The organism is Sphingomonas sp. BRN-1R (assembly GCF_057748035.1).
The window spans coordinates 2,533,664-2,756,982 of sequence record NZ_CM173236.1 but is presented as its reverse complement, the minus strand read 5'-3'; the positions used below and the strand labels follow the sequence as shown (position 1 = coordinate 2,756,982).

At 66.8% G+C, this 223,319-nt stretch carries 224 protein-coding genes, 6 tRNA genes, 1 other RNA gene and 2 pseudogenes (2 of these 233 running past the window's edge); 127 read left to right on the top strand and 106 right to left on the bottom strand.

The genetic code is table 11. The features are described 5' to 3' along the window. The 14 genes and pseudogenes from AC3ANX_RS12725 to AC3ANX_RS12660 form a co-directional block, all read left to right on the top strand. Positions 1-782 carry the 3' portion of an AAA family ATPase gene (locus AC3ANX_RS12725; protein WP_488333644.1) on the top strand. It extends 151 nt beyond the left edge of the window, so 782 of the gene's 933 nt are visible here — the last part of the coding sequence; its start codon lies beyond the left edge, outside the window; it ends in the stop codon at positions 780-782. Further along, positions 779-2,374 (top strand): TonB-dependent receptor, encoded by a 1,596-nt coding sequence (locus AC3ANX_RS12720; RefSeq protein WP_488333643.1) that lies wholly within the window; start codon positions 779-781, stop codon positions 2,372-2,374. The genes AC3ANX_RS12725 and AC3ANX_RS12720 overlap by 4 nt, the downstream gene beginning before the upstream one ends. A 10-nt stretch (positions 2,375-2,384) precedes the next feature. Then, positions 2,385-3,302: pseudogene (locus AC3ANX_RS12715) on the top strand (XrtA/PEP-CTERM system-associated ATPase); the annotation flags it as partial. Positions 3,303-4,229: 927 nt separating this feature from the next. Then, the gene (locus tag AC3ANX_RS12710) at positions 4,230-5,069 is read left to right on the top strand and encodes an XrtA system polysaccharide deacetylase (RefSeq protein WP_488333642.1); all 840 of its coding nucleotides are present in this window, start codon (positions 4,230-4,232) and stop codon (positions 5,067-5,069) included. Then, positions 5,066-6,139, top strand: a complete 1,074-nt coding sequence (locus tag AC3ANX_RS12705; RefSeq protein WP_488333641.1) for a FemAB family XrtA/PEP-CTERM system-associated protein — start codon at positions 5,066-5,068, stop codon at positions 6,137-6,139. The genes AC3ANX_RS12710 and AC3ANX_RS12705 overlap by 4 nt, the downstream gene beginning before the upstream one ends. Before the next feature lie 3 nt (positions 6,140-6,142). Beyond that, positions 6,143-7,339, top strand: coding sequence for a TIGR03087 family PEP-CTERM/XrtA system glycosyltransferase (locus tag AC3ANX_RS12700; RefSeq protein WP_488336942.1), 1,197 nt, complete (start codon positions 6,143-6,145; stop codon positions 7,337-7,339). Further along, positions 7,336-8,877: an exosortase A gene (gene xrtA / locus AC3ANX_RS12695; RefSeq protein WP_488333640.1), complete on the top strand. Its 1,542-nt coding sequence runs from the start codon at positions 7,336-7,338 to the stop codon at positions 8,875-8,877. The genes AC3ANX_RS12700 and xrtA overlap by 4 nt, the downstream gene beginning before the upstream one ends. Positions 8,878-8,879: 2 nt before the next feature. Continuing rightward, the gene (locus AC3ANX_RS12690; RefSeq protein WP_488333639.1) at positions 8,880-10,772 is read left to right on the top strand and encodes an XrtA/PEP-CTERM system amidotransferase; all 1,893 of its coding nucleotides are present in this window, start codon (positions 8,880-8,882) and stop codon (positions 10,770-10,772) included. Positions 10,773-10,874: 102 nt separating this feature from the next. Beyond that, the gene (rpmH, locus tag AC3ANX_RS12685; RefSeq protein ID WP_083224946.1) at positions 10,875-11,009 is read left to right on the top strand and encodes a 50S ribosomal protein L34; all 135 of its coding nucleotides are present in this window, start codon (positions 10,875-10,877) and stop codon (positions 11,007-11,009) included. A gap of 32 nt (positions 11,010-11,041) precedes the next feature. Further along, entirely contained in the window at positions 11,042-11,359 is a 318-nt protein-coding gene (rnpA, locus tag AC3ANX_RS12680) for a ribonuclease P protein component (RefSeq protein ID WP_488333638.1), read from the top strand. A gap of 109 nt (positions 11,360-11,468) precedes the next feature. Then, positions 11,469-11,681, top strand: a complete 213-nt coding sequence (gene yidD, locus AC3ANX_RS12675) for a membrane protein insertion efficiency factor YidD (RefSeq protein ID WP_488333637.1) — start codon at positions 11,469-11,471, stop codon at positions 11,679-11,681. Between the two features lie 42 nt (positions 11,682-11,723). Next, positions 11,724-13,484 (top strand): membrane protein insertase YidC, encoded by a 1,761-nt coding sequence (gene yidC, locus AC3ANX_RS12670; RefSeq protein ID WP_488333636.1) that lies wholly within the window; start codon positions 11,724-11,726, stop codon positions 13,482-13,484. Beyond that, entirely contained in the window at positions 13,481-14,131 is a 651-nt protein-coding gene (gene yihA, locus AC3ANX_RS12665; RefSeq protein ID WP_488333635.1) for a ribosome biogenesis GTP-binding protein YihA/YsxC, read from the top strand. Before yidC ends, yihA begins: the two co-directional genes overlap by 4 nt. 159 nt (positions 14,132-14,290) lie before the next feature. After that, positions 14,291-14,953 (top strand): glutathione S-transferase family protein, encoded by a 663-nt coding sequence (locus AC3ANX_RS12660; protein WP_488333634.1) that lies wholly within the window; start codon positions 14,291-14,293, stop codon positions 14,951-14,953. Between the two features lie 7 nt (positions 14,954-14,960). On the opposite strand, the gene AC3ANX_RS12655 is transcribed toward AC3ANX_RS12660, so the two are convergent. Beyond that, entirely contained in the window at positions 14,961-15,800 is an 840-nt protein-coding gene (locus AC3ANX_RS12655; protein ID WP_488333633.1) for an HpcH/HpaI aldolase/citrate lyase family protein, read from the bottom strand. Between the two features lie 49 nt (positions 15,801-15,849). Continuing rightward, positions 15,850-16,827, bottom strand: coding sequence for a hypothetical protein (locus AC3ANX_RS12650; RefSeq protein ID WP_488333632.1), 978 nt, complete (start codon positions 16,825-16,827; stop codon positions 15,850-15,852). 164 nt (positions 16,828-16,991) lie between these two features. Between AC3ANX_RS12650 and AC3ANX_RS12645 the strand changes: the two genes are divergently transcribed. Then, positions 16,992-17,321 carry a phasin family protein gene (locus tag AC3ANX_RS12645; protein WP_488333631.1) on the top strand — a complete coding sequence of 110 codons (330 nt, stop codon included), beginning with the start codon at positions 16,992-16,994 and terminating at the stop codon, positions 17,319-17,321. A gap of 32 nt (positions 17,322-17,353) precedes the next feature. Here AC3ANX_RS12645 and AC3ANX_RS12640 read toward each other — a convergent pair whose 3' ends face one another. From AC3ANX_RS12640 to AC3ANX_RS12625, 4 genes are all read right to left on the bottom strand, one after another. Continuing rightward, entirely contained in the window at positions 17,354-18,889 is a 1,536-nt protein-coding gene (locus tag AC3ANX_RS12640; RefSeq protein WP_488333630.1) for an efflux transporter outer membrane subunit, read from the bottom strand. After that, positions 18,886-22,062 (bottom strand): efflux RND transporter permease subunit, encoded by a 3,177-nt coding sequence (locus AC3ANX_RS12635; protein WP_488333629.1) that lies wholly within the window; start codon positions 22,060-22,062, stop codon positions 18,886-18,888. Before AC3ANX_RS12635 ends, AC3ANX_RS12640 begins: the two co-directional genes overlap by 4 nt. A 6-nt stretch (positions 22,063-22,068) precedes the next feature. After that, positions 22,069-23,304 (bottom strand): efflux RND transporter periplasmic adaptor subunit, encoded by a 1,236-nt coding sequence (locus AC3ANX_RS12630; RefSeq protein WP_488333628.1) that lies wholly within the window; start codon positions 23,302-23,304, stop codon positions 22,069-22,071. Between the two features lie 139 nt (positions 23,305-23,443). Continuing rightward, positions 23,444-23,626, bottom strand: coding sequence for a hypothetical protein (locus tag AC3ANX_RS12625; protein ID WP_069207285.1), 183 nt, complete (start codon positions 23,624-23,626; stop codon positions 23,444-23,446). 91 nt (positions 23,627-23,717) lie between these two features. Here AC3ANX_RS12625 and AC3ANX_RS12620 point away from each other — a divergent pair, with 91 nt between their 5' ends. The 4 genes from AC3ANX_RS12620 (at position 23,718) to AC3ANX_RS12605 (ending at position 29,121) form a co-directional block, all read left to right on the top strand. Then, positions 23,718-24,947, top strand: coding sequence for an NAD(P)/FAD-dependent oxidoreductase (locus AC3ANX_RS12620; RefSeq protein WP_488333627.1), 1,230 nt, complete (start codon positions 23,718-23,720; stop codon positions 24,945-24,947). Between the two features lie 16 nt (positions 24,948-24,963). Then, complete coding sequence (locus AC3ANX_RS12615) at positions 24,964-25,440, top strand: nuclear transport factor 2 family protein (protein ID WP_488333626.1); 477 nt, start codon at positions 24,964-24,966, stop codon at positions 25,438-25,440. A gap of 79 nt (positions 25,441-25,519) precedes the next feature. After that, positions 25,520-28,255, top strand: a complete 2,736-nt coding sequence (locus AC3ANX_RS12610) for a TonB-dependent receptor (RefSeq protein ID WP_488333625.1) — start codon at positions 25,520-25,522, stop codon at positions 28,253-28,255. A gap of 122 nt (positions 28,256-28,377) precedes the next feature. Beyond that, positions 28,378-29,121 (top strand): SDR family NAD(P)-dependent oxidoreductase, encoded by a 744-nt coding sequence (locus AC3ANX_RS12605; RefSeq protein ID WP_488333624.1) that lies wholly within the window; start codon positions 28,378-28,380, stop codon positions 29,119-29,121. A gap of 36 nt (positions 29,122-29,157) precedes the next feature. On the opposite strand, the gene AC3ANX_RS12600 is transcribed toward AC3ANX_RS12605, so the two are convergent. From AC3ANX_RS12600 to AC3ANX_RS12590, 3 genes are all read right to left on the bottom strand, one after another. Further along, positions 29,158-29,832, bottom strand: a complete 675-nt coding sequence (locus tag AC3ANX_RS12600) for a prolyl hydroxylase family protein (protein WP_488333623.1) — start codon at positions 29,830-29,832, stop codon at positions 29,158-29,160. Positions 29,833-29,909: 77 nt separating this feature from the next. Then, positions 29,910-30,911, bottom strand: a complete 1,002-nt coding sequence (locus AC3ANX_RS12595) for an RcnB family protein (RefSeq protein WP_488333622.1) — start codon at positions 30,909-30,911, stop codon at positions 29,910-29,912. Positions 30,912-31,018: 107 nt separating this feature from the next. Then, entirely contained in the window at positions 31,019-31,561 is a 543-nt protein-coding gene (locus AC3ANX_RS12590; RefSeq protein WP_488333621.1) for a (2Fe-2S)-binding protein, read from the bottom strand. Between the two features lie 93 nt (positions 31,562-31,654). Between AC3ANX_RS12590 and AC3ANX_RS12585 the strand changes: the two genes are divergently transcribed. Beyond that, complete coding sequence (locus AC3ANX_RS12585) at positions 31,655-32,455, top strand: DODA-type extradiol aromatic ring-opening family dioxygenase (protein WP_488333620.1); 801 nt, start codon at positions 31,655-31,657, stop codon at positions 32,453-32,455. Positions 32,456-32,596: 141 nt separating this feature from the next. Here AC3ANX_RS12585 and AC3ANX_RS12580 read toward each other — a convergent pair whose 3' ends face one another. The 3 genes from AC3ANX_RS12580 to AC3ANX_RS12570 all read right to left on the bottom strand — a co-directional run bounded on the left by AC3ANX_RS12580 (position 32,597) and on the right by AC3ANX_RS12570 (position 35,622). Beyond that, entirely contained in the window at positions 32,597-33,781 is a 1,185-nt protein-coding gene (locus tag AC3ANX_RS12580) for an acyl-CoA dehydrogenase (protein WP_488333619.1), read from the bottom strand. Positions 33,782-33,802: 21 nt separating this feature from the next. Beyond that, positions 33,803-34,672, bottom strand: a complete 870-nt coding sequence (locus AC3ANX_RS12575) for an S-methyl-5'-thioadenosine phosphorylase (protein WP_488333618.1) — start codon at positions 34,670-34,672, stop codon at positions 33,803-33,805. Between the two features lie 326 nt (positions 34,673-34,998). Further along, complete coding sequence (locus tag AC3ANX_RS12570; protein ID WP_488333617.1) at positions 34,999-35,622, bottom strand: DNA-3-methyladenine glycosylase family protein; 624 nt, start codon at positions 35,620-35,622, stop codon at positions 34,999-35,001. 69 nt (positions 35,623-35,691) lie between these two features. On the opposite strand from AC3ANX_RS12570, the gene AC3ANX_RS12565 reads away from it, so the two are divergent. Continuing rightward, on the top strand, positions 35,692-36,009 hold the full coding sequence (locus tag AC3ANX_RS12565; protein ID WP_488333616.1) for a 2Fe-2S iron-sulfur cluster-binding protein: 318 nt from the start codon (positions 35,692-35,694) through the stop codon (positions 36,007-36,009). A 227-nt stretch (positions 36,010-36,236) separates the two neighbouring features. Here AC3ANX_RS12565 and AC3ANX_RS12560 read toward each other — a convergent pair whose 3' ends face one another. The 4 genes from AC3ANX_RS12560 to secB form a co-directional block, all read right to left on the bottom strand. Continuing rightward, the gene (locus AC3ANX_RS12560; protein WP_488333615.1) at positions 36,237-36,890 is read right to left on the bottom strand and encodes a DUF4136 domain-containing protein; all 654 of its coding nucleotides are present in this window, start codon (positions 36,888-36,890) and stop codon (positions 36,237-36,239) included. Positions 36,891-37,065: 175 nt separating this feature from the next. Continuing rightward, positions 37,066-38,070, bottom strand: coding sequence for a tryptophan--tRNA ligase (trpS, locus tag AC3ANX_RS12555; protein WP_488333614.1), 1,005 nt, complete (start codon positions 38,068-38,070; stop codon positions 37,066-37,068). A gap of 16 nt (positions 38,071-38,086) precedes the next feature. Then, complete coding sequence (murJ, locus tag AC3ANX_RS12550) at positions 38,087-39,655, bottom strand: murein biosynthesis integral membrane protein MurJ (RefSeq protein ID WP_488333613.1); 1,569 nt, start codon at positions 39,653-39,655, stop codon at positions 38,087-38,089. A 30-nt stretch (positions 39,656-39,685) separates the two neighbouring features. Continuing rightward, positions 39,686-40,192 carry a protein-export chaperone SecB gene (gene secB, locus AC3ANX_RS12545; RefSeq protein WP_488333612.1) on the bottom strand — a complete coding sequence of 169 codons (507 nt, stop codon included), beginning with the start codon at positions 40,190-40,192 and terminating at the stop codon, positions 39,686-39,688. 180 nt (positions 40,193-40,372) lie between these two features. Here secB and AC3ANX_RS12540 point away from each other — a divergent pair, with 180 nt between their 5' ends. The 5 genes from AC3ANX_RS12540 (at position 40,373) to AC3ANX_RS12520 (ending at position 46,913) form a co-directional block, all read left to right on the top strand. Continuing rightward, positions 40,373-41,017, top strand: a complete 645-nt coding sequence (locus AC3ANX_RS12540; protein ID WP_488333611.1) for a Tim44/TimA family putative adaptor protein — start codon at positions 40,373-40,375, stop codon at positions 41,015-41,017. An 8-nt stretch (positions 41,018-41,025) separates the two neighbouring features. Next, the gene (gene mltA, locus AC3ANX_RS12535) at positions 41,026-42,282 is read left to right on the top strand and encodes a murein transglycosylase A (RefSeq protein ID WP_488333610.1); all 1,257 of its coding nucleotides are present in this window, start codon (positions 41,026-41,028) and stop codon (positions 42,280-42,282) included. Further along, positions 42,257-42,838 carry a Smr/MutS family protein gene (locus tag AC3ANX_RS12530; protein WP_488333609.1) on the top strand — a complete coding sequence of 194 codons (582 nt, stop codon included), beginning with the start codon at positions 42,257-42,259 and terminating at the stop codon, positions 42,836-42,838. Before mltA ends, AC3ANX_RS12530 begins: the two co-directional genes overlap by 26 nt. Positions 42,839-43,025: 187 nt before the next feature. Continuing rightward, entirely contained in the window at positions 43,026-45,878 is a 2,853-nt protein-coding gene (locus tag AC3ANX_RS12525) for a TonB-dependent receptor domain-containing protein (protein ID WP_488333608.1), read from the top strand. Positions 45,879-45,965: 87 nt separating this feature from the next. Beyond that, positions 45,966-46,913, top strand: a complete 948-nt coding sequence (locus AC3ANX_RS12520) for an acetyl-CoA carboxylase carboxyltransferase subunit alpha (RefSeq protein WP_488333607.1) — start codon at positions 45,966-45,968, stop codon at positions 46,911-46,913. A gap of 142 nt (positions 46,914-47,055) precedes the next feature. Here AC3ANX_RS12520 and AC3ANX_RS12515 read toward each other — a convergent pair whose 3' ends face one another. Next, complete coding sequence (locus AC3ANX_RS12515; protein WP_488333606.1) at positions 47,056-47,220, bottom strand: Flp family type IVb pilin; 165 nt, start codon at positions 47,218-47,220, stop codon at positions 47,056-47,058. A gap of 133 nt (positions 47,221-47,353) precedes the next feature. After that, a complete protein-coding gene (locus AC3ANX_RS12510) occupies positions 47,354-47,539 on the bottom strand; it encodes a Flp family type IVb pilin (protein WP_488333605.1) in 186 nt (61 codons plus the stop codon). A 56-nt stretch (positions 47,540-47,595) separates the two neighbouring features. On the opposite strand from AC3ANX_RS12510, the gene AC3ANX_RS12505 reads away from it, so the two are divergent. Continuing rightward, positions 47,596-48,042: a (deoxy)nucleoside triphosphate pyrophosphohydrolase gene (locus AC3ANX_RS12505; protein ID WP_488333604.1), complete on the top strand. Its 447-nt coding sequence runs from the start codon at positions 47,596-47,598 to the stop codon at positions 48,040-48,042. A gap of 3 nt (positions 48,043-48,045) precedes the next feature. Here the strand turns inward: AC3ANX_RS12505 and AC3ANX_RS12500 are convergent. Further along, positions 48,046-48,119 (bottom strand) — tRNA-Cys (locus AC3ANX_RS12500). Between the two features lie 188 nt (positions 48,120-48,307). Between AC3ANX_RS12500 and AC3ANX_RS12495 the strand changes: the two genes are divergently transcribed. The 4 genes from AC3ANX_RS12495 (at position 48,308) to AC3ANX_RS12480 (ending at position 53,467) form a co-directional block, all read left to right on the top strand. Beyond that, positions 48,308-48,937 (top strand): protein-L-isoaspartate O-methyltransferase family protein, encoded by a 630-nt coding sequence (locus AC3ANX_RS12495; RefSeq protein WP_488333603.1) that lies wholly within the window; start codon positions 48,308-48,310, stop codon positions 48,935-48,937. A 19-nt stretch (positions 48,938-48,956) separates the two neighbouring features. After that, positions 48,957-50,465: a TolC family outer membrane protein gene (locus AC3ANX_RS12490; RefSeq protein WP_488333602.1), complete on the top strand. Its 1,509-nt coding sequence runs from the start codon at positions 48,957-48,959 to the stop codon at positions 50,463-50,465. A 31-nt stretch (positions 50,466-50,496) separates the two neighbouring features. Further along, positions 50,497-51,075, top strand: coding sequence for a DUF2497 domain-containing protein (locus AC3ANX_RS12485; protein ID WP_488333601.1), 579 nt, complete (start codon positions 50,497-50,499; stop codon positions 51,073-51,075). Positions 51,076-51,418: 343 nt separating this feature from the next. Beyond that, positions 51,419-53,467, top strand: coding sequence for a S9 family peptidase (locus AC3ANX_RS12480; RefSeq protein ID WP_488333600.1), 2,049 nt, complete (start codon positions 51,419-51,421; stop codon positions 53,465-53,467). 3 nt (positions 53,468-53,470) lie between these two features. Here AC3ANX_RS12480 and AC3ANX_RS12475 read toward each other — a convergent pair whose 3' ends face one another. Further along, the gene (locus AC3ANX_RS12475) at positions 53,471-53,872 is read right to left on the bottom strand and encodes an MAPEG family protein (RefSeq protein WP_488333599.1); all 402 of its coding nucleotides are present in this window, start codon (positions 53,870-53,872) and stop codon (positions 53,471-53,473) included. Between the two features lie 127 nt (positions 53,873-53,999). On the opposite strand from AC3ANX_RS12475, the gene AC3ANX_RS12470 reads away from it, so the two are divergent. The 6 genes from AC3ANX_RS12470 to AC3ANX_RS12445 all read left to right on the top strand — a co-directional run bounded on the left by AC3ANX_RS12470 (position 54,000) and on the right by AC3ANX_RS12445 (position 61,315). After that, positions 54,000-54,584 carry a hypothetical protein gene (locus tag AC3ANX_RS12470; protein WP_488333598.1) on the top strand — a complete coding sequence of 195 codons (585 nt, stop codon included), beginning with the start codon at positions 54,000-54,002 and terminating at the stop codon, positions 54,582-54,584. 82 nt (positions 54,585-54,666) lie between these two features. Next, positions 54,667-57,393, top strand: coding sequence for a valine--tRNA ligase (locus AC3ANX_RS12465; RefSeq protein ID WP_488333597.1), 2,727 nt, complete (start codon positions 54,667-54,669; stop codon positions 57,391-57,393). Between the two features lie 347 nt (positions 57,394-57,740). After that, complete coding sequence (locus tag AC3ANX_RS12460; protein WP_488333596.1) at positions 57,741-59,195, top strand: MATE family efflux transporter; 1,455 nt, start codon at positions 57,741-57,743, stop codon at positions 59,193-59,195. A gap of 18 nt (positions 59,196-59,213) precedes the next feature. Continuing rightward, entirely contained in the window at positions 59,214-60,203 is a 990-nt protein-coding gene (gene hemB, locus AC3ANX_RS12455; RefSeq protein ID WP_488333595.1) for a porphobilinogen synthase, read from the top strand. Between the two features lie 24 nt (positions 60,204-60,227). Then, positions 60,228-60,758, top strand: a complete 531-nt coding sequence (locus tag AC3ANX_RS12450) for a GNAT family N-acetyltransferase (protein WP_488333594.1) — start codon at positions 60,228-60,230, stop codon at positions 60,756-60,758. Beyond that, positions 60,755-61,315: a GNAT family N-acetyltransferase gene (locus AC3ANX_RS12445; protein WP_488333593.1), complete on the top strand. Its 561-nt coding sequence runs from the start codon at positions 60,755-60,757 to the stop codon at positions 61,313-61,315. Before AC3ANX_RS12450 ends, AC3ANX_RS12445 begins: the two co-directional genes overlap by 4 nt. Here the strand turns inward: AC3ANX_RS12445 and AC3ANX_RS12440 are convergent. Further along, on the bottom strand, positions 61,272-61,772 hold the full coding sequence (locus tag AC3ANX_RS12440) for a hypothetical protein (RefSeq protein ID WP_488333592.1): 501 nt from the start codon (positions 61,770-61,772) through the stop codon (positions 61,272-61,274). The genes AC3ANX_RS12445 and AC3ANX_RS12440 overlap by 44 nt on opposite strands. Before the next feature lie 81 nt (positions 61,773-61,853). Between AC3ANX_RS12440 and AC3ANX_RS12435 the strand changes: the two genes are divergently transcribed. Together AC3ANX_RS12435 and AC3ANX_RS12430 are read left to right on the top strand one after the other, a co-directional pair. Further along, positions 61,854-61,930 (top strand) — tRNA-Arg (locus tag AC3ANX_RS12435). Between the two features lie 141 nt (positions 61,931-62,071). Then, on the top strand, positions 62,072-62,962 hold the full coding sequence (locus AC3ANX_RS12430) for a hypothetical protein (protein ID WP_488333591.1): 891 nt from the start codon (positions 62,072-62,074) through the stop codon (positions 62,960-62,962). Positions 62,963-63,002: 40 nt separating this feature from the next. Here AC3ANX_RS12430 and AC3ANX_RS12425 read toward each other — a convergent pair whose 3' ends face one another. The 12 genes from AC3ANX_RS12425 to AC3ANX_RS12370 form a co-directional block, all read right to left on the bottom strand. Further along, positions 63,003-63,395 carry a hypothetical protein gene (locus AC3ANX_RS12425; RefSeq protein WP_488333590.1) on the bottom strand — a complete coding sequence of 131 codons (393 nt, stop codon included), beginning with the start codon at positions 63,393-63,395 and terminating at the stop codon, positions 63,003-63,005. Continuing rightward, a complete protein-coding gene (locus tag AC3ANX_RS12420) occupies positions 63,392-63,583 on the bottom strand; it encodes a hypothetical protein (RefSeq protein WP_488333589.1) in 192 nt (63 codons plus the stop codon). The genes AC3ANX_RS12425 and AC3ANX_RS12420 overlap by 4 nt, the downstream gene beginning before the upstream one ends. Beyond that, positions 63,583-63,795, bottom strand: coding sequence for a hypothetical protein (locus AC3ANX_RS12415; RefSeq protein ID WP_488333588.1), 213 nt, complete (start codon positions 63,793-63,795; stop codon positions 63,583-63,585). Before AC3ANX_RS12415 ends, AC3ANX_RS12420 begins: the two co-directional genes overlap by 1 nt. 8 nt (positions 63,796-63,803) lie before the next feature. After that, a complete protein-coding gene (locus AC3ANX_RS12410) occupies positions 63,804-64,028 on the bottom strand; it encodes a hypothetical protein (protein ID WP_488333587.1) in 225 nt (74 codons plus the stop codon). 11 nt (positions 64,029-64,039) lie between these two features. Further along, positions 64,040-64,471 carry a hypothetical protein gene (locus tag AC3ANX_RS12405; RefSeq protein WP_488333586.1) on the bottom strand — a complete coding sequence of 144 codons (432 nt, stop codon included), beginning with the start codon at positions 64,469-64,471 and terminating at the stop codon, positions 64,040-64,042. Positions 64,472-64,475: 4 nt separating this feature from the next. Beyond that, positions 64,476-64,814: a hypothetical protein gene (locus tag AC3ANX_RS12400; protein WP_488333585.1), complete on the bottom strand. Its 339-nt coding sequence runs from the start codon at positions 64,812-64,814 to the stop codon at positions 64,476-64,478. Between the two features lie 54 nt (positions 64,815-64,868). Next, entirely contained in the window at positions 64,869-67,895 is a 3,027-nt protein-coding gene (locus AC3ANX_RS12395; RefSeq protein ID WP_488333584.1) for a hypothetical protein, read from the bottom strand. Beyond that, positions 67,895-69,841 (bottom strand): hypothetical protein, encoded by a 1,947-nt coding sequence (locus tag AC3ANX_RS12390; RefSeq protein WP_488333583.1) that lies wholly within the window; start codon positions 69,839-69,841, stop codon positions 67,895-67,897. Before AC3ANX_RS12390 ends, AC3ANX_RS12395 begins: the two co-directional genes overlap by 1 nt. Next, a complete protein-coding gene (locus tag AC3ANX_RS12385; RefSeq protein WP_488333582.1) occupies positions 69,841-70,542 on the bottom strand; it encodes a hypothetical protein in 702 nt (233 codons plus the stop codon). The genes AC3ANX_RS12390 and AC3ANX_RS12385 overlap by 1 nt, the downstream gene beginning before the upstream one ends. Beyond that, the gene (locus AC3ANX_RS12380) at positions 70,533-70,970 is read right to left on the bottom strand and encodes an N-acetyltransferase (protein ID WP_488333581.1); all 438 of its coding nucleotides are present in this window, start codon (positions 70,968-70,970) and stop codon (positions 70,533-70,535) included. Before AC3ANX_RS12380 ends, AC3ANX_RS12385 begins: the two co-directional genes overlap by 10 nt. Then, complete coding sequence (locus tag AC3ANX_RS12375; protein WP_488333580.1) at positions 70,970-71,401, bottom strand: hypothetical protein; 432 nt, start codon at positions 71,399-71,401, stop codon at positions 70,970-70,972. Before AC3ANX_RS12375 ends, AC3ANX_RS12380 begins: the two co-directional genes overlap by 1 nt. A 167-nt stretch (positions 71,402-71,568) precedes the next feature. Continuing rightward, a complete protein-coding gene (locus tag AC3ANX_RS12370; RefSeq protein ID WP_488333579.1) occupies positions 71,569-72,030 on the bottom strand; it encodes a hypothetical protein in 462 nt (153 codons plus the stop codon). A 106-nt stretch (positions 72,031-72,136) separates the two neighbouring features. Here AC3ANX_RS12370 and AC3ANX_RS12365 point away from each other — a divergent pair, with 106 nt between their 5' ends. Next, positions 72,137-72,475, top strand: coding sequence for a hypothetical protein (locus AC3ANX_RS12365; protein ID WP_488333578.1), 339 nt, complete (start codon positions 72,137-72,139; stop codon positions 72,473-72,475). A 33-nt stretch (positions 72,476-72,508) separates the two neighbouring features. On the opposite strand, the gene AC3ANX_RS12360 is transcribed toward AC3ANX_RS12365, so the two are convergent. Beyond that, positions 72,509-73,021, bottom strand: coding sequence for a hypothetical protein (locus AC3ANX_RS12360; RefSeq protein ID WP_488333577.1), 513 nt, complete (start codon positions 73,019-73,021; stop codon positions 72,509-72,511). Between the two features lie 152 nt (positions 73,022-73,173). On the opposite strand from AC3ANX_RS12360, the gene AC3ANX_RS12355 reads away from it, so the two are divergent. The 3 genes from AC3ANX_RS12355 to AC3ANX_RS12345 all read left to right on the top strand — a co-directional run bounded on the left by AC3ANX_RS12355 (position 73,174) and on the right by AC3ANX_RS12345 (position 74,059). After that, on the top strand, positions 73,174-73,341 hold the full coding sequence (locus tag AC3ANX_RS12355; protein WP_488333576.1) for a DUF3606 domain-containing protein: 168 nt from the start codon (positions 73,174-73,176) through the stop codon (positions 73,339-73,341). Between the two features lie 281 nt (positions 73,342-73,622). After that, positions 73,623-73,796: a BrnT family toxin gene (locus AC3ANX_RS12350; RefSeq protein ID WP_488336941.1), complete on the top strand. Its 174-nt coding sequence runs from the start codon at positions 73,623-73,625 to the stop codon at positions 73,794-73,796. Continuing rightward, on the top strand, positions 73,793-74,059 hold the full coding sequence (locus tag AC3ANX_RS12345; RefSeq protein WP_488333575.1) for a BrnA antitoxin family protein: 267 nt from the start codon (positions 73,793-73,795) through the stop codon (positions 74,057-74,059). Before AC3ANX_RS12350 ends, AC3ANX_RS12345 begins: the two co-directional genes overlap by 4 nt. A gap of 250 nt (positions 74,060-74,309) precedes the next feature. Here AC3ANX_RS12345 and AC3ANX_RS12340 read toward each other — a convergent pair whose 3' ends face one another. Then, on the bottom strand, positions 74,310-75,464 hold the full coding sequence (locus tag AC3ANX_RS12340; RefSeq protein WP_488333574.1) for an IS110 family RNA-guided transposase: 1,155 nt from the start codon (positions 75,462-75,464) through the stop codon (positions 74,310-74,312). Positions 75,465-75,726: 262 nt separating this feature from the next. On the opposite strand from AC3ANX_RS12340, the gene AC3ANX_RS12335 reads away from it, so the two are divergent. After that, the gene (locus tag AC3ANX_RS12335; protein ID WP_488333573.1) at positions 75,727-76,356 is read left to right on the top strand and encodes an SOS response-associated peptidase; all 630 of its coding nucleotides are present in this window, start codon (positions 75,727-75,729) and stop codon (positions 76,354-76,356) included. 42 nt (positions 76,357-76,398) lie between these two features. On the opposite strand, the gene AC3ANX_RS12330 is transcribed toward AC3ANX_RS12335, so the two are convergent. Beyond that, complete coding sequence (locus AC3ANX_RS12330; protein ID WP_488333572.1) at positions 76,399-76,860, bottom strand: hypothetical protein; 462 nt, start codon at positions 76,858-76,860, stop codon at positions 76,399-76,401. A gap of 42 nt (positions 76,861-76,902) precedes the next feature. Between AC3ANX_RS12330 and AC3ANX_RS12325 the strand changes: the two genes are divergently transcribed. Next, the gene (locus tag AC3ANX_RS12325) at positions 76,903-77,496 is read left to right on the top strand and encodes a GNAT family N-acetyltransferase (protein ID WP_488333571.1); all 594 of its coding nucleotides are present in this window, start codon (positions 76,903-76,905) and stop codon (positions 77,494-77,496) included. On the opposite strand, the gene AC3ANX_RS12320 is transcribed toward AC3ANX_RS12325, so the two are convergent. The 4 genes from AC3ANX_RS12320 to AC3ANX_RS12305 all read right to left on the bottom strand — a co-directional run bounded on the left by AC3ANX_RS12320 (position 77,486) and on the right by AC3ANX_RS12305 (position 80,111). After that, on the bottom strand, positions 77,486-77,797 hold the full coding sequence (locus AC3ANX_RS12320) for a hypothetical protein (RefSeq protein ID WP_488333570.1): 312 nt from the start codon (positions 77,795-77,797) through the stop codon (positions 77,486-77,488). The two genes, AC3ANX_RS12325 and AC3ANX_RS12320, sit on opposite strands and share 11 nt — an antisense overlap. A gap of 1 nt (position 77,798) precedes the next feature. Further along, positions 77,799-78,257, bottom strand: coding sequence for a hypothetical protein (locus tag AC3ANX_RS12315; protein ID WP_488333569.1), 459 nt, complete (start codon positions 78,255-78,257; stop codon positions 77,799-77,801). A 1-nt stretch (position 78,258) separates the two neighbouring features. Continuing rightward, positions 78,259-78,891 carry a hypothetical protein gene (locus AC3ANX_RS12310; RefSeq protein ID WP_488333568.1) on the bottom strand — a complete coding sequence of 211 codons (633 nt, stop codon included), beginning with the start codon at positions 78,889-78,891 and terminating at the stop codon, positions 78,259-78,261. An 842-nt stretch (positions 78,892-79,733) separates the two neighbouring features. Beyond that, positions 79,734-80,111 (bottom strand): DUF6894 family protein, encoded by a 378-nt coding sequence (locus AC3ANX_RS12305; RefSeq protein WP_488333567.1) that lies wholly within the window; start codon positions 80,109-80,111, stop codon positions 79,734-79,736. A gap of 1,448 nt (positions 80,112-81,559) precedes the next feature. On the opposite strand from AC3ANX_RS12305, the gene AC3ANX_RS12300 reads away from it, so the two are divergent. Continuing rightward, a complete protein-coding gene (locus AC3ANX_RS12300) occupies positions 81,560-81,919 on the top strand; it encodes a hypothetical protein (protein ID WP_488337025.1) in 360 nt (119 codons plus the stop codon). A gap of 2 nt (positions 81,920-81,921) precedes the next feature. On the opposite strand, the pseudogene AC3ANX_RS12295 reads toward AC3ANX_RS12300, so the two are convergent. Further along, positions 81,922-82,011 (bottom strand): annotated as a pseudogene (locus tag AC3ANX_RS12295) (transposase); the annotation flags it as partial. A 271-nt stretch (positions 82,012-82,282) separates the two neighbouring features. On the opposite strand from AC3ANX_RS12295, the gene AC3ANX_RS12290 reads away from it, so the two are divergent. The 9 genes from AC3ANX_RS12290 to AC3ANX_RS12250 all read left to right on the top strand — a co-directional run bounded on the left by AC3ANX_RS12290 (position 82,283) and on the right by AC3ANX_RS12250 (position 86,034). After that, entirely contained in the window at positions 82,283-82,423 is a 141-nt protein-coding gene (locus AC3ANX_RS12290) for a hypothetical protein (protein WP_488333566.1), read from the top strand. 89 nt (positions 82,424-82,512) lie between these two features. Then, positions 82,513-82,695 carry a hypothetical protein gene (locus AC3ANX_RS12285; RefSeq protein ID WP_488333565.1) on the top strand — a complete coding sequence of 61 codons (183 nt, stop codon included), beginning with the start codon at positions 82,513-82,515 and terminating at the stop codon, positions 82,693-82,695. A 568-nt stretch (positions 82,696-83,263) separates the two neighbouring features. Next, positions 83,264-83,884 (top strand): hypothetical protein, encoded by a 621-nt coding sequence (locus AC3ANX_RS12280; protein ID WP_488333564.1) that lies wholly within the window; start codon positions 83,264-83,266, stop codon positions 83,882-83,884. Next, positions 83,881-84,342, top strand: coding sequence for a hypothetical protein (locus AC3ANX_RS12275; protein WP_488333563.1), 462 nt, complete (start codon positions 83,881-83,883; stop codon positions 84,340-84,342). Before AC3ANX_RS12280 ends, AC3ANX_RS12275 begins: the two co-directional genes overlap by 4 nt. Beyond that, positions 84,339-84,725 (top strand): hypothetical protein, encoded by a 387-nt coding sequence (locus AC3ANX_RS12270; RefSeq protein ID WP_488333562.1) that lies wholly within the window; start codon positions 84,339-84,341, stop codon positions 84,723-84,725. The genes AC3ANX_RS12275 and AC3ANX_RS12270 overlap by 4 nt, the downstream gene beginning before the upstream one ends. Then, complete coding sequence (locus AC3ANX_RS12265; RefSeq protein ID WP_488333561.1) at positions 84,725-84,952, top strand: hypothetical protein; 228 nt, start codon at positions 84,725-84,727, stop codon at positions 84,950-84,952. The genes AC3ANX_RS12270 and AC3ANX_RS12265 overlap by 1 nt, the downstream gene beginning before the upstream one ends. Then, entirely contained in the window at positions 84,949-85,179 is a 231-nt protein-coding gene (locus AC3ANX_RS12260; protein WP_488333560.1) for a hypothetical protein, read from the top strand. The genes AC3ANX_RS12265 and AC3ANX_RS12260 overlap by 4 nt, the downstream gene beginning before the upstream one ends. Then, a complete protein-coding gene (locus AC3ANX_RS12255) occupies positions 85,179-85,454 on the top strand; it encodes a hypothetical protein (RefSeq protein ID WP_488333559.1) in 276 nt (91 codons plus the stop codon). The genes AC3ANX_RS12260 and AC3ANX_RS12255 overlap by 1 nt, the downstream gene beginning before the upstream one ends. Beyond that, complete coding sequence (locus tag AC3ANX_RS12250) at positions 85,375-86,034, top strand: hypothetical protein (RefSeq protein WP_488333558.1); 660 nt, start codon at positions 85,375-85,377, stop codon at positions 86,032-86,034. Before AC3ANX_RS12255 ends, AC3ANX_RS12250 begins: the two co-directional genes overlap by 80 nt. Before the next feature lie 8 nt (positions 86,035-86,042). On the opposite strand, the gene AC3ANX_RS12245 is transcribed toward AC3ANX_RS12250, so the two are convergent. Beyond that, a complete protein-coding gene (locus AC3ANX_RS12245; RefSeq protein ID WP_488333557.1) occupies positions 86,043-88,469 on the bottom strand; it encodes a PAS domain S-box protein in 2,427 nt (808 codons plus the stop codon). A gap of 125 nt (positions 88,470-88,594) precedes the next feature. Further along, positions 88,595-88,774 carry a hypothetical protein gene (locus AC3ANX_RS12240; protein ID WP_488333556.1) on the bottom strand — a complete coding sequence of 60 codons (180 nt, stop codon included), beginning with the start codon at positions 88,772-88,774 and terminating at the stop codon, positions 88,595-88,597. A 208-nt stretch (positions 88,775-88,982) separates the two neighbouring features. Here AC3ANX_RS12240 and AC3ANX_RS12235 point away from each other — a divergent pair, with 208 nt between their 5' ends. Beyond that, positions 88,983-89,966: a P63C domain-containing protein gene (locus AC3ANX_RS12235; RefSeq protein ID WP_488333555.1), complete on the top strand. Its 984-nt coding sequence runs from the start codon at positions 88,983-88,985 to the stop codon at positions 89,964-89,966. 108 nt (positions 89,967-90,074) lie between these two features. Here the strand turns inward: AC3ANX_RS12235 and AC3ANX_RS12230 are convergent, their stop codons facing one another. The 12 genes from AC3ANX_RS12230 to AC3ANX_RS12175 form a co-directional block, all read right to left on the bottom strand. Then, positions 90,075-90,350 carry a DUF6894 family protein gene (locus tag AC3ANX_RS12230; protein ID WP_488333554.1) on the bottom strand — a complete coding sequence of 92 codons (276 nt, stop codon included), beginning with the start codon at positions 90,348-90,350 and terminating at the stop codon, positions 90,075-90,077. 192 nt (positions 90,351-90,542) lie between these two features. Continuing rightward, the gene (locus AC3ANX_RS12225; RefSeq protein WP_488333553.1) at positions 90,543-91,697 is read right to left on the bottom strand and encodes a hypothetical protein; all 1,155 of its coding nucleotides are present in this window, start codon (positions 91,695-91,697) and stop codon (positions 90,543-90,545) included. Continuing rightward, positions 91,694-92,191, bottom strand: a complete 498-nt coding sequence (locus AC3ANX_RS12220; protein ID WP_488333552.1) for a DUF4365 domain-containing protein — start codon at positions 92,189-92,191, stop codon at positions 91,694-91,696. The genes AC3ANX_RS12225 and AC3ANX_RS12220 overlap by 4 nt, the downstream gene beginning before the upstream one ends. A 189-nt stretch (positions 92,192-92,380) precedes the next feature. After that, positions 92,381-93,895 (bottom strand): AAA family ATPase, encoded by a 1,515-nt coding sequence (locus tag AC3ANX_RS12215; RefSeq protein WP_488333551.1) that lies wholly within the window; start codon positions 93,893-93,895, stop codon positions 92,381-92,383. Beyond that, the gene (locus AC3ANX_RS12210) at positions 93,892-94,806 is read right to left on the bottom strand and encodes a DUF7146 domain-containing protein (RefSeq protein ID WP_488333550.1); all 915 of its coding nucleotides are present in this window, start codon (positions 94,804-94,806) and stop codon (positions 93,892-93,894) included. The genes AC3ANX_RS12215 and AC3ANX_RS12210 overlap by 4 nt, the downstream gene beginning before the upstream one ends. Before the next feature lie 50 nt (positions 94,807-94,856). Next, entirely contained in the window at positions 94,857-95,144 is a 288-nt protein-coding gene (locus tag AC3ANX_RS12205; protein WP_488333549.1) for a hypothetical protein, read from the bottom strand. 202 nt (positions 95,145-95,346) lie between these two features. Beyond that, entirely contained in the window at positions 95,347-95,658 is a 312-nt protein-coding gene (locus tag AC3ANX_RS12200; RefSeq protein ID WP_488333548.1) for a hypothetical protein, read from the bottom strand. Then, positions 95,655-95,855, bottom strand: a complete 201-nt coding sequence (locus tag AC3ANX_RS12195) for a hypothetical protein (protein ID WP_488333547.1) — start codon at positions 95,853-95,855, stop codon at positions 95,655-95,657. Before AC3ANX_RS12195 ends, AC3ANX_RS12200 begins: the two co-directional genes overlap by 4 nt. Further along, positions 95,852-96,256 (bottom strand): hypothetical protein, encoded by a 405-nt coding sequence (locus AC3ANX_RS12190; RefSeq protein WP_488333546.1) that lies wholly within the window; start codon positions 96,254-96,256, stop codon positions 95,852-95,854. The genes AC3ANX_RS12195 and AC3ANX_RS12190 overlap by 4 nt, the downstream gene beginning before the upstream one ends. A 572-nt stretch (positions 96,257-96,828) precedes the next feature. Then, positions 96,829-97,602, bottom strand: coding sequence for a hypothetical protein (locus AC3ANX_RS12185; RefSeq protein WP_488333545.1), 774 nt, complete (start codon positions 97,600-97,602; stop codon positions 96,829-96,831). 238 nt (positions 97,603-97,840) lie between these two features. Next, entirely contained in the window at positions 97,841-99,127 is a 1,287-nt protein-coding gene (locus AC3ANX_RS12180) for a tyrosine-type recombinase/integrase (RefSeq protein ID WP_488333544.1), read from the bottom strand. A gap of 266 nt (positions 99,128-99,393) precedes the next feature. Next, on the bottom strand, positions 99,394-99,648 hold the full coding sequence (locus tag AC3ANX_RS12175; protein ID WP_488333543.1) for a hypothetical protein: 255 nt from the start codon (positions 99,646-99,648) through the stop codon (positions 99,394-99,396). 199 nt (positions 99,649-99,847) lie between these two features. On the opposite strand from AC3ANX_RS12175, the gene rfbG reads away from it, so the two are divergent. Continuing rightward, entirely contained in the window at positions 99,848-100,924 is a 1,077-nt protein-coding gene (gene rfbG, locus AC3ANX_RS12170; protein ID WP_488333542.1) for a CDP-glucose 4,6-dehydratase, read from the top strand. Further along, positions 100,921-102,294 (top strand): lipopolysaccharide biosynthesis protein RfbH, encoded by a 1,374-nt coding sequence (gene rfbH, locus AC3ANX_RS12165; RefSeq protein WP_488333541.1) that lies wholly within the window; start codon positions 100,921-100,923, stop codon positions 102,292-102,294. The genes rfbG and rfbH overlap by 4 nt, the downstream gene beginning before the upstream one ends. Positions 102,295-102,408: 114 nt before the next feature. Here rfbH and AC3ANX_RS12160 read toward each other — a convergent pair whose 3' ends face one another. Next, a complete protein-coding gene (locus tag AC3ANX_RS12160) occupies positions 102,409-103,545 on the bottom strand; it encodes an SPOR domain-containing protein (RefSeq protein WP_488333540.1) in 1,137 nt (378 codons plus the stop codon). Between the two features lie 173 nt (positions 103,546-103,718). Here AC3ANX_RS12160 and AC3ANX_RS12155 point away from each other — a divergent pair, with 173 nt between their 5' ends. From AC3ANX_RS12155 to AC3ANX_RS12145, 3 genes are read left to right on the top strand one after another with little or no spacing between them, the layout of a single operon-like run. Further along, the gene (locus tag AC3ANX_RS12155; RefSeq protein WP_488333539.1) at positions 103,719-104,432 is read left to right on the top strand and encodes an AAA family ATPase; all 714 of its coding nucleotides are present in this window, start codon (positions 103,719-103,721) and stop codon (positions 104,430-104,432) included. A 1-nt stretch (position 104,433) separates the two neighbouring features. After that, positions 104,434-104,871, top strand: a complete 438-nt coding sequence (locus AC3ANX_RS12150) for a hypothetical protein (protein WP_488333538.1) — start codon at positions 104,434-104,436, stop codon at positions 104,869-104,871. Further along, positions 104,868-106,166, top strand: a complete 1,299-nt coding sequence (locus tag AC3ANX_RS12145; protein ID WP_488333537.1) for an SPOR domain-containing protein — start codon at positions 104,868-104,870, stop codon at positions 106,164-106,166. The genes AC3ANX_RS12150 and AC3ANX_RS12145 overlap by 4 nt, the downstream gene beginning before the upstream one ends. Before the next feature lie 27 nt (positions 106,167-106,193). Here the strand turns inward: AC3ANX_RS12145 and AC3ANX_RS12140 are convergent, their stop codons facing one another. Both AC3ANX_RS12140 and AC3ANX_RS12135 read right to left on the bottom strand, forming a co-directional pair. After that, positions 106,194-107,420, bottom strand: coding sequence for a dihydroorotase (locus tag AC3ANX_RS12140; protein ID WP_488333536.1), 1,227 nt, complete (start codon positions 107,418-107,420; stop codon positions 106,194-106,196). Further along, a complete protein-coding gene (locus AC3ANX_RS12135; protein WP_488333535.1) occupies positions 107,417-108,403 on the bottom strand; it encodes an aspartate carbamoyltransferase catalytic subunit in 987 nt (328 codons plus the stop codon). Before AC3ANX_RS12135 ends, AC3ANX_RS12140 begins: the two co-directional genes overlap by 4 nt. A 115-nt stretch (positions 108,404-108,518) precedes the next feature. On the opposite strand from AC3ANX_RS12135, the gene AC3ANX_RS12130 reads away from it, so the two are divergent. Then, positions 108,519-109,292: a hypothetical protein gene (locus tag AC3ANX_RS12130; protein WP_488333534.1), complete on the top strand. Its 774-nt coding sequence runs from the start codon at positions 108,519-108,521 to the stop codon at positions 109,290-109,292. Here AC3ANX_RS12130 and AC3ANX_RS12125 read toward each other — a convergent pair. From AC3ANX_RS12125 to AC3ANX_RS12105, 5 genes are all read right to left on the bottom strand, one after another. Beyond that, the gene (locus tag AC3ANX_RS12125; RefSeq protein ID WP_488333533.1) at positions 109,289-109,669 is read right to left on the bottom strand and encodes a hypothetical protein; all 381 of its coding nucleotides are present in this window, start codon (positions 109,667-109,669) and stop codon (positions 109,289-109,291) included. The genes AC3ANX_RS12130 and AC3ANX_RS12125 overlap by 4 nt on opposite strands. Positions 109,670-109,710: 41 nt before the next feature. Further along, a complete protein-coding gene (locus tag AC3ANX_RS12120) occupies positions 109,711-111,240 on the bottom strand; it encodes a methyl-accepting chemotaxis protein (protein ID WP_488333532.1) in 1,530 nt (509 codons plus the stop codon). Positions 111,241-111,245: 5 nt separating this feature from the next. After that, positions 111,246-111,554, bottom strand: coding sequence for a hypothetical protein (locus AC3ANX_RS12115; protein WP_488333531.1), 309 nt, complete (start codon positions 111,552-111,554; stop codon positions 111,246-111,248). Positions 111,555-111,668: 114 nt separating this feature from the next. Further along, the gene (gene ruvX / locus AC3ANX_RS12110; RefSeq protein ID WP_488333530.1) at positions 111,669-112,130 is read right to left on the bottom strand and encodes a Holliday junction resolvase RuvX; all 462 of its coding nucleotides are present in this window, start codon (positions 112,128-112,130) and stop codon (positions 111,669-111,671) included. Between the two features lie 33 nt (positions 112,131-112,163). Further along, positions 112,164-113,264: a DUF3089 domain-containing protein gene (locus AC3ANX_RS12105; RefSeq protein WP_488333529.1), complete on the bottom strand. Its 1,101-nt coding sequence runs from the start codon at positions 113,262-113,264 to the stop codon at positions 112,164-112,166. Positions 113,265-113,402: 138 nt separating this feature from the next. Between AC3ANX_RS12105 and gatC the strand changes: the two genes are divergently transcribed. From gatC to AC3ANX_RS12080, 5 genes are all read left to right on the top strand, one after another. After that, complete coding sequence (gatC, locus tag AC3ANX_RS12100) at positions 113,403-113,690, top strand: Asp-tRNA(Asn)/Glu-tRNA(Gln) amidotransferase subunit GatC (protein WP_488336940.1); 288 nt, start codon at positions 113,403-113,405, stop codon at positions 113,688-113,690. Between the two features lie 112 nt (positions 113,691-113,802). Then, on the top strand, positions 113,803-115,287 hold the full coding sequence (gene gatA, locus AC3ANX_RS12095) for an Asp-tRNA(Asn)/Glu-tRNA(Gln) amidotransferase subunit GatA (RefSeq protein ID WP_488333528.1): 1,485 nt from the start codon (positions 113,803-113,805) through the stop codon (positions 115,285-115,287). Positions 115,288-115,369: 82 nt separating this feature from the next. After that, entirely contained in the window at positions 115,370-116,842 is a 1,473-nt protein-coding gene (gatB, locus tag AC3ANX_RS12090) for an Asp-tRNA(Asn)/Glu-tRNA(Gln) amidotransferase subunit GatB (protein WP_488333527.1), read from the top strand. Further along, positions 116,839-117,483, top strand: coding sequence for a peptidylprolyl isomerase (locus AC3ANX_RS12085; RefSeq protein WP_488333526.1), 645 nt, complete (start codon positions 116,839-116,841; stop codon positions 117,481-117,483). Before gatB ends, AC3ANX_RS12085 begins: the two co-directional genes overlap by 4 nt. After that, positions 117,480-118,103: a hypothetical protein gene (locus tag AC3ANX_RS12080; RefSeq protein ID WP_488333525.1), complete on the top strand. Its 624-nt coding sequence runs from the start codon at positions 117,480-117,482 to the stop codon at positions 118,101-118,103. Before AC3ANX_RS12085 ends, AC3ANX_RS12080 begins: the two co-directional genes overlap by 4 nt. 41 nt (positions 118,104-118,144) lie before the next feature. Here the strand turns inward: AC3ANX_RS12080 and AC3ANX_RS12075 are convergent, their stop codons facing one another. Next, a complete protein-coding gene (locus AC3ANX_RS12075) occupies positions 118,145-118,348 on the bottom strand; it encodes a hypothetical protein (protein WP_488333524.1) in 204 nt (67 codons plus the stop codon). After that, positions 118,345-118,521 carry a hypothetical protein gene (locus AC3ANX_RS12070; protein WP_488333523.1) on the bottom strand — a complete coding sequence of 59 codons (177 nt, stop codon included), beginning with the start codon at positions 118,519-118,521 and terminating at the stop codon, positions 118,345-118,347. Before AC3ANX_RS12070 ends, AC3ANX_RS12075 begins: the two co-directional genes overlap by 4 nt. 121 nt (positions 118,522-118,642) lie before the next feature. Between AC3ANX_RS12070 and AC3ANX_RS12065 the strand changes: the two genes are divergently transcribed. Together AC3ANX_RS12065 and tig are read left to right on the top strand one after the other, a co-directional pair. Beyond that, positions 118,643-118,727 (top strand) — tRNA-Leu (locus AC3ANX_RS12065). A gap of 59 nt (positions 118,728-118,786) precedes the next feature. After that, positions 118,787-120,448: a trigger factor gene (tig, locus tag AC3ANX_RS12060; protein WP_488333522.1), complete on the top strand. Its 1,662-nt coding sequence runs from the start codon at positions 118,787-118,789 to the stop codon at positions 120,446-120,448. 100 nt (positions 120,449-120,548) lie between these two features. Here the strand turns inward: tig and AC3ANX_RS12055 are convergent, their stop codons facing one another. Then, a complete protein-coding gene (locus AC3ANX_RS12055; RefSeq protein WP_488333521.1) occupies positions 120,549-122,030 on the bottom strand; it encodes a hypothetical protein in 1,482 nt (493 codons plus the stop codon). 131 nt (positions 122,031-122,161) lie between these two features. On the opposite strand from AC3ANX_RS12055, the gene AC3ANX_RS12050 reads away from it, so the two are divergent. The 3 genes from AC3ANX_RS12050 (at position 122,162) to clpX (ending at position 125,436) form a co-directional block, all read left to right on the top strand. Continuing rightward, positions 122,162-123,136 carry a glycosyltransferase family 2 protein gene (locus tag AC3ANX_RS12050; RefSeq protein ID WP_488333520.1) on the top strand — a complete coding sequence of 325 codons (975 nt, stop codon included), beginning with the start codon at positions 122,162-122,164 and terminating at the stop codon, positions 123,134-123,136. A gap of 90 nt (positions 123,137-123,226) precedes the next feature. Then, complete coding sequence (clpP, locus tag AC3ANX_RS12045; RefSeq protein ID WP_488336939.1) at positions 123,227-123,901, top strand: ATP-dependent Clp endopeptidase proteolytic subunit ClpP; 675 nt, start codon at positions 123,227-123,229, stop codon at positions 123,899-123,901. A 266-nt stretch (positions 123,902-124,167) separates the two neighbouring features. Beyond that, a complete protein-coding gene (gene clpX, locus AC3ANX_RS12040) occupies positions 124,168-125,436 on the top strand; it encodes an ATP-dependent Clp protease ATP-binding subunit ClpX (RefSeq protein WP_488333519.1) in 1,269 nt (422 codons plus the stop codon). A 59-nt stretch (positions 125,437-125,495) separates the two neighbouring features. Here the strand turns inward: clpX and AC3ANX_RS12035 are convergent, their stop codons facing one another. After that, the gene (locus AC3ANX_RS12035) at positions 125,496-126,092 is read right to left on the bottom strand and encodes a methyltransferase family protein (RefSeq protein WP_488333518.1); all 597 of its coding nucleotides are present in this window, start codon (positions 126,090-126,092) and stop codon (positions 125,496-125,498) included. Further along, complete coding sequence (locus tag AC3ANX_RS12030) at positions 126,092-127,822, bottom strand: M1 family metallopeptidase (protein ID WP_488333517.1); 1,731 nt, start codon at positions 127,820-127,822, stop codon at positions 126,092-126,094. Before AC3ANX_RS12030 ends, AC3ANX_RS12035 begins: the two co-directional genes overlap by 1 nt. A gap of 93 nt (positions 127,823-127,915) precedes the next feature. Between AC3ANX_RS12030 and lon the strand changes: the two genes are divergently transcribed. The 3 genes from lon (at position 127,916) to AC3ANX_RS12015 (ending at position 130,975) form a co-directional block, all read left to right on the top strand. Beyond that, positions 127,916-130,342: an endopeptidase La gene (gene lon, locus AC3ANX_RS12025; protein ID WP_488333516.1), complete on the top strand. Its 2,427-nt coding sequence runs from the start codon at positions 127,916-127,918 to the stop codon at positions 130,340-130,342. A gap of 147 nt (positions 130,343-130,489) precedes the next feature. Then, positions 130,490-130,762 (top strand): HU family DNA-binding protein, encoded by a 273-nt coding sequence (locus AC3ANX_RS12020; protein ID WP_488333515.1) that lies wholly within the window; start codon positions 130,490-130,492, stop codon positions 130,760-130,762. A gap of 138 nt (positions 130,763-130,900) precedes the next feature. Further along, a tRNA-Val gene (locus AC3ANX_RS12015) sits at positions 130,901-130,975 on the top strand. 28 nt (positions 130,976-131,003) lie between these two features. Here AC3ANX_RS12015 and AC3ANX_RS12010 read toward each other — a convergent pair. After that, the gene (locus tag AC3ANX_RS12010; RefSeq protein WP_488333514.1) at positions 131,004-131,672 is read right to left on the bottom strand and encodes a prolyl hydroxylase family protein; all 669 of its coding nucleotides are present in this window, start codon (positions 131,670-131,672) and stop codon (positions 131,004-131,006) included. A 159-nt stretch (positions 131,673-131,831) separates the two neighbouring features. Here AC3ANX_RS12010 and AC3ANX_RS12005 point away from each other — a divergent pair, with 159 nt between their 5' ends. The 14 genes from AC3ANX_RS12005 (at position 131,832) to AC3ANX_RS11940 (ending at position 144,081) form a co-directional block, all read left to right on the top strand. Next, a complete protein-coding gene (locus AC3ANX_RS12005; protein ID WP_488333513.1) occupies positions 131,832-132,674 on the top strand; it encodes a type II secretion system protein N in 843 nt (280 codons plus the stop codon). Next, positions 132,671-134,896 carry a type II secretion system secretin GspD gene (gspD, locus tag AC3ANX_RS12000; RefSeq protein ID WP_488333512.1) on the top strand — a complete coding sequence of 742 codons (2,226 nt, stop codon included), beginning with the start codon at positions 132,671-132,673 and terminating at the stop codon, positions 134,894-134,896. The genes AC3ANX_RS12005 and gspD overlap by 4 nt, the downstream gene beginning before the upstream one ends. After that, entirely contained in the window at positions 134,896-136,470 is a 1,575-nt protein-coding gene (locus AC3ANX_RS11995) for a GspE/PulE family protein (protein ID WP_488333511.1), read from the top strand. The genes gspD and AC3ANX_RS11995 overlap by 1 nt, the downstream gene beginning before the upstream one ends. A gap of 155 nt (positions 136,471-136,625) precedes the next feature. Then, positions 136,626-137,852: a type II secretion system inner membrane protein GspF gene (gene gspF, locus AC3ANX_RS11990; RefSeq protein ID WP_488333510.1), complete on the top strand. Its 1,227-nt coding sequence runs from the start codon at positions 136,626-136,628 to the stop codon at positions 137,850-137,852. Positions 137,853-137,869: 17 nt separating this feature from the next. After that, positions 137,870-138,310, top strand: coding sequence for a type II secretion system major pseudopilin GspG (gspG, locus tag AC3ANX_RS11985; RefSeq protein ID WP_488333509.1), 441 nt, complete (start codon positions 137,870-137,872; stop codon positions 138,308-138,310). Then, positions 138,285-138,761 (top strand): GspH/FimT family pseudopilin, encoded by a 477-nt coding sequence (locus tag AC3ANX_RS11980; RefSeq protein WP_488333508.1) that lies wholly within the window; start codon positions 138,285-138,287, stop codon positions 138,759-138,761. The genes gspG and AC3ANX_RS11980 overlap by 26 nt, the downstream gene beginning before the upstream one ends. A gap of 178 nt (positions 138,762-138,939) precedes the next feature. After that, positions 138,940-139,272 (top strand): type II secretion system minor pseudopilin GspI, encoded by a 333-nt coding sequence (gspI, locus tag AC3ANX_RS11975; protein ID WP_488333507.1) that lies wholly within the window; start codon positions 138,940-138,942, stop codon positions 139,270-139,272. 65 nt (positions 139,273-139,337) lie between these two features. Continuing rightward, a complete protein-coding gene (gene gspJ / locus AC3ANX_RS11970) occupies positions 139,338-140,018 on the top strand; it encodes a type II secretion system minor pseudopilin GspJ (RefSeq protein WP_488333506.1) in 681 nt (226 codons plus the stop codon). Between the two features lie 76 nt (positions 140,019-140,094). Continuing rightward, positions 140,095-141,117: a type II secretion system minor pseudopilin GspK gene (gspK, locus tag AC3ANX_RS11965; protein ID WP_488333505.1), complete on the top strand. Its 1,023-nt coding sequence runs from the start codon at positions 140,095-140,097 to the stop codon at positions 141,115-141,117. Further along, the gene (gspL, locus tag AC3ANX_RS11960) at positions 141,114-142,208 is read left to right on the top strand and encodes a type II secretion system protein GspL (protein WP_488333504.1); all 1,095 of its coding nucleotides are present in this window, start codon (positions 141,114-141,116) and stop codon (positions 142,206-142,208) included. Before gspK ends, gspL begins: the two co-directional genes overlap by 4 nt. Further along, positions 142,205-142,681: a type II secretion system protein M gene (locus AC3ANX_RS11955; RefSeq protein WP_488333503.1), complete on the top strand. Its 477-nt coding sequence runs from the start codon at positions 142,205-142,207 to the stop codon at positions 142,679-142,681. The genes gspL and AC3ANX_RS11955 overlap by 4 nt, the downstream gene beginning before the upstream one ends. Before the next feature lie 13 nt (positions 142,682-142,694). After that, positions 142,695-143,420, top strand: a complete 726-nt coding sequence (gene gspN, locus AC3ANX_RS11950) for a type II secretion system protein N (protein ID WP_488333502.1) — start codon at positions 142,695-142,697, stop codon at positions 143,418-143,420. A gap of 48 nt (positions 143,421-143,468) precedes the next feature. Further along, positions 143,469-143,545: transfer RNA gene (locus AC3ANX_RS11945), tRNA-His, on the top strand. 134 nt (positions 143,546-143,679) lie between these two features. Then, the gene (locus AC3ANX_RS11940; protein WP_488333501.1) at positions 143,680-144,081 is read left to right on the top strand and encodes a hypothetical protein; all 402 of its coding nucleotides are present in this window, start codon (positions 143,680-143,682) and stop codon (positions 144,079-144,081) included. A 24-nt stretch (positions 144,082-144,105) separates the two neighbouring features. Here the strand turns inward: AC3ANX_RS11940 and moaB are convergent, their stop codons facing one another. From moaB to AC3ANX_RS11925, 3 genes are read right to left on the bottom strand one after another with little or no spacing between them, the layout of a single operon-like run. Next, complete coding sequence (moaB, locus tag AC3ANX_RS11935) at positions 144,106-144,633, bottom strand: molybdenum cofactor biosynthesis protein B (protein WP_488333500.1); 528 nt, start codon at positions 144,631-144,633, stop codon at positions 144,106-144,108. Next, on the bottom strand, positions 144,623-146,416 hold the full coding sequence (locus AC3ANX_RS11930; protein WP_488333499.1) for a lytic transglycosylase domain-containing protein: 1,794 nt from the start codon (positions 146,414-146,416) through the stop codon (positions 144,623-144,625). The genes moaB and AC3ANX_RS11930 overlap by 11 nt, the downstream gene beginning before the upstream one ends. After that, a complete protein-coding gene (locus AC3ANX_RS11925) occupies positions 146,413-147,165 on the bottom strand; it encodes a uracil-DNA glycosylase (protein WP_488333498.1) in 753 nt (250 codons plus the stop codon). The genes AC3ANX_RS11930 and AC3ANX_RS11925 overlap by 4 nt, the downstream gene beginning before the upstream one ends. Positions 147,166-147,273: 108 nt before the next feature. Between AC3ANX_RS11925 and AC3ANX_RS11920 the strand changes: the two genes are divergently transcribed. The 6 genes from AC3ANX_RS11920 (at position 147,274) to AC3ANX_RS11895 (ending at position 154,991) form a co-directional block, all read left to right on the top strand. Continuing rightward, on the top strand, positions 147,274-148,935 hold the full coding sequence (locus AC3ANX_RS11920; RefSeq protein WP_488333497.1) for an electron transfer flavoprotein-ubiquinone oxidoreductase: 1,662 nt from the start codon (positions 147,274-147,276) through the stop codon (positions 148,933-148,935). A gap of 258 nt (positions 148,936-149,193) precedes the next feature. Next, entirely contained in the window at positions 149,194-150,018 is an 825-nt protein-coding gene (locus AC3ANX_RS11915; protein ID WP_488333496.1) for a 4-(cytidine 5'-diphospho)-2-C-methyl-D-erythritol kinase, read from the top strand. Positions 150,019-150,285: 267 nt separating this feature from the next. Further along, the gene (ilvD, locus tag AC3ANX_RS11910; protein ID WP_488333495.1) at positions 150,286-152,007 is read left to right on the top strand and encodes a dihydroxy-acid dehydratase; all 1,722 of its coding nucleotides are present in this window, start codon (positions 150,286-150,288) and stop codon (positions 152,005-152,007) included. Next, complete coding sequence (locus AC3ANX_RS11905) at positions 151,994-152,392, top strand: hypothetical protein (RefSeq protein ID WP_488333494.1); 399 nt, start codon at positions 151,994-151,996, stop codon at positions 152,390-152,392. Before ilvD ends, AC3ANX_RS11905 begins: the two co-directional genes overlap by 14 nt. Continuing rightward, entirely contained in the window at positions 152,389-153,810 is a 1,422-nt protein-coding gene (locus AC3ANX_RS11900; RefSeq protein WP_488333493.1) for an NAD(P)H-hydrate dehydratase, read from the top strand. Before AC3ANX_RS11905 ends, AC3ANX_RS11900 begins: the two co-directional genes overlap by 4 nt. Continuing rightward, the gene (locus AC3ANX_RS11895; protein ID WP_488333492.1) at positions 153,807-154,991 is read left to right on the top strand and encodes a class I SAM-dependent RNA methyltransferase; all 1,185 of its coding nucleotides are present in this window, start codon (positions 153,807-153,809) and stop codon (positions 154,989-154,991) included. The genes AC3ANX_RS11900 and AC3ANX_RS11895 overlap by 4 nt, the downstream gene beginning before the upstream one ends. 90 nt (positions 154,992-155,081) lie before the next feature. On the opposite strand, the gene truA is transcribed toward AC3ANX_RS11895, so the two are convergent. After that, positions 155,082-155,819, bottom strand: a complete 738-nt coding sequence (gene truA / locus AC3ANX_RS11890; RefSeq protein WP_488333491.1) for a tRNA pseudouridine(38-40) synthase TruA — start codon at positions 155,817-155,819, stop codon at positions 155,082-155,084. Positions 155,820-155,916: 97 nt separating this feature from the next. Continuing rightward, positions 155,917-156,879 carry a methionyl-tRNA formyltransferase gene (gene fmt, locus AC3ANX_RS11885; protein WP_488333490.1) on the bottom strand — a complete coding sequence of 321 codons (963 nt, stop codon included), beginning with the start codon at positions 156,877-156,879 and terminating at the stop codon, positions 155,917-155,919. A 55-nt stretch (positions 156,880-156,934) separates the two neighbouring features. Between fmt and recR the strand changes: the two genes are divergently transcribed. The 4 genes from recR to AC3ANX_RS11865 all read left to right on the top strand — a co-directional run bounded on the left by recR (position 156,935) and on the right by AC3ANX_RS11865 (position 160,442). Continuing rightward, complete coding sequence (recR, locus tag AC3ANX_RS11880; protein ID WP_488333489.1) at positions 156,935-157,531, top strand: recombination mediator RecR; 597 nt, start codon at positions 156,935-156,937, stop codon at positions 157,529-157,531. Positions 157,532-157,576: 45 nt separating this feature from the next. Next, the gene (gene def, locus AC3ANX_RS11875; RefSeq protein WP_488333488.1) at positions 157,577-158,116 is read left to right on the top strand and encodes a peptide deformylase; all 540 of its coding nucleotides are present in this window, start codon (positions 157,577-157,579) and stop codon (positions 158,114-158,116) included. Positions 158,117-158,203: 87 nt separating this feature from the next. Beyond that, on the top strand, positions 158,204-159,691 hold the full coding sequence (locus tag AC3ANX_RS11870; protein WP_488336938.1) for a DNA recombination protein RmuC: 1,488 nt from the start codon (positions 158,204-158,206) through the stop codon (positions 159,689-159,691). A gap of 64 nt (positions 159,692-159,755) precedes the next feature. Beyond that, entirely contained in the window at positions 159,756-160,442 is a 687-nt protein-coding gene (locus AC3ANX_RS11865; protein WP_488333487.1) for a GNAT family N-acetyltransferase, read from the top strand. Between the two features lie 10 nt (positions 160,443-160,452). On the opposite strand, the gene mfd is transcribed toward AC3ANX_RS11865, so the two are convergent. Both mfd and AC3ANX_RS11855 read right to left on the bottom strand, forming a co-directional pair. Beyond that, positions 160,453-163,905: a transcription-repair coupling factor gene (gene mfd, locus AC3ANX_RS11860; protein WP_488333486.1), complete on the bottom strand. Its 3,453-nt coding sequence runs from the start codon at positions 163,903-163,905 to the stop codon at positions 160,453-160,455. Positions 163,906-163,951: 46 nt separating this feature from the next. Beyond that, complete coding sequence (locus AC3ANX_RS11855; protein WP_488333485.1) at positions 163,952-164,218, bottom strand: FAD assembly factor SdhE; 267 nt, start codon at positions 164,216-164,218, stop codon at positions 163,952-163,954. A gap of 75 nt (positions 164,219-164,293) precedes the next feature. Between AC3ANX_RS11855 and recG the strand changes: the two genes are divergently transcribed. Beyond that, a complete protein-coding gene (gene recG / locus AC3ANX_RS11850; protein WP_488333484.1) occupies positions 164,294-166,351 on the top strand; it encodes an ATP-dependent DNA helicase RecG in 2,058 nt (685 codons plus the stop codon). 90 nt (positions 166,352-166,441) lie between these two features. Here the strand turns inward: recG and AC3ANX_RS11845 are convergent, their stop codons facing one another. From AC3ANX_RS11845 to AC3ANX_RS11820, 6 genes are all read right to left on the bottom strand, one after another. Beyond that, on the bottom strand, positions 166,442-166,765 hold the full coding sequence (locus AC3ANX_RS11845; protein WP_488333483.1) for a PilZ domain-containing protein: 324 nt from the start codon (positions 166,763-166,765) through the stop codon (positions 166,442-166,444). A 91-nt stretch (positions 166,766-166,856) separates the two neighbouring features. Continuing rightward, complete coding sequence (gene tyrS / locus AC3ANX_RS11840; protein WP_488333482.1) at positions 166,857-168,089, bottom strand: tyrosine--tRNA ligase; 1,233 nt, start codon at positions 168,087-168,089, stop codon at positions 166,857-166,859. Next, positions 168,086-169,609: a class I adenylate-forming enzyme family protein gene (locus tag AC3ANX_RS11835; RefSeq protein ID WP_488333481.1), complete on the bottom strand. Its 1,524-nt coding sequence runs from the start codon at positions 169,607-169,609 to the stop codon at positions 168,086-168,088. The genes tyrS and AC3ANX_RS11835 overlap by 4 nt, the downstream gene beginning before the upstream one ends. 169 nt (positions 169,610-169,778) lie before the next feature. Beyond that, positions 169,779-170,072, bottom strand: a complete 294-nt coding sequence (locus AC3ANX_RS11830; RefSeq protein ID WP_488333480.1) for a hypothetical protein — start codon at positions 170,070-170,072, stop codon at positions 169,779-169,781. A 98-nt stretch (positions 170,073-170,170) separates the two neighbouring features. Then, complete coding sequence (locus tag AC3ANX_RS11825; RefSeq protein ID WP_488333479.1) at positions 170,171-171,229, bottom strand: 1,9-bis(guanidino)-5-aza-nonane synthase; 1,059 nt, start codon at positions 171,227-171,229, stop codon at positions 170,171-170,173. A 115-nt stretch (positions 171,230-171,344) separates the two neighbouring features. Beyond that, on the bottom strand, positions 171,345-172,565 hold the full coding sequence (locus AC3ANX_RS11820) for a type III PLP-dependent enzyme (protein ID WP_488333478.1): 1,221 nt from the start codon (positions 172,563-172,565) through the stop codon (positions 171,345-171,347). A 136-nt stretch (positions 172,566-172,701) separates the two neighbouring features. Between AC3ANX_RS11820 and AC3ANX_RS11815 the strand changes: the two genes are divergently transcribed. From AC3ANX_RS11815 to AC3ANX_RS11805, 3 genes are all read left to right on the top strand, one after another. Then, positions 172,702-173,670, top strand: coding sequence for a threonine ammonia-lyase (locus AC3ANX_RS11815; protein ID WP_488333477.1), 969 nt, complete (start codon positions 172,702-172,704; stop codon positions 173,668-173,670). A gap of 103 nt (positions 173,671-173,773) precedes the next feature. Then, positions 173,774-174,247 carry a hypothetical protein gene (locus tag AC3ANX_RS11810; protein WP_488333476.1) on the top strand — a complete coding sequence of 158 codons (474 nt, stop codon included), beginning with the start codon at positions 173,774-173,776 and terminating at the stop codon, positions 174,245-174,247. A 4-nt stretch (positions 174,248-174,251) separates the two neighbouring features. Continuing rightward, positions 174,252-174,704: a hypothetical protein gene (locus AC3ANX_RS11805; protein WP_488333475.1), complete on the top strand. Its 453-nt coding sequence runs from the start codon at positions 174,252-174,254 to the stop codon at positions 174,702-174,704. A gap of 103 nt (positions 174,705-174,807) precedes the next feature. Here AC3ANX_RS11805 and AC3ANX_RS11800 read toward each other — a convergent pair whose 3' ends face one another. After that, positions 174,808-175,464: an alpha/beta hydrolase gene (locus AC3ANX_RS11800; RefSeq protein WP_488333474.1), complete on the bottom strand. Its 657-nt coding sequence runs from the start codon at positions 175,462-175,464 to the stop codon at positions 174,808-174,810. Positions 175,465-175,567: 103 nt separating this feature from the next. Between AC3ANX_RS11800 and AC3ANX_RS11795 the strand changes: the two genes are divergently transcribed. The 6 genes from AC3ANX_RS11795 (at position 175,568) to ffs (ending at position 178,702) form a co-directional block, all read left to right on the top strand. Beyond that, positions 175,568-176,635: a cysteine desulfurase family protein gene (locus AC3ANX_RS11795; protein ID WP_488333473.1), complete on the top strand. Its 1,068-nt coding sequence runs from the start codon at positions 175,568-175,570 to the stop codon at positions 176,633-176,635. After that, the gene (locus AC3ANX_RS11790) at positions 176,632-177,714 is read left to right on the top strand and encodes a cysteine desulfurase family protein (protein WP_488333472.1); all 1,083 of its coding nucleotides are present in this window, start codon (positions 176,632-176,634) and stop codon (positions 177,712-177,714) included. Before AC3ANX_RS11795 ends, AC3ANX_RS11790 begins: the two co-directional genes overlap by 4 nt. After that, a complete protein-coding gene (locus AC3ANX_RS11785) occupies positions 177,711-178,037 on the top strand; it encodes a 2Fe-2S iron-sulfur cluster-binding protein (RefSeq protein WP_488333471.1) in 327 nt (108 codons plus the stop codon). Before AC3ANX_RS11790 ends, AC3ANX_RS11785 begins: the two co-directional genes overlap by 4 nt. A gap of 45 nt (positions 178,038-178,082) precedes the next feature. Then, positions 178,083-178,310: a hypothetical protein gene (locus tag AC3ANX_RS11780; RefSeq protein ID WP_488333470.1), complete on the top strand. Its 228-nt coding sequence runs from the start codon at positions 178,083-178,085 to the stop codon at positions 178,308-178,310. Between the two features lie 89 nt (positions 178,311-178,399). Next, positions 178,400-178,567: a hypothetical protein gene (locus tag AC3ANX_RS11775; protein WP_488333469.1), complete on the top strand. Its 168-nt coding sequence runs from the start codon at positions 178,400-178,402 to the stop codon at positions 178,565-178,567. 40 nt (positions 178,568-178,607) lie between these two features. Next, positions 178,608-178,702: signal recognition particle sRNA small type (ffs, locus tag AC3ANX_RS11770), an RNA gene on the top strand. 110 nt (positions 178,703-178,812) lie between these two features. Here ffs and AC3ANX_RS11765 read toward each other — a convergent pair. Next, complete coding sequence (locus AC3ANX_RS11765; RefSeq protein ID WP_488333468.1) at positions 178,813-179,247, bottom strand: hypothetical protein; 435 nt, start codon at positions 179,245-179,247, stop codon at positions 178,813-178,815. 64 nt (positions 179,248-179,311) lie between these two features. On the opposite strand from AC3ANX_RS11765, the gene AC3ANX_RS11760 reads away from it, so the two are divergent. The 5 genes from AC3ANX_RS11760 (at position 179,312) to AC3ANX_RS11740 (ending at position 183,380) form a co-directional block, all read left to right on the top strand. After that, positions 179,312-180,967 (top strand): DNA polymerase III subunit gamma/tau, encoded by a 1,656-nt coding sequence (locus tag AC3ANX_RS11760; protein ID WP_488333467.1) that lies wholly within the window; start codon positions 179,312-179,314, stop codon positions 180,965-180,967. After that, positions 180,964-181,287, top strand: coding sequence for a YbaB/EbfC family nucleoid-associated protein (locus AC3ANX_RS11755; protein ID WP_488333466.1), 324 nt, complete (start codon positions 180,964-180,966; stop codon positions 181,285-181,287). The genes AC3ANX_RS11760 and AC3ANX_RS11755 overlap by 4 nt, the downstream gene beginning before the upstream one ends. 66 nt (positions 181,288-181,353) lie before the next feature. Further along, positions 181,354-181,605, top strand: a complete 252-nt coding sequence (locus AC3ANX_RS11750) for a hypothetical protein (protein ID WP_488333465.1) — start codon at positions 181,354-181,356, stop codon at positions 181,603-181,605. Between the two features lie 83 nt (positions 181,606-181,688). Continuing rightward, positions 181,689-181,765 (top strand) — tRNA-Pro (locus tag AC3ANX_RS11745). A 139-nt stretch (positions 181,766-181,904) separates the two neighbouring features. Continuing rightward, complete coding sequence (locus tag AC3ANX_RS11740; protein ID WP_488333464.1) at positions 181,905-183,380, top strand: lipopolysaccharide biosynthesis protein; 1,476 nt, start codon at positions 181,905-181,907, stop codon at positions 183,378-183,380. Between the two features lie 10 nt (positions 183,381-183,390). Here the strand turns inward: AC3ANX_RS11740 and AC3ANX_RS11735 are convergent, their stop codons facing one another. The 5 genes from AC3ANX_RS11735 to AC3ANX_RS11715 are packed head-to-tail and all read right to left on the bottom strand — an operon-like array spanning position 183,391 to position 191,555. Beyond that, positions 183,391-183,966 (bottom strand): DUF4136 domain-containing protein, encoded by a 576-nt coding sequence (locus tag AC3ANX_RS11735; RefSeq protein WP_488333463.1) that lies wholly within the window; start codon positions 183,964-183,966, stop codon positions 183,391-183,393. A gap of 41 nt (positions 183,967-184,007) precedes the next feature. Further along, entirely contained in the window at positions 184,008-184,685 is a 678-nt protein-coding gene (locus AC3ANX_RS11730; protein WP_488333462.1) for a 4'-phosphopantetheinyl transferase family protein, read from the bottom strand. 5 nt (positions 184,686-184,690) lie between these two features. Beyond that, complete coding sequence (locus AC3ANX_RS11725; protein ID WP_488333461.1) at positions 184,691-188,671, bottom strand: non-ribosomal peptide synthetase; 3,981 nt, start codon at positions 188,669-188,671, stop codon at positions 184,691-184,693. 2 nt (positions 188,672-188,673) lie between these two features. Next, entirely contained in the window at positions 188,674-189,894 is a 1,221-nt protein-coding gene (locus AC3ANX_RS11720; protein ID WP_488333460.1) for a cytochrome P450, read from the bottom strand. After that, positions 189,894-191,555, bottom strand: coding sequence for a non-ribosomal peptide synthetase (locus AC3ANX_RS11715; RefSeq protein ID WP_488333459.1), 1,662 nt, complete (start codon positions 191,553-191,555; stop codon positions 189,894-189,896). Before AC3ANX_RS11715 ends, AC3ANX_RS11720 begins: the two co-directional genes overlap by 1 nt. 80 nt (positions 191,556-191,635) lie before the next feature. Here AC3ANX_RS11715 and AC3ANX_RS11710 point away from each other — a divergent pair, with 80 nt between their 5' ends. Both AC3ANX_RS11710 and hpnN read left to right on the top strand, forming a co-directional pair. Beyond that, positions 191,636-192,352 carry a DUF2141 domain-containing protein gene (locus AC3ANX_RS11710; RefSeq protein ID WP_488333458.1) on the top strand — a complete coding sequence of 239 codons (717 nt, stop codon included), beginning with the start codon at positions 191,636-191,638 and terminating at the stop codon, positions 192,350-192,352. Further along, complete coding sequence (hpnN, locus tag AC3ANX_RS11705) at positions 192,349-194,940, top strand: hopanoid transporter HpnN (protein WP_488333457.1); 2,592 nt, start codon at positions 192,349-192,351, stop codon at positions 194,938-194,940. The genes AC3ANX_RS11710 and hpnN overlap by 4 nt, the downstream gene beginning before the upstream one ends. A 220-nt stretch (positions 194,941-195,160) precedes the next feature. Here the strand turns inward: hpnN and AC3ANX_RS11700 are convergent, their stop codons facing one another. Together AC3ANX_RS11700 and AC3ANX_RS11695 are read right to left on the bottom strand one after the other, a co-directional pair. After that, complete coding sequence (locus AC3ANX_RS11700) at positions 195,161-196,255, bottom strand: MlaA family lipoprotein (RefSeq protein ID WP_488333456.1); 1,095 nt, start codon at positions 196,253-196,255, stop codon at positions 195,161-195,163. A 5-nt stretch (positions 196,256-196,260) separates the two neighbouring features. Continuing rightward, positions 196,261-196,863: an ABC transporter substrate-binding protein gene (locus tag AC3ANX_RS11695; RefSeq protein ID WP_488333455.1), complete on the bottom strand. Its 603-nt coding sequence runs from the start codon at positions 196,861-196,863 to the stop codon at positions 196,261-196,263. A gap of 249 nt (positions 196,864-197,112) precedes the next feature. Here AC3ANX_RS11695 and ispH point away from each other — a divergent pair, with 249 nt between their 5' ends. Continuing rightward, positions 197,113-198,072, top strand: coding sequence for a 4-hydroxy-3-methylbut-2-enyl diphosphate reductase (gene ispH / locus AC3ANX_RS11690; RefSeq protein WP_488333454.1), 960 nt, complete (start codon positions 197,113-197,115; stop codon positions 198,070-198,072). A 10-nt stretch (positions 198,073-198,082) separates the two neighbouring features. Then, positions 198,083-199,228, top strand: coding sequence for an adenosyl-hopene transferase HpnH (gene hpnH, locus AC3ANX_RS11685; RefSeq protein WP_488333453.1), 1,146 nt, complete (start codon positions 198,083-198,085; stop codon positions 199,226-199,228). 181 nt (positions 199,229-199,409) lie between these two features. Here hpnH and AC3ANX_RS11680 read toward each other — a convergent pair whose 3' ends face one another. From AC3ANX_RS11680 to hpnA, 8 genes are all read right to left on the bottom strand, one after another. Further along, positions 199,410-200,030 (bottom strand): hypothetical protein, encoded by a 621-nt coding sequence (locus tag AC3ANX_RS11680; protein ID WP_488333452.1) that lies wholly within the window; start codon positions 200,028-200,030, stop codon positions 199,410-199,412. Positions 200,031-200,152: 122 nt separating this feature from the next. Further along, a complete protein-coding gene (locus AC3ANX_RS11675) occupies positions 200,153-200,905 on the bottom strand; it encodes a phosphorylase family protein (protein ID WP_488333451.1) in 753 nt (250 codons plus the stop codon). After that, a complete protein-coding gene (shc, locus tag AC3ANX_RS11670; RefSeq protein ID WP_488333450.1) occupies positions 200,902-202,848 on the bottom strand; it encodes a squalene--hopene cyclase in 1,947 nt (648 codons plus the stop codon). Before shc ends, AC3ANX_RS11675 begins: the two co-directional genes overlap by 4 nt. Positions 202,849-202,856: 8 nt before the next feature. Next, positions 202,857-204,077 carry a hydroxysqualene dehydroxylase HpnE gene (gene hpnE / locus AC3ANX_RS11665; protein ID WP_488333449.1) on the bottom strand — a complete coding sequence of 407 codons (1,221 nt, stop codon included), beginning with the start codon at positions 204,075-204,077 and terminating at the stop codon, positions 202,857-202,859. Between the two features lie 29 nt (positions 204,078-204,106). After that, positions 204,107-204,946 carry a presqualene diphosphate synthase HpnD gene (gene hpnD / locus AC3ANX_RS11660; RefSeq protein ID WP_488333448.1) on the bottom strand — a complete coding sequence of 280 codons (840 nt, stop codon included), beginning with the start codon at positions 204,944-204,946 and terminating at the stop codon, positions 204,107-204,109. Beyond that, positions 204,943-205,797 carry a squalene synthase HpnC gene (gene hpnC, locus AC3ANX_RS11655; RefSeq protein WP_488333447.1) on the bottom strand — a complete coding sequence of 285 codons (855 nt, stop codon included), beginning with the start codon at positions 205,795-205,797 and terminating at the stop codon, positions 204,943-204,945. Before hpnC ends, hpnD begins: the two co-directional genes overlap by 4 nt. Then, positions 205,794-206,921 carry a glycosyltransferase gene (locus tag AC3ANX_RS11650; protein ID WP_488333446.1) on the bottom strand — a complete coding sequence of 376 codons (1,128 nt, stop codon included), beginning with the start codon at positions 206,919-206,921 and terminating at the stop codon, positions 205,794-205,796. The genes hpnC and AC3ANX_RS11650 overlap by 4 nt, the downstream gene beginning before the upstream one ends. After that, entirely contained in the window at positions 206,918-207,913 is a 996-nt protein-coding gene (gene hpnA / locus AC3ANX_RS11645; protein ID WP_488333445.1) for a hopanoid-associated sugar epimerase, read from the bottom strand. Before hpnA ends, AC3ANX_RS11650 begins: the two co-directional genes overlap by 4 nt. Positions 207,914-208,097: 184 nt before the next feature. Here hpnA and hpnI point away from each other — a divergent pair, with 184 nt between their 5' ends. Genes hpnI through AC3ANX_RS11610 form a run of 7 tightly spaced genes read left to right on the top strand, consistent with a single transcriptional unit; the run spans position 208,098 to position 215,001 of the window. After that, complete coding sequence (gene hpnI, locus AC3ANX_RS11640; RefSeq protein ID WP_488333444.1) at positions 208,098-209,249, top strand: bacteriohopanetetrol glucosamine biosynthesis glycosyltransferase HpnI; 1,152 nt, start codon at positions 208,098-208,100, stop codon at positions 209,247-209,249. After that, the gene (hpnJ, locus tag AC3ANX_RS11635; RefSeq protein WP_488333443.1) at positions 209,246-210,691 is read left to right on the top strand and encodes a hopanoid biosynthesis associated radical SAM protein HpnJ; all 1,446 of its coding nucleotides are present in this window, start codon (positions 209,246-209,248) and stop codon (positions 210,689-210,691) included. The genes hpnI and hpnJ overlap by 4 nt, the downstream gene beginning before the upstream one ends. A gap of 12 nt (positions 210,692-210,703) precedes the next feature. Beyond that, positions 210,704-210,901 (top strand): hypothetical protein, encoded by a 198-nt coding sequence (locus AC3ANX_RS11630; protein ID WP_488333442.1) that lies wholly within the window; start codon positions 210,704-210,706, stop codon positions 210,899-210,901. An 8-nt stretch (positions 210,902-210,909) separates the two neighbouring features. After that, positions 210,910-211,734 (top strand): hopanoid biosynthesis-associated protein HpnK, encoded by an 825-nt coding sequence (gene hpnK, locus AC3ANX_RS11625; protein WP_488333441.1) that lies wholly within the window; start codon positions 210,910-210,912, stop codon positions 211,732-211,734. Positions 211,735-211,748: 14 nt separating this feature from the next. Further along, positions 211,749-212,642 carry a ferritin-like domain-containing protein gene (locus AC3ANX_RS11620; RefSeq protein WP_488333440.1) on the top strand — a complete coding sequence of 298 codons (894 nt, stop codon included), beginning with the start codon at positions 211,749-211,751 and terminating at the stop codon, positions 212,640-212,642. Next, on the top strand, positions 212,639-213,631 hold the full coding sequence (locus tag AC3ANX_RS11615) for a lysylphosphatidylglycerol synthase domain-containing protein (protein WP_488333439.1): 993 nt from the start codon (positions 212,639-212,641) through the stop codon (positions 213,629-213,631). The genes AC3ANX_RS11620 and AC3ANX_RS11615 overlap by 4 nt, the downstream gene beginning before the upstream one ends. Positions 213,632-213,633: 2 nt before the next feature. Then, positions 213,634-215,001 (top strand): hypothetical protein, encoded by a 1,368-nt coding sequence (locus AC3ANX_RS11610; protein WP_488333438.1) that lies wholly within the window; start codon positions 213,634-213,636, stop codon positions 214,999-215,001. A 5-nt stretch (positions 215,002-215,006) separates the two neighbouring features. Here the strand turns inward: AC3ANX_RS11610 and AC3ANX_RS11605 are convergent, their stop codons facing one another. The 5 genes from AC3ANX_RS11605 to AC3ANX_RS11585 all read right to left on the bottom strand — a co-directional run bounded on the left by AC3ANX_RS11605 (position 215,007) and on the right by AC3ANX_RS11585 (position 220,825). Next, entirely contained in the window at positions 215,007-215,837 is an 831-nt protein-coding gene (locus AC3ANX_RS11605; RefSeq protein ID WP_488333437.1) for an MOSC domain-containing protein, read from the bottom strand. 120 nt (positions 215,838-215,957) lie between these two features. Continuing rightward, positions 215,958-217,124, bottom strand: a complete 1,167-nt coding sequence (locus AC3ANX_RS11600; protein WP_488333436.1) for a pyridoxal phosphate-dependent aminotransferase — start codon at positions 217,122-217,124, stop codon at positions 215,958-215,960. 151 nt (positions 217,125-217,275) lie between these two features. Beyond that, complete coding sequence (locus tag AC3ANX_RS11595; protein WP_488333435.1) at positions 217,276-217,800, bottom strand: gamma carbonic anhydrase family protein; 525 nt, start codon at positions 217,798-217,800, stop codon at positions 217,276-217,278. A 71-nt stretch (positions 217,801-217,871) separates the two neighbouring features. After that, positions 217,872-220,235 carry a putative bifunctional diguanylate cyclase/phosphodiesterase gene (locus AC3ANX_RS11590; RefSeq protein ID WP_488333434.1) on the bottom strand — a complete coding sequence of 788 codons (2,364 nt, stop codon included), beginning with the start codon at positions 220,233-220,235 and terminating at the stop codon, positions 217,872-217,874. Further along, a complete protein-coding gene (locus AC3ANX_RS11585) occupies positions 220,232-220,825 on the bottom strand; it encodes a cupredoxin domain-containing protein (protein ID WP_488333433.1) in 594 nt (197 codons plus the stop codon). The genes AC3ANX_RS11590 and AC3ANX_RS11585 overlap by 4 nt, the downstream gene beginning before the upstream one ends. A gap of 107 nt (positions 220,826-220,932) precedes the next feature. Here AC3ANX_RS11585 and AC3ANX_RS11580 point away from each other — a divergent pair, with 107 nt between their 5' ends. Then, a complete protein-coding gene (locus tag AC3ANX_RS11580) occupies positions 220,933-221,814 on the top strand; it encodes a DUF3034 family protein (RefSeq protein ID WP_488333432.1) in 882 nt (293 codons plus the stop codon). A 14-nt stretch (positions 221,815-221,828) separates the two neighbouring features. Further along, on the top strand, positions 221,829-222,299 hold the full coding sequence (locus AC3ANX_RS11575) for a group I truncated hemoglobin (protein ID WP_488333431.1): 471 nt from the start codon (positions 221,829-221,831) through the stop codon (positions 222,297-222,299). 100 nt (positions 222,300-222,399) lie between these two features. Here AC3ANX_RS11575 and AC3ANX_RS11570 read toward each other — a convergent pair whose 3' ends face one another. Both AC3ANX_RS11570 and AC3ANX_RS11565 read right to left on the bottom strand, forming a co-directional pair. Beyond that, positions 222,400-223,149: an HAD-IIB family hydrolase gene (locus tag AC3ANX_RS11570; protein ID WP_488333430.1), complete on the bottom strand. Its 750-nt coding sequence runs from the start codon at positions 223,147-223,149 to the stop codon at positions 222,400-222,402. Between the two features lie 103 nt (positions 223,150-223,252). Next, positions 223,253-223,319 carry the end of a hypothetical protein gene (locus AC3ANX_RS11565; RefSeq protein ID WP_488333429.1) on the bottom strand. Its footprint extends 203 nt past the window's final position, so 67 of the gene's 270 nt are visible here — the last part of the coding sequence; its start codon lies off the right edge, out of view; the stop codon is at positions 223,253-223,255.

Below are 223,319 nucleotides of genomic sequence, written 5' to 3'. Positions count from 1 at the left end.
TCGAATCGGTTGCGGAAGCACCCGTAGCCGAGCCCGCGCGCGTGGGCGCGGTCGCCGAAGTCGATCGCGCGATGCTCGCCGCCAAGGGGCTGCTCGTGCCCGGCGCGCCGGTCGGTGCGCTCGCCGAGGAGTTCCGGCTGGTGAAGCGCCAGTTGATGGTGACGGCACGCGCGCTGCGCCCCGCCGATGCCGACAAGTCGCGCACGATTCTCGTCTGCTCGGCCAAGCCCAACGACGGCAAGACCTATTGCGCGGTCAACCTCGCCATTTCGATGGCGGCGGAGCGCGAGGTCGAGGTGATCCTGATCGACGCCGATTTTGCCAAGCCCGACGTGATGAGCCGCCTTGGTCTCACCGAAGGAAAAGGGCTGCTCGACGCGCTCGCCGATCCGGCGATCCACATCGAGGATTGCCTCGTGCGCACGGACATACCGCAGCTTACCGTGCTGCCCGCCGGCACCAAATCGCACAGCGATACCGAACTGCTCGGCAGTGCCCGCACCGCCACGCTGATCGCGGCGCTGCTCGCCGCCGATCCGCGCCGCGTGCTGATCTTCGATTCGCCGCCGGTGCTCGCCGCGTCGCCCGCCGCCGTGCTCGCGCATCATGCCGGGCAGACCGTGCTGGTGGTGCGCGCCGACCGCACCGTCGAAAGCGATCTGCGCGAAGCGGTCGCGCTGCTCGACGGGTGCGAGGAGATCCAGTTGTTGCTCAACGCCGTCACCTACGCACCCGGAGGCCGTCGCTTCGGCAGCTATTACGGGCAGGAGGATTCGAAATGAAGGCTCTGCTGCTGACCGGCGCGGCCTGCGCCGTGCTGACTGCCGCTCCGGCGTATGCGGACCGGCAAAAGTCGATCACGCCGTATATCGAGCTAGACCAGACCGTCGACGCCGATCTGACCAACAACGACGTGCTGACCTATTCGACGGTCGCCGCCGGGGTGGACGCCAACCTCCACACCGACCGCACCGACGCGCAGTTGAGCTATCGTTACGAGCGGCGCATCGCCTGGAAGAAGAACATCGGCGACGAGGACGTCCACAGCGGCCTCGCGCGCGCCGCCGTGAAGGTCGCGCCGGGCGTCAGCATCGAGGGCGGGGCGCTCGCCACGCGCACCCGGTCGGACATTCGCGGTGCCGCCCCGGTCAACCTCGCGACCGACAACGACAATATCAGCCAGATCTATTCGATCTATGCCGGCCCGACCGTCTCGACCAACGCCGGCCCGGTGCAGATCGGCGCGGCCTATCGCTACGGCTATACCAAGGTCGAGACGCCGGGTTCGACCGGCGTTGCGGCGAACGCGCCCAAGCTCGACAGTTTCGACAGCGAGCAGAGCCACGTCGTCACCGCCTCGGCAGGCGTGAAGGCCGGCGAGGTGCTGCCGGTCGGCGTCACCGTCAGCGGCGCGTATGAGCGCGATACGCAAAAGCAGCTCAGCCAGCGTTTCGAGGGCAAGTACGGGCGCGGCGATGTGGTGCTGCCGGTCACGCGCACGCTCGCGGTGCGCGCTGGCGCGGGATACGAGAACATCAAGGTCACGCAGAAGGACGCGCTGCTCGACGCGGCCGGCAACGTCGTGACCGATAATAACGGCCGCTTCGTCACCAACCAGGCCTCGCCGCGCCGCATCGCCTATGAGACCGACGGGCTGATCTACGACGCGGGCGTGATCTGGCGTCCGTCGCCGCGCACCCTGCTGACCGCCAACGTCGGCAAGCGGTATGGCGGCACGACCTACACCGGCTCCTTCTCCTACGCGCCCTCCAAGTCGGTGACGTTCCAGCTTGGCGTGTACGACGGCGTGACCACCTTTGGCCGTCAGCTTCAGGACGGTATCGGCCGCCTGCCGACCACCTTCATCACCCAGCGTGATGCGTTCGGCCAGCAGTTCGGCGGCTGCACGTTCAGTGCGGGCGCGGGCTCGGCGGGCGGGTGCCTCAACGGCGCGCTCCAGTCGATCTCGACCGCATCGTACCGCGCGCGCGGCGTCGACGCGATCCTGTCCGCCAGCCGCGGCCCGCTCAGCTACGGCATCGGCGCGGGCTATGCCAACCGCCGGTACTTCGCACCCGAGGGCGAGGGCTTCACCGTCGATGGTGTCGAGGACGACAGCTATTATGCGCAAGCCTATGTCGGCATGACGCTCGATCCGGTGTCGAGCATCAACGCGGACGTCATCGCGAACTACTATAAGTCAGGTATAGCCGGCTCTCGCGGCATCTACAGCGAGGGGGCGACGGTGAGCTATTATCGTAGCTTCGGGCGATTGGGGGCGACCGCGACCGCCGGGATCTACAATTTCAGCCAGCAGGGCATCCGCGACCAGACCTCGGCGCAGGGTCAGGTCGGCATGCGGTACAGTTTCTGAGGACGATGGTATGTACGACGACCATTACGGACTGAACGGCCGGCCGTTCCAGCTCACGCCCGATGCGCGCTTCTGGTACGAAACCGCCACGCATCGCAAGGCAATGGCCTATCTCGGCTATGGCCTGAGCCAGGGCGAGGGCTTCATCGTCATCACCGGCGATGTCGGCGCGGGCAAGACGACGCTGGTCGGTCACCTGATGGCGACGGTCGATCGCGACCGGTTGCAGGCGATCAAGATCGTGTCGACGCAGATCGAGGCGGACGATCTGCTCCGCATGGTCGGCAACGGGCTCGACCTCGCGACCGACGGCATGACCAAGGCGCAGTTGCTCACCGCGATCGAACGCGGGCTGCACGCCACCGCGCGCAGCGGCCGGCGCACGCTGCTGATCGTCGACGAGGCGCAGGCGCTACCGGTCTCCGCGCTCGAAGAACTGCGGATGCTGTCGAACTTCCAGGCCGGCGGGCATGCGCTGCTCCAGATCTTCCTGCTTGGCCAGCCCGAGTTTCGCGAACGGCTGCACGGTTCCGACCGGCTCGAACAGCTTCGCCAGCGCGTGATCGCGACGCATCATCTCGAACCGATGGAGCGCGAGGAAGTCGCGCCCTACATGATGCACCGCTTGGGCGTGGTTGGCTGGACCGGCCGCCCGCATTTTACCGATGACGCCTTTGCCGCGCTCTATGCCGGGTCGGACGGCGTGCCGCGCCGTTTGAACCAATTGGCGGGCCGTGTGCTGCTGTTCGGCGCGATCGAGCAGCTCGACACGATCGATGCGCGTACGGTCAACACCGTGCTCGCCGACATTTCGAACGACACGCCGGAGCAGCCCGAGCCGCTGCCGCTCGTCAAGCAGGCCGAGCCGGCCACGCCGCCGCGCCCGATCCGCCAGGACGAGCCGGCCGCCGCCGCCGATCCGGCGTTGCTCGCGCGCATCGAGTCGCTCGAATCGCGGGTCGAGGAGCCAGCGGCTTCGGATCAGTCGCTGATGCAGGCGATCGCCTCGATCGAATCGCGGCTCGAAAATGTCTCCGCCGGCACGCGTGTCGATCGCGGCATCCTCGCGCGACTGACCTCGCTGGAAACGCGGTGGGAGCAGGGCGCCAAGCCCGATCCTGCGCTCGCCGGGCGCATCGCCTCGGTCGAGGGGCGCACCGAGCAGATCGCCGGCGTCGTCGCCGATGTCGATCAGATGATGCGCGAGGATCTCGCCGCGCTGGGCGCCGCGCTCGAACAGACCGCCGCACGCATCCCCGCCGCCGATGCGGCGAGCCGCGAGCGGCTGGCGATGCTGGAAACACGGCTCGAGCAGCTCGTCGCCGATGAGGCGATCCCGGCGATCGAGGCGCAACTCGGTTCGATCGAGGAGCGGCTGGTCGCGCTCTCCGCGCGCAAGCCCGAGGCCGATCCGGTGGTGAAGGCGCATCTCGCCTCGCTGGAGAACCGGCTGGGGCAAGTCGCCAATCGCGCGCCCGACGCCGAGCTTGCAGCGAAACTCACCGCGCTCGAAGCTCGGCTCGATCAGGTGGCGACGCGCGGGGCGGATCCGGCGGTGGCGGATCATCTCGAATCGCTCGAAGCGGCGATGGAGCAGCTTGCCGCGCGCCCGACCGATCTCAACCCGACGATGAAGGCGCGGCTCGCCTCGATTGAGACGCGGCTCGACGAGGCGCTGGTCGCCTCTTCGGCGGGCGACCCCGCCAGCCGCGCACGCATCGCCTCGCTGGAAGCGCGCATCGAGGAGCAGGACGCCGCACTTCGCCGCGTGCTGACGTTGCTGGTCGACTGGGTCGAGGGCGACGGATCACACGACATGGCGGGTCTCCGCCGCGACATGCGCTGAGGCGGGGCTATGCGCCACGCGCTGTCGGTCGATATCGAGGAATGGTTCCAGGTCGGCGCGTTCGAGCGGGTGATCGCCACGGACACGTGGGATGCGCGCGAATCGCGGGTGGAATATAACACCGACGCGGTGCTGGCGCTGTTCGCGGAAAGCGGCGTGAAGGCGACGTTCTTCACGCTCGGCTGGGTGGCGGAGCGGCATCCGGCGCTGATCCGCCGCATCGTCGCGGGCGGGCACGAACTGGCCAGCCACGGCTGGGCGCATCAGCGCGTCTTCACGATGCAAGCCGAGCAGTTCCGTGCCGACATCGGCCGCGCCCGCATGACGCTGGAGGATGCCGGCGGGGTCGCGATCACCGGCTACCGCGCGCCGAGCTTCTCGATCGACACGCGCACGCCCTGGGCGCACCCGATCCTCGCCGAGGAAGGCTATGCCTATTCATCGAGCGTCGCGCCGCTTGCCCACGATCACTACGGCTGGCCGGAGGCGCCGCGCTATGCCTTCCATCCGGTGCCCGGCGCTGCGCTGGTCGAGGTGCCGGTGACGGTGGCGGAGTTCGGCAGCCGGCGGATGGCGACCGGCGGCGGTTTCTTCCGGCTGTTCCCGGCGGCGCTGACCAACCACGCGGTGCGACAGGTCTCCGCCGAGGGGCAACCGGCGGTGTTCTACTTCCACCCGTGGGAGATCGACCCCGGCCAACCGCGCATCGCCGACGCACCGCTCAAGTCGCGGTTGCGGCACTACAGCCGGCTGGGGGCGATGGCGGGCAAATTGCGCGACTTGATCCGCCGCCACGATTGGGGTCGGATGGATGCGATCGTCGCGGATATGAAGGGCGCTATCGCATGACCGTGCCGTTGCTCTCGCCATTGCTGGGCCTGCGCGCCGCCGATCTGGCGGATGCCGCCGAAGCGGCGCGCATCGCCGATTTCGTGCGTGCGCATCCGCACGGTACGCCGTTCCACCTGCCTGCATGGAGCCGCGCGGTGGCTGAAGGGTGCGGGCAACGCAGCCACACGCTGATCGCCGAACGCGCCGACGGCGGCCTCGAAGGCGTGCTGCCGATGACCGAGATCCGCTCGCGGCTGTTCGGCCGGGCGTTGGTGTCGAACGGCTTCGCGGTCGGCGGGGGTATCCTCGCCACCACCGTAGGCGCGGCGGGGGTGCTGGCGGAAGCGGGCTGGGCGCTGGCGCTCAAGCTCGGTTGCCCGAGCCTGGAACTGCGCGGCGGCGATGTGCCCGACGGCGACTGGATCGCGGAAGAGGGCGCCCATCTCGGCTTCACCCGCGCACTGGCCGCATCGGACGAGGCCGAATTCACCGCGATCCCGCGCAAGCAGCGCGCCGAGGTGCGCAAGGCGCTCGCGCTCGATCTCGACGTGAGCGTCGGCAGCGGCGCGGCCGATCGCAAGGCGCATTACGCGGTCTATGCCGAATCGGTGCGCAACCTCGGCACGCCGGTGTTCCCGGCGAGGCTGTTCGCCTGCGTGCTCGATGCGTTCGGCGCGGATGCCGATATTCTGACGGTGCGGTCGGGCGGCAAGCCGGTGGCGAGCGTGCTGTCGCTTTATCACGAAGGCACCGTCTATCCGTACTGGGGCGGGGGCACTGTCGCGGCGCGCGCTTTGCGCGCCAACGACCGCATGTATTTCGCGTTGATGAGCCACGCCCGCGCGCGCGGCTGCACCGCGTTCGATTTCGGCCGCTCGAAGGTCGGAACCGGGCCGGCGGCGTTCAAGAAGAATTGGGGTTTCAACGGGAAGCCGCTGCTTTATGCCAAGCGCGTGAAACCCGGTGAGACCCCGCGCGAGATCAATCCGCTCAGCCCGAAATACCGGCTCCAGGTCGATCTGTGGAAGAAACTGCCCTTGACGATCGCGAACCTGATCGGTCCGCACATCGCCAAGGGTCTTGGTTGAGTGATGGGCGATATCCTGTTCCTGGCGCATCGGGTTCCCTATCCGCCCGATCGCGGCGACAAGATTCGCGGCTTTCACATTCTCCGGCATCTGTGCGGACAGGCGCGCGTCCACCTCGTCGCCTTTGCGGACGACGCGCGCAATCTCGATGCGGATGCGCCGGCATGGCTTACCGGCGATCGGGCGGTATTGTGGCGGGGCAAGCCACGCTGGCGCGCCGCCATCGAGGCGCTGGCGCAAGGCCGCCCGGTGTCGCTGACCGCGTTCGATGATGCCGCCGTGCGCGGTGCGGTCGCGGATGTGCTCGCGCGGCACCCGGTCGACACGATCTACGTCTTCTCCGGGCAGATGGCACAATACCTTCCGGCGAACGCGAAGCAGCGCGTCGTAATGGATTTCGTCGACATGGATTCGGCCAAGTTCGCCGATTATGCGCTTGCCTCACGCGGCCCGTCGCGTTGGATGATGGCGCGCGAGGCGCGGCTGTTGCAGGCGTTCGAACGCGACGTCGCGCAACGCGCCGACGCCAGCCTGTTCGTCAGCGCCGCCGAGGCCGCGCTGTTCCGTGCGGCGACCGGCGCGGCGCGCGTGCAGGCGATAGAAAACGGCATCGACACGCACACCTTCGATCCCACCGCCAGCTTCGCGCGCATTGAAGAGGAAGGCGACCTTATCGTCTTCACCGGCCAGATGGATTACCGTCCCAATATCGAGGCGGTGACGTGGTTCGCGAACGGCATCCTGCCCCAGATCCGCAGCCGCCACCCGCAGGCGCGCTTCGCCATCGTCGGCCGGGCGCCGACCGAGGCGGTGATGGCGCTCGCCAAATCGCCCGGCGTTATCGTGACGGGGGAGGTGCCCGACGTTCGCGGCTGGCTCGCTGCCGCTGCGGTGGTTGTCGCGCCGTTGAAGCTCGCGCGCGGCATCCAGAACAAGGTGCTCGAAGCGATGGCGATGGCGCGCCCGGTGGTCGCCTCCGCGCCCGCCGCCGAGGGGATCGCGCACGCCGGCACGATCCGCGTCGGCGCGGACGCTGGTGCAATCGCCGGCGCGGTGAGCGATCTGCTCGCCGACCCGCACGCCGCCACCACGCTCGGCCAAGCCGCGCGCGCGCAGGTGCAGCGGCGCTATAGCTGGGCTGCCTGTCTCGCTCCGCTCGACACGATCGTCGCGAACGGCGAAAGCAAGCGCGCGGCATGATCTACGCTTTCCCCTCGACCGGCTTCTCGCCCGCCGCGACCCCGACGCAGGCGGCGTGGCGTCGCCACCTCGCCGTGCTGGTTGGGGTGGCGGCGGTGATCGTCGCGACTTTCTGGCACGACGTGACGACGCTCGCGCATCTGTGGTGGACGAGCACGACCTTCGGGCATTGCCTGTTCATCGGACCCGTGCTGGCGTGGCTGGTGTGGGCCCGCCGTACCGATCTCGCGAAGCTGACGCCGGTCGGCTGGGCGCCGGGGCTGGCAATCGTCGCATGCGGGGGCTTGGGCTGGCTGCTCGGCGATGCCGGTGGGGTCGCGCTGGCGCGGCAGCTCGGGCTGGTGATGATGCTGCAAGGCACGGTGGTGACGTTGCTCGGGCCGAACGTCGCGCGCGGGCTGCTGTTTCCCTTGTGTTATGCGGTGTTCCTCGTGCCGTTCGGCGAGGGGATGGAGGGGCCGCTTCAGACCGTCACCGTCGCGATGACGATGCCGATGCTCCATCTGTTCGGCGTGCCCGCGCAGGTCGACGGGGTGCTCATCACCATTCCCAACGGCTATTTCGAAGTGGCGGAGGCGTGTTCGGGCGCGAAGTTCGTGATCGCGATGATCGCCTATGGCACGCTCGTCGCCAATGTGTGCTTCGTGTCGTGGGGCAGGCGTGCGGTGTTCATGGGTGTCGCGCTGGTCGTGCCGGTGATCGCGAACGGCATCCGCGCGTTCGGAACGATCTACGCCGCCTACCTCACTTCGGTCGAGGCGGCGACCGGGTTCGATCATATCATGTACGGCTGGATCTTCTTCGGGCTGGTGATGGCCGCGGTGATTGCGATCGGCTGGCGCTGGTTCGATCGCGCGCCCGATGCGGCGGTGTTCGATACCGCCAAGCTGCAAACCGTACCGCGCTTTCGGCTCGATGCGCTTCTGGCGGCGGCTTTGGTATTGATGACGGTCGCGGTGTTCCCGGCGTGGAGCGCGGCGATCGCCAACCGCGCGCAGGTGCTGCCCGCGCGGATCGCCTTGCCCGAGGTGCCGGGCTGGCACCGCGTGCCGATGAGCACGCGCGCGGCGTGGGCGCCCAATTATCCGGGTGCGGACCATTATCTGATCGGCCGCTATGCCGATGCGAGCGGCGATCCGGTCGATCTCGCCATCGCGGTCTATGGCTCGCAGCATGAGGGCAAGGAGATCGTCTCGTTCGGGGTGGGCGCTTTGCGCGAAGACGACGTGTGGGTGCGGATCGAGGATCTGCCCGATCTCGCCGGCGGCGCGGTGATCCACGTGACGGCACCCGGCCCGGTCGAGCGGCTGATCGCGACCTGGTATCGCGTCGGCGATATCGTCACGCACAGCGGTGCGCGACAGAAGCTGGCGACGTTACAGGCCAAGCTGCTCGGCGGCCCGCAGCGTGCGGTGGCGGTGCATCTCTCGGCGGAGGTGCTGCCCGGCCGCGATCCGCGCGCGGCGATGCGGCGCTTCCTCGCCGCGCTCGGACCCGTTGACGTGGTGGCCGATCGCGCCGCCGGGATGGCACGCTAGAGATGTGCGGGATCGCCGGCCTGTTCTACCCCAACATGCCCAAGCCGGTCGATCCGGTGCGGGTGCGCGCGATGACCGACGTGCAGGCGCATCGCGGCCCCGACGGTGGCGACGTGTGGACCGCGCCCGGCGTCGGGCTGGGGCATCGCCGCCTGTCGATCATCGACATCGCTGGTAGTCCGCAACCGATGCGCAGCGCTGACGGATCGCTGACCGTGACCTACAACGGCGAAGTCTATAATTTCGCCGAACTGCGCGCCGAATTGCAGGCCAGGGGGGCGCGCTTCGTTACCTCGGGTGATACCGAGGTGCTGTTGCATGGCTGGGCGGCGTGGGGGCCGGCCATGCTTGATCGGCTCAACGGCATGTTCGCCTTCGCAATTCACGACGCCGCGCGGCAGGTGCTGTTCCTCGCGCGAGACCGCATGGGGGTGAAGCCGCTCCATTATGCCGAACTGCCCGATGGCGCGGTAGCGTTCGCGTCTGAACTCAAGGGCCTGCTCGCGCACCCGCTGTTGCGCCGCACGCCCCAGATCACCGCGATCGAGGATTATCTCGCTTACGGCTACGTGCCCGACGATACCTGCCTCGTCGCGGGGGTGAAGAAACTGCCCGCCGGCCATTTCCTGCTGCTCGAACGCGGCAAGCCGGTGCCCGCGCCGTCGCGCTGGTGGGATATCGACTTCTCGCGCCGTGCCACCGCCAGCCGCAAGGCGCTCGAGGAGGAACTGGTCGAGCGGATGCGCGCCGCCGTCACGATGCGGATGGTGGCGGACGTGCCGCTCGGCGCGTTCCTGTCGGGCGGGGTGGATAGCTCGGCGGTGGTCGCGCTGATGGCGGAGGCGTCCCCGCGCGCGGTAAAGACCTGCACTATCGGCTTCGACGTGGCCGGAGTGGACGAGCGTTCCTACGCCGACGTGATCGCCAAGCGTTTCGCCACCGAACACCGCGAGCGCATCGTCTCGCCGCAGGATTTCTCGCTGATCGACACGTTGGTCGCGTCGTTCGACGAGCCGTTCGCCGATGCCTCCGCGCTCGCCACCTACCGGGTGTGCGAGCTCGCGCGCGAAACGGTGACGGTGGCGCTGTCGGGTGACGGCGCGGACGAGGCATTCGCGGGCTATCGCCGCTACAAATTCCAGGCCGCCGAGGAGCGGGTGCGCGCGCTGATCCCCGCGTCGCTGCGGGGAAGCGTGTTCGGCACGCTCGGCCGCCACTATCCCAAGGCCGACTGGGCGCCCCGCCGCTTCCGCGCCAAGACGACGCTGCTCGCGCTCGCCGAGGATGGTGCGGAGGGCTACGCCCGCTCGGTCGGCGTGACGACGCCCGCCCTGCGCGCCGCCTTGCTGACCGACTCGGCGCGCACCGCGCTTGGCGGGCACCGTGCCGAGGATCGCTACGTGCGATCGATGCGTGACGCACCCGCGCGCGACGCGCTCGACCGTGCGCAATATGCCGACTTCCAGCACTGGCTGCCCGGCGACATTCTAACCAAGGCGGATCGCACCAGCATGGCGGTGAGCCTCGAAGCGCGCGAGCCGCTGCTCGACTACAAACTGGTCGAGTTCGCCGCGACTTTGCCGGCCGATCTGCGGCTGCGTCACGGGCAGGGCAAGTGGCTGGTGAAGAAGGCGATGGAGCGCTACCTCCCCAAGGATATCCTCTACCGCCCGAAAATGGGTTTCGTCACGCCGGTCGGTGCGTGGTTCCGGGGCGCGCTGGCCGACGAGGCAGCGGCGCTGGCACGCTCGCGCACGCTGATCGGCAGCGGCTGGTTCTCTGCGCCTACGATCGAGAAGATCGCCGCCGATCACCGCGCCGGCCGGGCCGATCATGGCCGCACTTTGTGGCAGCTCGTCATGCTTGAACGCAGCATGGCGCGGCTGTTCGGGTGACGTGAAGCAATTGACTTCGCGGAGCCGCGCGCTTAAGGCCAGCCGCTACGAGGTCGCTCTGCGGGGCGGCCCTTTTCTATTCAGACGATCAGGGAATGACTCATGAAGCGGACCTTTCAGCCGAGCAATCTGGTGCGGGCGCGCCGTCATGGCTTCCGCGCGCGGATGGAGACTCCGGGCGGCCGCAACGTGATCCGGGCGCGTCGCGCGCGCGGTCGCAAGAAGCTGTCGGCGTAATTCAGGTCTCCGGCGGCGTCGACATCCGCACGATGTCGCGCCGCGCGGACTTTCTCGCGGCGAACGCGGGCAAGCGCGCGCCAATGCCCGGCTTCGTGCTGCTGGTGCGTGCCCGGGACGATGGCGATCCGATGATGCGGATCGGCTATACCGTCACCAAGAAGATCGGCAACGCGGTCGTGCGTAACCGGATGAAACGCCGGTTGCGTGCGCTTGCGCGTGAGGTGCTGCCCGAATCGGGTCTGCGCGGTGCGGATCACGTCCTGATCGGGCGGAACGGCGGCATCGAGCGCGACTTCGCGCAGTTGCGCGGCGAACTCGGCAAGGCGCTGGCGAAGGTCGCACGGTGATTCGAAACCCTTACCGTGCTCCCGGGAAAGCGGGAGCCCAGGGCCGCAAACGCGATGCTCGTGGCCTTGGACTCCCGCTTGCGCGGGAGCACGGGTCGGACTGCCGGTCATGCTGACCCGCATCCTCATCCTGCTCGTGCGCGGCTGGCAGATCGGGCCGTCCGCCGTCCTGCCGCCCTCCTGCCGGTTCCAGCCTTCCTGTTCCGCCTATGCAATCACCGCGCTTCGCCGCTATGGCGCTGTGAAGGGCGGCTGGCTGGCGGCGAAACGGATCGGGCGGTGTCACCCCTGGGGCGGCTACGGCCCCGATCCAGTGCCCTAAGACAAACGGCGCGCGCCGACGAACTACGAACGGGATTCCCAGGTGAAAGACGAAGGCAGAAATTTCCTCCTGTTCGCGGTATTCGCGGCGCTGATCCTGTTCGGCTGGCAGTTCTTCGCGTCGAAATATTTCCCCACCGCCAATCCGCCCGCGACCAAGATCGAGGACGGCAAGTCCAAACCCGTCGCCTCCTCGACCGGCCCGGCCGGCCCCGGCGCCGCCGCGCCTGAAAAGGTGCGCGACCGCCAGCAGGTGCTGCGCGAGAGCCCGCGCGTGCGGATCGAGACGCGCAACCTGTCGGGCTCGATCAACCTCAAGGGCGGCCGCATCGACGATCTCGTGCTGAGCAAGTACAAGGAAACCGTCGCCAAGGATTCCGCCCCGATCCGGCTGTTCTCGCCTTCGGGCACCGATCACGCCTATTTCGCCGGCTTCGGCTGGTCGGGCGACGGCGTGACGACGCCGGGCGCGGACACCGTCTTCACCGCCAGCGCGCCGGTGCTCACCCCCGAGCAGCCGGTCACGCTCGCCTGGACCAACCCGCAGCGCCAGCGCTTCACGATCCGCATCGCCGTCGACGATCGCTACATGTTCACCGTGCGCCAGACCGTCACCAACCCGGCCGGCGCGCCGATCACCGTGCGCCCTTATGGCCTCGTCAGCCGCGCGGGCGTCTCACCCGACCCCGATACCTGGACCGATCACGTCGGCCCGATCGGCGTGTTCGATCATGGCGCCACCTACGATATCACCTTCGCCAACCTTCAGGGCAAGGACGCCAGCCTGATCGGCAAGACCGTGTTCGGCAACATCGGCAAGCCCGGCGACAATTATTTCGACGCGACCGGCGGCTGGTTCGGCTTCGGCGACAAATACTGGCTCGCCGCGCTGATCCCCGATTCGGGCGCGAAGATGCACGGCGGCTTCCGCGCCGCGATGGGCGACACGTTCCAGGCCGATTTCGCGCTCGAACCCCATGTCGTCCCCGCCGGCAAGGCGCTGGTGACCACCGCCAAGCTGTTCGCGGGCGCGAAGGAGACCAACACGCTCGACGGCTATGAGGATCGGCTCGGCATCCGCCACTTCGGCAAGGCGATCGACTGGGGCTGGTTCGAGATCGTCGAGAAGCCGATCTTCAAATATCTCGACTTCCTGTTCCGGGTGATCGGCAATTTCGGCGTGGCGATCATCGCGCTGACGCTGACGATCCGTGGCCTGCTGTTCCCGATCGCGCAGCGCCAGTTCGCCTCGATGGCGAAGATGCGCGCGATCCAGCCCAAGATGAAGGCGCTCCAGGAACGCTACAAGGACGACAAGGTCCGCGCGCAGCAGGAGGTGATGGCGCTCTACAAGGCGGAAGGGGTCAACCCGCTCGCGGGCTGCCTGCCGACGTTCCTTCAGATCCCGATCCTCTACGCACTCTACAAGGTGCTGCTGCTGACCATCGAAATGCGTCACCAACCGTTCGTGCTGTGGATTCGCGATCTGTCCGCGCCGGATCCGGCGACCATCCTCAACGCGTTCGGCTATCTGCCGTGGCATCTGCCGCCGATGCTGGCGATCGGCGTCGTGCCGGTGCTGCTCGGCATCTCGATGTTCTTCCAGTTCAAGCTCAATCCGGCGCCGATGGATGAGGCGCAGAAGCAGGTGTTCGCGATCATGCCCTGGGTGCTGATGTTCGTGATGGCGCCGTTCGCGGTCGGCTTGCAACTCTACTGGATCACCTCCAACACGCTGACGATCCTCCAGCAGCGGCTGCTTTACGCACGGCATCCCGAGCTGAAGGTGGCGACCAAGAAGTGAGCGACACCGACACCTTCGAGCCCGAGGCGATCGAGGCCGCGCGCAAGATCTTCGCCGGCCCGATCAGCTTCCTGAAGTCGGCCCCGTCGCTCGAGTTCATTCCCGACGCGAACGCGCCCGAGGTGGCGTTCGCCGGGCGTTCGAACGTCGGCAAGTCGTCGCTGCTCAACGCGCTGGCCGGGCGCAACGCGCTGGCGCGCACGTCGAACACACCGGGGCGGACGCAGGAACTGAACTTCTTCGACGTGGGTGGCGATCCGCTGGTGATGCGGCTGGTCGACATGCCCGGCTATGGTTTCGCCAAGGCGCCCAAGGATGTCGTCAAGAAGTGGCGCTTCCTGGTCAACGATTTCCTGCGCGGGCGCGACGTGCTCAAGCGCGCGCTGGTGCTGATCGACGCGCGCCACGGCATCAAGGATGTCGACCGCGAGATCCTCGAGATGCTCGACAAGGCGGCGGTGAGCTACCGCATCGTGTTGACCAAGGCCGATAAGATCAAGCCGACCGAGCTCGCCGACACGATGGCCGCCACCGCCGCCGAGGCGCGCAAGCGCCCGGCCGCGCACCCGCAGATCCTGCCGACCTCGTCCGAGACCGGGCTCGGCATCCCCGAGCTGCGCGCGGCGGTGATCGAGGCGATCGGCTGACATCTCGCACCCACCGTCATGCCAGCGAAAGCTGGCATCTCCTGCGGCTTCTGCGCCGCGCCGGCACCGGGAGACCCCAGCGTGCGCTGGGGTGACGATCAACGGCGATTTCTTTCCCATCCGGTTGCCGCAGCGCGGTGGCGCGGCTATCCGAATGCCATGAAACTCATAATCGGCAATAAGGCCTATTCCTCCTGGAGCCTGCGCGGCTGGCTCGCCGCCAAGCAGTCGGGCTTGCTGTTCGAGGAGGTCGTCGTGCCCCTCTACGACGCCGAGTGGGACAAGCGCCGCGAGGGCGACGAGTTCGCGCCATCCTCGGGCAAGGTGCCGATCCTGTGGGACGGCGACGCGGTGGTGTGGGACAGCCTCGCCATCATCGAATTTCTTGCCGAGAAGACCAGCCGCGATCTGTTCTGGCCGGCCGATCCCGCTGCGCGCGCGATGGCGCGGTCGATGTCGGCGGAGATGCATTCCAGCTTCACCGCTTTGCGCAAGAAGCACAGCATGAACATCCGTCAGGCCTTCCCGCCGACACAGCCCGACGACGACGTGCTCGCCGATCTCGCGCGGATCATGGAGCTGTGGGCGCAGGCACGCGCGCGCTTCGGCGGCGACGGGCAGTTCCTGTTCGGCAGCTTCGGCGCGGCCGATATCATGTACGCGCCGGTGGTGACGCGGATCGTCACCTACGGGCTGCCGATCGCACGCTTCGCGGCGAGCTACATGGACGCGATCATCAGCCACCCGTTCATGCAGGACTGGATCGCCGCCGCGCAGGAAGAGGAATGGGTGATCGAGAAGTTCGAGCAACCCGCCGCCTGAAAGCGCGTCAGCGCGCGGCGATCGCCTCCGCCAGCGCGATCAGCCGTTCCGCTTCGTCGACGTGGAGTTGCTCCACCATCGCGCCGTCGATCCGCACCACGCCAAGCCCCTGCGCCCGCGCGTCCGCCCAGGCGGCCACCGTGCGGCGCGCGCGCGCGACCTCTTCCGGGGCAGGGCCGAAGATGCGGTTGGCTATGTCGATCGAATTGGGGTGGACGAGCGACTTGCCGTCGAAGCCGAGGTCCACGCCCTGCCGACACGCGGTTTCGAAACCGGCGAGATCATCGAGATCGAGATGCACGCCGTCGATCACCGCCAGCCCGTAAGCGCGCGCGGCCAGCACCATCAGCGACAGCGCGGTGAGCAGCGGCGTGCGGGCAGGGGTATGGCGCGCGCGCAGATCCTTGACGAGATCGTTGGTGCCCGCGACGAACCCGGCAAGCCGAGGCGAGGCGCCCGCAATCTCGGCGGCGCGCAGCACGCCGAGCGGGGTCTCGACCATGCACCACAGCGGGTGCGGGGTGCGCGCCGCGGCCGCGACGATGGTCGTCGCCGATTCGACCTTGGGCAGCAGCACGCCATCCAGCGGCAGCGCGTTGGCGAGTGCGAAATCCTCTGCGGCGTCGGCGGCGCCGACTCGCAGGATCAACTCGCGCGCGCCGTAACCGCCTGTGCCCACCGCCTCGGCGATCGCGTCGCGTGCGCGCGCCTTGTTTTCGGGCGCGACCGCATCTTCGAGATCGAGGATGATCGCGTCACAGGCGAGCGTCCGCGCCTTTTCCAGCGCGCGCGGCTTGTCGCCCGGCACATACAGCATCGAGCGGCGCGGGCGGATCGGTGTCGTCATAGTGCCGGAGTGGCGGCAAGCGGCGCGGATCGCAAGCCGTTTGACGCCGCTATCGCTCGTGCCGGAGCAGCATCGCGGGGCGGAGCAGCGGCATCATGACCGGATTGTCGTTGGCGGCGCTGCGCTCGGCGGGTCGGGCGACCCACCACGTCGCGGCCGCGATCGCGACGAAGCCGAGCGTGGATTGTCCGACGAGCGCGAGCCCGAACCCGGTCTGGACCAGCATCGCCACGCCGCGTGCCTGTCGATCGCCCGTTGCCGCTGCGACACTCGCGATCATCGCCGCGAGCAGGAACGTGCCTGCGGGGATCTGGGGCAGCAGCCCACCGATCAACAACGTGGCGAGAAGCGCAACCGGAAGCAGCCGCGTCGCAGGCAGGCGTACCGAGAAATGCGCGGCGAAGCATGCGCCCGAGCCGAGGGCGGCGGCGACCGCAAGTCCAACCAGGCGCGGCACCTCCGACGGTAGCAGCGCCGCCATGAGCCACCACAGGTTGGGCGCCCCGCCCGACAGCGTGGGGAAGGTCATATTGGACAGGCCGAGTGCCACCGTCATCGCATAGCCGAGCGGCGCGAGCGGCAGAAAGGCCGGATGAACCCTGCGATGGAGCAGCACCGCCGCGACGAACGGCGCCAGCAGCACCGCAGCCCAGCCGATGCCGAACGCCACTCCCCACCACAGCAGCATGGCCGCATGCCGCCGCCCGAGTGCCGCATCGAGGGCGAGCAGGCACGCCGCCGCACCAAGCGCCTCGATCGGGTCGAGCAGCCCTGCGCCGATTGCGGCGAACGGCAGCGCGAGCGTCAGCGCGGCGCACCGCAGCGGGTGCGGCACCGCGACCGTCTCCAGCACCCGCCACACCGCGACCGCGAGCGCGAGGGCACCGGCGAGCGCCGTCGGGCCGCCGAAGACCGACAGCACGCACACCGTCACCGCCGCGCCGAGCGGCAGCGCCATGGCAGCGGGAGCAGGGGCGGCAGGGAGCATGTCGGCGACGTCCGGCTGGAGCATCGCCCGGCGTGGCATGGCTGCGGTTAGCGTTGCGTAAACTTCGACGCGGACGTTGCCGGACGATGGCTGCGGCCTTATGCTCGGCGACAAGGAACGACGGGCGCCAGCCCCGCGTTTTCGGCCGCAGAGCCGATCCCCGCCGGGGAAATCCGGCGTCCCAGAGAGAAGGAGCCCGTCAGGTGGTCGATATCAACGAGTTCGCCAGCAAGGCCAAGCAGAGCTTCGACGAGACCGTCGCCGATCCGGCGCGCAAGGCGGGGATGAAGTTCGTCGAGGGCGGATCGAACCTCGGCATGCGCATGCTCGACCAGGCCGAAGCCAACACGCGCGAGGCGTTCGCGGCGATGCGCGCGGTCGCGGAGGCGAAGGATCTGTCGCAAGTGATGAAGATCCAGGGCGACTTCCTTCGCGAACAGAGCAGCCGCTCGGTCACTCAGGCGCGCGAGATCGGCGAACTCATCATGAAGTTCGGCCGCGACGTCGTGACGCCGCAAAAGGGCGGCGAATAAGGTCAGCGGTCCCCGGCGCGCCCGGGAACCGCTTACCGTGCGGCCGCTGGTGCAGGCCGCTTGTCGTCGGGCGCGACCTCCAGCGTCGCGTCGCCACCCAGCGTGCGGTAGAGCGTGACGAGGTTCGTCGCCGCGGTCAGCTGCGTGGATACCAGCGTGCGCTGCGCCGAGTAGAAGGATTGTTGCGCGGTCAGGCTCGCCAGATACGTGTCGATCCCGCCCCGATAGCGCGCGTTCGACAGATCGAAATTCTCACGCGAGGCGGCGGTGAGAGCCTGTTGCGCACGCTCCTGATCGGCGATCGTGCCGCGCCGCGCGAGCGCGTCTGAAACTTCGCGGAACGCGGTCTGGATCGTCTTTTCGTACGTGGCGAGCGCGGCGTCGCGTTGCGCCTGCGACTGAGCGACCCCGGCACGCGCGGCACCGGCGCGGAAGATCGGATAGTTCACGCTCGGCGCGATGGAGTAGGTGAAGGCGCCGCCGGTGAACAGGTTTGACAGCGCGCTCGAAGCGAAGCCGGTCAGCGCCGTCAGCGAGATGGTCGGGAACAACGCCGCGCGCGCCGCGCCGATCTCGGCGTTGGTGGCGCGTAGCTCATACTCGGCCTCCACTACGTCGGGGCGGCGCAGCAACACGCGCGAATCGAGCCCTGCGGGCAGTTCGGCGACGGTGGTGCCGGCCTGCTCTATCCCCTCGGGCAGCAGCGCCGGATCGACGGTCGCGCCGACCAGCAGTTGCAGTGCGTTGACGTCCTGCGCCACCGCCGTCCGCTGCTCGGCGAGGTCGGACAGAGCGGTCTGCAAGGTGATCTGCGCCTGCGCGAGATCGGTGCGCGGCGCGATGCCGCCGGTCAGCCGCTGGCGGGTGAGCGCGACGCTTTTCTGCGCGATCTCGGCGGTCTGTTCGGCGATACGAAGCAGGCTCTTGTCCGAAGCGTAGGTAAGCCAGCCGGTGGCGATGTCGCCGATCAGCGTCAGGCGGGTGGCGCGCGCGGTCGCCTCCGTTTCAAAATAGCGGTTCTGCGCGGCCTCGCTCAGCGCGCGGACGCGGCCGAACAGGTCGATCTCGAACGCGGTAATGCCGACGTTGGCGGAGAAGCTGTTGGTCGTGCCGCCCGCCGTCGTGGTGGTGGAGACGACGCTGCCCGTGCCCGTGCCCGTACCCGTGCCGCCGGTTCCGGTATCGCCGGTGGTGGTGCCGCTTGTGCCAGTGGTGTTGCCGCCCGCCGAACTGGTCCTTCGCCGCGAATAGCTGCCGGTCGCGCCGATCTCCGGGAACAGCTCGGCGCGCTGGATGTGGTAGGTCGCTCGCGCGACCGCGATGTTGGCGGCGGCCACGCGCAGATCGCGATTGTTGGCAAGCGCCTGCGCGATGATCTTCTGGAGGCGCGGATCGCGGAAGATGTCCGCGTAGCTGACGCTCGGCAGCGTCGCTTCGGTCTGGCGCAGATAGGCGTCGCCGGTCGGCCACGACAGCGGCACCGGCGGCGCCGACCGGACGTATTTGGGCGTCATCGTACACCCGCCAAGCACGGTGAGCGCGAGCAGGGAGGGAAGCCGGCGCATCATGCCGCGCCCTCACTCGGCGTATCGTGGTGGAGACGATGCTTCACCGCCTTCAGCCCGTCGCGCACCCCGCGCCGCACCAGCACGAAGAACAGCGGGATGTAGAAGATCGCGAGGATCGTCGCGGTCAGCATCCCGCCGATCACGGCGGTGCCGATCGCGACGCGGCTGTTCGCGCCTGCGCCGGTCGAGATCGCCAGCGGCAACACGCCGAAGATGAACGCGAAGCTGGTCATCAGGATCGGCCGCAGACGGATGCGTGCGGCTTCGAGTGCCGCTTCGATCACGCGTTTGCCCTCGCGTTCGGCCTGTTCGGCGAATTCGATCATAAGGATGGCATTCTTGGAGGCGAGGCCCATGGTCGTCAGCAGCCCGATCTGAAGGTACACGTCGTTCTGAAGCCCGCGCAGCGTCACCGCGAAGATCGCGCCGATCAGCCCGAGCGGGATGACGAGCAGCACCGCGAACGGGATCGACCAGCTTTCGTACAAAGCGGCGAGGCACAGGAACACGACCAGCAGCGAGATGCCGTACAGGAACGGCGCCTGACCGGTCGACAGTCGCTCCTGATAGGACAGGCCGCTCCATGCGACGCTGGTGCCCGGGATCTTGGCGGCCAGCTCGGTCATCACGTTCATCGCGTCGCCCGAGCTTTGCCCCGGTGCCGCCTGACCAGAGATTTCATAGGAGGACAGGCCCTGGAAGCGCGACAGCGAGTTCGGCGCGGTGTTCCAGCTCGTCGTCGCGAAGGAGGAGAACGGCGCCATCGTGCCCGTCGTGCCGCGCACGTACCATCTGGCGATGTCCTCGGGGCGGGAGCGGTAATCGGCCTGGCCCTGCACGTACACGCGCTTCACGCGGCCACGATCGTTGAAATCGTTGACGTAGGAGCCGCCCCAGGCGGTCGACAGCGTGGCGTTGACGCTCGACTGGCTCAGCCCGAGCGCACTTAGCTTGAGCGGATCGACGTCCACCTTGAGCGTGGGCTGATCATCGAGTTCGGTCGGGCGCACCGCCGCCAGCCGGCTGTCGGCGCGCGCAGCGGCGAGCAGCTTGTCGCGCGCGGCCTTGAAGTCGACGCGGCTGAGGCCACCGGTATTCTGTAGTTCGAGCGTGAAGCCGTTCGACTGGCCGAGCCCGCGCACGGCGGGCGGCTGGGTCGCGTAGAATTCGACGTCGCGCAGGCCGCCGAGCGCACCGGTGGCGCGCTGGGTGATCGCGGCGGCGCCGTTGACGCTGCCCTTGCGGAGCGACCAATCCTTGAACGCGACGAAGCCGCGCCCCGCATTCTGCCCGCCGCCACCGTTGCCCGCGGTGCCGGCAACGGTGAGCAGCCCCTCGACGTTGTTCTTCTCCTGCGTGAGGAAGTACTTCTCGATCGAGCTTTGCGCGCGCGTGGTGCTGTTGAGCGTCGCGCCGGGGGCGAGGTTGTACTGGATCTGCGCGACACCCTGATCCTCGACCGGCAGGAAGCCGGTGGGCAGGCGCACGAACATGAACGCCAGCAGCGCGACCACAGCCACATAGATGAGCAGAAACGGCCACTTACGGTCGATCGTATATTGCACGCCCCTGCCGTAGCGGTCGATCGTCTTGTCGAAACCGGTGTTGAACCAGTCCTTGGCGCCTTGCGTCTTGCGCGCGATCCAACCGTCCTGCTTCTCCTCGCTCTTGCGCTTGAGGAGGGTGGCGGTGAGCGCCGGGGTCAGCACCAGCGCGACCACCACCGACAGCACCATCGCCGACACGATCGTGACCGAGAACTGCTTGTAGATCACGCCGGTCGATCCGCCGAAGAACGCCATCGGCAGGAACACCGCCGACAGCACCAGCGCGATCGCGACCAGCGCGACGGTGATCTCGTCCATCGAGCGGATCGTCGCCTCGCGCGGGTCGAGATCGGGGTCTTCGTCCATCAGGCGCTCGACGTTCTCGACCACGACGATCGCGTCGTCGACGAGCAGGCCGATCGCCAGCACGAGACCGAACAGCGTCAGCGTGTTGATCGAAAAGCCCGCCACCGCGAAGATGCCGAACGTGCCGAGCAGCACTACCGGCACCGCGATCGTCGGGATCAGCGTCGCGCGCCAGCTTTGCAGGAACACGAACATCACGATGACGACGAGGATGATCGCCTCGATCAGCGTCCAGACCACTTCCTCGACCGACAGCTTGATGAACTGGGTCGAATCCTGCGGGAACGCGTAGGCATAGCCGTGCGGGAAGCCCTTAGCCTGATGCTCGAACTCGTTCTTCACCAGCTCGGCGGTGGACATGGCATCGGCACCCGGCGCGAGGCTGATCGCGATGCCTGCGCCGGGGTGCCCGTTGTAGCGGCTGATGATGCCGTAGGATTCCGCGCCCAGCTCGACCGTGCCGACATCGCGGATCCGTACCGCAGAGCCATCGGTCTGCGTCTTGACGACGATCTCGCGGAACTGCGCGGGCGTCTGGAGGCGGCTTTGCGCGGTAACGGTCGCGTCGAGAACCTGCGTCGGCGGATTGGGCGCGCCGCCGACCTCGCCCGCCGCGACTTCGGCGTTCTGCGCGGTGATCGCGGTGATGACGTCGCTCGGCATCAGGCTGTAGCTGGCGAGCTTGTCGGGGTTGAGCCAGATCCGCATCGCATATTGCGAGCCGAACACGTTGGTGTCGCCGACCCCCTTCAGCCGGCCGATCGCCTCCTGCATGTTGGAGACGAGATAGTCCGACACGTCCTGATTGGTGGTGCGGTCCGACTTGTCGTACACCGCCGCGACCATCAGGAAGTCCGGGTTGGATTTGGTGACGGTCAGGCCCTGCTGCTGCACCTGTTGCGGCAGGCGCGACACCGACTGCTGCACCTTGTTCTGGACCTGCACCTGCGCGATGTCCGGATCGGTGCCCTTCTGGAAGGTGACGGTGATCGTCACCTGCCCGCGCGAGGTGGAACTCGACTGGAAGTAGAGCAACCCGTCGATCCCGGTGAGCTGCTGCTCGATCACCTGCGTCACGCTGTTCTCCAGCGTGGCGGACGATGCGCCGGGATAAGTCGCGCGGATGTTTACGGTCGGCGGCGCGACATCGGGATATTGCTCGATCGGCAGCGAATAGATCGCGCCAATGCCGGCGAGCATGATGATGATCGCGATGACCCAGGCGAAGATCGGCCGGTCGATGAAGATGCGCGAGAGCACGGGCCGTCAGCCCTGCGCGCCGTTGCCGGCGGGCTTCTTCTTCGGCGCCTGGATCGTCTGCGCGGAGCCGGCCGCGACCGGCTTCACCGTCATGTCGGGCTTGGTCTTGCCGACCCCTTCCACGATCACCTTGTCACCCGGTTTGAGGCCGCTGGTGACGACCCAGTCGCTGCCGACCGTACGCGTGGCGGTCACGTCGCGCAGCACCGCCTTGTTGCCGTTGAGCACGAACACGGTGGCATCGCCCTTGGCGGTGCGGGCCACGGCCGGCTGGGGCACGAGAATCGCATTGTTGTCGATCGACTGCGCGAAGCTCGCGCGGACGAACATGCCGGGCAGCAGCAGCCCCTGCGGGTTAGGGAACACCGCGCGCACCGTCACCGTGCCGGTGGTCTGATCGACCACGACTTCGGAGAATTCGACCTTGCCCTTGGTGCCGTAATCGGTGCCGTCCTCAAGTTTCAGCGTGACGACCGCGGTGGTCGGCACCGCGCCGCCGGAGGCGAGCGCGCGGCGCAGGCGCAGCAAATCGCTGCTCGACTGCTGGATATCGACGTAGATCGGGTCGAGCCGCTGGATCGTCGCCAGCGGATCGGTCTGCCCCGAGGTGACGAGTGCGCCGGCGGTGAACAGCGATCGGCCGATCCGACCGGTGATCGGCGCGGGCACGGTGGTGAAGCGCAGGTTGATCTTCGCGGTCTGAAGCGCGGCGCGCTGCTGCGCGACGGTGGCGGCGGCCTGCTTCGCCGCGGCCTCGGCGTCGGTATAGTCCTGCTTGGCGACCGCCTCGATCGCGGCGAGCGGCTTGTAGCGATCCGCCTTGATGCGGGTCGATTCGGCGTTCGCCTGCGCGCTCAGCAGATTGGCCTGCGCCTGACTGGTGGAGGCGCGGTACAGGCTGGGATCGATCTCGTAGAGCGGCTGCCCCTGATGGACGAGCGCGCCTTCCTTGAAGAACCGTTTATAGATCACGCCGGAAACCTGCGGGCGCACGTCCGAGCTTTCATAGGCGGAGGTGCGGCCGGCCAGTTCGGTGACGATCGGCACGCTGCTCAGCTTGGCGACGATATAGCCGACCTCGGGCGGACCTTTCTGACCTTTGCCCTTGCCGCCGGCACCACCGCCCGATTGCCCGCCAGACCCGGAACACCCCGCGAGCGCCACCGTGCACAGCAGGGCGAGAGCGGGGAGGAGAGAGGCGGGCTTGGTCAGGACGGGCGGGCGGAACTGGGCGAGCGTCATCGTTTCTCCATCGGGCCAACCGTCCCGTCCGATCGTCGTCGCCGTGCTAGTCGCATGCGCCGCCGCCGAGGCCCGGATACCGGGCGAACACAGCAGCTTTAATAGCTTTATTTTGCAGTGCAACATGCCCGTTTCGGGCTTATCGCAGCTTCGCGATCGACAAGCCGTCCGCCTTGGCGCGGTCCTTGGTAGATTCCTCGCTGCGCTTCAATGCCTTGGCGATCGCCTTCAGCGCCATGCCCTTTTTCGCCAGGGTGTGCAGCTTCTGGATTTCGTCGGTGGTCCAGGGCTGGCGGTGGCGTTCGAATCGGTCTTCGCTCATGCCGCCATCCTACGCCGAACCCGCGCGGCACGCCATCTCGACAATGATGGCGCGAGCGGGCACAGCCCGCGAAGCGTGGATGGAGGATGGCTTGAACAGCTATGATGTCGTGATCGTCGGCGCAGGGCACGGCGGCGCACAGGCGGCGATCGCGCTGCGACAGGGCAAGTTCGCGGGTACGATCGCGATGATTGGTGACGAGCCCGAGCTGCCCTACGAACGCCCGCCGCTCTCCAAGGAGTATCTCGCCCGCGACAAGAGCTTCGAGCGGATCATGATCCGCCAGCCCGCTTTCTGGGAGGAGCGGGAGGTGACGATGCTGCTCGGCTCGACCGTCACCCGGGTCGATCCTGAGGCGCGCACTGTCGAGACGGCGGCGGGCGCGGTGATCGGATATGGCAAGCTGATCTGGGCGACGGGCGGGCGGCCGCGTCGGCTGAGCTGCGCCGGACATTCGCTGCGCGGCGTGCATGCGGTGCGCACCCGCGCCGACGTCGATCAACTGATGCGCGAACTGCCGCAGGTGGAGCGCGTCGTGGTGGTCGGCGGCGGCTATATCGGGCTGGAGGCGGCGGCGGTGCTATCCAAGTTCGGCAAGCATGTGACGGTGCTGGAGGCGCAGGAGCGCGTGCTCGCGCGCGTCGCGGGCGAGCCGCTGTCGCGCTTCTACGAAACCGAGCACCGCGCGCACGGCATCGATGTCCACCTCTCGGTCGGCGTCGATTGCATCGAGGAGACGGACGGCGCGGCATCGGGCGTGCGGCTGGCGAGCGGGGCGATCCTGCCTGCCGACATGGTGATCGTCGGCATCGGCATCGTGCCCGCGGTCGAGCCGCTGCTTGCCGCCGGGGCGGAGGGCGGCAACGGCGTCGCGGTCGACGGGCATTGCCGTACCAGCCTGCCCGACGTGTTCGCGATCGGCGACTGCGCGGCGCACGCCAACCGCTTTGCCGAGGGCGCGACGATCCGGCTCGAATCGGTGCAGAACGCCAACGATCAGGCGACGATCGCTGCCAAGACCATCCTGGGTGAGACGGTCGCCTATGATGCGGTGCCGTGGTTCTGGTCGAACCAGTTCGACCTGCGGCTCCAGACCGTGGGCCTGTCGATCGGCTATGATGCGGTGGTGGTGCGCGGCGCGCCGGAGAGCCGCAGCTTCTCGGTGATCTATCTGAAGGCGGGCCGGATGATCGCGCTCGATTGCGTCAACGCCACCAGGGACTATGTGCAGGGCCGCGCGCTGGTGCTGGCGGGGGCGGGCGTCGATCCCGCGCTGCTCGCCGATGCCGACGTGCCGCTGAAGGCGATGCTGCCCGCCTGACCATCCGGAGACCTTCATGAGCCTGATCCTCGCCGCCCTCCTGCTCGCCGGCCAGACGCGCGCGTCCGACAAGCTGCCGCCCGCCAACCCGGTGCCGTTCGAGGAGGCGGATACCGGCGCGGTGATGGCGCCGGTCAAGGCCTTCCTCGCCGGCATCGCCGCGAACGACGCCAAGGCGATCGCGGCGGTGACGCGGCCCGACGGCGGCGCGACCTATGCGGTCGAGAACCCGGACGGCACCCGCACGATCACGCGGCGAAGCTGGGCGGAGGTGGCGGCGCGGCTCGCCCCCGGCTCCGACGAGCGGATCAGCGATCCCGCGATCGAGAGCGACGGCGATATCGCGATGGTGTGGGCGCCCTATACGTTCCGGGTGAACGGCAAGGTGCAGCATTGCGGCGTCGACCATTTCGACCTGATCCGCGAAGGCGGCGCGTGGAAAATCGCCAACGCGAGCTGGTCGTCGCGCACCACCGGCTGCGACGCGCGATAAGCGAAGGTCGGGCCGAACTGGCATAATCTTGCGACACATTGCTGGCATCTGCGCCTCGTCACATCCGGGGGATCTCTTCATGCGCCGCACGTCCGTCGTCCTGTTCGTCGCGCTTGCGAGCACCGCGACGATCGCGTTCGCGCAGGATGCACCGCCCGTCCGCGCGCGCCCGTCCGCACCGAGCGAGGAGGCTGAAGATCCGGCCGATATCGTCGTGCAGGGGGTGAAGCCGCCCGGCTCGGTGGTCGGCGACATTCCGCCCGAACAGACGCTCTCCCCGGCGGATATCCGCTCCTACGGGGTCAGCTCGATCTCCGACCTGCTGAACGAACTCGCCCCGCAGACGCGCAGCGATCGCGGCAGCGGCGGCGCGCCGGTGGTGCTGCTCGACGGCAAGCGCATCTCCAGCTTCGCCGAAATCCGCGACATCCCGACCGAGGCGATCCTGCGCGCGGAAATCCTGCCCGAGGAGGTCGCGCTGAAATACGGCTACCGTGCCGATCAGCGCGTGGTGAACATCGTGCTGCGCCGCCGCTTCCGCGCGCTCACCACCGAACTCGCCGATACCGTGCCGACCGAGGGCGGCAGCAACACGCCCGGCATCGAGGCCGATCTGCTCAAGATCCAGTCGGGCAAGCGCGCCAACGTCCACCTGTCGTACAAGGCAAGCTCGGCGCTGACCGAGGCCGAGCGCGATATCAGCTCGACCACCGCCAATCAGGTGCGGGGCGTGGTCAGCGCGGCCAATCCTTCGGGCCTCATCGATCCCGCGCTCGGCACCGCCACGACGGCGAACCTGCCGGGAACCGCTGCCACTGCCAACCCGACGCTCGGCGATTTCGCCACCGCCGCCGGCAACCAGACCGACCAGAGCCCGTATCGCACGCTGGTGCCGTCGAGCCGCGATTTCGCGGCCAACACCGTCTATGCGACCTCGATCTTCAACACCATCGCCGCAACGGTGAACGGGCGGCTGGAAGTGACCGACAGCCGCGGCCTCGTCGGTTTGCCGAGTGTTGCGCTGACATTGCCCGCCGGCAGCGCGTTTTCGCCCTTCTCGCAGAACGTGGTGCTCAACCGCACGGTTGGAGAGGGCTACCAGCCGCTGCGGCAGGAAAACTCAAGCGTCATCACCCATTTCGGCACGACGCTGAACGGCACGCTCGCCAAGTGGCAATGGTCCGTGACAGGCACGTACGACCGCACCGAGAGCGAGACCTTCACCGACATCGGCGTCGATGCTTCCGGCTTCCAGGCGCGGATCAACGCCGGTGACCGCACCGCGAACCCGTACGGCTCGCTTGCCGGCCAACTCACGCCGCTGCCGGTCAACCGTGGCTACTCGACCGCGCAGACCGGCGGTGCGGACGCGTTGTTCAGCGGATCGCTGTTCAAGCTGCCGGCCGGGCTGGTCTCGACCTCGATCCGCGTCGGCGCGCAGACCAACAGCTTCGACAGCCGTTCGTACCGCTCGAACGTCGAGCAGGCCGGCAATGTCCAGCGCGATATCGTCAACGGCCAGATCAACCTCGACCTGCCGCTGACCAGCCGCTCCAAGCAGGTGCTGGGCGCGATCGGCGCGCTGTCCGCCAACGTGAACCTCGCGGTCGATCATCTCTCGGACTTCGGCACGCTGACGACGGTCGGTTACGGCCTGAACTGGGCACCGGTGCCGGCGTTGCGCATCCTCGCCTCGGCGACCGATCAGGACGACGCGCCGACCGCGCAGCAACTCGGCAACCCGAGCATCGTCACGCCCAACGTGCGCATCTTCGATTACGTCACCGGCACCAACGCGACCGTCACCTCGATCAGCGGCGGCAACCGCGCTCTGGTTGCCGACACCACGCATACCAAGAAGCTGGAGGCCACGCTCAAGCCCTGGGCGGCGAAGGACATCAGCCTCACCGCCAATTACATCTCGGTTCGAACCGAAAACCCCACGGTCGCCTTCCCCGGCGCGACCGCGGCGATCGAGAGCGTCTTTCCGCAGCGCTTCCTGCGCGACGGGGACGGCAATCTGTTGCAGGTCGATTCGCGGCCGATCAACTTCGCGGAGCAGAGCCGCTCCGAACTGCGCTGGGGCGTGAACGTGTCGATCCGGCTCAAGTCGCACATCCAGAAGGCGTTCGAGGCGTTCCGTGCGGGCAAGGGGCCGAACCCGCTCGAAGGGCTGTTCCCGCCGGGTGGGCGGCGGCCGGGCGGCCCTGACGGCGGCCCGCCACCGGGCGGCGGCGACGGCCCGCGCAGCGGCGGCTTCGGTGGTGGCCCCGGTGGCGGAGGCAGTGGCGGGGGCCCCGGCGGCGGCGGGCGCGGCGGGCAGGCGGGCGGACGCCTCCAGTTCGCGGTCTATCACACCTGGCACTTCACCGATCGCGTGCTGGTGGCGGAGGGCGGCCCGTCGCTGAACCTGCTGCGCGGCGATACGATCGGCTCGGGCGGTGGGCAGCCGCGGCACGAGATCGAGGCGCAGGCGGGCTACAGCAACAACGGTTTCGGCGCGCGCCTCTCCGCCGACTGGCAGAGCGCGACCGACGTGACCGGCGGCACCACCGCCGATCCCGATCCGCTGCACTTCTCCGCGCTGGGCACGCTCAACCTGCGGCTGTTCGCCGATCTCGGCCAGCAACTGAAGCTGGTGCGCGCGCATCCGTGGGTACGCGGCATGCGCGTGGCGTTCGCCGTCACCAACCTGTTCGACACGCGCCAGACGGTGACAGACGCGCAGGGCGTGACGCCGGTCAGCTACCAGCCGGGCTATCTCAACCCGCTGGGGCGGACGGTGCGCGTGTCGGTGCGCAAGCTGCTGTTCTAGGCGGCTGGTCCCCGGCACAGGTCGGGGACCGGCTGTGTCGCGGTCGGTTGCGCGTGGGGAGGGGTTGCAATCCGCCGCCCGCCCGCGACATGGGGGCCAAGCAACCTCAAGGAGACCTGTCGATGCCAACCGCCTTCATCACCGGCGCCACCTCGGGCATCGGCGCTGCCACGGTGCGCGAACTGGCGAGCGCGGGCTGGCACGTCGTCGCGACCGGCCGGCGCGCCGACCGGCTTGAGGCGCTCGCGGCGGAGGTAGGCGATCTCGTCCACGTCGCCGCGTTCGACGTGCGTGATGAGGACGCGTTCGAGGCGGCGGTCAGCGGCCTGCCTGCGCCGTTCGATGCGATCGATCTGCTCGTCAACAATGCCGGCCTCGCGCTCGGCACGGCGCCCGCGCACGAGGCGAAGCTCGACGACTGGCGCACGATGATCGACACCAACGTCACCGCGCTCACCACCGTGACGCACCGGCTGCTGCCGGGGCTGGTCGCGCGCAAGGGGGCGATCATCAACCTGTCGTCGGTCGCGGCGACATATCCGTACACTGGCGCGAACGTCTATGGCGGCACCAAGGCGTTCGTCCACCAGTTCAGCCTCGGGCTGCGTTCCGATCTCGCCGGCACGGGCGTGCGCGTGACCTCGATCGAGCCGGGAATGGTCGAAACCGAGTTCACGCTGATCCGCACCGGCGGCAATCAGGCCGCGTCCGACACGCTCTATGGCGGCGCCGAGCCGATGACGGCGGAGGACATCGCCGCGACGATCGCATGGGTGGCGACGCTGCCGCCGCACCTCAACATCAACACGCTGGAACTGATGCCGGTGCGGCAGAGCTTCGCCGGTTTCCAGGTGGCGCGGGCCTAGTCGGTCGGCGCGAATCGGGCAGGGGAGGCGATGGCATCACCCCTGTATCCAGTTGCCCTCACGAAACCACTTGGTCACGATGTACTTCGTGCCCTTCATCACCGCGACCCCCTCATGCAGCGCCTTGTCGTTGGGGCTGCCGTCGGGGTTCATGTTGTTCCATGCGAGCAGCAGGCCCGGCTTGGGGTTGACGCGCAAGCCAGCGAGCGGGAACCAGGTCGAGCCGCCTTCCTCCACGTCGTTGAGGTAGATCATCGCCGTCCACGTCCGCTGCCCGCCGCATTGCTGCATCGCCGGCCAATAGGGCTGATCCTCGCTGAACCAATCGCAATGCGCGCGGAACTGCTGGCCGGGCGCGTACCGCTGGCCCTGCATGGTCTCACCGTGGAGCGGATCGAGACCGAGCAGCGCGGCGATCGCCTCGTCGGTCGGCCGCACGTCGGGCGACCAGCGATCCATGTCGCAGCTTTCGCTGGTGCGGTAATCGGGATCGGCGGTGGTCAGCACGGTCGAGGGGCGGCGATTGCTGTCGATCATGGCGCACAACCGCGCGCACTGATCCGCGTTCAGGAAGTCGGGGTGGTAGAACAACTGGATCGCGTCGCTCTTGGCGCGCGTGATCGCGGGGGTGTTGCTGAGCCGCTGCGAGACCGCTTCGCCATAGAACTGGCGCACGGGCGAAGCATTGGACGGTTTTTTGCGGAAGAACATGGCCTGCGCTTTTCAGCCGAGCCGCCGGCAAAAGACAAGAGGCCGGACGATGCGCTCGTCCGGCCTCAGGCATCGGCTTACCAGAAGATGTCGTACACCGTGTCGACCACGCGGCCGGTGTAGATGTCGACCAGCAACGCATCGTTGTAATAGCGCACCCAGCGGTACGGGCCGTAGGCCGGCGGCAGCCGATAGTAATCGGCATCGTCGATCCAGTAGCTCTGGCTGTACAGGATCGAATCGAGCGTCAGCCCGATGCCGAAGCGGCGATAGCCATAGCCCCAGCCCGACGGCGCATAGTAGCGGGGCAGGTGGTACAGGTTGCGGTTGCTATTGCGATAGACGTTGTAATTGTAACGGTTGTCGCGCCGCCAATCGCGATTCCAGTCGCGCCCGGCATTGCCGCCGCCGTTCCAGCCACCGGGGCGACCATTGTTGCGGTTCCAGTCGCCGCCACGATCGCCGCCGCCCGGCCCGCGATAGCCATCGGGTCCGCGCCCGTCGCCCCGGCTCTGCCAGCCGCCACGATCGTCGCGGCGCGGGTCGTTCTGCCGGCCGGGATCGCCGGCGCGGGGCTGCTCGCGGTTGCCGCCCTGCCAGCCCGGAGTGCCGGGCCGCCCGCGGTCGCCACCTTGCCAATCCGGCCGCTGCTGGGCGCCGCGGTCGCCACCTTGCCAATCCGGCCGCTGCTGGGCGCCGCGGTCGCCACCTTGCCAATCCGGCCGCTGCTGGGCGCCGCGATCGCCGCCCTGCCAGCCGCGCCCGTCGCCGCCGCGGCCTTCGAACCCCTGCGTGCGCGGCGCTTGCGCGTTCACGCCGGGAGCGCCGCCCTGATAGCCGCGTCCGCCCTGATATTGCGGACGGTTGTAGCCGTCGTTGCCGCGCGCCTGGACGCGACCCTGGTTCTGTGGGGCCTGCGCCTGCGGCTGGGCTTGCGGCTGCGCCTGAGCGGCGGGCTGGCGCTGACCGCCGTCGCCGCGCTGGCCGCCGCCGTGCCACTCGCGATGGTCCTGCGCGAACGCCGCCGCCGGCACCAGCGCGGACGCGGCCATGATCGCGGCAAGCAGATGGGTACGCATCGGGAAATCCTCCTCCGGGCCGTCGAGCGATTCGCGGCCGATGAGATCGTTATGGACCTTTCGCGCTGATCCTTGTCTGAACTGGCGTGACAGCAATCCGAAAGAATTCATCTCCTCTCGGGTGCCAGTGCCGGCACGCGTTTGGCGGCATCTTCGGGCGATGTGCCGGGCGGCGCACCCGCTTCGACATTCTCGTCGCCACGCTGTACGCGCGCCGCCTGCAACACCGCATCGACGACGCGCGGATATACGCCGCAGCGGCACAGGTTGGTGATCGCGGCGCGGATCTCGTCTTCGCTGGGATTGCGGTTCTTCTTCAGGAACACCGCCGCCGCCATTACCATGCCGGGAATGCAGAAGCCGCATTGCGTGACGTTCTTGGCCAGCCACGCGAGCTGCACCGGATGCGAGCGGTCGCGCGACAGCCCCTCGATCGTGGTGACGAAGCTGCCTTCGATCGCGCCGATCGTGGTCTGGCAGGATTTCACCGCCTCGCCGTCGATATCGACCGTGCAGGCGCCGCATGCGCCGGTGCCGCAGCCGTATTTGGCTCCGGTCAGGTTGGACGCGTCGCGGAGCGCCCACAGCAGCGGCGTCTTGGGGTCCAGCTTGTACTGGACGGGCTGATTGTTGACGGTGAAGCGGGTCATGATCCTGTCCTAGACCACCCCAACGCTTCACGAAACGCGCCGTTTCCTCGAACGTGGATTGTCGTGACTATAAGGCGTGGCGATATTCGCGCGATGACACTTCCTGCTATCTTCATCCCGCACGGCGGCGGGCCGTGCTTCTTCATGGACCCGGCCGGCGGCCCGCCCGATCCGATGTGGCGTGCGATGCAGGCGTATCTCGCCGGGCTGATCGCCTCGCTGCCCGAGCGACCCAGGGCGATCCTGCTCGTGTCGGGCCATTGGGAGGCGACCGACGTGACGGTGCATGTCGGCGACGGCCAGCCGCTGCTCTACGACTATCATGGCTTCCCGCCACATACCTATCATCTGCAATGGCCGGCACCCGGCGCGCCCGATCTTGCGCGGCGTGCGGCGGCGTTGCTGGCGGAGGCGGGGTTCATGACAGCCGAGGAGCGGACGCGCGGGTGGGATCACGGTGTGTTCGTTCCGATGATGGTGGCGGTGCCGGGCGCGGATATTCCGCTCGCGCAGATGTCGCTGCGCCACGATCTCGACCCGCGCGCGCACATCGCGATCGGCCGCGCGCTCGCACCCTTGCGCGACGAGGGCGTGCTGATCGTCGGATCGGGCATGAGCTTCCACAATCTGCGCGCCCGCGGCCCGCAGGTGACGCCGATTGCCGACCAGTGGGACGCGGCGCTGACCGCCGCCGTGACCGACCCCGATCCGGTCGCACGCGCCGAGCGCGTCGTGCGCTGGGAGGAACTGCCCCACGCCCGCTTCGCGCACCCCGAGGCCGAGCATCTGCTGCCGCTGATGGTCGCGCTCGGCTCGGGCGGGGACGGGCCGGCGGTGTGCGACTATCGTGACGTGGTGCTGGGCTGGACGGTGTCGGGCTATCGGTTCGGGTGATCCGCCGCGTTCGTCGCACCGCCTCCATCCGTCACCCCAGCGAAAGCTGGGGTCTCTTCGGGGCGGGCGTTACGCTCCCAACGGGGAGACCCCAGCTTTCGCTGGGGTGACGGTTGGGGGGGCGGCCGGCACGGTGTCGGCTTAGAACGCCGCGATCCCCGTGATCGCCCGCCCGACGATCAGCGCATGCACGTCGTGCGCGCCTTCGTAGGTGTTGACCGTTTCGAGGTTCATCAGGTGGCGCATCACCTGATATTCGCCCGAAATGCCGTTGCCGCCGTGCATGTCGCGCGCCACGCGCGCGATGTCGAGCGCCTTGCCGACGTTGTTGCGCTTGACGATCGAGACCATCTCGGGCGCGAACCGGCCCTGATCCATCAGCCGCCCGACGCGCAGGCTCGCCTGTAGTCCGAGCGCGATCTCGGTCTCCATGTCGGCGAGCTTTTTCTGATAAAGCTGCGTTCCCGCGAGCGGCCGGCCGAACTGCTTGCGATCGAGTCCATATTGGCGCGCCGCGTGAAAGCAGAACTCCGCCGCGCCGAGCGCACCCCAACTGATCCCGTAGCGCGCGCGGTTGAGGCAGGCGAACGGCCCCTTCAGCCCGGATACGTCGGGGAAGATCGCATCCTCGCCGACCTCGACATCCTCCAGCACGATGCCGCCGGTGATCGAGGCGCGCAGCGACAGCTTGTTCTCGATTCTGGGCGTCGACAGCCCGGCCATGCCGCGTTCCAGCACGAAGCCGCGGATCGCGCCGCCGTGCGCGTCGGACTTCGCCCACACCACGAACACGTCGGCGATCGGCGCGTTGGTGATCCACGTCTTCGCGCCCGTCAGGCGGTAGCCGCCGTCGGTCTTCACCGCGCGCGTCGTCATGCCGGCGGGGTCGGAGCCGGCGTCGGGCTCGGTCAGCCCGAACGCGCCGATCAGCTCGCCGGTGGCGAGGCGGGGGAGGTAGCGACGCTTCTGCTCCTCCGACCCGAAGCTGAGGATCGGGTACATGACAAGGCTCGACTGTACCGACATCATCGAGCGATAGCCCGAGTCGATCCGCTCGACCTCGCGCGCGACGAGGCCGTAGGCGACATAGGACGCGCCGACGCCGCCATATTCCGCCGGCACCGTCGCGCCGAGCAGCCCGAGCGCGCCCATCTCGCGGAAGATCTCGGGGTCGGTGTGCTCGTCGCGGAACGCAGCGACGATGCGGGGCGCGAGTCTGTCGTCGACATAGGCGCGCGCGGTGTCGCGGATCATCCGCTCCTCCTCCTCCAACTGATCGTCGAGGAAGAAGGGGTCCGCCCAGTCGAAGGCGCTCATGCCGGCCATGTCAGTCTCTCCGTGTGTCTTTCAGCGACCCAACACCCGCGCCATGATCTTGTCCAGCTTCGCGAGCAGCGCCGGGTCGCGCGCCTCGGGTGCGGTGATGAGCGCGTGGTCGAGCACGGTGTCGAGCGGCGATGCCTCCCGCTCCGCCGGCAGCGCCGCGACGAACGCCGACACGGTCTTGCGCGCGGTTTCACCATTGGCGTGCATCTGCTTGATGACTTCGCTCACCTCGACATGCGCCTCGCTTGTCCGCCAGCAGTCATAGTCCGTAACCATGCCGATCAGCGCGTAGGGGATCTCCGCCTCGCGCGCGAGTTTCGCCTCGGGCATCGCGGTCATGCCGATCACGTCGGCGCCCCATTGCCGGTACAGCAGGCTCTCCGCCCGGCTAGAGAATTGCGGCCCTTCCATCGCGACATAGGTGCAGCCGGTCGCCACCTTGCCACCCGCCGCCGCCACAGCCTCCGCCGCGAAGCCTGATAGGCGCGGGCAGGTGGGTTCCGCCATCGAGACGTGCGCGACCATGCCGGTGCCGAAGAAGCTCGACGTCCGGGCAACGGTGCGGTCGATGAACTGGTCGACGATCACGAACTTGCCCGGCTCATACTGTTCCTGGAGGCTGCCGATCGAGGAGATGGCGAGGATGTCGGTCACGCCGCTGCGCTTCAGCGCGTCGATATTGGCGCGGAAGTTCAGTTCGGACGGGCTGATCCGGTGGCCTCGGCCGTGGCGCGGCAGGAACACGAGATCGACGTCGCCGATCGAGCCGAACAGCAGTTCGTCCGAGGGTTCGCCCCACGGGGTCTCGACCTTGCGCCACTCGGCGTTCTCAAGGCCCTCGATCGCGTAGAGGCCCGAGCCGCCGATGATGCCGATCGTCCATTTGGTCATGGGTGCTGATTCCCGAGATTGCTGCCGATGTCGCCTCGCCCTGAGCGAAGTCGCAGGCGGAGCGCAAGGTCTGTGTCTCGACTTCGCTCGACACGAACGGTGAGGGAGTGGCATCTAGGTTCGTGCGCGCGCTGGGGCGGACATGCCCCTCCACCCCGTTCGTCCCGAGCGAAGTCGGGGGGCATGCCCGAAAAGCGCCGTTTGCGGGTCCGGGTTCGCCGCCGGCAAAGCCGTCGGCCGGGTTCGGCGCGTACACCGACCCGCCGGCAATGCCGGGCGCTGCGGCTTTGCCGCACCGGCGCGCTGGCGCGCCTGCGCCTCGGCAGTCAAATCACCTTCATATCGCTGTTGTAATGGTGCCACGTGAAGATCGCGAGCGCGCCCCGGTGCGGCCGCCACGCCTCGGCCAACTCGCGCACCAGCTTCTCGCTCGGTCGCGTTTCGTGGCCGAGCAGGCGGCCGATCTCGATCTGTACGGCGAGATCGCCCGCCGGCCAGATGTCGGTGCGGCCTTCCGCGAACAGCAGATAGATTTCCGCCGACCAGCGACCGATTCCCTTGATCCGCACCAGAGCGGCGATCGCCTCCTCGTCATCCTCGGGCAAAGCGTCGAAATCGAGCCGACCGCTCGTCACTTCCTCGGCGAGGCTGCGTGCATAGCTCGCCTTCTGGCGCGAGAAGCCGGCCTCGCGGAGTTGCTCGTCGCTTGCCCGGGCGACGCTCGCGGGATCGGCGGCGTCGCCGGTGATGGCGTCCAGCTTGCGCCACACGCTTTCGGCCGCGTGCGTGCTGACCTGCTGGCCGAGGATGGTGCGCAGCAACGTCGCATAGCCGCGCGCGCGGATGCGCGGTTCGGGATAGCCCGCGCGCGCCACGGCGGCGGCGAAGGCGGGTTCGATCCGGCCGAGCGCGTCGAGGCCGTGGCGGAGTTGCTCGGCGCTGAGGCCCATCGCACTATCCTTGATTTGCCCGGGGTGGCGCGGCATGGCGACACCAAACGCCCCGAGTGAGGAATACCTATGCCCAAGCTTATCGTCGTCACCCGCGAAGGGGAAGAACGCGCCCTCGACGGTCAGGTCGGTCACAACGTGATGGAGATCATCCGCGATGCCGGCATCGACGAGTTGCTCGCGCTCTGCGGCGGCTGCTGTTCGTGCGCGACCTGCCACGTGCATGTCGATCCGGATTTCGCCGCCAAACTGCCGACGATGAGCGCGGACGAGGACGATCTGCTCGATTCGACGAGCGACCGCGATGCGACCTCGCGCCTGTCGTGCCAGATCCCGTTCAGCGAAGCGCTGGATGGACTGAAGGTGACGATCGCGGCGGAGGACTGACGGGGGCAGGCCCGCGTGCCGCGGGCCGGTGCGGCAAAGCCGCAGCCATCGGCACGGCCGGCGGGTCGGCGTAAGCGCCGAACCCGGCCGACGGCTTTGCCGTCGGCGCATTTCAAACCAGCATCTAACCCCAAGCGGGGACTAGGCAGGGCGCAAACGCTTCGATTACGCTCGGCGCGAAAAGGCAGGGGCGGCTTCAGCCAGCCACCCCGATCCGCCCGCTCACATCAGCGCTTCTTCTCGGGCGCGATCGTGATCTTCACGGTCTCGCCCGAATTGCCGGGGAAGCCGGTGAACATCGCCTCGACGAGACGCGGCACCAGATAGGGCAGGTCGTCGGTCTGCGACTGCGCCTTGGCGGTGCCCTCGAACACATGCACGCCGGTGTCGGCCTTCTGGATCGTCACCATCAACTCGCTGGTATAGACGGTATAGCTCGACACGTCCGGGCCGAAGCCGCCGCCCCACAGGAACGGATCGTTGAAGCCATAGGCGAAGCGGCTGCGGCCGTAATAGCCGAAACGCGGGCCGCCCCAGCCGCCGTAACCACCAAAGCCGCCGTAGCCATAGCCACCGCCGAAGCCGGGCGTCGTCACGGTCCGTTCGCGGCCATGGTCGACGTCATAAGCGACCTTGACGACCAGCTCGGCCGGGCCGCCCTGCGCGGGGCGATAGCCCTGCTGCGTGAGCTTGGCGGCGATCATGTTGGCATATTGCGTGAACTCCAGCCCGCCGCGCAGGTTGGGATCGACCGACTGGATCACGAACGTCTGGCCGCTGGTCGGCGGCAGTTGCTGAAAGCGCGACACCTTTGCCGCGAACGGCTGCGCGCAACCGCCGAGCGCGAGGAGCGCAACGGCAGCGAGAGAAAACATCTTCATGATTTCACGACCTTGTTGGAAGCGACATGCTTGGGAGAAGCGATGGTGCACGATGCCGGTTCCGGCATGAATAACGGTTGAACGGACATCTGCATAGGACGGATCGTTGTCGCGATCGTTCCCGCAAATGCCTCGTTCATGTCGTGCGCGTGCGCGCCTGCCGCAAGTACGGCGCTTAAAGATGCAGTCCGACCGCCTCCTGCGCGGCGCGCAGCGTCGACGCGCCGAGCGCGATCGCCTTCGCAGCCCCGCCCGCGAGCACCTGCGCCACCGCCGGCCGGTCGGCGAGCAGCGCGGTCAGCCGATCGCGGATCGGCCCGAGCGTGGCGATGGCGAGATCCGCCAGCGCCGGCTTGAACGCGCCGAAGCCCTTGCCGGCGTGTTCGGCCAGCACCGCCTGCGGCTCGACGTCGGCCAGCGCGGCGTAGATCGTGACGAGGTTGAGCGCCTCGGCACGGCCTTCCAACCCGGCCACCGTCTCGGGCAGCACGTCCGCGTCGCTCTTGGCCTTGCGCAGCTTGGCGAGGATCGCGTCGTCGCTGTCGATCAGGTTGATGCGCGAGGCATCGGACGGATCGGACTTGGACATCTTCACCGATCCGTCGCGCAAGCTCATGATGCGTGGTGCGGCCTTGGAGATCATCGGTTCGGGCAGCGGGAACAGATCGACGCCGAAATCGGTGTTGAACTTGGTCGCGATATCGCGCGCCAGTTCGAGATGCTGCTTCTGGTCGTGGCCGACCGGCACATGCGTCGCCTTGTAGAGCAGCACGTCGGCGGCTTGCAGCACGGGGTAGGTGAACAGCGCGACCGACTGCGTCTCGCCGCTCTTGCCCGCCTTGTCCTTCCACTGGGTCATGCGGTTGAGCCAGCCCATTCGCGCGGTGCCGCTGAGCAACCAGTTGAGTTCGCTGTGCGCGGGCACCTGCGCCTGGCTGAACAGGACCGAACGCGCGGGGTCGATCCCGCAGGCGAGCAGGGTCGCGGTCATCTCGATGCGGTTGGCGTACAGTTCGGCGGCGACCACCGGCAGCGACAGCGCGTGAAGATCGGCGAGGAAGAACAGGCAGGTGTCTTCCGGCCCCATCGCATCCTGAAGCGCAACCCACTGCCGAATCGCGCCGAGATAGTTGCCGAGGTGGAGGTTGCCGGTGGGCTGGATGCCGGAGACGACGCGCATTGCAGTCTTTCGTGTGTCAGGCGCCGCGACGGCGCCGCAGGAAGGCGAGATCGGCACGGGTGAAGGCGCCGAGAACGAAGGTGGCGATCGCATAGACGACCCCGCCCGCGCCGACCAGCACCACCATCGCGCCTGTCCGAACCAGCCAGTCGCCGTGGGTGTAGGGCGTCAGCAAGCCTTGCAGCAGCCACAGCACCAGCCCCATCACCAGCGCCGCCGCCGCGAGCCGCCACGCGCGCCGCCGCAGCCGCGCATCGGGTGCGAAATGGCCGCGTTTGCGCAGCGTGCGGTACAGCAGGAAGGTGTTGACCGTCGAGGCGAGCGCGGTGGCGAGCGGCGGCCCCATATGCTTGAGCGGCAGGATCAGCGCGAGGTTGAGCGCGAGATTCACGACCATCGAGATCGTCGCATAGCGTACCGGCGTGCGCGTGTCGGCCCGCGCGTAGAAGCCGGGGGTCAGCACCTTGACGAGGATGACGCTTGGCAGCCCGATCGAGAAGGCGGCGAGTGCCTGCGTGGTGTTGAAGGTATCTGTCGCATCAAACTTGCCGTGTTCGAACAAGGCGGCAACTATCGGGCCGCCGCACAGCACCAGCGCAACCGTTGCGGGCAGGGTGAGCAGCAGCGCCAGCTCCAGCCCGCGATTCTGCGTCTCCATCGCCGCCGCCTCCTGCCCGCTGCCAAGCTGGCGCGAGATCAGCGGCAGCAACACCGTACCTAGTCCAATCCCGATCAGCCCCAGCGGCAACTGGTTCACCCGGTCCGCCATGTAGATGTACGTCACGGAGCCATGCGGCAGGAAATGGGCGGCAAGCGCGGAGGAGATGACGAGGTTGATCTGTACCGCGCCGGCTCCGGCGGCGGCGGGCCAGATCAACGCGAGCAGCCGCTTCACGTCCGGGCTGAAGCGGGGGAGGCGCGGCGACAGCCGTACGCCGTTGGCGCGGCACGACAGCATCAGCCACAGCAGTTGCAGCAGACCCGACACGCTCACCGCCACCGCCTGATTGCGCGCGGTGACGAACGGATCATGGTTGTGAAACGCCAGTAGCGCGACGATCAGCGTCAGGTTGAGCAGGATCGGCGCGGCGGCGTTCACCCAAAATTTATGGAGCGAGTTGAGGATGCTACCGAGCAGCGACACCAGACTGATGAACATCAGATATGGTATGGTGAAGCGCGATAGCAGCACCGCGAAGCCGAATTGATCGCGACTGATGCCGTGAAAGCCGCCCGATAACGCGGCCGTAACCGGCCACGCCGCCAGTTCGAGGATCACCGTCATCACGATGAGGATCGGCAGCAGGACCGATAAGACGTCCTGCGCGAAGGCGATGCCATTCGGCAGGCCGTTGCCGCTCTCGTCGCCGACCTTCTTGTTGAACATCGGGATGAACGCCGCCGAGAACGCCCCTTCGGCGAACAACGCGCGGAACATGTTGGGCAGGCGGAACGCGATCAGGAACGCATCCGACGCGAAGCTCGCGCCGACGTAGCGCGCGAACAGCGAATCGCGCACTAGCCCCAGCACGCGGCTGGCGAGCGTGAGCCCGCCGACCGAGCCGAGCGCGCGCGCGAGGTTCATGCGTACCGGCGCCCGGCCCGTTACGCGGAATCAGGCGTTGCCGGTCACGCCGACGTTGGCGCTCGTCTGGGCTGCCTGCTGAAGATACAGCGCGCCGAAATCGATCGGTTCGAGCATCAGCGGCGGGAAGCCGCCGTCGCGCACCGCATCGGCGAGCACGCGGCGCGCGAAGGGGAAGATCAGGCGCGGCGCTTCGCCGAGCAGGAACGGCTGGACATGCTCGAGCGGGATGTTGCGCAGCCCGAAAAGCCCGGCGAACGACAGGTCGACCAGGAACGCGACGGTGCCCTCGCTCTCGGCGCGGACCTCGATGCGCAGAGTCACCTCGTGCACATCCTCGCCGACCTGGTTGGCGGCGATGTTGAACTGAACGTCGATCGCCGGCGCGGTCTGCGTCTGGTAGATCGCGGGCGCGTTCGGGTTCTCGAACGAGAAATCCTTGACGTATTGCGAGATCAGCCCGGCCTGCGGCGTCTCGTCCTCACCATTGGCAAAGGGCGCGTTGCTGGTGATGATGCCGTCGTCCTGTTCGCTCATGAAACTCGCCCTCGTGTCTCTGAAGATGTGCGCCGCTTCTGCCGGCGCCTTCGAAGCGCGGCGCGTAGCAGGGGGCGCGCGGCAGTTCAACACGAGTATCGGGTGCGCGGTGGCTGGCCCCATTTGTATCCTTGGCGCGTTGTGCCTATATTGGTCGTTCGCCGAAGTTCAGGAGGCACAGTGTTCTACGTCGTTCTGCTCGGGATGGTCGCCTGCTTTCTGGCGTTGCGTCTCTACATGGTCCTCGGCAAGCGGACCGGGCACGAGCAGCCTTTGCCCAAGGCGGCCGAGGATCGCGTGCCGGTGACGGTGCTGCCGCGCCCGATCGAAACGCAGGCGGAGCCGCGTGAGCCGCTCAACCGCAACATCGCGCCGCGCGCCGAGGCGGGCCTGCGCGCGATCGTCGCGGCCGAGCCGGGTTTCGACGTGGCGCGCTTCCTGGAAGGTGCGCAGTCGGCCTATCGCATGATCCTTGAAGCCTATTGGAGCGGCGACGAGCAGCAGCTCGCCTGGCTGGCCGAGGATGAGGTGCGCGGCGCGTTCGATGCCGCGATCGCGGAGCGGGCCGAGGCCGGGCATACGCTCGACAACCGGCTGGTCTCGATCGAGCGTGCGGTCATCACCGATGCCTCGCTTTCCGGCAAGGCGGCGCGGATCACCGTCCGCTTCGATGCGGATATCGCGGCGGTGACGCGCGACCGCGAGGGCACGGTGGTCGCGGGCTCGCTGACCGACGCGGTCGAGACTCACGATATCTGGACCTTCGCGCGGACGCTCAAGAGCAGCGATCCGAACTGGAAGCTCGCCGACACCGACGAAGCCTGAGGTCGGGGATGCTGCACGGGGGGAAGCGCTGGGGGGCGCTCGCGGTCGCATTGCTGCTGGGCGCGTGCGTCAGTCCATCTGAGCCGCCACGGCCAAGCGCCGGCGTAGCGCCGGTGCGCCGGCCGCCAGCCGCGTCGCGGCCGGTGCCGCCGGTCGCAGTGGCTGCGCCGACCAGCGGGCCGGGCGCGCGCGATGCGGGCGTGGTCGCGGGTCCGGCGATCTATTCGCTACCGATCGATGAGGCGCAGGCGGCGCGCTCGCTCGCGGCGTTTCGGCTGTCGTGCCCGGCGCTGCGCAAACGCACCGACGCCTCCGGCCTGACGCATGGAGCCGACTGGGCGCCGGCGTGTGATGCGGCGGCGAGCGTCCCGCGCGGCGAGGCGCGCGGCTTCTTCTCGCAATATTTCGAGGCGGTGCAGGTCGGCGACGGCAAGGCGTTCGCGACCGGCTATTACGAACCCGAGATCGCCGGATCGCGCGACCGGCGGCGCGGCTATGAGGTGCCGATTTACGGCCGTCCCGCCGATCTCGTCGATGTCGATCTCGGGGCGTTCAGCGACAGCCTGAAAGGCAAGAAGATCCGCGGCCGCGTCGATGGCAGCAATTTCGTGCCCTATTACGATCGCGCCGCGATCGAGGATGGCGCGCTCGCCGGCCGTGCGCCGGTGATCGCCTGGGCGGCCGATCCGATCGAACTGTTCTTCTTGCAGATCCAGGGCTCCGGTCGGCTGCGGCTGCCCGACGGATCGACCCTGCGCGTCGGCTATGCGACGCAGAACGGGCGCGATTACACCGGCATCGGGCAGGTGATGCGCGCACGCGGGCTGCTCGCGCCGGGGCAGGCGACGATGCAGGGGATCGTCGCGTGGCTGCGCGCACATCCCGCCGAGGGGCGTGATCTGATGCGCGAGAACAAGAGCTTCGTGTTCTTTCGCGTGCTCGACACGCCGCCGATGGGCGCGCTCGGCTATGCGGTGATGGGCGGCGCGAGCGTTGCCGCCGACCCCAAGTTCATTCCGCTCGGCGCGCCGGTGCTGTTGTCGATGGACCGTGCCGACGCAAACGGCATCTGGATCGCGCAGGACACCGGCGGCGCGATCAAGGGTGCCAACCGCTTCGATACCTATTGGGGCGGGGGCGATCAGGCCGAGGCGATCGCCGGCGGCATGTCGGCGCACGGCACCGCGTTCCTGCTGCTGCCGGTGGGAACGCTCGCGCGGCTCGCGGCGGAAGGGCCCTATGGGAAAGCGCCCGCTAAGCGCTGAGGAGGCGGCGCTGTGGGCGCGCGTCATCGCCAGCGTCCGGCCGATGCGCGTCGCCGCTCCGCCAGCGCGGATCGTCGCGCCAGCCAAGCCGCCCGAGCCCGTGCCACCGCCGGTGCCCGCCAAGAAGGTGCGGGGCAGGGTGCCCGCACCCTTGCCGATGCCGGCCAGACCCGCGCCGCCGCCGCGCCCGCTCTCCGCCAACACGCTCGACGGATCGTGGGACCGCGACCTCGCACGCGGGCGCGCCGCGCCTGACGCCTCGATCGATCTCCACGGCCATACGCTGGGTTCGGCGTATGCGCGGCTCGACGCCGCGCTCGATTTCGCGGTGCAGACCGGGCAGCGCGTGCTGCTCGTCATCACCGGCAAGCCGCCGCGTGCCGAGAGCGAACGCCCGCACGCGCGCGGCGCGATCCGCGCGGCGATCGGTGATTGGCTGGCGGGATCGCGCCATGGCGCACACATCGCCGCCGTGCGCCCGGCGCATCCGCGTCATGGCGGCGCGGGTGCGTTGTACGTCGTGTTGCGCCGCAGCCCCGAGCGGCACACGCGCTGACGCTTGCGGTGGCCGGGCGTCTGAACCCACCTCGAACGCACTCCGCACTTTCGTCACGATAAAGACGGTTTACGTCCGATTCTGCCCAAGTGTGGCTTCCGCGCACTAGCCAGCGGCAGATTGTTGCGTTTGTATAACGGCCAATAACAGAGAGGGTGTCTCGGGGCGCGAATAGGGGAAATATTCGATGCGTGAGATTCAGTTCGGAAGATTTTCGGGCGCGGCTGCGCTCGCCATTGTCGCGGCGGCATGTGCGGTGCCGGCAAGCGCGCAAATCGCGGCGCCTGCCGATACCGCTGCGGCGGCCGGCGACGATATCGTCGTGACAGGCTCGCGCATTCGCCGCGATCCGCTGGATCAGGACAAACCCGTCCTCACGGTCGACCAGTCGGCGATTGGCAAGACCGGCCTTTCCTCGATCGCGGACGTGCTGCAACGCCTGCCGAGCGCAAGCGGCGGGCTCAACAGCAAGGTCAACAACGCCGGCAACATCGGCGGGCCGCCCGACGGCACCGGCGTCAGCTCGGGCGCGGCGGAGATCGACCTGCGCTATCTCGGTGCCAAGCGGACGCTCGTGCTGGTCGACGGCATGCGCTACGTCAACGGCTCCTCGGCGGGCGGCATCCCGGCCTCGGTCGATCTCAACGAGATCCCGACCAACATGATCGAGCGTGTCGAGGTGCTGCAATCGGGCGCGTCGCCGCTATACGGTTCGGACGCGGTCGCAGGCGTGGTCAACATCATCACCAAGCAGAGCCAGAAGGGCCTGCAAGCCAATGCGCAGTTCGGCACCTATCGTCAGGGCGATGGCCACACGCAGAATTACGAGCTGAGTTACGGCATCCAGCATCCCGACAGCGGGACATCGGCGGTGTTCGGCGGCTATTACGCCAAGCAGGAATCGGTCAGCACCAACGATCGCGCGATCTCACGTTATCCGCAGCCTTATGCGACGAGCTGTGCGGCTGGCGGCTGTTCCAGCGCGACGCCCAACGGCCGGTATGACGTGCTCGGGCAGAGCCTGACGCTTGGAACGCCGGTGATCGGCCGCGCGCCGACCCTGGCGGATTACCGTGCCTATAACTCGTCGACCGACTCGTTCAACTTCTCGCCATACAACTACCTGCTCACCCCGAACGAACGCTACGGTGCGTTCTTCAACTTCAAGCAGGAACTGTCGGACTCGGTCAACTTCCGCACCAAGCTTGTGTACAACAAGCGCAATTCGACCACGGAGGCGGCGTTCCTGCCGCTGTTCATCGGCCCTGATGCCGGCAACGGCAATCTGCTCGACACGATCTCGGTCGATGCCACCAATCCGTACAACCCCTTCGGCGTGACGCTCTCGTCAGGCGCGAACGGCACTCCGGCCAATTACTCCACGATCCGTCGTCGTTTCGTCGAAGGCGGCCAGCGCACTTTCAGCCAGGACGTCAACACCTTCTCGGCGACCGCAACCCTCGACGGCTCGTTCCATGTCGGCGAGCATAAATGGTACTGGGACATCAACGGCGTTTACGGCCTGAACGACGCCCATCAGATCTTCACCGGCAACCTCAACGCGGCGAAGCTGGCGCAGGCGCTCGGCCCGGTCGCGCAGTGCACCGGCGCGTGCGTGCCGTTCAACATCTTCGGTGGCGCGGGTTCGATCACCAAGGCGATGCTCGACTATGTGACGTTCGACGAACACGACAAGAGCAAGCAGCGCCTCGCCGATTTCACCGCCAACCTGTCGGGTGATCTGTTCGAACTGCCCGCGGGCGCGGTCGGCTTCGCGGTCGGGTACGAACATCGCGACCAGCAGGCGAGCTACGATCCCGATCCGATCATCGTCGCCGGGCTCGGCGCCGACGTGCCGACCAGCCCGGCGCGCGGCAGCTACAATACCGACGAGGTGTACGGCGAAATCCGCGTGCCGATCCTCGCCAACACGCCGTTCTTCCACCGGCTCGAGTTCGACGGCGCGGTACGCCATTCGGACTATTCGACCTTCGGGGGCAACACGACGTTCACCGCGTCGGGCCTGTGGAAGCCGGTGGCCGACCTGCTGTTCCGCGGCGGTTACGCAGAGAGCCTGCGCGCGCCGAGCTTGGGCGAACTCTACGCCGGCCGCTCGCGCTTCGACGCCACCATCAACGATCCATGCACCAGCGCGGCGGGGGGCAGCTTCCAGAGCAACGCGACCGTGCGCGCCAACTGCATCGCCAACGGCGTCCCGGCGAGCGGCAGCTACGCCGAGCCACAGGGCGGCCAGATCGGTATCTTCTCGCAAGGTTCGACCGCGCTGAAGCCGGAAACCTCGACGACGTGGACGGCAGGCGGCGTGTACAGCCCGTCCTGGGCACGCGGCAGCTTTGCGAGCACGATGAGCCTTGAGGTCAATTACTACAGCATCGAGCTGAAGAACGCGATCGACTCGGTGCCGGGCACGCTGCTGCTCAACCGCTGCGCCTTCCTCGCCGATCCGGTGAGCTGCGCGTCGATCACGCGTGCTTCGAACGGCGACGTGACCGGCATCAACGGCACGCTCCAGAACCTCAACTCGATCAATACCGAAGGTGTCGACGCGACGTTCATCTACCGCTCGCCCGCTGTATATGGCGGTACGATCGGGCTGAGCGCGAACGCGGCGTACATCATCAAATACGATGTCGCGCCCCCGGCCGCGCTGAACTCTCCGACTCTGCATTGCGTCGGCACCGAACGCTGCCTCAACACCGATCAGGCGTTCCCCGAGTTCAAGCTGAACTCCACGCTCGACTGGTCGAGCGCGGCGTTCGGCGCGTCGTTCACAGCGCGCTACATCAGCGCGGTGTACGAGAACGACGGGCACCGCATGGGCGCGACCTTCTACGGCGACGTGCAGGTGTATTTCTCGCCGGCGTGGATGGACCACAAGATGCGGCTGACGGCCGGCGTGAACAACGTGTTCAACAAGGCGCCGCCCGCCTGCAACACGTGCGACAGCGCGAACTTCGACCCGACGACCTATGATCTGCCGGGCCAGTTCGGCTATCTTCGCCTCTCCTACGGGCTGTGATGGGACGGGCCGGGTGCTGCTTGCGGCGCCCGGCCCGCTCGCCGGCCATTGCCAAGTCCCGGCGCACGTCTTAACCGACGCGGCCTGATGGCAACCTTCCTCGACTTCGAAAAGCCGATCGCCGAGCTTCAGGCTCGCATCGACGAACTCCGCGAAACCGGTGCCGGCGGCACGGTGGACATTTCCGCCGATGTCGCGCGGCTCCAGGCCAAGTCCGACAAGCTGCTGCGCGACACCTATGCCAAGCTGACGCCCTGGCAGAAGACGTTGGTGGCGCGGCATGGCGAGCGCCCGCACTTCAAGGATTATGTCGCCGGTCTGTTCGACCAGTTCGTGCCGCTCGCCGGCGATCGCGCCTTTGCCGACGATCAGGCGATCCTCGGAGGTTTCGCGCGTTTTCGCGGGCAACGCGTGATGGTGATCGGCCATGAGAAAGGCCACGATACCGCGACGCGCATCCGCCACAATTTCGGCTCCGGCAAGCCGGAGGGCTATCGCAAGGCGATCCGCCTGATGCAGCTTGCCGACCGATTCGCACTGCCGGTGCTGACCTTGGTCGATACCTCGGGGGCGTTCCCCGGCGTGCAGGCCGAGGAGCGCGGGCAGGCCGAGGCGATCGCGCGTTCGACCGAGCAATGCCTCGCGCTCGGCGTGCCGATGGTCGCGGCGATCGTGGGCGAGGGCGGTTCAGGTGGCGCGATCGCGCTTGCCGCGGCGAGCCGCGTGCTAATGTTCGAGAATGCGGTCTATTCAGTAATCTCGCCAGAGGGTTGCGCCGCGATCCTGTGGCGCACCAACGAGCGCGCCGCCGACGCGGCCGAGGCGATGAAGGTGACGGCGCAGGATCTCAAGACGCTTGGCGTGATCGACACGATCGTGCCCGAACCGCTCGGGGGCGCGCACCGCGATCCGACCGCGGCGATCGGCGCGCTTGGCAACGCCATCGCCGATTCGCTGGCCGAACTGGGCGGACGCGATCCGGCCACGCTACGACGTGAGCGCCAGCAGAAGTTCCTCGCGATGGGCCGACTCTGACCGGACAGCAGCCGGTCTGTAACACGGCGAGAATAGTGTGAGCCAGTAGGCGGGCGACGCCGATGTGTCTTCACCTGCACCGCATAAAAAAGGGCGGCAAACCCTGAGGTTTGCCGCCCGATTTGTAGGCGAAGCGTAAAGCTTACGCCTTCATGTTGCTCGTGACGTTGCTGAACGTCTTCGTGAGCTGGTTGCCCAGGCCCTGCATCGCGGCGATGGCTGCAACAGCGATCAGAGCTGCGATCAGGCCGTATTCGATGGCGGTCGCGCCCTTGCTGTTCTTGATGAACTTGCGGATGGTCTGCATACGTCCGGTCTCCAGTGATTCAAAAGCTTCAGTTACCCGGCTGAACCGGAGGACCGGGTCAGCAATGTCTGTGTACCGCCGCACCGTTGATAAAAGTTTAAGGCTGCCCGGAACTTCTGCGTAGGTGCCGGGCTCAGTTGCTCTTAGTCGCGGTCTGAACCTTGCCGCTGACGTCGTTCCAGATGCCGGTCGTCACGTGTGCCATCTCGATCAGCGAGGCGATCATCACGATCACCACCAGCGCGGCGATCAGGCCATATTCGATGGCGGTGCCGCCGCGTCGGTCGCGCAGAAGCGTCTTGATCAGCTTGGCGAACATGCTCTCTTGCCCTGGTACAAAAATCCGCGCTGATACTATGACATCGATGTTAAGGAATGGCGAAGGGTACGCGCGTGACGGAAACCGGGGCGGTCCTGCTGGTGGTTGCGGCGGCGCTGCGTGACGCGCACGGGCGCGTGCTGGTCCAGCGCCGCCCGGCCGGTAAGGCTTTGGCCGGGCTGTGGGAATTCCCCGGCGGGAAGCTCGAAGCGGGCGAGTCGCCGGAAGCGGCGCTGGTGCGCGAATTGGCGGAGGAGCTCGACGTGACCGTCGCCACGCACGATCTCATGCCGCTTGCCTTCGCGACCGCGCCGGCGGGCGCGCGCACTCTGGTGCTGATGTTGTATGGTTGTGAGCGTTGGCAGGGCACGCCGCGCGCCGTCGAGGCTGATGCGCTGGACTGGCGCCGTCCGGCGGATCTGCGCGCGATGGCGATGCCGCCCGCCGACCTGCCGCTCGTCGCGGCGCTGGAAGCGCGCGAGTCGCAGCGGACAGGTCGTTGAAAGTGGAGGCCCGACCGGGAATCGAACCCGGGTGCAAGGATTTGCAGTCCTCTGCGTCACCACTCCGCCATCGGGCCGAGAGGCGGGCTGATGCGCGGACATCGCGGCCAAGTCAACCGGGCTTGGTGAAAATTGCGCGGGCCGCTTGGCGATGCTGCATGTGCGCGGTACAAGCCGTTATCGGATTAGTGTATTGCACGATCAACACGGTTGTGCGACAGGGGTGCATATGACTTTGACCGCGTCTCAGCCAAGCCTTCAGGCCATGCGTCATGCGATGGTAGCCAGCCAGTTGCGGACCAATTCGGTGAACGATCCGCGCGTGGTCGCCGCGATGGACCGGGTGCCGCGCGAGGCGTTCCTGCCGCTCGCCGTGGCCGAGCTGGCGTATCGCGACACCGCCGTGCCGCTCGGCCATGGGCGTTTGCAGAACGTGCCGATCGCGACCGGTCGCCTGCTGACTGAAGCGTATCTCGAACCGAGCGACCGCGTGCTGCTGATCGGCGCGGCCGGTGGCTATACGGCGGCGGTGCTGGCCGAGATCGTCACGTCGGTCGTTGCGTTGGAAAGCGATCCTGCCCTCGCGTCGATGGCGCGTGCCGCACTCGCCGGCACGCCGGGCGTGACCGTGGTCGAGGGGCCGCTTCAGGCCGGCCACGCCGAGGGTGCGCCGTATGACGTGCTGGTGATCGACGGCGCGGTCGAGCAGGTGCCCGACGCGATCGTGGCGCAGGTCCGCCCCGGCGGCCGCGCGGTGGCAGGCATCCTGGATCGCGGCGTGACCCGGCTCAGCGCCGGTCGGCGTACCTCGGGCGGGTTCGGACTGGTCGGTTTCGCCGATGTCGAATGCGTGCCGCTGCCGGGCTTTTCGCGCCCGAAATCCTTCTCCTTCTGAAAAAGGCGTTCCGCCGGCAATGCGACAGAGTTTGTATCTTGCCGGCGCGAGCGTTCTGCTCGCGGCGACGCCCGCGAGCGCGGAGACGCTGCGTGAGGCGCTGGCAAAGGCGTACAACACCAATCCCACGCTCACCGCCGATCGCGCCAACGTCCGCGCGATCGACGAGGGTGTGCCGCTCGCGCGGGCGCAGGGGCTGCCCGCCGCCAGCGTTGCCGCGCAATATAGCGAAAGCGTCTATAACGACGCCAATACGCTCTCCAACCCGCAACGCCAGATCGTCGCGCAGCCGCAACTCACCGTACCGCTCTACGCGGGCGGCGGCATCCGCAGTTCGATCAACGCCGCGAAGACGCGCGTCGATGCCGGGCGGCTGAGCTTGCGTGATACCGAAGCGAGCGTCTTCGCCTCGGTCGTGGGCGCGTATATGGACGTGGTGCGCGACGAGGCGATCGTCTCGCTCAACGCGCAGAACGTCCATGTGCTCGACGTCAACCTCCAGGCGAGCCGCGACCGCTTTCAGGTTGGCGACCTGACGCGGACGGACGTCGCGCAATCGGAAGCGCGACTCGCGCTGGCGCGAAGCCAGTTGCAGAGCGCCGAGGCGCAGCTGATCTCGAGTCGCGAAAATTACATCCGCTACGTCGGCACCGCGCCGGTCGGGCTGGAACAGCCGCCTGCGCTTCCCAACCTGCCGGGCGATCCCGAGGTGGCGGTCGACGTCGCGCTCAAGGACAATCCCGCGCTGCTGTCCGCGCAGAAGAGCCGGGACGCGACGGTCTATGACGTCGGCACGGCCGCCGCCGCTCGCCTGCCGCGTGTCAGCGCGGTCGCCAGCGGCAACTACTACAATTATTTCAATTCGCTGGGCGCGGGCACCGAGTTCGGGCTTACGCAAAGCGGCAAGTCGGCAACGATCGGCGTGCAGCTCAACGTGCCGCTGTATCAGGGCGGTGGCCCGACCGCGCAGATTCGCCAGGCGCAGGCGCGGCGCGGGCAGGCGATCGAGCAAGTCACCGAAGTCGAACGCAGCGTGATCGCGCAGACTCGCTCGGCCTTTGCGGTGTGGAAATCGTCGCTTCAGGTGATCGCGTCGAGCGAATCGGCGGTCGATGCCAACAAGCTGTCGCTGGAGGGCGTGCGTGCCGAGAACAGCGTCGGCAGCCGTACCATCCTCGATATCCTCAACGCCGAGCAGGAGTTGCTCAACTCGCAGATCACGCTCGTTTCGGCACAGCGCGACGCCTATGTCGCGGGCTTCTCGCTGCTGGCGGCGATGGGCAAGGCCGAAGCACGCGATCTCGGGCTCGACGGCGGCGCGCTGTACGATCCGACGCTCAACTACAAGCATGTCAGCCATACCATCTGGGATTGGGCACCGGCGCCTGCGCCCAAGCCGGTCGCGACCAGCACTGCCGGCAGCTCCCCGCAAACCGCGATTGTGACCAAACCGCTTGACCCGTTTCTCGATACACCAGTTGACAGCCCTGCTGCAAATCCCGCAAACAGTGCGATCAGAAAACATTAACCATAATGTCGGGGCAAAAAGGTTGATCGCAATGGGTGATATCAGCGCCGAGCCGTCGATGGAGGACATTCTCTCCTCGATCAAGCGTATCATCGCCGAAGAGGGCGATGTGAGCGCCGGACGGTTGCGACGGCCGACTCGCCCCGCCGGTGGTCGCCCGCTGCCACTCACGCAACCGCGCGAAGTGCTCGAGCTGAACGAAGCGGTCGACTATGATGACGAGGACGAGGCGGAGGAAGCGATGCCTGCGATGCAGCCAAAGATGACCGCGCCCGAGCCGGCACCGGTGCAGTTCGCCGATGCGCTCGCGCAGGCGCGGCAGGACCAGCCGGAGCAGGCCAAGCCGGAGCGCACCCGGCAGGATCGGGCGGAGCCGGAATCGGCCGAGCCGCTGTTGTCGCGCGGGGCGGAGACCGCCACGCGCGGGCCGCTCGACGCGCTGTCGCGCCTCGTCGTGAAGCCCGAGGTGTCGGGTTCGGACACGCTCGAAGGCATGGTGCGCGAGATGCTCAAGCCGATGCTGCGCGAGTGGCTCGACGCCAATCTGCCCGCGATGGTCGAGCAGATGGTCGCAACCGAGATCGCGCGGATCACCAGCCAGAACCGTTGATCTCTGGCTAAGGCTGGCGGGTGGTGGCGTGCGGTGATGCGCGCCCGACGGGCGCGGCGATCGCCGTGTCGATCGAGCTAATCCTGTGCACATGCGGGTGATTAACTGACGCCATTCCAGACTTCGTTCGCACTTAGCGACGTCGACGTGCGTGCTCCGCGCGGTGTCGCTTGTGGCACGTGCTTCGACTTCGCTCAGCACGAACGGCGAGGGGGGTGAGTCGAGGCTTGGAGTCAGGCATGACTTGGGTCATCGGCCCCTCTTTCGCCGCCGAACCGCCGCGCGACCGCACCCGAAACGACAGCCGTTGCGTGCCGCCACGCGGTCTGCTCTACCACCGGCCATGAAGACGCTTCTTGCCGCGAGCACCGCGTTGCTCGCTTTCGCCGCCGCGCCCGCCGCCGCCCGTCAGCTCACTATCGACGACGTGATCGCGCTGTCCCGCGTGTCTGCGCCGGCGGTCTCCGCCGACGGGCATTGGCTGGTCTGGCAACAGCGCGAAACCGATGTCGATGCCGATACCGGCCATTTCGATCTGTGGCGGCTTGATCTCACCGCGCGCAACGCCAAGCCCGCGAAGCTGGTCGCCGACGCCGATGTCAACGAAAGCGCGCCGCAATTTTCGCGCGACGGCAAGACGGTCTATTTCCAGTCGGACAAGGGCGGCGATGACGCGGTCTGGTCGGTGCCAGTCGCGGGCGGCACGCCGACTCGGCTGACCGACTTCAAGGGCGGGATGGGCGGCTTCATCGTCGCGCCGACCGGCGACAAGCTGCTGATCTATGCCGATCGCCGGCCCGGCGCGCCGAGTCTTGAGGAGCCGATGGTCAAGAAGGATTCGCGCGCCGGCAATGCGCGCACCTTCGACCAGTTGTTCGTGCGGCACTGGGCGAGCTGGTACGAGGGCAAGCGTTCGCAACTGTTCGTGCTGCCTCTCACCGCGAGCGGCGCGCCGGGCAACGGTGTCGCGATCGAGGGCGGGCTGATCGGCGACGCGCCCTCGAAGCCGTTCGGTGACGGTAGCGAGATCGCGTGGGGCGCGGACGGCAAGACCGTGTATTTCGCGCTGCGCAAGGGCGACGGCAAGGAGCCGCTGTCGACCAACCTCGACATCTATGCCGCGCCCGCCGACGGTTCGGCTGCGCCGGTGAACCTAACGCAAGCCAACCACGCCACGGACACGATCCCGGCGGTTTCGCCAGACGGCAAGTGGCTCGCCTATGCGGCGATGAAGCGGCCGGGCTTCGAGGCGGACCGGCAGGTGCTGATGCTGCGCGACCTCGCCACCGGGCAGACCCGCGCGTTGACCGAAGGCTGGGACCGCTCGATCGAATCGATCGCCTGGGCGCCCGACGGCAAGCGGCTGATCGTTACCGCCGAGGATACGCAGGAGAACCCGATCTGGTCGGTCGATGCGGCGAGCGGCAAGGTCACGCGGCTTACGCAGGCCGGCAACGTCTCCGCCGTGGTGCCAACCGCCACGGGGCTCATCTATGCGATGAACAGCCTGATCGCGCCCGACGATTTTTACAGGGTGAGCGGCAAGGGCAAGCCGGTGCGGCTCACCGCGGTCAACGCCGACAAGCTCGCCGGCATCGACATGCCGAGCGTGACCAAGTTCAGCTTCACCGGCGCGAACAACGATACGGTCTGGGGCTACGCGGTGAAGCCCGCCGGCAGCGCGGGGAAAGTGCCTGTCGCCTATATGGTGCACGGCGGGCCGCAGGGGTCGAGCAACAACAGCTGGTCGTACCGGTGGAACCCGGCGCTGTTCGCGGGCGCGGGCTACGGCCTTGTCGCGGTCGATTTCCACGGCTCGACCGGTTACGGACAGGCGTTCACCGACGCGATCAGCAACAACTGGGGCGGCTGGCCGCTCGAAGATCTCAAGGCCGGGCTAAAGGCGGCGACGGACAAGTTCGCGTGGCTCGACGGCGACAATGCCTGCGCGCTCGGCGCCTCCTACGGCGGCTATATGATGAACTGGATCGAGGGCAACTGGCCCGATCGTTTCAAGTGCATCGTCCAGCATGACGGCGTGTTCGACGCGCGCGCGATGGCCTACGAGACCGAAGAATTGTGGTTCGACGAGTGGGAGCATGGCGGCAAGGCCTATTTCGAAGATCCGCAGGCGTTCGAGAAGTGGAACCCGGTCAATCACGTCACCGCGTGGAAGACACCGCAACTCGTCATCACCTCCGAAGGCGATTACCGCATCCCCTATACGCAGGGCATCGCCGCCTTCACCGCGCTCCAGCGGCGTGACATTCCCTCGCGGCTGGTGGTGTTTCCGGGTGGCAGCCATTGGGTGACGAAGCCCAAGGAGAGCCGGCAATGGTATCACGAGGTGCTCGGCTGGATGGGCAAATGGACCGGCAAGACGCCGCAATGAGCCTCACAGCGTGGCCGTGAGCAGCGGCCACAGCATCATCACGATGCCGGCGAGGCTGACGAGGAACACCGCGGAGCGGACATAGACGATGCCACCCGCATAGATCGGCAGATAAGCGACGCGGGCGACCAGCCACACCACCGCGCCGATCGCGGTCCATCGCGTGTGGATATCGGCAAGGCCGAGCAGCGCGACGATCGCGATCACCAGCGGGAACGTCTCGAAGAAATTGCCCTGCGCCCGCGTCAGGCGGCCGACCAACGGCGAAGGCGCGCCCGGGTCCGAGTCGCGGTTGCCCGCGTTCCAGGCGGTGCCATATTGCGCCGTCCGTACCGTGGAGGCGGCGAAGATGTGGACGAGGGCGAGCACGCAGCCCCAAGCGAGCATCGTGTATTCTGTCGGCATCGGCTGATCCTCGGCATTGGGCGGAACAGCTTCAATGCGTGAGCGCGGCGCGGGTTGCTTTCATCTGCGGTTCAGCTTGGCGGAATACACTTTCCCGCGTCGTTCAAGATGCTGAGGAGACAGCTTTATGAACCTGATTTCGAAACTCGCGCTGGCCGGGATCGGTACGGCGGCGCTGGCCGGAAGCGCGCTCGCGGCGGATCGCGCGATGCATGTGATGAACGTCAACCTGCCCGACGGTTCGGTCGCGCACGTCCGCTATTTCGGCGATGTCGCGCCCAAGGTTGAGCTGGTGCCGGTTTCGCAGGCCGTGCCTTTCGCGCTGGTCGATCCACGCATGGCGTTCGCCGGCTTCGACCAGATGTTTGCGGATTTCGATCGCCAGCAGGCCGCGATGATGAAGCAGGTCGCGGCCATGCAGCAGCAGGCGGCCACCGCGCAGCCGAACGGCAAGCTCGATCAGGCGGCGATGAAGACCCTGCCCGGCGGCGGCACGGTCAGCTATTCGTACACGTCGTACAGCAGCGGCGCAGACGGCAAGGGCTGCACGCAAAGCTACCAGATGACCTCCTACGGCAGCGCGCAGCCCAAGGTCGTCTCGCAAAGCTCGGGCGATTGCAGCAAGGCGGCGAAATTCGGCACCGCGCCGACCCCCGCCAAGGCACCGGCGCCCGCGCCTGAACCCAGGACCGTACCGCACGACGCGGTCTGATCGACACGCGATCCGAACGGAAGGGCGGTGCGGGAACGCGCCGCCCTTTTATTTTGAGCGCTTCCCGGTAAACGCTGGGCGCATGAGCGAACTTCCCAAAACCTTCGACCCCGCCGAAATCGAGCAGCGTTGGTATGCGCATTGGGAGGCGAACGGCCTGTTCCGCCCCGATCGCCCCGGTGCCGAGCCGTGGACGATCGTCAACCCGCCGCCCAACGTGACCGGCTCGCTCCACATCGGTCATGCGCTCGACAATACGTTGCAGGATATCCTTGCGCGCCACGCCCGGCTGAAGGGCAAGGATGCCTTGTGGGTGGTCGGCACCGATCACGCCGGCATCGCCACGCAGATGGTGGTGGAGCGGCAGATGGCTCAGCATGGCCAGAAGCGCACCGGTTTCAGCCGCGAGGATTTCGTCGCCAAGGTCTGGGACTGGAAGGCCGAGAGCGGCGGCGAGATCACGCAGCAATTGCGGCGGCTCGGCTGCTCGATGGACTGGCAGAACGAACGCTTCACGATGGACGAGGGCTTTTCGAAAGCCGTCCTCAAGGTGTTCGTCGATCTGTATAACGAGGGCCTGCTGTACCGCGACAAGCGGCTGGTGAACTGGGATCCGGGCCTCGGCACCGCCATCTCCGACCTTGAGGTCGAGACGCGCGAGATCAAGGGTGGCTTCTGGCACTTCCGCTACCCGCTCGCTGACGGCGTTCGCCTCGCGGACGGGCGCGACCATATCGTCGTCGCGACGACCCGGCCCGAGACGATGCTCGCCGACATGGCAGTGGCGGTGAACGCGGCGGACGAGCGCTATGCGAGCGTGATCGGCAAGTTCATCGAGCAGCCGATCACCGGGCGTCGAATTCCGATCGTCGCGGACGATCATGCCGACCCCGAACTGGGTTCGGGCGCGGTGAAGATCACGCCGGGTCACGACTTCAATGATTTCGAGGTCGCGAGGCGCGCCGGCATCGAGGCGCGCGACATGCTCAACATGCTCGATGCGAAGGCCGACGTCGTGCAGACCGCCGACGGGTTGGTGCCGGCCGAGTTCATCGGGCTGCACCGCTTCCGCAAGGATAAGGTCGACGGCGCGCGTGAGTTGGTGGTGGCGCGGATGAAGGCGCTGGGCCTGCTCGTCACGCATCTCGACAAGGAGGATGCCGAGCACGATTTCGAACCGCGCACGATCCAGACGCCCTACGGCGACCGTTCGGGCGTGGTGATCGAGCCGTGGTTGACCGACCAGTGGTATGTCGATGCGGCGACCTTGGCGAAGCCGGCGATCGAGGCGGTCCGCTCGGGCGCGATCAGGATCGTGCCGAAGACGTGGGAGAAGACGTTCTTCAACTGGATGGAGAATATCCAGCCTTGGTGCGTCTCGCGGCAATTGTGGTGGGGGCACCGAATTCCGGCTTGGTTCGGCGACGACGGTGTGGTCTATGTTGCTCTGTCCGAAGCCGAGGCACGCGCCCAGGCTGGGGCGGGTGTCGTTCTCACGCAGGATAGCGACGTCCTCGACACGTGGTTTTCCTCGGCGCTGTGGCCGTTCGCGACGATGGGCTGGCCGGACGACACCAATCCGACGCTCCACGGCCGCTACCCCAATGACGTGCTGATCTCCGGCTTCGACATCCTGTTCTTCTGGGATGCCCGGATGATGATGCAGGGCATCCACTTCATGAAGGATGTGCCGTTCAAGACGCTCTACCTGCACGGCCTCGTTCGGGCGGCGGACGGGCAGAAGATGTCGAAATCGAAGGGCAATGTCGTCAATCCACTCGGGCTGATCGACCGCTACGGCGCGGATGCGTTGCGCTTCTTCATGGCGGCGATGGAAAGCCAGGGCCGCGACATCAAGATGGATGAGAAGCGCGTCGAGGGCTATCGCAACTTCGCGACCAAGTTGTGGAACGCCGCACGCTTCTGCCAGGCGAACGGCATCGGCGCGAGCGCCACGCTGGAGGCGCCGCACGCCACGCTCGCGGTCAACAAATGGATCATCGCCGAGACGATCGAGACGGTGCAGGCGGTCGATCTCGCGCTCGCCGATTACCGTTTCGATGGCGCGGCCAATGCGGTCTATCAGTTCGCGTGGAGCCGGTTCTGCGACTGGTATATCGAGCTTATCAAGCCGTTGCTCGGCCAGATGGATGCGCCCGCGAGGGGGCCGGAGGCGGACGAGACGCGTTCCGTGGCGGGCTGGGTGCTCGACCAGATCCTCGTGCTGCTCCACCCGTTCATGCCGTTCATCACCGAGGAACTGTGGTCGAAGACCGGCGCGCGTGACAGCGAGCTGATCGTCGCGCACTGGCCGATGGCCGACGCCCGCGCGATCGACCCGGAGGCGCGCCGCGAGATCGACTGGCTGATCCGGCTGGTGAGCGAGGTGCGCGCGGCGCGGACCGAACTCAACATCGCGCCGGGCACACGCATGCCGTTCCACGTCCGCGATGCGGGCGCGGAGACGCAGGCGCGGATCGCGCGCCAGCAGGCGGTGATCGCCCGGCTCGCGCGGATCGACTTCGCCGAGGGCGACGCGCCCGCCGGCGGCGCGGCGCAGGTGGTGATCGAGGAGGCGACCTTCGTGCTGCCGCTCGCCGGGGTGATCGACCTCGATGCCGAACGCGCGCGGCTCACCAAGGGCATCGCTGCGGCGGAGAAGGAGCGCGATGCGCTCGCCGGGCGGCTGGGGAACGCGAGCTTCGTCGAGCGCGCCAAGCCCGAGGCAGTCGAGAAGGCACGCGCCGATCACGCCGAAAAGGCGGCAGAGGCGGAGCGGCTGGGCGCGGCGCTGGCGCGGCTGGGGTAAGCCCGGCGCAGGCCGGGGCCGCTTCTTTACGTGGAAAGCGGATCGCCAGATTACGCAACCGCCTCGGCCTGCGCCGAGGCGACGGGTTGGGCGCGCAATCGTCACCCCAGCGCAAGCTGGGGTCTCCCCGTGGCGGGCGCTGGGGATGCTGCCGGGAGATGCCAGCTTTCGCTGGCATGACGGCTTGGGGCGGGCGCTCGTGTCGCATCGATCATGCCAGCCCCGGCTTCCATGACGTGCGGAGCGACGGCGTGAACCCGCGAAGCGGCCTTTCCCGCCGCGCCCCCTTTGAGAATCCCGGCGTCTCGCCTATCGCGCTTTCCCATACCAGACGAGAGGATGCGCGCGTGGCACAGCCGCCGACACGGCAAGGCAGGGATCTGACGACCGGCCCGATCGGGCGGACGTTGCTCGCCTTCGCGCTGCCGACGCTCGCGTCGAACATCCTCCAGACGCTCAACGGGTCGATCAATTCGATCTGGGTCGGCCGATTCCTCGGCGAGAGTGCGCTGGCGGCGACGTCCAACGCCACGATCGTGATGTTCCTCACCTTCGGCGCGGTGTTCGGCTTCGGCATGGCCGCGTCGATCCTGATCGGCCAGTCGATGGGGCGGCGCGATATCGAGGCGGCGCGCAGGGCGTTCGGATCGGCGGTCGGGCTGGTGCTCGGCACGGCGGTGGTGATCGCGGTGCTTGGCTATGTGTTCGCGCCCCAGATCCTCCACGTCATGGCGACGCCGGGCAGCGCGCAGGCGCTGGCGCTCATCTATCTGCGCGTGATCTTCCTTGGCCTGCCGCTGTCGATGCTCGGCCTGCTGATCCAGATCGGGCTGCGCGGCACCGGCGATGCGATCACGCCGATGTGGTTCATGGTGCTGAGCGCGGTGATCGACGCGGGGCTCAACCCGCTACTGATCCGGGGGATCGGGCCATTCCCGGAAATGGGCATCGCCGGCTCGGCGACCGCGACGCTGATCGCGGCGGCGGTGTCGGCGGTGGGGCTGCTCGTCTATATCTATGCGCGCGATCTGCCGATCCGGCTGCGCGGCGCGGAGCTTGCCTATCTGATCCCCGATCCCGCGCTGGTGCGGATCATCGTCGCCAAGGGCGTGCCGATGGCGGCGCAGATGCTGGTAATGTCGGTGTCAGGCCTGACCATGATCGGCCTCGTCAACCGGCAGGGCGTGGAGACGGCGGCGGCCTATGCGGTGTCGCAGCAGTTGTGGAACTACATCCAGATGCCGGCGATGGCGATCGGCGCGGCGGTGAGCAGCATGGCCGCGCAGAATATCGGCGCGGGGCTGTGGGGGCGGGTCAACCAGATCACGCGTGCGGGCATCCTCTACAATACGATCATCACGCTCGTGGTCATCACCGCGATCATCCTGTTCGACCGGCCGGTGATGGCGCTGTTCATCGACAGCCACAGCCCGGCGATCCCGATCGCGCGGCATATCCAGCTCATCTCGAGCTGGACGTTCCTGCTGTTCGGCGCGACCATGGTGCTGTTCGCGACCGTACGCGCCAATGGCGCGACGCTCGCGCCGTTGCTGATCCTGATCGTCTCGCTGATCCCGTTCCGCGTCGGCCTCGCGCTGCTGGGCAAGCCGTTGCTCGGCGCGGATGCCTTGTGGTGGGCGTTCCCGCTCAGCTCGGTCGTGTCGCTGGCGCTCGCCGCGCTATATTTCGTTCGCGGCAACTGGCGCTCGCAGGTGCTGGCGGTGCCCGAACATGCCGAGCAGGCGCGCGAGAGCGCACGCGCCACCTCCGAGCCCGCCGGGCGGTTGCACCCGAGCGGCTGAGGGCGCATCTGGGCGGGCATGAGTCACTATCCCGCGCTTCGCCTCCGCCGCACCCGTTCCACGCCGTGGAGCCGCCGCCTCCATGCCGAGACGGTGCTGACCCCCGCCGACCTGATCTGGCCGCTGTTCATCGCCGAAGGCGAGGGCGTCGAGGAACCGATCACGACCCTGCCGGGAGTGTCGCGCTGGTCGATCGACAACATCGTCGCGCGCGCCAAGGAAGCGCGCGATGCCGGCATCGCCTGCGTGGCGCTGTTCCCCAACACGCCGCCGCACCTGCGTAGCGAGGATGGGCGCGAGGCGCTCAACCCCGACAATCTGATGTGCCGCGCCACCCGCGCGCTGAAGGATGCGGTGCCCGAAGTCGGCGTGCTGACCGATGTCGCGCTCGATCCCTATACCGCGCACGGCCATGACGGGCTGGTCGACGAAGCCGGTTACGTGGTGAACGACACCACCGCCGAGATGCTGGTCGCGCAGGCGCTCAACCAGGCGGCGGCGGGGGCGGACATCATAGCGCCTTCCGACATGATGGACGGGCGCATCGGCCAGATCCGCGACGCGCTGGAAGGGGCGGGCAAGGTCAACGTCCAGATCATGTCCTATGCGGCGAAATACGCGAGCGGCTTCTACGGCCCGTTCCGCGATGCGGTCGGCTCGCGCGGGCTGCTCAAGGGCGACAAGAAGACCTACCAGATGGACTCCGCCAACGCGGAGGAAGCGCTGCGCGAGGTCGCGCTCGATCTCGCCGAGGGCGCGGACAGCGTGATGGTCAAGCCGGGGCTGCCCTATCTCGACATCATCCTGCGCGTGAAGACCGAGTTCCAGGTGCCGGTGTTCGCCTACCAGGTGTCGGGCGAATATGCGATGCTTGAGGCAGCGGTCGCAGCCGGCGTGGCGGAGCGCGACGCGGTGGTGCTCGAAACGCTGATGGCGTTCAAGCGCGCAGGCTGTTCGGGCGTGCTGACCTACCATGCGCTCCACGCGGCGCGCCTGCTGGGCGCGTGATCGAGACGGTATGATCGAGAGGGTATGATCCAGACGGGGCGCCTGATCCTGCGGCTGCCGGTGGCGACCGACCATGCGCCGCTCCACGCGATGTGGAGCGATCCGGCGGTGATGGCCGATCTCGGCCCGGTGAAATCGCCCGGGGACAGTGCCGCGACGATCGCGCGACACGAGGGCTACCGCGCGGCGCACGGCGTCGGCTTCTGGACGGTCGCGCGGCGCGTGGACGGTGCGGTGATCGGTTATTGCGGGCTCAAGCCGGGTGCGGAGGACACGCCGATCGCGGGCGAACTCGAAATCGGCTGGATGCTGGCGGCGAGCGCCTGGGGGCAGGGCTATGCGCAGGAAGCCGCGCGGGCGAGCCTAGCGTGGGGCTGGGCAAACCGCACCGAACCGCGCATCGTCGCGATCACCGCAGCGCAGAACCGCGCCAGCCTGCGCGTGATGGAGCGGCTGGGGATGGCGCCGTTTGGCGCGAGCTTCGAACATCCCAAGTTCGGCGCTGACGATCCGCGGCGGATCACCGTCGCTTATGCGATCGCGCGGCCGGCGTGATCGAGACGGAGCGGCTGACCCTACGTGGCTGGCGTGACGAGGATCGCGCACCGTTTCACGCGATCTGCACCGACCGGCAAGTGATGCGCTTCCTCGGCGCGCCGGCGATGCGTGCCGAGAGCGACGCGGCGATCGATCGCCAGATCGCGCTGCTGCAAAGCCACGGCCATTGCTTCTGGGCGGTCGAGCGTCGCGCGGACGGAATGCTGCTCGGATTTTGCGGGGTGAAGCCGGGGCCGGCCGGCACGCCGCTGGCGGATGGCGTCGAGATCGGCTGGCGGCTTGCCCGCGCGCAGTGGGGGCAGGGCTATGCGCAGGAGGCTGCGCGCGCGAGCCTCGACTGGGGCTGGACGCATCTCGACACGGACGAGATCGCGGCGATGACGGTGCCCGCCAACCAGCCGAGCTGGCGGCTGATGGAGCGGCTCGGCATGACGCGCGACCCGGCGGCGGACTTCGACCATCCCGCCGTCGCGGCGGACAGTCCGCTGCGCCGGCACATCGTCTATCGGATCAGCCGCCCGGCACCAGCGTCTGGATCTCCGCGATCCGGCTGATCTCGGCGGCGAGCTGCGCCTCGCCCTTGTCCTTCAGCGCGTCCGCCGCCGGATAGGGCGGCTTGCTGTCGCGCGCACGGTTCAGCGCGAGTTCCTCGAGATCGGTGACGGTCGCCGAGGTCGCGGCGCGAAACGCGTCGAGCTTGCCGAGCGCAGTCTGTGCGGTGATCCAGCGCTCGCCGCCCGGCGAATCGCCGCGTGCGGCACGCGCCGCGCGTTCCGCCACGGCGGCTGCGGGTACGAAGCCCGAATCGCTCTCCGCCAGCGACTTCGCATAATCTGCCAGCGTCCGGTCAAGCGTGGGGTCAGGCGCGGCGGTGGCCTCCGCCGTCACGGCTTCGGCATTGCTGCGCCGCTCGATCGGGCGCGGCTGGAGCGAGGGGTAGCGCGAGACGCGTTGTTCGACGCACCCCGTCGACAGCAGGGCGATGAGGGCGGCGAGGAGGGGGCGTTTCATGGCTTTCGTCTATTCCTCGCAAAAGAATCGCGCAACGCACTTGCGCACCGCAAAAACCGGTCGTAAAGGCGACCTCCCAGCGCACCCGTAGCTCAGCTGGATAGAGCATCAGACTACGAATCTGAGGGTCGGGCGTTCGAATCGCTCCGGGTGCACCATTGTTTTTCCACAGAAATGTGGGCGAGAGCCGGACCAGAAATGGTCCGGCTTTTTCGTTCACGTAATCGCTGCGTAATCCTGAGGATTAGATTGCTGCCTCTCTGGTGGGCAGGGTGCCGCCAACCGTCTATGGATGGCGCATGCAGATGCCCAGCTTTCCCGGTCGCCGAGCCGTTGTAATCACATCGGCGGCGATCCTATGCATTTCAGCTGTCGGCGCTGCGGGACTGTATATCGGATGGCGCTTACCCGACGCAGGGGATGCCGCCGCTACGCTCTGCGGCCGACTGCCGAGGGCTAGTTCTCCCGCCGACTGCTTCGCGCTTCGATCCGCAATTGCCGCCGAAGCTTCAGCTAACCGGGCGTGGTGGTATAATTTGATTGCCCTTGGCGGCTTCGTGACGAGCTCAGTCGCGCTGATCGCTCTCATCGTCACAATACGGCAGGGCAGACGGGCCATCCAGCTTACTGCCGACGCCAACGCCATCGCGCGGGAAAATGGTCAAGCACAGACGCGAGCGTATCTTGTTTTTGAAGCTGTCGAGGTAGGCCTAGATCAGTTTGGGCAACTGTTTGCCAGCGCGAAGCTGTTCAACTCGGGTTTATCGCCCGCGCGCCAGCTGTCCTGGGGATACAACGCCTACATCACAGCCGTCGAGAAAGGGGGCGGTCAGCGGTTCGTTATGACCGGCCCGGGCGTGGATCTCTCTGGATCGCTGTGGAATCATGATGTCGCCTCGCGGGGCACATGGACTTCGGGCCGACTCGGAGGGAGTGGCTTGGACGCCAAAGAGATACTTGAGACCGTTACGGGCGCCGACCTCATCTTGGTGACCATGAAATCCGTAGTCAGGTTCAAAGATGTTTTTGGCCTCCCGCAAGAGGAATACGCTTGCTTCGAAGGTCGGATCTCACAGCGCTCGCAAGACCATCCCATGATAGGCCTGCAACGCGCGCACAATAGCGCGTTCGACGCGATCAAAAATTTTGTCGACATGCAAAGCAAAGAGCCAGAATCAAAGTTTTCTTAGGAAGGGAAGCTTGATGATGATTGTCGTAGGGAAACTTACGTCAGCGTGAATTCTGAACGATTGCTCTCAGGTCGATGTCCAGCCGGCGAAGTGTGTTGTCGAGATGCAAGCCGATAAGATGCCCTAGTTGCGCGGACATGCCTAACCTCTGAGTGGCGGCTACTGTCTCCGGTTTCAAGCGCGACACGGCGTCCTCCGCAAGGGAACCTCGTTGGGCGCACCAACGCTCAATCGCGGCATCAGCCTGGATTTCCGCATGATCGGCGAACGACATGCCCGGAGCGACGGCGGACGCGGCAAGGCGCTTTTCGAACTGTGCAACCCTTTCCTCGCGACGAGTGTCCAAGTCCGCCTGCCATGATTCCAGTGTCGCCTTCACATCCGCGAACAGGTAATGCGCGACAGCGAAGTGCAGGGGCTCAGGCTGGATCATACGCGGTCCCCTGGTGCGACAAAATTGACGAGGGTGACGTTTTCGCCCGGCTGGATGCGAGCAGCGGCGAGTGCGGTCTCTCGGCTCGACTCATACGGCACAAGCACGACACGGTGACGGGGCACGTTGACACCCGACGACGTTTCAAGCTGATCGACCCGGTTGCGTAGTGTTGCCATGCCCATCATCACTTCTCCTGTTTCGTGAATGCGGGACGCTCATCGAGCCAGGCCTGAAGCGCGTTGGGTAGCGAGCCGGCTGGGTTGTATGCCGGGGGGATCCGCCGTCCGGCGGCAAGGTCGCGTTGCTCGGCAGCGGTGAGCGGGTCGCCCAACCAGGCGCGTATCTCTGCCGGCGCCGTCATGCGCATTGCCTCCACGGCGCTGATCCGCCGATGCATCTCCCTCATCATGCGTGGCACGCTCGCGGCTTAAAGCGCATGACCCAAGCCATCTGCGAGGCGAGCGACATGGCCGCCCACCGTTCCGGCGTCACGTCAGCATCGGCATCAGCGAAGCCTGTCACGAGCTTGTTCAGCTTGAGGCGAACGGTCGCCGCGTCCTCCTCAATCTGCTGCTGATTGAGCGGATCAGGTGCCCGCGCCACCTCAAGGCTTCTCACGCGATCCTTCATGTTTCCGTTCCTCATCTCGCTGCCTCCAATGCCGCTAGGCGGCGTTCCAGATCCCCAACCTCAACAATGGCCCTGTGCGCCGTCAGGAGCGTCATCACGCGCCCAGCCTCATCGGGCGTAATTTCGCCCGCGCTGACCGCTGCCAGCACCGCTGACGAAGCCGTTACGGTGTCCTCGGCAGACTTCACGGCGGGCAGATCAATGGCGATCGGGGCATCCTTGCGCGGTGGCGCCAGACGTTCGAGGCACAGCCGCAGAGCGGGCCCGTCACCCTCCAGCGCCATGTCGATCGCCTTGCGGGTCAATTTCTCGTGCTCGCCCTCAAGTAGCGCCTCGATCGCGAGCGTGATCTTGTGGCGCGACCCTTTCGGCCGGCCTCCAAGCGCGTTGCCGGGCGCAAAGGTGCCATCCGATTTCCGGCCGGTTGATTTCGGGGCGTCCATAGCCTCAGGAATTCAGCTGCCGGGGTCGAAGCTGCACCGCATCAGGATCGCATCCCAAGACGATTGCCGCCTGATCGACCGCGAAAATGAAGGCTTCGCCGCCGTCGAGAACATGACGCTCGCTGACCGGGATCGCGTTGTTCAGCGCGGCTTTAGCGATTGAAAACGGCGCATGCGACACGACAGCAAGCTGCCCCGCCAGCCAGTCGAGCGTCGCTTCCCGGATCGCTTCGGCATGATAGTCGTGGCCGGCGAACGGGCCATTGGGAAACAGCCAATCGGAGATCATGCTCAACAGGCTTTTCTCCTGTGCCACGTCTGTCGCCGCTTCCGTGATCGTCATGTACCCCTCTTGTTCCTTACCGGTCATTCCCAATATCCCGTGCTGATGCGAAAATTACTGCTGCTGATCGGCGCCGCGCCGCTGGTCTGGTATTTTCTGCCGACGATCGCCTTCATCCTGAGCGGCGGCCTTCTCGGGTGATCTCGAAATGGCGGCTCGGAAGAAGTCGCGCATGTCGAGGACGTTTTCGGCGATGGCCGGTTCGCGCGCGGCGATCGTGGACAGCTTCGACAGATATGCGAGCTGCCCGGCACGGTCTGCCTGCTTCGGCACGCGGGTGAGCCAGCGCAGCAACCGGGGCGAGGTAAGCACTTCCGCACTGATCCTCTGATAGGCGGCGGGGGCGGACAGCGAGATACCGCCGGCAATCCCGAGCAAAGGGTGTCCTGTGAACGTGCCGGCGATCAGACTTTGAACGGCGCCGAATAGGCCGCCAGTGGTCGCGTTGAAGCTGTTGACGGCTCCTGTGTTGCTATGACCGGCCAGCCGCTCAGACGCTTTCACATGCTCGGCGACCAGCGCCAGGTCGTTCATTGCTGCGCGAAGCTCACCCCGCCCGAACAAGGCGGCTTTCGCGTCGGGCGTCATCGTGTTCCAGCGTGTCAGCCAGCGCGAGATACTGAACGCATCCCCAGCAGCGTTCTGTGCACCAGGGGCAGCGCGGCCGCCCTGATCGATGAAGGTGGAGCGAACCGCATTGGCCTCGTCCGGCGATAGCTTCGCCAGCGTGGCAGCGAAGCGGTTGGCGTCACCTCTGTTGCCGGCCATAGCGTCGAGTTTGGCGAAGATCTGTTCCCCGCTCATGCCAGCAAACGGGTTGCGGCTATCAAGCGCGGCACGCCCGGCCGCGTCGTCCATCATCACCCGCATGCCGGATTGCGGCAGCAGCGCGGACTTGCCTCGTTCGGAAAGCTGGCTCCACGACTTGGCGAAACGGTCGGGGTCGAACTGCCGCCCCCCGCGCGCGTCATTGACGATCGAGGCGCGGACGGCATTCGCGTCCTCTGTCGATAGCGAACGCATGATACGCGCGAATGCCAAGGCATTGCCGGTTGATCCCGGCTTGAGCATCGCCTGCACCGACGCGAAGGCTTCGTTCGGCGTCGCATCGCCCTTCTTGCCGACCACCAACGAGAACGTATCGTTGATGCGCTTCATGCGCCCATCGTAGAAGTTGTTTGCGCGCTTCCACCGGCTGAGCGCCTCGGGGCCGGCGTCTCGCGCTGTCGCCTCCATGTCGGTCGTCAGGGCGCCATACAGCGCACGGAGCTGACGGGGCGCGATCTTCTCCGTCAGGTTCGGATCGGACAGCATGTCGCCGACACGCGTGCGGAACTCGGACAGATCGCTCCACGAAAGCTGTCCGCCTTTTTCGGTCGTTCCGATCACCCGGGGAGGGACACCGACCCCTGACATGCTCCTGTCCAGGACCGGTGTCGTCTCGGGCGTCAGCGCTTTTAGGAACCGGCTGAGCTTGGAGTTCAGGAACTGCGCGCCGAGCTTGGGATTGCTGGCCCATTCCTCGGTCAGATCGCCCAGAAGTCTGCGGGTGCTGCTCAGTTGGGCGGGCTGCTCCGGCCTTATCGGAACCTGATCGTAGAGGGTGGACGCGCGATCGGCAGTGTCATCCATGAAGCGCGATACGCCGCGTTGGATCAGCTGTCCTGCGCTTGTGGCATCGACCGGCGCGGCAAGCGCATTCTCGACGGCTCCGCTGGTCTGGTCGGCCGCTGATGCGCCACGACGGGCGACATCCGCCGCACGCTGGCCGACGATGTTGCCAACATCCTTAGGCGATAGCGCATCGCCAGCCAGTTCGCCGACGCGTCCGCTGAAGCTGTCATATAGCCGGTCAGCAGCGTCCCCGATCACTTTGGCCCCGAACGGTGTCTGAGCCGCGCCTTGAGTTGCGCGACCCACACCGCGCCCGCCAACATCCTGAGGTAGGATCGCCACGCGTTGCCGCGTGGCAGCTTGGCCCACCAATGCCGCTTCGGACGGTTCGGCAGCCGGTAAGGCGCGATCCGCGACACGCGCGGCGTAGGCAGTTGGCGCAAGATGCTCGCCAACGAAGCCGAGCGCGCGACCCGCTACTCCGCCCTCTACCGCTCCGGTTGCAGCGCCTAGAAGTCGTTCGCCGGCATCGCCATCCGCGGAGCCTGCCCCGTAGGCACCACCGTAAGCCGCGCCCTCGGTCGCGAGTCGGCGAGCGACGGACCGCTGTGCGATCGTGCGGGCCTCGTCGGCTGTGAAGCCCTCAAGCCGGGCGGCGCGATACGAGTCCTGAGCCACCGCCGAAACACCGCGCGTGAGCCCGACGCCTTCACCAACAAGAGGCACAGCAAGACCGCCAGCAATCTCACCTGCCAATGATGCATATGGATGATCCTCGTCGTCCGCGCTCAGAATGGCGCGATTCTGATCGACGTTCCGGTTATATAGATCGCCAAAGGATTTGTCGCTGTTCCAGACGTTCTTACGGCCGGACGTGCCGCCTAGCGCATCAACGACCGCACCAGCTTCATCCAGGAAGTCGGCGGTCGCGCCGCGCCCGACACCGCGCCCAGCGGCTCCGACCGCGCCGTCCTGATTGTGGACCTTGGGCAGCGCGTAGGTGATGCCGTAGTTGACCTTGCCGCCCTGAGCGCGAGCCTTGTCGCGTTGGGCTGCGAACAGGTCGTTCTGATGCGGGTCCGCGTAGTAGCCCCGCGACGACAGGAACTGCGTGATCTCGCTTCCTGTGCCCGACCGATACAGGCCGTTCAGCGTCGCCTCGTCGTCCGCAGAGAGCTTGGAGACCGGACGCTTCGGTAGCAGATCCTGCCAATCGCCAACCTTCGCATCGCCGACCGTTGTGGACAGATCGGCACCAGCCGGCACGAACATGAGCGGGTGCGGTGCCGGCACGCCGTTGGCAGGCATCGGAACGGCCTGGGGATGATCAGGCGCGACCGCGCTGCCATCTGCCGCATGAAAGCCGGCAAACTCATCGGTCGGGCCATCGACGTTGCGGCCGGCGATGTCGGGTGACAGCGGCGCCGGCTCGAAACCTGCGAACTCATCGCGAGCAGCTTGAGCCATTAGCGGACGAGCCTCCGGCCATCAGGGGTGATGAAAACAGTGCCGGGCTGTAGCGCCATGGCTTGGGCACGACTGGATACCCGGACCGGAGCGCTGCCTGTCGTGGACGGCCCAGAACCCTTGCCGGCGATTGTCGCCCTGAGCGCAGCCTGACGGTCGTCTAGCGACTTCATCCGGATCTGCGTGTCCGTGTGCATCTGGTCCAGCACGGCATAGAGCTGCGGCAGGGTCTGCGCGTTGTTGATCAGCTCCATCGCTTCATGGCGGGCAGAGTCCGACGAGATCGCCCCGCCGCTCGCGCCCGACATGATCTTGGCGTTCTCGTTCGCCACCGCGTTGATCGCGACGTTGAATTTACTGACCGCAGGATCGCCGCTGACGTTCGTCCGGCCTCCCTGGATCCACCGGTTGAAGATCGGTATCGAGCCGCCAACACCCTGCGGCGCTAACGCGCGGACCTGCGCTGAAGCGCCGTCGAATGTCTGGAGATAGGGGTTCAGGCCGTTCCGCGTCTTCTGTAGCGCCGCGAGGGCGGTCGTGGCCGTCTTCACGTCAGCATGCAGCAGGTTGCTATCAGCACCGCTCATGCCCTGTCCCTGTTGAATTTGCGCTGCGCGAGCGAGGATGGCCTGACGCATCGCGGCGGCCTGCTTGCCCATGCCCAGCTGCGGCAGATCACCACCGGCGGCAACCTTCTGGCCGTAGAAGTCCACGGTTGCGGCATCCTGGCCTGCATCCGCCGGCTTGGAGGTGTAGAGGACCTTCACACCGGGCGCGGATGACGAGCCTGCGGCACCAACGAGCGGACCATCATGAGCAGGCGGACTGCCGCCGGACTCGACTCGCGCCGACAGGGCAGCGACCTTCGGCACCGCGCTGAGCGGCATCTTATCGTTGACGCCAATCCCAAGGCCCTTCGCGACCGTGGCCGCATAGGCCGACGGATCGTTGCCGTCGCTGGCGGGGGCATAGTGCTGCGCCCAGGCGAGCGGCGTGTTATAGCCCGCCTTGATCTGATTGGCGATCAACCGTTGATGGGCGCGGGCACCATTGGCGGGCGTATCGAACTGAACGAAGCCGCCGCTGTTGCCGACTTGGCCCTGCCACTGATTCTGGGGGCTGAACCTGATCGCGCCGGGGTTGTTGAGCCGAACGGAAAGCGGCTGATTGCCGCCGCCGGATTTGTTGACCGATCCCCCGGCAGGTGCCGACGCGGATCCTGCATCATCACCTCCAACTTGGACCAGCGATTCTGATCCATCCGCGTTGGTGATCTTCTCATAGGTGGGCTTCGCGACACCTCGTGCGACAACCGTGTTGTTGCCGTCATACCGGACGTCGTTCGGGCCCAGCGTGTAGGGATCACCGCCCGACAACGCCTTCTTTGCTCGCGACAGGCTCTCCGCGAACTTGCCGTCCTGATCAACGGCGGCAAGGTGCATCATCAACGTGCCCTTCACGGCGTTGATGGCATCCTTATCGCCCGACTGAAGCGCGGAAATTTCGTCGTCCAGATCGGCGGTGGGCTTGCCGGCCCGCACTGCCGCGTCGCGGTATTGCTGCAGCGTCTGCACGGCGAGATCGGGGCGGTTGTTCTGGAGGGCGGATAGCGGCTGGCTGATCGCACTGAGATCGGCGTTCCGGGCCTCGGGTCCCTTGATGGCCCAAAATTCCTTCACAGCGTCCGCGTGCGCCGGATACTTGACTGCGATCCCCGCTAGGCCATCCGTAGTCGGGTTCTTCAGGTAGCTCGCCCAGTCCGATTGGAAAGCCGCGTCGGCGGCGGTCTGCCGCTGCACGTCCTGGAGCTTGGCCGCGTTGAGCGCGATGACCTGATCGTTGGCCGCCTTTTGCTGTGCTGCCTGCTGTCCTTCGAGGAATGAGTTGCCGAACTGCCCAGAGGATTGAGCGAGTATCGACATGAGCTGGCTGGGATCGCTTGCCATTACCAGGCCAAGTTCGTCTTGATGCCGGACAGATCGACATTTGGATTGTTGATGGTGGGCGTGTTGCTGCCGAACAGGCTGGTAAGCCCTGATCCGCCAAGGAGCTTGCCCACGCTGTTCAGTGCGTTCTGCCATGAAGTGGCCGCGCCAAGGGTGCCACCAGCCGAGGCAGCCCCCTGCTGGCCAAGAAGGTTTGTTATAGCGCTCCCGGTGTTCGTTGCCGCCGCGTTCGTGCCGGCAGCCCCTGCTTGGCCGACGCCGACAAGACCACCGAGGGCACCTAGCCGCTGCTGAATTTGCTGAGCGAGCAACGAGGACCCGAAGTTCGCTAGGCTGTTCTGCGTATTCCCGCCCCGCAATCCACCGGTTGCGCTCGCGTCCTGCAGAATGGTGTCGTTGCCGGTTTTGAAAAGGGACGTGAAAGCAGGAGAGGCTTTCAGCGCGTCGATAGCAGACTGCTGGCCATCAGCGCCGCTCGTTCCAAGCCCCAGCAGATCAAGCATGCTGGACAGGGCGGACGTGCCGGCATCCTGATACGGCTTTTCGTTGGCCTGGATCGTGTTGAACTCATTGCGCTGCTCGGCGATGCCGGCCTTAGCTGCGTCGGCCTGGATCCGGGCCGCGCGCGTCGCTCCCTTGCCTCCGGTAATGCCACCAAGCAGCGACCCGGCAGCGCTGATACCTGCTGCGGCTAACGGCATTCCTGTTCCTTCCTGAAGATCTCGACGGGGCCGAACTGATGGTTTTGAGAGATGCCCTGTGACGTCATGCCGAGCTGGCGGCAGAACCAGCGGACCGGCCGGTTTTCGACAGGGCAGGTGCCGATAAGCGTCGTCGCGCCGCGTTCGCGCGCCAGCCAATCGAACATGGCAAGGGCGGCGGCGATGGCCTTGCGACCACGGCACGAGCGTCGGAACATGCTGTGAAACTCCCAGCCTGCCGACGTGCGATCGAAGCAGATCATGGCGCCGTCGCCGTCCGTGACGAAGAGCAGGGCAGGGTTAACGGCGCGGTCGGCCATATCGACCCGCTCTGTTCCGGCAGGGAAGCCGCAGAAGGGAAGTATGTCGGGGTCGTTCGCGAAGCTGTTGATCAACGCCGGATCTTGGGTGGCGAAGATGGCTGCCATCAGCTCGCCCACTCGGAGCGGCGGATTTCGAAAATGGCGTCTGCTTCATCGGACGTGGCAAGCTCACGCGCACCGATCTGACGGTTGAACCAGCAGGCCTTGCGGTTGGTGCGCGGGGTCGATCCCCAGACCACCGTCGCGCCATGCTCGAACATCCACGCGACCATCTCGCGCGCGGTGCTGATCGCTCGGCGTCCACGACACGTCTTCGCGAACATGGTGTGCGACTGGTAAATGCCGGGCGCGGTCAGTTCGAATGCAGCAAGAGCGTCCTCGCCGTTCGAGAGGACGACCGTCTTTGTTAGGGCAGGGGATGTTCGGACCAGATCGGTCCAGTCCATTGTCGCGCCATCAGGCCGGATGAACTCGCGCACGCCATCGCTGTTCGCGATGCGGTTAATAAGCGCGGAACGAGTTTCGAGGCAGATCAAATCGTCACTCCGAAGAGTTCGAGTGCCCACGGCGCAGGGCTATGATCTGCCGACCACTGTGTTCTGCCAGATGATCAGGTAAGTAGCAAGAGCTATATGCAAAGTATCAGATTGAAAGTCCTGTTCAGCCGGCCAAGATACAGCATCGTGGTAGCCGGACCAGAGTATCAGCAACCATCTTGCGGTCCGCTTAGCCCAAAGCGTGTAACACGGAATATCTTTGGGCTGATGCTATAGCCTGCGACATGAACCTGCCTCGCGGAGCTCACACGAAGCTCCTGCAAGATGTCCTTCACTTGATACGGTTCTAGGTTCAATTCCACATCAACGTAGGTATCAAAGATGTCCCCTCCACCTAGAATCCCACGTTCCATTTGGCGCCGGGAAAGGTCGCTGGAGATCTTTATATGCAGGCGTGGAAATGGGCGTGGCATCGGTTTGCCTTGGGTCCAAAACTCGTCCGCGGCTCCCGAGATTGAGATCTCATGCCCGCCTTCAATCTCACCGTTAACGTAGTGGCTACCGCGTAGGCCAAAGCCAAGATCGTTCCATTCGCTGATCCGGATCATCGTCAGCGAAATCTCTGGTTTCCCGATAGATCTGAAAATGGACGGCTTGTTTTTTAACATCGGAACCCTCGGAAATAGGGACGGGGAAGCTATAAGCGGTCCGCAGCAGACGCAATCGGGCTGGTCCGCCACTTAGTGTGGGGCGAAAATAGCGACAGAGGGATTGATGACCGGGCCAATCGAAGGACGCTGGCTGATCGACTTCGGCAATGACGGTCCGGCGAATGCGGCCGGAAACGAAGTCGTGCTCGGGAATAGCGTCGTCGCACTGGCGACCGACGGTAAGCCGATCGGGCGCTACGAGGTGGAACGAGGCAAGCTCACGATCACTTTGCCAATGCCGGCACTATCCGGGGAAGGCGAGTGGCAGATGCTGGCGCAGTTCGCTCTGCCCGAGGATCTCGGCGCGCAGTCCGACCTGATCGGCGTGATGCACGGTGTTGTGCCTGGCGACGAGGCTGTCGCTCAGCCATGCTTGTTGAGGCGGAGAGCGGCGCAGGCGTGATCGCGATACGGCCGCTCCGCCAACGCCGACGCACTACGCGTCGTTCGCCCCGCGCATAGTCACCTTCGCCAGCGGCAGCTTGACCAACACCGCCGCGACATCCTCGTCAGTTTCGGTGTCGAAGAACCCTGTGACACGTAGCGTATCGAGATCGTACATCGATACGTCAATCGTGGAGTATCGGCTGGAGCCGTCCTTGAACCGCTCGGCTGCCACCGCTTGGCGGATCAGGAACACAGAGTCGCACCACCAGTCCGGCTCCTCGTCCTCGTCATCTTCGTTTTCGATCAGATCGCCGGCCGGGAGCGCGGAGGTGGAACTGTACAGCAAGCCGGAAAGGTCGTCGGCAGCGCCACCGGCGTTCTTGAACAGGAGGCGATCCATGGGCGTCAGGTCAATGCGGATCTCGTCCCCGATAACGCGTGCGGTCCCGGCATCTCCCCGGTTGCTTCGCACTTCGGACCCGTCGATTTCGAGCACCTGATTGCTGCCGGCGTCGTAGGCCTCATCCTCCCTGAGCATCACCCATTTGCCGTTCAGATCCATAATGCGCTCCGTCGATTCGCGAGCTGCTTTATGGAACATATGTGGAACTTGCGCGAGCGCCGCGAGCGTCCACGTGCGCCATTCGTATTCGCACGTAAGTGACGATCGGCTGCGCCTCCACTACGGTCTCGGCCTTCGAGACACGGTCCCGCATGCCTCAACACATCCAAATCGATGATGACGCGGACCTCGCGTTCTGGTGCTCCGAGCTTAGCGTCAGCCCCGGCCAGCTCCTTGCTGCAATGCAGGCGGTCGGGGGCTCCGCGCGCTTCGTCGCTGAGTTTCTGAAGGCGGCAGAGGCAAGCGACTTAGCGGGGTAGCGCCCCGTCGCCCCCGCGCCGATCTGTTCGCCTGGAAGCCGACGGGCTACTATCGGCAAAAAAGCGGACCGACGAAAGTCGCTCAATTGCCGTCGGTCGGCTGTTCTGCCCGACTGCTGTCGGGCGGTTTTCAAGGCCGAAGCGCCGTCGGCAATTATCGTGTACGAATATTGACGACTCTGGTATTTTCGTGTACAGAAAAAGAATGTTGATCCTCTGGGACGAACCGAAGCGGCACGCGGACCTTTGACAAACACGGCCTCGACTTTGCCGGGCTCACCATTGAGTTCTTTGAAACCTCGCTGGTCGTGGCTGCGAAGGACCGCCGCTTCAAGGCGTTCGGCCGACTTGCCGATGGCTCGATCGCGGTGATGTTTGCAACGCTCGGCACAGAAGCGCTTTCCGTGATCAGTATGCGACCAGCAAGCGACAAGGAAAGGAAGCTGTTGCCATGAAGAAGCGGAACTACACCGACGCAGATCTCGCGGTCGTTTCCGATAACCCGGAATGGACCGATGCGGAGCTTGCTGTCGCCAAGCCGTTCAGCGAGGCGCTTCCGGAGCTTGCCGCTGCCATCAAACGCGGTCGGGGCCGGCCACGATCGGCCGCGCCGCTGGAGCCAGTCACGTTGCGCTTGCCTCCCGCCACCATCGAGCGGTTCAAGGCGCAAGGCGGCGATTGGCGCGCACGTATGGCCAGTGCGATCGAGCACGGTTAATGGTAGCCGCGGCGTAGGCCACCTTCGCCGCGCTTTTGCGACGCTTTCGTTTCTGCTGCGCGTTGATCCATAGGGTTGTCGCCACATCCGCAGATTACACCCGGTCGGCGCATCGGCCTTCAATTACGGCCGATCGAAAGGACGTGATGCGAACCGACAGCCGTAGCGCGGTGATGCACCGCCCGGCTTGGTGCAGAATGGGCTGCTCAAGCGGCACCTGTGCCCGGCGCGTTAGCTAGGCCAGCGCCGCTTAGATCGGCGTTTGCGGCACTCGATGGTATTTCTGCCCGCTTTTCCACATCGACAGCATTACGACGGCGATTTTGCGCGCGAGAGCTGTCGTCACGCGCTTATAATTCACCCGTGTTCGAAGGCCGTCCGCCCAAGTGCGTAACGGTCCCAGTTCGCCTTTCTGCCGCATCATCGACGCTGCGGCACCGACCAGATGGGTTCGGGTTAATGAATTCCCCATCTTGCTTATACCCCAACGAACCGAGGTTGTGCCCGACTGCTTGAGGCGCGGAACCAGACCTAGATAGGCCCCAACATCACCGTTGCGCTTAAAGCGTGCTGGATCCTCCACACTACTGTAAAACGATAACGCGGTGATAGGACCCACGCCTGGGATGGTAAGGAAGCGAGAGCAAACCGAGTGGTTTTTGGCCATGCGCGCCAAGGCGCGATCCATCGTCTCCAGGCGACGCCGGATTGCCTCGCAGATGGCCAGCACCGGGCCAAAGTCCGGCGAAAGATCGACACCCTCTACTTCGCGGATGCGCTCCATCTCAGCTAAGACGTTGCGACGTAGGCTCACCGAGGAACAGCATCGATCTAGCTTGCCTCCGTTCAGGCGGAAGGCCGACCTAATGGCACCTTCTCCTGCCATTCGAAGCTGTATCAACTTCTGCCTGAGCATAAGCCTGGAGCGAAGAAGCTGACATTCTGCGCTTTTGACCGTGATCTCCGCTACGACGCCCCTTCCTAAACGCACGAGATCCGCCAGGCCGCTGGCATCGTTTGTGTCCGTCTTATTCGCGCGAATGGAAAGGAACTTACTCGCTTGCCTGGTGTCGAAGACGTGCACTGCATAAGCTTGGCTGCGCAATTTTCGAGTCAGATGAATCCCGGTCGATCCTGCCTCAAGGCCGATTGAGATGTTCTGAGGCGGGCCAAGGGCGCTGAGAAAACCGGTAACGCCTTCTATAGTGGCAGGCAGCAGATCCTCCGCGATCGAAACGCCGTCATCGGATTTCGCACAGGCGGCGAGCTTATCTGCGCCGACATCAAACCCTACCCAAACACGTTGCTCTGTCACGATACCCCTCGTCGGAACTATTCTCGCGAGGTTGGCACCAAGACCTCGAACAAGGTCGGTCATCGCCTTAGTTAAATGGACGGCGTCCACACCTCGCGCCCCGAAGGGAGGCGCCTCATCGCCATCATACGTTAAAGTTTCGTTGCAGCACCGAAACGGAAGTGCGTCGCATGACTTGAAACAGGGTCGGGCCCTAAATGCTCTCGCGCGATCGCACCTCCGGGCCATTACAGCCGGCGGCGGCCTTATGAGGTTTAGTCCCGCGCGTCAGCATGGTTTTTGCGTCTGGCAGGTCCTCAGGTCCTCGGCTCCTCGGCCTCGACTCCTCGGCCTCAAATGTTAGCCTTGAGCCATGTGCAACCTCTACACGCTCCGGCTGTCGGCCGCGGATCTCGCCGAGCATTTCGGCACGGTCGAAGCGGCGGCATCGAACTCTGGCGAGGAAGTATACCCCGGCGCGCCCGGCATGGTAATCCGCGAGGACGCCGGCCAGCGCGTCATGCAGTCGATGACGTGGGGCTTTCCGCTGCGCTTGAAGACGATGTCACCGACCGCGAAGCCGAAACCGGTCAACAACATTGCCGATCTCGCCAAGCCGATGTGGAAGGGGTTGGTCGCCAAGCCGCAATGGCGATGCCTGATTCCGCTGACCGCTTTCGCCGAAGCCGAGGGGCCGAAAGGCGCCAAGACGCGGACGTGGTTCAGCGTGGTCGATCAGCCGGTTTTTGCCTGGGCAGGGGTGTGGCGCGATAGCGCGGAGTGGGGGCCGGTCTATTCCGGCGTGATGACCGACTGCAACGAGGCGATCCGGCCGGTTCACGATCGCATGCCGGTTCTGCTGCATGCCGGCGAATGGGGCCAGTGGCTGCACGGCAGCTATGACGACGCGCTGACGTTTCAGGCGCGGTGCTTCCCGGATCACCTGATTGCAATGGAGCGAACGAGCGAGCTTTGGGTGAAGCGGAAAGCTTCCGTTGACTGACGGAAGCTGATCTGAAGATCTTCAGGTGGCTCGTGGCTAGATTTAGCTACGACTGGCGAGCAGGGGGTAAATGATTTTTTGCTCCTGGTGTACGCGCTGGCGCATATCTGCCTGCATGATCTTCGATGCTTGGCAATAGTCTGGCCAGCGATTGGTGATCTCGCGCAACGTCCATGTTCCGATGTGCTTCGCAGAAACAGCAAGATTATTTCTGCCCTCGGCATGGAGAGCCTCAAGCGCTACTTTCTGATCTGGCGCAATATTGGGGAAGAGATCGCTACGAAGGCGCTCGAGGAGCATCGTTCTAGCGCGGCTAGCGCGCGTCAGCGATAGCCGGGTGGCCGAAAGACGATGCATCGCAGGCTCGCGTTCCGCTGTTAGAGCCGCCAGTTCGTCTAGATGGACGCTTATTTCCGAATGCAATCTTCTAAGCTCGTTCAGCACGGCACGCCTCTCATCTGCCTTGCCAATTAAGCCCACGTAGTTAATGAATCGTGGCGTCAACGCGCAACGCTTTGGTAAGCACGCCGTGGTAAAGAACCGATCGTGCTCGACATCGAAACGTTCGTCATCAGGCCGGCTACGTCGGACGACATCGAAGGGCTGCACGGTTTACTGCAGCTAGCGTACCGCGGAGATGCGGCTGCAAGCACTTGGTCTCATGAAGGGCCTCTCCAGTACGGTGAGCGCATGAGCCGCGAAGCATTAGCGAATTTGATGCATCAGCCTAGATGTCGACTGTTTGTTGCCGATAAAGATGGTGGGATCGTAGGTTCGATGCTAGTCGAATCTTTGGAGCTTGGTGAGTGCCGGATCGGATTGTTGAGTGTTGCTCCCGTTTTTCAGGGATATGGCCTTGGCAACCGACTGCTGGTGAGTGCGGAAGCAGCGGCTGTTAAAGCCTTCGGCCCTTGTCGAGTGAGCCTCGAAGTCTTGGACTTCAAGTTGAGACTAATCGCCTATTATGAGCGTCGCGGGTACATCCGAACGGGTCAACTTAGGCCTTATCCGCACGAACTCGATCGGCCGGCGCACTTCCTGTCTTTGGTTAAGCCCTGCGCTGATGCCGGTAGCAAGCCAACTGTTACCCGTCGGGTCGGGAGCTGTTCCGCTACCCCCAATCATCAAATCAAGACCTAAACCGGCTCACCGCCCGCTTCCACTCGCGCTCATCCGGCATCGGCAGGCTGGTGATCGTTGGCGCGTCTTGCCCCGCAACGACCGTAACGCCACGCCGGCCGCACCCTGAACACCGCAGGCGCTCAGGCACATCGTCGAGGTGAGCCGGCCAAAGTCGCTGCTGAAACAGCCACCACAGCGCGGCGGCATGGAACACAGCCTCGCGCCCGCATGAGCAGCGTGCCTTGATCGTCCGATGGAATGCCGCCGCCTCGAACAGCGTGGTCGGCACCTGTCCGCCATCGACGTCGTAGCGTCCCACGTCACGCGGCCGTGCGCAGCTTCGGACCGCGTGCGTCTGGCGCTGCAATAAGCCCGAGAGCCGGCAAGGTATCTTCGCGAACGACGCGGATCAGCGCCGTAGGCCAAGCCGGGAATACCGCCCGCGCCTTCGCCGACAGTAGCGTCACAGCGGGCAAATCTATCAAGTGCGTCACGTCATAGCCGCACCACAACTCTGGCGGGATGCGGCCGAGGCGGTACGTCTCCGCGACAACCAGCACAACGGCAGGATGCAACGTGCGCTGGCTGGCGATGAAGCGCGCCAGACAGACTGGGCGCTGCTTCGCCAACTTCTTGTCGTACTCGCCTGCGTCTGTGGCTTGGAGGACGCGATTGCCCTCAATCTCGCCCATGTGGATCGTCCAGCCGCCATAAGGCTGGGTGCGCTTCTTGATCGGCCAGCGGTGCGCCAGCCAGTTCACCCGCTCGATCTGATCCACGTCAGGCGTGCGCTGGCTTCGCGAACAGCGTCGGCTGCTCTGCCTGGTCAGCCAGCACCGCACGTGCCTGCTGAGCTGCGCCGACCGCCTGACGATAGTGCACCGTGCCGAACCGCTCGGCCTCCTCAAAGCCAACCGGCGCCCACTCCTCGGACGGATAGCAGGCGTCGTAAATCACGCGCGCAGCCGCACGCAGTTGCAGATCGTGCTGCATCCCAAGCTCCATTGATGTCGATTCGCCTTCGCGGCGCGGGTCAACAGCTACGCTCAAGCCGAGCCGATTCGCAAGAACATTGCAGGAACATTGATCGTGTGCGATGCCCGATATGGTGAGACGCAGGAGTCGCAGATGACCGATTATGATGATGGTGAGCAGCCAGCGCCGGCGGTGCCGTTCGGACGATGGTTGCTGACGCAACGAGATCGCGGCGACTGGGTAGACGGCATCGCCGATGCTGCTCGCGCCGATCGCACCTTCCCCAAGAACGGCGACCCCGAGGCTGTCCGTGCGCACCTCCGCAGCCAGCAGGCAGACGGTGACGCCTTCGCTGCAATCGACGACGCCGAGAGCGAGTGGATGGCGATCTGACGTGATGGCCGCCGTTACCACCGCGCCGTTCACCTGCATCGTCACGCGCGTCCACGACGGCGACGGCCCGCTCTGGTGCCGATCGGGTCAGAAGATCCGCGTGGCTGGGATCCAAGCGCCGGACTTCACCAGCGCGGAGCCGTGTCGCCGGCCGGACGGTCGCCGGGCGAACTATACCTGCGACGACCGAGCGGCGGCACGGTCGCAACAGATCGTCTCCCGCCTTGTGCTCGGCAAGCGGCTTACCTGTCTGCCGATGGGCAAGAGCTACCAGCGTGTGGTTGCCCGCTGCACCCTGCCAGACGGACGATCACTGTCGTGCGCCGCGATAGCCGCTGGTGCTGCCGTGCGGTGGGATCGGTATTGGCGGCGGTACGGCATGGGCGAGTGTCGGTAGGCGAGCCGGACGAGTGTTCACGCCCGCCCGGCTCTAACCGTCCATCAATGGGGGGATGCGACGGCTCGATGTGATATAGTGCGCTGCGGCTGGATACCTAATCATTCACAGGTCGCCGCACATGGGCTACGTCAAGCTCGAACTCTAGAAGAAACAGCGCTACGGCACGCTTGACGATCACTCCTTGGGATGCGGCGCCGGAATACTGGCAACACATCTTCCGGAACTATGCAAGGGCGCGGTTGACGTGCTGCGACCACCGCTGATTGATGATCGGCCAATCTGAGCGGGCGGCACGCCAGTTCTCAAGCCAGTGCGCCGCCCTGACCCGGCTCCGCCTCCCCAGACGTCCCCGGGCTGATGAAGATCATGCCCAAATCGGGCGCAGCGGCAATACCGGGAAAGGGGGATAGACAGCTGAGCAGACGCAAAAAGAGCGCCCGGACCGGAGCCGGTTTATACTGGCAACCCCCGAGCAGGCTCTTTCTGCTTACCTCAGTAATGCCTGGCCGGCGGGCGATTCAAAGCCTTCAAAAGACAATTGCCATAAGATCAGCCCAGAATCATCTGTCACCTCAACGGTCCAGGGACGGCTTCCCCAGAATGCTTGCGGAGCATCTTTCACTATCTGGCCGCACAGGATGACGGCTTCAGCTCGCGCGTGCTGAGGGCTCTCGCATTCGGTGCCGGTATCATCGTCCGACCGTTTATCGGTGCTTACGTGAAAATAATATCGGTCCATCAACTCACTCCCATATGCCTGGAAGGCGACATCGTGCGGCGGCAGTGGCGTGTTAATCGCCGGTGAGCGTTGTCGTTCCGCTGCCCGGTTGATGGTTGCGCGGCGCTTCCAGCGCGTCAGACGCAAAAGAGCGCCCGAGCCGAAGCCGGAGCGCTCAGGTTTGGGGAGCGGAGGGGGGCCTCCGCAGAGACGACTATACAAAGTCGCTTTGAATTAGGAAAATATCTTAGTTTATCCCGAGACTCTTCATACCTGGATGTTCCAGTCTGCGGATCGCAGTCGCCCGGGCCCGGCGACCTTCATATCGACCGCCCACTGAAAGACGCGCCGGTTCTGCGCCCAGCCGGTGCGGCCCCCAGGTCAGCAGCTTGTCGTGCACGCCGCCTCGGTTTGCGTTCCGGCGTTTATATTAATCTCACAGGTTCCGGTCTATGATACCACTGGGTGTGGGGCGCAGATCATGCAGAAGTGGTTGTGGAGGGTGTATGATCTCGGGCTGCTGGCCGCGATGGTCGGTCTGGTATTGCTCGTGTACGAGATGCTGACTTCTGGCTTGCCTTAGCGTCTGAGGTAGCTGGCGAATTGACAAGGGTCCTCAGAGAAATACGCTGCGTTGCATGTCCGAGGAAGAGAACCCCCGCATCATCATTCCCATACCACTCGCTCTGCTGGCGCAGGTGGAGGAGTATAGGCAATCGCAAGGGGTGAGATCGCGTGCGGCAGCTATCCGCGAGTTGATCGAAGGCGGCCTGCTGAACGCTTCAAAGCGGGTCTGACGCGACGGCCGCGATTTATCGGTGCGAAGCCGGTGACGATTTCAAGAATTCCTCAGAACGTGCCAAAGTGTTGCAATGCAACATCGCTGCTTGGTCCTTGCCGCGCGACGCAGTAAAGATCCATCATGGGTATTATCATGACAATGGCGAAGGTTGCTGTTTGCTTGGCGGCGCTGGGGTTCGGCTGGCGCTGGCTTGCTCAGCGCCGCGCGGCTAAGCTCCGCCGCGCGGCTCGAGCTCGGCATGATGCGGCTGCCCGAGCCAACGATGCCGGGCGGCTTCAACGCAACCGCGATCGGACGTCCGACTAACCGCGACCACGTTCTACGGATGATAGGTCAGGTTCATCCGACCACTCTGCCACTGGGTGGTGACGATCCGCTTGGGACGCTAGGCGCCCGCAAGACGAACACCCGCGTCGGCAACTGTCAGCCGCCCGCGAATGCCTCTCCTGGTACACGGGGCGGCTGACCGTTTCGCTACTCAGCGCCATTCTGGAAGCGGTCGAGCCGATTTTAGCTGAAGGTGATAACTCGCGACCACTTCGCGCCGCGCAACGGTCATCAGGCGGGACACGTCGTTGGTAGGCCGCCCAGATGATTTACGCGTTGCAAACCAATTCTTCACGTTCGTACCGCATCCGGCTTCAAGCTTAACAAGCTCAGGAGGATTGGCATGCGGCAATGTCTACGCTGCAAGGGGTTCGCGGAGCCTGAAGCTAAGATCTGTAACCAGTGCGGAGATTTCCTCTACGGCAACTACATACCGTTGCTTATCCTTATACTGCTTCTACTGCCGGTGATCGGCTTCGGCATTTTGGTAAGTCGGGATCCGGGCTTCGGCACTCATCCTCAGAGGGTCGCGCTGGCGCGACTTGGCCTCGGACCGAACGAGGATGCCATCAACGCCGCTGTCATTGCGAACGCGAGACGAAAAGGTGTCGTGAAAAGACAACGTGATCTGTTCGCCTTTGACGTTAGCGAGGCTGCATGGAAGAAGTTGTCAGTTCCGGAGCGCGACGAACTCAAAGAGGCTTTCGTGCAGAGGGTTTACGGCAGGGAGCTTCAAGGCGATGACGTCGTGAAGGTCTATGCCGGTTCAAGTAGGCGTTTGATCACCACTATCGAGGCCCCCGCAATCGCGGATATACAAAGCTGAGATCGCACCGCTTGTAATACCGATACGCCGCGTTCCCGCACGATTTTCACCGCCTCGAGCTTGAACTCGCGACTGAACTTTCGTCGTCGTATCTCCATTTTCATTTCCAAGAACACCTTGTCTCGGCGTCCACCGAGCCAGCAGCAGCTCATGCTGGCGATGCGGACATGTGGGTAGCGTTCGTTGTCGCAGCGGCGCTATTCCGGTGACGGTCGTACCGAGCATCCGCCCAGATGACCAAGAATGGGCCACCTCGGCCGTAGAACCCCCGGTTCACAGTGGTAGCTTTCCTATGAAGCGAGTCGATGGACTACAGCCGCGTCTCGCTGGCGCATGCGTTTAATGATCAGGGGGAGCACTGAAATGCATATCACAGACATGGCGTTGCCGCTGTTCGCCGTGCCAGCAGTCGGAATGTATATCTACCTGCGCCATCGTGCTGAGGAGGCTCGCAAGGCCGTGGAGTTTCGCTGGGAGCACCAGCTCACGAACAAGGCGGCGTAGTCCGCTTTCCGACAGTAAGTTTTAGCCATCGCCGCGGATACATCCCCTCGTCAGATTGTTTTGCCGCCGGTCTAACGCGAGGGTAACGGATGAATTTGAAAGGTTTGTCGTCGAGAGTTCGGGCTCTGGTCGAAAGCCTTCGCGACGTCGCGGTCGAGGAAGGTTATGACATCACCGACATCAATGAAGATGGCGACACGGTCGCGTTGACCTTCACGCGAGAGGCCGACGTTACCGCCGTTGCCGAAGATGATCAGGACGACGATTACTAAGCTGCACCAAGACTATGTATGATCCGCTACTTTACCGGCATTAGCTCTGCTTTGACCGTTAGTTGCTGTCGTAGTTCATAAGGAGCGATTACTGGCTATCGTCTGGTGGGCGGGATGAAGGCGGAATTGAGCACCTGCGTTACCCGGAGAACCAATTCCGCATTTTCGCCAAACCGCTCGTGCGCGTCCGTTTCATTCGGAGGGTAGCTGCCAATGCCCTCCAAATGCTGCCTCCAATTCTCTACACCAGTCTTGGTGCTAGTAGAAGCGAGCAGTTCATTCCAGCTCATCTGCGATGGATCATCTCGGCATGCAGCCTCCCAGATTAGCATCGCTACCTGATCAACCATGTCTGCCGTGATGCCCGCAGCAGCGAGTTGATTGCGTCTCTCCCGGAAACGGCGCTGTCTTTCAGCATTACTCAAAACCATAGCGGACATTACCGCGCAAACCGTTACGTAACAAGGGTTGACGTGCGTGCACGTGTCCGTTACGTAACGGTCCGAGCCGACCGGAAGCGCCAACTTCCAAGCCGGCTCTAACCACAACCGATCCTAAGGAGATCGCTATGGCTGCCACTTACCTACCGGGCGCGGTGCGTCCGGCCAACCCCTCGCGTCGCGCGTTCATCGGCGCCGCCGGTCTCACGATCCCTGTTGCTGCAATGGCGGCGCTGCCGATCGTCAGCAGCTCTCGCAGCGAATGGGACAGCCTCGTGGCTGAGTTCCTCCGAGCCGACGCCGCTCAGAAGGTGGCAGACAAAGAACATGACGCCGCCGAGACCGTCCATTTCGACGAGCGTCGGGCGCTAGGCGATCGTCCTAAGTCGCCGGACATCGACTACCCGCGCCCCATCAGCGAGATGACAATCGGCGAGCTGCGCGACTATTCCGCGTCACCGGAGAAGCAGGCTCAGTATGCCACCGCTCTCGCAGAGTGGCAGGCGAAGTCTGACGATCTGGAAAAGCGCTACCAGCGCGACGCCGAAGATCAGTGGCAGGAGGCGATCGACGCCCGCGAGGATGCCGCTACGGCGATCTTTGCCCATCCAGCGCCGGATCGCGCCGCGCTGCTGTTCAAGCTCGACCTCGCCGAACGCGAGTATCACGGCCTCGGCATCGATCTCGATGCGCCGATCGCGCGGCAGATCTTCGCCGATGTGCGCCGCTTCGCACGCGGGGAGGCATGACCATGGTACAGCCAGCCTCAGCAGTCTCGCTGATCGCCGCCCTGCACGCCCGCTACGAAGCGACGCAGGCCGAATATGATGTTGTCGACCGCGCGGATACGGCGCAAGCCAAGGAGCGGGACGACAACTCGGAAGCGCAACACTACCGCACGGCGCTGCTAACGTCGGAACGCGAGTCCGACGCGCTGCGCGATGCGATCCTCTATCAGGTGCCGGACACTTGGTCGGATGCTCTGATCCTCCAGTTCCACATCGTCTGCGCCTACGACATGTACTCGTGCGCCACGGAATCGAACGATCAAGACAACGAGCGGCTTCAGGTCGCAATCGACACCCTATTCGATTTCATGTGCAGCGAAGTGCGGGCTGAGGCTGACGAGATCGGCCCTGGCTTTGCATATAGCGCTTCCCGAGTGCGCCGCCTGCGTCGCCTCCGTACCGGCGTGGTGGAGGCATGATGATGGCCACCATCAACCCCGACGCCGCCATTCTCGCCGCCTGGGAACGCCGCCAGACGGCATTCGCCGCTTACAACGCTCTCCCGCTCGACAATCAGCCCGTGGTCAGCGGCTACGGTCCCGGCGAGCGCGAGATATGGGGCGAGATCGACGCAGCTGAGGAGCAGATCCGCAGCGCCACCGCTGGAACCACACGCGGTGCGATGATCCAGCTATCGTGCGCCGTCTTCCACAGCTTGACCGACCGGAAGGATGTTGAGGCATACGCGCGCGGCGACATCGCTGCCATCGAAGCGGGCGAACACGGCCCGGCGGATTGGAGCGGCCGACTTGCGCTCGCTGCCCTGCGCTCGCTCATCGCGATGGAGGCGGCAGGATGTTGATGCAGCCCGCGCCCACGCCGCGCTTCGATCCTCAACTGTGGCTCTCCGCCTTCGCGGAGATCGGCGGCGGCTACGCGCTCATGTCGGGTCGTAAGCTCGCCTTCCTCGTTGACGGCTGCGACGGAGAGCCGCTGACGAGTGTCATGGCGCAGATCGTCGGCCACCCCGATCGCCAGGAAGCCATCAAGGCGACGATCGAGCGCCGGCAGAACGGAGAAGCCGCATGAGCGCGTGGATCATCCCGTTCCCGGCGGAGCGCATCTATCGCCATCCGGACCTGATCGACGCGCTCGAAAAGCTCGAGATGTGCGACGAGTACGAGGTGTCGCCGAATGCCGCGAAGCGGGCCGTCGTCGGAACGATGCGGGCGTACTGGGAAGACGAGCTTATCCGCCTTGGCGGCGTGCCCAAGCGCCTGCTCCAGCGCGACATGCCCGATCGGGAGGACGCGTGATGGCCTCGCGCGTCACCCCGCTGCACGAACCCAAAGGCGCGGATCGGATCGCTTGGCGTCGTTCGCGGCGCAGGGCGTGGAAACGGCCGGATCAATCCGGATCGACCGCCGCTGTGTTCGCCCTGATGCCGTCGCTGTCTCGCGCCGAGTTGGCCCGGCTCACGCAGCATATGATCGACCGCATGGACGAGATCGATGGTGATCCTGATCTCGAACACCTGCGCGAAGATGACGAAGACGGCAGCGACGCCGAACAGGAGGAAGCCCACGAGTAACCCCGCGAAGCAGGTGCTGGCACCCGGCCAGTCACCTCAACATCGACCCGTCGCCCGCCACACGCGGACGGCGGGTTTCGCACGTGTGCACAGGTTCGAGGACAGCAACGCGCTATCCGCCGAGTATGGGCAGGACTTCTGGCTGCCGATCTACCGACGCGCATTCCCGACGCTCATGTCGGCCGTCGCGATCGAGCAGGACGGCTGGGCGCAGCGGGCCGGGATCGACCGGCTGCTGACGCTGGCGTGTGGGCGGACGTTCACCGTGGACGAGAAGATCCGCACCGAGGATTGGCCCGACGTGCTGCTGGAGCGGTGGTCGGACGAGGCGCGGCGCAAGCCGGGTTGGGTTCAGAAGCCGCTAGCCTGCGACTTCGTGGCCTATGCGTATGCGCCAGCGGGGACGTGCGTGCTGCTGCCGGTGCCGGCGTTGCAGCGGGCATGGCGTCAGCATGGGCGGCAGTGGGCGGGGCTGTATGGCGTTCGGCGCGCCGTGAACGCGGGCTATACGTCCGTCAGCGTGCCGGTGCCCAGGGGCGTTCTCATGCAGGCCATTGTCGAAGCCATGTTCGTGTCATGACGCCGCTTCTACCGGTCCGCACTGGCTTTTCGCCGCAACAGCACTTTTCGGAGCGCTCGTGCGAGGTTGTCGACCGAGTAGGGCTTATCCAGCAGTGCGAACCCGCATCTGCCACTCTGAGCCAGCACTTCGCTGTAGCCGCTGGTCAGAAGTACAGGCAGGTTGGGATACAGCTTCGCGATCTCGCTGCCGAGCTCAATGCCTGACATACCCGGCATCATGACGTCGGAGAAAACTACGTCGAACTGACCCGCGCGGTTGGCGAGTTCCGCAAGTGCCTTCTGCCCGTCCATTGCCCAGACAGTCTTATAGCCGAGTTCCGCCAATGCCTCTGTCGCGAACATACCGACCTCGGCATTGTCCTCGACCACCAGAATGCAGGCGCCTTCGCCCAGCGGTGCTGTGTTGTCGCCCGACTCCGCTGCTGCCCCGGTAGCTGGCGCGACCCGGGGCAGATACATGGTGAAGGTTGCTCCGCCCCCGGGGGAGTTCTCGACAAATATGTCGCCGCCGGATTGCTTGGTAAACCCGAAAACTTGGCTGAGACCAAGCCCGGTGCCTTCGCCGATGCCCTTTGTTGTGAAGAATGGTTCAAAGATCTGATCGATGCTTTCAGCCGGGATGCCGGAGCCGGTGTCCGTCAGCGAAACCGTGACGAACTCGCCTGCGGTCTCGGGATGCGATCTGATCGCCGGCATTTTTGTTACTTCTGCAACGGCGATCGTCAGATCGCCCTCGCTCTTCATTGCATCGCGCGCATTGACCGCCATGTTGACAATCGCCGTGTCAAATTGGCTCCGATCGGCATCCACGAAGCATGGCTGGGACGGCAAGCGAAGGGAGACCCTGACGCGAGATCCTGTCAGCGTTCGAACCATGTCGCTAAGCGACCGCACACTCTCTGCTGCATCGAAGACCTCAGGCTTGAGTGACTGCCGGCGCGCAAAGGCGAGCAACTGGTTGGTGAGCTTGGTTGCACGATCGGCAGTGTCGCCGATGGCGTCGATATAGCGCCGTCGCCGCTCATCGGAGAGCGCAGGCCGCCGCAGCAGGTCGACAGAACCTCGAATGACGGTCAGCAGGTTGTTGAAGTCGTGCGCCACGCCGCCGGTCAGTTGCCCGATGGTTTCGAGCTTCTGCGACTGACGCAGCGCGTCCTCCGTGCGCATCAGTTCGGCCGTGCGTTCCGAGACACGCTGTTCCAGCGTTTCGTTCAAGGCGCGAAGATCAGCCGTTGCCCGATCGCGCTCGGCCTCCACCGCGCGACGATCCTCAACGTCGATGACGACTCCTGGGAAAGTCGACGGCGTGCCGTCAGGGCCACGGTTCACCCGCCCATTTGCCTCAATCCAGTAGTAGCGGCTGTCGGCGCGAAGCACACGATATTGGTGCGCGTAGGCGCCACCCCGCGCAATTGCCTCGTTTATCGCGTCGGCAAGCGCTTTTTGATCGTCGGGGTGAACTGTGGCCACGATCTGAGCCAACGGGATGCCTGTTCGGCCCAACGCGGGATCAAGCCCGAAAGCCTCCGCGAAACCCTCGTCTACGGTAAATTGGTCGCTCGGCAGGTCCCAATGCCAAGTCCCGATGATTGCCCCCGCAGCAAGCGCGAGCTGCACACGCTCGCTGTTTTCTCGTGCGACGGCCTCACTGAGGCGTAGGCGCTCCTCTGCCTCACGTCTTGCCGTCACGTCGTTGAAGAGGATTGCGATTTGGCGGTCTGCAGGCTCGCCAACGCGCACGGCGCGAACGTCAAACCAGCGTGCGAACGCCTCGGCATAACTTTCGAAGTTTGCGGGCTCGCCTGTAAGAGCAACGTGCCCGTATGTCTCGAACCAGAATTGCTCCAGGTCAGGTGCGAATTCGGTTACCCACTTACCTTGAAGATCAATGCCCGCCTGACGCTCGAAAGCCGGGTTTGCTTCAAGGAAGCGGTAGTTGATCGGACGTTCGTCAGCGTCGAACTTCACCTCTACGATCGCAAAGGCCGCATCGATGGTTTCGATGATCGTTTGAAAGCGCTCACGTGCCCGCTCAAGCTCAGTGCCGGCGAGATGCTCTTTCGTTCGGTCACGAACGATCTTCACAAAGCCGAGATGCTCGCCGGCATCACCAATCAAGGGCATCATCTCGCCCGACGCCCAAAAGCGTGAGCCATCCTTGCGCAGGTGCCATCGCTCATCCGCAGCGCGACCGTCCCGGAGCGCCCCATCCATTTCGAACTGCATGCGGCCGATCGATCGATCTTCAGGTGTGAAGATGCGCTCGGCGCTGGAACCCTGCATCTCAGCCAGGGTCCAGCCCATCACCTCTTCGGCGCCAGGGTTCCAGTCGGTGATGATGCCAGCCGGATCGGTGACGACGATTGCAAAGTCGATAGCACTTCGAAACACCGCCCGAAGGCGCTGGTTTGCCGCTTGAAGGCTCTCTGTCATGATCTGGATACCGGCGCCCGTTATGGGTTGAGGCGACTGACGATAGCAGGCCGGGTCAAATGAGCGCCATGATTTAGGACAACCCGACGGCGTGCGCCGGAATCGCCTGCTAGAACGTGCCGATACTACTGACCGCGATCCAGCGTCTCGCTCGGGCTGCGCGCATCGCCGTCTTTTTGATGCTCGGTCGACAGGTTAGGCGCCGGCTGTGTCTCTGTGCTGGCATTTGGAGCTTTGCCCTTCTCACCGGGTTCGGTCGAGATGTTCGGGCTGGGCTGCGTCTCGTTGTGCGTGTGGTCGGTCATTACGGCTCTCCTTCCTGCCTCAACGGCTTGTCAAAAGGCTGCGTTCCACGGGGGTGGCTTGGACAATTGCGCAAATCCGCACTCGCTTCGGTCATATTTGCAAGGGATTGAGCAAGCATGCCTGGTGCTACGCCTGATGTATGCTTGCATAATTTCGCTTGTTGAAGCATGCATAGTAACGACGATAAGCAAGCATAAGGCGATTCGCATGACCGAAGAGACCCATCAGTCGAAGGGCGGCAGAGCGCGGTCAGCGAAATTGACGCCGGAAGAGCGTAGTCAAATTGCGAAGAATGCGGCTCGAACGCGCTGGGATGAGACGCTCCCGCGCGCGATTACATCCGAAGGTAGCAAGCCGATCAAGATCGGGGACATTGAGGTTCCCTGCTATGTGCTCGAGGACGGGCGCAGAGTGATCACGACGAATGGCATGCTCGACACGCTCCACATGGCACGTGGCGGTGCGATGGTTAGGGGTATGAATCGTTTCGAGCTTTTTGTGTCTCGAGACCGCATAAAGCCTTTCGTTTCCAACGAGTTGCACGAGCGAATCCGTGACCCAATTCGGTTCCGAATTGATCGCAACGTCGCGTTTGGCTTTGAGTCAGATACGCTGATTGACATAGCTGAGGCGGTGATACGGGCTGAGAACGCCGGAACGTTACAGAAGCAGCAAGCCGGTATTGCACATCAATGCCGAGTAATCACGTCAAGCCTCACGCGTATCGGTCTGATTGCTTTAATCGACGAAGCCACCGGCTACCAAGAAGTTCGCGACAAGGACGAACTTCAGCAGATACTCTCGGCCTACATCCTACCCGAACACCGGCCTTGGATGCAGACTATACCTCCAGAGTTCACTTCCGAAATTTACCGCGTGTATGGCTGGAAACGTTCAGCCGATAATCGGGGGCCGCGTTATGCAGGCAAGTTGATCCGGCAGCTAATCTATGAACGGCTGCCAAAGCCCGTGTTGCCTGCTTTGGATGATGCAAATCCGACTAACGCTAAGTATCAGCGGAAGCACAGGCATCACCAGTTTCTAACCCAAGAACAGGGGCTGGATCACTTTAGGACGCAGGTGATCACCATCATGACCTTACTGCGCGTCTCGAAGAACAAAGGGCAATTTAACCGAATGGTGCAGTCGTACTTCGGCTCGCAAATCGAGATGGATTTAGGAGACGAATAGGCGGTTTTAGCGGTTGCGTAGGGCCTTTTCACGCACCCCACTCAGGCCCATCCTCGTCCGGCTGGAAGCTGTGCGGATCGCCAATGTCCCAAGCGCTTGAGGAAACGATCAGGAAGCTGGTAACCCGTAAACCGGCTGAGCAGCCTTCATCGTGGAAGGTGCATCACATGTGCTGATGGTAATCGTGCAAAGAGTGAGGTGCCTTTCATCGGTGATCGTCATGACCCAGTCGCCTGCCTCCCAAAAAGCGGGTTCCTGCCCACAAAGAAGCTGGCCTGCGTACTGGAGGGCATGACACCGAGCCGCTGCGACAGAAGGAAGATTTTCGCCACAGCATGGAATCACCGGATAGGCGTCCGCGATCTCGAAATAAAAACGGGGCATTGGCTCTCTCATACCGCAGGAGAGAGCGCTGGCCCTCGGCCGCTACGGCGTAGCGGTGCTGACTAAGCGAAACAGAATCGGAACCGTTCCGTCAGGTTGCTGCCGTTCTCGTTCGGGAAGTCGATGCCGACGACGGCTAGGGCTAGTTCATGCATGCGCTGCACGTCTTATCTGATTGCGCCACGGCGAGGGTCAAGCATTCACAACTTCGTCTTCACCTGCGTCATCCGGCATCGCTTGTAAGTTTCGAGGATTGTCGAGTATCCACCGCTGTCCCTGACGCTTAAGATCGCCAGTGATCGCGACAGTCTGACCCTGATCATGTGCAACGACTGCTTCATGATACATTGGTGTGGGCAGGGTCGTCCTGATAGACACCGCTTGGCCATCGATGAACGTCTTTAGCGTTACCCGTCCTTCGCCGGCGGCTGGCTGGCGGTCGAGAGCTACGATAAATGCGTCGAGCGTTTCATCTGGTCGGGGTTCCATCGATCTGAAAGCACGAGCCGCTTCGTGCAGGATCTCGCCCTCTGATTCCGAGAAATGAACAACCCGCCGCGTCTCGGGGGCGGGACGAGTTCGAGCCCAAGTCAGCGAAACTTCCAAGCCAGCGCCTTTCGCGATCAAGGTGGAAAGGGCGTCGCACAAGTTGGCGCTGACGCCTTGGCGCACGGCTTGCTGAAACGCAGACATGCCGTTTCCACGAACCACAGCCTCTGCCGCACTTCTCGCGGCTTCAAGCGACTTTGCTAGTGTGCGGGTAACCTTTCGCTCGAACGGCTCTTCACCCTCCATCGGCCAGAAAGAGGCTTGGTTTGTTATGTCCAACGCTGGTGGCACTGGAGCCAAGAGCGTCACTATAAAGCTGCCCTGCTCGGTCTGTCCAAGCCGCACACGATCCATGTAAGTTGCTGCGTCCTTGACCTTACCAGCGCGATACGCCGCTCGAGGATCTTTCGCCGCACAAGCTGCGGCAAGCAGCATATCACGCGCCTGGGACACGAGTTCGACGCCAGCATCGATTGAAACGGACCCGTCGTCGTCGGCGTGTGGTGCCCGAACACGAATTACATCGCGATCCGCGCCGATCAGGTCGCGATAGATTTGCAGTTCGTCGCGAGCTTGTTCCCGTGCCAAAATTTCGAGAACCTCAGCGATGATGGCTGGATAATCGCCGAGTGCGTCTGTGCCAGGGAGGATCAGTTCCGGCGCGCCGGCTCGCTCATACACGTCGCTGTGCTCGCCGAACTTCTCAGTTCGGGTCCAGCCCTCGCTAAGCGCGTAGGCGACAAGAGCCGCTGGCGCGACTGCTCGAAGCGCAGCGGTATCCTCGATAGACGTTCTCATTTGATCGTTCCCGTGCGCGATTGCGCCATCAAAGCAATTAAGCCCTGAACGTCGAACCTATTCGCCCGAGGGATATACACCGTCTTCTCATACTGAACATCCGAAGCGGGCTGATCCCGCAAAGATAGCCAATATGCCGAGTGCCTCAGCACCAATTCCGTCGGCGTAACCGTCAACCATTCGCTACGCTCGGTCGGCAGATGCAAGACCACCAGCAGTCGCGGCGTCTGCGTCGGTATCCGGAGCAAATCGTAATTCCGCCGCTTGCACGAGTAAGGGATTGTCTCCGCTGATACGTCGAGATTGATCGTGGCCTTGAGCTGCAAGTCGATTTTCGGCCGCAGGTGATCGCCGGCCTCGATGGTCAGATCAACGCCGTCGCGGTCAAAGTTGCGTTGAGCAGTGACGTAACCAGCAGATGCAGCGATCGCCGTGACATACGCCTGAGAAAGCGCCTCCTCCACATCTGTCGGCGCGAGCAGCTGATCACCCATCAACATTCCCTCCCACAAGGGAGGCGGTCGTGACAAGCCCCGGCAAGTTGCGCCGTCCCACGTATTCAAACCAAGCTCCAGGAAAACCGAACTGGTCAGCAAGTCAGTGTTGAGATCGCCCTGGGCTGTCTCAGCAGGTAAAAATGTCACCTTCCCCTCCAACCTAGCCAGAACTGCGCCTCGTTGTTTTCAGAGCGCAACGTCATCGCCCCCTTCGCCCGGCGCGAGGATCATGCGTCCGTCTGACTTGTCCCATCGGCTGAAATCGCGAGCGGTCTGCGCCACCGGGCCCAATGCTGGATTGCCTGCAACGAAGGCTTCCCCACCTGAGGATTTCCCCACCTTGCCTTCGCCGGCAGAGCCACCGTTCCCCACCCCTGCCCCTATAGGGGGGCAGGTGGGGTGGGGACGATTTGGCTCCCCACCTTCCACACCTTTCCTCACCTCACCTGCGGAGGTGGGGGCGACCCCTTGGACGGCCCACGTGCCCACCTCAACGAAGGTTCGGGCATTGCTTTTCCCGTCGCGACCCTCGACCTTGACCAGGGCGCCGTTGGCGAACCAGGTCCCGAGCATGGAGTTTATCCGGGCGCGGTCAGCCTTGACGCTGCTCTCTGCGCTCAGCCCGAACACCTCGGCTACCGCTTTGCCGACCCAGTCCTTCGCCTGCGCGTCGGCGCGGTAGGTGCCGCCGTCCACCAGGCGCTGAACCGACAGCAGGTGGTCGGCTGTGACACCTTCGAACGCGTCTGGCGGCGACCACGGCACCACCACACCCATGCTGTCGCTGTTGTCGGCGATTTTGGAAACATCGTTGCCAAGGCTGACCGACGCCATGGTGAACCAATCAGACTTATCACTCGGGGGCGCACGGTTGTTCTTGTCGTCGTAAACCCGGAAGAACCGGCGCCGGCGCTCTTCCTCGATTCCCCACCGTTTCGCCTCTTCCTCACTCATCCGATTGAGGGTGAGGACCGAGCGGCAGGCGTTGACGAGGGCCACGGCGCCACGAGCCGAGAGCGCCGTTGCCTCGGCCGCGCCCGCTTTGCTGACGTGGTGAGCTACACCCACCGCTGCGTCGGCATTCTTGGCCACCAACGCCCACTCCTTGGCGATGGCGTCGATCTCCATGTTGTCCGACTCGTTGGCGGCGTGGCTGGAGACGAAGGGGTCGACGTGCAGATAATCGATGCCGCGCGCCTTCATTTCTTCCGTGAGGGCTGCAACCAGCGGCCGGTTGATCACCAGCCCTGCCGAGCCCGTGGAGGTGGCGAGTTTCAGGATCGCACCGTCGAGAGCGCTGTCCACGAACAGTCGCCCGTCGAGATCGGCGGCACTGATGTTCCAGTGCTTGCAGGCGGCCTGAATGATGCGCGACAGTTCCTCGCGATCATCCTCCAGGTTCCAGAGCCAGACCCGTTTCGGTCCGCCGGGCACTTCCTGACCGAGCAGGTTGCGGCCTGTCGCCATCGCCAGCGCCTCACCGACGCTCAGGATGGTTTTGCCAGCTGCACCCTGCGCCACGACGGCGCGAAGATGGCCACGCTGGATCGAGCGGCCATAGACCCACCGGCGAGGCGGAATGGTCGTGGGGTCGAGCCATTGATATGGCGTAGCAACGACGAGCTTTTCGCCAGTGGTAGGCGTTGAGCCCGTGAACGGCTCGGCCGCGTCGAAGCGGGCCTGTAGCGCCGCCGCCGTCATGACCGCGCCTCCATCAGTTCGGCGTTGAAGTCCTTATAGCCCGCCGCCGGCCGCATGATCCGCACCTTCCTTCCCGATGCGGTGAAAGCATGCGCCGCCTTGTTTGCCGCTACCTCACCAGGCGCGTCGCCATCCGCTCCGATCACGACGGCCTTGGTGATGTCCGCCAACTCCATACGGGGCAGCATCGACGTGCCGGCCGACACCCAAACCGATCGACCAAGCGCCTGGGCAAGCGTCAGCCCGTCTTCAAGCCCCTCGGTGACGATGAGGCTGGCAACGGGCGGACCAAGCTGGATCGCTCCTCCTGCCACGCGGCCAAGCGATAGCTTCACCTCTGGCACGTCGGCTTTGCGCCCGTCGTCGGTCAGGAACGTGCGCTGTATGCCGGTCAGCTCGCCATCGGGCGAACAGACAGCGGCGATCAGCGCCGGCCGGCGGGTCTTCTCCTGCGGGTAGCGGAGATGGGAAAACCGCAGGGTGTGCGGCAAGTCCATCGTGATGCCGCGCAAGCGCAGGTAGCTTTCCGCCGGCGTGCCGGCGACCGGGCGGGCCGCATCCCAGATCGACCGCGCTGCCTTCGACCAATCGCCCTTCGGCTTCGCGATCACGCGCTGCTGTTCCAGCTCGCGAAGGGCGCCACCATCCAGCATCTCGATCGCACCGAGCAGCTTCACGTTGTAGGCGCGCTGCACGAAGTCGAGGACGTCACCTTCCGCACCGCACCCAAAGCACTGGAAGCGGCGGTCGTCAGCGTAGATGGTGAAGCTGGGCGATCGGTCGGGGTGGAAGGGGCAACAGCCCTTCCACTCGCGGCCGGCCTGCTTCAGCTTCACGCCGGCCTGTGTCGCCACACCCGAAACCGGGAAGCGGTCTCTGATGTCGGCGCAGAGACGGGGCAGATCGATCATGCTGCGGCTTTCACGCTGCCGACCATAGTCGGCGTAAGGATCTAACATCATCAGAAATCCCCCGGGACAGAGGGCAGGCCGACGTCCGGGCAGGCGTGCTGAAGGGCCGCATCGCACACTGACACGTTGCACGTGCTATCGTAGACGTCGCGGTTGAGCGCGTAGGCGGCGGTAATCGCTTCCTGCCCAGTGTCATACGGCCCGTGGATCTCGCCCCAGCTGTCACCGGAGCGAGACTCATGCGAAGCGGAGAACCCTTCTACGCGATCACCAAAGACGTGGATCGTGGCACGATCGACTGCTTGTGCAGCCGGAAAGGCGAAGATGCGCGCGGTCATAGCAGGCACCCCGCTCGGAGCATAAGCATCCGACTTCCATCGAGGCTTACTGACTCGATCGCTCTTGGCGTCAGCATTGCTCCCCAAAGAGCGCTGGCGACAGCATCGGCCCAATCGGTGGCGCCGCTGCCATGCCAATCGCCAGTAGGATCGACCACATGCCACTGCGCGTGGTTGAGCTGTTGTATGGTGAGCGGAGGCATCATGACGCGCCTCCTGCGACCCAGACGATTGCCCGCTTGCCGTTGCGGTTGCGACGACGCTCACCGCTATCGCGGATCATCCCCTTGTGCCGGAGTTCGCTGGTCCGGGGCTGGATGCTCGCAAAGTCGATACCGGTTCGATCCGCAAGCTCCTGCGATGTGAGACCGCGCCCACCAACGTCACGAAGGGCAGCGAGCGCGACCTTCTGAAGGCGGCCGGCGGAACCCGCGACTGCCTGCGCTGCCGCAATAGAAGTGTCCGTGTTTCGATGGCCCGGTTCGTCCGGGTAGTCTGCTTGCTGCGCGTTCATTTTGCGCCTCCGTCGAGCGAGGGCAGGCCGTGGCGCTCCAGGAGGATGCGCAGCCAATTGGCCTGCTTGTCGGTGAGGGGATTGGCATCAAAGGCGATGCCGCCGAGGAACTGGCCTTCTTTGGGGCGCAGTTCCGAGCCGGACGTGAGGACCGCCATGGCGGCGGTCCTGTGGTCGTTAAAGCTGGCGCCGCTCATGACACGTAATCCCGGTCCGCCAGATCTACGATCGGCCAGCCCGTGCTGACGCTGAGGCGATTGGCATAGCTCTGCGCGTCAGCGAGAATGCTGAAGTCCGCCCCGTAATCCTGCCCCGGCGGTGTCGGCACGACGTCCACACCGACCTTCGCGTTGTAGGGCGTGCTGCTGATGACGATGGTATTCGCCTGGCCGTTCAGTGACTGACGGCGCGCCATAGCCGATGCACTCAGCAGGATTGCCGTGTGAACCGGATCAGCATCGACGCCGATCTCGACTATGACGTCCATCAGGGCATCGCAGGTTGCAGCCCAGTTGAGCTGGGAGTCCCATGTCGCCTTCATGTCGGAAGCCATGGAGTCGACGGCGGTGAAAACCGCCGCTTTAGCGGTGTCAGCCATTGGCGCTCTCCCACCGGAGTGCGGCAATGAGCACGGCGCGGGCGCCCGGAAGCCCGAAACGACGCTGAAGGAATTGAACTTGGAGGTGGTTGGTGTTACGTCCCTGATCGTCGCCGCCAAGCAGACAAATCATGGGAAGCCGCTCTGCCGCCATGGTAGGGCGGCTTTCTCGCTTATGGGCGCGAGCCCCCCTGGTGTTGGGCATCAGGGATCACGCAGCCTCCATCTCAGAGGTCGAGTGGAAGCGAGGCTTGGCCGCGAGCCACTTGAGGTAATCACCCCACCGATAGCGGACTAGGTTCCGGTCCTTGATCCAGGGTTGGGCTTGGATGCCGGTGAGGCGCTCCTTGTGAAGGCGGCTCGGTGGCACTCGGCGCACGCTTGCCATCTCGTCGGTGGTGAGTAGGTCGTCATCATGTCGCATCGAAGGCTTCTCCGCCAATGCCAGAACGCGGAAGTGCGTTCCTGACGACGGGAGTAATCAGCCGAAAAAAGTCAGCGTTGCAAAGAACTTAGACAGGATAAACTCGGCAAACTCTACGTTTTTCGGGTTTCTGAGGTTTATCGAGTTTTTATTTCAATTGCGGCTGTAGCTCTTGGTCGAGGAGTGCGAGTGCGATCTTCGCCGAGGCGGCATCTGGTCTCGTAGCGCGGCCGGCGAATTGAAGCTGTCGATGGAATTTGGTGATAAAGCCCTCAACGGTGCCTGGCGCGGGTTGCGCGACTTCACCCGTCCATTCCTCAGTCACTGCGACCGCCTCTTCGTTCTTTTTCTTTCGGGTGAGACCTGCCGCGAGCCGATCGCGGTAAATCCGTAAAGCCGTCGGGCGAGCGCTCGGGCGGCCGCCAGGATCTGACGCCTTTGAGGTTTTTAGCGCTGCCTGAGACTCAATCAGGGCCTCTAGCTGGCCATCGCTGCCGCTCCCCTTCCGAACCAAATCAATCATCCGGTCCAAGCCGATCCGATCGACAAACAGGTAGTGGAGCTTGGTATCCCAAGGCTGGATCGTTTTGCGGTGTGGATCATCTGGGTCCACCCGGCACCGGTAAAATAGATGCTCGAAGGTTTCGCCGTCAAACCAGCCGCTTGGGCAATCCAAGATCGGCGAGACACCCATCGGACCCTTGTGGCGCCATTGAAGGCGGCGCGCGTCTGCGGCTTCCGTGAGCGCGTCGAATACGGGTTTAACCCGCTTCCAAGCGTCGATCCTGCGCACCTCCTCGGTTGCTTTGTTGTGGCGGGACAGGTCCGCAGCTAGATCATCGGTTGGCGTTGCCGTCACTACCGCGCGGCCGGTAGGTAAGGGGAGCGAAGGATCTTCAACTCGCCATGTATCGGGAAACATGGCGGCACCCAATTCTAGCACAGCTCTTCCGAGGAATACTGACACACCTAGGCTGTCGTCGGGCAGCCGTTGGCGATCACGCGGCCAGTGTCTCTTGTCTAATCGTGCAGAAGCGGTCCAAAACCAAGCGCCCTGCTTGCTCCATTCGCTCACGTATAACGGCCATGTGGCGCTAGTCCGAACAATCGTGGAAGCCTCGGGCGGGGGCGGTGGCCGCCGCGTTACCGGAACGCGCGACTTATCGCTCACAGGCATCATCCACCGAAATGTCAGCGCCTCGCTCTCTCGTCAAATCCCTGAGGAAGCCGCTCCACGCCTCTAGCGCGGCGGTCTTTTCGTCCTGGTATTCATACAAGTTGTAAATGCCACGGATACCCGCCGCTTCACCGCCTTGATGATGGTTGATCACGCGCTCAGTGGTCTCGATCGGCACCTTGAGGCGTTGCATCCTCGTCGTGCCCGTTCTGCGAAGATCGTGTAGCCGCCAAGGTTCAAGCTCGACTGCATAACGCTCTTGACCTGCCGCGTCCGCCCGCTCGTCTACGATGCGTTGCAATTCGGTAAGCATCAGACCGTCAAGACGCTTCTTCATTTTAGAAAAGCCGCTAATCGCGCTCGAACCGGTCGTGGTGAAAACGTGCCCCCGATGGCGCCACTTCAAAGCAGTCAGCTCTTCCACGGCAAGCGTGGACAGTGGCACGAGATGCTCTAGCCCATTTTTTGTCCTAGTGCCGGGCAGACGCCATAGCTGTTCGTTGTGGCTGAGTTCTGGCCAAGCCGCTGCAGCGACCTCGTTCCGCCGCTGCAGCGTTATCAGCAGCAGGCGCACGAACGCTCCGAAGGGTGGCGCAAGCTGTAGGGTGGCTCGCCATAGCGCGAGAATCTCATCTTCGCTCAGGACGCGTTTGCGGGAGCTGACGCCGGCTGGGGCATCCATCGACGTCATAATTGAGACGGGTATGTCACCGCGCCTGGCGGCCCAATTCATCATCTTGCTCATGACGGCCCAGACGTTGCGAGCTAGGGCAGGGCGGTTCTTGAGCTTGTCAAAGACGGTGTTGACGTCAGACTTCACGATGGCCGGCAACGCGGTCCCCTTCAGCACGGGTATAACGTGCATCTCCAGCTGCCGCCGCGCCTGTGGCCAAGAGTCGCCCCAATCGGTCTTGAGATAACCTTCCGTGAAAGTGTCTACATAAGCGCTGATCTCAAGAGTGATCGCCTTGCGCTGGCGTTCGCGGTCCGCGACCACGGGATCGATGCCGCTGTCAACGTCGCGCGCTAGCTCCTTGGCCCTGATGCGCGCCTTATCAGGCGTCCATGTCCCGTGCTTGCCAATCGTCATCCGACGCGCCGGCCGGCCGGGCAAGCGATACTGGTAGATATACGACCGCACACCTTTCGGGGTAATCCGCAGACCGAATCCGCGCGGTCCGTCCGGGTCGGTATCCCAATACAGCTCATCTTTGCCGACCGGGATTGCCGCCTTATCGACCTCGCGCTTGGTGATCTTGATACGAGCCACTTTTCGGTTCCACGTAATCGCGGCGTAATCACTACAGCCGAAAGTGGTGGAACGCTAGGCGAACGTGTCCGGCAGAACGAGTGCGGAACAGTGGCGGTTATCTGCGCTTGACGGAACTTAGGTGAAATTGACCGAAATTGCGGCTTCAAAACTACGAATCTGAGGGTCGGGCGTTCGAATCGCTCCGGGTGCACCACTTCTTCCAGAGACCGAAATGCGGGGCCGATACACGGCCCCGCCGACGCGCAGGGCGATCCTGCTGCGCGTCAGGATGTCGCGCTCTGGTCGCGGCGGAAGTCGTCGATCATCTGAAGCACGCACTTCTTCTGACCGACGATCATCGTCGGAGAGATTTGCGGGATGACCGCGCCGCCGCGCTCGATCCGTACCGCGAATTGCCACGGCTTGAGGTTGCAGCCCTTCAGGATCTGGTCGCGCAGGTCGCTCGAATCGTCCGCGTTCGCTGCGGCCGGCAGCACGATCGCGGAGAAAGCGGCGGCGAGGCCGAGAAGCGGGCGCATTGTCATTGCTTGGATCGTTCCTGCCTGAACTGTTCTGTCGTGCGTGTATCTCACGGCGGCGCGCGCTTTGCTATCGGCGGATCGGCGGATCGGCGGCGCTTGCGGCGCGTCGCGCGTTGATGCGATGTTAACCATATTCTCGCATCGCGGACTGTGCTTGAGGCGAAGGCAATGGGGGCGTGCAACGCATGAGGACGGCGTGACGATCGGCGGAGACTGGCGTGGCCGCCGCGTGCTGGTGACGGGGCATACCGGCTTCAAGGGCGGCTGGCTGTGCCTGCTGCTCGCCGAGCTGGGCGCGGAGGTGACGGGCTTCGCGCTCCCGCCCGCGACCGAGCCGAGCCTGTTCGACCTCGCGCGGCTCGGTGCCGGCATGACGAGCGTGATCGGCGACGTGCGCGACCCTGCCGCCATATGCGACGCGATGCGTGCCGCGCGGCCCGAGATCGTCTTCCACCTCGCCGCGCAGCCGCTGGTGCGATACTCCTACGAGCATCCGGTCGAGACCTATGCCACCAACGTGATGGGCACGGTGCATGTGCTGGAGGCGGCGCGGCAGATCGGCGGCGTGCGCGCGATCGTCGCGGTGACGAGCGACAAATGTTACGAGAACCGCGAATGGGTCTGGCCCTACCGCGAGAGCGACCCGATGGGCGGGCACGACCCCTACAGCAGCAGCAAGGGCGCGGCCGAACTGGTGATCGCGGCCTATCGCCGCTCCTATTTCGACGGCGGGCGTGGGCCGGCGCTGGCGTCGGTGCGTGCGGGCAACGTGATCGGCGGCGGCGACTGGTCCGCCGACCGGCTGATCCCCGATCTGGTGCGTGCGTTCGAAATGGGCGAGACGCCGGTGATCCGATCGCCACAGGCGGTGCGGCCGTGGCAGCATGTGCTGGAGGCGCTGGGTGGCTATGTGATGATCGCCGAGCGGCTCTACGCGGGCGACATCGCCTTCGCCGATGCGTGGAACTTCGGCCCGGCCGAGGAGGACACCCGGCCGGTCGGCTGGATCGTCGATCGCATGGCGCGGGCGTGGGGTGTACCGCCGGCATACGACGACTGGACCGGCGCGGTGCCGCACGAGGCCGGTCTGCTCAAGCTCGATACCGCCAAGGCGCGCGCGGCGCTCGGCTGGCGGCCGGTGATGGGGCTGGCGCAGGCGATCGACGCGATCGTCGCATGGCATAAGGCGGTCGGTGCGGGCGCGGACGCACGCGCGGTTACGCTCGACCAGATCCGCGACTATCTCTCCAAATTTTCTAAGGTGCCCGCATGAGCCAGACCGATCTCGACACAGGTCTCGATGCCGCAATCGCGCGCCTCGTCGCCGAACAGGGGCCGGAGGGTCTGCGCGGCGCGATCCTCCAGATGGTCGGCGAATATGCCCGCACCGCGGCACCGCACGCGCCGAAACCGTTCGTGCCGGGCGAGAGCGTCGTGCCGGTGTCGGGCAAGGTGTACGGCGCGCACGACATGCAGATGCTGGTCGATTCGTCGCTCGACTTCTGGCTGACCACCGGCCGTTTCAACGCTGCGTTCGAGGAGCGGCTGTCGGCGCGGCTCGGCGTGCGGCATGCGCTCACCACCAATTCGGGGTCGTCGGCCAATCTGCTCGCGCTGTCGTCGCTCACCTCGCACTATCTGCGCGGCGATGCGCTGCGGCCGGGGGACGAGGTCATCACCTGCGCGGCGGGCTTCCCGACCACGGTGAACCCGGCGCTGCAATATGGGCTGGTGCCGGTGTTCGTCGATATCGACATTCCCACCTACAACATCGTGCCGAGCATGATCGAGGCGGCGGTCTCCTCCAAGACGCGCGCGATCATGATCGCGCACACGCTCGGCAATCCGTTCGATCTCGCCGAGGTGATGCGGGTCGCGCAGAAGCACGATCTGTGGGTGGTCGAGGATTGCTGCGATGCCTTGGGCGCGACCTATGACGGCAAGGGCGTCGGCACGTTCGGCGATATCGGCACGCTGAGCTTCTACCCCGCACACCATATCACGATGGGCGAGGGCGGGGCGGTGTTCACCGACAAGCCGATGCTCAAGCGCGTGATCGAATCGATGCGCGACTGGGGCCGCGACTGCTGGTGCGCGCCGGGGATGGACAATACCTGCGGCAAGCGGTTCGGGCGCAAGCTGGGCCAGTTGCCGATGGGCTACGACCATAAATACACCTATGGCCACGCGGGCTATAACCTCAAGATCACCGACATGCAGGCGGCGGTGGGCTTGGCGCAGATGGACCGGCTCGAGGAGTTCATCGCCGCGCGGAAGCGCAACTTCGCGTTGCTGACCGAGGGGTTGAGGCCGCTCGAGGATGTGATGATCCTGCCGCAGGCGACCCCCAACAGTGACCCGTCGTGGTTCGGCTTCCCGATCACCTTGCGGGAGGATTGCGGCTTTGCGCGCGAGGATCTTACCCAGCATCTCGACGCGAAGAAGATCGGCACGCGGCTGCTGTTCGGCGGCAATCTGATCCGCCAGCCCTATATGAAAGGGCGCGAGTATCGCGTGGCGGGGGAACTGACCAACGCCAACATCGTCACCGAGCGGACCTTCTGGATCGGGCTGTATCCGGGGCTGTCACCGGATCACATCGCCTATATGGTCGAGACGATCACCGATTTCGTGCGGCGGTGACGTCACACGCTCCGTTCGTCCCGAGCGAAGTCGAGGGACAGGCGAGCGAGCGCAGGTGTCTCGACTGCGCTCGACACGAACGGTTGGGGGATCAGGCGGGTCGCAGCGTCGTGCTTATGGCGCGACCGGCACGCAGCTAACCCGCGCGGCAGAGCAGGCGCGCGCCGCCGCGCCGCTGGAGGCGAGCGGCCCGGCCTGGAGCCGCGTAACGCCGCCCGATTTGACGTAATACGGCTGCAAGCCGGCGAGCCGCCCCTGCACCGACTGCCACAGGCTGCGCGCATTGCCCTCGTCGCGGAACGCGCCGAGCTGGATGCGCCAGCGGCCGTTGCTCGCGAGCGACGGAGCCGACGCGGCGCGGCGTGGCGGCGGCGCAGGACGACCGCGTGACGGTGCGGGCGGCTGCGTTTCATCGGGAGCGTTGCCGCGCGGGAGCGCGTCGGGCTCGTCGGCGGGATCGACCGCCGGGGCGGGCGTGGGGCGGCTACCGCGGATCGGGGCGGTGTCGTAGCTCGCAGGCGGGCGACCGTAGGTTGCGCCGGGCCGCTCACGCTGCGGACGCGGCGCGTTCACGACCGGCGGCGGGCCGGCGTTGGGATCATAGGCGGACGCAGGCAGATCGGTGCCGCGGATCGTCGGCTGCGCGCCGATGCTGGCGATCTCGGGCGGCAATTGCGGGCGCTGTGCCTCGGCCTCGTACTGCCGCGAGAGCGCCATACCCTTCTGACGATCGTCGGAGGAGAGATACTGGTCCATCTGCGCCTGCACCTGCGGCGCGCGCGGCTGGCCCTGCGCGGCGGAGCGCAGGATCAGCGCATAGGCACGCGGCCAGTCCTTCGTCACGTTGTCGCCGTTGAACAGCATCGTGCCAAGGACGAGCTGCGCGCGCGGCTCCCCGCGTTTGGCCGAGCCTTCGAGCCATTGCACCGCTTCCGAACGCTTGTTCTCGTCGAACAGGATCAGCCCGTAATTGTCCTGCGCCTGCAAATGGCCTTGCAGCGCAGCCTTGCGATACCAGCCTTCCGCCATTGGCATGTCGACCGGCACGCCGCGACCGAGCTTGTACGCCTGGCCCATGTTGAACTGCGCATCGGCATCGCCCTTGATCGCGAGCGGGCGCCATTCGTCGATCGCCTTGCGGTAATCGCCCCGGCTCCAGGCGTCGACGCCAGCCTTCACGTCGGCGCACGCCGGCGCGGCCAGAGCCATCGCACCCACCGCCGCAGCGATCATCAAAAGCCCGTGCTTCATACGCCCGCCAACCCTTAGTCCCACTTCAGCCCGATAAAGCCCGAATCCTGAAAATAGGCAAAGATTTCGTTAGGCATGGCGTGCCGAAAAGGGGCGCATGACCACCCGTTAACCGGTTCTTGACCCATTCCGTGGCACTGACCCACTCCTACAGGCGGGAGTTTCAGGGGCACATGCGCGTTCTCGCGATGGCATCACAGAAGGGCGGGTCGGGGAAGACCACGCTGTCCGGGCATCTGGCGGTTCAGGCTGAACGGGCCGGGGCGGGCCCGGTCGTGCTGATCGATATCGATCCACAGGGTTCGCTGTCGGACTGGTGGAACGACCGCAGCAACGAGGTTCCGGCCTTCGCGCAGACCACGGTCGCGCGGCTCGCCGCCGATCTCGAGGCGCTGCGCCAACAGGGCTTCAAGCTGGCGATGATCGACACGCCGCCCGCCATCACCATGGCGATCCAGAGCGTGATCGCGGTGGCCGAGCTGATCGTCATCCCGACGCGGCCGAGCCCCCACGATCTCCGCGCGGTCGGCGCGACGGTCGATCTGTGCGAGCGCGCCGGCAAGCCGCTGATCTTCGTCGTCAACGGTGCGACCCCCAAGGCGCGCATCACCACCGAGGCGACCGTCGCGCTGTCGCAGCACGGCACCGTCGCGCCGGTGATCGTCCACCACCGCACCGATTTCGCCGCCTCGATGATCGACGGCCGCACCGTGATGGAACTCGACGCGCGCAGCCGTTCCACCGCCGAGATCGAGGCGCTGTGGACCTATGTGTCCGACCGGCTCGAAAAGAACTTTCGCCGCACCGTGTTCGCCGCCCCCGCCTCGACGAGTGCGTTCGCGCAGCGCGCCCCTGCGGGCGGTTTCGGCCGCCGGGTGGTGAGCTGAGATGACGGGCGGCCCCGCACGGCACGGATCGCTCTCCTCCGGGCTGCTCGCCCGCAAGGGGCAGGCGCGCCCGGCGATGCGCCCGCAAACCGCCGCGCTGACGCCCGAGGACGATCTCGGCTGGAACGACATGGGCGAAAGCGCGGGCGAACCGCCGCTGCCGCCCGTGCTGCTCCAGCAGCAGGCGCTTCAAGCCGAATTTCCAGCGCGCGAGCCGGAGCCCAATGCCGCCGACAGGACGCGCGCGGCCTTCACGCTGCGGCTCGATGCCGAACGGCACCTGCGGCTGCGGCTCGCCGCGACGGTCGCCGGCGTATCGGCACAGACGTTGCTGACGCAGGCGCTCGATCACTTTCTTCAAACCATTCCTGAAGTCGAGGCGCTGGCAACGCAGGTGCCCGCCCGATCAAGGCGATCATCCGTGGGGGGCGTTCGATGAAGACCAGGTCTGCCGTATCCTTGGGACTGTCCGTGCTGCTGATGGGCGGCGCGCTGGCTGCGGGCGTGCCGAGCGCGGTTGCTGGGCGCCACGCCGAATCGCGCGACGCGCGCAAGGCGGAGAGCGAAGCCGCCAGGGCGCGCGCGCTGATCGCGAGCGGCAAGGCCGGCGCGGCGGTGAGCCACGCCGAACGCGCCGCGCTTGCCGTGCCGCAATCGGCCGACTACCGCATGCTGCTCGGCCAGAGCTACCTCAAGGCTGGCCGCTTTACCTCGGCACGCGATGCGTTCGCCGATACGCTCTCGCTCGACGCGGGCAACGGCAAGGCCGCGCTCAACCTCGCGCTGATGCAGATCGCCACCGGAGACTGGGGCGCGGCGCGCAAGACGCTCGATTCGCATGCGGACGCGATTCCGGTCGGCGATCGCGGCCTTGCGGTTGCGTTGGCAGGCAACCCGGCGGCGGCGGTCGATCTGCTCGCGGCGGCGGCGCGCACCGATGCCGGCGGCACCAAGATCCGCCAGAACCTCGCGCTCAGCCTCGCGCTCGCCGGGCGCTGGTCGGAGGCGCGGCAGGTGGTCGGGCTCGATCTCGCGCCAGCCGATGCAGACAAGCGCATCCTCGAGTGGGCCGTGTTCGCGCGCCCGAAGGGCGCGTCGGATCAGGTCGCGTCGCTGCTTGGCGTGACGCCGGTCGCGGACAAGGGGCGTCCCGTCGCGCTCGCGCTCGCCGATGCGCCGGTCGCTGTGGCGAGCGCCGCGCCGGTGGAGCCCGCGCCCGCACCGGTCGAGGTCGCCGCTGCTGCGCCGGCTCCGGCCGCGCCCGTTCTCGCTCCCTCGATCGACACCGGCGTGCCTGCCGTGCAGTTCGCGGCGCGCAGCGAAGTCGCACAACCGCTGCCCGCCGCCCCCGCGCCAAAGGTCGCGCGCACGCTGGAGCATACCGCCGTCGCCAAGGTCGCCGTCGCCAAGGCGGACGACACGCCGGTCGCGCTCGCCAGCGGCACGTTCTACGTCCAGCTCGGCGCCTATGACAGCGCCGGGGTCGCGCGCGATGCGTGGAAGCGCGCCACCCGCACCTTCCCGACCTTCTCGGGCCACATGCCGCAGGGCACGCCGTTCAAGACCGCGAGCGGCAGCTTCTACCGCCTGTCGGTCGGCGGCTACACGCGCGCGGATGCGGTCAAACTGTGCCTGTCCTACCGCGCGAGCGGCGGGCGCTGCTTCGTGCGTGCGGGCGCGGGCGATCAGGTCGCGAACTGGGTCAAGCCGGGTCGCGAACTCGCCTCGCGCTGAGCCACGCCGCCGCCGGCGCTGCGTGGATCACACCAGCGCCGCGCCGCCCTTGAACAGCCGCAGCACCTTGCCTTGCACCGGCAGCCCGTCGAACGGCGTGTTGCCGGCCTTCGCCGCCATCTGATCCGAATCGATCCGCCACGGCGCATGTTCGTCGAACAGCAGCAGATCGGCGGGCGCGCCGGGCGTCAGCGTACCGGTCGCCACGCCCAGCACCTTGGCCGGATTGTGCGACAGCAAAGCGAACAAGCGGTCGATCGTCACCAGCTCCTCGCGCACCAGCCCTAGCGCGAGCGCGAGCAATGTCTCCGCGCCCGCCATGCCCGGTGCCGAATCGGCGAAGGGCAGGCGCTTCTCCTCCGGCCCCTGCGGGTCGTGGCCCGAACACAGCACGTCGATCGTCCCGTCCGCCACCGCCGCGAGCGCGGCCTTGCGGTCGCTTTCGGCGCGCAAGGGCGGCGAGAGGCGGGCGAAGGTGCGGAAATCGCTCATCGCAATGTCGGAGAGGAACAGGTGCGCAGGCGTGATGCCGCACGTCACCCGCACGCCGCGCCGCTTGGCCGCGCGCACCAGATCGAACCCGGCGGCGGTCGTCACCTGGCGGATGTGGAGCGGCGCGCCGGTCTCCTCCGCCAGCATCAGGTCGCGCGCGATGGCGAGCGGCTCGGCGATGGCGGGGGCGGCGGGCAGGCCCATCCGCGTCGCGGTCTCGCCGGCGGTGGCGACCGCGCCGCCGACGATGCCGGCATCCTCGGCATGCGCGATCACGGTCAGCCCGAGATCGCCCGCATAGGCGAGCACCTTGCGCATCACGCCCGAGTCGGCGATCCAGCCCGCGCCGGTGCCGACCGCGCGCGCGCCGGCCTCGCGGTTGATCGCCATTTCGGCGAGATCCTTGCCGACGAGCCCGCGCGTGGCGGCGGCGATCGGATGGATCCACAGATCGGGCCGGCCGATCAGTGCGGCGCGCTGGACGAGGCCGGGATTGTCGAGCACCGGCCGCTGATCGGGCATCAACCCGACGCGGACGATGCCGCCCTTGTGGAAGGCAGGCAGGTCGATCGAGAACACGCCGAGATCGACGATCGCGGGCGCAAGCACTTTGCCCTTGCAGTCGATCGTCTCGGCGTCGTCGGGCACCGCGAAGGTGCCGGTCGCGGCGATGCGATCGCCCGCGATCAGCACGCCGCCCTTGAATACGCCAGCTTGCGGACAGACGAGCGTCGCGTTGAGGAGCGCCAGCGTGCGGCTCATGCCCAACCCTCCACACCGCGCGACCGCCGGGTCAGCACGTCCAGGCACGCCATGCGCACCGCCACGCCCATCTCGACCTGCTCGGTGATCGCCGACTGATCGGGATGATCGGCGACCGCCGAGTCGATCTCCACGCCCCGGTTCATCGGCCCCGGGTGCATCACCAGCGCGCCGGGCGCACGCTCGAGCCGCTTCGGCGTGAGGCCGTAGCGCAGGTTGAACTCGCTGTTTGAGGGGATGAAACCGCCGGTCATGCGTTCGTTCTGGAGGCGCAGCATCATCACCACGTCCGCCCCCTCCAGCGCCGCGTCGAAATCGGTGTACGCCTTCACGCCCATCTTCTCGATATCCGCCGGCATCAGCGTCGAGGGCGCGCAGACCCGCACGCGCGCCGCCAGCGCGGTGAGCGCGAGAATGTTCGAGCGCGCGACCCGGCTGTGCAGGATATCGCCGCAGATCACCACGGTCTGCCCGGCGATGTGCCCACGCCGTCGCCGGATCGTCAGCGCATCGAGCAGCGCTTGAGTCGGGTGTTCGTGCTGTCCGTCGCCCGCGTTGAGCACCGGGCAATCGACCTTGCCCGCGATCAGCCGCACGGCGCCGCTCGACATATGGCGGATGACGATCACGTCGGCGCGCATCGCGTTGAGCGTCATCGCCGTGTCGATCAGCGTCTCGCCCTTCTTCACGCTCGACTGCGCGGCGTGCATGTTGACGACGTCCGCGCCGAGCCGCTTGCCGGCGATCTCGAAGCTCAGCAGCGTGCGGGTGCTGTTCTCGAAAAAGGCGTTGATCTGGGTGACGCCCTCCAGCCGTTTGTCGCTCTTGGCACGGCTGCGATTGGCCTCGATCCACTGCTCCGATTCGTCGAGCAGGAACATGATCTCATGCGGCTGAAGGCCGTCGATGCCGGTGAGGTGCCGGTGCGGGAAGACGGCGCTTCCAGCGATCTGCGAAGCGGGGCGGTGGTCTGACGGTTGCATTAAAGCGGCTGCCTAGCCGGGGTGGGGCGGGGGCGCAAGCGGCGCGCGCATAGGGCCATTGCGGTCCCGCTTTCCATGCCGCAAAGCGCGCGTTCAACGGAGCTTGGGGGCAGTGTTGAAGCACAACGAGGCAAATCTCTCTTTCGCGCTGATGACGGTGGTGATCGTCATCCTCGCGCATGCGGTGGCGTATCTGACGCATGAATATTCCCACAGCTTCACCGCCTGGGCGCTCGGCTATATGCCGAACCCGCTCGCGCTCGACTATGGCGAGTTCACCCCTGCGAATGTGGTGCTGCTGTCGCATGTCGGCGACAATGTTCCTTACGATTCCATCCTGGCGGGCGGGCACGGTCTTGCCGTTACGGTGATCGCGCTCGCGGGTCCGTATGTCGGCAATGCGCTGTTCTACATCGTCCTGTGTGCGGTCGCCGGGCGGTTGCGCGAACGCGGCGTCATGGCGTCCTTCGTCTACTGGCTGATGGTGATGTGCGTCGGCAACGTGTGGAGCTACGTGCCGATCCGCGCGATCACGACGCATGCCGACATCGCTATCGCCGCGAGCGGCCTGCATATCGGCGTTTGGACGCTGTTCCCGTTCCTGTTCGTGCCGTCGCTGATCCTGGTCGGGCACTTTTTCGTCCGCACCTGCCCATCGTCGATCCCGGCGATCGCGTCGCATCGGCCGGCGCGGATCGCCTTGATCGCCGCGGTGACGGCGACCTGGTTCTTCACCTTCTTCGGTGGGCTCGGCCTTTACGGCAGCTATGGCGCCGTCTCGGAAGCCTTTTCCGTCGTGTCGGCGATGCTGCTCATGCCGCTTGCGGTGATGTGGCTTTGGGAACGGTGCGTGCCAGCGCGGGCGGACGCGGACGAGCGCCCGCTCTAGCGCGACCGGCGATAGCCGCCATACCGGCTGCTCTCGAACGACACGGTCGCCCCTGCATTATCCCCGAGCGGGATGTCGGCGACGCCGTAAGCGCCACGCGTGCCGTTCGAGCCGACCATCACGCCGACCTCGCCGTGGATGTTGCGCAGCAGGCCACCCGACTCGCCCGTTTCACCACGCGCGGCGGCGGCGTTGCTCACGGTGTTGCTATCGAGGATGGCGTTGCGCTCCTCGTCGCTCAGGCGAACGGTATCGCCAGGTGGCGGCGGCGCGGGTTGCGCGGCCGGCGTATCGGTCGTCTGCGCGAAGCACGCGGGGGACCAGCAGGCGGTGACGAGGACGAGCGCGCGAACAGGCGAAAGCAGCGAACGGATCATCAATCCGCCTTACGCGCATTCGGCCGATCGCGACAGCCGGGTCAGGCCGCCTTCAACTGCGCCACGAACCGTTCGGTCGCCTGTTGCAGATCCTGCGCGGTGCCCGACAGGATCGTCGCCGCGCTGGAGACGCGCGCGGACAAAGTTTCGGTGTTGTTGACCACCGCCGCGACATCGCTGATCTGCTGTACCATCTGGCTCGCGCCGACGGCGGTGTCATAGGCGGTCGCCTCGATCAGCCGGGCGGTGCCGCGTTGCGCGTCGACGGCGGCGCGGATCGCCTTGGCGGTCTGCGCCAGCGCGCCGACGGTCGACGCGATTTCGCGCAACGCGCCGTTGGCGATATCCGCCCCGCCGATCACCGAACCGGCGAGGGTGCGAATCTCCTCGGTCGCGCCCGATGCCTGGCCGGCGAGCTGCTTCACCTCCTGCGCGACCACCGCGAAGCCGCGCCCGGCGTCGCCGACGCGCGCCGCCTCCATCGCCGCGTTGAGCGCGAGCAGGTTGGTGCGTCCCGCGATCTCGCTGATCGACCCGGCGAAACCGGCGATCGCGCTCGATCGCTGCGCCAGCGCGATCACCGCCTGATGCCCCGAATCTGAGATGGACGCGGCGTCGCCGCTCAGGCTCGCCTGATGGTCGACCGTGCTGGCGATCGCGCCGATCGAACCGGTAAGATCCTTGATGCGCGAGGCGAGCAGTTGCGCGGTCTCGGACGATTGCGTGGCGACGAGCGCGGTGTCCGACGTTCCGCGGCTCGCGCGGCGGGCGAGATCGTTGAGCGACCGCGCCGAGCCTTCGAGTTCGGTCGACGCGGCGCCGACCGCATGGACGATCTCCGACACGGAGGCATGGAACGCGTTGGCGAGCGTGTGCATCTCGGCGCGGCGGCGGTCGGCGGCGGCGGCTTCGATCGCTTCGCGCCGCCCGCGCTCGGCGGCTTCGCCGGCCTCGGCAGCGCGCGCGGCGGCCATCGCCGCCTCGGTCTCGCGACTGCGGGAGATCGCTTCCGCAGCGAGCCGCTCGCTCTCCTGCTTGCCCTCGGCCTGGTGGACGAGCAGGCCGCGCAGCTTGACGGTGACATAGCTCAGCACCGCGCATTGCAGCACGACCGCGACCCCGTGGATCAGGACCCGATCGAGATTGCCCGTCCCGGTAAAAACCCACGCGGGCGCGACATATTCGAGCAGCAGGTGATGCACCGCGATCAGCCCGGCGGCGAGCGCGATCGGCTTCCAGTCGCACAGCACGGTCAATCCCGCGAGCGCGACGAAGAAGTACATATGCCCGTCCATCTGCCACGGATGGCCGCCGAGCAGATACACGCCCAGCGCAGGCTGCACCGCCGCCAGCGTGCCAACCAGCATCCGCGCAGCCTCGTCGGTTCGGCCGCGGATCGCCATCAGCGTCGGCGCGACGTTCGAGAGCGCGGAGAGAATCACGACCACATGCGTCGTGTCAGCGCGCAGCATCAGCCCAACGAACAGCAGCGCGACTGTGCTGGCAAGTCCCGTCACCGCCAGGATCTCCATGCCGCGCAGACGCAGCCGGTCGAGTTCGATAACGTCCATTCCGGTCACGCCCGTGTCTCCGCGTTCGCCCCGCACAGCGCGGGCGGCGCGGCGAGGATCAGCACGCCGCTGCCGCCGAACGCCGCCGCCAGCCGCCGTCGCTCACCCACGACGATGAGCGAGCCGCGCACCGGACCGGTCGCGATCAACGCCGCCCCGCCGGCCAGCGCCAGCGGCGTGAGGCGCAGCGCGGCGGCATCAGTCAGCGGCAGGACGATCATCTTGCCGGTGGCGGGCGGATAGAAGGCGAGCACCGACAACGCCGCCAAGACGCCAAGGATCTGCGAGGTGACGAGCAGGCGGGAGGACCACATGCCGGCATGGTACGCCCGGCGCGGTTAACGCTGGCTTAGAGAAGCGGCGTGCGGGCCGTGTCGCGCCGCGTGATTCATCGCGTGGATGTAAGACTTTGGTCGAACATGCGAGTCTTAGGGTCGCACCAGCGCGTCGATCGCGCCTTGCAGGATGTAGCTGGCGGCGAGTTTGTCGACGCGTTCGGCACGCTTGGCGCGGCTGATGTCCTCCGCGATCATCTGCCGCTCGACCGCCTGGGTCGACCAGCGTTCGTCCCACAGCAGGATCGGCAGCGCGAGATCGGCGAGGTTGCGCGCAAAGGCGCGGGTGCTCTGCGAACGCGGGCTCTCGGTCCCGTCCAGGTTGATCGGCAGGCCGATGACAAGCCCGGCGACATGCTGCTCGCCGATCAGGGCGACGAGCGCGATCTTGTCGGCGGTGAACTTGGTGCGGCGGATCAGCAGCGCGGGCGAGGCGAAGCTCCAGCCGGCATCGCACAGCGCGGTGCCGATCGTCTTGGTGCCGACGTCCAGCCCGAGCAGCCGGCCGCCGTCGGGAAGGGCGTCGCGAAAGGCGAGACGGTCGGTGGTAATCATCTCCGCCTCCCTAACGCGGGGCAAGGGGGCGGATCAATGCGCCCTGAACGCCTTCAGCCGACGCACGGCATCGGCGCGCACGTTCGCCCAGAACAGGCTGTAATCGTACACATGATAGTTGTTGCCCGGCAGCACGTACCCGCCGAGCCCGACCGGCGGCGCGCCGATCGACAGCAGGCCGCGCCCCACGCACCGCGCGCCGACCCGCCCGGTTGCAATGTCGGCGGTGCTGAGGTCGCTCGACGGGTAGAGCGTGCCGAGATTGGCGCTGGCCGGCGCGGCGGCGTCTGGCGTGCCGGTCAGCGGGTTGGTGCAGATCATCGCGCTGCCCTTGCGGCTCGCGCCGGTGAAGCCGGTCGAGGCATCGTAGGTGTCGAGGATCAGCGAGGGCTCGGCCGGCTCGGCGAAGCTCTGCCACGACAGGATGCAGCCGGACTGATCCGCCGCCTTGCACTCGGGCAGCCCCATCAGCGGCAGATCGGCGGTGCGCGACACCGGCCAGCCGATCACGTACGCGGCGACGATCCGCTTCGCGAGCGGCGTGCCGGCGATCTTCTCGCGCAGCAGCCGCGACAGGTGGAGCGCGCCCTGCGAATGGCCGGCGAGGATGATCGGCCGGTCGCCCGCCTGCGCCACGAACGCGTCGAAAGCGGCAACCACGTCGCGATAGGCGAAATCGAGCGCCTTCTGCGCATTAGCCTGCGTGGTCAGGAACGCGCCGAACGCCGCCTGCCGGTAGCGCGGCGCCCATACCGCGCCGACCTCGTTGAACGCGCTCGCCTGCCCCTTGAGGAAGATCGCAGCGCGCGCGTTCGCCTCGGCGTCATCGAGCGGGGCGTTCCAGTGTGCGCGCGTGAGGTACGACGTCGGGTGGATGAAGAACACCGCCGCCCGCGGATCGGCACCGGCTTTGTAACCGGCGGGCGCCCATAGCGCCGGGTTGCCCGGCTTGTCGGGCCGCGCCAGCCACATCTTCGCATCGGCATAGGACGGCGGAGGCGAGGGCGCATCGACGCTGCCACCCGGCACCAGCGCCATGCGCATCAGCAGATTGGGGAAATAGTTGAAGGCGAAGCCGCCCGCGACCGTCAGCATGATGAGGACGGCAAACGCATACAGAAACTTCCGTGCCATGAGGGCGTAGTGCTCCGTTGTGCAGTGCAGCATCGCCGCCGTGGCGCGCAAGTGCCGAATGGTTGGCCCAAGCCTGCGCGGAGTGCAATCGCCGTGGGGAGGTTGATGGTCCGCGCCGGCGATGCTAGCCGCTTGGCCATGTCAGTCGATATCGCCACCGTGAAGAAGATCGCGAGCCTCGCGCGCATCGCCATCTCCGAGGAAGACGCCGCCCGGCTTGCGCCGGAACTGGACAACATCATGGGTTGGATCGAGCAACTCGGCGAGGTCGACACCGCCGACGTCGCGCCGATGACCGCCGTGATCCCCAACCACCTGCGCCTGCGCGACGACGTCGTTACCGACGGCAACGTGCGGGATCTGGTGCTGGCGAATGCGCCGGAGGCCGAGCACGGGTTCTTCACCGTGCCGAAGGTGATCGAATGATGACCGCAAAGCTCGTCGCCCGGGCGCAGGCCGGGGCCGCTGCGTTTCGCACGAGCGGCTCGCCAAATTACACAACGGCCCCGGCCTGCGCCGGGGCGACGGGAACTTTCGCATGACCGACCTTACCGACCTCGGCGTCGCCGCGATCCGCGACGGCGTGCGCGACGGCAGCTTCTCCGCGCGCGACGTGGCGCAGGCGTTCATCGGACGCGTGAGCGCGGCCAAGGCGCTCAACGCCTTCCTGGTCGAGACACCCGACCACGCGCTCGCCGCCGCCGATGCCGCCGATGCGGCAAAGGCTGCGGGCGAGGATCTCAAGCCGCTCGCCGGCGTGCCGATCGGCATGAAGGATCTGTTCTGCACCAAGGGCGTGCCGGCGACTGCCGCCAGCCTGATCCTCGAAGGCTTCACGCCGACCTACGAATCGACCGTGTCGGGCAAGCTGTTCGCGGCGGGCGCGGGGATGCTCGGCAAGCTAAACATGGACCAGTTCGCGATGGGCTCGTCCAATGAGACCTCGGCGTTCGGCAACGTCATCTCGCCGTGGCGCAGGAACGACGGCGGCAATGCGGCGCTCGCGCCGGGTGGTTCGTCGGGCGGTTCGTCCTCGGCGATCGCGGCGCGGCTGTGCCCGGCGGCGACCGGCACCGATACCGGCGGCTCGATTCGCCAGCCCGCCGCCTTCACCGGCATCGCCGGCATCAAGCCGACCTATGGCCGCTGCTCGCGCTGGGGCGTGGTGGCGTTCGCGTCGTCGCTCGATCAGGCCGGGCCGATGGCGCGCGACGTGCGCGACTGCGCGATCATGCTGGAGGCGATGACTGGCTTCGATGCGAAGGACGCGACCTCGCTCGATCTGCCGGTGCCAAAGTGGGAAGCGGGTCTCTCGCCCGATCTCAAGGGCAAGACGATCGGCATCCCCAAGGAATACCGCGTCGACAGCATGCCGCCTGAGATCGACGCGCTGTGGCAGCAGGGCATCCAGTGGATGCGCGATGCCGGCGCGGAGATCGTCGAGGTGTCGCTGCCGCACACCAAATACGCGCTGCCGGCCTATTACATCATCGCGCCCGCCGAGGCGTCATCGAACCTCGCGCGCTACGACGGCGTGCGCTTCGGCCTGCGCGATCTGCCCGAGGGCGCCAACCTTCAGGATATGTACGCCGCCACCCGCGCCGCCGGTTTCGGCGACGAGGTCAAGCGCCGCATCATGATCGGCACCTATGTGCTGTCGGCCGGTTTCTACGACGCGTATTTCACGCAGGCTTCCAAGGTCCGCACGCTGATCGCACGCGATTTTGAACAGGCGTTCGAGAAGTGCGATTACCTGCTGACGCCGACCGCACCGTCGGCCGCCTTCGCGCTCGGCGAGAAGCAGGCCGATCCGATCGCGATGTACCTCAACGACGTGTTCACCGTGCCCGCCTCGCTCGCCGGCCTGCCGGCGATGAGCGTGCCGGGTGGCCTCGACGCGCAGGGGTTGCCGCTGGGCTTGCAGATCATCGGCCGACCGCTCGACGAGCAAGGCGTGCTCAACGCCGGACTTGCCATCGAGCAGCGCGCCGGCTTCGTGGCGCGGCCTGAGGCTTGGTGGTAATCAGGCGCCGCTGAGCTTCAGCGGGCCTGAGTGATTTTTGGCTGGACGGTCGCGCAAGACACCAGCCCAGCGGATGATGACCATGACGGAATCCACCTACACGATCACAGGCGAAACCGGCGAGTGGGAGGTCGTGGTCGGCCTCGAAGTCCATGCGCAGGTTACTTCCAACGCCAAGCTGTTCTCCGGCGCGGCCACCGCGTTCGGCGCGGAGCCGAACACGCAGGTCAGCCTGGTCGATGCGGCGATGCCTGGCATGTTGCCGGTGCCCAACCGCGAGTGCATCCGTCAGGCGGTTCGCACCGGCATGGCGATCGACGCCAAGATCAACAAATGGTCGCGGTTCGACCGGAAAAACTACTTCTACGCCGATCTGCCGCAGGGCTATCAGATCAGCCAGCTCTATCACCCGATCGTCGGCGAGGGTTCGCTCGACATCAACCTCGACGACAAGAACCCGGAAGGCAGCGTCAAGACGATCGGCATCGAGCGCATCCACGTCGAGCAGGATGCCGGCAAGCTGATGCATGACCAGCATCCGACGCGATCCTATGTCGATCTCAACCGCTCGGGTGTCGCGCTGATGGAGATCGTCTCCAAGCCCGACATGCGCTCGCCGCAGGAGGCGGGCGCGTATCTCGCCAAGCTGCGCTCTATCCTGCGCTATGTCGGATCGTGCGACGGCAATATGGATCAGGGCTCGATGCGCGCCGACGTCAACGTCTCGGTGCGCAAGCCCGGCGCGGAATTCGGCACCCGCACCGAGACGAAGAACGTCAATTCGGTGCGCTTCGTAATGGCGGTGGTCGAGCAGGAGGCCAAGCGTCAGGTCGAGGTGATCGAATCCGGCGGCCGCATCGTGCAGGAAACCCGCCTGTACGATCCCGATCGCAACGAGACGCGTTCGATGCGCTCGAAGGAAGATGCGCACGATTACCGCTACTTCCCCGATCCCGATCTGCTGCCGCTCGAACTCGACGATGCGTTCCTCGAGGAATGCCGCGCGAGCCTGCCCGAACTGCCAGACGCCAAGCGCAAGCGCTACGAGGCGGGTGGCATCACGCCGTATCAGGCAGCGGTGCTGACGGCGGAAGTCGAGGCGGCGCGCTGGTTCGATGCGTTGCTGGAGGCGGGCGCCAAGCCGGTCGCGGCGGCGAACTGGACGACCTCGGAGCTGTTCGGCGCGCTCAACCGTACCGGCAAGAGCATCGAGACCTCTCCCGTCAGCCCCACACAGGCGGCGGAACTGCTTGGCCTCGTGGCGGACGGCACGCTGTCGGGCACGCTCGCCAAGCAGGTGTTCGAGATCATGCTCGAAACCGGGCAGGGCGCGGGCGCGATCGTCGAGGAACGCGGGCTCAAGCAGACCAGCGACACCGGCGCGATCGAGGCGGTGATCGCCGACGTGCTGGCCAAGAACGCCGACAAGGTTGCGCAGTACAAGGGCGGCAAGGAGGTGCTGTTCGGCTTCTTCGTCGGCCAGACGATGAAGGCGATGGGCGGTAAGGCCAACCCGCAGGTGGTCAACGAATTGCTCAAGACCGCGCTGGCATGATGCGGCGGCTGGTGATCGCCGCGCTGCTGGCAGCGGTCGCGCTGCCTGCGGGCGCGCAGACCTCCGCATCGCCCGCGCCGGTCGCGACCGCGACGCCCGCACCGGCGCTGCCGCGCGTCGCGCTGGAGACGAGCGTCGGCCGCATCGTCATCGAACTGGAGACGGTCAAGGCACCGATCACCGCCGCCAATTTCCTGCGCTATGTCGATGGGAAGAAGCTCGACGGCGTGGTGTTCTACCGCGACGTGAAGGTCGCCGATCAATTCGGCTTCGTCCAGTTCGGCACCGACGGCGACGCCAAACGCACGCTGCCGCCGATCAAGCACGAGCCGACCACGCTGACCGGGCTGCACCACACCGACGGCACGATCTCGGTCGCGCGTCTTGGCCTCGGCACTGCGCGCGGCGATTTCACGATCAGCGTGGGCGATCAGCAACCCTCGCTCGACGCCGGCCACGGCCAGCCCGAGGACGGGCAGGGCTATGCCGCGTTCGGGCGCGTGGTCGAGGGTATGGACGTGGTGGTCAAGATCCTCGACGCCCCCGTCTCGCCGAGCGCAACGCGGCGCGGGGCGTTCCAGGGGCAAGTGCCTGAAACGCCCGTTACCGTGGTCAGCGCGCGGCGGTTGTCGGCGGAGTGACCCTGTCCGGCGTGAAACTGTGTGCGGCTGCCGCGCTCGCGTCGATGCTGACTGCGCCTCCGCATGCCACGCAAACGCCCGCCGTTTCCGGGCCGAAGGAGCATTACGTGCTGGCCGCGGTTCGGGCCGACTTCAAGGCGACGCGCCGTTTGGGCGCGCGCCGGGCCGGGCTGGTCTGCCTGCCGGCGGGCAGCTTCACGTGGCGGGATGCGCGTGCAGGCATGGACAATGCGACCGCCGCCGTAACCACGGCGCTTCGAGACGCTGCGCCGGTACGCGTCGACACCGCGGATGACGGTTTTGTGGAGCCCGCCGCCGCCCCACGCTTCCGGATCGTCGCGACGGTGGCGGACGTGTCGCTGACCGCATGCCAGCGAACGTGGGGCATCGCCGTCTCACTGACGCATCGCCACGCGCTGAGCGGTCACGGGCATGTGCGCGTGATCTGGGATATTCTCGATCGGACGACCCGCTCGAACATCGCCCAGGAGACGGTCGACACCGATTACGAGCTCGCGCCGGATACGGAAGAGGCCGCCGAGGCGCTGGTGCAGGGGTTGAAACGCAACGCCGTGCAGTTCGCGGAGCGACACTGGCCGGACGCTGCTGCACAGCGCTGACGGGCGCGACCTGGGACCGATCACGCCCGCCGATAACGAGCTTACTGCGCGTCGCTGTCCTGATTCTTCACCACGCCGCCGGTGCCGCCGACGCCGTCGGCATCACCCTGGCGCGTGAGCGGATCGGGCTCCTGGCCGCCTTCGCCGCGCTCGACCGCGTCCTTGCGCGCTTCGACGATCTGCTGGATGTCGCTGCGCTCGTCCTTGCGCGGCGGATAGGCGTCGGGCGATTGCGGGGCGTTCATGCGAAATCTCCGAGATCGGTGGGCGAGGCGGGGACGACGCCTGGGTCGCCCGTGGGAAGCGGCGCGGGCACGTCGATGTCGGGCGTCGTCGGTGATACTTCCGGCGGAGCGGTGTCGGGCGATGCGGGCTCGCTCGGCTGCGGGGGCAATTCGGTCGGGGGCGTAGTCGCCATGGGAACTCTCCTTCACCGCACCAAACGAACCGCCCCGCCGCTAAGTTTCACGAAGATGTCAGCACGCTTGCTCCGCCGCCGATCCTTGCTATAGACGCCCCCCACACCGGCGGTGTCCCATGCGGGCGTGGCGGAACTGGTAGACGCAGCAGGTTTAGGTCCTGCCATCGCAAGATGTGGGGGTTCGAGTCCCTTCGCCCGCACCAGGACCCGCCGAGCGTGAGGGGCGCCGCGATCCTGATTCGCGAAGAGGCCCGAGAGACCCATGCAGACTGTCGAAACGCTCAACGAGGGGCTGAAGCGCGCCTACACCCTCACCATTACGGCCGCCGAGATCGACTCGAAGGTCGATGCCGAGCTGAAGCGTGTCGCCCCGCAGATCAAGATGCCAGGCTTCCGCCCCGGCAAGGTGCCCGCCAACCTCGTGCGGAAAATGCACGGCCCGGCGCTGACGCAGGACGCGCTCAACACCGCGATCCAGGAAGGCATCCAGACGTTGATCGCGGAGCAGCGGCTGCGCCCGGCGATCCAGCCGTCGGTGAGCCTCGACGAGGGTTTCGAGATCGGCAAGGATGCCGAGATCAAGGTCGCGCTCGAAGTGCTGCCCGACGTGCCCGCGCCCTCGATCGACGGTCTCAAGCTGGAGCGCCTGACGGTGCCGGCCGGTGAGGAAGAAGTCGACGCCCAGGTCGCCAAGTTCGCCGAGCAGCAGAAGAAGTGGGACGACGCGGCCGAGGGCCATGAGGCCGCGCAGGGCGATCTCGTCACGGTTGATTTCGTCGGCAAGACCGAGGACGGCGTCGCGTTCGAGGGCGGCACCGGCACCGACATGGGCGTCGAGATCGGCTCGGGCCGCCTGATCCCCGGTTTCGAGGATCAGCTCGTCGGCGTGAAGGTGGGCGAGGATCGCGTGCTCAACGTGACCTTCCCGGCGGACTATCCGGCCGAGAACCTCGCCGGCAAGCCCGCCACGTTCGAGATTACCGCCAAGAAGGTGCAGACCCCGGGCGAGACCGTGATCGACGACACGCTCGCCACCTCGCTCGGCCTCGAAAGCCTCGAGCAGCTCAAGGGCTTGCTCAAGGGCCAGATCGAGCAGGAGCTGAACGGCCTGACGCGCACGCACATGAAGCGCAAGCTGCTCGACCAGCTCGCCGAGGGGCATGACTTCGAAGTGCCGCCGACGATGGTCGAGGCCGAGTTCAACCAGATCTGGCAGCAGCTCCAGCACGAAGCGACGCACGAGGCCGATCCGGCCGCCGCGCTCGAGGAGATGGAGAAGGAGCGCGACGATTACCGCGCGATCGCGGAACGCCGCGTGCGGCTCGGCCTGCTCCTGTCGGAGATCGGTCAGGCGAACGGCGTCGAGGTGACGCAGCAGGAAATGAACCGTCTGATCGCGCAGGCCGCGCAGCAGTACGGCCCCGAGGATCGCCAGCGCTTCCTCCAGTACGTCCAGCAGGAGCCGATGGCGGCCGCCCAGCTTCGTGCGCCGCTGTACGAGGACAAGGTCGTCGACTTCCTGTTCGAGAAGGCCGAGATCACCGACCGCGAAGTGACGCGCGAGGAGCTTCAGGCCGCGATCGAGAGCGAGGACGGTTTCGCCAGCGGCACGCACATGCATAGCCATGACCACGATCATGACCATGAAGGCCACGATCATGGCGACCATGACCACGATCATGATCATGCCGGTCACGACCATGCGCACGATCACGACGCGGCTGCCGAGGTGAAGGCGGACGATTCGGCGGACACGGCTTCGGCCGAGCCGGTCGCTGCCGAGCCGGTCAAGAAGGCCGCGACCAAGAAGGCGCCCGCGAAGAAGAAGGCGGCCGAGCCGGTCGAGGGTCAGGACGGCGAGGCGGCTCCGTCCGAGCCGAAGAAGCCGGCGAAGAAGGCTGCGGCGAAGAAGACCGAAGCCTGATCGGCTGAGATCGCGGGGGGCGGCTTCGCTCCCCGCCAGCAAAAAGCCCGGCGTGCCAAAGGCGCGCCGGGCTTTTTCGTGTCTGCCCTGAAGGCCTGCGTCAGGCGGCGGTGGGCGTGCGCCGCACCCGGTCGCCGAGGATCACCAGCAGCGCGAACACCGGCAGCACCCAGATCAGCCGCGCCTCGTACCGGTGGTGCGGGGTCGACAGGCAGCCGAACAGCACCGCGTTGACCAGCATCAGCACGATAGCGCCACCCGCATACCAGCGCGCATAGGCCAGTCGCGCGACGACGAAGGTCGCGAGCAGCACCAGCACCGACAACGCGGTGATCGGCCACACCAGCGCCGAAACCAGCCCCGTCGGCATCATATCGTTGGCGGCAGCGGTCTGCGCGATCTCCGCGCGCATCTGGGGCGGCAGGTTCTGGTGGAGATCGTGGATCTGCGAGGCCGAGTAATTGAACTCGGGCAGTTGTGCCATGCCGACCTGGCTCAGCGTATCGCGCACGAAAGCCGTCACGGTGCCGACCGGATCATGCGTCAGCACGGCAAGCGCGAAGCGGGTCTGCTCGGCGGACAGCGCGCGTTGTGCGCCCGGGGAGGCCGGGCTGAACACGCCGGTCTTGCTCCACAGGAAGTCGTCGCTGCCCTGCGGCAGGCGCTGGCGGAACTTGCACAGCACGAACCCGCTCTGCGGGCAGGTGGCGTTGACATAGTCCATCCCCGGCCCATCGGCGACCAGCCGGGCGGTGAGGAACGGGATACGCACCGGGGGGCGTCCGGTCGATCGCTCGACAAGCCCGACGAACGCCGCCTCGCTGCCGATGCCGACGAACGCGGCGGCTGCCAGCATCACCATCGCAGGCAGCGCGCGGCGCCGCCGCAACAGTGCCATCAGCGCGCACAGCCCTGCCGCCGCCAGCATCACCAGGATGATCGCCGAGTGCGACACGACCCCGAACACGATCACCGCGCCCCAGCCGATCCGCGCCGCGCCGGATTCGCGCGCCCAGCCGACCGCCAGCACCAGCGCCGCCACCGACGCGCAGGCGCCTACCGCATCGGGCATCAGGAAGCAGGCGAAGTATGGCAGCGGCGTGATCGCCGTAAGCGCGATCGCTGCCACGGCGGCGGCCACGAACCGGCGATCGGCGGGATCGACGAAGTGCCGCACCACCCCGACGATCACCGCCGCCGACAGCAGCGCCTGCACGACGATCGGCAGCCACAGGCTGTGCAGCAGGATGCCGAGGTACAGGAACAGCCCGAAGTAGATCGAGCGCCCCAAGGTCATCGGCGCGCCGTGGCTGTCGGCGGGGTAGGGCGAGGCGATGTCGGGCAGGTCGCTCGCGGGTGGTTTCGCGGCGGCGGCGGTGACGGTCGCGTCCTTCGCGTCGCCGAGGTGCGACCATTCGTTGTCGACGTGCAGCGGCTTGTTGAGCGCCGAGGCCGCCTCGTAGATGTACGAGAAGCTGTCGGAGAAATAGAACGGCCCGCGATTGAGGATGGCGGGCCAGAGCAGGATCAGGCCGAAGATGGGTATAAAGAGCCGTACGCCGGTCAGGCGGGTGATCTTCATCGCATGCATCCTCAAGCCCCCATCGCCTTCTCCTTAGGTAGAAAGGCTCCACCGCGAAACCCCTTCTGCTGCACTTGCGAAAGGGGGGCGACCCGGCTAAACGGCGGGCGAGCGAAAAGGGGGTCGGATAGTTGGTCGATGAAGCACAATCGGCGCGTCCGCGGATCGCCGTTCTTTTGCCCTGCTACAACGAAAGCGTCGCGATCGCGCAGACCGTAGCTAGCTTCCGCGCGGCGCTGCCCGATGCGAAGATCTACGTTTACGACAACAACAGCAAGGACGACACCGTCGCCGTGGCGCGTGCCGCCGGCGCGATCGTCCGGACCGAGCGAATGCAGGGCAAGGGCAACGTCGTGCGGCGCATGTTCGCCGATGTCGATGCCGACGTCTATGTGATGGCCGACGGCGACGCGACCTATGACGCGACCGTCGCCCCGGCGCTGGTCGCCCGGCTGGTCGACGAACAACTCGACATGGTGGTCGGCAGCCGCGTGACGCAGGTGACGGCGGCGTACCGGCGCGGCCACGTGCTCGGCAACAAGGCGATGACCGGCTTCCTTGCGAAGCTGTTCGGGCGCAGCTTCACCGATATCTTCTCGGGCTATCGCGTCTTCTCGCGCCGCTTCGTCAAAAGCTTCCCGGTGCTGTCGGCGGGGTTCGAGATCGAGACCGAGATCAGCGTCCACGCGCTCGAACTCAAGATGCCGACCGGCGAGATGGAAACCGCCTATTTCGCGCGGATGGAGGGCTCGACCTCGAAGCTCAGCACCTACCGCGACGGCATCCGCATCGCGCGCACGATCATGACTTTGTACCGGATCGAGCGGCCGCTGCTGTTCTTCGGCGCGATCGCGGGCGTGCTGCTGCTCGCCGCGTTCGTGCTCGCGGTGCCGCTGATCCTCACCTACATGCACACGCATCTGGTGCCGCGCCTGCCGACAGCGGTGCTGGTGACGGGGCTCACGATCCTCGCCGCGCTCAACATCTTTGCCGGGCTTATCCTCGATACGGTGGTGCGCGGGCGGCGCGAAGTGCGGCGGCTCGCCTATCTCGCGCATGCCGCTCCCGGTGTCGATCCCGAGCGGAGGCGTGACGGCGGGGCTTGAACTCGCTTTCGCACGCGCCGATGTAGGGTCGACTAGGGCATAAAGGACATAAGCCACATCATGCGCAACCCGTTCGACACCGGCGACTTCATGGCTCCCCTCGGCGCGGCGGGCCTCGGCTTGCAGCCGACCCAGGCCGGCCTCGTTCCCATCGTCATCGAGCAATCCAACCGTGGCGAGCGCAGCTTCGACATCTATTCGCGGCTGCTGCGCGAGCGGATCATCTTCGTGACCGGCGGGGTCGAGGATCACATGGCCTCGATCATCACCGCCCAATTGCTGTTCCTGGAATCGGAGAACCCGAAGAAGGACATCTTCATGTACATCAACTCGCCGGGCGGTGTCGTCACGGCGGGCATGGCGATCCACGACACGATGCAATACATCCGTCCGCGCGTCGGCACGGTCTGCATCGGGCAGGCGGCGTCGATGGGCAGCTTCCTGCTCTCGGCGGGCGAGCCGGGCATGCGCGTTGCGCTCACCAACTCGCGGATCATGATCCACCAGCCGTCGGGCGGTGCGCAGGGCATGGCCAGCGATATCGAGATCCAGGCGCGCGAGATCCTGCGGATGCGCCACTTCCTCAACTCGCTGTATGCCAAGTACACTGGCAAGCCGATCGAGGAGATCGAGCGTGCGATGGACCGCGACAACTTCATGTCGGCGGACGAAGCGAAGGCATTCGGCCTGATCGACCAGGTGTTCGACAAGCGCCCCGCGCTGCCCGACGATTCGGGTGCGAACCCGGCGCTGCCGGCGTCGTAAGCCGGTCGTGATCGTGGCGCCGCTCGCGTGCGGGCGGTGCCGGCATGACGGAGCGCCGGCGAGTCGCCCGCGCGGTTCGGGCGGCGTTACGGCGCAACATGGATCAGCCTTGCGGGCGCTTGTTCCAACGCGGCGGATGACCATATCATCACGAACCGGCAGGCGGAGCGCGGCGGAAACGGGATATTCGGCATTGCCCGATAGCCAGAAACGCGCCTAGTCTGTTATGCTATCGCCCCCGTGAAGGGCATTGGGACACGAGATTTATGACCAAGCTGAGTGGCGGCGATTCGAAAAGCACGCTGTATTGCTCGTTCTGCGGCAAGTCGCAGCACGAAGTCCGCAAGCTGATCGCCGGGCCGACCGTGTTCATCTGCGACGAATGCGTCGAGCTGTGCAACGACATCATCCGCGAGGAGACCAAGTCGGCGCTCGTATCCAAGAAGGATGGCGGCGTACCGACTCCGCAGGAGATCTGCGACGTCCTCGACGATTATGTGATCGGCCAGAAGCGCGCCAAGCGCGTGCTGTCGGTGGCGGTGCACAACCATTACAAGCGGCTCAACCACGGCCAGAAAGGCGCGGATGTCGAGCTTGCCAAGTCGAACATCCTGCTCGTCGGACCGACCGGCTGTGGCAAGACCCTGCTCGCGCAGACGCTGGCGCGCATCCTCGACGTGCCGTTCACGATGGCCGATGCGACCACGCTGACCGAGGCTGGTTACGTGGGCGAGGATGTCGAGAACATCATCCTCAAGCTGCTTCAGGCGTCTGACTATAACGTCGAGCGGGCCCAGCGCGGCATCGTCTATATCGACGAGATCGACAAGATCAGCCGCAAGGCCGAAAACCCGTCGATCACGCGCGACGTATCGGGCGAGGGCGTGCAACAGGCGCTGCTCAAGCTGATGGAGGGCACCACCGCGAGTGTCCCGCCGCAGGGCGGCCGCAAGCATCCGCAGCAGGAATTCCTCCAGGTCGACACGACCAACATCCTGTTCATTTGCGGCGGCGCGTTCTCCGGTCTCGAGAAGATCATCGCCGACCGCCAGCAGGGCAAGTCGATCGGCTTCGGCGCCTATGTCGCTTCACCCGAGGAGCGCCGCACCGGCGACGTGCTCAAGTCGGTCGAGCCCGAGGATCTGCTGAAGTTCGGCCTCATCCCCGAATTCGTCGGCCGTCTGCCGGTGATCGCCACGCTCGAGGATCTCGACGTACCGGCGCTGGTGACAATCCTGACCGAGCCGAAGAACGCTTTGGTGAAGCAGTATCAGAAGCTGTTCGACATGGAGACCGTCAAGCTCGGCTTCACCGACGACGCGCTGACCCAGGTCGCCAAGAAAGCGATCGAGCGCAAGACCGGCGCGCGCGGGCTCCGCTCGATCCTGGAGGGCATTTTGCTCGACACGATGTTCGACCTGCCCGGTATGGATGGCGTCGACGAGGTGATGATCGACAAAGACGTGATCGAAGGCCGCAAGGAACCGATCCGCGTCTATGCGAAGAAGGACAAGGCGGGCGCTGGCGCGGCCTGAGTCCTTGCTTTCAAGGTGATCGAAACGGGCGGTCCGCACTACGCGGGCCGCCTGTTTTGTTACAGCACGCCCGGTACGAACCGTTTTACCCGCGCTGCATACGCCTCATACTCCGCGCCGAACATCGCGCGCAGCAGCGCCTCCTCCTGCCGCACGCGCAGCCATGTGCCGAGCGCGTACACCGGCAGCGCGACGATCAGGCTGGCGAGGTGGCCGTAGCCGATCGCCATCGCCAGCAGGAAGCAGAACAGCCCGACATAGATGGGATTGCGGACGTAGCGGAACGGCCCGCTCTGGACGAGTTCGTGGTCCGCACGGGTGCGGGCGACGAGCGCCCAAGTCTTGCCCATCGTGCGGGTCGACCAGACGAACACAGCGACGCCGGCCGCCATCAGTATCGCCACCGCGCAGGCTTCGGCCAGCGCGAAAGGGGAGAGCGGGTCGAGATCGACCGCGATCGGGCCTGCCGCCACCAGCACGAAACTGATCGCCTGCACGCCGATCCACAGCCACGATGCGGATCTGCGCGCGTGCGTTGCGACGGCCGGCAACGTGCGCGCGCTGCGTCGCGCCAGGAACAGCGTCAGCACGAACGTGAAGAAGCCGAGCGCGAGCAGCGCGATGCCGGGAAGCGCGACGGGATCGTGGTGGAACATCAATGCGCGCCTTTGCGCTGCGCGTCCTGCCACGCCTGATACGCCTCCACCGCCGGCGAGCGGCGCAGGATGCGTGCATCGGGGTCGATCACGACGTGCGCGCCCGCCGGCACCGCAACGCGCCCGGTGCCATCGGCCATCGCCAGCCGCACCGTCTTGCCCGCGATCTGCACGACGACCGGCATCGGGAAGGCACGCCCGCCCGGTGCGACCCAGTGCAGGTCGAGCATCCCGCCGCGACGTTCCGCGATCAGGTCAGGCAGCGCGGCCTGGCGTAGATAGACGTCGAAGAACCAGCCGTAATCCTTGCCCGTCACGCGCCGCACGATCGCCTGATAGCCCGCGCTGTCGAGGAAACGGGGGCTGAAGTTGCCGGGCTTCGGATCGGTGCGACCATAAACCGCAAGCCGCGTCACGCTACGAAAGGCGGCATCGCCGATCAGCCAGCGCAAGGTGTGGAGCATCCAGGAACCCTTGTAGTAGATGTCCTGCCCCGGCCCGCCGCGATCGAGCCGATAGACGTCTTCCTCAGTGCGCGAGGCCCCCGACACGATCGGGCGCAGATTGGTGATCTTGTTCCGCTCGTCATCCAGCATCGTCGCGTAGCGCGCGTTGCCATCGCGCCACAGGCCGTAATAGGGCTGCATGTAGGTGGCATACCCTTCGTGCAGCCAGAAATCGTCCCAGTCGCCCGCCGACAACTGGTTGCCGAACCATTCGTGCGCGAACTCGTGCTGGAACAGCCAGTCGAACCCCTCGGGTGCCTTGGCGTACCCGTTGCCGTAAGCGTTGATGGTCTGGTGCTCCATGCCCTTGTGCGGCGTTTCGACCACGCCGAGCTTCTCGTCGCCGAACGGATAGGGGCCGATCTCCTGTTCGAAGAAGTCGAGCGTCGGCGCGAATTCCGCGAACAGCCCGCGTGCCTGTGTCTCCTCACCGGGCAGATACCAGTAGAACATCGGGATCGCGTTGCCGTAGCGGCTCCTGTAGCTGCCCGACAGTTCCTCATACGGCCCGATGTTGAGCGCGATGCCGTAGGTCTGCGGATGCTTGACCCGCCAGTTCCAGGTCGTGCGCCCGTCGGCGAGCGTATCGACGCCGAGCAGCTTGCCGTTGGAGGGCGCCTTCAGCCCTGCCGGAACGGTGATGTGCAGCGTGACGACACCGGGCCGCCCGGTCGGAAAATCGAGGCATGGCCAGAACAGGTCGCAGCCATAACCCTCCGCCGTCGTCGCCACCCACGGCCGGCCGTCGGGCGTCTTCGACCAGACGAAGCCGTCGTCCCACGGCGCCTTCACCGCGACGTGCGGCGTGCCGCCATAGGTGATCCGCGCGACCACGCGCCCGCCGGGGGCGAGCGGGTGAGGCAGGGTGATGGCGAGCTTGCCCTCCGGGTTGGCCCACGCGCCCGGCGCCAGCGCCGCCCCGTCGATCGCCACCGCGCTGACCGGCAGATTGCGATCGAGATCGACCAGCAACCGGGCAAGCGGTGCGCGCGCGGTGAAGGTCAGCGTGGCGACGCCTGCGATCGCCTCGCGCGCGGGGGACACCTCGAAGCTGAGATCGGCGGCTTCGAACGAAAGCTTGGCCTGTTCGGGATCGACCGGCCCGCCCGAGCGCGCGGTCTGCGCGGAGAGCGCGGGCTCGCCTGGGCCGGGCAGCGCGGCGGGCACATCCTCCGCCCCGAGCGCCAGCGCGGCGAGCGGCAGCAGCAACACGCGTGGGCTCATCGCGGCGCGATCATCGAACGGGAATTGATGGAAAGGCTTTGCGCACCATATAAGGAAGAACAGGCGCGTCGTTCGCGCCGCCCCGGAGTTTTCATGACCCAAACGTATCCTGTTCTGCCGCTTCGCGATATCGTTGTGTTTCCGCATATGATCGTGCCGCTGTTCGTTGGGCGCGACAAGTCGGTCGCGGCGCTGGAAGCGGCGATGGCCGCCGACAAGGAGATTTTCCTGGTCGCGCAGCTCGACCCTGCCGAGGACGATCCCGGCCGCGACGATCTGTACGACATCGGCGTGACGGCGACGGTGCTGCAATTGCTCAAGCTGCCGGATGGCACGGTCCGCGTGCTGGTCGAGGGCAAGCGCCGCGCGAAGTTCAGCGATCTCGGCACCACCGAAGGCCATCTCACCGCGTCGGTCGATCTGCTCGACGGCACGGACGGCGAAGGCGAGCTGGCCGAGGCGAGCAAGCAGGTCGCGCACGAACTCTCCGCGCTGATGCGTTCGGTGGTCGACCAGTTCGAGAATTACGCCAAGCTCAACCGCAAGCTGCCTGCCGAAACCGCCGTGCAACTGGGCGAGATCGAGGAGCCGAGCCGGCTTGCCGATTCGGTCGCCGCCAACATTTCGGTCAAGGTGTCGGACAAGCAGGCGCTGCTGGTCGAACTCGACGCGGCCAAGCGGCTGGAGATGGTCTATGCCTTCATGGAAGGCGAACTCGGCGTGTTGCAGGTCGAGAAGAAGATCAAGAGCCGCGTCAAGCGCCAGATGGAGAAGACCCAGCGCGAATATTACCTCAACGAACAGTTGAAGGCGATCCAGCGCGAACTCGGCAATGAGGGCGAGGAGGGCGAGGGCGACGAGATCGCCGAGCTGACCCAGAAGATCGCCACGCTCAAGCTGTCGAAGGAAGCGCGCACCAAGGCGACCGCCGAGCTGAAGAAGCTCAAGACGATGGCACCGATGAGCGCCGAGGCGACCGTGGTGCGCAACTATCTCGACGTGCTGCTCGGGCTGCCGTGGGGCAAGAAGTCCAAGATCAAGCGCGACATTTCGGCGGCGCAGGCGGTGCTCGACGAGGACCATTATGCGCTGGAGAAGGTCAAGGACCGGATCATCGAATATCTCGCGGTGCAGGCGCGCACCAACAGGCTCAAAGGTCCGATCCTGTGCCTCGTCGGCCCGCCGGGCGTCGGCAAGACCTCGCTCGGCAAGTCGATCGCCAAGGCGACCGGGCGGGAGTTCATCCGCCAGTCGCTCGGCGGCGTGCGCGACGAGGCCGAGATTCGTGGCCATCGCCGCACCTATATCGGCTCGCTGCCGGGCAAGATCGTCACCAATCTCAAGAAGGCCGGCACCAGTAATCCGCTGTTCCTGCTCGATGAGATCGACAAGCTCGGTCAGGATTTTCGCGGCGATCCGGCATCGGCGCTGCTCGAGGTGCTCGACCCCGAGCAGAACGCCAAGTTCAACGACCATTATCTCGAAATCGACGTCGATCTGTCGGACGTGATGTTCGTCACCACGGCGAACTCGCTCAACCTGCCGCAGCCGCTGCTCGACCGCATGGAGATCATCCGGCTCGAGGGATATACCGAGGACGAGAAGGTCGAGATCGCGCAGCGGCACCTCATCGCCAAGCAGATCGAGGCGCATGGCCTGAAGGAGGGCGAGTTCACGCTCACCACCGAAGGGCTGCGCGCGCTGATCCAATATTACACGCGCGAGGCGGGCGTGCGCACGCTGGAGCGCGAGATCGCCAAGCTCGCGCGCAAGGCGCTGCGCCGGATCCTTGAGGGCAAGGACACCAGCGTCACGATCACGCCCGAGAACATCGCCGATTTCGCGGGCGTGAAGAAGTATCGCCATGGTCTGAGCGAGGAGGAGAACCAGATCGGTGCCGTCACCGGTCTCGCCTGGACCGAGGTGGGCGGCGAGCTGCTGACCATCGAGAGTGTCACCGTGCCCGGCAAGGGCGCGGCGAAGGTGACGGGCAAGCTCGGCGATGTGATGAAGGAGTCGATCGAAACTGCGTTCAGCTTCGTCAAGGCGCGCTCGCCTTCCTACGGCATCAAGCCGAGCCTGTTCGCGCGCAAGGACATCCACATCCATCTGCCCGAGGGCGCGGTGCCGAAGGATGGTCCGTCGGCCGGCATCGGCATCGTCACCTCGATCGTCTCGACGCTGACCGGCGTGCCGGTGCGGCGCGAGGTGGCGATGACTGGCGAGGTGACGCTGCGCGGCCGCGTGTTGCCGATCGGCGGACTCAAGGAGAAGCTGCTGGCGGCGCTTCGCGGCGGCATCACCACCGTGCTGATCCCGCAGGAGAATGAGAAGGATCTCGCCGACATTCCGGCCAACATCCGCGAGGGGCTGAAGATCGTGCCCGTGAGCCATGTCGACGAGGTGCTGCGCCTGGCGCTGACCGCACCGATCGATCCGATCGCGTGGACGGAGGAGGACGACCTCGCCGCGCAGCCGCCGGCGGGGGTTGCACCGATCGGGGGCGAGCGTCACCATTGATGCGGATCAAGCGGCGGACGACGGAATTCCGCCGCTTTTTGCCGGGGTTGATCGCAAATTGCTTTGACAGCCCCGGCTTGCCTGCCCTTACTGCTTCACCGGCTTTCAGCCGAGAATCGGTTTCAATGTAACGGGGGCTTCGCAGGCATGAACAAGCAGGAATTGATCGGATCGGTTGCCGACGCATCGGGTCTGGGCAAGGGCGATGCGAGCAAGGCGGTCGAAGCGGTCTTTGACGCGATTGCCGCCGCACTGAAGAGTGGAGACGAGGTTCGTCTCGTCGGATTCGGGACGTTTTCGGTGAGCAAGCGCAAGGCCTCGACCGGCCGCAACCCGCGCACCGGCGAGCCGATGACGATCAAGGCATCGTCGCAGCCGAAGTTCAAGGCTGGCAAGGGCCTCAAGGATTCGGTGAATTGAAGTTTTGACGACGGCGGGGCTGGACAAGCCCCGACGGCCTGCCCTAAGGAGCAGGCAACAGGGCGGCGGCGAGCCGCCCTATTTCGTTGACCTCGGGTCGATGAAGCATCGGTGTCCGCACGGGCGGACACAGGCGATGGGCGCGTAGCTCAGCGGTAGAGCACACCCTTCACACGGGTGGGGTCACAGGTTCAATCCCTGTCGCGCCCACCATCGCCACGTCGGCCCGCACGGGCGACGGTCAGCGCCAGGGGCGCTCGCGAAACCATTTCGTCACGACATATTTGGTGCCGGCGCGCACCTTCATGCCCTGGTGGATCGAGGCGGGATTGAGCGTGCCGTCCGGCCGCCGGTTGTTCCAGACCACCAGCTTGCCGGTCTCCGGCTGGATGATCTTGTCGATCGCCTTGAACCGAGTCGCGCCGCCGGCATCGGGCGTGTTGAGGTAGATCATCGCGGTCCAGGTGCGGTTTCCCGCCACACCGCAGAACTTTTCGTAGTCGATGCTGCGCGGTTCGAACGTGTCGGTGTGCGGCTTGAACTCCTGCCCGACCGCATAGCGCTGGCCCTGAATCGGCTCGCCATAGGCGCCGTCGAGCGCGGTCAGCGCGAGGATGCGCTGCTCCAGTGCCGCCACTAGCGGCTCGGCGGCGTCGAGGTCGCAGGTTTCGCTGGTGCGAAAGCGCGGATCGCCATCATGATCCGAAACGGTGGAAGGTCGCCGCGTCTGGTCGATCCGTGCGCATAACGCCGTGCACATCTCCGCATCCAGGAACGCGCGGCGGATGAACAGAGTGAGCTTGGGCGAGGGCACGCGCTGGACGTGCGGCTGCGCGCCGAGATGCGCGGCCAACTCGGCGGACGGTTCGCCGGAGCCGAACAGCGGCGCTGGGGAGGATGCGGTCTGCATAACGACCGATCTAGCCAAAATCGCGCGGGGCTGGCCAGCCCCGCGCGGTGCGGATGGACGTAACCGCTTGTGGAGACGTAAATGGTTCACAGGATCGCGGTCTGACTGTAACAATCCCTTCCTAGCGGTACGGGTGATCGGAAGGGGGGAGGTTCTCGAATGCGGCTGGTTCTCGATCCTCGCGCCCGGGCGGTGTTGCGCCGGCTGCCGCGTGTGACGGTCTATTCGCTCGCCGAGCTGGTGTTGCTCGCAGTGCTGGCGGTGCAATGCGCGCGGCTGGTGTGGGCGGTGGTGACGCCGGTCGGCCCGCTCGGCGAGTGGCGCCCGGCGGGCGTGGCGGTGCCGGGTGCGCCGGGCGACGTGCTGCGCGGGTTCGATCCGTTCTTCCGGCTGTCGGGCGGCGATGCCCAGCCGTCGACCGTCACCTCGCTCCAGCTCACCCTGTTCGGCACGCGAATCGATGGCGCGATGGGCGGCGGCTCCGCGATCATCGCCGGGCCGGACGGTGTGCAGAAAAGCATCGCGGTCGGGCAGGAGGTGGCGCCGGACGCGACACTCAAGGCGGTGGCGTTCGATCACGTCACGATCGACCGCGGCGGCGCGAGCGAGGATCTGTTCCTGGCGCAAGGCGATGCGGCAAGCGCGCCACCACCCGCGCCCGCGCCGGTCGCCCCACCCTTGCTCACGCCGCCCCCGCCGGGCCCGCCCGCCGCGTCGGGCACCACCATCGCGCAGTTGCGCGCGGACATCGGCTTCATCCCGCGCGTCGACGGCGGGCGGATCAGCGGGCTGGTCGTGCGGCCGCAGGGTGGCGGCGTGGCGTTTCGCCAGGCGGGCTTCCGCGAAGGCGACGTCGTCACCGCGATCAACGGGCGGCCCGTTACGGGGGCAAGCGATATCGAGCGGCTCGGCACGCAGTTCGCGGGCGGCGGCAATCTTTCGGTCACGGTCGAACGGGGCAATCAGACGCTCCCGCTCGCCATCACGATAGCAGGTCCATGAAAAAACCCATCCTTGCCGCCTTGCTCGCGCTGACCGTCGCGGGACCGCTTGCCGCGCAGCAGACGATGAACGTGCGCGATGCCGATATCCGCGCCTTCATCGCTGATGCCGCGCGCGTGACGGGGCGCACCTTCATCATCGACGCGCGGGTGCAGGGGAAGGTGACGGTCGTTACCGACCGGCCGCTGTCGCGCTCCGAATATTTCGAGGTGTTCCTCTCGACGCTGCGTGCCAACGGGCTCGTCGCGGTGCCGAGCACCAACGGCGCGTTCCGCATCCAGCCGGCCGACAATGCCGCCGCGCAGCCGAGCCGCGTCGGCGTGGGCGGAGCGGCGCGCAACAGCCTCGTCACCGAGATCGTGCGGTTGCGCTCGATCGATTCGGCTTCGGCGGTCGATACGGTGCGCGGGCTGGTGAGCGCGCAGGGCTCGGTGACGGCGAACCGCGCGGGCAATTCGATCGTGATCGTCGATTTCGCCGACAACGTGCGCCGCGTGCGCGAGGTGCTGCGCCAGATCGACACCGATACTGCCTCCACCCGCGTGATCGCGCTCAAGAACGCCGGCGCGCGCGAGATCGCCACCGCGCTTCAGGCGCTGGTCGGGCAGGGTGCGGGCGGTGCGGCCGGGCAGGCCGGCAGTCCGCAGTCGGTGAGCGTCGTCGCGGTCACCAGCTCGAACTCGGTGGCTCTGCGCGGTGACGCGGCCAGCGTGTCGCGGCTGGCGAGCGTCGCGCAGGATCTCGATGCGCGCGCCAAGAACGGCACCGAGATCAAGGTGATCTTCCTCGAGAACGCCGATGCCGAACAGCTTCTGCCGGTGCTCCAGCAGCTCGTCGGGCAGGCGCCGACGCCGGTACAGACCCAACAGCTTTCCGCCTCCACCTTCGGCGGCACCAGCAGCGGCGGAACGAACGGCACGTCGAGCGGGTTCGGCGCGGGATCGGTGAATACCAACATCGTCCAGCCGCAGACGCAGACCCAGCAGACCGGCACCGCGCCGGCGCAGGCCGCCGTCACCGCCGAGGGCGGCAAGACCGCCGCCGTCGTCACGCGCTTCGCGGGCGCCAATGCGATCGTGATCGCCGCCCCGGCCGAGGTGCAGCGACAGCTTTCCGACGTGGTGCGCCAGCTAGACACCCGGCGCGAGCAGGTGCTGGTTGAGGCGATCGTCGCCGAAGTCTCGGATGCGACCGCAAGCGCGCTCGGCGTGCAGTTCCTGCTGGCGGGGCTGCCCGGCAGCGGCATCCCGACCTTCGCGACCAGCTACAGCAACTCCGCGCCCAATTTGCTGACGATCGCCGGCGCGATCGGCGCGCGCTCGCTCAACAACACGACCGTGACGACCAACGGCACCACCACCGTCACCAGCAGCAGCAGCACGGTAAGCGACACGCTGGCGCAGTCGGCGCTCACCTCGATCCTCGGCGCGACCGGCGGGTTCGGCGGCGGCGTCACCAACATCGGCAAGAATGCGATCTTCGGCGCGATCATCAATGCGGTAAAGTCAGACACGACCTCCAACCTGTTGCAGGCGCCGTCGCTGACCACGCTCGACAATCAGGAGGCGCGCATCCTCGTCGGGCAGGAGATTCCGGTGACGACGGGCCAGGCGCTCAGCCAAAATTTCGACAACGCCTTCCGCACGGTGCAGCGCGAGAATGTCGGCATCCAGTTGCAGGTCCGCCCGCAGGTCAATTCGAGCGGGTCGATCAAGCTGATCCTCCACCAGCAGGTCAGCTCGATCGCCGGGCCGGTGTCGAGCGACAACAGCGACCTCATTCTCAACAAGCGCGAGGTCGAGACGACGATGACCGTTGACGATGGCCAGATCGCCATCATCGGCGGGCTGCTCAGCGACGACGAGCGTCGCACGATCGAGAAGGTGCCGCTGCTCGGTGACATCCCGGCGCTCGGGCAGTTGTTCCGATCCAAGGCGAAGCAGCGCACCAAGACCAACCTGATGATCTTCATCCGCCCGACCGTGCTGCGCTCGGCGGAGGATCAGCAGCGCGTCACGTCGCAGCGTTACGGCTACCTCCGGCTCCAGCAGGGCCAGCAGAACCCGGTCGACGAACCCTCGGTCGATGAGCTGGTGCGCGATTACATGGGGGCCGCCCCGCCGATCCCGAGCGCGCCGGTGCCGGGCAATATCGAAGATCCGCGCATCGGCGTGCGGGTGATGCGCAACACCACTCAGATCGTCCACCCGGAGAACAAGTGATGGCCTCCGCCGCCGATGATCTCACCGAGGCGATGCCGCTGCCGGCGGGCATGGTGACGATCCCCTACATGTTCGCGCGGCGGTTCGGCGTGGTGCTGGGTGATGCGATCGACGGCCATCTGTCGGTCGCGATGCGCGAGGGCAGCGACCCCAAGGTTTTGCTCGAACTGCGCCGCCATCTCACGCGGCCGTTCGACGTCGGTATCGTGCCGAGCGAGGCGTTTGACCGGCTGCTGTCGGAGCGTTACGCGATGGATGGGCAGGCAGCCGCGCTGGCGGCGGGCGGCATCGGCATGGGCGACGAACTCGACATTCTCGCCGGCGATCTGCCCACCGCCGACGATCTGCTCGACACCGCCGACGATGCGCCCGCGATCCGGCTCATCAACGGCATCATCGCCGATGCCGCGCGCAACGGCGTGTCGGACATTCACATCGAGCCGTATGAAACCGGCCTCGTCGTGCGGATGCGGATCGACGGCGTGCTGCGCGAGACGCTCAGGATGCCGCCGCATGTCGCGCCGGTGGTGGTCAGCCGCGTCAAGGTGATGGCACGGCTCGACATCGCCGAGCGACGCGTGCCGCAGGACGGACGCATCGGGCTGACGCTGGGCGGCAAGCTGCTCGACGTGCGCGTCTCGACGCTGCCGAGCCGTGCGGGCGAGCGCGTGGTGCTACGTATCCTCGATAAGGAGAACGCCGGCATCACGCTCGACGTGCTCGGCATGACCCCGACGATGAATGGCATGTTGAAGGGTGTGCTGACCGAACCCAACGGCATCGTGCTCGTCACCGGGCCGACCGGTTCGGGCAAGACCACGACGCTCTACGCCGCGCTGCGCCTGCTCAACGATGGCAGCCGCAACGTGCTGACCGTGGAAGACCCGGTCGAATATGCGGTGGAGGGCGTCGGGCAGACGCAGGTCAACGCCAAGGTCGGGCTGACCTTCGCCGCCGGCTTGCGTGCGATCCTTCGGCAGGATCCGGACGTGGTGATGGTCGGCGAAATTCGTGACCGCGAGACCGCCGAAATCGCGGTGCAAGCCTCGCTCACCGGGCATCTCGTGCTTTCGACGGTCCACACAAACGATGCTGTCGGCGCGATCACCCGCATGCGCGACATGAAGATCGAGCCGTTCCTGCTCGCCTCGACGCTGCGTGCCGTCATCGCGCAGCGGCTGGTACGGCGGCTGTGTGAACAGTGCCGGCGGCCGGTGCAGGCGGCGGGCTCGGTGTCGGCGCTGCTCGGCTTCGACGCGGGGACGGTGGTGTACGAGGCGGTGGGGTGCGAACACTGCAATTACACCGGCTACAAGGGCCGGATCGGCGTGTTCGAGGCGGTGCGCATCGACGAGACGATCCGCCGGCTCATCAACGACGGCGGCGACGAATCGCTGATCGCGCGCCATGCGTTCCTCCACGCGCAGAACCTCGGCGCGGCGGCGCGGCAACTGGTACGCGAGGGCAAGACCACGCCTGAGGAAGCGGTGCGCGTGTCGCGGCGCGACATGGCCGATGTCGAGGCGCCGATGCCGGTGCCCGCGCCCGAAGCGGAAACGGTCGATCGTGGGTGATAGTCCACGAATCTCCCTCTCCCGATGGGAGAGGGACGGGGCCCGGCGCGCAGCGGTGGGAAGGGTGAGGGCGATCCGCTCGCAATCCTCGCTCCCTCACCCTCCCACCCGGCTGCGCCGGGTGGGCCCCTCCCTCTCCCGGTGGGAGAGGGATTTTGGCTGATTTCGACTATCTCGTCATAGACGCGAAGGGCCGCGAGGTGCGCGGGCACGTCGCCGCGTCCACGATCGACGCCGCGCGCGCGACGCTCGATCGCAAGGGACTTTACGTCCTCAAGGTCGAGCCCGGCGCGCCGCCGCCGCCGCGCAGCAAGGCGTTGTTCGCGGATTTGCGCATCGGCCGACGGCGGATGAACACCAAGCAATTGACGCTGTTCACGCGCCAGCTCGCCACGCTCAACCGCGTCTCCCCGCTCGAGGAAGCACTGCGCACGATCACCCGCCAGACCGAACAGGATCATGTCCGCGACATCGTCCACTCGGTTCATGCCGGGGTGACGGAAGGCCGCCGGCTCGCCGATTCGATGGCGCGCGAGCCCAAGAGCTTCCCGCCGCTCTACCGTGCGATGGTGGCGGCGGGTGAGCGGTCGGGCGCGCTGCCGTCGATCCTCGAACGGCTGTCGGTGCTGCTCGAGCGGCAGGCGGAGATCAACGGCAAGATCATCACTGCGCTCGCCTATCCCGGCGTGCTCGCGCTGGTCGCGACCGCGGTCGTCACCGCGCTTATGATGTTCGTGGTGCCGCAGGTGGTCGAACAGTTCGATACGGTGGGCCAGCAACTGCCGCTGCTGACGCGGATCGTCATCGGCGTGTCGCATTTCCTGGTCGGCTGGTGGTGGGTGATCGTGGTGGCGTTGGTGCTCGCCGGCGTCGCGTTCTGGCAGGGGATGAAGCGCCCGGCGATCAAGCTCGCCTTCGATACGCGCATGCTGCGGCTGCCGCTGCTCGGGCGGCTGCTGCGCGATCTCCACGCCGCGCGGATGGCGCGCACGCTGGCGACGATGGTGGCGAGCCGGCTGCCGCTGCTCGACGGGCTGACGCTCACCTCGGGCACGATCCACAACGCGCGGCTGCGGCTGGCGACCGACGAGATCGTCGAGGCGATTCGCGGCGGCGGCAGTCTGTCGGCGGCGATGCGGCGGGTCGGCGTGTTCCCGCCACTCCTGACCTATCTGGTTGCCTCGGGCGAGGCGGCGGGGCAGCTTGACGAGATGCTCGCGCGCGCCGCCGAATATCTCGAGCGCGAATTCGATCGCTTCACCGCGACGGCTTTGTCGCTGCTCGAACCGCTCATCATCGTCGTGATGGGGGGCGTCGTCGCGACGATCGTGCTATCCATCCTGTTGCCGATCCTCCAGCTCAACACGCTGGCCGGCCAGTGATGTCCAAGAGGAATGAAATGACCGACAAGCGCATCCGCAACCGCCGCAAGGAAGACGGCTTCACCCTCGTCGAGCTGATGGTGGTGATCGTCATCATCGGGCTGCTCGCGGCGATCGTCGTCATCAACGTGTTTCCGAGCGGGGACAAGGCGCGCATCACCCGCGCCAAGGCCGATATCTCCACGATCGAACAGGCGCTGGAACTCTACAAGCTGTCGAACGGCACCTACCCGACGACGTCGGACGGGCTGAACGCGCTGGTCAACGCGCCGGCCGGGGCGGACGCGTCCAAGTACCAGAAGGGCGGCTATCTGAAGAAGATCCCGCTCGATCCGTGGAACCACCCCTATCTCTACGCCTCGCCCGGCCAGCACGGCGAGGCCGATGTCTGGACGCTCGGTGCGGACAACAAGGAAGGCGGCGAGGGCGTCGATGCCGATATCGGTAGCTGGGAGTAAAGCGCGACGTACTGGCGAGCGCGGCTTTACGCTGGTCGAGCTGATGATCGTCGTGACGATCATCGGCCTCGCCTCGGCGGCGGTGGCGCTGAGCCTGCCCGATCCGCGCGGACGGCTGTCCGACGAGGCGGCGCGCTTCGCGCTGCGCGCGCGGGCGGCGCGTGACCTCGCCATCGTGCAGGCCCGGCCGGTCAGCATCTGGGTGACGGCGGCGGGCTATGGTTTCGATGTACGCGCGGGCGGGACGTGGTCCGCGCTCGCCGACAAGCCGCTTCAGGTGACGAAATGGGGCGCGGGCACGCAGGCGGTGACGGGCATCGCCGGGCGCGACCGGGTGGTGTTCGATTCGACCGGCATCGCCGACCGACCGTTCGACGTGCGGCTGATGCGCGACGGACAGGCGAGCGACGTGCGTGTGGGCGTGGACGGTACGGTCAAGGTCGATGGTTGAGCGCTGCGCCCGTTCATTCCGAGCGAAGCTGCTAAGCAGGTGGCAAGCGCGGCAGTTGGTGTCTCGACTTCGCTTGACACGACGGGTGGCGAGCGTAGCTGCGCGCCGTGTTTCTCGTGGCGCGTCCCTCGACTGCGCTCGGGACCAACGGAGCGGAGGCGGCTTCACCCTGATCGAGATGATGGTCGCGCTGGCGGTGTTCGCGCTCGCCGCGCTCGCGTTGATCCGGCTGGAGGGCGCGACGATCCGCGGGGCGGGTATCCTCGATGCGACGCTGACCGGGCAGATCGTCGCACGCAACGTCGCGATCGAGGCGGTGACTGACGCCAAGGCACCGACGCTCGGCACCGCGACCGGCACCGAGCAGAATGGCGGCAAGGCGTGGAACTGGACGCGCACCGTCGCGCCGACCGGCGACCAGCGCATCCTGCGCATCGACGTGGCCGTCACCGACTCGAACGGACGCGCGGCGGGCAAGCTGACGATGATCCGGACGGCGAGCGGGTCGTGAGGCGCGGGGCTGCCACTCGCGATGACCTGATCCCCGGCGAAGGCCGGGGTCCAGTCGGGGGGCGTTTGAAGGCTGGCGTCACGCGCCGTTACGACCACCTTTCCGACTGGACCCCGACCTGCGCGGGGGCAAGTTCGCGTGAGCGCGAACTTGGCTTCACGCTCGTCGAGATGATGGTCTCGCTGCTCATCTTCGGGATGCTGGCCGCCGCCGGAGTGGCGCTGCTGTCGTTCAGCGTGCGGGCGCAGGGGGTGATAGCGGACAGGCTCGACGATACGTCCGCGCTCGCGCGGCTGTCATCGGCGATGGAGGCCGATCTCGCGCAGGCGTCGCTGCGGCAGACGCGCAACGATCGCGGCGATCTGCTGCCCGCCTTCACTGGCGAGAACGGATCGGGCAGCACGCCGATGCTGCGGCTGGTGCGTGGCGGCTGGAGCAACCTCGACGGCGCACGGCGGCCGGGCGAGCAGAAGGTCGAGTACCGGCTCGACGGCGATACGTTGGTGCGGCTCGCCTATCCGCTGCTCGACGGCGCGCAAGCCTACCCGCCGACGACGATGCTGGCGAAGGTTCGGCAGGTGGCCTTACGCTACCGCGTCAACGGCGCGTGGAGCGATCGCTGGCAGGGGTCTCCCGAAACCCCGCTCCCGCAGGCGCTCGAAGTGCGGCTGGTGCGCAGCGACGGCACGCAAGTCCGCGAACTGTTCCTCGTCGGCACCGGCTATGGCGAGCGTAAGAGTGGTTAGCGGCTTTCCCTTCAAACCCGTTCGCCCTGAGCGTGTCGAAGGGCGTGCCCCGAACGGGCGGGCGTATTTCGGGCACGTGCTTCGACAGGCTCAGCACGAACGGGCAGGTGCGGCAGCACGCAAGCGTCGGTCCGAAACCGGCGCGGCGCTGCTGACCGTGCTGTTGCTGGTCGCGGTGATCGCGGTGCTGGCGGCGACCGCGCTCGAACGGCTGCGGATCACGACCCGGCTCGGCGGCAACGCGGTCGCGCTCGATCAGGCGCGCGCCTTCGCGGTGGCAGGGGAGGCGCTCGCGATCAATCGGATCAGCGATCTGCTCGGCCGCGACGCGACCCGCGTGTCCCTCGCAGGCGGGTGGAGCGACACGCCGATCCCGCTGCCGGTGACGGGCGGGATCGTCACGCTGCGCATCACCGATGGCGGAAATTGCTTCAACCTCAACGGCCTCGTCACCAAGGATTCGGACGGCAGCTATGTCGTCAACCAGCCGCAGGTGGAGACGTTCGCCAAGCTGATCCGGTTGGTCGGCGTGTCTGCCCGCTCGCCCGAGGGGATCGCGGCGGCGACGGCGGACTGGATCGACAGCGATACGGTGGCGATCAGCGGCGGGGCGGAGGATAGCGACTATGCGGGTCTCGAAACGTCGTACCGCACCGCCAACACGCTGATGACCGACCGTAGCGAATTGCGCGCGGTGATGGGCGTCACGCCCGAAGTGTATGAGAAGCTCAAGCCGTGGGTGTGCGCGCTGCCGGTCGCGCAAGCCGCTCGGATCAACGTCAACACGCTGATGCCCGAACAGGCGCCGCTGCTCGCCGTGCTGCTGCCCGGCACGCCCAACGTCGCGGCGGCGCGGCGCGCGCTGCTCGAGCGGCCCGCGCTCGGTTATGAGAGCGTGGCGAAGTTCTGGCAGTCGTCCGCGTTCGCGTCGGAGGGCGATCAGGGCGGTGCCTCCGAGCAGACCGCCGTCACCACCAAATGGTTCGCGTTGCGCGTCGATGCGGCCGTCGGCGGCACCGATCTCGAACAAAACAGCCTGATCGACGCATCGACGCTTCCCGCGCGGCTCGTCTCGCGGCAATGGGGCGAAGCATCATGAGGGACACGCTCGTCATCTTCCTGCCTGGCGCGGATACGCCGTGGCGCTGGCTGCGCATCGCGGACGATCACGTCACCGCGCGCGGCGAGGGCTTGCCCGTGCTGCCGGGCGACGACGCGCCGCCGGTGGTGGTGACGCCCGCCGATGCGGTGACGCTGCACTGGGCGGACCTGCCCGATCGCTCTGCCGCGCAGGCGGTGACGGCGGCGCGCATCCTCGCCGCCGAGGCGAGCGCCGCGCCGATCGGCGATCTCCACGTCGCGGTCGGGCGCGAGGCGAGCGGGATCGAGCGGCCGATCGGCGTGGTGGCGATGGCGCAAATGCGCGGCTGGCTCGATACGCTCGCCGCGAACGGGGTCGAGCCGGGCGTGCTGCTGCCCGCGCCGATGCTGTTGCCGCGCCCGGAGAGCGGGTTCGTTGCAGGCGATCTCGGTGGCGAAAGCGTGGTGCGGGGGACCACGACGGGGTTCGCCGACGAGGGCGCGCTGACCGATCTCGTCACCGGCGGCGTTACGCCCGAGCGGCTCGATCGCGCCGCGCTCGATGCGGCGATCGTCGCGGCGGTGGCGATGCCGGTGCTCGATCTGCGGCAGGGCGTTTTCGCGCGGCGCACGCGCTTCGCGGTCGATTGGGCGCTGTTGCGGCGGCTCGGCTGGCTCGGCCTCGCCACTATCGGCGTGAGCCTCGCGATCAGCATCGTGCAGATCGTCAGATATAATGTCGCGGCGGCCGATCTCGAACAGCGCGCCGACCTTGCTGCGCGCGCGGGGTTGCCGGAGGGCGAGACGGTCAACGATGCCGACCGTCAGCTCGATGCGCGGCTCGCCCGGCTGCGCGGGCCGGGGCTTGGGTTCAGCCGCACCGCCGCCACGGTGTTCAGCGCGGTGCGTGCGGTGCCCGGCGCGGAGGTGACGAGCCTCGCGTTCGATTCGAACGGTGCGCTTCGCGTCGGCTTCGCGGCGGACGGCGAGGGGGCGGCGACCGATCTCCAGCAGCGGCTGCGCGCGGCCGGGCTGTCGGTCGATGCTGGCGGTGCGCTCACCGCCTCGGGCGGGCGCATCACGGGGACACTGACGGTGAAGCAGCCATGATCGACGCGCTCAAACTCTGGTTCGACGCGCGTGCCCAGCGCGAGAAATACCTGCTGATCGTGATGGTCGCGCTGTTCGTCGTTACGCTTGGCTGGGCGCTGTACCTGCCGATCGGCGACGCGCTCGATTCGGCGCGGACGCGGCACACCGATGCGGTGATCCGCTATGGCGAGACGCAGGCGCGGGTTCGCGCGATCACGGTGCTGCGCAAGAACGGCCCGGTGCAGATGCCCGGCCCGCTCGACACGGTAATCCGCGATCGCGCCAATGAGGCGGGGTTCGATCTCGCCAGTGTCGGCCCGGCGCCCGGCGGCGGCGTCGCGCTGACGATCGCCAAGGCGAAGCCGGCGGCGTTGCTCGGCTGGGTGGCGACGCTGGAGGGGAGCGGCATCCTGGTCGATTCGTTCTCGGCGACCGACAATGGCGACAAGACCGTGGCGGCGCAGATGACGGTAAAGGCGCAGGGGCAATGAGGGAGCGACGATCATGAGGCGCATCCGGCTCACCACCGGCCCGGCCGCGATCTTCGGCGCGGTGTTCGTGATCGCATTGATCGTGCTGCTGCCGATGCGGCTCGCGCTCGGCGCGCTCGGCGTCGGGGAGCAGGGCCTCGCCGCCCGCGCGGTCGAGGGCAGCGTGTGGCACGGCGCGCTGCGAGAGGCGCAGGTCGGGCAGATCGCGCTCGGCGATCTCGGCGTGGGTGTATCGCCGCTGGCGTTGCTGACCGGGCGCGCGCGGATCGCGCTGGCGGGGCGATCGGGCGATTCGCCTCGCACGGTCCACGGCGCGATCGAGATGAGCCGACACAGCTTCGGCCTCAGCCGGCTGAGCGCAAGCCTGCCCACCGGCAATGTCTTCTCGCCGGTGCCGATCTCCGCGCTTGATCTCGATTCGGTCGACGTGGCGTTCGATGGCGGCACATGCCGGCGCGCGAGCGGACGGGTGAAGGCGTCGCTGAGCGGCGATGTCGCCGGCATCAGTCTCGGTCAGGGGATGGCGGGCGACGCGCGCTGCGACGCGGGCGCTCTGCTGCTGCCGCTCGCCAGCCAGGCGGGCACCGAGCGCGCGGTGATGCGGCTATGGCAGGATGGCCGCTTCCACGCCGATTTGACGATCCGATCGGACGATCCGGCGGCGGCGCAGAAACTGGCGCTGGCCGGATTCCAGCGCGGCGACGAGGGATATACGCTTTCGATCGAAGGAAGGCTGTGACAGCCTTGACGGGCGGCCCTTCCGCCCGCTAGGAGCCGCCCTCTCACGGCGACCGTAGTTCAATTGGTCAGAGCGCCGGCTTGTGATGCCGGATGTTGCGGGTTCAAGTCCCGTCGGTCGCCCCACTTCTCACGCGATATCAGCCTTGTCGGCCGCGGTCCGCGTCGGTCAGCGGGTGGCAACATGTGGTGATCCGGTCGCCATAGCTCATTGTGAGGCACGTCTTCCCGGCATATCATCGCGAAAAAGGGAGGGCCACATGGCGAGCAAAGTACCGCCGACACCGATGAGCAATCTCGTCGAGATTACTGCGCTGACGAACTGGGTTACCACGGGACCGGCGGACGCCTATTTCACGGCGAATGCTCCGGGCCTGATCACCAACGCGGCGATGAGTGCCGCGGTTCGCTTTCGCTGGTTCAACGTCAATATAGGTGGCACCAGCTATAATGTCGGCGTGAACGTCCATTATGTCGCGCCCGGCAAACCCGCATCGCTAGGCGGCCTCTGGATTATCAACACAGTGGCGAACACGGTGTTCGACATGCATCCGCATCAACCGCCGCGCCACCTGCTGCCGCCTTCGCTCTGCGCGACGTTGAAGGCGCATGCCACCGCCAGTGCGGACGGAACGGTAAGGGGTCTCGCCGGCTTGATCTGAACCCGCGGAAGCACGGCGCGGGCTTCAGCGTTCGAGCAGGCGCGGCATCAGTTCGACGAAGTTGCAGGGCTTGTGACGGCTGTCGAGCTGGTCCTTGAGGATGCCGTCCCACCCGTCCTTCACCGCGCCGGTCGAGCCGGGCAGCGCGAAGATGTACGTGCCGCGCGTCACGCAGGCGCAGGCGCGCGACTGGACGGTCGAGGTGCCGATCGTCTTGAAGCTCAGCCAGCGGAACAGTTCGCCGAAGCCGGGGATCATCTTGTCGGCGACGCGCTCGATCGCCTCGGGGGTCACGTCGCGGCCGGTGACGCCGGTGCCGCCGGTGGTGATGATGCAGTCAACTTGCGCGTCGTCGATCAGCGTGTGCAGCCGCGCGACGATCACATCGGCATCGTCCTTGAGGATCTCGCGCGCGGCGAGGACGTGCCCCGCCGCGCTCAGCCGCGCGACGAGCGTGTCGCCCGAACGATCGTCGGCCAGCGTCCGTGTGTCGGAAATGGTGAGCACCGCGATCCTGACCGGCAGGAACGCGGCGTCGAGATCAATTGGCACTGGCGATCGACACCGGCTTGGCGCCGTATGCGGTCATCCGTACCGCGCTCGCGCCCGGCAGGCCGGGGAAGCGCGGCCACAGGCCCTGCGCGAGCGCGGAGCGGCTCGGCGAGGCCTTCTTGCCGGTCTGGCCCTCATAGACCCAATAGTTGCGCAGTACCGTCGTCACGTAACCGCGCGTTTCCCAATAGGGAATCGATTCGATGTAGAGCAGCGGGTCGCCGCCGTCGTGCGCCTGCGCGTTCCACAAGCCGACCGGCACCGCGCCGGCGTTATAGGCCGCGATCACCTTGGGCAGCAGCCCGCCGGTGCAGGGCTGGTCACGCAATTGCTCGAGATAGGACTGGCCGACCTCCATGTTCGCACCCGGACGGGTGAGCGCGGCGCGATCGTAGGAGCGGCCCTGCTTGCGCGCGATGTCGCTGGCGGCAGCAGGCATCACCTGCATCAGGCCGTAAGCGCCCGCAGGGCTGGTGACGGTGGTGCGGAAGCGCGATTCCTGAAGCGCATGCGCATAGACGAGCGCCTTGTCGACGCGCCAGCCGCCATCGGGCGTCCAGTTCGGCGCGGGGAAGCGCGCCTCGAGAGGGGGCGTCGCGCCGGCGGGGCCGTTGTGCGAGAGCCAGACGAGCGTACCGGGCAGGTTGAGCGCCTCGGTGAAGCGCACCAGCGCGGGGAATTCGGACGGGTCGCCGATCCGCGCCTGCTGGCGGATCACCTCGTCGGCGAGGTCGTTCTCGCCGATCTCGACCAGCGCGGCGGCGACGCGGATGTTGGGGCGGCGCGACAGCAGATCCCAATCGCGCGCGAACGAGGTCGGGCTGGTCCGGGCGAGCGGATCGTGGATCGCCAGCGCCTGACGGGCGAGCAGGCCGTAGAAGGTTTCCTTATACTGCGCCGCGCTCTTGAGCCGTGCCTCGATCCGGTCGGGGCGGGCGCACACCATATCGGCGCGCGTCGCCCAGTACAGACCGGCGGCGCGCAGCTCGACATCGGAGGCGCGCGCCGCGACCGTCTCGAAGCCGGTGTCGGCGGCGGCACAATCCTTCTGACGCCATGCCGCCAGCGCACCGACCCAATTGCCCTGCACCGCCCAATCGCCGTAGCCCGATGCAGCCTTGGCGGCCATCAGACGCGCGTTGGTGTCGTCGCCGGAGAGGAAGTACATCCAAGCGACGCGCTGCTGCCATTCGGTGACGGCGTCGCTCGAAAGATTGGGGGTGGATTCGAGCAGCGCCTGCGCGGACGCGCCATCGTCCGCCTTGACGAACGGCTGCATGCGGATCGCGAGTTCGCCCGCCACCATGTCGCTCTTGATCGCCTTGGCGCGCTTGCGCTGCGGCGCGCCGTCGATCCAGGCGAGCTTGCGCGCCATCGGCAGCGGCGGCAGACCGACGCCGCCGCGCGAGGAGGCGAGCGAATAGATCTGCTGCGCCTGCGGCAGTTCGGGCGCATCGGCGAGCAGCTTCATCAGCGGGTCGAGATCGGCCTTGGGCGAACCCTTGGCGGTGATCATCTCGGCACGGGCGATGGCGTGGAGCGGGCCGGGCTTCATCGCGTCGAGCGCGAGCTGCGCGTCCTGCCACTTCTGCGCGCGGATGCTGTCGAACACGGCCATGTAGCCGGCGCGCTGCTCGGCATCGAGCTGCGCGGGAACGCCGGCCGCGAGCGTGGCGGCGGACGACGTGGTGGAGAGAGGGGCGGCCGGTTCGGCGTGAGCGACGGCGGGAACCGCGACGGGCAACAGGGTAAGCGTACAGGCGAGTATGAACTTCGCGGTCACGATTCGGGTCCCCCGATCAACAATTGCAAGTCTCTCCAGGCTTCCGCTTTCTGCGCGGGCCGTTCGAGCAGAAGGCGGGGATGGAAGCTCGCCACCGCCTCGGTCATAGAGTCTTTTATGTCAGGTGAAGGATTAATCCGGTGTAAACCACCTCGAGCATGCGCCACATCCGCCGCAAGTAAGGCTCGGCTCGTCGCGTTGCCGAGGATCAGCAGGCGTTTTGGCGCAACCAACGCCACGTAATGGCGTGCGATTTCGGCGAGCCGATCCTCCGTTTCGGGTGCGATTCGGCCGGCGAGCGGACGCACCGTGCAGAGCGAGGCGAGGTACACGTCGTCCCGCGTCCGGCCGATCGCGGCGAGCATGCGATCGAACAATCGTCCGGCCGCCCCGTCGAGCAGGCGCCCCGCGACCGCATCCTCGCGTTCGGGCGTATCGACCAGCACCATGAGGCCTGCGGCGGGATCGCCCTGCGCCGCGATCGGTGGGCCTCCGCTCCACGCAGCTTCGGGCGCTTCGGTGCCGCCCCGCCACGCGAGGAACGCGTCGAGCGTGGGGGGCAGCGGAACCACCGCCGGTGCCATGGGTTGAGGTGCCAGGGTCCGCTTCGGCGGTGCGGGCGGCGGCGCGGGCGCCGCGAACCAGTCGCGCGGCGCCTCGTCGGCGAGCGATTCCACGCCCGCGTCGCGCCACCATTCGAGCGCGCTCGCGATTGCATCCTGCCATGCGATATTCTGGTCAGCCCCCATATCGTACTTAGAACCCGATGTTGACGTAATGGTCAAATCGCTGGCACTCGGGGTTGGACAAGACGTTGCCTGGACGCGACGAGCATTCGCGACCCGATGGAGAAGATGATGAGTGAACGGGAGTCGATGCCATATGACGTCGTGATCGTGGGCGCAGGGCCGGCCGGCCTCAGCGCGGCGATCCGGCTCAAACAGGTCGCGAACGCGGCCGGGGCCGATCTGTCGGTCTGCGTGCTGGAGAAGGGCTCCGAGGTCGGCGCGCATATTCTTTCGGGTGCGGTGATCGACCCGAAATCGCTCGACGAGCTGATCCCCGACTGGAAGGAGAAGGGCTGCCCGCTCGCCGAGGTGCCCGTCACCGATAACCAGCATTGGATCCTGTCGAAGACCGGCAAGTTCGCGGTGCCGCATCTCATCACGCCGGGCTTCATGCACAACAAGGGCACCTATACCGGCAGCCTCGGCAATCTGTGCCGCTGGCTGGCGACCCAGGCGGAGGAACTCGGCGTCGAGATCTTCCCCGGCTTCGCGGCGGCGGAGATCCTGTTCGATGACAAGGGCACGGTGATCGGCGTCGCGACCGGCGACATGGGCGTCGCGCGCGACGGTACGCACAAGCCCGATTACACGCCCGGCCTCGAACTCCATGCCAAATACACGTTCTTCTCCGAAGGCGTGCGCGGGCATCTCTCCAAGGAGATCATCCGCACCTTCGATCTCGCGCGCGATGCGCAGCCGCAGGTCTATGGGCTCGGCATCAAGGAATTGTGGGACATTCCGGCCGAGCAACACGTCCCCGGCCGCGTGATCCACACGCAGGGCTGGCCATTGAAGGAGACGCCGGGCTCGAACGGCGGCGGCTTCCTGTACCATCAGGCGGGCGGGCAGGTCGCGATCGGCTTCGTGACGTGGCTGTCGTACACCAATCCATATCTCTCGCCCTTTCAGGAGATGCAGCGTTGGAAGACGCATCCCGAGATCGCGGCGATCCTGAAAGGCGGCAAGCGCGTGTCCTACGGCGCGCGTGCGATCAGCGATGGCGGGTTGCAGTCGCTTCCCAAGCTGGTGTTCCCGGGCGGCGCGCTGATCGGCGACAGCGCAGGCTTCCTCAACGTGCCGCGCATCAAGGGCACGCATACCGCGATGAAGTCGGGCATGATGGCGGCGGAAGCTGCGGCCGACGCGATCCTGTCGCAGCGCCAGCACGATGAACTCGCCGCCTACCCGGAGGCGTTCGATGCGAGCTGGGTGAAGCAGGAGCTGTCGGTGGTCCGCAACGTCGTGCCGCTGGTCGAGAAGTTCGGCGAGACGCTCGGCGCGGGGCTCGCCAACGTGACGATGTGGCTGGAAGGCTGGGGCATCAAGATGCCTTTCACCATGAAGCACCACGCCAACCACAAGAGCCTGTGGCGCAAGGATCAGGTCAAGCCGATCGACTATCCCAAGCCCGACGGCGTGCTGACGTTCGACCGGCTTTCCTCGGTGTTCCTGTCGAACACCAACCATGAGGAGGATCAGCCGGTCCACCTGACGTTGCGCGACCCGAACGTGCCGGTCGAATACGACCTGCCGATGTTCGACGAACCGGCGCAGCGCTACTGCCCGGCGGGCGTGTACGAGATTGTCGGTGAGGCGGAGGGCGATCCCAAGTTCGTCATCAACGCGCAGAACTGCGTCCACTGCAAGACCTGCGACATCAAGGATCCGACCCAGAACATCAACTGGGTGGTGCCCGAAGGCGGCGGCGGGCCGAACTATCCGAATATGTGACGCGCCGGGCAAGGCGCAGCATAGCTGCGCCACGCCTCGAGGCGCGTCCGGCCGGCGGCGCTACAGCGCCGACCGACGGCGCGGCTTCGCCGCGCCGGGGCTTGTTCATCTGTCCAATCGTTCGCTGCGGCACTCGATTCACAAAACGTCATGCCGGACTTGTTCCGGCATCCGCCCTGCCGCAAGAGCACGAGCCGGTAGCCGTGCGGAACGGTGGATTCCGGCACCAGGCCGGGGTGACGAAGAGAGAATGCCAAAGTGATCGTCGAAACCGCCCCCGCCAAGATCAATCTCGCGCTCCACGTCCGCGCGCGGCGGGCGGACGGCTATCACGAGCTCGAAACGCTGTTCGCCTTCCTTCAGGATGGCGACGAACTCCGCTTCACCCCCGGCGCGCCCGCCTTCACGATCGAGGGTCCGTTCGCCGCAGCGCTCGCGGGGGAGGGCGACAACCTCGTCCTGCGCGCGGCACGCGCTTTCGCCGAGGCGTTCGACGTGTCCACGGAGGGCGCATGGATACTCGACAAGCGGCTGCCGGTCGCCTCGGGCATTGGCGGCGGATCGGCGGACGCCGCCGCCGCGTTGCGCGTGCTGGCCCGGCATCATGACGTCGCGCTCGATGATCCGCGTTTGTTCGCGGTGGCGGACGCGCTCGGCTCGGACGTACCGGCCTGCCTGCTCGGCGCGCCTGCGCTCGGCACCGGACGCGGCGAGAAGCTCGAGCCGCTTGGCGATCTTGGCGCGGTCCCCGTGCTGCTGGTGAACCCCGGCATCGCCGTATCGACCGGGCCGGTGTTCAAGGCTTGGGACACTGTGGATCGCGGGCCGATCGGCGCCGGCGCGACGCTTGATCGCGCGCTGGCAGGGCGCAACGATCTCGAAGCGCCGGCCCGCTCGATCGCTCCCGCTATCGGCGACGTGATCGACCTGCTCGAAAAGACCGGTCCGCTGCTCGCGCGCATGTCCGGATCAGGCGCGACCTGCTTTGCGTTGTATGAAACGGGGGATGCGCGCATCGCTGCCGCCGACACGGTACGCGCCGCACAGCCGACATGGTGGTGTCTCGAATCGCGACTGTCGTGACACTTCGCTGTCCCATGGTGGCACGAGGTGCCATCCACGCGACGCAGGAACCACGCAAAACCGCCGTTGGCATCGCGCTTGCTCCGCAAGGGCAGAACGGGTCCGCCGCCAGCCGCGCCGCGCCCGCCGATGGTCCTCGGGGCTCCCGCGCGCCATTCTTGGTGGGAGGCGGTGGAAGAGATTTCACCGCCTCTCGCCGCCAAAACGCGACTCATGTGCGCAACAGACTTGCGTCAACAGGGCGTCTCGCGACATAGGGCGCGCATCATGACCCATGTTTTCGACAAATCCCGTCTGCCGAGTCGCCATGTCTCGGTCGGTCCCGAACGCGCTCCGCATCGCAGCTATTATTACGCGATGGGCATTCCCGAGGAGGACATTGCCAAGCCGTTCGTGGCGCTGGCGAGCGCGGGCAACAACAGCGCTCCGTGCAACACCACGCTCGACGGCCAGGCCGATGCCGCGCAGCGCGGCGTGATCGCAGGGGGTGGGATGCCGCGCCGGTTCAACACCATCACCGTCACCGACGGTATCGCGATGGGCCATCAGGGCATGAAGTCCTCGCTGGTCAGCCGCGAGGTGATCGCCGATTCGGTCGAGCTGTCGGTGCGCGGCCATTGCTACGACGCGCTGGTCGGCTTCGCAGGGTGCGACAAGTCGCTGCCCGGCATGATGATGGCGATGCTGCGGCTCAACGTGCCGTCGATCTTCGTCTATGGCGGCTCGATCCTGCCCGGCCGCTTCCACGATCGCGACGTAACCGTGGTCGACGTGTTCGAGGCGGTCGGCAAATATGCCGCCGGCGCGTGCCCGCTGTCGGAGGTCCACGAACTTGAGAAGGTCGCGTGCCCCGGCCACGGCGCGTGCGGCGGCCAGTTCACCGCCAACACGATGGCCTGCGTTGGCGAGGCGATCGGATTGTCGTTGCCGAACAGCAACATGGTGCCGGCACCGTACACCACGCGCGAACAGATCGCGGTTGCGGCCGGCGCGCAGGTGATGGAACTGATCGCCCGCAACCTCCGCCCGCGCGACATTTGCACGCGCGAGGCGTTCGTCAACGCCGCCCGCGTGGTCGCGGCGACCGGCGGCTCCACCAACGCTGCGCTCCACTTGCCGGCGATGGCGAACGAGGCGGGCATCGACTTCGATCTGTTCGACGTCGCCGAGGCTTTCAAATCAACGCCTTACATCGCCGATCTCAAACCGGGCGGTAAGTACGTCGCCAAGGACATGTACGAGGCGGGCGGCGTCTATATGCTGATGAAAACGATGCTGGCCGGCGGCTTCCTCGACGGCAATTGCATCACCGTCACCGGCAAGACGCTCGGCGAGAACATCGACCAGGTGACGTGGAACCCCGACCAGAAGGTCATCTACGACATCGCCACGCCGATCACGCCGACTGGTGGCGTCGTGGGCCTGCGCGGCAGCCTCGCGCCCGATGGCGCGATCGTAAAGGTGGCGGGCATGCATCGCCTCGTGTTCGAAGGCCCGGCGCGCTGTTTCGACCGCGAGGAGGACGCCTTCGCCGCCGTCGAAGCGCGCGCGATCAACGAGGGCGAGGTCATCGTGATCCGCTACGAAGGCCCCAAGGGCGGCCCCGGCATGCGCGAGATGCTCTCCACCACCGCAGCGCTCTACGGGCTCGGCATGGGCGAGAAGGTCGCGCTCATCACCGACGGGCGCTTCTCGGGCGGCACGCGCGGCTTCTGCATCGGCCATGTCGGCCCGGAAGCGGCCGAGGGCGGCCCGATCGCGCTGGTCGAGGATGGCGACACGATCCGCATCGACGCGGAGACCGGCACGATCGACCTGCTCGTCGCTGACGAGGTGCTGGCCGCGCGCAAGGCGACGTGGACGGCGCGGACCAACGATTATCAGGCGGGCGTGTTGTGGCGCTATGCGCAGACGGTCGGTCCTGCCTATAAGGGCGCGGTGACGCACCCCGGGGCAAAGGCTGAAACGCATGTCTATGCGGATATCTAGCGCGCTCGTACTGGCGCTTGCGCTGGCCGCGTGCGGCGAACGCAATACCGACAACGAGACGCTCGCCAACGTCGAGGCGCAGCAGCGCGCGGCGGCGGACGACGACGGGCTGATCGAATGTGCGCCCAAGGGTGCGGCGTCGTTCACGCGCGCCTGCACGGTCGATCGTACCGAGAGCGATCAGGGGCTGGTGCTGACGCTGCGCCACAAGGACGGCGCTTTCCACCGCCTGTTGGTCACGAAGGACGGTCGCGGCGTGATCGCCGCCGATGGTGCCGAGAAGGCGGTGGTGACGGTGCTCGATGCCGGACGGATCGAAGTCGCGCTGGCCGGCGACCGGTATCGCTTGCCGGCGACCGTGAAGGGCGCGGCCAAACACTCATGATCCGACCGGAAGGACAGCCGATCCTCACCGCCGACGCAACACGCGCGGCGGAGGGACGGGTCATCGCGACCGGCGTCAGCGTCGGCGAACTGATGGAGCGCGCCGGGGCGGGTGTGGCGGAGGCGGTGCGGCGGCTTGCGTCGGACGCGCCGGTGCTGGTGCTGTGCGGGCCGGGCAACAACGGCGGCGACGGCTATGTCGCGGCGCGCGTGCTGAAAGCGGCCGGGGTGGACGTGCGCGTCGCTGCGCTCGCCGAACCGAAGACCGATGCTGCGATCGCGGCGCGCGGCGGCTGGAATGGTCCGGTCGAGGCGTTTGCGGACTGTGCGCCCGCGCCGGTGCTGGTCGACGCGCTGTTCGGCACGGGATCGCGCGCGCTCGACCATCCGGTTGCCGACCGGCTTGGCGCGTTGGTCGGCGCGGCGCGGCTGTCGTTCGCGATCGACCTGCCGAGCGGGATGGCGAGCGATAGCGGTGGGTCGGCGCTGGACATGGTCGAATATGATATCACGCTCGCACTGGGCGCGATCAAACCGGCGCATGTGCTTGAACCGGCTGCCGAACATTGCGGTACGGTGCGGCTGATCGACATCGGCCTGGGGTTGTACGACCTGCCGGTGAGCGACGCGAGCCGCGACTGGACGATCGGTCGGCCATGGGTCGCCGCACCCTACCGGTTCGATCACAAATACTCGCGCGGGTTCGTCGTCGTGATCGGCGGTGCGATGCCGGGCGCGGCGGCGCTCGCGTCGGAAGCGGCGATGCACGCGGGCGCAGGCTATGTGATGCTGTTCGCGGATGGCGCGGGTGCGAGCGCGCCACACGCGCTGGTCCGCCGCGACTGGTCGGCGGAGGCGTTCGGCAAGGCGCTGGAGGGAAAGCGGCCTGGCAAGACGACCGTGGTGGTCGGGCCGGGGCTCGGCAAGGGCGAGTATGCGGCAGCGAAGCTCGATGCGGCGCTCGGTTGCGGGCATGCGCTGGTGATCGATGGCGATGCACTTCACCTGCTCGACGATGCGGCGTTCACGCGGATCAAGACGCGCGGCGCGCCGGTCGTGCTCACCCCCCATGCGGGCGAGTTCAAGGCGTTGTTCGGTGATCCTGCGGGCAGCAAGATCGACGCCGCGCGCGAGGCGGCGGCGCGATCGGGCGCGGTGGTGGTGTTCAAAGGGCCGGACACCGTGGTCGCCTATCCCGATGGCCGCACGCGCGTCGCGATGGGTGCGAGCCCGTGGTTGTCGACCGCCGGCACCGGCGACGTGCTGGCAGGGACGATCGCGACGATGCTGGCGGCGGACACGCCGGCGCCGGCCGAGGCGGGCGTGTGGATGCATTCGGAGGCCGCGCGGCGGCTCGGCGGGGCGTTCATCGCCGACGATCTCGCGCGCGAACTCGCCGCAGTGCGGGCATCGCTATGAGCGAGACGATCGTGCGCGTCGCCGCGCGGGGCGACGGCGTGACCGAAAGCGGCCGCCACGCCGCCTTCGCCGCACCGGGCGATACGCTCACCGAAAGCGGCGAGGTCGTGCCCGGGCCGCATCATCAGGTGCCGCCATGCCGTCACTTTCCCGCATGTGGCGGGTGTCAGCTTCAGCACCTGGATGATGCGGCCTATGCGCAGTTCGTGGTGGACCGGATTGCCGGGGCGCTTGCCGCGCAGGGGCTTGAGGCGCCGATCCGCACCCCGCTGCTGTCGCCGCCGCGCAGCCGGCGTCGTGCGGCGCTACAGGCGGAACTGCGCGAGGGGCGGCTCCGGATCGGCTTCAGCGAGAATGCCAGCCATGCGATCGTCGATCTTGCGGAATGTCATGTACTCACGCCGAAATTGTTCGCGATTCTCGCACCTTTGCGGAAAGTACTCGGATTGTGGCTGAAGAAGGGGAGGCGCGCCCGGCTGCACCTCACCGAAGCGGATCAGGGCATCGACCTGCTGATCGAGGGCGTCGAAGCGGAGGGGTTGGCGACGGCCGAGGCGATCACCGCGTTCGCGCAGGCGAATGGTGTCGCCCGGCTGTCGATCGACTCCGGCCTCGGCCCGGAAACGCGCTGGGAGCCCGAGCCGATCACGATTGCGCTCGGCGGCGTGCCCGTGCCGATGCCGCCCGCCGCCTTCCTCCAGGCGACGCGCGAGGGTGAGGCGGCGCTGGTCGCAGCGGTGCGTGAGGCGATCGGCGACGCGACGGTTATTGCCGATCTGTTCGCCGGGCTCGGCACGTTCGCGCTGTCGTTGCCGGGGAAGGTCTATGCCGGCGAGGCGGCGCGCGATGCGATCCTGTCGCTCAAGGCCGGGGCCGCGCGCGCCGGGCGGACGGTGTTCGCCGACCACCGCGACCTGTTCCGCCGCCCGCTCACCAGCGCGGAATGTGATCGGTTCGGCTGCGTGGTGCTCGATCCGCCGCGTGCGGGCGCGCGGGAACAGGTGCTGCAACTGGCAGGGTCGAAGGTGCCGGTGATCGCCTATGTTTCCTGTAATGCCAGCAGCTTCGCGCGCGATGCGGAGATTTTGTGTCAGGCGGGGTATCGGATCGATTGGGTGCAGCCGGTGGGACAATTTCGCTGGTCAACGCATGTCGAACTTGCCGCGCGTTTGAGCCGCTGAGCGTCGCCCCGGCGCAGGCCGGGGCAGTTGAGTAGTTTGGCGAGCCGCTCGCACCATAGGCAGCGGCCCCGGCCTGCGCCGGGGCGACCCTCAGTAATCCGCGCGCAGGAAGTACAGCCCATCCGGCGGCGCATTGAACCCGAGAGCGGCGCGGTCGCGCGCCTCGAGCGCATCGCCCACGTCGTCGGGCGTCCACTTGCCTTGCCCGACCAGCGCGAGGCAGCCCACCATCGAGCGCACCTGATGGTGCAGGAACGACCGCGCCGAGGCTGATACGACGATGCGATCGCCGCTCGCGTTCACCTCAAGCCGGTCGAGCGTGCGCAGCGGGCTGTCCGCCTGACAATGCGCCGAGCGGAAGGTGGTGAAGTCATGCCGCCCGACCAGCCGCTGCGCGCCCTCCGCCATCGCCGCAACGTCGAGCGCTTGCGGCACGCGCCACGCCAGCCCGGTCTCGAAGGTCAGCGGCGCGCGGCGGGTGACGATCCGATAGGCGTAGTGCCGCGCGACGCAGGAGAAGCGCGCGTGCCAGTCGTCCGCCACCGCATCGCAGGTGAGGATCGCGACCGGGTGCGGGCGCAGCTTGGCGTTGAGCGCCTCCATCAGCCGGAACGGTGCGATGTCGCGGGCGATATCGAGGTGCGCACGCATGCCCGTGGCGTGAACGCCCGCGTCGGTGCGGCCGGCGGCGTGGACCGCGACGGTTTCGCCGGTGATGGCGTGCGCGGCGGTTTCGATCGCCTCCTGCACGCTCGGCCCGTGCAACTGGCGCTGCCAGCCTATGAAGGGGCGGCCGTCATACTCTACCGTGAGGGCGAAGCGGGTCATACGTCGCGCCGGCGCAGGCTGGGGCCGGTTCGTAACGTGGCGACGGTCTCGCATCCGACGCAGCGGCCCCGGCCTGCGCCGGGGCGACGGAGAGAGGTCATAGCTGTGTCCCGGCTGCGATCGGGAAGCCGCGCAGCAGTTCGCCTGCCGTCATGGCGCCACGCCCGGCGCGCTGGAGCAGCGTCGCCCGGATCGCGCCGTCGCCGCAGGCGATGGTGAGCGCGTCGTCCAGCACCACACCGTCACCCCAGCGAACGCTGGGGTCTTGCGCGGCTGTCGCTGTGGCTTCCCCCGAAAGATCCCGGCTTTCGCCGGGATGACGAATTTGGCACGCGAGCAGCTGGATCCGTTCACCCGCCACCTCGAACCACGCGCCCGGCACCGGGTTGAACGCGCGCACCTGCCGCTCGACCTGTTCGGCGGGCGCGCACCAGTCGATCCGCGCCTCGGCCTTGTCGATCTTGGCGGCGTAGGTGATGCCGTCCTCGGGCTGCGGCATGGGCGGAAAGGCGTCGGGGTCGGCCAGCACCTCGATCATCAGCCGCGCGCCCATCGCGCTCAGTTCGTCGGTCAGCGCGCCTGCGGTCTTGCCCGCCACCGCCGTGCGCCCTTCCAGCCGCACCGGGCCGGTATCGAGCCCGGCCTCCATCTGCATGATGCCGACGCCGGTCTCGGCATCGCCCGCCAGGATCGCGCGCTGGATCGGCGCGGCACCACGCCAGCGCGGCAGCAGCGAGGCGTGGACGTTGAGACACCCCAAACGCGGCGCATCGAGCACCGCGCGCGGCAGGATCAGGCCATAGGCGGCGACCACCGCCACATCCGCGTCCAAAGCCGCGAACGCCGCCTGCGCCTCGGCATCGCGCAGCGTCGCGGGCGTGCGCACGTCGATGCCGAGCGCCTGCGCCGCCGTCGCAACCGGCGTCGGCGTCAAGGCCTTGCCGCGCCCGGCGCGGCGCGGCGGCTGGCTATAGACCGCCACCACCTGATGCCCCGCATCGACCAGCGCGCGCAGCACCGGCACCGAGAATTCGGGGGTTCCCATGAAAATGATCCGCATGCGGACGCCTCTGGCCGCTTGTCGGGGGGCACCGCAACCCCCTATCTGTTCCGCGATGGCCTCTCCCGAAATCGACGCGCTCACGCAGGCGCTCTCCCGCCTGCCGGGGCTCGGACCGCGCTCGGCGCGGCGCGCGGTGCTGCATCTGCTCAAGAAGCGCGAGGGTGCGCTCGGCCCGCTGCTCGCCGCGCTGACGGCGGTGGAGGCGCGGCTGACCGACTGCCACATCTGCGGCAATGTCGACACCACCGATCCGTGCGCGATCTGCGCCGACCCGCGCCGCGATGCCCGCGCGTTGTGCGTGGTCGAGGAGGTGGCGGACCTGTGGGCGCTCGATCGATCGCGGCTGTTCCCGGGGCGGTTCCATGTGCTCGGCGGCCGGCTGTCGGCGCTGGAGGGGGTGCGGCCCGAGGATCTCAGCATCGACAGCCTCGTGCGGCGGATCGAGGCGGGCGGCGTGGACGAGGTCGTGCTGGCGATGAACGCCACGCTCGAGGGGCAGACCACCGCGCATTATATCGCCGAGCGGATCGAACGCTTTCCGGTGCGTGTGACGCAGCTCGCGCATGGCCTGCCGGTCGGGGGTGAGCTGGACTATCTCGACGAAGGCACGCTCGCGCAGGCGCTCCGCGCGCGGCGGCCGGTTGCGTAATCACGCCGGCTTGACGAACCGGTGCGTGCTTCCTAGCTCGCTGGCATGGCCATTCTGGAAATCCTCGAAGTCCCCGATCCGCGTCTGAAGAAGATCGCGAAGCCCGTCGAAACGATCGACGACGGCGTGCGCAAGATCGTTTCGGACATGTTCGACACGATGTACGATGCGAGGGGGATCGGGCTCGCCTCGATCCAGGTCGCGGTCGATCAGGCGATCGTGGTGATCGACCTTCAGGAAGACGAGCCGCCGCTTGAGGAAGGCGGCGAGCCGCGCCCCGGCCGCCAGCCGCGCGTGTTCATCAATCCCGAGATCAAATGGCAGAGCGACGACCTCGCCACCTATGCCGAAGGGTGCCTGTCGATCCCGGAGAATTACGCCGATGTCGAGCGTCCCGCGCGGTGCCGCGTGTCGTGGCTCGACCTCGACGGCTCGCCCCGTGAGGAGGAGTTCGACGGGTTGATGTCGACCTGTATCCAGCATGAGATGGATCACCTTGCCGGGATCGTCTTCATCGACCATGTCTCGCGGCTCAAGCGCGACATGATCCTCAAGAAGCTGGCGAAGGCGCGGAAGGCCGCCTGACGCACGGCTTGTCGCACGGCGGTTGATCGTCGCCTCGCGAAGAAGTAGGTTCGCGCTTCGTTCCGGGGGAGCAAGCGTTTGGACCTGATGTTCGGTATCGTCGTGATTCTCGCGTTGCTTGGCGGCCTCGCTCTGGGGTGGTTCCTCGGGCAGCGCGGTGTCGTTGCCATGCAGGCCGAGCGCGATGCGCGCGAGGCGGATTTCAAGCGTGCGATCGTCGATCTCGCTGGCGCGGAGGAGCGCGCCCGTGCGGCGTTCGGCCTGCGCGAGGAACTTGCCGAGGCACGCGCCGATCTGTCGGAGATGCGCGAGGAGCGCGACCGGGTTCGGCTGGAGAATACCGAGCTTCGCACCCATGCGGCGGCGTTCGAGAAGCGGCTCGACGAGATGCGCGATGCCGACGACGCGCGGCTGAAGCTGGTGCGCGAGGCGCATGAGACGCGGGTGGCGGAACTGCTCCACGCCAAGGATCTGCTCGCGACGCAGTTCGCCGAGGTGTCGAACAAGCTGCTCGCCGATGCGCAGGAGGCGTTCCTCAAGCGTGCCGACGCGCGTTTCCGCCAGTCGGAGGAAACGGCGGGGCAGAACCTCAAGTCGATGCTCCAGCCGGTCAGCGATCGCCTGCTCCGCTACGAGGAGACGGTGACCAAGGTCGAGGCCGAGCGGCTGAGCGCGTTCGATCAGTTGAAGGGGCAGCTCGAAGGCCTGCGCGCAGGGCAGGAGAAGGTGTCGAGCGAGGCGGCCAAGCTGGTCAATTCGCTGCGCAATGCGCCGAAATCACGCGGGCGCTGGGGCGAGCAGCAGTTGAAGAACGTGCTCGAAACCTGCGGCCTGTCCGAACACACCGATTTCCAGACCGAAGTGAGCATCGCTGGCGGCGACGAGGGCGGGCGGCTGCGCCCCGACGCGATCGTCAAGGTGCCGGGCGGGCGCAGTCTGGTGATCGACGCCAAGGTGTCCTTGAATGCTTATCAGGATGCGTTCGGCGCGGTCGACGAGGCGGAGCGCAAGACCGGGCTCGCCGCGCATGCCGCCTCGATGCGCGCGCACGTCAACGGGCTTGGCAACAAGGCGTATTGGAACCAGTTCGCCGACGCGCCCGATTACGTCATCATGTTCGTGCCGGGGGAGCATTTCCTGTCCGCCGCGCTCGAATTCGATCCCACCTTGTGGGACTTCGCGTTCGAGAAGCGCGTGCTGCTGGCGACTCCGACCAACCTGATCGCGATCGCGCGGACGGTCGATGCGGTGTGGCGGCAGGAGAAGATGGCCAAGCAGGCGCAGGAGATCGGCGCGCTCGGCAAGGAACTCTACGAGCGGCTCGCCAAGGCGGCGGGCGATCTGCGCAAGGTCGGCGGCGGGCTGACCTCGGCGGTGAACAATTACAACACGTTCGTGAGCAGCTTCGAAAGCCGCGCACTGGTGACGGCGCGCAAATTTCGCGATCTCAACATCGACACAGGCGCCAAGGAGATCGAGGAGGCGCCCCCGGTCGAGGCGCTGGCGCGCTACGGCGATGTCCAGCCCGCGCTGGCGGCACCCGAGCCTGCCGAACTGGACGCGGCGGCCGAATAGGGCGCTTGCCTCCGCTCAGGGGCGTGAATTGCGGCCAGCCGGGATCGCGCGCTAAAGGAGGGGCATGTCCGCCACTCATCCGCTCGATTGTCCCGCCTGGTCCGCACTGACCGGACGCCACGCCGCCTTCGCGATCGTCGAGGGCGGCGCGCGCCGCTATGATCCGGCTTACGGCGTGTTCGCGGGTGTCGATAGCGCGTCGGCGGCGGATATGGTCGATCTCACCACCATCGTCGTTGCGCATGGCGACGTTGCGATCCTCGACGGCAGCCCGCTACCCGCGACGTCTGGCCTGGCGGTCGTGTCCAACGATCCGGGCGTTCAGATGGTGGCGGCGCGGCTGGAGAGCGGATCGCCCTCCGGGTTCGTGATCGAGCCGCTTGGCGATGCGGACGGTGCGGCGATGCTGGCGCTTGCCACGCTGACTCAGCCGGGGCCGTTCTTCACGCGGACGCATCAGCTTGGCGACTTCTTCGGCGTGAAGATCGACGGACAGCTCGTCGCGATGGCGGGCGAGCGGATGAAGCCTGACGGCTTCACCGAAGTCAGCGGGGTCTGCACGCATCCCGATCATCGCGGGCGCGGTTACGCCGCCGCGCTGCTCTGCCACGTTGCCGAACGCATCCTCGATCGTGGCGAGACGCCGTTCCTGCACGCTTATGCGACCAACCATAGCGCGATCGCATTGTACGAGCGGCTCGGGTTCGTGCTGCGGCGGACCGTCACGATGACGCGGCTGACCGCGCGCTAGGCAGCGCCGCTCAGCCCGCCGCCTTGGCCAGCCCCTTCGCCAGTTGCAGCGCGCCGTTGAGCCGCGCCTTCGGGTCGCCCCAGGCGCGCGTCACCACCAGCTTGCTGTCGGGGCGCAGCTTCGCCACGTCGCCGACGCGGGCGAGCCAGGCGAGCAGGCCGTCGACGTTGGGCGGCTTGTCGTCGTGGAACGACACCAACGCGCCGCGCGGACCGACGTCGATCTTCGCGACGCACGCCTTCTTAGCGTGCAGCTTGATCTCGATGATGCGGACCAGATTCTCGGTCGGGTCGGGTAGCGGGCCGAACCGGTCGATCAGCTCGGCGGCGAACGCCTCGACCTCGACCGTGTCCTCGAGGTCGTTGAGGCGGCGGTACAGGCCCATGCGCAGGTCGAGATCGGGCACGTAATCCTCGGGGATCAGGATCGGCGCATCTACGGTGATCTGCGGCGAGAAGTCCTTGGGCCGGATGCGCGCGCCGCCGGCCTTGGCCTCCATGATCGCCTCCTCCAGCATCGCCTGGTAGAGCTCGTAGCCGACCTCCTTGATATGCCCCGACTGTTCGTCGCCGAGCAGATTGCCCGCGCCGCGCTGGTCGAGATCGTGGCTGGCAAGCTGGAAGCCACCGCCGAGGCTGTCGAGATCGCTCAGCACCTTCAGGCGCTTCTCCGCGGTCTCGGTCATGATCCGGTCGGCAGGCGTGGTGAGATAGGCATAGGCGCGAGTCTTGCCGCGCCCGACGCGGCCGCGAAGCTGGTAGAGCTGGGCGAGGCCGAAGCGGTCGGCGCGGTGCAGGATCATCGTGTTGGCGCTCGGAATGTCGAGCCCACTTTCGACGATGGTGGTGGAGACCAGCACCTCGAACTTTTTGTCGTAGAAGGCGGACATGCGCTCCTCGACCTCGGTTGGCGACATCTGGCCGTGAGCGACCACGAAACGAATCTCGGGCACGCCTTCGCGCAGGAACTCCTCGATCTCGGGCAGATCGGCGATGCGCGGCGTCACGAAGAAGCTCTGCCCGCCGCGATAATGTTCGCGTAAGAGCGCCTCGCGCAGCACCATCGGATCCCACGGCATCACATAGGTGCGCACCGCGAGCCGGTCGACCGGCGGGGTCTGGATCACCGACAGTTCGCGCAGGCCCGACATCGCCATTTGCAGCGTGCGCGGGATCGGCGTGGCGGTGAGGGTGAGGACGTGAACGTCGGACTTGAGCGCCTTGAGCCGCTCCTTGTGGGTGACGCCGAAGCGCTGTTCCTCATCGACGATGACGAGGCCGAGCCGCTTGAACTCGATCCCCTTGGCGAGGATCGCGTGCGTGCCGACCACTACGTCGACCGTACCGTCGGCGAGGCCTGACTTCGTCGCCTTCATCTCGGCGGCGGTGACGAGGCGCGACAGACGGCCGACCTTGATCGGGAAGCCTTCGAAGCGGCTGGCGAAATTGTTGAAATGCTGGCGCGCGAGCAACGTCGTCGGGCACACCACCGCGACCTGCTTGCCCGCCATCGCGGCGGCGAACGCGCCGCGCAGCGCGACCTCGGTCTTGCCGAAGCCGACATCGCCGACGACGAGCCGGTCCATCGGCGTGCCCTTGGCGAGGTCTTCCAGCACATCGCCGATCGCGCGGTCCTGATCCTCGGTTTCCTCATAGGGGAAGCGATCGACGAATTCGGTATAGCCGCTTTCCGCCTCGATCACGTCGGCGGGGCGGAGCGCGCGTTCGGCCGCCGTGGCGATCAGCTCGCCGGCGATCTCGCGGATGCGCTCCTTCATGCGGCTCTTGCGGCGCTGCCACGCCTCGCCGCCGAGCTTGTCGAGGCTCGCGCCCTCCGCATCCGAACCGTAGCGCGACAGCACGTCGATATTCTCGACCGGCACGAACAGCTTGTCGCCGCCCGCGTAGCTCAGCGCGACGCAATCGTGCGGGCTCTTGCCGACGGGGATCGAGGTCAGCCCCTCGTAGCGGCCGATGCCGTGGTCGACATGGACGACGAGATCGCCCGGCGTCAGCATCGCCAGTTCGGCGAGGAAGGCGTCGGCGGATTTCTTGCGCTTGGTGCGGCGCACCAGCCGGTCGCCGAGCATGTCCTGCTCGGTCAGCAGCGCGACGTCGGGGGTGGTGAAACCGTGGTCGAGCGGCAGCACCATCAAAGCGACACCGCTGTCGGCCTTGCCGAGCGCTTCCTGCCAGGTCGCGACCTTGGTGGCGGCCTTGAGCCCATGGTCGGCCAGCAACGTCGCCAGCCGCTCGCGCGAACCGCCCGAATAACTGGCGAGCACGGGCTTGCGGCCCTGTTTGCGCAAGGTTGCGATATGCTCGACCACCGCCTCATAGACGTTGGCGCCGCTCACCCGGTCGGGCGCGAAATCGCGCGGGCCGTCGACCTGGAAGTCGAGCACGGTCGCGCTCTCGGGTTCGTGGAAGGGCGTCGAAAGGTGCGCGCGGGCGGTGGCGAGCGCCTCGGCGAACTCCTTCTGCATCAGGTACAGCGCACCGGGTGGGAGCGGACGGTAGCTGCCGGGTTCGTTGCTCAGCGCGCGCACGCGGTTGGCGTGATAGTCGTTGATCGCCTCGAAGCGCTGCTCGGCCGCCGCTTCGACGCCAGCCTCACGCACCACCACCGCGTCGCCGCCGATGTGATCGAACAGGCTGACCAGCTTGTCCTCGAACAGCGGCAGCCAATGCTCCATGCCGGCGAGCCGCCGCCCGTCGCTGATCGCCTGATAGAGCGGATCGCCGGTCGCGGTCGCGCCGAAGCGTTCCCGGTAGCGGCTGCGGAAGCGCTTGATGCTGTCCTCGTCGAGCAGCGTCTCGGAGGCGGGCAACAGCGTGAAGCCGTCGATGCGGCCGGTGGTGCGCTGGTCGGCGGGATCGAAGGTGCGGACCGATTCGATCTCGTCGCCGAAGAAGTCGAGCCGCAGCGCCTGTTCGGCGCCGCTCGGGAACAGATCGACCAAGCCGCCGCGCACCGCGAACTCGCCCGAATCGGCGACGGTCTCGACGCGGACGTAGCCATTGGCCTGAAGCAGCACGGCCAGCTTGTCGCGCCCGATCCGCTCGCCCGGCGCGAGCCTGGCGACCAACTGGCGGATGCGGAACGGCGTGAGCGTGCGTTGCGCGACCGCGTTGGCGGTGGTGACGAGCAGTTGCGGCGTGTTGGGGGTAGCTTGCAGGCGGTGCAGCGTCGCCATTCGCTGGGCCATGACACGCAGCGTCGGCGAGGCGCGATCATAGGGCAGGCAGTCCCACGCCGGGAACATCAGCACTTCAAGATCGGGCGCGAACACCGGCGCGGTCGCCGCGACCGCTCGCATCGCCGCCTCGTCGGGCGCGATATACACCGCGCGGCTGGGCGCGGCGCGCGCGAGATCGGCGAGCAGCCACGGTGCGAACCCGTTCGGGACGCCGGCAAGCGTGAGCGGCGCCTTGGCGGCAAGGATGGTTTTCAGATCGGGCATGGGTTCTTCTGCTTGCCGCTTCCCCGCCGGGCGGGGAACGAGAGGTTCAGCGCGCCACCGGCACGTAGTTGAGCAAATGCATGGCCTGCATGATCGATCCGGCATAGCGTTCCGGCACCGGCTCGATGCCGATCGCCCAGGCCATGATGTCGACGTCCTGCTCCTCCAGCAGTTCCTCGAACAGCGTCATCTCCGCCTCGTCCCAATCGCGGCCGCGCGCGTCGAAAAAGCCGCCGATCAGCAGATCGGCTTCCTTGGTGCCGCGGTGGTGCGCGCGGAAGTGCAGGCGCTTGAGGCGGGTTTCGCGGTCCATGTCGCTCCAACGGGGATTGGCCGACGGGCGCTGGCGGTGCGCGTCGGCTGGGGGTAAGGCACACCCCAGATAGTCATGCGCCCCGATATCCTCAATCCATTGTTCGCCGAAGTCACGGCGCTGAAGGGCATCGGCCCCGCGCTCGCCAAGCCGCTGGAGCGACTCGGCCTCGCGCGCATTGCCGATGTCGCCTTCCATCTGCCCACCGGCTACGTCGATCGCCTCGCGCGCGACGAACTCGACATGGCCGATGCCGGGCGCACCATCGCGATCACGCTGACCCCGCGTGAGATCCGATCGGGCAACGGGCGCGGGCCGACGCGCGTGCAGGCGAGCGATGCTGCGGGCAACATGGTCAGCCTGCTCTATTTCGGCGGCCACCCCGGCTGGGCGAAGAAGCTGCTGCCGATCGGCGAGCCGCGCCGGGTGTCGGGCAAGCTCGAGATGTACGGGCAGGATTTGCAGATCGTCCACCCCGATTACGTCCTGCCGCCCGAGGAGGCAGAGCCGGGCGGGCGCGAGGCGATCTATCCGCTGTCGGAGGGGATCACCTCGCGGCGGATGGGGCAGCTGACCGCACAGGCGATCGAGCGTGCGCCCGATCTGCCCGAATGGATCGAGCCGGGTCTGCTTGCGCAAAAGCGCTGGCCAGCGTGGCGCGAGGCGCTGGCGCGGGTGCATGCCGATCCGTCCGATGCAATCGCCCGCACGCGGCTCGCCTATGACGAGCTGTTCGCCAACCAGCTCGCGCTGATGCTGGTGCGGCAATCGTCGCGCGCACGGCGGGGCAGGGCGCTCGCCGGCGACGGGCGGCTGCGTGGGCTGCTCAAGCTGCCCTATGCGCTGACCGGCGCGCAGGCGCGCACGGTGGCGGAGATCGAGGGCGATCTTGCGCAAGGACAACCGATGCTGCGGCTGCTGCAGGGCGATGTCGGCGCGGGCAAGACCTTGGTCGCGGCGTTGGCGATGCTGATCGCGGTCGAGGCGGGGGCGCAGGCGGCGTTGCTCGCGCCGACCGAGATCCTTGCGCGCCAGCATCTCGAATCGCTGCGCCGGCTGTTCGCGGGGCTGCCGATCGAGATCGCGGTGCTGACCGGGCGTGACAAGGGGCGTGCACGCGAGGCAACCTTGATGGGGCTGGCGGACGGCAGCATCCATATCCTGATCGGCACGCATGCGATATTTCAGCAGGGCGTGACCTATCGCGACCTCGGGCTGGTGGTGGTGGACGAGCAGCACCGCTTCGGCGTGGCACAGCGCATGATGTTGCAGGCCAAGGCGACCACCGCGCCGCACCTGCTGGCGATGACCGCGACGCCGATCCCGCGCACGCTGACGCTCGCCAATTACGGCGAAATGGACGTGAGCCGGCTCGACGAGATGCCGCCCGGCCGCCAGCCGATCCAGACCAGCGTGATCTCGCAGGATCGGCTCGCGGATGTGGTCGAGGCGCTCGGCCGGCACATGGCCGAGGGCGGGCAGGCCTATTGGGTGTGCCCGCTGGTCGAGGAGAGCGAAAAGAGCGACCTCGCCGCCGCCGAGGATCGTGCCGAGATGTTGAAGGCGCGGTTCGGCGAGCGGGTCGGCCTCGTCCACGGCCGCATGAAGGGGCCGGAGAAGGACGCGGTGATGGCGCGCTTTTCCGCCGCCGACCTGGGCGTGCTGGTGGCGACCACCGTGATCGAGGTCGGGGTCGACGTGCCCAACGCGACGCTGATCGTGATCGAACATGCCGACCGCTTCGGCCTCGCGCAGTTGCACCAGCTTCGCGGGCGGGTCGGCCGCGGCACCGGCAAGTCCAATTGCCTGCTGGTGCGCAGCGGTGCGCTCGGCGAGACCGCACGCGCGCGGCTGGCACTGATGCGCGAGACCAACGACGGCTTCCGCATCGCCGAGGAGGATCTGCGGTTGCGCGGCAGCGGCGAGCTGCTCGGCACGCGGCAGTCGGGCGAGGAAGGGTTCCGGCTCGCGACGCCCGAGTTGCTCACCGAGCTGCTGCCGGTCGCGGCGGACGATGCGCGGCTGCTGATCGACCGCGACGGTGGCCTGAGCGGCGCGCGCGGAACGGCGGCGCGGCTGGCGTTGTATCTGTTCGAGCGCGATGCGGGGGTGGCGCTGCTGCGGTCCGGGTGAGTCGTTGGGTTGGGCGGCTTCCGTAACGGAGCGCAGCGCTCGACGGGACACGCTACGTTAGCGTCCCCGGTCTCCGCCGGGGAACAGGCATCATCGCCGCCCGGTCGCCCGTGCCAGCATCTCGTAATAGGGTTCGGCGGCGATCGGATCGTCCAGCTCGCAACCGATCCGGCCGCCCAGCACCCAGCGTACCACGCCCGAGACTTCGCCGATCACCGGCAGCTTCACGCGCAGCCGCTCGTCGATGCCGACGTCCGAACTGGGATCATAGCGCGCCATCAGGCCCTGGACCGACGTGTTGACCACCAGCAGCGCCAGCGGCCGCCCGTCGCTTCCGGTCGCGCGCGCACGGAACTCCACTGCGTCACGGGGCTGCTTGCGTAACTCCTCCACCGTGCGGTGTGCGTATCCCATCGACCATGCCTCGTTCTTGCGCCCGGGGTCACGCTAGGCAGCGATCCTCAATGCAGCAAAAACAAAGCTGTTTAACAGGGGTTTACGCTGATCATGCGGAGGCGACGAGCAGCCCGTGATGCTTCTTGCCCGCCGCGATCCGCACCGGCCGGGCACCGACCTGCACGACCAGCGCCTCGTCAGTCACCTTGTCGTCGCCCACGCGCGCGCCGCCGCCCTTGATGAGCCGCTTGGCCTCGCCCTTCGACGCGACGAGGCCTAGCCCGACCAGCGCGTCGAGGATGTTGATGCTGCCGCCCGCCACCGCGAAGGTCGGCAGCGCATCGCCGGCCGTACCCTCCTCGAAGGTGCGGCGCGCGGTCTCGGCGGCCTCGGCGGCAGCGGCTTCACCCCGGCACAAGGCGGTGGCGGCGTCGGCGAGGATCTTCTTGGCGTCGTTGATCTCGGCGCCTTGCAGCGCCTCCAACCGCGCGATCTCGTCGAGCGGCAGATCGGTGAACAGCCGCAGGAACCGGCCGACATCGGCATCCTGCGTGTTGCGCCAGAACTGCCAGTAATCGTACGCGGGCAGCGCATCCTCGTTGAGCCACACCGCGCCCGACATGGTCTTGCCCATCTTGCCGCCGTCCGCCGTGGTGATGAGCGGCGTGGTCAGCCCGTACACCGTCTCGCCCGACACGCGCCGGGTCAGCTCGATGCCGTTGACGATATTGCCCCACTGGTCCGATCCGCCCATCTGCAACCGCACGCCCGCGCGGCGCGACAGCTCCAGGAAGTCGTACCCTTGCAGGATCATGTAGTTGAATTCGAGGAACGACAGCGATTGTTCGCGGTCGAGCCGTAGCTTGACCGAATCGAAGCTCAGCATCCGGTTGATCGAGAAATGCTGGCCGATCTCACGCAGGAACGGGATATATTCGAGCTTGTCGAGCCAATCGGCATTGTCGACCATCACCGCGTCCGACGGACCGTCGCCGAAGGTGAGGAAGCGTTCGAACACGCGCTTGATCGAGGCGACGTTGCTGGCGATCGTCTCGTCCGTCAGCAGCTTGCGCGCCTCGTCCTTGAACGACGGGTCGCCGATCTTGCCGGTGCCGCCGCCCATCAGCACGACCGGCTTATGCCCGGCCTGCTGAAGCCGGCGCAGCATCATGATCTGCACGAGGCTGCCGACGTGAAGCGACGGCGCGGTCGGGTCGAAGCCGATATAGCCGGACACGACCTCCTTGCCCGCAAGCACGTCGAGCCCGTGCGCGTCGGTGATCTGATGGATGTAGCCGCGGTCGGCGAGCAGGCGGAGCAGGTCTGAGGCGTGTTCGGTCATGATGCCGCGCCGCTTACAGCCTCGCGCGCGTCCTGAGTAGGGGGGAACAGCGCGCGCACCTCGCGGCGGAGCAGCTTGCCCATCTCGTTATAGGGCAGCGCGTCGAGCGTGACGACCCGTTCGGGCACATGCGACGAGCGCAGCCGCGCCTTGACGAGCGCCTTCACCGCGTCCGCCGCGGGTGCAACATGGCCGGCGCGGGCGACGAACGCCACGCCGATCGCCTCGCCCCATTCCGCCGAAAGCATACCGACCGCGCAGGCATCGGCGATCGCGGGATGGGCAAGCAGCACATCCTCGATCGCGCCGGGCGAAATGTTCTCGCCGCCGCGCACGATCACATCGTCGGCGCGGCCGGCGAGGAACAGATAGCCGGCGGCGTCGCGCCAGCCGAGATCGTTGGTCGCGAACCAGCCGTCGGCATCGCGCGCATCGCGGTCGCGATATTCGCCCGACACCTGCACACCGCGTGCGTACACTTGGCCTTGCGCCCCGGCGGGCAGCGGTGTGCCGGCGGTGTCACGAACCTCGATCTCTATGCCGGGTAGCGGGAGACCGGCGGACTGGAGCCGTGTGCGCACCGTTGGATCGGACGCGGCGTGCGCCAGGCGATGGTCTTCGGGGCCGAGCGAGGTGATCGTCGCGCTCGTCTCGGTCAGGCCATAGGCGTTGGTAAAACGCACGGTCGGGAAACGGGTGAGCGCGCGGTCGAGCAGGTCTGCGGGCATCCGCCCCGCGCCGTAGGAAATCGCGGTGAGCGAGGCGAGTCGTGTCGCCTGCGCATCGTCCACCCGGTCGAGGATGCGCGACAGCATCGTCGGCACCACGAACGCGTAGCTCGGCGTCTCGGCCTCGACCAGCCGCAGCCACGCCTCGGGCGTGAAGGCGGGGAGCAGCACCAGCCGCCGCCGCGCGCGAATGGCGGCGAGCAACGCGACGATATTGGCGACGTGGTACGGCGGCACGCTGACCAGCGAGCCCTCGTGCGCACCCGCCGGCTGGGGCGCGGCGGTGGCCGCGACATAAGCGAGCAGGTGCGTGTGGCGGAGCAGCGCCGCCTTGGGCGTGCCGGTGGTGCCGCTGGTGAAGATCTGCACCGCCACCTCGCCGGGGTGCGGCGGCGCGGGAGACGCAACGCGCGCGGCCGCCACGAAGGCGTCGGCGCCGAACACCGTCGCGCCCGCCTCCGCGCCGAGCCGTGCCGAGCGTTCGTCGCCAGCGATCAGGCAGGCGGGGGCAATTCGGCCGAGCAGCGCGTGCAGATCGGCGTCGGCGCGACGGTAGTTGAGGGGGGCGAAGGGCAGGCCGGCGATCGCCGCGCCGAACAGCGCGATCACACCTGCCGCGCCGTTGCGATCGAGCAGGGCGACATGCGCCGCGCCGCTTGCGCGGAACACCGCCGCCGCGCCACGGGCGGCGGCCCAGAGTTCGGCGTAGGTCCAACGCTCGCCTTCGCAGATCAGTGCGATGCGTTCGGCATCGGTTTCTGCGGCGGATTGCAGGATGTTCGAAATGGTCATGGCTGCGATCGGTGCGAGGGGCGGACGGTCGCGTCCTCGATCGAAGCGCGTGCGCCGTCAACTGAAAGCGTGCCGACGCCCACACAGGAAAAAGCCCGGCGTGCGCAGGTCGCACAGCCGGGCTTCTTTTACACCATATCCGCCCGTATCCGGGCGAAACCGGCGAGGATCAGCAACCGTTGCGACGGTTCTGCGCAGCGTCGTGCTTTTTGTCGAGGTGCTTGCCGAGCAGCGCACCGCCGACGCCGCCCGCGACCGTGCCGAGCACGCCGCCACCCAGCACGTTGCCGAGCACCGCACCACCGGCGCCACCGGCGATCAGGCCGGTCGTGCCCGAGGAGCGGCGGCAATCCTGATAATAGGTGCGGCGATGGTGATAGCGGCGCGCATCAGCGGCGCTCGGCACCATGGCGGCCGAGGCCAGGATCGACGCAGTGGTCAGCGAGAGGACGATCTTACGCATTGGTGTTACTCCCTTGAAACTTGGTGACGGCTGCGAAACGTCCGCAGCCGTCCAAGGTTTCATGGGATTTCTCAGATTAACCGAACGTGGCGTGTCCGTTAATCCTGGCGATCGAAACTTGCACCCCAGCGGCGCTTGGTGCGGGTCTTCCACAGGCCGCGATGGTATGCATCCGACGCCAGCAGCGGCATGACGGAGCCCGCTTCCGCAAACACCATCTGCTCAATGCCGGTGTTGACCTTGCCCCAGCTCGCCGCTTCCTGAAGCGTCGAGGACGAGCAGGCGCCGTCGCGCACGTCCGCCACGGTGATCTGCACCGCATATTTGTGGACCTGCACGTCGTCGTGACCGAGGATTTCGGCGCAGACGACCGTATCCTGGATGAAGTTCTTCGGCACGCCGCCGCCGATCATCAGCAGGCCGGTGGTGCCCGCCTTGATCTTGATGTCGGTCAGCTCGCGGAAGTCGGCGATCGCGTCGAGCACCATGTACGGCTTGCCCTCCTTGGCGCGATCGACCTGATGCTTGACCAGACCGAAGCCCGCCGAGGAATCGACGAACGCCGGGCAGAAGATCGGCACGTCATGCTCGTAGGCTAGCTTGACGAGGCTGTTCTCCTTCTTGCCATGTTCGACGAGGTACTTGCCCATCGCACGGATGAACTCACGGCTCGAATACGGGCGCGGCTCGAGGCTGTTGGCGATCTCGTAGATCGTGTGGTCGCAGTCCTGAAGCTGCTCCTCGTCGATATACGTGTCGTAGATGCGGTCGATCAGCAGCGAGCGCAGCGTGTCGTCGTCCGGCACTTCGAGCGCCTGATAATGCTTGTGGCCGAGGCCCTCGAAGAAATCCATGTCGACGATCGACGCGCCGGTCGCGACCACGCCGTCGATCATGTTGTTGCGCAGCAGCTCGGCATAGAGGTCCATGCAGCCGCCCGCCGAGGTCGAGCCGGCGACGACGAGGAAGATCGAGCAATACGGATCGGCGAGCATCTGGTTGTAGATGTCAGTCGCGCGGCCGAGATCGCGGCTGGTGAAGCTCATCTTCTTCATCGCGTCGACGATCGGACGTGCGTCGAACTTGGTGATGTCGATATGCTCGACCGTGGTCGAAAGCAGTTCGGCCTTGCGGTTGGTGTTGAGTGGTTCGGTCATGGGGACTCCCAATCGTCTCATGCACCGCCGTCGTTATAAGGGGACGCGGAAACCCATGCGGAGGCGGCGCGCCGAAGCACGCCGCCCCTAACCGGTTAAGTCTATGAAAAGCCTGTTACAGCTTAACGACGTTCGAGGCGACCTCTTGGAACGCCTGATCGTAGAGCGAGACCATCGGCTCGTCCGCCACGATCACCGTCTCGTCCGATCCGAACCCGTTGAACGCGGTCCGCATCGCCGAGCCATATGCGCCGAGCATGCCGATCTCGAAATAATCGCCCGCCTTGATGTCGGCGGGGAGATAGAACGGACCCTTCATGTAATCCATGTCGTCGCAGGTCGGGCCGTAGAAGCTGAACGGCATCAGCTTGGCATGGCTGTCCGGCTCGCGCAGCAACTGGGTCGGGAAACGCCAGTCGATATGCGCCGCATCGAACAGCGCGCCATACGCGCCGTCGTTGATGTACAGCTCGTCACCACGGCGCTTTTCGACGCGCACCAGGATCGAGCTGTATTCGGCGCACAGCGCACGGCCCGGCTCCGCCCACAGTTCGGCCGAATAGCTGACCGGCAGCGATTCGAACGCGCGGTGGATCGTCTCGAAATAGCGCTCGAGCGGGGGCGGCTCCATGCCCGGATAGGACGAGGGGAACCCGCCGCCGACGTCGATCACGTCCACGGTGACGGCCGCGTCCACGATCGCCGCACGCACGCGCTCCATCGCGTTCGCATAGGCATCCGGGGTCATCGCCTGCGAGCCGACGTGGAAGCAGATGCCGAGCGCATCGGCGACCTGACGGGTGCGGAACAGCAGTTCCTTGCTCTCGCCCGGGCTCACGCCGAACTTCGACGCGAGGCTCAGCTTCGAATGTTCCGACGAGACGCGGATGCGCACGCACAACGTGAGGTCTTCCGCTCCTCGGGTCGCGCGCACGATCTTGTCCAGTTCCTCGGTCGAATCGAGCGAGAAGGTGCGGACGCCGTGCTTGAAATACGCCTCGGCGATCGCTTCCTCGGCCTTGACCGGGTGCATGAAGCACAGGGTCGCTTCCGGAAGCGTACGCGCGACGAGCCGGACCTCGGCGATCGAGGCGACGTCGTACTGCGTGATGCCGCTATCCCACAAAATCTGCAGGAGTTCGGGCGAAGGGTTCGCCTTCACGGCATACATCGAGCGACCCGGAAACTTCTCGACGAAGAAGCGGGCGGCACGCGATGCGGCGTGCGGACGAACGAGCGTGACCGGCTGAACCGGCCCGTGCTTAGCGATGTCGACGCCGGTGACGGCGGTCGAAATGGTGGTCGCTAACCCCAGCGCGCGATGATGCTTGTGCAACTCAAGGGACCTCCAATGTCGTGAGACAAGACGAAAAAAGCTGCCTTGCGGTTGGAAGTCCCATGGGGCAGCGGAAGCGCGAGATAGGATCGACGTTTTCCTATGTAAAGCCATTTTAGACGGTCGGAGACAGGATGTGACGATTTTACGACAGCCGACCCGTGCGGGGGTGCGCGATGCCGCCGCGAAAGTGGCGCAGATCCTGCCCCCAACCCCGCTGTTCAGCGTGGAGGTTCAAGGGGTTACCGTCGCCTTCAAGGCCGAATCGCTCCAGCCGGTCGGCGCGTTCAAAGTGCGTGGCGCATGGCATCGGCTGACCGCGATCTACCCCGAATCGCGTGCGCGCGGGGTGGTGGCATTCTCCTCGGGCAACCATGCGCAGGGCGTGGCGTGGGCGGCGAAACGGCTCGGCATGCCAGCCACGATCGTGATGCCCGCCGACGCGCCGCGATCGAAGCGCGAGGGTACGCTCGCGCTCGGCGCGGAGGTGGTGAGCTACGACCGCGCGACCGAAAGCCGCGAGACGATCGCGGCGCGACTCGCGGAGGCACGCGGCGCGGTGCTGGTGCCGAGCTTCGATGATCCGTGGATCATCGAAGGGCAGGGCAGCGCCGGCATCGAAGCGGCGCAGCAGATGGAGGCCTGCGGACTCGGCCCGATCACGCAGGTGCTGGTGCCGTGCGGCGGCGGCGGGCTGGCGGCGGGGATCACGCTCGCGCTGCCCGACGCGAAGATCACCGTCGTCGAGCCCGAAGGCTGGGACGACATGCGCCGCAGCCTTGAGGCGGGCTGGATCGAGCCGGTCGAGCCGGGCGCGCCGCCGACCGCGTGCGATGCGCTCCAGACGACGCGCGTGTCGCCGCTCACCTTCGACGTGCTGTCGCGGCGCGGGGTGGAAGGGCTGGCGGTGAGCGAGGCGGAGATCCGCGCGGCGCAACGCTGGGCGGCGGAGCGGTTGCGGCTGGTGGTGGAGCCGGGTGGCGCGGTTGCGCTGGCGGCGCTGCTCGGCGGCAAGGTGCGAGCGCAGGCGGGGATGCTGGTGGTGCTGTCGGGCGGGAACGTCGATCTGCCGGCTTATGGCCGTGTGCTGGCGGGGAACGACTGACGCCAGGCGGCTGGCGCGTCGAAAGTCGCGCAGGAACACGACTTTGGTCGAAGCGTCGGCGCGGCGGCAACCTGGCCTTAAGCGTCTCGCGTAAGGTGGTGCGATGCACAGCGACGCTCACCTCGAACGCTTCCTCTCGGTCAACGAAGGCGATGCCGGCAGTACGATCGCCAGCGTCGTCGATTGGTCGCTTGGCCTGATCCGCATCGTTTCGACGGGCTTCTGGTCACTACGCCAGACTGAAGAACATTTCGCCGATCTCAAGCGCTGGGTTGGGCGCATCCACGAAAGTGGCATGGCGCTGTCGCAGATCGTCGATCTCCGCAACGCGCCGCCACAATCGCAGGCCGCCTCGGAGGTGCTGCGCCAGAGCCTCGACGGATTGAACCGCCCGGGGGATCGCTGTGCGATCGTCGTGGCGCAGAGCATCGCCAAGATGCAGATGCGCCGGATCCTGCCGGACGAGCATTACGCGTATTTCGCCTCGGTCGCCGCCGCCGAGGCCTGGGCGCTCGCGTACAAGCGCCACCTGCTCGAAGCGATCGACACGATCCATATTCGCGACCGCAGAGCGTGACGCGATGATCGAGATGAATGCTCCCCGGAACGCCAACCTCGACATGCTGGTGCGCTGGGACGGATCGGGCCGGATGCAGGCCGGCTTCTCTTCAGGGATCGACGACGCGACGAGCACCATCCGGGTAATGGGCGCCGGCATCTGGCGAGATGCCGAAGCCGGGCGGTATTTCGAGCAGCAGCGCCGCATCGTCGACGAGGCGCGCCGCCGTTACGGTACGCTGCGCGTGTTCTTCGACGTGCGCGACTGGGTGGTGGAAGGCCCGCAATCCGCGTTGCAGTTCCAGCACATGAATGCGGAACTCTACCGTCCTGAAGACCGGCTCGCCGCGGTGGTCGCGTCGTCGCTGTTGAAGCCGCATCCCCGCACCGCGCTTGGCACGGGAAATCGCGACGTGTTCATCTCGATGAGCGCGGCGGAGCGATGGCTTCAGGCGTATTCGGAAGGCAAGCGCTGACGAAGCGGACGCGGCGCGAGTGACGCCGGTGGGCGCTGAAGCGCCGCCGGCCGGCTCTACATCTCGGGCGCGGATTGGCTGTCGCTAATCCGCTGCCGCCAAGTCACCGGATTGGTGAATTGGGGTCGAGCCGCATGTCCAGATACTTGTCCACCGAACCCATCAGATCGGGCATTTCATGCTCGAAGAAATGGTTCGCCTTCGGGATCGTGTCGTGGTGGATGGTGATGTGCTTTTGCGTGCGCAGCTTGTCGACCAGCTTCTGCGTGGCGGCTGGCGGCGAAACCTCGTCGTTCTCGCCCTGGATGATGATGCCGCTTGCCGGGCACGGCGCGAGGAAGGTGAAGTCGTACATGTTCGCGGGCGGCGCGACCGAGATGAAGCCACGGATTTCCGGGCGGCGCATCAGCAACTGCATGCCGATCCACGCGCCGAAGCTGAACCCCGCGATCCAGGTGGTCGAGGCCTCGGGGTGGAAGCTCTGCACCCAGTCGAGCGCGCTCGCCGCGTCCGACAGTTCGCCGACGCCGTTGTCGAACGTGCCCTGGCTCTTGCCGACGCCGCGGAAGTTGAAGCGCAGTGTCGCGAAACCACGCCGCTGGAACGTCTTATAGAGTTCCTGCACGATCCGGTTGTTCATCGTGCCGCCCGCGGTCGGGTGGGGGTGCAGGATCATCGCCACCGGCGCGCGCGGGCGCGGGGCGGGGGCGAAACGGCCTTCGAGACGGCCGTCGGGGCCGGGAAAAATGACTTCGGGCATCGAACCTGCTGACAAAAAATCTGGGGGCGTGCGGACACGCGGACGTTGCGGGCTATATAGGCACGGCGCGCCTCGGCGCAATCATTGTGAACCGGAGCCCCGTTTGGCGAGCCGAATCTATCTCGATCATGCCGCGACCACGCCGATGCTGCCGCAGGCGCACGCGGCGGTTGCGGAGGGCATGGCGCGCTGGGCCAATCCGTCCTCGCCCCACGCGGAGGGACGCGCCGCGCGGGCAGCGCTGGAGCGGGCGCGCGGGCAGATCGCCGCCGCCTATGCGTGGCGCGGCGAGACGCTGCTGACCAGCGGGGCGAGCGAATCGCTGGCGATAGCGCTCGGCCGGTCGGTGCCGGAGCGGCGGCTGATCGGCGCGACCGAGCATGATGCCGCGATCCGCGCCGCCCCGGATGCGGGAACGATCCCGGTCGACCGCGACGGCCTGATCGACCTCGATGCACTGGCGGCGATGCTGGCCACGCCCGCGCTGGTCGCGGTGCAATGGGCCAACAGCGAAACCGGCGTGCGCCAGCCGATCGCCGCGATGGCCGATCTCGTTCATGCCGCCGGTGGGCGGCTGCTGGTCGATGCCGCGCAGATGCCCGCCGGTGCCGATGCCGAGCTTGCCAAGGCGGCCGACTTCGTCGCGCTGTCGGCGCACAAGCGGGGCGGGCCGCCGGGTGTCGGCGCGCTGCTGGTGCGCGATCTCGCCACGCTGACGCCGGTCGGCGGGCAGGAGCGCGGCTACCGCGCGGGCACCGAGAATCTGCCGGGCGCGCTCGGCTATGCGGCGGCGCTTGGTGTCGCGGAGCCGGTCGCGCCGCTGGCCACTTTGCGCGCGAAACTCGACGATGCGATCGGGCGATCGGGCGGCGAGGTGGTGGCGGGTGCCGCGCCGCGCCACCCCGCGATCGGATCGTACCGGATGCGGGGCATGGCGGCGGCGACGCAACTGATCCGTTTCGACATGGCGGGCATCGCCGTCTCGGCGGGCAGCGCCTGTTCGTCGGGCAGCATGAAGCCAAGCCATGTGCTGACCGCGATGGGTTGGGACGTGGAGGCGACGCGCGAAGTGATCCGGGTGAGCTTCGGCCGCACCACCACCGAGGCGGATGTCGATCGCTTCGTCGCGGAGTGGCGCGCCACCGCGCGCGGCATCCGGGCCGTGGCATGATCTACCTCGATTATCAGGCGACCACGCCGCTCGCGCCCGAGGCGTTCGAGGCGATGGTGCCGTGGCTGCGCGACGATTTCGCCAATCCGCATTCTTCGCATGCGGCCGGGCGCAAAGCGAGGGCGGCGGTCGAGGCCGCGCGCGCGCAGGTCGCGGCGTTGTTGCCGGCGGGCGGCACGGTCAGCTTCACCAGCGGCGCGACCGAGGCGCTCAACTGGGCGATCAAGGGCACGCGCGGCGGCATCGTCACCTTCGCGCCCGAACATGCGGCGGTGCTCGACACGGTGGCGGTGGAGCGGCGCCGCGGACGCGACGTGGCGGTGCGCGACGTGGCGGCGGACGGGCGCATCGCCCCGGAGCCGATCGCGCCCGGCACCGGGCTGGTCGCGGCGATGCTCGTCAACAACGAGATCGGCACGGTGCAGCCGATCGGCGACCTTGCCGCGCGCGCGCATGCGGCCGGTGCGGCGATGCTGTGCGACGCGGTGCAGGGCTTTGGGCGGGTCGCGCTTCCTGAAGGGTGCGACCTGATCGCGGTATCGGCGCACAAGATCCACGGTCCCAAGGGCATCGGCGCCTTGTGGGTGCGCGACGGGTTCGATCCCGCGCCGCTGCTCCACGGCGGCGGGCAGGAGGCGGGCGGGCGTTCGGGTACGTTGTCGCCGGCCTTGTGCGCTGGTTTCGGCGTGGCGGCCCGGCTGGCGCGAGAGCGGCAGGCGGAGGACGCGGCGCATGTCGCGCGGCTGTTCGACGCCGCGCTGGCACGGTTCACGGGCGCTGGCTGGGTGCTCAACGGGTCTGCCGAGCATCGCTACAAGGGCAATCTCAATGTGCGGCGCGAGGGGCTCGACGTGAACCGGCTGATGTCGGAGTTGCGCGACGTCGCTTTCTCCGCCGGCTCCGCCTGTGCGAGCGGGTCGGGACGGTCGAGCCATGTGTTGCGCGCGATTGGCCTTAGCGACGCCCAGGCGCGTTCGAGCATCCGCCTCGGCTTCGGCCGCTATACCCGGGAGGACGACCTGATCCACGCTACCGATCGCATCATCGCCGCCGCCACATCGCAGCGGATCGCGGCATGAGCCTCATCGTCACTTTCATCGCCGCCGATGGCACGCTGAGCACCGCGCGGGCCGAGCCCGGCGACTGCCTTCTCAATGTGGCGCAGAACACCGGCCAGCCGCTGGAGGGAACGTGCGAGGGGCAGATGGCGTGTTCGACCTGCCACGTCATCGTCGCGGCGGAGGATTTCGCGCGGCTGCCTGCGGCGAGCGAGAACGAGGAGGATCTGCTCGATCTCGCCAGCGGGGCGACGCGGCATAGCCGGCTCGCCTGCCAGATTCGGCTCGAACGCGCGATCACGGTGACAATACCGGCCGAAGCGCGGAACATGCAGGGGCGATGATCATTACGTTCCCGTGCCGTTCGGGCGCAAAAAGGAGCGAATGTCATGAAAATCAAGCTGATCCTGTCGGCGTGCCTTGCCGCCGCCACGCTCACGCCGGTTGCGGCGGTCGCGCAAGATCATCACGAGCGCGTCGTGACGCGTACCGTCGTCCGCCACGACGAGCATCGCGGGCCGGGCTGGAACCATCACCGCACGCGCCGGGTGTGCAACTGGAAGTGGCGCGGCCACCACAAGGTCCGCGTCTGCCGCACCGTGCGCTGGGGCCGCTGAAGACGCTGCGCGCGCCACCTGCATGAAGATGCGGGTGGCCGCGCCTCGGGGGGCGTCCGAACAGGGATTGTAAAAATTAGGAAATGATGATGAAATTTGCTGCTCTTGTTGCCGCCGCGTGCGTGTCGGCCGCTTCCCTCGCTCCGCTGCCCGCGTTGGCCGCGCCGCACGGCTGGCACTCGAAGAAGGTCTGCAAGATGGTCCGTCAGGGCCACCATGTGAAGCGCGTGTGCAAGATGGTGCGCGTCCGCCGCTGATAGACTCTTGATCCCGCCGCCCGACCCCGCCATATGCGGCGCGGGAGTCGGGCGGACGTGGTCGTCGCCAACCTGGTCAGGGCCGGAAGGCAGCAGCCACAACGATTTCGCCACGGGTCGCCCGGCTCCTACCGCACGCTGCGCAAGTCGCAGCATAGCTGCGACACGCAACCGCAGCGCGCGCGGCCGGCGGCGCTAAAGCGCCGTCCGACGCCGCGGGCTTCGCCCGCGGCACGACTCACTATTCACCGTTCGTTTCGACGTAGTGGCCGATACCGGCCCCATCGCTTCATAACCTGATAGGGAAAGCGCGTTTCAAACCGCCGTTTTTCCGCAACGAAGTCTGCATCTCCTAACCGAGCCGCCCGTATCAGCCAGAGCCGGTAGCCGATCATGTTGCCATGATTGCGATACGAAGTGGCGACGTTTTCCCGGATCCAGCTTTGCTGGACGCCTCTCGCCAATCGAAGCTCAAGCGCCATCCCGCGTTTGAAATCGTGGATACTGTTTTCAGGCGACGTCATGCGGTTGGCGAGTTCAGTCATGCCGCCGTGATGTCCCCGGAACGCCAACATCCGCAATACCGGCAAACCCATGCCGTTCCCGTTCCCATCGAGGATCGATAATGCCCGTTCAAGCCAGCGGTCATACTTTGCTTCGGTTTCGGCGTTCCACTTCACACCCGCAGCGTGAACGAACGTAACGTGCTTGTCGATACGCCCGCGTGCACCCTACATAGCCGCCATGGCCGACTCCTTCGATCTTGGTGAACCCGCGCAGCCGCCCAAGTCCGAGGTGTACCGCGTCCTCGCGCGCAAATACCGTCCGCAGACCTTTGCCGAGCTGATCGGGCAGGATGCGATGGTGCAGACGCTCGGCAATGCGATCAAGCGCGACCGGCTTGCGCATGCCTTCCTGATGACCGGCGTGCGCGGGGTCGGCAAGACGTCGACCGCGCGGCTGATCGCCAAGGCGCTCAACTGCGTCGGACCGGACGGGCAGGGCGGCCCGACGATCGACCCGTGCGGCGTGTGCGAACCCTGCCGCGCGATCGCCGAGGGTCGGCATATCGACGTGATCGAGATGGACGCCGCCAGCCACACCGGCGTGGACGACGTGCGCGAGATCATCGACGCGGCGCGTTATGCGGCTGTGTCGGCGCGGTTCAAGATCTACATCGTCGACGAAGTCCACATGCTCTCCAAGAACGCCTTCAACGCGCTGTTGAAGACGCTGGAGGAGCCGCCCGCGCATGTGAAGTTCCTGTTCGCCACCACCGAGGTCAACAAGGTGCCGGTCACGGTGCTGTCGCGCTGCCAGCGTTTTGACCTGCGCCGCATTCCGGCGGAGAAGCTGGCCGAACATTTCGCTTATGTCGCCAAGGCCGAAGGGTTCGAGGCAGAGCCCGAAGCGCTCGGGCTGATCGCGCGTGCGGCGGAAGGGTCGGCGCGCGACGGGCTGTCGATCCTCGATCAGGCGATCGCGCATGCGGGGCAGGAAGGCGGCGGCGTGCGCGCGGATGCGGTGCGCGACATGCTCGGCCTGTCCGATCGCGGTGCGACGCGCGACCTGTTCGCGCTGCTGCTTGCCGGCGACGGGGCGGGGGCGTTGGCGTCGCTGCGGCGGCAATATGATCTCGGCGTCGATCCGCTCAGCGTGTTGCGCGCTTTGCTCGAAACCACCCATGGCACGACTTTGGTCAAGCTCGGGGCGAGCGTCGATGCGGGTCAGTCGGCCGAGGAGCGCGCCGCGCTAGCCGAATGGGCGGCGAAATTGTCGTTCGCGGCGCTGCACCGGCTGTGGCAGTTGCTCCTGAAAGCGCACGAGGAGGTCGGCCGCGCCGCGCTGCCGATCGAGGCGTGCGAGATGGCGCTGCTGCGGCTCGTCCACGCCTCGACCTTGCCCGATCCCGGCGACCTCGCGAAGATGCTGGCGGAGGGGCGCATGCCCGCTGCCGCCCCGCCCGCGCCGACACCCGCGCCTGCCGCCGCGGCGGCGGTGGCCGAAGCCGCATTGCCAGAGACCATCGGGAAGCTCCGGGCGTATCTTGACGAAAACGGCCAGCAGGCGCTCGCCGCCAAGGTCTATCACAGCGCGAGTGTCGTGCATTTCGCCGCCACCGAACTGGTGCTGAGTTCGCTGCGGCCGATCTCCGCCGATTTCGTGCGGGAACTCAACGTCGAGTTGAAGCAACTGACCGGCAAGGTGTGGAAGGTCACGACCGACAACGTGCCCGGCGCGCCGACGTTGAAGGAGCAGCACGAGGCCGACAAGGCGCTGCGCCGTGCCGCCATTCTCGACACGCCCGTGGTCAGGGCGGCGTTCGAGGCGTTCCCTGGTGCCGAGTTCCCCGAGGATGAACTCGACCGGATCATCGAATTGCAACGGAGCGAAGCATGAACAACCTCGAAGATATCATGGCCATGGCGCAGAACGTCCAGGCCGAACTCGAAAAGGCGCAGGCCGGGCTCGACAAGGTCGAGGTCGAGGGCGCGGCCGGCGGCGGGCTCGTCAAGGTGCGCGCATCGGCCAAGGGCCGGATCATCGGGCTCGACATCGACGATTCGCTGCTCGCGGTCAGCGAGAAGCAGATGCTCGAGGATCTGATCGTCGCCGCCTTCAACGATGCGCGCGCCAAGGCCGATGCGGCGTCGGGCGATGCGATGGCGAAGATGACGAGCGGCATCCCGCTGCCGCCGGGCTTCAAGCTGCCGTTCTGATCGGACCGTTTCGGGAACAATCGCCGGACGCCACCGTTCTGCCGCCGTAACAGGAGGAGATGAGTGATGTCTGACAATCGCGTGACCGATACCCCGCACACCACCGTCATCGAACGTCGCGGCAGCGGCGCGACCTGGCTCATCGCGATCGTGCTGCTGCTCGCGGTCGTGATCGGGGCGATGTATCTGATGAACAAGAGCCAAAACGACACGATCCGCACCGATGCGGTGTCGGGCGCGGCCAAGGACATCGGCGACAGCGCCAAGAAGGTCGGCGATTCGGCGGCCAAGACCGCCGACGGCGCGACCGCACAGTAACCGTTCCTCATCGCGCGCCGGGATCGGCGCGCGATGAACGCTTGCCCTTTCCGGAGCGGATAGCCTAAGGGGCTCCTCCGCGTCGGGGAGTGGCGCAGTCTGGTAGCGCGCCTGCTTTGGGAGCAGGATGTCGCAGGTTCGAATCCTGTCTCCCCGACCATGCCGCTTCGGCACCGGTTCTTCTCCGCAAAAAACCGCGCAGCGACCCTGAAAACAGGTGTTTCCCGGTGCGCTCCTTCATTCTTCCTCCACTTCCCCGGCAATATGGTTGAAATGTTACGGAGCGAGCATTCCAACCGATGAATTCCATGTCCGAGATTGCGGTGGAAAAGAGCTTCACGACCCAGATCGTGCAGGCGATCGCGTGGCGTTCGGGCAGCCAGGTGATCGCGCAGATCATCATGTGGGCGGCGACTTTCTTCGTCATCCGCATCCTCGATCCGCGCGACTATGGCCTGTTCGCGATGACGCAGAGCGTGCTGGTGTTCCTCAGCCTGCTCAACGGGCAGGAATTCACCGCCTCGCTGATCCGCGCGCCCGATCTCAACAAGACGTTGATCCGGCAGGTGTTCGGCATCCTCATCCTGCTCAACGGCGGCATCGCTTTGGCGCAACTGCTGATCGCGCCGCTCGCCGCGGAGTATTTTCATACGCCGATGGTCGCGCATCTGCTGATGGTGCAGGCCGGGCTCTACCTCGCCACGCCGTTCGTCGCCTTGCCGAGCGCGCTGCTCAGCCGGCAGCTCAACTACAAGGTGCAGGCGAAGGTGAACCTCGTCTCCGCGCTGATCGGCGCGGGTACGTCGCTCGGCTGTGCGCTGGCGGGGTGCGGGGTGTGGACGCTGGTGATCGCGCCGATGTGCGTGATCTGGTCGCGTGCGCTCGGCATGACGCTGGCGGCGCGGCTGACAGTGCTGCCGACCTTCCGGCTGAAGGGTGCTGGTAGCATCGTGTGGTTCGGCGGGGCGATGCTACTCAGTTCGCTGCTGTGGCTGGTACAGACGCAGAGCGACGTCATCATCGGCGGCCGCTCGCTCGATGCGCGGCACCTCGGCCTCTATGCGGAGGCGCTGTTCCTCGCGCAGATCGTCACCGCGAAGTTCGTGCCGCCGCTCAACGACGTGGCGTTTTCCGCCTATGCGCGGTTGCAGGGCAATCGCGAGACGACGGGCCACGCCTTCGCCAAATCGGTGCGGCTGATCCTGTTTGGCGCGTTGCCTTTCTATGTCGGGCTGGCGGCGGTGGCGGGGCCGTTCGTCGATGTCGTGCTCGGGCCGAAATGGGACGACGCGACGCCGATCGTCCGGCTGCTCGCGATCGCGATGCCGTTCTTGACGGTGCAGGTGCTGTTCGCGCCGGCCACCACCGCGCTCGGCCATCCGCGCCTGCAAGTGTGGGGGGCTGCTGCGGGTGCGGTCATCATGCCGCTCGGGTTTGCGATCGGCGTGCGCTACGGCGCGGTCGGCATGGCGTGGGCATGGGTGGTCGGCGCGCCGCTCCACATGATCCTGACCGCGATGTTCGCGATGCCTGTGATCGGTACGTCCGGGCGCGCGCTGATCCGCGCGGCGATGCCCGCGGCGATCGCGTCGGCCGGCATGGCGGCGGCGGTGCTGGCGGTGTCGGTGCTGATCGCGGGGCTGCCGCCGCTGCCGACGCTCGCCATTCTGGTGACGGTCGGCGTGGCGGTGTACGGCGGGCTGGTGCTGATCGTCGCCCGGTCGATCATCGGCGAGTTCGCCAGCCTCGTCGCGCGGCGGGGCGCGGTGGCGTAGCGCTGCCCGCTTACGGGACGGATACCGGCGCGTCGACCTGCTGGGGGAATTGCGCGAGGGCCGCATCCGCCAGCTTGACCGCAACCGCATCGGGTGCGCCCGCGCGCGTGCCGTCGACCTGCGCGGTGAGCGCGCTGCCGCTCCACACCGGCCGGTGATCGGCGCGCAACAGGATGGTGACGGTGAGTTGCGTGACGACGAGATCGCGCAACTGATCGTCCTTCCTCGGCAGGCGCACGCCGATGCCGAGACCCCAGTTTGCGATCCCCGCAGCCGGTGCGCTGCCCCGCGTGCCCGACGTGACGACCCCGCGATCCTTGCGCGTGACGGTGAAGGTCGCGACATAGCGGCTGTGGCTCGGCGCGGGGAGCGGGATGAAATCGGCGCGCAGGATCGCGGCCTGCACCGCATCGGTGAACGCGCGACTCGCGCCCGGCGGGACGGCGGAATCCCCGCCCTGTTCGATCGTGATGGTGCCGGGGGCAAGCGGCGCACCACCCGGCGCTGCGGACGCCAGCGCGGCGGCGATCATCGGAAAATACATCGTGTCACCCCCGCAGCGCGTGTGGCGGCGCGGTGCCGTCACGATCCGCCCCGGCGCCCCGCTCGAAACGGCGCGACCGGAAGCTAAACCGGCTTTAGACCGGGCCGTTCCCGAACGTGAAGCGCGATTTCTGTCGGCGCGCCGTCATCCGCCACCACCAGCGCGCCCGAGTACTCCTCCGGCAGCGCAAGTCCGGCGATGCGCCACCCGTCCGCGCCCGACAGCAGCCGCGCCTCGTGCGTGACCGACACCGCGAAGGCGTCGAGCGGGTAGGAGAGGCCCATGCCGATCGCCTTGACGAACGCTTCCTTGCGCGCCCAGCAATCGAAGAAGCCGCGCATCTGATCGTCGGGCGGGAGCACGTCGAGCGCGGCGCATTCATCGGCGCGGAACAGCCCGGCGGCAACATCGCGCCAGTCGAGACCGGGCTGGTGATGCTCGATATCGACGCCGACGTCGCGGTCGGACAGCGCGATCGCCCATAGCTCGTGCGAGTGCGAGGCGCTGAAGCAGAGGCCGCCGGCGAGCGCGGGCTTACCGTAGCCATTCTCGGTGTAAACGAGACGCTCCGGCGATGCTCCGATGGCCGCCGCCAGCGTCTGCCGCAGCCGCGCGCGGCGCACCACGAACCGCCGCCGATCGCGTGCGAAGGCGAAGCGCGCGGCGCGGGCGCGCTCCTCCGGCGACAGCAACGCCGCGAGCCGATCGACCTCGTCCGCCGCGACCTCGAGGCGGCCGATATGGACCTCGGCCGCCGCCACCCGCGTCAGGCGCCGCGCTGCGCCGCGGCTTCCGCGTTGGCGCGTGCGAGCCGCTCGCGCAGCAGGTCGGCGAAGACGTTGACGTTAGGTGCCTCCAGCATGGTGCGGTGGCCCCCGGGCACGATGTGCGCGTCGAACTGCCCACGCACCTGCGCCCGCCAGTCCTCGACGAAATCGAGCACGCCGGGATGATCGTCAGGCTGGAACAGGATCACGTCGCCATTATACGTCGGCGGCGTATAGTGGCTCGCCGAATGGTCGAGCGCGGACTGAACCTTGGGCTGCAACACCGCCTCGCGCCCACCCGCCAGCGCCGCCGCGTCGGACAGGCCGCGCAGGCGATCGACGAAATAATGCCAGCGCTTGCCGGGGCTTTGCGCGAACGTCTTGTCGAGATGGTATTTAAACTTGCTGAGGAAGAACCGCGCCGCGCCCACTTTGCGCGCGCGCACCGGGTGAAATGGGTGGGCGAGCATCAGCAGCCGCACTTCGTCGCCCGCCGCCTCAAGCTGCGTCGCGACCGCATAGGCGAGGATGCCCGAGGTACACCAGCCGCCGATCCGGTACGGCCCGCTCGGCTGGAGTTGCCGCAGCACCGCGATGACGAGATCGGCGGTCTTGCGGAAATCCTTGTCGGGCATCCCGCCCGCCGCCTCCAGCACGCCGGCGGTCGAGACGCCGTAGAACGGCTGGTCGCGGCCGAGCCGCTCGGCGAGCGGGCGGAACGTCGAGCCGCCATCCAGCCAGAAGATCGGCGGTTGCGTGCCATTGGGCTGGATCTTGGCGACGGCGGGGTTCTCGATCGCTTTGCCGCCGGCGATGATCTCAGCCATATCGGCGAGGCGCGGCGCCTGGAACAGCGCCGCCATCGGCAGCTTCACGCCGTAATCCTTGTCGATGCGGCGGATCAGCCGCGCGATCAGCAGCGAATGACCGCCGAGATCGAAGAAGTCGGCGTTGCGCGAGGTGACTTCGGCCTTGAGTACGTCACTCCAGATCGCGGCCAGTTTTTCCTGTGCGGGCGTTTCCAAGGGCGCATGGTCGGTGACGGACGCCTTGCCCGGCTCGGGCAGCGCGTGGCGATCGACCTTGCCGTTGGGTGTCTGCGGCAGTTCGTCGAGCACCATGAAGCGGGTCGGGATCATGTAGTCGGGCAGGGTGGCGGACAGGCGCTCGCGCCATTCCGCCACGTCGCCGGTGCCAACCAGATAGCCGCATAGCGCGCGCTCGCCGCTCGGGTCGGGCCATGCCTTCACCACCGCCGCCGAGACGCCGGGAAGCGCGGCGAGCGCACCCTCGACCTCCTCGATGGCGATGCGGAAGCCGCGGATCTTCTCCTCGTTATCGGTGCGGCCGAGGCATTCGAGCATCCCATCGGGCCGCCAGCGCGCGAGGTCGCCGGTCTTGTAGAGCCGCTCGCCCGCATGGTCGATGAACTTGGCTTGCGTAAGGTCTGGCCGCCCGCGATAGCCGATCGCGACGCCGCGTCCGCCGATGCACAACTCGCCGACCGCGCCGACCGGGCGATCGTTGCCGTTCTGGTCGAGGATGCGGATGGTCGTGTTGGCGATCGGCTTGCCGATGGTGATCGGGCCGTCCGCGACCCTGGCGACGGTCGACCAGATCGTCGTCTCGGTCGGGCCGTACATGTTCCACAAGGCGCCGACGCGCGGCAGCAGTTGATCGGCGAGTGCGCGCGGCAGCTTCTCGCCGCCGCACAGCGCGGTGAGATTGGGCGAGCCCTGCCAACCCGCCTCGATCAGTCCGCGCCAGGTGGCGGGGGTTGCTTGAAGAATGTCGGGCTTGAGCCGGGCGACGTCTTCGGCCAGCGCGATCATGTCGGTCGCGGTTTCGCGCGTGGCGAGGTGGACCTTGCCGCCGGTGACGAGCGGCAGCCAGATTTCCAGCTCGGCGATGTCGAACGACAGAGTCGTGATGGCGAGGATCGATTGGCGGGCTGCGAGGCCGAGGCTGTCCTCCATGCCGACGAGAAAGTTGACCAGCGCCGCGTGCGGGATTTCAACGCCCTTTGGCTTACCGGTCGAGCCTGACGTGTAGAGCACGTAAGCGGGCGCTTCGGGATCGATCGCCGGGGCCGTGAAGTCACGATGCGGCCAGTGTCGGTCGAGCCGTACCAGTGGCGCGGCATCCTGCGGCAGCGCGTGTTCGGTGCTGGGCTCGACGAGGATCAGCACCGGCTCGGCGCTCTCGACGATCATCGCCAGCCGCGCCTGCGGGAAGCCGGGATCGAGCGGCAGATACGCCGCGCCCGCCTTCACCACGCCGAGCATCGCCGCAATCATGTACGGCGTGCGTTCGAGCGAAAGCCCGACGAGCGCACCCGGCGTGACGCCGCGCGAAACCAGTTCGGCCGCGATCGCGTCCGAGCGGGCGGCGAGCTGCGCATAGGTCCAGCCTTCGCCGGCCTGTTCGATCACCACCGTATCCGGCTCGGCAGCAGCCTTGGCGGCGACCCAATCGACCACGCTCGCATAGGGCAGGTCGCGCGTCGTCTGGTTCCAGTCGGCGGCGAGTCGGTCCTGTTCCTGCGCCGCCAGCATCGGCAGACGGCCAAGCGGCGTCTCGGGATCGGCGGCGACGCCTTCGAGCAGGCGCACCCAGTGATCGGCCATGCGGCGGATCGTGGACGCGTCGAACAGTTCGCTCGAATAGAGGAAGCGCCCGGCCATGCCGCCCTCGGGCCGCTCGTCGAGTTCGAGGTAGAGGTCATATTTTGCCGCCCCGACCGTCACGTCCATTTGCGTCAGATCCCAGCCGGCGGGGAAGGGATCGACCGGCGGTTCGATCGAGAACAGGGTGTTGAACAGCGGGTGCGTGCCGGTGCCGCGCTTGATGTCGAGCGCGCGGACCAGCTTGTCGAACGGAATGTCACTCGCGCCGAGCGCACCGACCACGCTGCGCTTCACCTCGGCGAGATAGGCGCGGAACGGCGTGCCACCGAGCGGACGGCTGCGGATCGCCATCGTGTTGAGGAAGTAGCCCATCAGCGGCTGAAGCTCGGGCCGCCGCCGCGTGTCGGTGACGCCGCCGACGATGATGTCCTCGTCACCCGTATAGCGGAACAGCATCGCCTTGTAGCCGGCGAGCAGCACCGAATAGAGCGTCGCGTTTTCCGCACGGGCGATCTCCTTGAGGCGCTCCACCAGAGGCGTGTCGAGTTCGAACACCTCCATCGACCCGGCATGCGTCGGCAGCGCCGCGCGCGGGCGGTCGCCGACGACTTCGAGGCGTGGGATCGGCGCGGCAAGCTGCGTGCGCCAGAAATCGAGCTGGCGCTTGTATTCGTCGCCCTGCTCGCGGTCGGCCTGCCACACGGCGTAATCGGCATATTGCAACTGCGGCTCGGGCAGCGGCGAGGGCAGGCCGGCCTCGTAGGCATCGACCAGCGCGGCCAGTTCGGGCACCAGCGTCTTGTAGATCGACACGCCGTCGAAAATGACGTGGTGCAGCGTGAGGTAGAGCCGGTGTTCGACGTCGCTCAGCTTGACCACACGCGCGCGGAACAGCGGCGCCTTGTCGGGCGCAATCGGGGCGCGCGCATCCTCGGTGGCGAGGCGCACCGCCTCAGCCTCGCGCTGATCCTCGGGAAAATGGCTGATGTCGAGAATGGCGAGGTCGATATGCTCGGACGGGGCGACCTGCATCACGTAATCGCCGTCCACCTCGACGATCGCCGAGCGCCAGATCGCGTGGCGGCGCACCACCTCGGTCAGCGCGCGCTCCATCGCGGCATGATCGTAGCGGCCGAGCCGGTGGATCGTGATCGATTCGTTGTAGAGCGGCATCTCCGGCGCCATTTGCGCATGGAGCCACAACTGATTCTGCTCTGCGGTGAGCGGCACGGCGCGCGCAGGGTCGCGCGGGCGGATCGGCTCGGGCACATGCGCGGCATCGGCCGCCTTGCCGGCGAGCATTTTCGCGAGCAGGTCGCGACGCGCCTGCGCGGCGTCGATCTTGGCTGGCATGTTCATCCGAATGTCACCCGTAGTGCCTTGAGGCCGCGAAGGCCGAGGTTTTCGCGCCACGCGAGCTTTTGCTCAGGCAGCGCGAGGTTGGTCAGCCGGTCGAGCAGCAGGCGGAACGCAATCCGCCCCTCCATCCGCGCGAGCGGCGCGCCGAAACAGAAATGCGCCGCCCAGCCGAACGCCATGTGGCGGTTGTCCTTGCGCTCGAAATCTAGGGCGTCGGAATTTGGGAAGCGTTCGGGATCGCGGTTGGCGGCGGCCATCACGGCCATGACCGGCTGGCCCTTCTTGATGAGCTTGCCGCCCATCAGCGTATCCTCGGTGGCGATGCGCGAGGTGTGCTGCGACGGGCTTTCGTAGCGCAGCAGTTCCTCGATCGCGCTGTCCATGATCTCGGGGCGGTCGCGCAGTTCGGCGAGCTTGTCGGGCTGGCGCAGCAAGGTCAGCAGGCCGCATCCGATCAGGTTGGTGGTGGTTTCCTGGCCCCCCACCATCGTGACGATGGCGTTGGCGATCACCTCTTCCTCGGTCAGCTTCTGGCCGTCGATCTCGGCCTCGACCAGCGACTTGACCAGCCCGTCCTTGAGGCTGCCCGAGTGGATGGCGTGCTGGAAATAGGCGATCATGTCGGCGGTGCTTTTCAGCACCTGCGCGATCCCGTCGGGGTTGTGCGAGAAGTTGCCCAGCATCTGCGCGTAATCGGCGGACCAGCGCTTGAGCTGGAGGTGATCCTCCTCGGGCACGCCCATCAGGTGCGCGAACACGATCGAGGGGAACGGCTCGGCGAAATCGGCCATCACGTCCATCTCGCCCTTGGCGAGCGCGGCGTCGATCAGCCGGTTGGCGACCGAGAAGACGCGCTCCTCCAGCGCCTCGACCCGGCGCGGCGTGAACGCGGTCGAGCAGAGTTTGCGAAGGATCGTGTGGTTGGGCGGATCGAGGAACAGCATCTGCTTGACCATCACCGCTGCGATCGGCTCGATCGAGCCGAGGCCGAGCGAGCGCATCAGGTCGGGCGAGGGGGTGCGATCGGCGGAGAACTTGTGCAGCACGGCGTGAACGTCGCTGTAGCGCGTCACCGCCCAGCTATGCAGATACGGATCCCAATAGACCGGATCCTCGCGCTGCAACCGCGCATAGAGCGGATACGGATCGGCGAGTACGGCCGGGTCGAGCAGCCGGAACAGGCTGAGCGACGGATCGGAGACGGGGCGGGTCGCCATTATGCCGACAGCCTTGCGATCTCGTCGTCGCTCATCGCCTCGATCTTGGCGAAGATCAGCGTCTCGACCACTTCGGAGAGCTTGGCGACGGTCGCCGCCTCGAACAGGTGGAACAGCGACAGGTCGATGCCGAAGGCGTCGCGTGCGCGGATGATGACCTGCGTGCCGAGCAGCGAGTGGCCGCCGAGCAGGAAGAAATCGTCGTCCACGCCGAAATCGCGGTGGCCGAGCACGGTGCTGACGATCTCGAACAGCCGCTCCTCGGTCGGCGTCGCGGGCGCGCGGCCGCCAGCGCTCTCGGCCAGCGCGACCGTGGCGGGATCGGGCAAAGCGCGCACGTCGATCTTGCCGTTCGGCGTGAGCGGCATCGCGTCGAGCCGGGCGAAATGCGCGGGCACCATATAATCGGGCAGCGTCTCGCCGAGCGCGGCGCGAAGCGCGCCCGCCGTGGTGTCGGCGTTCAGCGTGACATAGGCGACCAGTTCGCCCTCGCGCACCAGCACATGGGCGGCGGCGATGTCGGGCAGGCGGTGCAGCGCGGCGGCGACCTCAGCCGGCTCGATGCGGTGGCCGCGCACCTTCACCTGACCGTCGACGCGACCGAGGAAGGCGTATTCGCCGCTCTCGAGCCGCAGCGCGAGATCGCCGGTGCGGTAGAGCCGACCATAATGCGAGTGCTCGACGAAGCGTGCCTCGGTCATCACCGCGTCGCCGCGATAGCCGCGCGCGACCTGCGCACCGCCGATGCAGACCTCGCCGGGCGCGCCTGCTATCACATCGTCGCCGCCCGGATCGAGCAGGTGGATCGTCGTGCCCGCGATCGCAGTGCCGATCGAGGGCAGGCCCTCGCCCTCGGGCGACACCACGCCCGAGGTGGCGACGACGGTGCATTCGGTCGGGCCGTAATTGTTGACGAAGCTGAACGGCTGACCGGGCTTGGGCCGCACCGTCAACTTGTCCGCGCCGGTGAGCAGCACGCGAAGCGCCGCATCGGCGGGCCAGTCCATTCCGACCAGCGGCTCGGCAAGCGCGGTCGGCGCGAAGGCGACCTCGACGCGCTCGGCGAGCAGCCAGTCGCGCAAGGCGGCCGGATCGAGCCGCACCGCATCGTCGGCGAGGCACAAAGTGCCGCCCGCCGCGAGGGTCGGCCACACTTCCCACGCCGCCGCATCGAAACCCAATCCGGCAAGGTGCGCCGAACGCGTGCCGGTGCCGACCGCAAACGCGCCGAGGTGCCAGTCAACCAGCGCGGCAAGATTGTCGTGCCCGACCTCGACCGCCTTGGGCTCGCCGGTCGAACCCGAGGTGAAGATGACATAGGCGAGATCGCCGGCAGCGACGGGTTCGAACGCCGCCGCCGCATCGGGCGCGACCGTGCCGATCGCAGATCCGCGCGGCGCGATCACGGCCGCACAGCCGGCGCGCTCCACGAACGCGGCGAGTCGCGCCTCGGGCCAGGCGGGGTCGAGCGGGAGATACGCCGCGCCTGCGTACCAGGCGGCGAGCAGGGCGACGATCTGCTCGGCAGAGCGCGGCAGGCACACCGCCACCGTCGCGCCCGGCGTGACGCCCTCAGCGGCGAGCGCCCCGGCCAGTGCGGTCGCGCGCGCGTCGAGGTCGGCGTAGCTCAGCCTTCCTGCCGCCGACTCGATCGCAACCATGGCGCGAGCATCGCGCGCGAAATCACGGACTCGCAGGCTGATAGGGTGCGACACAGTCGTCGTCGCTGTCAGGTTGCGCATTGGTATCTCCCCAGGTTGGGCACACCAAACCAAAAAAAGGTGAGTTAACCCTTAAGGTCTCGCTGCTTTGCGGAACCGCGCCGACAGATGCGGACACGGAAACGGAGCTTTTCCGCGCGTCGCGGCCAGATCGGACAAAAAAGCTGGACCGGATCGGCCGCGACGATACACGGCGCGTTCATCGCCGGGGGGCCAAAGGCGCGCGCCTCATTGCGCAAGGTGGAACGGAAGCTGACGTGACTTCGGGTTTGGCAATCGCACGCGCGGGCGGCGCGGCGTTGATGATGGTGGCTTTGGCGGCAGCGCCGGTGTTCGCGCGCGGTACGGCGGCGGGTACGGGCACGCTGCGGGTCGAGATCGGCAACGTCCGTACCGCGCACGGGCGCGTTCATATCGACGTTTGCACCGAAGCGCAGTTTCTCAAGGATTGCCCACTTTCTGCCACCGCGCCCGCGCAGTTCGGCACGACGGTGGTGACGCTGAACGGCCTGCCGGCGGGCCGCTATGCGGTTCAGGCTTTTCTCGATGAGAATGGCAACGGCAAGCTCGATCGGGCGTTGTTCGGCGTTCCCAAGGAAGGCGTTGGCTTTTCGAACGATGCGCGGATCAAGCTGGCTCCGCCGAAATGGAGCGATGCGATGTTCGACACGACCGGCGCCGACCAGACGATCAAGTTCAGCCTGCGATACTTTATCGGCGGCGACGCAAAGCGTTGATCGCGACGCTGATCCTGCGGCTGGTCTCGGCCAGCGTGCGGCGGCCGGTGCTCGCCGCGCTGGCGTGCCTGGTGCTGACCGGGCTTGCGCTCGCTTATGCAGCGGGCGGTTTCTCGATGACGACCGATACGGCCGCGCTGATCTCGCCCAAGGTGGCGTGGCGGCAGAACGAGAAGGCGGTCGACGCCGCCTTCCCGAACCTGACCGACGTGCTGCTGGTGATCGTCGACGGCAAGACGCCCGAACTCGCCGAGGCTGGCGCGGCGAAGCTGAGCGCGGCGCTTGCGGCGGACGGCACGCATTTCCGCCGGGTGCAGCGGCCGGACGGTGGGCCGTATTTCGCCAAGGAAGGGCTGATGTTCGGCTCGGTCGCCGAGGTGAAGGGCGCGACCGATTCGCTCATCAAGGCGCAGCCGCTGCTGGGGCCGCTCGCGCGCGATCCGTCGCTGCGCGGCATCGCCGGCGCCTTCTCGACCGCGCTGACCGGCGTGGAGCAGGGCGCGGCCAAGCTCGCCGATTTCGATACGCCGATGCGCACGCTCGGGGGTGCGCTCGACCGGACGCTCGCCGGCAAGCCCGCCTATTTTTCGTGGCAGGACATGATGGGCGGCACGCCCGCGCCGCGCCGCCGCCTGATCCTCGCGCAGCCCAAGCTCGATTACGGCTCGCTCCAGCCGGGAGAGGATGCGGTCGCCGCGATCGAAGCGCAGGCCGCCAAACTCGGGCTCGACACCGCGCACGGCGTGAGCGTGCGCACCACCGGCGAAGTGCCGCTGTCCGACGAGGAGTTCGCCTCGCTCGAGGAGAATATCGGCCTCGTCGGCATCATCATGGCGGTGGCGATGCTGGTGACGCTCTGGCTGGCGACGCGGTCGGTGAAGATCGTCGCCGCAATCGTCGTCACGATCATCGCCGGGCTGGTCATCACCACCGCGGCGGGGTTGCTCGCGGTGCACACGCTCAACCTGATCTCGGTCGCGTTCATTCCGCTGTTCGTCGGACTCGGGGTCGATTTCGGCATCCAGATGAGCGTGCGCTTCAATGCCGAACGGCTCGACGGGCATGACACGCCCGAGTCGCTGCGCCGCGCCGCCACCGCGCTCGCCGCCCCGCTCGCGTTGGCGGCGGGGGCGGTGTTCCTCGGCTTCGGCGCGTTCCTGCCGACCGATTATATCGGCATCTCCGAACTCGGCATCATCGCTGGCATCGGCATGATCATCGCACTGCTGCTCGCGATCACGCTGTTGCCCGCGCTGCTGACCTTGCTGCGGCCCGGCACCCCTCGCGGTGAAGTCGGGTTCCGCGAGGCGGCGCCGGTCGATCGCTGGCTGCACACGCATCGCAAGAGCGTGCTGTGGGCGTTCGCGATCTCGATGCTGGTCAGCATCGCGCTGCTGCCGTTCGTGCGGTTCGACTTCAACCCGCTCCACCTGCGCAACCCGAACGGCCCGGCGATGCGCGCGCTCGCCGATCTGATGCACGATCCGCTGCGAACGCCCAACACGATCAACCTGCTCGCGCCTAACGCGGATGCGGCCAAGGCGCTGACCGCCAAGCTGTCCAAGCTGCCCGAGGTCGCGGAGGCGGTGACGGTGGACGGGTTCGTGCCCGACGATCAGCCGCAGAAGCTCGCCGCGATCCAGGACGCGTCGCTGCTGCTCGATCCGACGATCAACCCGTTCGACCTGGCGCCCGCACCATCGGACGCGGAGAATGTCGCCGCGCTGAACGCCACCGCCGCGCAATTGCGCAAGGTGGCGGGCACGGCGGTCGATTCGCCCGCGAAGGATGCGCGGCATCTCGCCGATCTGTTCGCGAAGCTGGCGGGCGGCCCCGCGCCCGTCCGCGCGCGGGCGAGCGATGTGCTGGTGACGCCGCTCGGTGTCATGCTCGATCAGGTCCGCGCGCTGCTTCAGGCCGAGCCGGTGACGCGCGCGACGCTGCCACCCGAGATCGCGGGCAATTGGGTGGCGAAGGACGGTCGCGCGCTGATCCAGGTGTTCCCGCGCGGCGACAGCAACGACAATGCGGTGCTGCGCCGCTTCACGCGAGCCGTGCGCGCGGTCGCGCCGAGCGCGTCGGGGCTGCCGGTCGCGACGCAGGAGGCGGCGGGCACGATCGCCTTCGCGTTCATCGAGGCGGGCGTGCTCGCGCTAGTGCTGGTCAGCGGGTTGCTGTTCGTGGTGTTGCGAGATGCTCGCGAAGTGGCGTTCACGCTCGCGCCGGTGGTGTTGTCGGGCTTCCTGACGCTGGGCAGTTGCGTGCTGATTGGGCAACCAATCAACTTCGCCAACATCATTGCCTTTCCGCTGCTGTTCGGCGTGGGCGTGGCGTTCCACATCTATTTCGTGATGGCGTGGCGGGCGGGGGCGACCGACCTGCTGCAATCGAGCCTCGCGCGCGCGGTGCTGTTCAGCGCGCTCGCCACCGGCAGCGCGTTCGGCAGCCTGTGGCTGTCGCACCATCCCGGCACGGCGAGCATGGGCAAGATCCTGATGATCTCGCTCGCGTGGACATTGGTGTGCGCGCTGATCTTCGAGCCGGCGTTGCTCGGGCCGCCGCGCAAGACGGAGCCGGCGCGCAGTTAGCTTAGCGCCGTTGGTGTCGAGTGCTTTGGCCTCGAGACACCTGCACTCCGGGGTTGTCCCTCGACTTCGCTCGGGACGAACGGGGCTCAGGCTGCGTGCGAGCTGCCGTCCATCCGTGCTGAGCGAAGTCGAACCACGCATCTGAGGCGCGCGCCCTTCGGCTGGCCGGCAAGCCAGCCGGTCAGGACAGGCTTCGACTTCGGCTCAGGGCGAACGGGATTCAGGGGTGAGCAGGCGCGGGCGCAGCGGCCGGATCGGCCAGCGGATCGCTCAACTCGGGCGCGGGCTGCGCCGCGCCACTCTGCGGCTGAGTCGAGGGCGATGCCAAGCCCTGCGTCCCCGGCGCTGCGGCGGGGGCGGCCGGATCGGTCAGCGGATCCTGCATCGCCGGCGACGGCGTCGCGCCAGCAGCGGGCGCGGCCGGGTCGGTGAGCGGGTCGCTCAGTTCGGGCGATCTCGCCCCGGCCGAGCCGCCCGCCGGATCGGCGAGCGGATCCTCAAGCGGGTTGGCGCTAGCGCCGTCGCCGTGGCGCAGCGCATAGACTTCGGACGCGCGCGTCTGGAGGAACGCCGAGCGCAACGTCGCATAGGGATCGACCGCACCGCCGAGCAGCGCCTTGAGGTCGCCATCGGCCTCCGCACGCGTGTCGAGCCCGACCAGCACCCCTTGCGGGATCTGATACTCCGCGCGGTCGAACGGAAAGCCGATCGCCAGCGGCAGCACCGCCGCGTCGACCGGCGCGGTGGCGATGTCGCGGAAGTCGGTCGGGCCGATGAAGGGCAGGAACAGATAGGGCCCCGGCCCAACGCCATAGCGGCCAAGCGTGTTGCCGAACCCATTGCTATGATGCGGCAAGTCGAACCCCTTGGTCTTGGCGACATCGACCAGCCCGCCGACGCCGAACGTCGTGTTGACCGCGAACCGCGCCACCGTCCGCACCGCGCGTTTGGGCTTCAGCTGGAGCACGTCGTTCACGAACACGATCGGCTCGCCGATGTTGGAGAACACGTGGCGGATGCCGCCCCGCACGATCTTCGGGACCACCGCCTTGTACGCCATCGCCACCGGGCGGAAGAAGATGCGATCGAAAAACTGGTGGATCGAGAACAGCTTGCGGTTAAGCCCTTCGAGCGGATCGCCCTTGAAGTGTGCTGCGCGCGCATGCTTCGTCACAGGCGATGCCGCCGCCGGCGACAGCGGCTTGGGCGCGAGCACGCCCGCCGGCGGCGCGGCCGGCTGCTGCGCCGTCGCCACCATCGGCGTCATCAACGATGCCGCGAGCGCGAAACCGCTCGCCCCCCCCAAACGCCCCATGCCGATCAGTTGGCCGCTTTTGCGGAAAGCTGATCGAGATGCGCCACCAGCGCCTTCGCGCCACCCTTGGCGAGTGCGCTCGCGAAATCCGAACGCCGCGTCGCGAGTTGACTGACCGAATTCTGGTAATAGACGTCGATGATCTTCCAGTGCCCGCCGCTTTGCCGCAAGCGATAGGCGATCGCGGTGGCGTCGCCCTTGGGCGCGGCGAGCGTGGTGCGCACCAGTTTATCGGTGCCGCGCGTCTCGACCTGTGGCGCGATCTTGAAGCTCTCGCCCGACCAGCCGTCGAAATTACCGGCATATTGCGCGACCGTCAGCTTGCGGATCGCAGCGACCAAGGCAGTCTGATCGGCGGGCGCGGTCGTCGTCCACGCCGGGCCGACCGACAGCCGCGTCATCAGCGGAATGTCGAACGCGCGGTCCACCACCGGGCCGATCTTCGCGGCGCGGCCGGCGGTGCCGAGGGCCTTGCCGCCCTTCATGATCGCCAGCAGCCCCTCGTCGAGCGCCTGGATCGGCGCGACCGCCGGATCGGCGGTCTGGGCAGCGGCGGGCGCCGCGAGCAGGATCGCCGCCATGCCGAGAAGGCGGTTCGGAACGCGCATGGGGTACTCCATCATGATCGGGGACAAGGTAGGTACGGTGCGGGCCGATACCAATGCGGATCGCTTAGCACAAACCGCTGACGCGTGGCTGAACGGCCACATCGCGCGGGATCGAAACGGAGCTGCCCTTTTTCCGCTTCAATTTTGCACGAGAGGTCCACATATGAAGCGACCAAACGGAGGCGGCGACGTGCGGTTCCAGACCGCGCACGCGCCGCGCATGACGATCGATACGGAAAGGACGTCGCCTTGCGGGTAATCTTGGCGAACCCGCGCGGGTTCTGCGCGGGCGTGGTGCGGGCGATCGAGATCGTCGAGCGCGCGATCGAGCGGTACGGCGCGCCGATCTACGTGCGGCATGAGATCGTGCATAACAAGCACGTGGTCGACACGCTGCGCCGCAAGGGCGCGGTGTTCGTCGAGGAACTGTCGGAAGTGCCGGCGGGCGCGATGACAGTGTTCAGCGCGCACGGCGTCGCCCGCACCGTCGAGGAGGAGGCTGCGGCGCGTGGGCTTCCCGTGCTCGATGCGACCTGTCCGCTCGTCACCAAGGTGCACCTGCAAGGCCGCCGCTACGCCAAATCGGGCCGAACGCTGGTGCTGATCGGGCATGAAGGCCATGCCGAGGTGGTCGGCACGGTCGGCCAGGTCGATGCGCCGGTCCATCTCGTCTCCTCGGCAGCGGCCGTGGCCGACCTCGATCTGCCCGACGATGCCGAGATCGCCTATATCACCCAGACGACCTTGAGCGTGGACGATACCCGCTCGATTATCGCGGCGCTGAAGGCGCGCTTCCGCAACCTGATCGGCCCCGACGTGTCGGAAATCTGCTACGCCACGCAGAACCGCCAGACCGCGGTGCGCGATCTGTCGCGCGTGGTCGATCTGCTGCTGGTGGTCGGCGCGGAGAACAGCTCCAATTCGAGCCGGCTGCGCGATCTCGGCACCGACGAGGGGCTGCCGAGTTATCTCGTCGCCGATGGCAGCGCGGTCGATCCGGCGTGGTTCGACGGGATCGAGACGATCGGCCTCACCGCCGGCGCGTCGGCCCCCGACGAACTGGTCGATGATGTCATCGCAGCTTTGCGTCGGCTCGGCCCGGTCGAGGTCAGCCAGCTCGACGGAATCGAAGAGACACTGGAATTTGCCCTGCCGCGTGAGCTAAGAGAGCCGATGACCGCCGCCAGCCGCCCCGCGATGGCGAACTAGGACACGATATATGAGTCTTCCGCTTCCCGCGCTCGCCCGCATCGGCAGCTACACGCTGCGCAAACATATCAGCGGCGGCAAATACCCGCTCGTGCTGATGCTGGAGCCGCTGCTGCGCTGCAACCTCGCTTGCCCGGGCTGCGGCAAGATCGACTATCCGGACGCGATCCTCAACCAGCGGCTGAGCTACGATCAGTGCATGGAAGCGATCGACGAATGCGGCGCCCCTGCCGTGTCGATCGCGGGCGGTGAGCCGTTGCTCCACCGTGATATGCCGCGCATCGTCGAAGGCTATATCGCCAAGAAGAAGTTCGTGATCCTGTGCACGAACGCGCTGCTGCTCAAGAAGAAGATCAACGACTACAAGCCGTCGAACTACTTCACCTGGTCGATCCACCTCGATGGCGACAAGGGCATGCATGACCACGCGGTCGATCAGGACGGCACCTATGAGGTCGCGGTCGAGGCGATTGAGCTCGCCAAGTCGAAGGGCTTCCGCGTCCAGGTCAACTGCACCGTGTTCGATGGCGCGGACCCGGCGCGGCTCGCGACGTTCTTCGACGAGATGGAGAAGCGCGGCGTCGAGATCACGCTGTCGCCGGGCTATTCGTACGAGCGCGCCGCCGATCAGGAGCATTTCCTCACGCGCGAGCGGACCAAGACCTTCTTCCGCGATGTGTTCCGTCGCGGCGACGGCGGCAAGGCGTGGACCTTCACCAACTCGCCGCTGTTCCTCGATTTCCTCGCCGGCAACCGTTCCTACGAGTGCACGCCGTGGTCGATGCCGCTGCGCACCGTGTTCGGCTGGCAGAAGCCCTGCTACCTGGTCGGCGAAGGCTATGTGCAGACCTTCTCGGAGCTGATGGAGGGCACCGACTGGGATCAGTACGGCGTCGGCAAGTACGAGAAATGCTCGAACTGCATGGTCCATTGCGGGTTCGAGGGCACGGCGGCGAGCGAGTCGATCCGCAACCCGCTCGCGATGTTCAACGTCGGCCGCAAGGGCATCCGCACCGAAGGCCCGATGGCGCCCGACATCGACCTGTCGCGTGCACGGCCTGCGGAGGACGTGCACTCGAGCCATGTCGAGCGCGAACTGGCGAAGATCAAGGCGGCCGATCCCGACGGTTACAAGCGGACGCAGCGCGCGGCTTGAGGGCTGCGCGCCGCTTGCGGGTCGGGCGGAGTTGGGGCACGGTCGTCGGCGTACGTATGGCGGTCGGTCGTGCCTCGCGGTATGGCCGGCGCCGGTCGTCCGGTTGTTAGCCCGTCCGGACTCTGAACCAGAAACGCCGCGCATGTGAGTTCTCGTCGACTCACGAGGCGCGCGAACCGCGCTAGGCTTCGATTTGACCGAGGATCAGGTGGCGCTCCGCTTCGGTGCACGCATAGGCGAACGTATTGGAGCTACCCGAACTCAGATTACCGATCACCGGACTACTCCCGGAAACACGAAGATCGAACTTGCGGTTGTTGAGGCGGTTGATGCGGTCCCAAAGATCCTGAGGGGTTCGGGCCTGCCCGCCGTCCTGGCGTTCTTGCCACGAACCGGTCTGCATCAAGGACATGGCGTCCGGCCACCAGGCAATGATGATCTTCATATCGCGTTTGCGATCGGCGACGCGGATCAACATGTCCATTTCGCGCCAACACCATTTTGACGTCAGCCAAGGTTTGGTAATCAGCAGGACCATGGTTCTGCAACTGACCATTGCCGCTTCGTAATAGCTGTCCCAATGGCGGTTCGCCATCATGTTCTTGTCGGAGCGCGGGTCGTAGGTGTAGCGCGTCTCTGTATCCGAGCGCAGCGACTCTGCATCAAGATAGCAAAACGCAGGATCACCCTGCGGATCTCTCAAGAACTTTTTGTAAACATCGAGCCGAAGTTGCATGGCGAGTTCGAAGCCGCCATCCACTGCCCCGAAACTCATCAGAACTCGAGTGGTGTCCGTCAGCATAGTCGATGTCCCTATGATGGCTTTCGGAATATCGGTTTGGCACGCTCGCCAATGCACAACAAGTCGGGGCGGCGGATCAACGCCTTAGAAGCGACATGCGTCTCGCCTGTGACGCATGGCGCTTAATTTGGCTGGGTAAGGTCGTTCAGGGAGCGCCAGGCATGTTCCAGCGCCGTGAACGCCCGACTCGCGTCGCGGCCGGTACGGATCAACGCAGTTAGCTGGCCGGGTCGGCGAGCAAGCGAGGCCAGCACAGCGCCGAGCGCCATGCCGCCATCGGGCTTCATTCCGACGAGGGCGGCAGGGGGCAGGACATGGTCGACACCATCGGAGATCGTGCGCAGGATCGCGAAAGGCAGCCCGTGGCGCTCGGCAACGCGCGCGGCAATGTGCGATTCCATATCGACCGCGAGAGCGCCGGTGGCGGCGCGAAGTGCGCGCTTCTGTTCGAGCGTGGCGGCGATGGTGTCGCTGCCGGCGATCGTGCCCTCGTGCGCGTGCGGCAGTCTGCCGCGCAACATCTCCAGCAACGCCGATCCCCGGCGAAGGCCGGGGTCCAGTTTTGGAGGTGGTGCCGGTGAAGCGTTGCGCTCGACTGACAAATGCTCCGTAGCTGGGCCCCGGCCTTCGCCGGGGATCAGGTTAGCGGATGTGGCAAGCGTGCCGATCACCACGTCGCCCGGCTTCAACGCCGGGTCGAGCGCACCCGCTATACCTGCTGACAACACAGCGGAGATTGTCGGAAAGCATTCCAACGCGGTTTCAAGTTGTGTTTGCAATCCGGCCGCATCACCACCGCCAGCCACCGCCACCACATCAGGCCTTGCGAAAATTCGGGCCTCGCGCGTCAGCCCGCAGGCGACGAGCAAGGTCACATCCCGACCGCCACCCGCCGGTCGTTCGAGCGTTTCAGGTTGCGATAGCGCGCCAGCGCCCACAGCGGGAAATATTTGGGATAGCCGTGATAGCGCAGGTAGAACACGCGCGGGAAGCCGCCACCGGTATACATCTCCTGACCCCACAGCCCGTCGGCCTCCTGCGTCTCCGCCAAATGCCGCACGCCGCGTTCCACCGCCGGATCGTCGACGTCGCCCGCCGCCATCAGCGCGAGCAGCGCCCAGCCGGTCTGCGATGCGGTCGAGGGGGCGGGGGTGTGGCCCTTGTAGGCGAGGTCGTAGCTGTCGCAATCCTCGCCCCAGCCGCCGTCCGCATTCTGGATCGCGACCAGCCACGCGACCGCCTTGCGCACCATCGGCGATTCGGGCGGAACACCTGCCGCGTTCAGCGCGCACAGCACCGACCAAGTGCCGTAGATGTAATTCACCCCCCAGCGCCCGAACCAGCTACCGTCCGGCATCTGCTCGCGTTCGAGGAAGCCCAGAGCCTCCTTCATGCGCGGCGTATCGAGCGGCTCGCCCAATTGCGCGAGCATCGACACCACCCGCGCCGACACGTCGCTGGTGGCCGGATCGAGCAGCGCGCCGTGATCGGCAAAGGGGATGTTGTTGAGGTAATGATGGTGGTTGTCGGCGTCGAACGCGCCCCAGCCGCCGCCTTTGCTCTGCAAGCCGACTGTCCATTCGACCGCGCGCTCGACCGCCTCGCTATAGTCCGCGCCCGAGCGGGGTGCGGCGCGGTCCATCGCCATCACCACCACGGCGGTATCGTCGAGATCGGGGTAATGCGCGTTGTTATACTGGAACGCCCAGCCGCCCGGCCGCACGTCGGGCCGCTGCTCGGCCCAGTCGCCCTTCACGTCGAGCACCTGGAGCGGCCGCAACCATTCGAGCGCGGCATCGGCGCGGCGCTCGTTGTCCGCGCCGCCCGCCTCAAGCATCGCGTGCGCGGCGAGCGCGGTGTCCCACACGGGCGAGACGCAGGGCTGGCAATAGGCCTCGTCGTCCTTCACCACGAGCAGGTTCTCGACCGATTGCCGCGCGATCGCGCGGTGCGGATGATCTTCCGGGTAGCCGAGGCAATCGAACATCATCACGCTGTTCGCCATGGCCGGATAGATCGCGCCGAGCCCGTCCTCGCCATTGAGCCGCTCGACCGTGAAGTCGATACACGCCTGGATCGCGCGTGCGCGCGTGCGCTTGGGCCACAGACCGTCCGCCGCTTTCAGAACGACGTCGAGGCCGTTGAAAACCGTGGTCCACACGCGCTTGGTGTCGGCGGCCTTGCTCTCGGGCGGCTTGGCCTTGCCGGTGTAGAGTTCGTCGACCTTGATCCCGAGCGGATTGCGCGCGACCGGCTGCTTCGCCGCCAGCACCAGCAGCGGCACGATCACCGTGCGCGCCCAGTACGACATTTTCGACAGATGCACCGGGAACCAGCGCGGCAGCAGGATCAGCTCGACGGGCAGGGTAGGCACCGCCTTCCACGGCCCGGCATCGAACAGCGCAAGCTGAATGCGGGTGAAGACGTTCGCCGCCTCCGCGCCGCCCGCCGCGAGGATCGCGCGGCGCGCGGCCGCCATGTGCGGCGCGTCCACATCGTCGCCGATCATTTTCAGCGCGTAATAGGCCTTCACGCTCGCGCTGACGTCGAACGCGCCGCCGTGGAACAGCGGCCAGCCGTGGTGCGCGCCCTGAATCCGGCGCAGGTAGCGGCCGATCTTCGCCTCCAGCTCAAGCGCGCGCGGTTCGCCGAGATAGTGGCGCAGCAGCACATATTCGGCCGGAATGGTCGCGTCCGCCTCGAGTTCAAACACCCAATGCCCGTCCGGCTTCTGTGCGGCGGCGAGCGCCTGTGCGGCACGGTTGGCGGCGGCATCGGCGAGGGTGACGAGATCGGGTTTGTCTAAAACGGTAGCCATGCGCGAGCCTATACCAGCCGGGCGTCCGCCGCCAACCGCGCGGCAGTCGCGCCCGAGCGCAAAGCGCCCTCGATCGTCGCGGGCAGGCCGGTCTGCGTCCAGTCGCCGGCGAGGATCAGGTTGCGCCAGCGCGTCCTGGCTGGCGGCCGGCGGCGCTCCTGCGCGGGGGTAGCGGCGAAGGTGGCGCGCTTCTCCTTGACGATCTGCCAGCGCGGCAGTTCAGGCGGAAGGTTGTGGATCGCAGCGATATCCGCCCAGAAGGCGGCGGCAAGCGCTGCGCGATCGGTGTCGATCATGTGATCGGCGGCGCTGACCGTCACCGACAGACGATCGTCAAAGGCGAAGATCCACTCGGCCGCGCCGCCGATCACACCGACCATCGGCGCGGTGCCGGCGGGGGGCACGTAGGCGAAGTGCGCGTTGACGATGGCGCGGTAATCGTCGGGCACGACGAGATCGGGTACGAGGTTCTCGGCGATCCACGGCGGCACCGCGAGGACGATGGTCTCGTCAGGGGCGACCGGCTCCGCGCCGCCGCCGAAATCGAGCGCTGTTACCCGGTCGCCCTCGAAGCGCAACGCACGCAGCCGTTTGCCGAGCGTCACCTTCGCACCGTTGCGCGCCAGCCAGTCGGTAGCGGGATCGACGAAGGCGGCGGCGAGCGTCGGCTCTGCGATGCGCGGGCACATCGCGCGGCCACCACGCCCCAGCGTCTGGTTGATGATGGCGGCGGTGAGCGTCGCGTCGCCGTCTGCCGCGGCGGTGTTGAGCGCGGCGAGCAGCACGGGTTCGAGCAGCCGCTCCCACAGCACGCCATCGGTCCTGATCCGGTCGGAAACGGTCTGGCCGGGCTTGCCCGACAGCAGCGCGCCGAGCCGCAGATAATCGCGCGCCTTCGTGCCCGGCACGCGGCGTGCGGGGGAGAAGATCCACCACGGCAGCCGCCCCGCACTCGGGCGGAACGTCCAGCGTTCGCCGCTGCGACGATCCGCGAAGGCGAACTCGGCCTGATCCGGCCCGGCGAGCCGCCCGCGCGCACCGATCGTGCCGAGATAGTGCGCGACCGCCTGATTGCCCGACAGGACGAGGTGGTTGCCGTTGTCGATCACGCGGCCAAGCTGCGGATCGTGATAGCTGCGGCAGCGCCCACCCGCCTGCGCCGCGCCGTCCGCCACCGCCACGGCGAAGCCCGCGCGCGTCAGTTCGACCGCCGCGGACAGCCCGGCCATCCCGGCCCCGATCACACGCGCGGTCCGCGTCAACGGAACAGCCACAGCCTCAGCGCGGTGAGGATCAGCGCCGGCTTGTTGGTGCGGATGCGCGTCCGCGGGGGCGTCCAGCCGACCTTCTCCATGCGCGACAGGATCGGTGCATAGACCGCCGCCATCAGCCGTGGCGCGATCAGGTGGCCGCGCGGGCGGCGCGCGAGGATCGCGTTGGCCTCGGCATAATGTTGCTGCGCGATTGCGGCGAGCGGGCGGCAGGCGGCGTCGATGCGGAAATCGTTCACCACCTGCATGGGCGTGGTGAAGGGAATGCCGGCGGCGGTGATGTGCTCGCCCGCCAGATAGACGCGGCCGATCGCGGCATCCTCGTCGATATCGCGCAGGATGTTGGTGAATTGCAGCGCCCGGCCGAGATGGTGCGACAATGCCACGCCGGTCGCGCGCTCCATCCCGAAGATGTTGACCGACAGTCGCCCCACCGCCGACGCCACGCGGTCGCAATAGAGGTCGAGCGTCTCGAACGGCACCCAGCGCACGTCGGCGTCGACGTCCATCGCCATGCCGTCGATCACGGCGAGGAAATCCTCTTTTTGCAGATCGAAGCGCCGCACCGCATCCGCCACCAGCGCTGCCTGACCGGGGTCGCGGCCGGCGTAGAGCGCCTCGATATCGTGCCGCCACGCATCGAGCGCTACCGCCCGGCCGGCGCGGTCGCCCTGCTGATCGTCGGCGATGTCGTCAACCGCGCGGCAGAAGGCATAGACGGCATACATCGCCTCGCGCTCGGCCTTGGGCAGCACGCGCATGCCGGCGTAGAAGCTGCTGCCCGAGACTTGGGCTTGCAGCGAGGCGGGAGTGGCTTTCGGGTTCATGCGCGCCCCATCCAATAGCCGAGCGCCGCGCCCCCGGCGAGCCGTGCCGCCTCGACCTTGCTGTGGTGGACGCGTTCGCACAGCGGATCGCGTTTCTTCACGCGCCGTGTGAGATCCTCGGCAAGACGCTGGATGATCGCCACCTCCATGCCCAGCCGGCGATCGCGGATGCCGCGCGCGAACGGGGCAGACTTGGCGAGCAGCTCCAGCGTCTTGTTGCCGAGATCGATGATCGTGCCGTGCAGCGCCGGTGTCGAGACGTCGAGCCCGAGATCCTCGATCCGCGCGCCCCGCTTCGACAGCGCGGCGAGCGGCACATAGACGCGGCCGATCGCGCGGTAGTCCTTGCCGCAATCCTGCAAGTGGTTGATGACCTGCAAGGCTGCACACAACGCATCGTTGGCGGGCCACAGCGCACGATCCTCGCCGTGGACATCGAGCACGTAGCGGCCGACCGGCATCGCCGAATAGCGGCAATAGTCGATCAGATCGTCCCACGTCTGATAACGGTCGACCGTGCAGTCGCGCTCGAACGCGGTGAGCAGGTCGAGCGCGTGGACGGGGTCGAGCCGGTGCGCCGCCATGACGTCGCGCAGCGTCCGCGAATGGGCGTCGGCGTCGCTGGTGCCGGCGACCGTTGCGCGCATCGCGTGGAGCAGCGACAGCTTCTCGTCGGCGCTGGCGGCGGCGTTGTCAGCGACGTCGTCGGCCGCCCGGGCGAAGCGGTAGAACGCCATGATCGGCGCGCGATGCTGCTTCTTCAGCAGCACCGAGGCGACCGGAAAATTCTCGTCCTTATGCCCCTTGCCCGAGGCGAGAGCGCTGGTTTGATTTTTGGGGGGTGCGTTCATGCGTGGAGATCCGCCTGTGCGCGGCCCTTCCACATGCCGCCACGCCCGCGCGCGTGCTGCCATGCCGACAGCAGGGTGCAGGCCGCGTAGAAGGTCGCGATCCCCGGCAGCGCCAGCCCCCATGCGGGCGAGCGGCGGTAGAAGCGCAGCATCGGTTGAAACAGAACGGCCATCACGATCCAAGCGGTTAACCCGAGCGCCTGCGCATAGCCGCGCGCGAACACGGCAAGCAATGGCGGCGCGAGATAGGTGAGCGCGAGCCCCAAGGTGGTGCCGGCGAGCAACAGCGGCGAATAGCGAAGCTGCGCATAGGCCGAGCGCGAGATCATCGCCGCGACCGACTCGGTGGTGTCATACACGCGGATGCTGCGCGCGCGGTCGGTCAGGCCGAGCCAGATGTCGCCGTGGCGCTTCATCAGCGCGCCGAACGCGCAATCGTCGATCAGTGCGCCGCGTACCGCCGCGATGCCGCCCGCCGCCTCCAGCGCGCGGCGCTCGACCAGCATCACGCCGCCGGCCGCACCACCCAGACCACGCCCACGCCGGTTCACGGTGCGGAATGGGTAGAGCATCTCGAAGAACCACACGAACGCCGGGATCAGCGCACGCTCCGCGAGGCTGACGCAGCGCAGCCGCGCCATCAGCGAGACGAGCACGCGGTTGTCGCCCGTGGCCCGCGCGACGAGGCTGCGCAACGTATCGGGCGCATGTGCGATATCGGCGTCGGTGAGGAGCAGATAGTCCGCATCGCCTGCGGCAGCGATGCCCTGCGACACCGCCCACAATTTGCCGGTCCAGTCGGACGCGAGCGGCGCACCGGGGAGGATGGTGAGCCGTCCCGGCCGGGTCGCGGCGGCGCGGGCGATGTTGGCGGTGTTGTCACTGCTGCCGTCATCGACCAGCACGATGCGGAAATCGCCGGGGTAATCCTGCGTGACGAGGCTGCCGATCGACTGCGCGATCACCTCCGCCTCGTCGCGCGCGGGCACCACCGCGACGACGCTCGGCCACCGCGCCGGTTCGGGCAGCGGCAGGCTGTCACGCTCGCGCGACAGCCAGAACCCGTCGCGGCCCAGCGCGATTCCCAGCCAGATCGCCACCGTCAGAGCGCCAAGCCAGATCACCGCAGCATCCCGCCCGAGCGGAACCAGTCGATCGCATCGCGCAGCGCCTCGACATGCGGCCGCGCCCGGTAGCCGAGTTCGCCTTCCGCCTTCGCGCTGGAATAATACATGGCGTGGCCGGCCATCTTGAGCGAATCGATGGTCAGGAACGGCTCCTTGCCGGTCAGGCGCGCGAGTTGCTCGTTCGCCCATGCCAGCGGATACAGCGGGCCACGCGGCAGCGCCACGGTCGGAGCTTTGCGTCCGACCAGCACGGCGATCTCGCCCAGCATGCTCCCAAGCGACACGTCCTGCCCGCCAAGGATATAGCGTTCGCCGGTGCGACCCTTCGCCATCGCGAGCAGATGCCCCTCCGCCACGTCGTCGACATGGACGAGGTTGAGCCCGCTATCGACATAGGCCGGCATCTTGCCCGACGCCGCCTCGACGATGATCCGCCCGGTCGGGGTCGGGCGCACGTCACGCGGGCCGATCGGCGTGGAGGGGTTGACGATCACCACCGGCAGCCCCTCGGCCGCCATGCGCTCGACCAGCCGCTCGGCGACGACCTTGCTGCGCTTGTACGCGCCCACCGCCTGTTCGGGCGTGGCCGGGCGCGTTTCGTCGGAGGGGCGGGCCGGGTCGGGCAGCAGGGTGGCGACGCTGCTGGTATAGACGATCCGCTCGACGTCCGCATCGCGCGCCGCTTCCATCACGTTTTGCGTGCTGGCGAGATTGTTGCGGACGATCTCCTCGGGGTCGGGCGCCCAGATGCGGTAATCGGCGGCGACGTGATACAGGTGGCGCACGCCCGCCATCGCGCGGTGCATCGCGGCGGCGTCGCGGGCGTCGCCTTCGACCAGTTCCCCCGGGAAATCGACGAGGTTGGCGCGCGGGCTGCTCGCGCGGACGAGGCCGCGCACATTGCGCCCCTCGGCCGCGAGCCGCCGCGCCACCGCCGAGCCGACGAACCCCGAAACGCCGGTGACGAGAACCAGATCGCTGCTGTCCATCCGCGCCCCTTTACCGAAAGTCGTGGCGGAAGGAAGGCAGGGCGGGACGGGGCGGGGCGGGGCGACCTTTCACCTTCCCCGGCGGACGCTCGCGCGGTGAACGAGTCCTGACACTCGCATGACGTTTTCGACACGCCCGCCCGCGCGGTTTGACCCGGACCGAAACGGCACTAAGGCGCGGGATATGGCAATGGTGGCAGCAGTATTCGGGACGGTGGCGCTCGCGCTCGCGGCGGTCGGGATCGGCTGGACGTTCGCTGCGACGCTGACGCTGCGACGCTTCTTCGCGCACCCCGCGCCGGTTGGCGACAGCACAACGGGCGTCACGATCCTCAAGCCGCTCCACGGCACCGAGCCGCGTTTCCTCGATACACTCGGCAGCTTCCTCACGCAAAGCCATCGTGGGCCGATCCAGTTGCTGTGCGGCGTGCAGCGCGCCGATGATCCCGCGATTCGCGCGCTCGACACGCTGCGCCGGCGCTTCCCCGATGCGGTGATCGACCTGGTGATCGACTCGACCCGCCATGGATCGAGCGGCAAGATTTCCAACCTCGCCAACATGGCGCCGCACGTCCGCCACCCGGTGGTGATGCTCAGCGACAGCGATATCGCCGTCGGCCCCGAGTATGTCGCGCAGGTGCTCGCCGCGCTCGACGCGCCGGGGGTGGGGGTCGTCACCTGCGCGTACCATGGGCGCGGCGATGCCGGGCGCTGGTCGCGCTTCGGGGCGGCGGGGACCGACTGGCAGTTCCTGCCCGGGCTGATCTTCGGGGTCGCCAACCAGCTCGCCAGCCCCTGTATGGGATCGACCATAGCGATGCGCGGTGAGACACTCGCCGCGATCGGCGGGTTCGCGCGCTTCGCCGATGTGCTGGCCGACGATTATGCGATCGGCGCGGCAGTCCGCGCGCTCGGCCTGTCGGTGGTGGTGCCGCCGCTGCTGGTGACGCATGCCTTCGATGATCGCTCCGCGCGCGCCTTGTGGCGGCACGAGCTGCGCTGGGGCGTGACGGTGCGCGATCTGACGTTCCGCGCTTATCTCGGGCTAGTCGTGACGTTTCCGCTGCCGATCGCGCTGCTCGCCGCGCTGTGGTGGCCGGCGGCGGGGTTGGCGCTTGCCGCAATCGCGCTCGCCGTCCGCCTTTTCGCCGCAATTTCGGTGGAACGGGCGTCCGGCGCGCGGGCCGTATCGCGATGGGTGTTGCCGATACGCGACACCTTCGGATTCGCGGTCTATTGCGCCAGCTTCTTCGCCCGCTCGGTTGATTGGCGCGGCGCGACGCTTAGAATAGGACCAAACGGCCACATCGCTGCGGCCCCGGAGATTTCACGATGATGCGTTCGCTTTTCCTGCAAGGCCCCTCGTTCGACGGTTACGACGGCGGGGCCGGTGCGCGCTATCAGATGAAGCGCGAGGTCAAGTCGTTCTGGTATCCGACCTGGCTGGCGCAGCCGGCCGCGATGGTGCCCGGTTCCAAGCTGATCGACGCACCCGCGCATGACCAGTCGTGGGACGACATCAAGCACGAGATGGACGGCATGGAGCTGATCGTGCTCCACACCTCGACGCCGAGCTTCGCGCAGGACGTGAAGTGCGCCGAGCTGATCCGCGCACGCAACCCGCACGCGCTGATCGGCCTCGTTGGCGCGAAGGTCGCGGTCGAGCCGGACAAGAGCCTCGCCGCCACCACCGCGATCGATTTCGTGGCGCGCGAGGAATATGACTTCACGATCCTCGAGATCGCGGAAGGGCGTCCGCTCGCCGAGGTCGATGGCATCACCTGGCGCGCGCCGGACGGCTCGTTCGTCCGCAACAAGGACCGCGCGATGATCGAGGACATGGACGTCCTGCCGATGGTCTCGCCGATCTACAAGCGCGACCTCCAGATCGATAAATATTTCGGCGGCTACCTCAAGCACCCGTATGTCAGCTTCTACACCGGCCGTGGCTGCAAGAGCCGCTGCACCTTCTGCCTGTGGCCGCAGACCATTGGCGGCCACAACTACCGGGGCCGCTCGGTCGCCAAGGTGGTCGAGGAAGTGAAGTACATCATGGAGAACATCCCCGAGACCAAGGAGATCTTCTTCGACGACGACACGCTGACCGACAATCACGCCCGCGTCGAGGAAATCGCGATCGCGCTCGGCCAATTGGGCTTCGGCAAGCCCGGCTTCCCGATGTCGTGGAGCTGCAACGCCAAGGCAAATGTGCCGCGCAAGACGCTGGAAATCCTCAAGGCGAACGGCCTGCGCCTGCTGCTGGTCGGCTACGAAAGCGGCAACCAACAGATCCTGCACAACATCAAGAAGGGCCTGCGCGTGGACGTCGCCAAGCAGTTCACCAAGGACTGCCACGAACTCGGCATCGTCATCCACGGCACCTTCATCCTCGGCTTGCCCGGGGAGACGGAAGAGACGATCGAGGAGACGATCAACTACGCCAAGGAGATCAACCCGCACACGATCCAAGTGTCGCTGGCGGCGCCCTATCCCGGCACGTTCCTCTACAAGCAGGCGACCGAGAACGGCTGGTTCGACAACAGCAACAGCCTGCTCACCGATGACGGCAACCAGATCGCCCAGCTTTCCTACCCGCACCTCAATTCCAAGGTGATCTTCGACAAGGTCGAGGAATTCTACAAACGCTTCTACTTCCGCCCCTCCAAGATCGGGTCGATCGTGTGGGAGATGATGCGCGATTGGGACATGATGAAGCGCCGGCTGCGTGAGGGCGTCGAGTTCTTCGACTTCCTGCGCCGTCGCAAAGAGGCCGTGTAAGGGCTTGATATCGTGACGTCTGCGTCGGAGATGACGGTCAACGAACGGCTCGCCGCGCGCGGGCTGTTCGAGGATTGGGAGCGTGCGGTGCGCGGGGGAGATCGCGCGGCGATGACGCTGCTGCTGCGCCGCATCGGCATCCCCAACGCGCCGCGTGTCGCCGACATCGTGCTCGCCGACCCGGCCTTCTACGGCTTCGGCGAGGGCTGAGGCGGGGCGTGCGCACCGTCATCATCAACGCCGACGATTTCGGGGTTTCGGTTCCGGTCAACGAAGCGGTCGAGCAGGCGCATCGCGGCGGCGTACTCACCACCACCAGCCTGATGGTGACGGGCGAGGCCTGCGCCGATGCGGTGGCGCGGGCGCGGACCATGCCCAAGCTCGGCGTCGGGCTGCACGTCGCGCTCGCCGAGGTGCCGCCGGCGCTGCCGCCCGAGCGTATTCCCGCTCTGGTCGACACAAGCGGGCGCTTCAATATCGAGGCGCTCGGTACCAGCATGGCGATCCTGCTGCGGCCGGCGGTGCGGCGGCAGCTCACCGCCGAGATCGAGGCGCAGTTCCGCCTGTTCGCGGCGACCGGGCTGCCGCTCGATCATGTCGACTCGCACAAGCACATGCACATGCACCCGGTGATCGCCTCTACGGTGATCGCGGTCGGCAAGCGTTTCGGCATGAGGGCCGGGCGTGCGCCGACCGAACCGCGCGCGGTGATCCGCAGAATTGAGCCGGTAAAGGGCGTGGATATCGCCGCGCCGTTCGCGCGGCGCGTTCGCACCAAGCTGCGCCGCGCCGGCATGAAGGCGCCCGACCACGTGTTCGGCCTCGCCTGGTCTGGCGCGATGACGACTGCGCGCGTGCGCGGCATCCTCGAACATCTGCCTGAGGGCACCAGCGAAATCTATTTCCACCCGGCGACCGGCGACTATGCGCTGGCGGCGCCTGGGTATAAATATCAGGAAGAACTGGCGGCGTTGCTCGATGCGTCCGTGCGCGAGATCATCGTGCGCGACCGGATCGCGCTGGCGCGCTTCGCCGATCTGTAAACGGACCAGAACGCATGAACTACATCCCCGGCAAGATCGAAGCGGCAGGCCCGGCCCCCGGCGAGCGCGTCAGGCTCGGCAGCGAGGCGCACAAGATTCTGCTGTGCCGTGCGTTGCTCGACACGCACGATCCATACCGCCCTGCGCTGATCGACTGGCCCGAGCTTGAGGAGGAGACCCGCCAGAAGATCGTCTCGCTGCCGATCTGGGACATGGCGGTGCAGACCGAGGGCCGCACCGGGCTGTTCGTGCAGACCTTCGCCGATTTCGTGACCGACCATGAGCTCAAGACCGCGCTCGAAATGGATGCGTTCGAGGAGAAGCGCCACAAGATCGTGCTCGCCGACATGGTGCAGCATTACGGCATCGTGCTCGAACCCGAGCCGCCGTACATCAAGCCCAAGGATGCCGAATGGGCGTTCATGCGCTCAGGGTTCTCCGAGTGCATCGACAGCTTCTTCGGCTTCGGCCTGTTCAAGATCGCCAAGGATACCGGCTTCTTCCCGCCCGAACTGATCGACACGTTCGAACCGGTGATGCGCGAGGAGGGCCGGCACATCCTGTTCTTCGTCAACTGGGTGGCGTGGTGGCGGCGCAACATGCCGTGGTGGCGGCGGCCCTATTTCGAACTGAAGGTCTGGGCGGTGTGGGTGTTCCTGTTCTGGGAACGGCTCGACATGGCCAAGGGCATGGGCGAGAACACAAAGGCGCAGGAGAACAACTTCACGCTCAACGGCTCGAAGGAACTGGGCGTGGAGATCAGCTTTCCCGAACTCGCCGCGATCTGTCTGTCCGAGAACGACCGGCGGCTCGCACCCTATGACCAGCGGCTGATCCGGCCCAAGTTCGTCCCCGGCATGATTCGGCTGGTGCTGCGCTTCATGCGGAAGACACCGGCCATCGCATGAACCGCTACGCGCGCGCCGGGCTGCTGGCGGCGACCCTGATCGGCATCGGTGTCGCTGGCTGGACGGTCGGCGCGGTCGGCGCGCGTCAGGTGTTTGCGTCAATGGCGCGGATCGGCTGGCTGGGCATGGGCGCTTTCCTGCTATGCTCTGCGGGCGTGCTGCTGCTGCTCGGCGCGGCGTGGCTGGTGTGCGCGCCGGGCGAGCCGCTCAGGCGGCTGCCGCTGTTCGTCTGGGCACGCACCACGCGTGAGGCGGCGACCGACGTGCTGCCGTTCTCGCAACTCGGCGGCCTCGTCGTCGGTGCGCGGACACTGGCGGTGCGCGGCGTGGCCGATCCGCTGATCTACGCCTCGATGGTCGCCGACATGACGACCGAGATGGCCGCGCAACTGCTGTTCACGCTTGGCGGCGTCGCGACCCTGCTCGCGATGTTGACGGCAGGGCCGACGACGGCGGGGATCGTGCCGCTCGCGGTTGGCGGACTCGGGGTGATGGCGGTGCTGATGATCGCCTTCGTGGTCGGGCAGCGGCCGGTGTTGCGGCTGGTCGGGAAACTGGCGGCTCGGATGATCCCCGGTTCGGTCGCGGCGGTCGATGCGGTGCGGGTGCAACTCGATGTGGTGTATCGGCGGCCGGGGCGGGTCCTCGCCGCATTCGTGCTCAACCTGCTCGCGTGGATCGGCAGTGCGCTCGGCGCGTGGGTGGCGCTGTGGTTCATGGGGTCGCACCTGCCGGTGTGGGCGGTGCTGACGGTCGAGGCGCTGATCTTCACGCTCCGCAGCGTCGCCTTCGCGGTGCCCGGCGCGATCGGTATTCAGGAGGCGGCGTATGCGCTGATCGGCCCGGTGTTCGGCCTGCCGCCGACCACCGCGCTGGCGCTGTCGCTGCTCAAGCGCGCGCGCGACCTGACGATCGGCGTGCCGGCGATGCTGATGTGGCAGGCGGGCGAGGTCGGCGCGCTCGTCACCAAGCGGGTCGAGCCGGCCTGAGCATGAGCGCTTCCCGGCGCGGTGCGCTTGTCGTCGTGGCCCTGCTGGTGGCGGCGGCAGGGGGGCAGCTTGCCGCCTATTGGCCGGGCATCATGTATTGGGATGCGGTGCGTCAGTACGGACAGGCGGTGAGCGGCCAGTTCGACGACTGGCACCCGCCCGCGATGGAGTGGGTGTGGCGGCGGCTGATCGCGGTACAGCCCGGCCCAGCGCCGATGCTGCTGTTGCAGGCGGGGCTCTACTGGCTCGGCTTCGGGCTGCTCGCCGCGCGCGCGGTGGCGGCGGGGCGGGGGCGGCTGGCGGTGCTGATCGTGTTGCCTGCGCTGTTGCCGTTCGCGCTGGCGACTTTGGGATCGGTGCTCAAGGACAGTCTGATGGCGGGCGCTTTGCTCGCTGCCGCCGGGCTGATGGCGTGGACAGGGCGCGAGCGGGGCTGGCCGTTACGCATCGCCGCGACCCTGCTGCTGTTGTTCGCCGCCACGCTGCGGTTCAACGCGCTGCTCGCCGCGCTGCCGCTGCTGGTGGCGGTGCTGCCGGACGACTGGCGGCGTACGCCCGCGCGGCTTGTTTCGTGTACGATGGCGGCGACGCTGGCGCTCGCCGCCGCGATGCCGCTCGCCAACGTCGCGACGGGTGCCAAGCCGAGCGGGGTGGCACTGTCGCTGGTTATCTTCGATCTCGGCGGCATCACCGAGGCGGGCAGGGTGGATGCCTTCCCGCCGCTGCCGGTCGCGAACCCGGTCGCGGTGAACCATCGCTGCTACGATCCGGTGCAGTGGGACAGCTATGCGTGGTGGGTCGCAGAGCCGTGCCCGATTGGCTTCGCGCTCGTCCGCGACACGTTCGCGGCGCGCCACCAGAGCCCCTACGCCTTCTGGCTCGGGGCCATCGCGACGCATCCGCTCGCTTATGCCGCGCATCGCCTGCGCCATGCCAACAGCAATATGCGCTTCCTGCTCGCGCACGATGTCGAGCGGCCGGTCCAGCCGCAATCCGCGCCCAACGACTGGGGCTTCGCGATTGGGCGCAACCCGCTCCAGCGCGCGCTCGACTGGTTGGCGGTGCAGACCTGCCGCACGCCGCTCGGATGGCCGATCTGCTGGATCGCGCTTGCGCTCGGGTTGGTGGTGGCGGGCTGGCGGCTACCGGGGCTGGCGCTGCCGCTCGCGCTATCGGCGGCGTTATACGGGGGCGGCTATCTGGTGCTGAGCGTCGCGTCGGATCTGCGCTATCATCTGTGGACGATGCTCGCCGCCGGTCTGGCGTTCGTGCTGGTCGCCGCTGCCGTGCCGCGTCGGCGGCTGGTGCTGGCGATGCTGCCGGCGATCGGCGTGGCGCTGATCGGGATCGCCGCGCGGCTGATCTGGTAGGCGGCTCAGCGCAGGTTCGAATCACCCGTCTCGAGAATCTTGATCGGGTCGCCCGCCGCGATCGTGCCGTCGCATTCGGGAATGAGGTTCTGGCCGAACATCACGCCGCCTTTGCCCATGCGCCCGATCCGGCGCAGCGTCGCGAGCGGTTCGTTGCCCTCCAGCCTTTCGCCCGTGTCGGGTTGCTGGGTGATGACGATGCAGCGCGAGCAGGGCTTGGCGACGCGGAAGGTGACGTCGCCGATGCGGATGCGGCGCCAATGGTCCTCGCCCCACGCATCGCCGCCTGCGACAACAATATTGGGACGGAAGCGTGCGATCGGCACCGGCACCGCCAGTTCGGCGTTGAGCGCGGCGAGCGACGCCTGCGTCACGATCAGCAGCGGGTAGCCGTCGGACAGGCTGACATGCTCGCCGGGCGCGGCAACGGCGGGGTCGATCGCCCGCACGCCCTCGTCGCCCTGGAAGACGAGCCGCACCGGCTTGCCGAACGCACGCGACAGGTAGCTGGCGGTGTCGGCGCCGGTCAGGCGCACCCGCACGGTGTCGCTCCACACGCGCGCATCGATCAGCGGCGCGTCGGCATCCGGGCGAAGGACGCGGTGCGCGCCATGTTCGGGATGGTCGAACAGCAGGGCGTCACCGTCCGGCCGCACGGTGAAATACGCCATCGCGGGCATCTCGCGACGGGTGATGAAGCGCGCGTTCGCATCGACGATCATCCACCGCCGGTCGCCCTCGATCCCACGCGCGCCGATCGCCGCTTGATCGAGAATATGGCCGCGCAGGCTCTTGACGGGGTAGCGGAACAGCTCGGTCACGGAGGAATTGGTCACGCGCCGCCCTTACAGACGATCCTGTGTGGTTAGAAGTGTCTCGCTGCGGAGCGCAGCGTCATCGCCGCGTGCATCTGATGGGAAGCAGGGCGCGACCGCTGCCGGCCGCGCCCGCTGGCATCATGCCATGATCTTATCCAGCGCGCTGCGGAACCTGGCCATATCCTCCGCCGAGCCGACCGTGACGCGGCTCATCGTCGGGTAAGCGTCCCACGAGCGGCCGATCTGCACGCCTTGCGCGACGAACGCGGCCTGCATCGCCTTGGGATCCTTGCCCGCGCCCCAGTCGAGCATGAACATGTTCGCTTGCGAGGGGATATACTTCAGCCCGCGCTTGCGGACGTGCGCGAGTGTCTCCTCGCGCGCGGCGATCATTTCGGCACGGCGCGCGGCGATCTTGCTGGCGAGCGGAAGGCTGGCGGTGCCGCAGGCGACGGCGGTCATCGGCAGCATGTTGGTCACCTGTCCGCCGTCGTAGCGCATCATCCGCCTGTAGAGATCGGGATGCGCGATGGTGAGGCCGAGCCGCATCCCGGCCATGCCGAACAGCTTGGAGAAGGTGCGCATCACGATCACGTCGTTGCGCGTACACGCGAGCTTCGCCGCGCTCTGCGTGCCGGCGAAGTGGATATAGGCCTCATCGACCAGGACGATCGAATCCTTGGGCTTGTTGGCGAGCAGCCATTCGATATCCGCGATCGGCGTCAGCGTTCCGGTCGGGTTGTTGGGCGAGCAGATGTAATAGAGCCCGGCGTTGGGATCGGCGGCGAGCATCGCCTTGACGTCATGGCGGTAGTCAGGCGTGAGCGGCACACGCGTCGGCTTGATCTGGAGCCATTGGGCGGTGCGCCAGCTTTGTTCGTAGGTCGGGTTCGCCGTCACCAGTCCCTTCTGCGGCGAACAGAAGGTGACGACCGCGCGGTTGAGCGGGTCGCTCGACCCCGGCCAAGCGAGGATGCACTCCGGCGTGACGCCCTCGACCTGCGCGACCGCGGCCTTCAGCTTGTCATGCTCGTTGTCGGGCTCGTAGCGGTTGCCGACCGCCGCGATCGCTGCTGCCGCCTGCACGCCTTCCGGGAATGGGCCGGTCCAGCATTCGTTCGAGCCGATCCGCACGGCGCCGACGATCGCCTTGGCGGATTGCTGCGCCTGCGCGGTGCCGCCCGCGAACTGGCTCACCGCCACGCCGCCGCCCAGCAGCATCGCGATGCGCCCGATCTGGCGGCGCGAATAGCCGCGATCGTGAAGGTCTTCCCGCGCGTCGCGGTCGAGGAGATCGGTCGTCATCTTGGGCGCTCCCTGTCGTCTTTCCGGATGATGGGCGGCGAGAGATCTCGCGCCCGGTGCGGCCCGGACACCCCCGTTCCACGACTCGGATCACACCACAGGATGCCGCGCCTGTCCAGCGCGGACGAAAGAAATTCTCTCTCGGAGAAAGTCAGCCGATCTGGAGCAACCCCGATGCGAAGCGTTGCGTCTTCTCCGCATATCCTGCCGCCGAGGCGAGCAGGCCAGCCGACTCGGCCTCGCTCAACGCCCGCACCGCACGCGCCGGGCTGCCGACGATCAGGCTGCCGGGCGGGAAGCTCTTGCCCTCGGTAACGAGCGCGCCCGCGCCGACCAGCGAACCCGCGCCGATCGTCGCGCGGTTGAGGATCACCGCGCCCATGCCGACCAGCACGCGATCCTCGATCGTGCAGCCGTGCAGGATGGCATGGTGGCCGATCGTACAGTCGGCGCCGATCGTCAGCGGTGCACCCGGATCGGAATGGAGCATCGCGCCGTCCTGCACGTTGCTGCGCGCGCCGACCCTGATGGTGGTGTTGTCGGCGCGGATCACCGCCCCGAACCAGACGCTCGCCCGTTCCGACAACCGCACATCGCCGATCACATCGGCACCGGGGGCAACCCAGACGCCCCCGGCGAGCGTGGGCTGCTGTCCCTCGAAAGCGTAAAGCGGCATCGCTGATCCTCCCGCCCACGCCTACGCGCTCCGGACGGGCGAGGGGAAGGCGAAAACGCGTCAGGCCGCGGCTATGCCGCCGCGCTCATCGCCTTGCCGAGCAGCGCGATCACCTTGTCCGCCTCGACCGGGCGGCTGAACAGATAGCCCTGAATGCTGCTGCATCCCTGTCCGCGCAGTTCGGCGAGCTGGTCCGGGCTTTCCACACCTTCGGCGGTGGTCTCCATGCTGAGCGCCGCTGCGAGATCCACGATCGCGTGGACGATCGCGGCGGAACTCTGGTCCTGCGCGATCCGGTCGACGAACGACTTGTCGATCTTGATCTTGTCGAACGGGAAACTGCGCAGATAGCTGAGCGAGGAATAGCCCGTCCCGAAATCGTCGAGCGCGACGCGAACGCCCATCGCGCGGAGCCGGTGAAGCAGCGCCACAACCGTCTTCTCGCCATCGAGAAACACCGATTCGGTGATCTCCACCTCCAGCCGCCCCGGCGCCAGCCCGCTGCGCGACAGCGCCTGGAAGATGACGCTGGCGAAGCCCGAGTTGCGGAACTGGAGCGGCGACACGTTGACCGCGATGCGGACATGCTCCGGCCAGTCGCACGCCTGACGGCATGCCTCCTGCATCACCCACGCGCCGATCGCGACGATCAGCCCGGTATCCTCGGCAACGGGGATGAACTCGACCGGAGAGACGTTGCCGCGCGTCGGGTGTTCCCAGCGCAGCAATGCCTCGAAGCCGCCGATCCGATCCGCTTTCAGATCGAAGATCGGCTGATAGTTGAGCCGGAACTGGCCGGCGCGAAGCGCCTCGCGCAGATCGAGCTCAAGCTGGCGGCGTTTGCGCGCGGCGGCGTCTAGCGCGGGTTCGAAGAAGCGGAACACGCCGCGCCCGTCCTGCTTGGCGCGGTACAAGGCGAGGTCCGCGTTCTTGAGCAGCACGTCCGGGTCCGCACCGTCGCCCGGGCCGACCGCAATGCCGATGCTGGCGCCGGTGGCGATCTGGTGGCTGTCCACCGTCAGCGGCGCGCGGATCGCATCGAGGATCGCCTGTGCGAGCACGCGCGGCCGGTCCGGATCGCTGCGATCGTCGAGGATGATGGCGAACTCGTCGCCGCCGAGCCGCGACACCAGCCCGTCGCGGCCCAGTTCGGACAGCATCGTACCGATCCGCGCGAGCAGCGCGTCGCCGACCGGATGGCCGAGCGTATCGTTGACGCCCTTGAACCCGTCGAGATCGAGGCACAGCACCGTCACCGTTCCGCCCAGCTTCTGGATGCGCGCGAGGCTCGCGTCGAGATGCTGGCGGAAGAACGTGCGGTTGGGCAGGCCGGTCAGCGAATCGTGGAAGGCGAGGTGGGTGATGCGATGCTCGCGCTCGGTGATGCCGGTCGACATCAGGTTGAAGCTCTCGGCGAGCCGCGCGATCTCGTCGGTGCCCTCCACGCTCACCTGCGCGCAGACGCCTTCCTCCAGCGCCTTCGCGGCTGCGTCGAGCGCGACGATCGGGCGCGCGATGCTGGTTGCGAGCCGGCGACTGCCGAGCAGCACCAGCACCAGCCCGATGAGGCCGGCCAGAGCGATGCCGATCTCGAGCGATCGGTACGAGGCGAGCGCGCGGCTCTTGGGATAGCTGAACAGCAAGGCCGCCTCGGGCCGGTCGCCGCGCCCTTGCAGCAGCTTCGCGCGGGCGAACGAATCGGTTCCGCCGACCTCGATGGTCAGCGGCGCACTGTCCTGCCCGCCGCCCTCGATGACGCGGTCGAGCGCGCGGTCAGGGCCGATCGCATGATCGCTCGACACCCAGTGGCCACCCGCCCCACGATAGAGCGTGCGCACGTTGAGCGGGATCGCCGAAAGATGTTCGAGCGCATGCATCTCGGTCGCGTCGAGCGGGATCGCGAAGATCATCCAGCCGATCACATCGGGCGCGAGGATCGGCGAGGCGACGACGCGGAACACCGCGTTCCCCACGTCGATCACCGCGGCGCCGCCGCCCTGCGGCAGATCGTCCGGCAGCGTCGCCAGCGCGCCGCGCAGCGCCTGCGGGCCGGTGCCGAAGATGTTGCCCGACGTATCGACCACGAACGCGCCTGTGACGGCGGAACGGCCGCGCAGCGTCACCACCGCCGATTCGATCGTTGCGCGGTCGCCGCTGCCGATCGCGCTGCGGAAGCCGAAATCGCGCGCGAGGACGTCGGCCGCGCGGCTCAGCGATTGCGTGCGCAGCGCCCAGATGCGGTCGTACACCTCGCCCGCCGCGCTCAGCTCGGCGCGAACCGAGGTGCGGGCATGCGCGAGGATCATCGCCTGCGCCGCCGCCGCGACGATGACGAGCGCCAGCGCGAACAGTGCCGCGTACAGCACCGCCAGCCGAGTGCGCAGATGGCGGAAGGTGAGCGCCGCGGCGAGCGCGGCGCGTGCGCGCGCGATCATCGGCGCTGCACGGACAGGGTGATCGGCCCGCCGTTAGCGGCGATCGTCACCGGCTGCGCGGTCATGTTGTCGGGCGCGCGGATCGAGGGGTGCCACAACCGCGCCGTAGCCGCGCCGGCGGGAACGCCGGTCAACACCGCGTGGCCGCCCGCGTCGGTCTGCGTCGCAAAGGGCGTATCGACCACGACGATCACGCCGCTCATTGCATCATGGATGTTGCAGCCGAGCGCGACGACGCCGGGCTTGTCGAACACGACGCTGCGCGTCTCGTCCTTGCCGTACAGCTTGAGGTCGAACTTCTTGGCTTTCGAAACCGAATAGACGTGGTGACGCACCTTGTCGCGATTGGGGAAGCTGACGCTCGACCCGACCGGTACGATCAGCACGTGCGGATCGAACGCGATGTCCTGCTGCGCCATCACCGTGCCCCAGGCGAAATGGATCGGGGCGTCCGCCTTGCGCTGGGTCTCCAGCACCACGACCGCGCCGGCGAGCGGCTTGCCGTCCGCCCCGCGCACGTCGACCGCCACGGTGGCGGCGCTCGCCGGAACGGCGCAGATCAGGGCGAGCGTGGCGAGGAGGGGGCGCATGGGCCGCTGCCCTAACGCAAATCGGTAACGAACCTCTGAACGGCGCGCTTACCCGCTCGTAACCAGCATCGCGCTATGGCGGTGGCAGAAAAGCGGGGGTCGCACCAATGTCGAGATACTGGCGGGTTCTCGCCAGCCTGATGCTATTGCTGGCGGCGGCGGTGCAGCCGGCGGCGGCGAAGGAAATGCGCGCCGGCGGCAAGCTGCTGCTGACCGGCGGCGTGTCGAGCGTGGAAGGGGCGAGCGGCGGCGGTCTCGCCACCTGGGCGCTCGTCTCGGGCAACGAGACCAACGACGGCATCGGCGGCAGCGTCCATGCGACCTACGTGGCGCTGCCCGATTTCGATCTGGCGAGCGTGGGCGCGGCGGTCGGCATCCGCAACCGCGTCGAACTGTCCTATGCGCACCAGACCTTCGACACGCGCGCGGCCGGCGCGGCGCTGGGGCTGGGGCACGGTTTCAAGTTCGGACAGGACGTGTTCGGCGCCAAGCTGCGGCTGATCGGCGACGCGGTGTACGATCAGGATACGGTGCTGCCGCAGATTTCGGTGGGCGTGCAGTACAAGCGCGCGGAGAAGGGGGCGGTGATCCGCGCAGTCGGCGGGCGCGAGACGCGCGGAGTCGATTTCCTCGTGTCCGCCACCAAGGTTCTGCTCGCGCGCAGCATGGTGGTGGGCGGCACGGTGCGCTTCACCAAGGCCAATCAGTTCGGGTTGCTCGGCTTCGGCGGGGACAAGGACGATGCCTATCACCCGCAGTTCGAAGGTTCTGCCGGCGTACTGCTGACGCGGCGTGTGCTGGTTGGCGCGGAGCTTCGCACCAAGCCGGACAACCTCGGCTTCGCGCGCGAGCAGAAGGCTTACGATCTGTTCGGCGCGTGGCAGGCGACGCATCATCTCGCGGTGACGGTCGCCTATGCCGATCTCGGCGATATCGCGACCGTGCGCCGTCAGCGCGGTGCGTTCCTGTCGATCCAGGGCAGTTTATAGGCTAGGGTGCCGCGATGCTGATCTTCGCCCTCGCGCTCGCCGCCGCGATCCAGAGCGTTCCGCCCGGCGAGGAGCCGGTCGATCCCTATGCGCAGAGCAACACCAACGCCGGTGCGACACCGTTCAAGGGCACCGGCATGCTCGACGCGTTTCACCGACGCGCCGGCATTGCGCGGATCGTCGACACGATGGTCGCGCGCAATGTCGCCGATCCGCGCATCTCGGACATTTTCAAGGGGCAGGATCTGGTGCGGTTGCGGCGCACGCTGAAGGAGCAGTTCTGCTACATCCTCAACGGCGGCTGCGACTATAGCGGTCGCACCATGAAGGACGCGCACAAGAACATGGGGCTTCAGGTCGCCGACATGGCCGCGCTGATCGAGAACCTCCAGAGCGCGATGCAGGCGGAGGGTGTTTCCTTCTTCGCGCAGAACCGCTTTCTGGCAAAGCTCGCGCCGATGAAGCGCGATACGGTGGAGCGGTAGAACTCGTCACCCCCGCGCAGGCCGGGGCCGCTGCGTGATCTGGCGATCCGCGTGGCCTGAACCCAGCGGCCCCGGCCTGCGCCGGGGCGACGGGATTGGCTCAGCCCTTCAAACAGGCGATCACCGCCGTGATCGCAACCGAGGTATCGGCCACATCGCGCACCTTGATCGAATCGATGCCCGCCGCGCGCACCGGATCGTCGTTGCCGCCCGGATAGATCGCATCGCCCATGAACAGGATGTTGTCGAATTCGATCCCGGCATGCTCGCACAGCCGGCGCATGCCGTAAGCCTTGTCGATGCCCTTGCGGGTGATGTCGACAGAGGTCGCGCCGCCGATGTTGATCGAATGATCGGGAATCATCGTGCGCAGGATCGCCTGCAACTGGCGGCGCTTCTCCTGCTTGGGGTCCCAATGCTCTTTCGCTTCGAGCGGCGCCTGCTGGCCCAGCGCGGAGAGCGTGATTTGGCTGCCGCGATCCTCGATCCGCTCGCCCCAGGTCTGCTCACCCCCGAAGCCGGCCTGATCCCACGCCTTGTTGAGCGCTTCGAGCACCTGGTCGCGCTCCTCGGGCGAGAAGCTGTCGTTGTAGATCGTCTGCCACGTGGTGCCGTCATAGCGGAACAGCTTGGTGCCCGTGGTCGGCATGATGAACAGCCGTTCGAGCTTGGCGTCCGCCTGCATGCGGCCGACCACCTGCTTCTCGAACTGCGGCCAGTCGCCGCCCGAGATCACCGCCACCTGCGCCACGTCGAGCAGGCGCTTGAGGAGGAGGGACATCTCGTCGCCGATCGGCTGCTTGCTCTCGGCGAGCGTCCCGTCGAGATCGAACGCGATCATGGTCTTCATGGTGGAGTCCCTCAGGCAATCTGGTCGATTCGTAAAAAGGGCGCCCCGAACCGGAGCGCCCCTGTCACCTCTCAAGCCGCCGCGCGGGCGGCGTGAGGAGACGTCACTTGGTGACGTTGTCAGCCTTGGCGTCGCCGTCCGCACGGACGTTGTCCGCTGCGTCATGCGCG

Bases quoted from the DNA above. Each gene is read 5' to 3' on its own strand.
- AC3ANX_RS12720 (WP_488333643.1), top strand. From the start codon at position 779: ATGAAGGCTCTGCTGCTGACCGGCGCGGCCTGCGCCGTGCTGACTGCC.
- AC3ANX_RS12710 (WP_488333642.1), top strand. From the start codon at position 4,230: ATGCGCCACGCGCTGTCGGTCGATATCGAGGAATGGTTCCAGGTCGGC.
- AC3ANX_RS12705 (WP_488333641.1), top strand. From the start codon at position 5,066: ATGACCGTGCCGTTGCTCTCGCCATTGCTGGGCCTGCGCGCCGCCGAT.
- AC3ANX_RS12700 (WP_488336942.1), top strand. From the start codon at position 6,143: ATGGGCGATATCCTGTTCCTGGCGCATCGGGTTCCCTATCCGCCCGAT.
- xrtA (WP_488333640.1), top strand. From the start codon at position 7,336: ATGATCTACGCTTTCCCCTCGACCGGCTTCTCGCCCGCCGCGACCCCG.
- AC3ANX_RS12690 (WP_488333639.1), top strand. From the start codon at position 8,880: ATGTGCGGGATCGCCGGCCTGTTCTACCCCAACATGCCCAAGCCGGTC.
- rpmH (WP_083224946.1), top strand. From the start codon at position 10,875: ATGAAGCGGACCTTTCAGCCGAGCAATCTGGTGCGGGCGCGCCGTCAT.
- rnpA (WP_488333638.1), top strand. From the start codon at position 11,042: ATGTCGCGCCGCGCGGACTTTCTCGCGGCGAACGCGGGCAAGCGCGCG.
- yidD (WP_488333637.1), top strand. From the start codon at position 11,469: ATGCTGACCCGCATCCTCATCCTGCTCGTGCGCGGCTGGCAGATCGGG.
- AC3ANX_RS12660 (WP_488333634.1), top strand. From the start codon at position 14,291: ATGAAACTCATAATCGGCAATAAGGCCTATTCCTCCTGGAGCCTGCGC.
- AC3ANX_RS12655 (WP_488333633.1), bottom strand. From the start codon at position 15,800: ATGACGACACCGATCCGCCCGCGCCGCTCGATGCTGTATGTGCCGGGC.
- AC3ANX_RS12650 (WP_488333632.1), bottom strand. From the start codon at position 16,827: ATGCCACGCCGGGCGATGCTCCAGCCGGACGTCGCCGACATGCTCCCT.
- AC3ANX_RS12640 (WP_488333630.1), bottom strand. From the start codon at position 18,889: ATGATGCGCCGGCTTCCCTCCCTGCTCGCGCTCACCGTGCTTGGCGGG.
- AC3ANX_RS12630 (WP_488333628.1), bottom strand. From the start codon at position 23,304: ATGACGCTCGCCCAGTTCCGCCCGCCCGTCCTGACCAAGCCCGCCTCT.
- AC3ANX_RS12625 (WP_069207285.1), bottom strand. From the start codon at position 23,626: ATGAGCGAAGACCGATTCGAACGCCACCGCCAGCCCTGGACCACCGAC.
- AC3ANX_RS12615 (WP_488333626.1), top strand. From the start codon at position 24,964: ATGAGCCTGATCCTCGCCGCCCTCCTGCTCGCCGGCCAGACGCGCGCG.
- AC3ANX_RS12610 (WP_488333625.1), top strand. From the start codon at position 25,520: ATGCGCCGCACGTCCGTCGTCCTGTTCGTCGCGCTTGCGAGCACCGCG.
- AC3ANX_RS12605 (WP_488333624.1), top strand. From the start codon at position 28,378: ATGCCAACCGCCTTCATCACCGGCGCCACCTCGGGCATCGGCGCTGCC.
- AC3ANX_RS12600 (WP_488333623.1), bottom strand. From the start codon at position 29,832: ATGTTCTTCCGCAAAAAACCGTCCAATGCTTCGCCCGTGCGCCAGTTC.
- AC3ANX_RS12595 (WP_488333622.1), bottom strand. From the start codon at position 30,911: ATGCGTACCCATCTGCTTGCCGCGATCATGGCCGCGTCCGCGCTGGTG.
- AC3ANX_RS12590 (WP_488333621.1), bottom strand. From the start codon at position 31,561: ATGACCCGCTTCACCGTCAACAATCAGCCCGTCCAGTACAAGCTGGAC.
- AC3ANX_RS12585 (WP_488333620.1), top strand. From the start codon at position 31,655: ATGACACTTCCTGCTATCTTCATCCCGCACGGCGGCGGGCCGTGCTTC.
- AC3ANX_RS12580 (WP_488333619.1), bottom strand. From the start codon at position 33,781: ATGGCCGGCATGAGCGCCTTCGACTGGGCGGACCCCTTCTTCCTCGAC.
- AC3ANX_RS12575 (WP_488333618.1), bottom strand. From the start codon at position 34,672: ATGACCAAATGGACGATCGGCATCATCGGCGGCTCGGGCCTCTACGCG.
- AC3ANX_RS12570 (WP_488333617.1), bottom strand. From the start codon at position 35,622: ATGGGCCTCAGCGCCGAGCAACTCCGCCACGGCCTCGACGCGCTCGGC.
- AC3ANX_RS12565 (WP_488333616.1), top strand. From the start codon at position 35,692: ATGCCCAAGCTTATCGTCGTCACCCGCGAAGGGGAAGAACGCGCCCTC.
- AC3ANX_RS12560 (WP_488333615.1), bottom strand. From the start codon at position 36,890: ATGAAGATGTTTTCTCTCGCTGCCGTTGCGCTCCTCGCGCTCGGCGGT.
- trpS (WP_488333614.1), bottom strand. From the start codon at position 38,070: ATGCGCGTCGTCTCCGGCATCCAGCCCACCGGCAACCTCCACCTCGGC.
- murJ (WP_488333613.1), bottom strand. From the start codon at position 39,655: ATGAACCTCGCGCGCGCGCTCGGCTCGGTCGGCGGGCTCACGCTCGCC.
- secB (WP_488333612.1), bottom strand. From the start codon at position 40,192: ATGAGCGAACAGGACGACGGCATCATCACCAGCAACGCGCCCTTTGCC.
- mltA (WP_488333610.1), top strand. From the start codon at position 41,026: ATGCTGCACGGGGGGAAGCGCTGGGGGGCGCTCGCGGTCGCATTGCTG.
- AC3ANX_RS12530 (WP_488333609.1), top strand. From the start codon at position 42,257: ATGGGAAAGCGCCCGCTAAGCGCTGAGGAGGCGGCGCTGTGGGCGCGC.
- AC3ANX_RS12525 (WP_488333608.1), top strand. From the start codon at position 43,026: ATGCGTGAGATTCAGTTCGGAAGATTTTCGGGCGCGGCTGCGCTCGCC.
- AC3ANX_RS12520 (WP_488333607.1), top strand. From the start codon at position 45,966: ATGGCAACCTTCCTCGACTTCGAAAAGCCGATCGCCGAGCTTCAGGCT.
- AC3ANX_RS12515 (WP_488333606.1), bottom strand. From the start codon at position 47,220: ATGCAGACCATCCGCAAGTTCATCAAGAACAGCAAGGGCGCGACCGCC.
- AC3ANX_RS12510 (WP_488333605.1), bottom strand. From the start codon at position 47,539: ATGTTCGCCAAGCTGATCAAGACGCTTCTGCGCGACCGACGCGGCGGC.
- AC3ANX_RS12505 (WP_488333604.1), top strand. From the start codon at position 47,596: ATGGCGAAGGGTACGCGCGTGACGGAAACCGGGGCGGTCCTGCTGGTG.
- AC3ANX_RS12495 (WP_488333603.1), top strand. From the start codon at position 48,308: ATGCGTCATGCGATGGTAGCCAGCCAGTTGCGGACCAATTCGGTGAAC.
- AC3ANX_RS12490 (WP_488333602.1), top strand. From the start codon at position 48,957: ATGCGACAGAGTTTGTATCTTGCCGGCGCGAGCGTTCTGCTCGCGGCG.
- AC3ANX_RS12485 (WP_488333601.1), top strand. From the start codon at position 50,497: ATGGGTGATATCAGCGCCGAGCCGTCGATGGAGGACATTCTCTCCTCG.
- AC3ANX_RS12480 (WP_488333600.1), top strand. From the start codon at position 51,419: ATGAAGACGCTTCTTGCCGCGAGCACCGCGTTGCTCGCTTTCGCCGCC.
- AC3ANX_RS12475 (WP_488333599.1), bottom strand. From the start codon at position 53,872: ATGCCGACAGAATACACGATGCTCGCTTGGGGCTGCGTGCTCGCCCTC.
- AC3ANX_RS12470 (WP_488333598.1), top strand. From the start codon at position 54,000: ATGAACCTGATTTCGAAACTCGCGCTGGCCGGGATCGGTACGGCGGCG.
- AC3ANX_RS12465 (WP_488333597.1), top strand. From the start codon at position 54,667: ATGAGCGAACTTCCCAAAACCTTCGACCCCGCCGAAATCGAGCAGCGT.
- hemB (WP_488333595.1), top strand. From the start codon at position 59,214: ATGAGTCACTATCCCGCGCTTCGCCTCCGCCGCACCCGTTCCACGCCG.
- AC3ANX_RS12450 (WP_488333594.1), top strand. From the start codon at position 60,228: ATGATCCAGACGGGGCGCCTGATCCTGCGGCTGCCGGTGGCGACCGAC.
- AC3ANX_RS12440 (WP_488333592.1), bottom strand. From the start codon at position 61,772: ATGAAACGCCCCCTCCTCGCCGCCCTCATCGCCCTGCTGTCGACGGGG.
- AC3ANX_RS12430 (WP_488333591.1), top strand. From the start codon at position 62,072: ATGCAGATGCCCAGCTTTCCCGGTCGCCGAGCCGTTGTAATCACATCG.
- AC3ANX_RS12425 (WP_488333590.1), bottom strand. From the start codon at position 63,395: ATGATCCAGCCTGAGCCCCTGCACTTCGCTGTCGCGCATTACCTGTTC.
- AC3ANX_RS12420 (WP_488333589.1), bottom strand. From the start codon at position 63,583: ATGATGGGCATGGCAACACTACGCAACCGGGTCGATCAGCTTGAAACG.
- AC3ANX_RS12415 (WP_488333588.1), bottom strand. From the start codon at position 63,795: ATGCATCGGCGGATCAGCGCCGTGGAGGCAATGCGCATGACGGCGCCG.
- AC3ANX_RS12410 (WP_488333587.1), bottom strand. From the start codon at position 64,028: ATGAAGGATCGCGTGAGAAGCCTTGAGGTGGCGCGGGCACCTGATCCG.
- AC3ANX_RS12405 (WP_488333586.1), bottom strand. From the start codon at position 64,471: ATGGACGCCCCGAAATCAACCGGCCGGAAATCGGATGGCACCTTTGCG.
- AC3ANX_RS12400 (WP_488333585.1), bottom strand. From the start codon at position 64,814: ATGACGATCACGGAAGCGGCGACAGACGTGGCACAGGAGAAAAGCCTG.
- AC3ANX_RS12395 (WP_488333584.1), bottom strand. From the start codon at position 67,895: ATGGCTCAAGCTGCTCGCGATGAGTTCGCAGGTTTCGAGCCGGCGCCG.
- AC3ANX_RS12390 (WP_488333583.1), bottom strand. From the start codon at position 69,841: ATGGCAAGCGATCCCAGCCAGCTCATGTCGATACTCGCTCAATCCTCT.
- AC3ANX_RS12385 (WP_488333582.1), bottom strand. From the start codon at position 70,542: ATGCCGTTAGCCGCAGCAGGTATCAGCGCTGCCGGGTCGCTGCTTGGT.
- AC3ANX_RS12380 (WP_488333581.1), bottom strand. From the start codon at position 70,970: ATGGCAGCCATCTTCGCCACCCAAGATCCGGCGTTGATCAACAGCTTC.
- AC3ANX_RS12370 (WP_488333579.1), bottom strand. From the start codon at position 72,030: ATGTTAAAAAACAAGCCGTCCATTTTCAGATCTATCGGGAAACCAGAG.
- AC3ANX_RS12365 (WP_488333578.1), top strand. From the start codon at position 72,137: ATGACCGGGCCAATCGAAGGACGCTGGCTGATCGACTTCGGCAATGAC.
- AC3ANX_RS12360 (WP_488333577.1), bottom strand. From the start codon at position 73,021: ATGGATCTGAACGGCAAATGGGTGATGCTCAGGGAGGATGAGGCCTAC.
- AC3ANX_RS12355 (WP_488333576.1), top strand. From the start codon at position 73,174: ATGCCTCAACACATCCAAATCGATGATGACGCGGACCTCGCGTTCTGG.
- AC3ANX_RS12345 (WP_488333575.1), top strand. From the start codon at position 73,793: ATGAAGAAGCGGAACTACACCGACGCAGATCTCGCGGTCGTTTCCGAT.
- AC3ANX_RS12335 (WP_488333573.1), top strand. From the start codon at position 75,727: ATGTGCAACCTCTACACGCTCCGGCTGTCGGCCGCGGATCTCGCCGAG.
- AC3ANX_RS12290 (WP_488333566.1), top strand. From the start codon at position 82,283: ATGCATATCACAGACATGGCGTTGCCGCTGTTCGCCGTGCCAGCAGTC.
- AC3ANX_RS12285 (WP_488333565.1), top strand. From the start codon at position 82,513: ATGAATTTGAAAGGTTTGTCGTCGAGAGTTCGGGCTCTGGTCGAAAGC.
- AC3ANX_RS12280 (WP_488333564.1), top strand. From the start codon at position 83,264: ATGGCTGCCACTTACCTACCGGGCGCGGTGCGTCCGGCCAACCCCTCG.
- AC3ANX_RS12275 (WP_488333563.1), top strand. From the start codon at position 83,881: ATGACCATGGTACAGCCAGCCTCAGCAGTCTCGCTGATCGCCGCCCTG.
- AC3ANX_RS12270 (WP_488333562.1), top strand. From the start codon at position 84,339: ATGATGATGGCCACCATCAACCCCGACGCCGCCATTCTCGCCGCCTGG.
- AC3ANX_RS12265 (WP_488333561.1), top strand. From the start codon at position 84,725: ATGCAGCCCGCGCCCACGCCGCGCTTCGATCCTCAACTGTGGCTCTCC.
- AC3ANX_RS12260 (WP_488333560.1), top strand. From the start codon at position 84,949: ATGAGCGCGTGGATCATCCCGTTCCCGGCGGAGCGCATCTATCGCCAT.
- AC3ANX_RS12255 (WP_488333559.1), top strand. From the start codon at position 85,179: ATGGCCTCGCGCGTCACCCCGCTGCACGAACCCAAAGGCGCGGATCGG.
- AC3ANX_RS12250 (WP_488333558.1), top strand. From the start codon at position 85,375: ATGGTGATCCTGATCTCGAACACCTGCGCGAAGATGACGAAGACGGCA.
- AC3ANX_RS12245 (WP_488333557.1), bottom strand. From the start codon at position 88,469: ATGACAGAGAGCCTTCAAGCGGCAAACCAGCGCCTTCGGGCGGTGTTT.
- AC3ANX_RS12240 (WP_488333556.1), bottom strand. From the start codon at position 88,774: ATGACCGACCACACGCACAACGAGACGCAGCCCAGCCCGAACATCTCG.
- AC3ANX_RS12235 (WP_488333555.1), top strand. From the start codon at position 88,983: ATGACCGAAGAGACCCATCAGTCGAAGGGCGGCAGAGCGCGGTCAGCG.
- AC3ANX_RS12230 (WP_488333554.1), bottom strand. From the start codon at position 90,350: ATGCCCCGTTTTTATTTCGAGATCGCGGACGCCTATCCGGTGATTCCA.
- AC3ANX_RS12225 (WP_488333553.1), bottom strand. From the start codon at position 91,697: ATGAGAACGTCTATCGAGGATACCGCTGCGCTTCGAGCAGTCGCGCCA.
- AC3ANX_RS12220 (WP_488333552.1), bottom strand. From the start codon at position 92,191: ATGGGTGATCAGCTGCTCGCGCCGACAGATGTGGAGGAGGCGCTTTCT.
- AC3ANX_RS12215 (WP_488333551.1), bottom strand. From the start codon at position 93,895: ATGACGGCGGCGGCGCTACAGGCCCGCTTCGACGCGGCCGAGCCGTTC.
- AC3ANX_RS12210 (WP_488333550.1), bottom strand. From the start codon at position 94,806: ATGATCGATCTGCCCCGTCTCTGCGCCGACATCAGAGACCGCTTCCCG.
- AC3ANX_RS12205 (WP_488333549.1), bottom strand. From the start codon at position 95,144: ATGACCGCGCGCATCTTCGCCTTTCCGGCTGCACAAGCAGTCGATCGT.
- AC3ANX_RS12200 (WP_488333548.1), bottom strand. From the start codon at position 95,658: ATGAACGCGCAGCAAGCAGACTACCCGGACGAACCGGGCCATCGAAAC.
- AC3ANX_RS12195 (WP_488333547.1), bottom strand. From the start codon at position 95,855: ATGAGCGGCGCCAGCTTTAACGACCACAGGACCGCCGCCATGGCGGTC.
- AC3ANX_RS12190 (WP_488333546.1), bottom strand. From the start codon at position 96,256: ATGGCTGACACCGCTAAAGCGGCGGTTTTCACCGCCGTCGACTCCATG.
- AC3ANX_RS12185 (WP_488333545.1), bottom strand. From the start codon at position 97,602: ATGTTTCCCGATACATGGCGAGTTGAAGATCCTTCGCTCCCCTTACCT.
- AC3ANX_RS12175 (WP_488333543.1), bottom strand. From the start codon at position 99,648: ATGCGCCCGCTTCTCGGCCTCGCCGCCGCTTTCTCCGCGATCGTGCTG.
- rfbH (WP_488333541.1), top strand. From the start codon at position 100,921: ATGAGCCAGACCGATCTCGACACAGGTCTCGATGCCGCAATCGCGCGC.
- AC3ANX_RS12160 (WP_488333540.1), bottom strand. From the start codon at position 103,545: ATGAAGCACGGGCTTTTGATGATCGCTGCGGCGGTGGGTGCGATGGCT.
- AC3ANX_RS12155 (WP_488333539.1), top strand. From the start codon at position 103,719: ATGCGCGTTCTCGCGATGGCATCACAGAAGGGCGGGTCGGGGAAGACC.
- AC3ANX_RS12150 (WP_488333538.1), top strand. From the start codon at position 104,434: ATGACGGGCGGCCCCGCACGGCACGGATCGCTCTCCTCCGGGCTGCTC.
- AC3ANX_RS12145 (WP_488333537.1), top strand. From the start codon at position 104,868: ATGAAGACCAGGTCTGCCGTATCCTTGGGACTGTCCGTGCTGCTGATG.
- AC3ANX_RS12140 (WP_488333536.1), bottom strand. From the start codon at position 107,420: ATGAGCCGCACGCTGGCGCTCCTCAACGCGACGCTCGTCTGTCCGCAA.
- AC3ANX_RS12135 (WP_488333535.1), bottom strand. From the start codon at position 108,403: ATGCAACCGTCAGACCACCGCCCCGCTTCGCAGATCGCTGGAAGCGCC.
- AC3ANX_RS12125 (WP_488333533.1), bottom strand. From the start codon at position 109,669: ATGATCCGTTCGCTGCTTTCGCCTGTTCGCGCGCTCGTCCTCGTCACC.
- AC3ANX_RS12120 (WP_488333532.1), bottom strand. From the start codon at position 111,240: ATGGACGTTATCGAACTCGACCGGCTGCGTCTGCGCGGCATGGAGATC.
- AC3ANX_RS12115 (WP_488333531.1), bottom strand. From the start codon at position 111,554: ATGTGGTCCTCCCGCCTGCTCGTCACCTCGCAGATCCTTGGCGTCTTG.
- ruvX (WP_488333530.1), bottom strand. From the start codon at position 112,130: ATGATTACCACCGACCGTCTCGCCTTTCGCGACGCCCTTCCCGACGGC.
- AC3ANX_RS12105 (WP_488333529.1), bottom strand. From the start codon at position 113,264: ATGGCACGGAAGTTTCTGTATGCGTTTGCCGTCCTCATCATGCTGACG.
- gatC (WP_488336940.1), top strand. From the start codon at position 113,403: ATGTCAGTCGATATCGCCACCGTGAAGAAGATCGCGAGCCTCGCGCGC.
- gatA (WP_488333528.1), top strand. From the start codon at position 113,803: ATGACCGACCTTACCGACCTCGGCGTCGCCGCGATCCGCGACGGCGTG.
- gatB (WP_488333527.1), top strand. From the start codon at position 115,370: ATGACGGAATCCACCTACACGATCACAGGCGAAACCGGCGAGTGGGAG.
- AC3ANX_RS12085 (WP_488333526.1), top strand. From the start codon at position 116,839: ATGATGCGGCGGCTGGTGATCGCCGCGCTGCTGGCAGCGGTCGCGCTG.
- AC3ANX_RS12075 (WP_488333524.1), bottom strand. From the start codon at position 118,348: ATGAACGCCCCGCAATCGCCCGACGCCTATCCGCCGCGCAAGGACGAG.
- AC3ANX_RS12070 (WP_488333523.1), bottom strand. From the start codon at position 118,521: ATGGCGACTACGCCCCCGACCGAATTGCCCCCGCAGCCGAGCGAGCCC.
- tig (WP_488333522.1), top strand. From the start codon at position 118,787: ATGCAGACTGTCGAAACGCTCAACGAGGGGCTGAAGCGCGCCTACACC.
- AC3ANX_RS12055 (WP_488333521.1), bottom strand. From the start codon at position 122,030: ATGAAGATCACCCGCCTGACCGGCGTACGGCTCTTTATACCCATCTTC.
- clpP (WP_488336939.1), top strand. From the start codon at position 123,227: ATGGCTCCCCTCGGCGCGGCGGGCCTCGGCTTGCAGCCGACCCAGGCC.
- clpX (WP_488333519.1), top strand. From the start codon at position 124,168: ATGACCAAGCTGAGTGGCGGCGATTCGAAAAGCACGCTGTATTGCTCG.
- AC3ANX_RS12035 (WP_488333518.1), bottom strand. From the start codon at position 126,092: ATGTTCCACCACGATCCCGTCGCGCTTCCCGGCATCGCGCTGCTCGCG.
- AC3ANX_RS12030 (WP_488333517.1), bottom strand. From the start codon at position 127,822: ATGAGCCCACGCGTGTTGCTGCTGCCGCTCGCCGCGCTGGCGCTCGGG.
- lon (WP_488333516.1), top strand. From the start codon at position 127,916: ATGACCCAAACGTATCCTGTTCTGCCGCTTCGCGATATCGTTGTGTTT.
- AC3ANX_RS12020 (WP_488333515.1), top strand. From the start codon at position 130,490: ATGAACAAGCAGGAATTGATCGGATCGGTTGCCGACGCATCGGGTCTG.
- AC3ANX_RS12010 (WP_488333514.1), bottom strand. From the start codon at position 131,672: ATGCAGACCGCATCCTCCCCAGCGCCGCTGTTCGGCTCCGGCGAACCG.
- AC3ANX_RS12005 (WP_488333513.1), top strand. From the start codon at position 131,832: ATGCGGCTGGTTCTCGATCCTCGCGCCCGGGCGGTGTTGCGCCGGCTG.
- gspD (WP_488333512.1), top strand. From the start codon at position 132,671: ATGAAAAAACCCATCCTTGCCGCCTTGCTCGCGCTGACCGTCGCGGGA.
- AC3ANX_RS11995 (WP_488333511.1), top strand. From the start codon at position 134,896: ATGGCCTCCGCCGCCGATGATCTCACCGAGGCGATGCCGCTGCCGGCG.
- gspG (WP_488333509.1), top strand. From the start codon at position 137,870: ATGACCGACAAGCGCATCCGCAACCGCCGCAAGGAAGACGGCTTCACC.
- AC3ANX_RS11980 (WP_488333508.1), top strand. From the start codon at position 138,285: ATGCCGATATCGGTAGCTGGGAGTAAAGCGCGACGTACTGGCGAGCGC.
- gspI (WP_488333507.1), top strand. From the start codon at position 138,940: ATGATGGTCGCGCTGGCGGTGTTCGCGCTCGCCGCGCTCGCGTTGATC.
- gspL (WP_488333504.1), top strand. From the start codon at position 141,114: ATGAGGGACACGCTCGTCATCTTCCTGCCTGGCGCGGATACGCCGTGG.
- AC3ANX_RS11955 (WP_488333503.1), top strand. From the start codon at position 142,205: ATGATCGACGCGCTCAAACTCTGGTTCGACGCGCGTGCCCAGCGCGAG.
- gspN (WP_488333502.1), top strand. From the start codon at position 142,695: ATGAGGCGCATCCGGCTCACCACCGGCCCGGCCGCGATCTTCGGCGCG.
- AC3ANX_RS11940 (WP_488333501.1), top strand. From the start codon at position 143,680: ATGGCGAGCAAAGTACCGCCGACACCGATGAGCAATCTCGTCGAGATT.
- AC3ANX_RS11925 (WP_488333498.1), bottom strand. From the start codon at position 147,165: ATGGGGGCTGACCAGAATATCGCATGGCAGGATGCAATCGCGAGCGCG.
- AC3ANX_RS11920 (WP_488333497.1), top strand. From the start codon at position 147,274: ATGAGTGAACGGGAGTCGATGCCATATGACGTCGTGATCGTGGGCGCA.
- ilvD (WP_488333495.1), top strand. From the start codon at position 150,286: ATGACCCATGTTTTCGACAAATCCCGTCTGCCGAGTCGCCATGTCTCG.
- AC3ANX_RS11905 (WP_488333494.1), top strand. From the start codon at position 151,994: ATGCGGATATCTAGCGCGCTCGTACTGGCGCTTGCGCTGGCCGCGTGC.
- AC3ANX_RS11900 (WP_488333493.1), top strand. From the start codon at position 152,389: ATGATCCGACCGGAAGGACAGCCGATCCTCACCGCCGACGCAACACGC.
- AC3ANX_RS11895 (WP_488333492.1), top strand. From the start codon at position 153,807: ATGAGCGAGACGATCGTGCGCGTCGCCGCGCGGGGCGACGGCGTGACC.
- truA (WP_488333491.1), bottom strand. From the start codon at position 155,819: ATGACCCGCTTCGCCCTCACGGTAGAGTATGACGGCCGCCCCTTCATA.
- fmt (WP_488333490.1), bottom strand. From the start codon at position 156,879: ATGCGGATCATTTTCATGGGAACCCCCGAATTCTCGGTGCCGGTGCTG.
- recR (WP_488333489.1), top strand. From the start codon at position 156,935: ATGGCCTCTCCCGAAATCGACGCGCTCACGCAGGCGCTCTCCCGCCTG.
- def (WP_488333488.1), top strand. From the start codon at position 157,577: ATGGCCATTCTGGAAATCCTCGAAGTCCCCGATCCGCGTCTGAAGAAG.
- AC3ANX_RS11870 (WP_488336938.1), top strand. From the start codon at position 158,204: ATGTTCGGTATCGTCGTGATTCTCGCGTTGCTTGGCGGCCTCGCTCTG.
- AC3ANX_RS11865 (WP_488333487.1), top strand. From the start codon at position 159,756: ATGTCCGCCACTCATCCGCTCGATTGTCCCGCCTGGTCCGCACTGACC.
- mfd (WP_488333486.1), bottom strand. From the start codon at position 163,905: ATGCCCGATCTGAAAACCATCCTTGCCGCCAAGGCGCCGCTCACGCTT.
- AC3ANX_RS11855 (WP_488333485.1), bottom strand. From the start codon at position 164,218: ATGGACCGCGAAACCCGCCTCAAGCGCCTGCACTTCCGCGCGCACCAC.
- recG (WP_488333484.1), top strand. From the start codon at position 164,294: ATGCGCCCCGATATCCTCAATCCATTGTTCGCCGAAGTCACGGCGCTG.
- AC3ANX_RS11845 (WP_488333483.1), bottom strand. From the start codon at position 166,765: ATGGGATACGCACACCGCACGGTGGAGGAGTTACGCAAGCAGCCCCGT.
- tyrS (WP_488333482.1), bottom strand. From the start codon at position 168,089: ATGACCGAACACGCCTCAGACCTGCTCCGCCTGCTCGCCGACCGCGGC.
- AC3ANX_RS11835 (WP_488333481.1), bottom strand. From the start codon at position 169,609: ATGACCATTTCGAACATCCTGCAATCCGCCGCAGAAACCGATGCCGAA.
- AC3ANX_RS11830 (WP_488333480.1), bottom strand. From the start codon at position 170,072: ATGCGTAAGATCGTCCTCTCGCTGACCACTGCGTCGATCCTGGCCTCG.
- AC3ANX_RS11825 (WP_488333479.1), bottom strand. From the start codon at position 171,229: ATGACCGAACCACTCAACACCAACCGCAAGGCCGAACTGCTTTCGACC.
- AC3ANX_RS11810 (WP_488333476.1), top strand. From the start codon at position 173,774: ATGCACAGCGACGCTCACCTCGAACGCTTCCTCTCGGTCAACGAAGGC.
- AC3ANX_RS11805 (WP_488333475.1), top strand. From the start codon at position 174,252: ATGATCGAGATGAATGCTCCCCGGAACGCCAACCTCGACATGCTGGTG.
- AC3ANX_RS11800 (WP_488333474.1), bottom strand. From the start codon at position 175,464: ATGCCCGAAGTCATTTTTCCCGGCCCCGACGGCCGTCTCGAAGGCCGT.
- AC3ANX_RS11790 (WP_488333472.1), top strand. From the start codon at position 176,632: ATGATCTACCTCGATTATCAGGCGACCACGCCGCTCGCGCCCGAGGCG.
- AC3ANX_RS11785 (WP_488333471.1), top strand. From the start codon at position 177,711: ATGAGCCTCATCGTCACTTTCATCGCCGCCGATGGCACGCTGAGCACC.
- AC3ANX_RS11780 (WP_488333470.1), top strand. From the start codon at position 178,083: ATGAAAATCAAGCTGATCCTGTCGGCGTGCCTTGCCGCCGCCACGCTC.
- AC3ANX_RS11775 (WP_488333469.1), top strand. From the start codon at position 178,400: ATGAAATTTGCTGCTCTTGTTGCCGCCGCGTGCGTGTCGGCCGCTTCC.
- AC3ANX_RS11760 (WP_488333467.1), top strand. From the start codon at position 179,312: ATGGCCGACTCCTTCGATCTTGGTGAACCCGCGCAGCCGCCCAAGTCC.
- AC3ANX_RS11755 (WP_488333466.1), top strand. From the start codon at position 180,964: ATGAACAACCTCGAAGATATCATGGCCATGGCGCAGAACGTCCAGGCC.
- AC3ANX_RS11750 (WP_488333465.1), top strand. From the start codon at position 181,354: ATGTCTGACAATCGCGTGACCGATACCCCGCACACCACCGTCATCGAA.
- AC3ANX_RS11740 (WP_488333464.1), top strand. From the start codon at position 181,905: ATGAATTCCATGTCCGAGATTGCGGTGGAAAAGAGCTTCACGACCCAG.
- AC3ANX_RS11725 (WP_488333461.1), bottom strand. From the start codon at position 188,671: ATGCCAGCCAAGATCGACGCCGCGCAGGCGCGTCGCGACCTGCTCGCG.
- AC3ANX_RS11720 (WP_488333460.1), bottom strand. From the start codon at position 189,894: ATGGCGACCCGCCCCGTCTCCGATCCGTCGCTCAGCCTGTTCCGGCTG.
- AC3ANX_RS11715 (WP_488333459.1), bottom strand. From the start codon at position 191,555: ATGGTTGCGATCGAGTCGGCGGCAGGAAGGCTGAGCTACGCCGACCTC.
- AC3ANX_RS11700 (WP_488333456.1), bottom strand. From the start codon at position 196,255: ATGGGGCGTTTGGGGGGGGCGAGCGGTTTCGCGCTCGCGGCATCGTTG.
- AC3ANX_RS11695 (WP_488333455.1), bottom strand. From the start codon at position 196,863: ATGCGCGTTCCGAACCGCCTTCTCGGCATGGCGGCGATCCTGCTCGCG.
- hpnH (WP_488333453.1), top strand. From the start codon at position 198,083: ATGAGTCTTCCGCTTCCCGCGCTCGCCCGCATCGGCAGCTACACGCTG.
- AC3ANX_RS11680 (WP_488333452.1), bottom strand. From the start codon at position 200,030: ATGCTGACGGACACCACTCGAGTTCTGATGAGTTTCGGGGCAGTGGAT.
- shc (WP_488333450.1), bottom strand. From the start codon at position 202,848: ATGGCTACCGTTTTAGACAAACCCGATCTCGTCACCCTCGCCGATGCC.
- hpnE (WP_488333449.1), bottom strand. From the start codon at position 204,077: ATGGCCGGGCTGTCCGCGGCGGTCGAACTGACGCGCGCGGGCTTCGCC.
- hpnD (WP_488333448.1), bottom strand. From the start codon at position 204,946: ATGAACCCGAAAGCCACTCCCGCCTCGCTGCAAGCCCAAGTCTCGGGC.
- hpnC (WP_488333447.1), bottom strand. From the start codon at position 205,797: ATGAACGCACCCCCCAAAAATCAAACCAGCGCTCTCGCCTCGGGCAAG.
- hpnA (WP_488333445.1), bottom strand. From the start codon at position 207,913: ATGGACAGCAGCGATCTGGTTCTCGTCACCGGCGTTTCGGGGTTCGTC.
- hpnI (WP_488333444.1), top strand. From the start codon at position 208,098: ATGGCAATGGTGGCAGCAGTATTCGGGACGGTGGCGCTCGCGCTCGCG.
- hpnJ (WP_488333443.1), top strand. From the start codon at position 209,246: ATGATGCGTTCGCTTTTCCTGCAAGGCCCCTCGTTCGACGGTTACGAC.
- AC3ANX_RS11620 (WP_488333440.1), top strand. From the start codon at position 211,749: ATGAACTACATCCCCGGCAAGATCGAAGCGGCAGGCCCGGCCCCCGGC.
- AC3ANX_RS11615 (WP_488333439.1), top strand. From the start codon at position 212,639: ATGAACCGCTACGCGCGCGCCGGGCTGCTGGCGGCGACCCTGATCGGC.
- AC3ANX_RS11610 (WP_488333438.1), top strand. From the start codon at position 213,634: ATGAGCGCTTCCCGGCGCGGTGCGCTTGTCGTCGTGGCCCTGCTGGTG.
- AC3ANX_RS11600 (WP_488333436.1), bottom strand. From the start codon at position 217,124: ATGACGACCGATCTCCTCGACCGCGACGCGCGGGAAGACCTTCACGAT.
- AC3ANX_RS11595 (WP_488333435.1), bottom strand. From the start codon at position 217,800: ATGCCGCTTTACGCTTTCGAGGGACAGCAGCCCACGCTCGCCGGGGGC.
- AC3ANX_RS11590 (WP_488333434.1), bottom strand. From the start codon at position 220,235: ATGATCGCGCGCGCACGCGCCGCGCTCGCCGCGGCGCTCACCTTCCGC.
- AC3ANX_RS11585 (WP_488333433.1), bottom strand. From the start codon at position 220,825: ATGCGCCCCCTCCTCGCCACGCTCGCCCTGATCTGCGCCGTTCCGGCG.
- AC3ANX_RS11580 (WP_488333432.1), top strand. From the start codon at position 220,933: ATGTCGAGATACTGGCGGGTTCTCGCCAGCCTGATGCTATTGCTGGCG.
- AC3ANX_RS11575 (WP_488333431.1), top strand. From the start codon at position 221,829: ATGCTGATCTTCGCCCTCGCGCTCGCCGCCGCGATCCAGAGCGTTCCG.
- AC3ANX_RS11570 (WP_488333430.1), bottom strand. From the start codon at position 223,149: ATGAAGACCATGATCGCGTTCGATCTCGACGGGACGCTCGCCGAGAGC.